The sequence below is a fragment of the Methylobacillus glycogenes JCM 2850 genome (assembly GCF_000617925.1).
GTDB classification, from domain to species: domain Bacteria; phylum Pseudomonadota; class Gammaproteobacteria; order Burkholderiales; family Methylophilaceae; genus Methylobacillus; species Methylobacillus glycogenes.
In genome coordinates this window covers 574,744-789,902 of sequence record NZ_BAMT01000001.1, presented here as the reverse complement: position 1 = coordinate 789,902, position 215,159 = coordinate 574,744, and the positions used below count along the sequence as shown (strand labels likewise).

The window sequence follows — 215,159 nt, the reverse complement described above, 5'->3', positions numbered from 1 at the left end:
CGGGGTGCTGCCGGGGTGCTGCCGGGGTGCTGCCGGGGTGCTTGGTGATGAGATTTCATCAGTTTTCGCGTACCACGCCTACTTTCGACCCGGCGCGCGCGCTCGTGACCCCGCCACGCCTGCGCAGTTAACACCCAATAAATTATGCAGCTGCATGACCCGGCGCAAGCCGCGGCATTACTGGGGGCTTCGTGGGGTATTGGTGCACGAAGACACTTGCATATTCATGCGCGTAACTTATGCGTTTCATCCATAAGGGGAAATTGAGGGGGTGGATATAGAAAATAAAAAGTGACCTCGGGAAAAGTGTAATTTATTAAAATTATGGGAAAAATTAAGAATAACCTACTGTTTTATAATGATTTATAGAATTACAAAATACTGTAATTTAGTGTAATTTAAACTGTAATTTATATATAAGTTATTGATTTATATAGATGCTTCTTTAATGAAAATTACACTCTATCTATGTAATTCAATTACGTATGAATTACATAAGAATTACATTCTTATCAAATGGTCAAATTACTAGTGCTGCAAGGGTTTCAAGGATTTTTGAAAGTCTGAATTACATAAATTACACTTTTCCCGAGGTCAACTTTTCTTGATTTTCTGTGAACGCCTTTTGAATTTCATTTGTGATGTGAATGCATTGGAGTCCTTTTTCTGATTGTTGAAATCCAATTTGATTAGGAGCCCTTACATCTTGGCCTTCAAACATATAAATGAAACCGATGCTGATGTCATTATTGGCTATATGTAATGAAACTTTTTTTGAAATTTTCATTGAAATTTTTTGCATATATATTTGCAGTAAAAACTAAGAATTTATAGTGATATTCATAAGATAAATATGAAAAATATTCGAAGTTTTTATTAGAGCCAGTGACAGCGATATCGCAAAGGTATGATAGAGAATTAAGTTCTTTGAGTGACATATCACAAAAACACCGAGCAATTCCATCTTTGGCAGATTTTCCGTTCAATGCTTTACCCATTATTTCTGGAATTCTATTTAATAATAATCGCTCTCTAACAAAAGAAAAATCTTCATAATCATAATTTTCTAATTTCTTATCTAAACTATCTAAGTTCACTAGGGGATTGAGTTTTCTAGTTTCAATTCTTGGTAATTGATTGCAAAAATCAACATATGAGTGGGTAATGTTTCGAAGTAATGAAAATTCTGAATCATTAGTTAGATCATTGGATTTAGGTTCAATAAAATAAAGTCGAGAAATGTTCAACAAATCACATATTGAGCCACCAAAGGAAGCCACCCAATGTAATAAAATTTCAGGAATACGAATATGAATATGGGAATTGTCGAGCATATCGACATGCACACCAGAAGGTGTTGATATTATAGAAAATATAACTAATTTTTTTAGTGTGATAAACGGTACAAAGCATTCTTCATGAAATCTGTTTTTACCTCTTAAAGCGTAGGTAGGTTTTCCTGATTTCCATAGCCTTAAATATCCATTTGCTTGTTTTAAATTGTGTAATGACTCTTTTTCTAAACCTACATTAGAAGATGTCATGTAAAAAAGAGATACGAAAGATCCATTAACCCAAATCAAATCCGCTGGTTCTCTATGTGCTGAGCCTTTTCGGTATTTAATTGGTTTAAACAATAGTTGCGCACCAAATGATTTCTGAAAAAACTCTTCCAATACAGATTCTTGTTGACTTTGCATAATTTGAACTAAGGATTATAAATTTTCATTTGGTCAAGGTAATCTGCCCAATGTTGCATCATTGCAGTTCTGGGAATTAGATATTGGGCATGATTGTATGAAGCTGATACTTCGTTTCGTTCTTGATGAGCTAACTGCAATTCAATATGTTTATGATCAAATCCTTGTTCATGAAGAACTGTAGAAGCTAGACCGCGGAATCCATGACCAGTCATTTGTTTTTTGTAGCCTATGACCTCGATAGCTTTCAATATAGTATTGTTGCTCATGGTAGTGTTTTTTCGGGTTTGGCCAGGGAATACATAGCCACTGTGGCCACTATAAAGCCTGATATGTTCCAGCACTCCCAGAGCCTGGCGGGAGAGCGGCACTATATGAGGATCCTTCATCTTCATTCGTTCAGCGGGTATTCGCCATTGGCCATTGGGGATGTCGAATTCTGACCATTCGGCCTCAATCAGCTCCTTGGTCCGGACAAAGGTCAATGCCAGGAGTTTGACTGCGAGCCTGGTCAATGGCGTGGATTTGCTGGCATCAAGCGCGCGTAGAAATTTAGGCAGCTCCTTAGCTTCAATCCTTGCGTAATTGGTTTTGGCGACTGATGGCAGTATGTCGCTAGGTTTGATATCAGCTACTGGGTTTCGCGTCGCCTTACTGTCTTTTGCATGGATGAGGGCATACCGGAAGATCTGCCCAAGGTTCTGCATTCCCCTTGATGCCGATTCGATCGCGCCGCGCTCACCGATGGCCTTGATGACATCGACAATGTCATATGTCGTGATCTCATGCATCGGTCTAGAACCAAGGGTTGGGTAGATATCCGCTTCTAGTCGGCGTTTTACCTGGTCGGCATGGCGCTTAGATTTACCAACTCTCCAGTGATCCCACCATTTGTTACCCCAAACCTCTAGCGTGCTGATCACGCGTTTGCTTGTCTCAGCACGACTTTGCTTACGGTCTTGGCTGGGATCTACGGGCGGATCCATGGAAAGTAGTTTTTTAGCTGCAGCGCGCTTCTCCCTGGCTTCAGCCAGAGAGATTTCAGGGTAGGTGCCTAGTGAAAGCAGTTTTTCTTTGCCAAGGTAGTAATATTTGAGGCGCCACCACTTTCCCCCATTAGGGGTAACTAGTAGAAATAAACCGGATGAATCAGTGAGCTTGTATGCCTTGGATTCAGGCTTGGCGGTGCGTATAGCGATATCTGAGAGTGCCATTGGGGGTAAGAGTGGAATTCACACTGAAAAGTTACCCCGAAAGTTACCCCTAGACTCTGCCGTATGTCAATGGATTGTATCGGACGTGGTTAGACACTAAATTAGTGTAACACTATGAAATATGGGGATTTTTTAGACTATATCGGACGTACTTGGATGATGCTGTGGCGGAGAGGGAGGGATTCGAACCCTCGACAGAGTTACCCCTGTGCCACCTTTCCAGGGTGGTGACTTAAACCACTCATCCACCTCTCCGCAAGCGAGGCCGGATTATAGCCCAAGTCTTTAGCCAAAACCAAGCCTTTTGAGCAAAAATGTTGTTGCGCTTGGGCTGGGTTGTGAATGCGCATTTGCTGTGACTTGCGCTGAGCGTTGTATACTGCCTTAAATACAAGTAGTTAATGGGAGATGTGATGAATCCGCTCAAGATTTTTGCCCTGATGCTCAATCCACGCGAGGGCTGGCGCAATTTGCAGGCCAATCCCCCCAGCATGCATAGATTGTATTTGCTGCATGTATTGCCCTTGGCCTTGATTCCCGCTGTCGTGCTGTATGCGGTGGCATTGCGACAGACTCCCGCCGCGATGGAGCATCATCAGATTCTGCTGATGGCGCTGGCGGTATTTTTGCTACAACTGGTGTTGATTCCCGCCATGGCTTCCATTATTCGCCAACTGGCCGAGGTGGCGGAGATTTTCCCCCGTTATCAACAAGCGTTTTTATTGACGGCCGTGGCCCCTACGCCTATATGGCTGGCAACGCTGATATACCTGCAGCCAGCCTTGAGTTTGAATGTGCTGATTACCATCATAGCCATTGGTGCTTCAGCGTTGCTGGTGTTTCATGGAATTCCTGTGGTGTTTGAAGTGCGTGACCAGAAGCATGCATTGCTGCTGTTTGGCGCCATCATGATGGCAGGCATCATTGCCTGGAGTTTTCTCATGGTCTGTACGCTGATAGGCTGGGGTGGTTTGCAAAGTATCAATGTCGCAGGATAGTGCCAGGCCAGAACGATTCTTTAGTGCTTATGTCCTACAGTCGTGAACCATGTAATGGAATGAGTCATGAAATACTGTTTGGGCTTGTTGGTCTCTCTTTTCTACGCTTCTCATGCCATGGCGGCGTGTGAAGGTATTTATCAGCATCAGGTGAACACTTTGCAAGGGCAGAAGCTTAATCTCTGCCAATATCAGAACGTTCCCATACTCGTGGTCAATACGGCTAGCAAATGTGGCTTTGCGCCGCAGTTTGAAAAGCTGGAGGCCCTGTCTGCCAAGTATCAGGGCAAATTGCTGGTGCTGGGTTTTCCTTCTAACGATTTCAAGCAAGAGTTCAAGAGTGACAAGCAGATCGGCGATTTCTGCAAGCTCACGTATGGGGTCAAATTTCCCATGGCGACCAAAAGCTCGGTCGTAGGCCCGCAGGCCAATGCGCTATATCAGGATTTGATTGCGTTGACACGCGAGCCACCTTTATGGAATTTCCATAAATATCTGATTTTGCCGCATGAGCAAGCCGTGTTTGCCTTCAGTAGCGATGTCAGCCCAGACTCAGCAAAAATCATGAATCTGCTTACACCATACTTGAAGTAAATTGTTGGTTTTTATTTTTATATTATTGATTTTTAAATATTAAAAATAATATGGTGCAAGCGGTGTACAATCCCGGCCATGAATTCACACAGCACGCCATTTGCCAATCTCACACCAGACCTGATTCTAGATGCCATTGGCAGCGTAGATTTGCTTGGCGATGGGCGCCTACTGGCCTTAAACAGCTATGAAAACCGGGTATATCAGGTAGGGATAGAAGAGCAGCAGCCTGTTATTGCCAAGTTTTATCGGCCAGGGCGCTGGTCAGAGGCGCAAATTCTTGAAGAGCATGCTTTTTCCTTAAGCCTTGCTGATGCTGAGATTCCTGTTGTTGCCCCTTTACTGATCAATCACAAGACCTTGCATGAGTTTCAAGGTTATCAATTTGCCGTGTTTCCGCGCCGTGGCGGGCGTATTCCTGAGCTTGATCAAGAAGGCCGTCTGGAATGGATAGGGCGCTTTCTTGGCCGTATACACGCCTTGGGCGCGCAACAGGCTTATCAGCACCGCCCCGCAATTGATATTGCCAGTTTTGGAGAGCAGCCTGTGCAATGGCTGCTTGAGCATGACTTTATTCCGCCAGACTTAATCCCGGCCTATAGCAGTGTGGCAGAGCAGGCTTTGCAAGGCGTGCGCCAATGTTATGAGCGCGCAGGCAGGTGGCACAATTGCGTTTGCATGGTGATTGCCATCTGAGCAACTTGCTATGGACTGACGATGGCCCGCATTTTGTCGATTTTGATGATAGCCGCACAGGCCCTGCGGTGCAGGATCTCTGGATGCTGCTTTCTGGCAGTCAGCAGGAGATGAACCTGCAATTGGCAGAGCTGCTGGAAGGCTATGAATGCTTTTATGATTTCAATCCCGCTGAGCTGCATTTGGTCGAGGCATTGCGCACCTTGCGCTTGCTGCATTATTCGGCCTGGCTGGCCAAGCGCTGGATGATCCGGCTTTTCCCAAGACTTTTACCTGGTTTAATACGCAGCAATACTGGCAGGACCGCATTCTTGAACTGCGCGAGCAGGTGGCATTGATGCAAGAGCCACCGCTGAAACTAATGGGTGGCAATTTTTAGGCATAGAGATATAGCCTATGCACATGGCTAAGCAAAAGTTTTAATTGAAGTTGGAATTGCAACTTAGTTTTACATTGCAACAATGTTGCAAGTTTGGGGTGAAGGCAGGATAATAGCGGCTTGTTATTCACGAGGTGTGTCATGAAAATCCTGTCTTCTCTCAAATCTGCCAAAGAGCGTCACCGCGATTGCAAAGTGGTGCGTCGTCATGGCAAGGTGTTTGTCATTTGCAAAACCAACCCACGTTTCAAGGCCAGGCAGCGTTAAGGTCTTGCCGTGCTAGAGCCTTGCGGTTATGACCAAAGCCCTATTGATCTCCAACTTTAGCGCTATTTTTTGCTGCTGAGATATTAATGTCGGTGATCGATAGGGTAGTTAATACCTCCCCATCTTCATTTCTCACTTCACACGCGTTCCCAAGTCAGCCCTGTCTGACGTTGCTTTCAGAAAGCGCCGATAGGCGTTAATTACGCATGCTTCTATGCTGGTGTTGAATTCAGATGTCATGAACCTCAACTTCAACCGCCAGCGGAGTATGCCATGCAAACACTCTCTAGAATTTTCATCCTCATCTGCTGGCCAGGCTTGCTGTTGACATTGCCCGCACACGCAGCCGAACTTGAGTTGGATAATCCGCTTAAATCTCCGGCTGAGCACAGGCCTGCCGTTAAGCCTGAAATCAAGCCACCGCCTACCAGCCCTAGCCCAAGCCGAGACAAGCTGCAAAAGCCGGCACAGCCAGACACCAAGCTGCCCCCGGATGGCAATAAATCGCATGAGCGCGATAAAGAACCGGGTATTGATCCCGATGCCGAGCAGGTGAATCGTGGTGCGCTAGATTAATCACATCACGCTAATAACAGCGGGCTAATTAAAACCGAATGCCTTAAATGCCAATGCTTATAGGTTCTGAATATAGGTATTGAGAACTGTAGGTTTCACATTGTTGAGTATGTAAGGAGTGCAGATGGAAAAGTATCTTGATAGTGTCACTGGTATCTATCCCAAGCTTGAGCATGCCCAAGCCGTGGCGCATACCCTGCTGGAAAAAGGCTTCCAGCGTGATCAATTGCAGATTATTGCGTCTGAATCTGCTGGCGTAGGCAAAGAGGTCAAGCAAGACCAGGATGACAAAGAGGTGTTGAAAAATGTGGTGGTGGATAGTGCCATAGGCACCACCATAGGGGCTGGGATTGGTGCATTGGGCCAGGTGGCCATTGTTGCTGCCAATGTCAGCCTCTTTGTTGCCAGCCCGCTACTGGCACCTTTGATGATGATAGGGTGGGGTGCGGCGATTGGTGGCTTTATAGGCGCCGCCAATGGCATTTCAGATCAGGATAAGCATTTCAAAGACCTGGTGAAAGATGCCGTGGAGCAGGGTAATGTGGTGTTGGTAGCCAATACAGTGACGGAGCAGGAAACCGAATTGGCCAGGCAGGTAGTGCGCCTATCGGTGGAACAGCATACAGTGTAACGAATGATAATGATTTGCAGCATGTGCCTGCGCGCATCTATAATGCGTACAGGCACGCTGAAGCTGAGATAAAACTCGCAATATGTCATTTAAAGCACAGCTGATATCAAGCAGCTAATCGCCTGCTTTTTTATTTGTGTTTTGGGGTGTCTCTTTTTCAATCTCAAGTGTCATTACTATTGAGATGGTCTTAATTTAATCCCTGGAAATGATGGCTTCACGCATGCAACAAGATTCAAACTCCCGTTACCGACGAATGGTGTTTTCCCGCGTTATGGCGGCTGTACTTGGGGGCTATGCCCTCAGCTCTGCTTTTATCATTCTGTTGGCCGAGCTTATCCCCGGCACCTTGGCTGATGCAGTATTGACGGCTACTTTATTCAGCTTTGCCATTTATACCGCGGCCATTATCTGGGTGTTTTCTGTACGCACTGCCACGCTGGCCTGGGGCGGCATGCTGTTTGTGACTGCGCTGTGCTATGGCGCAGCGCAATTGCTCAAGATGCTGGGAGGTGCAGCATGAAGGATAACTTCCGCCAAAGCATGGCCTGGCTGCATACCTGGAGCGGTTTATATCTGGGCTGGCTGCTGTTTGTCATTTTTCTCACCGGGACTATCTGCGTCTTTGATGACCCCATCACGCGCTGGATGCAGCCAGAGAAGCAGGAAGTTGAAGCTGAGCAAGATCAGATGCTGCCATTGGCGCAGCGCTTGCAAGCACTGCAGCACGGCCAGCAATTTCTGCAGCAAACAGCGCCTAATTCCCACTTCTGGTCGATCTCACTCCCTAGCCAGCAACGCCAGTATGTGCGCGTGGGCTGGCAGGATGAAGACAAGAAATTCCAGCGCGAAAAACTGGATTTCAACACTGGCGATAAGCTCAAGGATGAAACCGTACGGGATACCGAAGGTGGTCATCACTTTGTGCATATGCATTTTGAACTGCATGCGGGGGATACGGGTATCTGGATGGTGGGTGCTGCCACGATTGCCATGCTGGTTGCGCTGGTGAGCGGCATTGTGGTGCACAAAAAGATATTCAAGGACTTCTTCACCTTTAGACGCAACAAAGGCCAGCGCTCCTGGCTGGACGCACATAATGCCTTGGGTGTGTTGACCTTGCCTTTCCTCTTTATGATTGCCTATACCGGGCTGGTGATTTTCTATTCCTTCTACATGCCTGCAGGCGTATTGGCCAATTTTGATAACCGCCAAAGCTATTTTGCCGAAGTGTTCAAACGTCCACCGCATAGAGATGAGCAGCATGTCGCTGCGTCTGTATTGCCTTTGGGGCCCTTGCTGGAAAAAGCCGAGCAGCGCTTGGGCCGTGAGGTCAGCTTTATGTCGGTTGAGCACCCTGGGGACCTTAGTGCCACAGCGGCGGCCAGCGGCAAAATCAATGATGATTACAACAAAAACCGCTTGTTGTTCCTGGTGGGCGGCTCGGTGATGTTTGATGCCGTGACAGGTCAGGAGCTGGATACCCAGATGCCGGAAACCTGGCGCGGCAGTGAAGCCCTGAAAATCCAGCGCGTCATGAATAACCTGCATCGCTTGTTCTATGCCGATTATGCGCTGAAGTGGTTGTACTTCATTAGCGGCCTCGCGGGCGCCGCCATGATGGCCACCGGCTGATCTTGTTTACCGTCAAGCGCCGTAAACGCCAGGAAAACGAATTTGGCGCCATGACCACACAAGGCTATCTGCTGATAGAAAAGCTCAATGTTGCCATCGTGGCTGGCCTCATGATTGCCTGCATAGGCTATTTCTGGGCCAATCGCTTGATTCCGCTGGAAGTTGCCGAGCGTGCCGCCTGGGAGATTCGTGCCTTCTTCGGCATCTGGGTGGTGACTGCGTTTTATGCACTGTGGCGCAACCCGGCCAAGGCCTGGATTGAACAATTGCTGACCGCAGCCTTGATGTGCCTGACGCTGCCCATACTTAACTGGGCAACCACAGGACAGCATCTGGGAGTTTACCTTGCACAGCAGGACTGGGAGCGCGCGCTGGTTGAGATCACCGCCATAGGTTTGGGCGCATTGCTCGCCTACGCTGCTTACAAGCTGAAATATCGCAAGGCAGCGCCAGTCAAGAGCAATAGCAAGCGCGCCATGCTCGCAGAAACCGAGGTGGCGTAAATGGAAGGAACAGAAGTGGGATCTATGGTTATTAATGTACCGTTGGCGAGTCTGCTGGCGTTTGGACTGTGCTATGCCGGCATGGCGGCGCTGTCACTGGCCATGGAAAAGCATCATGTCCAGGTGTGGGCAGATAGCCACGGCCATTGCAGCAGAAGTCACTGCGTGCTGCGGGCTGGGCCTTGATCCTGCTGGCATTGGTGCCTAGCATCACAGGCTGGAACGCAACCGTAGGCGTTGTGGCATGGGCGGGCATGCTTTCGCTGGGGGCCATTGTGTTTGTGCTGTTGTTGTCGTACCAGCCACGCATTGCAGCCACTCTGGGCTTGATTGCAGGCATTTTGTCGGTGGCAGGGCTGGCGTTGCAACTACTGTAGAAACCAGCATTTCAGACTGACAAAGGTGCTGGCACCGATAATAAAAAAGCCGTTGCAGAAGCAACGGCTTTTTTTATGCGGCTAAGCTTGAAAGTAGTGGCTTAGTCGACCTTGGTTTGTACTTGACCATTGGCGTGTGCCGTCATCCACAGGTTACCGTCTTCAGGCTGCTTGAAATCAATAGACATCATCACGCTGAGGGCAGTGATGGTGACGATGGAAAACATAAACAGCTTTTTAGCCCAGGCCTGGTCGTTATCGGTCTTGTAACCCGCCAGCGCCATACCCAGCCAGTAAATGCCTATGGCACCTGCAACAACCAGATATTGCACGCCTGTATAGCCGCTCAAGGTGAGCATCAGCGTGGCAACCACAAAGGCCATAATCCACAGCACGATATGCTTCTTGGTTGCCAGTATGCCTTTTTTAACTGGCAAAACTGGAATAGAAGCCGCGGTGTAGTCCTTGAGGCGGAAGATGGCAATCGCGTAGGAGTGCGGCATTTGCCACAGGCTGAAAATCACCAGCAGAATCACAGCGCCCATATCAAAGCTATTGCTGACCGCACAGTAGCCTATGACCGGAGGTGCTGCACCTGACAGGCTGCCAATCAGTGTACCGTAGACGGAATTGCGCTTGAGGTAGAGGCTGTAGGCGCCTACATAAATCGCAAAGCCGAACAGCGACAGCCAGACGGTGAGCATATTGGTGGTGACGTAGAGCAGGGTAATGCCAGCCAAGCCCAGCACGCTGCCATAGATCAAGGCATGGGAAGCCGGGATCAGGCCACGTACCAGCACGCGGTTGCGGGTGCGCTCCATCTTGCTGTCTATGTCGCGGTCTATGTAGTTGTTGAACACACAGCCCGAGGCAATGACCAGCGAGATGCCTAGCGCAGTGGCTAGCAATAGGGCTAGATCAATTTCGCCGCGTGATGCCAGGAAAAAACCTCCGGCAACCGATACTAGGTTGCCGAAGATGATGCCTGGCTTGGTGATGAGTAAGTATTGCTTCATCAAACTGGCTTTTAATGCCTCATCATATTGTGGTTCAGGTGGAACATGATCCACAGCGAACCTATCACCACGATAGCGATGATCAACACGGTAAAGACAAAGGCCATGACATTCCAGCTTTGCTCAGAGGAGCTGTTCATGTGCAGGAAGTACACCAGGTGTACCAGAATCTGCACCACGGCCAGCACCAGAATAATGGTGAGCACGACGGAAGGTGTCAGGGTGTTGGGGAACATCAGCAAGCCAAACGGAATGACCGTGAGGATGACTGAAAGAATGAAACCGATCACATAGGATTTGACGGTTCCGTGGCTTGCGCCAGCAGTGTTAGCGTGCCCGTGAGCCATTTACAGCACCCCCATCAGATAAACAACAGTAAATACGCAGATCCAGACAATATCCAGGAAGTGCCAGAACAAGCTCAGGCACATCAAGCGGGTATTGTTGGTGGTGGTCAGACCCTTGCTGGAGATTTGTGCCATCAGCACCGCCATCCAGATCAGGCCGCAGGTTACGTGCAGACCATGGGTACCTACCAGCGCGAAGAACGCAGACAGGAAGCCGCTGCGGTCAGGGCCGTAACCTTCATGGATCAAGTGTTGGAATTCATTGATTTCCATGACGATAAAGCCAAGGCCGAACAGGAAGGTTACCGCCAGCCACTTCAGCACGGCAGACTTGTTGCCATTGTGTTGCGCAATCATGGCCATGCCGTAAGTGATACTACTGAACAGCAGCAGGAAGGTTTCACCCAGTACGTAATCCAGCTCGAAGATGTCCTTGCCAGTAGGGCCTCCAGCAAAGCTGGTGCCCAGCACTGCATAAGTCGCAAAGATGGTTGCGAACAAAATGCAGTCTGTCATCAGGTAAATCCAGAAGCCAAATATCTTGGTGCCTTCTGCGTCGTGGTGGTGCTCATGCTCCTCAGCATGAGCGTGCTGTGTTTTCAACGTTTGACTAGACATGATTACGCCTGACTCGCTTGTTTAACTTGAATGTGTTTGTTTTCAATCGCTGCTACTTCCTCTGCAGGAACGTAGTAGTCGATATCCTCGTTGTAGCTGCGCGCAATCACGGTCACCAGCATGGCAATCGTGCTGACGATGGCCAGCCACCAGATATGCCAGATCATGGCAAAGCCAAATACCAGACTGAATGCACTGATGATCAGCCTTCAGAAGCATTTTTTGGCATATGGATCTTTTCATACTTGGCTGGCACCTTGTTGGCGCTACCGTCCTGCTTCATATCCCAGAACGCATCCAGCTCCTTCACTACAGGTACGTGAGCGAAGTTGTAGAACGGTGGTGGGGAAGAAGTAGACCACTCCAGCGTACGGCCACCCCATGGGTCACCGGTCAGGTCCAGGTTGTCCTTGCGGTCACGGATACTGACGTAAATCTGTACCAGTTGTACCAGGATAGCGGCGCCCACGATGAATGCACCACCCAGGGCCACATACAGCAATGGCGTCCAGGCTGGGTTGTCGTAGTTGTTCAGGCGACGTGTCATGCCCATGAAGCCCAGCAGGTATAGCGGCACGAAGGCGACAAAGAAGCCAGTAATCCACAGATAAGCAGAGATACGACCCAGCTTTTCATTGAGCTTGAAGCCAAACGCCTTGGGGAACCAGTAGGCAAAGCCAGCCAGGTAACCGAAGACCACACCACCGATAATCACATTATGGAAGTGGGCAATCAGGAACAGGCTGTTATGCAGCACAAAGTCAGCACCAGGCACGGCCAGCAGCACACCTGTCATACCACCAATAGAGAAGGTGATCAGGAAGCCTATGGTCCAGATAATTGGCGTGGTGAACTCAATACGGCCACGGTACATGGTGAACAGCCAGTTAAAGATTTTCACCCCGGTCGGTATTGAGATAATCATCGTGGCAATACCGAAGAAGGCATTAACGTTGGCACCTGCACCCATGGTGAAGAAGTGGTGCAGCCAGACGACGAAGGACAGGATGGTAATCACGGCAGTCGCCCATACCAGAGAGGTATAACCGAACAGCTTTTTCTTGGTGAAGGTAGCTACCACTTCGGAGAAGATACCGAAAGCAGGCAGAATCAGGATGTAAACCTCAGGATGACCCCAAACCCAGATCAGGTTGACGTACATCATTTGGTTGCCACCAAGATCATTGGTGAAGAAGTGTGTGCCCAGGTAACGGTCAAAGGTCAGCAGTGCAATGGTCACAGTCAGCACAGGGAAGGCTGCCAGAATCAGGATGTTGGTACACAGGGCGGTCCAGGTAAACACAGGCATCTTCATCAGGGTCATGCCTGGGGCACGCATCTTCATGATGGTGACAAAGAAATTGACGCCCGTGAGCAAGGTGCCCAAGCCTGAAATCTGCAAGCTCCAGATCCAGTAATCCACACCAACACCAGGGCTGTATTCAATGCCCGAAAGTGGTGGGTAAGCTAGCCAGCCAGTTTGCGCGAACTCACCAACCCCAAGCGAGATGTTGATCAGCGCCACACCCACCACAAACAGCCAGAACGACAGCGAGTTGAGGAAGGGGAAGGCCACATCGCGTGCACCAATTTGCAATGGCACCACAATATTCATCAGACCCACCATGAAAGGCATGGCCATGAAGAAGATCATGATCACGCCATGGGCAGTAAAGATCTGATCGTAATGGTGAGGTGGCAGGAAGCCTTCGGAGCCAGCAGAGGCAACAGCCAGCTGACCACGCATCATGATGGCATCGGCAAAGCCGCGCAGCAGCATGACCAGGGCGACCAGAATGTACATGATGCCGATCTTCTTGTGATCGACCGATGTCAACCATTCAGTCCAGAGGTAATTCCATTTTTTGAAATAGGTCAGGCCGCCAGCAATCGCCAAGCCCATCAGGGCGACAGCTGTCAGCGTGATCATAATGATCGGTTCATGGTAGGGAACCGCGTCCAGGGTTAATTTGCCAAACATTTTTACTCCTTGCCCTCCGAATGTGAGTGCGCATGCGAACCTGAAGAATGGGTGTACTTCTCGACGATGCTGTCATAGAAATTCGGCGTCACTGCACCAAAGCGCTCAACCGGATTGTTCTGGGAGGCTTTTTCCAGAGCAGCATATTTTTCAGCATCGAGGCCAGCAGCGGATTGCTTAACCTGCTGTACCCATTCATTGAATTTTTCTTGTGAGGTAACACTGGCATTGAAACGCATGCCGGAGAAGCCATGGCCGCTGTAGTTAGCAGAGAGGCCACGGTAATTGCCTTCATGATCGGCAATCAGGTGCAATGTATTCTTCATGCCTGCCATGGCGTAGATTTGGCTGCCAAGCTGAGGAATAAAGAAGGAGTTCATCACTGAAGCGGAAGTCACCTCGAAACGCACTGGAACATTGGCAGGGAACGCGAGTTCATTGACAGTAGCAATGCCTTGTTCTGGATAGATAAACAACCATTTCCAGTCCAGAGAGACCACTTGTATGGTCATTTGAGGCTGGTCGGAAGTAATCGGTTGGCGCGGATCCAGGGAGTGCGTGGAAGTCCAGGTAATGTAGCCCAACACCAAAATAATCAGGATAGGCACGGTCCAGACGACAACTTCAATCTTGTTGGAGTGCGCCCAGTCTGGGGCGTAAGTGGCTTTGGTATTGGAAGCGCGATAGCGCCAGGCAAATACGATAGTCATGATGATGACAGGAACAACCACAATCAACATCAGCAGGATGGCAGTGATAATCAGGGATTTTTCTTCCACCCCGACCTGGCCTTTAGGGTCCAGTAACACAAAATCACAGCCACCAAGCAACAACGTGACACCTAGGAGGGACAACAGACTGAAAAGTCTTGGATATCGCTTTTTTATCATTTCAGCATCTCAACAATGAAAAAGGCCTCGTAGTTTTATTTCACTACACTGAGACTCGTAAAACGAAGTGCCACTTTCCCGGCTATGACGGGCGGGGTGTTGCCGCGAGGCGACACCATAGGCTTGTCATCAATTGCTAGCGTGAAATTCAAAGGGTGACCATGCAGGTAAAACTTCACCGCCTTTAATCTCATCATCATGCAAAGGAATGCGAAGGATGACGCGCTGACCTGCGTTGGCAATGGCTTGCTGTAAGGCAATCCAGATACCCCCTCCCATTAACCCTATATTTTATACGATTAAAGCTGCAAGGCCCACCCAATAAGGACTAATTTAGTCATGGATGACTGAAGTTTTTTTCATGTTGAAATAATTTGTTACAAGTTGTCGCCAAAAAGTAACGATTGATTAACAGGTGCTGAGCTGTCTTCAGTATTTATTTTGGAGTGGCGATTTTAAAGCCAGGTTCAGGCACCCAGATTCGGTGCCTGAGTTCAAAACCTTGTGGCAAATAGACGACAACAGGGAGCTTGCTGTTGTACTTGAGCATAAAGCCCTGACCATTAACGGCCACGAATTGAGGCGCGGTCAGAGTGTTGGGGCAGGCCATGCGGGTTGACAGCGGGCCTTGGATTTTGGGCATGCGGTAATAAGGATAACCTACACCAGGCAGGAAGTTTTCTACCATTTGTCCGCTGAAGCTATGACGATTGCAATCTACCTGTAAAGTTTTGCCTACCACCAGCTCCAGCTTGGCTTCACTTTCATTGGCGAGCGCAGGCAGCTGAATCATATAACGGTAAAAGCCAAAGTCAGCGGCAGGGAAGGGTGCGCCCGGGGCCGCCTGTACTTGCGGGACAAATACCAAGGCCACCCAGGCGATGGCGGCAAGGCGGCAGCACAGCGCTAAGTTATTCATGGAGCTATCTACCCGGATTTTCACTGAGTCACTAATTTACTGACCTGCAGGCTTGGACAATTCGATGATATCAACTACCCAGTAGCCGAGCACAAAGATGATGATGGCTGCGATCAGGATAATTAAGAGCTTTGAGATGGTCGCGTTGGCGTTGGCATCTGACATGATGGCACCCTATGAAAAGATGAAACCACAGTGTAATCCGCTGCTTACTGCTGGGTTGGCAGAATATGCTGAAAACACTGTAGGATAAAATTACTGCCACTGGTGGTGCTACATAGCTTAGACAACACTATAAATAGTAATGGCGCCTACGGCGCCATTACGTGGTACTAAATGAAGCGCTTAGACACGCTCTGGCTGGAAGGCTCAAGCACGCAGCGGATTTCCAGTACCTTGGATTCATTTTCTATGCCTTCTTCACGCACAAAGCTGACTTTGGTGTTGCGTGGAGCAGTGTAGACCACATTATTGGCCTTCTTGATCTGTTCTGCTGTGTTTTGCAGACGGGCGGAGCAGGACTCAATATCGTCATGTACTGAAGTCTTCAACAGGTAGTGATTGTGGTTGTGGTCGTAAATGGCGATCACAGTACTCCACTGGCCAGGCTTGGGGTCGAGTTTGATCAGCTCTTCAGCCGCTTGGGTTTGCAGAGTAAATGTGGCAGCCAGGATCATGGCCAGCAAGCTCGTGGTTTTCTTCATGTTGGCTTCCTCTTCTTCTAGAGTTGTTAATGTTGTGCGTCCAAATTGACCACATGGTTTTAAAAAAGTGCCTGAAACTGTTAAAGATCAGCATGAGGGAAATATGAAGAATTGATGAAGAATATGACTGGAAGCCAAGCTCAGGACCATAACGGCCTATATGCACATTATCTGTGGATAAAGGTGTGGGTGATGTCAGGATAGCGTGCCTAAGTGTTTGTCAGGATGGGGTAGAGTGCGGCTGATCATTAATTCAGCAACGCCCATGCCTGTGTAAAACCCTGGTATTTGTCAAGTTTTGCACAGGACATTCATGATGGTTTGATGACATAATATTGCATGGTTTTTGTTCCCGATCTGCTCTCACAGGCCAGCGCTGAAGGCGCCCTCAATATCGAATCCTGGCTGGATTCTCTCGCCCTGCAATTCAACCCAGAAGAAGTTGCCCTGATACGCAAGGCGGCGGATTTTGCTCAGCCTTATTACACAGGCAATTGCGAAATCACCGGCGCCCCGGTGTTGCATCATGTGCTGGGCGTTGCATCCATCCTAGTAGGCATGGGGCTAGATGCAGACACGGTTGCCGCAACTATTTTGCATGCCAGCCCTGAATATGTGCCTGAGTGGCAGATCAAGCTCAGGGAGCAATTCTCCAGCAATATTTGCAGCCTGGTCGAAGGCATCGCCCGCATGGAGCAGATACAGGGCTTTAGCCGCCCAGATGCAGTGTTGGGTAAAGACAGGAAAAAGGGTGAGCAAGTCCAGCAGGCGCAAGTAGAAAGCCTGCGCAAGATGCTATTGGCCATGGTGGAAGATATCCGCGTGGTATTGATCAAGCTGGCGGATCGTGTGGAAACCCTGCGCAGTCTGGCGGGAGCGAGTGAGCCCGAGCAGCAGCGCATTGCCTATGAGGCCAAGAGCATCTTTGCGCCGCTTGCCAACCGTTTGGGCATCTGGCATATCAAATGGGAGCTGGAAGACCTGTCGTTGCGTTTCCTGGAGCCTAAGCTCTATAAGGAAGTGGCCAAGTTGTTGGCTGAAAAACGGGTAGACCGTGAGCAATACATCAATGAGGTGCTCGCAACCCTGAAAACTCAGGTTGATGCCGCCAGCATCAAGGCCGAGATGAGTGGCCGACCCAAACATATCTACAGCATCATCAACAAGATGCGCCGCAAGCAACTGAGCTTTAATGAGCTTTATGATGTACGCGCGGTGCGGGTACTGGTAGATGACATCAAGGATTGCTATGCGGTATTAGGCTTGATACATAACCTCTGGCAGCCTATCCCCAAGGAGTTTGACGATTATATTGCTCGCCCTAAGAGCAATAACTATCGCTCTTTGCACACAGTGGTGATAGGTCCGCGCAACTTGCCGCTGGAAATCCAGATTCGCACGCATGAGATGCACCAGCATTCCGAACTGGGGGTAGCGGCGCACTGGCGTTATAAGGAGGGCCGCAAGGCTGACCAAAGCTTTGACGACAAGATTGTCTGGCTGCGGCAGATTCTTGAGTGGAAGCAGGATGTATCCGATGATGGTGGTGCCATAGGTCAGTTCAAGAATGAGCTGTTCCAGGACAAAGTCTATGTGCTCACCCCGCAGGGCAAGGTTGTTGGTCTGCCGCGCGGTGCAACCCCCGTGGATTTTGCCTATATCCTGCACACCGATCTGGGCCATAGAACCCGCGGTGCCAAGGTGGATGGCAGCATAGTGCCGCTCAACTACAAGCTACAAAACGGCCAGCGTGTTGAGATTATGGCAGCCAAGCAGGGCGCGCCTAGTCGTGATTGGCTTAACCCCAGTCTGGGTTATCTGCAAAGCTCGCGTGCCCGCGCCAAGGTCAGGCACTGGTTCCGTTATCAGAACTTCGAAGAAGATGTGGCCAATGGCCGCAGCAAGCTGGACAAAGAGTTACACAGGCTGGGCCTAGTAGATCTTAATCAGGACAAGCTCGCGCACAAGCTGCATTTCCCCAAGCTCGAAGAGTTGCTGGCCGCGATGGGGCGAGGCGAGATAGGCGAGCATCAGATTTCCCAAGCTTTGCAAGGCGAACTGCCCGCCAAGTCTGAGGAAGAAGTGCCTTTCCTGCTCAAGCCTGATAGTCAAGCCAGTGCATCCGGCGTTTTGGTTGAGGGCGTGGGCAATCTGATGACCACCATGGCCAAATGTTGCAAACCAGCACCCCCTGATGGCATTGTGGGTTATGTGACGCGTGGTCGTGGCGTCACCATACACAGGCAGGCCTGCGCCTTTATCAAGCGGTTGCCGCCGGAAAAGCATGACCGCCTGCTGGCAACCCAATGGGGTAATCGCCAGCAGATGCTGGCTGCGGTGGATATTGATATTGAGGCTTACGATAGGCAAGGCTTGTTGCGGGATATCAGTGATTTGTTTGCCCGCGAGCGCGTCAATGTCACTCAGGTTAAAACCCAGAGCCGTAATAACCAGGCGCGCATGCGTTTTTCAGTAGAGATTGCCGACCTGGAGCAATTGAGCCGCTTGCTGGCTTTGTTGCGCCAGGTGCCCAGCGTCAATCACGCGATTCGTCACCTGTAGCCTGACGCGGCACACGCCAGAGATACCAGGCTGCTGCTGATCTATGGGGGCTCCAGGCCAGCCCTAGCTGTTGCAGTTCGCGCGGGCTAGGCATTTGCGTCCAGCCCTTGAGCCTGCGATAACCATCCCGCACGCCAAAATCGGTCACAGGCAAGATATCTGGCCTACCCAGATTGTGCATCAACAGCATTTCTACTGACCATGGCCCTATGCCTGGCAAGCTGCTCAAGCTGGTAATCAACTGTTTGTCTTCCATCAGCAAGGCCTGCTCACGCGCAGGAATAATGCCATCCAACTGTGCTTGAGCTAGCCCTAGAATCGTCGCCGCCTTACGCCGGGAAAAACCACAACTACGCAACAACTCAGGGTCTATTGCCAGCAGGGCGGCAGCGCTGGGGAATTGTCCATCAAATTGCAACAGCAGACGTTGCAGAATGGCGGCAGCAGCCTTGCCATGCAATTGCTGATAGGCCACGGCGCGGATCAAGGCTTCAAAAGGATCATGGCTGGCTTGCGGCGTGGGTAGGTAAGGGCCTATGGCGCTGACTAGTTTTGCCCAGTCTTGATCTAGCGAGGCGAGAAATTCAGCGGCGTTGTGGCTCATGGTGTTAGGGCTTTGCTATAGGTTATGGCTTTGCTATAGGTTAGTGCTTTGCTATAGGCTTGAAGCGACAAGTAAATGTGATCATATAGAAGATGGAAGAAACAGGTCATTAGCAAAATTTCTATATAGAAACCGGGTGCCGCAAAAAGTTTGAAAGCAAGAAACGGCAAGTGTCACCTAGGCTGATTTGCTAAAGTACGCTGCATGAGGAGGCTGATAGACCATCATGAACAGCAGTGACATAGATGCACACGAAGAACGCTGGCAGGCAGTACTCGCGCGAGATGCCAGCCAGGATGGGGTATTTTTTTACGGGGTTGGCAGCACTGGCATCTATTGCCGCCCGTCTTGCCCCTCCAGACGGCCCAATCGTTTGCATGTGAGTTTCTACCTCACGCAGACGGAGGCAGAGCAAGCGGGTTTCAGAGCTTGCAAGCGTTGCCATCCAAATATGATCAGCCAGCAGAGCAGGCATCAGGCACTTGTTGCGCAATGCTGTCGCTTGCTGGCGGCTGAGGGGGAGCAGGGGCAATCTTTAAGCTTGCAAGCTCTGGCCAAAAAAGTTGGAGTCAGTAGCTTTCATCTACATCGCCTGTTCAAAACCCATACTGGCTGACGCCCAAAGCCTATGCCTCAGAACTGCGCTTGCTAACACTACGACAGCAGCTCAATCAGCAAAGCAGTGTCACGCAGGCAATCTATGCGGCAGGCTTTAACGATAGCAGCCGATTTTATGCCCAGGCCGAGCAGGCACTGGGTATGCGCCCCAGGGATTATCTACGCGGGGGCGCAGATATGCGTATTGCGCATGCTGTTGTGCCATCCCCTTTAGGCTTGGTGTTAGTCGCAGCCACTGAGAACGGCGTGTGTGCGGTGTTTGTGGGCGATGATGCTGCGCAATTGCAAGCTGATTTGCAGCAGGCGTTTCCACGTGCCAGCATGGTGGAAGGGAATAAGGAGTTTTCAAGTTGGCTGCAGTTGGTGGTGCAAGCCTTAAGCGGGGCTCAATCAGAGTCCGCGCAAGCATTCACCATGAACCTGCCTTTAGACCTGCGTGGCACTGCTTTCCAGTTGCGGGTGTGGAATATGCTAAAACAGATACCCCCAGGCAGCACCATGACCTATAGTGAGCTGGCTGCTAAATTGGGCCAGCCATCTGCCATCCGCGCAGTGGCTTCCGCGTGTGCGGCCAACAAACTCGCTGTACTGGTGCCTTGTCATAGAGTAGTGCGCGCAGATGGCAATCTGGCTGGCTATCGCTGGGGATTACATTTAAAGCGCATGTTATTAGACAGCGAGAAAATTAATGGCGATTAATTTTATTTAATAACATTAACTTAATTTTTATTGTTAAAGTTAAACCTAACCTAAAAATTAATATCTATTTGTCTCAGCACATCAACAATTTGCCCTCACCATGACTTTAGATTTATTCGCTCAGCCCGCCGGTAAGGAGATCATTGCGCCAGGCGCCTGCCTGTTGCGCGGTTTGGCCTTGGCCCGAGAATCGGCCATTTGGCAGGCGCTACAAAGTGTGATTGCCCAGGCTCCCTTGCGCCATATGCAAACGCCCGGTGGGCTGACCATGTCTGTCGCCATGAGCAATTGCGGCCCCCTGGGCTGGGTTTCCGATAGACAAGGGTATAGATACCAGGCGCTAGACCCTCTGAGCCAACAACCCTGGCCTGCCATGCCTGCTGAGTTCATGGCGCTGGCGCAGCAAGCGGCCATTTTGGCAGGCTTTGCAGACTTCACCCCAGACGCCTGCCTGATCAACCAATATGCCGTTGGTGCCAAACTTAGCCTGCACCAAGACAAGGATGAGCGTGATCAGAGTCACCCTATAGTGTCAGTGTCACTGGGCTTGCCCGCCACTTTTCAGTTTGGTGGTTTACAACGTAGCGATAAGTTGCTGCGGACCGAATTGCAACATGGCGATGTGGTGGTCTGGGGCGGGCCATCACGGTTGCGTTATCACGGAATTTTGCCCTTAAAATCTGGCACGTTCTCCTATATGGGTACTTATCGCTACAATTTGACTTTTAGGCGCGCAAGCTAGGTATTTTGGGCTTTCGGCACTGACTAAATTAAGGTTAAATAGTCACGCCCACGCCCATAAGGATGCCCAATGAAAACCGCTGTTGCCTTGCGCCATATTGCTTTTGAAGATCTGGATGGGATTGCTCCTGTGCTGCATGCAGCAGGGTACGAGATTCATTATGTCGATACTCCTACCGCTACAGGCACTGAATTCAAGCATGCGCGCGATGCCGATTTATTGATTGTGCTGGGTGGGCCTATAGGCGTGTATCAAACGCAAGAGTTTCCATTTTTGCAGCAAGTGATAGACCTGACTCAGGGCAGGCTGCAGCACCAGCAAGCTACCTTGGGCATTTGCCTGGGAGCACAAATCATGGCGCGGGCGCTGGGTGCCAAGGTGTATGCCGGGACGGCAGGCAAGGAAATAGGCTGGAGCAATCTTAAGCTGACGCGGGAAGGGCAGCATTCTGTGCTGGCTGCCATAGGGGAAAGTGATCCGGTATTGCATTGGCATGGCGATACATTTGATTTACCGCAAGGGGCCGTACTTCTGGCTTCTAGTGCCCAATACCAGCATCAGGCTTTTGCCTATGGGCAGCATGGCCTGGCCCTGCAATTTCATATTGAGGTAAGCGCAGCGGGGCTGGAGCGCTGGTATGTCGGGCATGTTGGAGAGTTGAATAATTTATCCATCCCAGAGTTGCGCAAACAAGGGCAAGCTAACTCTCAGCGCCTAAAGCCCCGCATGGAAGAAGTGATTAGCCAATGGCTTAACCAGTTGGCCTAGGCTTAGCACTTAAGCATAAACAGCAAGATGCCAAATGAATCATCATAAATCCCCACCTGATGGCTGGTCTTCAATGCAGATGAATGAAAATGTCTATGATCAACCCATAGGTGAACTCCTGCCGGGATGGACGCGTAGATCATTGCCACACCATGAAGCTCTGCTGGGTCGTTACTGTCGCCTGGAGCCTATCAGCTTTCGCCATGTCAACAGCCTGTTTTCTGCCTATCATCAGGTTGAAGATGACAGAGATTGGACCTATCTGCCTCTAGAGCGGCCGCAAAATCTCACGGATTTCCATCGTTATTTGGCGGCAATGCAGGCGGTCTCTGATCCACTACACTACGCCATCGTGGACTTGCAGACAGAAGATGCCCTAGGCACAGTAGCCTTGATGCGCATTAGTCCTGATGCTGGGTCGATAGAAGTGGGCTATGTGATTTACTCACCGAGTCTTAAACATACTGCCATGGCTACCGAAGCACAATTTTTGCTCATGCAATATGTGTTCGATACCCTGGGGTACAGGCGCTATGAATGGAAGTGCGATAGTCTGAACACACCCTCACGTGCGGCGGCACTGAGGCTGGGGTTCAGCTTTGAAGGCATATTCCGTCAGGCACTGGTTTACAAAGGCCGCAATCGGGATACGGCTTGGTTTTCCATTATCGATTCTGAATGGGCAACACTAAAACGGGGCTATCAAACTTGGCTGCAGCCAGATAATTTTGATGCTGAGGGGCGGCAACTCAAGCGCTTACAAGACTGTATCCAAGCTGTCAGCACATCAGCCTAGCTGCGCTAGCTTAATCAATTCAGCCTGCATGCGCTCATCTCCCTGACCATGCTGGATTTCATCTGGCTCAATTTCTGCAGCTCATCGCTGGTCAAACCTTTCTCGGGGTCACACCACACCAGTCGCTTGAACGCCTGCGGAAACACACCATCATCAAGCACCAGCCAGGGTACATCGGCACTGCAATGATTTAGCCAATCGAATATCTCGGTAAGCCGCCAATATTCATCGTGCGTTTCATCGGCAATCAGTGGCGTCATGCCAATCACTCGATGACGAATATCATCGGAAAAAATATGGCAAATATCTTCAAATGGCATTTTCTTGCGCCATTTACTGCTGATCACCAGTTGAATTTCATCGTGTGTACGCAACCAGTTTTCTAGTAGCGGCAATCTATCGAAATGCTGTTGGGTTTGACCTGCGGAATGCAGTACACCATCAAAACTGAGGAAGAGAATCATTGAAATACGCGTGATGCAAACTTAAGGACATGATATAGAGTAATGCAACAGTATTGCATGGATGTGACACGCCATCATGGACATGCACATATCTGCTGGGTTCAATGCATACTGAAAATAAATGTCAGCCTAATGTCAGGTGCGCTTAAGGTTGATGTATGGTGCTCTGCCTAGAATGCCTGCTCATGGTGCAAACTCCATCAATAGGCTTGTCATGCATGTCACGGCCACGCCTACGCCTAAACTTACTCAAGCAATCGCTAGGAGTTTTGGCGTTGCTGTTGAGCATGGCAATATGCAGTGCAACAGTCTTTGCCGCTGAGCTTGACCAGATTGAAACACCACGCTTACTCCCTACTACTGAAAGCATGACTCTGCCGCAATTGGCGCGGGAAATGCGCGCGCGTAACCCTCAGTTTCTGCGAGCCAGCCAAGAGAAGTTACAGATAGAAGCCAGGATTCCACAAGCGCTGGCTTGGGATCAGCCCATGATAGGTATGGAGCAAACGCCTGTGCCGCATAGCCCGGTGAATTTTGAGCGCTCGCAGGGCATGAGTTACCGCCTGACCCAGACCATGTCTTTTCCAGGCAAGAAGCAATTAGCCGCTGATATCTTGCAGGCACAGGCATATAGCGCCGAGGCACAGATAGACCAGCTCATGGTGCAGATGTTGGCAGAACTCAAGCGCCAGTTTTATATGACCTTGGCAATGCAGCAACAGGCTGAAGTTAACCGCAACACCGTAGAACGTCTTAATCAGGTCAAGCAAGTGGCCAAGGTACGTTACGCCAATAACGCCGCTGCCTTTGTTGATTATATGAATGCGCAAGTGGCGCAAAGTAGCGCTGAGAATGCCATGTTCCAGACCCAGCGTCAGATCGATGTCGCGCGGCAGAATATCAATAATCTGCTAGGCCGAGACCCTGACCGGGACTTGCAACTGCAGCTGGAAGCCGGAGGCGCTCAATCCTTGCCACCACTGGCAGAGCTGATGTTACAGGCACAGCAACAGCATCCAGAGCTACGCGATTACGCTTTTCGTATGGAAGCGGCCAAAAAAAATCTTGCGCTGGCGAAAAAAGCCTATTACCCCGATATGCAGCTCATCCTCACCAAGATCAGCAACAACCCACCCTTGGGGTTGGCAGGCAATAGCTATGGTGTGGAAGTGGATCTGGTGCTGCCGACCTGGTTTTTTGAAAGGGAAAAAGCCGGAGTTAATGAGGCCAATGCGGGTGTCATTTCTGCTCAGGCTTCCGCGGAAGTTGCCTGGCGCCAGGTGCAGTTACAGATTGCCAATGCTTACAGCCAATTACAGCAACTATTCAAAGAGCAGGAGCTACTGCAACAGCGCCGTTTGCCTGAGGCTCAGGCGGCTTATCGGCTGGCCTTAAATGGCTACGCTAATAACGCTGGCGATTTTAATGGCTTGCTGCTGGCCCAGCAAAACCTGCGTGATACCGAGCTTGCCGCTGCACTGATAGGCGGAAATTTACAACAGGCTTGGGCAGGGCTGGAAGCCGCCATAGGCAAGGGGTTGGAATGAGTAGCAATGCAATGAACACCAAGCGTAGTAAACCCTGGTTGGTGCTGTTGATAGGGCTGGTAGTAGGTGTGGCCGCTGGGGCAAGTGTTGTCATGTGGCAAAGCCAAACACCTGCAGTCGAAACTTCCAAGGCGAGCGTGCAGCCTGCCGAAAGCGCTATGCCGCAAGCAGACAAGCTGGACAAGACTTTTTTTGTTAGTAGCCTGGCTGAACCGCGTGATATTGATGAAGTGATTCCCTTAATGGGGCGCCTAGCCTTCAACGCCGAAAAAATCCATCTGGCTTCAGCGCGTATTGCGGGCAGGCTAGACCGAATACTGGTGTTTGAGGGCATGGCAGTGAAACAGGGACAGGCCCTGGCAGCACTCTACAGCCCGGAATATATCTCCGCACAAAACGAGCTACTGCTAGCGCGTAACACCTGGCGCACCTTGCAGGCTAGCGCAGCCACGCAGTCGCTGGCGGAAGATGCAGAAGGCACCTTGCAATCTGCCAGAGAGCGCATGCGTGTGATGGGGGCATCTGAAGCGGATATCCAGAGCCTGGAGCGTGATGGTCAGGTGCATGAGCATCTGCTGTTACGCGCACCCATCAGTGGCATCGTCACCGAGCGCAACCTGTCACCTGGGGCCTTTATCAATCTGGGCGATAGCCTGATGTCCATCGCCGATACCAGTAGCTTCTGGTTCTACGGCAATGTTTACGAGCAGGATTATCAGCGCATTCATACTGGGCAAACTCTAAGGCTGCAGTTGCAGGCCTTGCCAAACAAGCAATACAGCGCCAGGGTTGATTTGCTGGCACCGCAACTGGATACAGACACCAACACCTTGCGCGTTCGCTGCCTGGTGCATAACGATGGTAATTTGCGCGCCGACTTGTTTGGCACGGCCAGCCTCAAGGTGGGCAAGCGCCAGGCGCTATTACTGCCTGTAGATGCTGTGGTGCGCTCATTACAGGTGGATTATCTGATTGTCGAGACTGCCGATGGCAATTACCGCAAGCGTCAGGTTGAGGTGTTGCCTTATGACGAAGCGCGCGTGGCGGTGATCTCAGGTCTGCAAGCCCATGAAAAAGTGGTGATCAAAGGCGCCACGCTGCTTAATCAGAAATTGGCCGGGGCAGCCTGATGCAGGCGAGCGGGGCGTTTATTGCCGGGGTGTTGCGTCGGCGTTTGCTGATACTAGGCTTGTGCCTGGGCTTGTTGGTGCTGGGCTATATCAGCTTCACCAAACTGCCTATAGAGCCATACCCGAACATCTCGCCACTCAATGTACAGGTGATTACCCAATGGCCGGGGCGTGGCACTAATGAGGTAGAGCGTCAGATTACCGTTCCGGTGGAAACCGCACTTGCCAATCTGCCATCGCTCAAAACGTTTCGTTCGGTATCGTTGTTCGGTCTATCGGTGGTCACCTTGCAGTTTGAGGATGGCACCAATTCTTTTGTTGCCCGGCAAAACGTGCAGTTACAGCTGGATAGCGCCAACTTGCCCGAGGGCGTGCAAAGTGAACTCAGCCCGGATGCGGATGCGCTAGGCGAGGTGCTGCGCTACCGCGTCCATTCTGCCAGCGATGACGATGTCATGTTGCTAAAATCGCTGCAGGATTGGGATATCTACCGCCAGCTCAAAACCGTCCCCGGCATTGCCGATATCAATGGCTTTGGCGGGCCGACCAAGCAATATCAGGTGCTGCCAGATATACGCAAGCTGCAGTCATACAATATCTCGCTGACGCAGTTGGTGGATGCCTTGAGCAGCGCGAATGCCAATGCGGGCGGTGGCAATCTGCGCGCGGGCGAACAGCAATATGTGGTGCGCGGCATAGGCCTGATCAAGACCTTGCAGGATGTGCGCAACATTGTGATTACCGTGCGCAATGGCCTGCCTATACGCGTGGGCGATGTAGCCGAGGTGGCCTTTGGCCATGCGCCGCGCTTGGGCGTGGTGCAGTACAACCAAGACCCGGATGCGGTAGAAGGCATAGTGCTGATGCGCCGCGGCGGTAACGCTTCGGAAATGCTGGAACGTGTGCATAACAAGGTGGATGCCATCAACCGCGGCGGCATCTTGCCGCAAGGCATCACGCTGGAAGCCTTTTATGACCGTCAGGAGCTGCTGGATTTAACCATGGGCACGGTGCACCACACCTTGTTGTTTGGCATGGTGCTGGTGCTGGCAGTGTTGTTTGTGTTTCTCGGCAGCTTGCGCGCAGCGTTGGCGGTGGCGCTGGTGATACCTTTAGCACTGAGCGTGTCTTTTGCGGGTATGGTGCTGGCCATCCCGGCCAATCTTATTTCATTGGGGGCCATCGATTTTGGCCTGATCGTCGATGCTGCGGTTATCGTGATAGAAAACATCATGCGCCGTATGGAAAACGGCACAAGCAATCTACGCCAAACCATAGTCGCTGCTGCGGCTGAGGTACAACGCCCCATGATTTTCTCCACCATGATCATCATCATGCGTACGCGCCTTTATTCATCATGGGCGGGGTAGAGGGCAAGATATTTCACCCCATGGCCTACACCATGGGCCTGGCCTTGCTGGCCTCCATGGTATTAAGCCTGACCTTTATCCCTTCAGCGGCCTCACTGCTGTTCAAGGCCGAGGCAGTGCAACATCGGCCAGGCCTGATAGGTAAGCTGATCAAGGTCTATCGTCCAGTACTGGCGGCTTTGCTGCGCAGGCCTGCCTTGGTTGCGCTGGCGGCCTTGCTGGCGTTTGCACTGGCCTTGTTTGGCGCCAGTCGTTTGGGCACCAGTTTTTTGCCCACGCTGGAAGAAAACAATCTTTGGGTGCGTATCAGCCTGCCCAATACCGTGGATCTGCATTACTCGGCAGATTTTGCCAGCAGCGTACGCGCTTATTTGAACGCCCAGCCTGAGGTTAAAACCGTGGTGGCGCAGATAGGCCGTCCCGATGATGGCACGGATGCGACTGGGGTATTCAATGTCGAGTTTGGGATCTACCTGAAAAAACCCGAGCTGTGGCCTGCTGGAGTGACGCGGATGATTTGGTCAAGCGGGTAGAGGCCTATTTGGGCAATATTCCCGGTATTGAGTACAACTTTTCGCAATATATACAGGACAACGTGGCCGAGGCGCTCTCTGGAGTCAAGGGCGAAAACTCGGTAAAAATCTTTGGCGATGATCTTGAGGTGCTGCATGCCAAAGCGCTGGAAGTGCAATGCTTGCTGCGCAGCATCCCTGGCATGGCCGATGTCGGCATTTTCCGCGAGTTGGGGCAGCCGACATTGAATATCCGCGTAGATAGGGTGGCCAGTGCGCGCTTTGGCCTTAATGTTGCTGATGTGCAGAATTTGGTGGTGAATGCCATAGGCGGCAATCCCTTGAGCCAGGTGTTGGAAGGTGAGCGTGCTTTTGACCTGGCCTTGCGCTTTCCAGAGGGGCAGCGTAATCGTCTAGAGCTGATACAGCGCTTGTTGCTGGATACGCCTGATGGGCAGCGCATTCCATTGTCTATGGTGGCCCAGGTGGAGCTTAGCGATGGGCCGTTCTTTATCTATCGAGAGTCTGGCCGCCGCTATATCGCCGTGCGCTTTGGCGTGCGTGATCGTGACTTGGGCAGTGCTGCGGCAGAGGCCCAGGCTCTGGTCAATGAGCGCGTGGAATTGCCGCGTGGTTACCGTACGCAATGGGACGGTCAATTTAACCAAATGCAAGAAGCGCACAAAAAGCTTGCCATCATTGTGCCACTTACCCTGCTGGCAATTTTCATTATGCTGTACTCAGCCTTTGGTAGCGCCAAAGATGCCTCGCTGGTGTTGCTAAACGTGCCGTTTGCCACGATAGGCGGTATAGCCGCGCTGTATTTGGCAGGGGAAGAATTGTCTATTTCGGCAGGCATAGGCTTTCTCTCACTGTTTGGCATTGCCATACAGGATGGCGTGATCCTGATCTCCTATATCAAGACTTTGTATAATCAGGGCAGGCACGATGTCGAAGAAGCCATTCTTGAAGGGGCTGCGATGCGCCTGCGCCCAGTGTTGATGACTGCCATGCTGGCAGGGCTAGGGCTGTTGCCCGCAGCGTTGTCACATGCGATAGGTTCACAGGCGCAGCGCCCGCTGGCCTTGGTGATCGTCGGTGGCATGGTTACCACCACCTTGCTGACCCTATTGGTGTTGCCCGTGGTATTTGGCTGGATTTATCGCCATTACCCCAAGAGTGTTAGTTCACAAAGTGCTTATTGAGGGGAATATATGCGTATTTTGGTAGTGGAAGATGACGCGGTCTTAGCGGAAGGTACGTGCGAATCGCTGAGTAAAGCAGGGTATGCCGTAGATCTGGCGGAAACTGGCACGCAGGCTAACAGCCTGTTGGATGCGGGCAATTACGATATGGTGCTGCTGGATATAGGCCTGCCGGGCATGGATGGTTTTGAGGTGCTGCGCCGTCTGCGCAAACACAATACCAGCATTCCGGTGTTGATCATCTCCGCACGCGATGATGTGGATTTCCGTATCTACGGCCTGGACCTAGGCGCGGATGACTTTATGCTCAAACCCTTTGTGCTGGCTGAGTTGCATGCGCGCACCCGCGCCTTGCTGCGCCGCCATGTCCTGAGCGAGCGCAATGCGCTTTCCTGCGGAGCCTTGGTCGTGGATTTGGCCGCGCAGCGCGCCAGCGTCAATGGCGAACCCATAGAGTTATCAATACGGGAGTGGGATGTGCTGGTTTATCTATTGCGTAACCTGGGCAAGGTGGTGCGCAAGGAGGCTATCATTGAAACCTTATGCGACTGGAAAACCGATCTCAGCGTTAATGCCATAGAAGTTTATATTTCGCGCCTGCGCAGCAAGCTAGATAGCCACGGCATCAATATACGCACGGTACGAGGTTTTGGTTACCTGCTGGATGAGCCCAGCGCATGAAAGTAGTGAACAGCCTGCGGCAAAAACTACTGCGTTGGTTGCTTATGGCGCTAGTGCTGTTAGTGGCGGTGGGCATAGTCACCGATTATTTTATGGCGCTGGAGCCTGCGCGCGAAGTCTATGATCAGCACTTGCTGAAAATGGCTTACAACATAGAACGCAGCCTGCCTGCTGATAGCCAACAATGGCATGCGAGTTACCCGGCCATAGAACGTGCGCTGCTGAAAAGTGACTTGGATAGTTATGATGCTGCCCATGCGGCTATCTATGATCTGCAAGGGCGTTTTATTGCAGGCTCGCCGAGTATCCCAAGGCTGGGTAGTGCGGCTGACGATACCCCGCAATACTACGATGCCGAGCATCAGGGCGATCCGATACGGGTGCTGGTCATGAAAAGCCAGGTGCTGGGCGCTGTGATCTATTTGGCAGAAACGACTTATAAGCGTAATCGGCTGGTGCATAAAACCCTGCTGCATATGATAGTGCCGGAGCTGATCTTTGCTGTGTTCTCCATCGTGGTGCTGTGGGTGGGGGTAGGGCGGGGCTTGCAGCCATTGGCACAGATCAGCGCCCAGATTAACGCCAGATCAGAAACCGACCTTAGCCCTATGGACGAAGGTCAAGCCCCGGTTGAAGTGCGCGAGATCATTACCGCGCTTAATTCCCTGTTGAGCAGGCTGGAGCTATCGCTCAAGCTGCAAAATCACTTTCTAGCCAATGCTGCGCATCAACTGCGCACACCTTTGGCAGGCTTGCAGATGCAGCTTGAACTGGCTTCAGAACAGCCACCGGAGGAGAGGGCGCAATCACATGAACGCATGCTGCTGAGTACGCGGCGTATCGTGCGCCTTGCTAATCAGCTTTTGGCCCTGGCGCGTGCCGAAGGGGGTAGTGATGCCAATCAGGCCTCTAATATCAAGCTGAGTGAAATCATAGAAACCCTGGCCTCTGATTGGCTGCCGCGTGCCTATGCCAAATCCATAGATTTAGGCTTTGAATTGGCACCCGCCAGCATCACAGGCAGCAAATGGCAAATTCAGGAAATGCTTGCCAATCTTGTCGATAATGCGCTGCGCTACACACCAAACCAAGGCAAGATCACGGTGCGCTGTTGGACAGAGGATGGCTATGTGCGAATTGCGATTGAAGATAATGGCCCCGGCATTCCTGCAGATCAGCGCGAGCAAGTGTTCGAGCGCTTCTATAGACTCAATGAGGCCCCTGAAGGTTGTGGTCTTGGCTTGGCCATTGTGCAGGAAATCGTGCGGCATCATGGCGGGAGCATCACGATTCAAACCCCTCAGTCTCATGTGGGGACCTTGGTAATGGTGACATTGCCCGTCCTGTCGGTAGTAGTAATGATCGAGGGCTAGCTTGATGCTGATGTGGAAGTGGAAAACTCCCAAGCAATGTCCAAGCTAAAATCAGCCCGGTAGCGACTTCCTACAGGGAATACTCTTGCTGTCCTAATGCCTGCGGTAGAGACAAGGTTTAGGCTCAAATCTCAAGTACTCCTCATGAAAGGAAACGCTATGGATAGCACTTGGATACTCGTGGCTGATAGCAGTCGTGCCAGGATTTTTGAAGTGCAGGACAATGATGTTTTGGCTCAGATCACGCATTTGTCCCACGATGCTGCGCAACAACCTGGTCATACGTTAAAGACAGATGGTGAAGGCCAGTTTTTTGGAAGTGGTGCAAATGGGGGTACTGCAGAACCTGCTGTTAGCCCCAAGATGCATGAGGCCACCCTATTTGCAGAAGAGGTGAATCGATATTTGGCTCATGGGCGCAATCAACAGCGATTCTCAGAACTACATGTGATTGCCCAGCCTAGATTCCTTGGTTTATTGCGCAACAAGCTTGATGAGCAAATTAAGAGCTTGGTAGTAGAGGAAATCCCCAAGGATTTGACCAAAGCCAGTAGCGAAGAAATCCAAAGGCAGATTACCTTGCACTGATATCAAGGTGGTGAGGGACTCAATACATCATCGTTAAAAAGCCCATGTCATAAGTACATGGGCTTTTTTTCGGAGACTAAATCCCCACAAATGCATCAGTCAGCTTCAGCCTGTTCCCGCCGTTTCATCTATCCACTCTTTGGCAAACGCATAGCCTGCCTCAATCGCTGCTTCTGTAGACGCATAACTCGCTTGCTTATCGTTGGGAGTTCCGGCGGCATGACCATCGATTTCCACATGCCATTGATGCCCTAAACCCGAAAGACACTTTCCCAAGACCTTTACCTTATGATTTTTATAGGTATATAGCATGGCTTCTCCTGACCTCAAGTTGAACAACAAAAACGTGAAACCTGTGATTGATGAACTGGTTTTTCCTCGATTAAGACGTAAAGGAATTTCACCTTAAATTTCCATTTATATCAATGCTTAAGTTTGAGTTGATTTGAAAATGAAACTCGTTTGTGATGCAATGTCTTGTCATTAGCTTATCAATAGATTACCTCCTACTTTAGCCGCCCATTCTCGCCATGCTCAGGAATTGACAGTATTGACGCATTGCGAATATAGTCCTTGGGTGACAATTAATGTTAAGCAAAATTTATTTAATTGTAAAATAGGGAGTAGAAAAATATGATGTTCGAGGATCACCACCATAACCCAGCACTTCCCATCCTGCCTGTGATGTCTCGCAAGCGTTTTGCGGAATTGATAGGGGTAACGGAAGATACTGTTGGCGGGTGGATTAATCGCAGATATTTGCCGGTGATCAAGATAGGCAAATACAGCTTGGTCAATGTGGCATTGCTGTATCAACATGCACTTCAGCAAGATTATCCTGACTAATGCGAGCGAAATTATCAGTTGAACTAATCTAGTCACAAATTAAGCGAAATCAACATCCCAGCAATGAATCATAGTAGAGCCGCTACAAGCTTCCAGTTAATGTAGCTTATAGATTGGTACTTTCTGCATTTCAGCAAAGCTTATAGAATTTACGATTGCGTAAAGTCGGTTTTTCTCATGCATTTTGGCTACATATCCTTAGCTGCTGCAATCGCGGTATTACTTTCAAGCTGTGATTACAGGTCGCGCTACGAATCCTGCACATTCACTAGCCCTCCAGCTGAAGCGCAGCGAATTAAGACAGCAGATGCGGAATACTTGGTGTTTCCAGGTAACATTACTGGTGATTACACGGGCTGCCAAAAAGCTTGGTTAAGCAACGGGCATCTGCAAGCATCCTTGAAATACACCAATGGGCTAGTGACAACTGTTGAATTCATAGATGCCGATGCAACTCCTCAGGCTTGCTTGTTCCGATATGGTGAGTTACTTGAGGGCGATGAAGCTGTTTGCTTGCCTTATAAGCGATGGAAGTTCAGCAGCAAACAAGCCAGCTAAATGCTTACGACTACTCATCTTCCTAATTCTCAATAAAACCATTACAGCGGTATTGATAAAAAATAATTAAAATCAATAGTCTATGCAGGATAAGTATTGATTGAGTAATGTTGCGGGATAGATGTAATATTAGCCTCATTACTTCTTGGGGCATCCTTTTGGATCAATTTGAATATAAAGACCGTGCAGTGTCCGTCATATGCTCTGTCCATAACATCATAGGTTTTATCTGGATTTTGCTAATAGATGGCGCGTTTGTCGGCCCCGAAGATGATGAAAAGCCGGGATTTCCCACCCCTACAGAAGCCTGCGAGGATGGCGCAGCTTACGCCAGAGCGTATATCGATGAGTTGGCAAGCTGATAAGCTATGAATGGCCCTAGGTCTAATAGTGCTTATTGCCTCCCTTAAAACCTCATAAACCTTCCCACATGCAGATCATGTCTGCACCGTATCTTTGAGCTGGAGTTCAACCTTTTCAGCGCTTCAACTCAACGAGTGTGCTTGCATTGAGATTGACTTTGATATGTCCCTGCCTTGCACAAATGATTGCCCATCAGAATGATTTACGCGTTTGAATGGTGCCAATTGGTACAACTCTAGATATGCAACTGGCAACATAAATACTGTGCCGCAAGGAATAGGAGAGAGCTATTGCTGGGCTGAGGAAGCTATATCGTGGTGCCCGGGGCCGGAATCGAACCGGCACGCCCAAAGGGCGAGAGATTTTAAGTCTCTTGTGTCTACCAATTTCACCACCCGGGCTTAGGATGTGCTTCAGGAGCGCCTCGAACGAAGCGAGGGCGTATTCTAGCACTGTATTGGCAGGCTTGAGTAGGGCGTTTAAAGCAATTTACTAACGCTTTGCGCTATTCACATGTACGCCTTTAACCGACGCGTTGTTTACATTCGGCTAAGGTAAACGGGCAGATTGGATACTTACTTTGATTTCAGTGAAACTCAACTGCTATTAAGCAGTCTCTGGTTTATCAAGATTATTCAGGTGTTGCATCATGCGGACTGCCCTTATTTCAGCTTTGTTACTTAGTGCCTGTAGTGGTGTTGCTATTCAAGATTACGCCAGTAACAAAGTGCCGCAAGACAGGCAATATGCCTCTTATCAGAAGTTTTTTACTGGTGCTAATGTGACTGTGCGTCGAGATCCAGTCAAATCTGAAATTGGAATAGGGTGTGAGGTCGAGCTATATATAGACAATATCCGCTCATATACGATTTTGCCTGGTGAATATGCCACCTTCTTCCTCACCGACGGCAAGCACGTGCTTAAGGTTGATACAGGACGAGGTTCTTGTCAGGGGAGGCCAGGTTCGGAGGAGATCAATGTCTCGAACGGGGTTTCACAAGAATATAAGATTTTCAGCCCCCCAAGTGAGCCTTTACGATTGTTCCGCACAATGTAAGGGTGTCTATATTAAGGTATGACTTATTTCGTTTGTGCTGGCCGAGAGGCCATGCTGGCTTGGTAAAGTTTGTAGCCGTTACGCCCTGCGGCCTTAACTTCATATAAAGCGATATCTGCCTGTTTCATCAAGTTTTGTGAATTCAGATTATCTACCGGGTTACGGATTGCGATGCCCAAGCTCAGGGTGATCTGTAAAGATTGATCATGCAGGTGCACCAAGGTGTTAAAGCTTTGATGAATATTGCTGGCGATGCGCAATGCTGTGTCGGGGTGGTCAATTTCCCCAAGTATCAGTACAAACTCATCACCGCCTTGACGCCCTAGCGTATCGGTACGGCGTATAGATTTGTTCACGGTGTCGCCTACATATTGCAACAGCTCGTCGCCTATGTCGTGGCCGTATGTGTCATTGATCCATTTGAAGTGATCAATATCTATGAACATGAGTGCAATCGTCTGTTGGTAACGTTCCGCGCGCAGAACCGCCTGATCTAGTCTATCCATAATCAAGCGGCGATTGGGTAGGCTGGTCAATGGGTCGAAGAAGGCCATGCGCTCCATTTCTTCCTGATGCTGCTTACGGTCGGTGATGTCCTCTATTTGTGACACAAAGTGTACTGGCCTCTGCTGAGCGTCGCGCACAATAGACACGCTCAAGGTTACCCAAATGATGTGTCCATCGTGATGGAAGTAACGCTTATCCATGCGGTAGTGGTCGCGCTCACCATTGATTAAGCTAGTAAGCAATTCTAAATCCAGCTCTAGATCGTCCGGGTGGGTAATGTGCTGAAAAGTGCGACTGAGCAAGTATGCTTCGTTCATGCCTAGCATCTTACAGAGGGCTTCGTTCACCTTTAACCAGCTTCCATCTGGACCAACTAAAGCCATGCCAATGGCAGCAGTGGTAAAAGACTTTCTGAATTGCTCTTCACTCAGCATGAGGGCATCGTGGCTAGCCTGCAGCTCTTTGGTCATGACTTTGGCATTTACCAAGGCATGCTCAAGTTGTTCAGAGTTTTTGGTCAGCAATGAGTTGATGCTGCGATTGGCGCGCAAAGTTGCAGACATATACCAAAACACAAAGCCAAAGAGCAGAATATCGCTCACGGTCAACCCTATGAGCAGCATTTTGGCTTTGTGGATGTTCATACCGTCCAGGTTTCGCAGCTGCCTGAGGTTTTCCATTTCCAGCTCACGATAGTGGCGGGTTTCGGTGACCACGGACTGGATCAAGCGTTTGCTTTCATCTCCCTGCATCAGTAATGCGCTGGCATGCAGGCCTTGGTCTCTACGCCTGGCCATGGTTTCCTGGCTGATGATGGCTTGCCTATCCATGGTGTGCTCTAGTTTAGAGAGCAACATTAAACGCTGTTTGTCTGTTTTTTCAACGAGGTTTTGTAAGGAGGTGAAAGCCATGCGCTGGGTTAATACAGTATCTGCATAGCGCTGGCGATAGCTTTCATCTCCGGTGATGATATAGCCGCGTTTGTGATTTTCGAGTTCAACGGTATGAAGCAAGAGGATATCCAGCGCATCCAATGACTGAATCGCATGCTCTTGGGCATCTGAGTGGTAACTCAATGAGGTAAATGTCTGGTAGGGCAGCCAAGCATTGGCAAACAATGCGATCAAGGCAATGACCAGACTCACAATTATTTTGCCAGACATGTCGTTATTCTAGCACTGTTAACCCTGATGGTTGTTAGCTTGCGTGCACCCCCTCCAAGTGCATAGGGACAATTGAATGCCCGCATGTTTTAATCGCTTCTTACCTTTAAATGAAAAAAATGATAATCTGGTGTTGGCCGTCATGTTTTCTAAAATGTTTAACAAAACTAACCAGATAGGAGAATGGCATGCTCAGAAAGACATTATTGATAGGTTTAATGACCGCATCTTCCATGGTGTATGCAGCCACACCTTCTGATGATCTTATTCTTAAGTTCATGGAAGTATCCAATGTGAAGGGAACATTGGAAGGCATGCGCAATAACGCCGATACTGCATTGAAAGCCAATATGTTGCAGTCTCTGCAATATGCCACTCTTAATGACAAACAGAAGAAAATTGCTGAAGAAGCTGGTGAGAAAGCAGTCAAAGTGCAGCAAGAGTATTTATCTTACGATGCCATCACCAAGCTGATTTTGCCTCTATATCGCAAAACCTTTACTCAGGAAGAGCTGCAAGCAGCGATAAAATTTTATAGCTCTCCAGAAGGGCGCTCCATTAATCAGAAGATGCCTGGGCTTGCTGGAGACTCAATGCGATTGACCAGCGAGCTGAATCAGAAGGTAATTCCGCAATACCAAAAGATCGCTCAGGATGCAGCAGAGCGCATTAAACAAACTAAGTAGTTGGCAATGATAAGACAATAATCTTGGCAGGCTTAAGCCTGCTAAGGTGTCTTGGACTCTGGCCCTGGGTTTTTAGGCAAGGGTTTTGCAGCAGGCTTTGGAGCTTGTTCTGTTGGTTTGGTCGTAATTTCGGTGACATGTTCAACTGGGTGGTTAACTGCCCGGTTGAACAAGACGTTATCCAACGCCTCAGCAGAAGGCTGATTGCTTTCGTTGTTTGAGAATGAAAGCCAGGCGGGTAGGGCAGCATTGGTTTTGGAAAGCTTTTGTTCCTGATGCAAATCCAGCAATACTGGCAATCGGATAATTCCGCTCTGCGCCAGCGCAAACACAGCAATGGCTAGAGTCAGCAGCGCCATGATAAATTGCACCCGCGCACTATCCTTATGTTTGCGGTTTTCTTCCTGAAAATCGCTGAGGCTCTTCCAGGCTAGCCCAGCCACTTTGTACTTGCCTTGGGCCGTCATTTCCACATCTCGCGATTCCACAAGTGAAGCCAGTTGGTACTTCATTTTGTGCATGTACCAAAGATGATCCTCTTGTGTGAAACACAGATATCCATACATTTCCCCCATGAGCTCATGCAAACTGAAAGGGATATCCGAAATGGCTTTGTGTGCAACGATGTAGCGCAATAACTCATAACGCTCATTTGCCTCTGCCGGGCGACGATTGAAAATCAAGCTTGCCAGCAGATGTTTTAGATTGGCACTCCAACGAAATAAGGGCGTGATGAGTAATGGCAACGCGAGAATGAGCCTAAGCAGCGAATCATAGCGGCGAAAACGATTGCTGCCCGCGACTGAGTAACGATATTCCACCACCAAATTTTGATAGGGGAAGCGTTCCACCGGGCTGGCAATGACATTGCGAGACAACATGCCATCAGCACCCAACGACTGAGCGTAAACATTGCTGCTATCGGCAGTGAGGATTTTCTGTACCCCAAAATGAGATGCCGTCGCAACAATATTAAAGTTATGTCCTCTTTTGCCTAAAAAGGAGATCAACAATAGCCAGAGATGTAATTTCATGGTGCTGAAATTATAAACTTTTCGTGAAATCTGCGGGAATATTAGCCTGACTTGTTCGAATGAATAAGGACTAGTGAGTAATTAACCATAATTAAATTATGGTTTTAGCGAGATTTGATACCTCGTTGATTTCGCTGGAAAAGTAAATTATTTGAATTTACTATTGACATTGACTATTTATTATTTTTTAATTGCCTATTTTTATTATTAATAGTAAAGCAAGTTATGACTGATCAAAAACGTAAAATTAAAGAAGATTGGCATCGTGCTGACATTATTGCCGCAGTGCGGAAAACCAAGACCAATTTGCAGCAATTGTCACGCAGATTCGGGTTGGGCCGTACTACACTCAGCAATGCCCTTTACAGCCCATGTCCTAAATATGAACGCTTGATCGCTGAACAGATAGGCACCGTGCCACAAGTTATTTGGCCCAGTCGTTATAATGCTGACGGCACCCCCAAAAGCGGACGAGGGGAGCGGGGGCTGGAGTTTGATTATCCTCTTCCTGGGTCAGACCAGCCCAGCAAGCTCAAGCCTGATGTACTGCGACAGATTAAATATTCGTCCCAAGGCTCCAAAGAGCTTGTTTCCCTCACGTCGCGTGAAATCAATAAGCTGCAAAACGATAGTGAATTCAACCAGAATGAGTTAGCTTCATTCACTGATCATCCCCAATTCCCTGATCGCGCACAGTTTATTGAACACCTGAAGCGATTCATCTCTTATGCTCAGCGTCATGATTCACGCAAGATTGCTGTTGTAGTCGTGCGTCTCGATCAGCTGCGCCAAACCACCCTCATGATAGGCGAAGAAAGTACCCATAGCCTTTTAACCGAAATTGCATTGCGCCTTAACCAAAATATGCCGGTAGCTTATCTGGGCGGAGATGAGTTCGCAGTATTGCGTACTGGTAAGGTTGAAGATGATGTCCATATGCAAGACGCTGTTAATGAAGTCAAAGCGCAATTCGCATTGCCTTTCCAGATCCAAGGCGGCGAAATGCTCGTATCTGCCAACTTCGGTGTGGCTTTGTACCCAACGCATGGTCATGAGGCAGAGGAGTTACTTGGAAATGCCACCGCTTCATTCCCATTGTTCGGAAATACACGCAGCGAAAGTTATTTTTACTCCCCAGCATTGATCGCAAGCGCCAAGCAGCGCCTATTTCTGGAATCAGCGCTGCATTATGCCCAAGAGCGTAACGAGCTCAGTGTGCATTTTCAGCCTCAAATAGACGTGCTCAATAAACATATGGTAGGTCTGGAAGCTTTACTACGTTGGAATCATCCAGAATTTGGTTTGGTCAAACCAGATGAATTCCTGCCAATTGCTGAATCTACAGAGCTTATTCTACCCATGGGTCTTTGGGTGATACGTAAGGCATGTGAAGAATTCCAAGCTTTACGCAAACAGGGGCATAAACAGCTGAAGCGCATCACCGTTAATATTTCAGCCAGGCAGTTCCATGACAAGGATTTCTCAACAGCACTCTTGAGCATATTGCGCAATACTGGGGTGGAGCCTACCTGTCTTGAGCTTGAGCTTTCTGAAAGTATGTTAATGCAGCAGACAGAGCAAAGTCTCAAGCTGATGAAGGATTTACATGATAGAGGCGTACATATTTCCTTGGATGACTTTGGTACTGGGTATTCAAACTTGAGCTATATCAATCAGTTCCCGATAGACTCAATCAAGATAGACAAAAGCTTTGTCCACGGTCTGACTCATGATGTGGGCAGCCTGGCCATTGCTGAAGCCATTTTATCGATTGCCAGGAGATTGAGTTTGCGCGTTGTGGCTGAAGGTGTAGAAACCAAAGTGCAGATGGATATTTTACAAGACATGGGCTGTCTTCTGATGCAAGGTTTTTACTTCTATAAACCCATGCCTGCAACAGATATCAACAAACTGCCAAAATAACGCACTGACATTTTCCGCGTAACATTGGGAGTCTAAAAAAACAAAGCCTGCAATTGCAGGCTTTGTTTTTTACTTTATATCTTGAATCAGAACTTAAGCTAGTGCTTTTTCTATTCTATCAAGCGCATTGCGCAGGTTATCCATCGAGGTGGCGAATGAAATGCGGAAATAGCCTTCCGCACCAAATGCAGAACCTGGCACCACTGCTACGCCTTCTTGCTCAAGCAAATATTCAGACAACGCTAGATCATTGGCTTCTTTGATTTTGCCTGCAGCAAACAGATTGGCAATAGCAGTACGAGCATCAGGGAAGGCATAGAATGCGCCGCCTGCCTTGATACACTTCAAGCCTTTCATCTGGTTAAAGCGGTTGACTACATACTCATGACGTTCACGGAAAGCATCCAGCATAGGGGTGATGCATTCCTGCGGACCTTCCAGCGCGGCTTGGGCGGCAACCTGTGAGATTGAGGTTGGGTTGGAGGTGGATTGCGATTGCAGAATTTCCATGGCCTTGATGATCTTGGCAGGGCCTGCTGCATAACCAATACGCCAACCAGTCATGGAGTATGCCTTGGACACGCCATTAAGGACTATGCAACGCTCCTTTAATTCTGGCGTGGCGTTGAGAATGTTGTAGAACTTGTCACCGGTAAGGTTGACGTGTTCATACATATCATCAGTCGCTACCAATACATGAGGGTGCTTTTTCAGCACTTCACCCAAGGCTGCCAGTTCTTGCAATGTATATACCGCGCCAGTTGGGTTGGACGGGGAGTTGATCATAAATAGCTTGGTCTTGGGCGTAATCGCAGACTCAAGCTGCGCAGGTGTTAGCTTGAAACCTTGCTCAATACCACATTCAATAATGATAGGCTTGGCCCCTGCCACCAGGGCAATGTCGGCGTAGGAAACCCAGTAAGGGGCAGGGACGATGACTTCATCGCCCGGGTTGAGTACGGCCAAGGCCAAGTTAAAAATACACTGCTTGCCACCCACACCTACAATGACTTCCTTGTCGTTGTAGTCAAAGCCGTTTTCATTCTTGAACTTGGCGACAATGGCTTTTTTCAAGCCGGGAATGCCAGCCACTGGCGTGTATTTTGTGAAACCTTGGTCTATCGCTTTTTTGGCGGCGTCCTTGATATGTTGTGGGGTGTCGAAATCCGGTTCACCTGCACCAAGACCTATGATGTCACGACCTTCGGCCTTCAGTTTTGCCGCACGGGCAGTGACGGCAAGCGTGGGTGATTCTTTGATGGATTGAACGCGCTGCGAGAGTTCCAAGATCTAAAATCCTATAAAGTAGAGATAAAGACAACGACAAAACTCTAATTTTACTCACTTTATTCGCTTTGCGAAATATGCAATGGGACTGATTATCAAGCTACGAGTATCTAAATACGGGCTTTAGCCTCATTGCACTTGAATTAAGCGGGGTCTCGTATTGCTTGCAGATGAGAGCTATGGGGTATTAGTTTTGCTATTTTGCTGGTCATCCTGGCAAGCTTGATCGCAAGCCGATGCCTTGCGGAACTCCAGTGCCAGCTTCTCGCTCACTTTAGCCAGCGATACTTCCATGGCATGAGCCTCTTCCTGCTTACCTTGATGGGCAGCCATTACCCCCAGGCGGAACATGGCATCGGTATTGACGGGGTCTAGGCTAAGTGCACGTTTATAGCTGAGTTCAGCGGCATCAGCTTGTCGCAGGTGTTCCTGAGCCAAGCCCAGTTCATACCAGGCTTCCGCATTATCAGGCTCCGCCCCTGTCCATTGCCCTGCAATCCGTGCCAACGCGTTCCAATCGCCCTGTAGCTCAGGAATAGCGATCAGCAGGAAATATAAGCGGGACTCTTGAGTAGCCTCCCATAAGGCCTGGCCTACCAATGGAAATCGCGTTTCCGGCTGACGTTGCTCCAATTGCTTAATCCACTCCACTGGCAGCGCATAATAATAAGCTTGGCGCCCCAAGGTCTTGAAAGTGTTAATGCCGACTAATTCGCCATCTTCGTTATACAGCCCGCTGCCACTGGCGCCCAGGGCAAATTTTGCCGTGCTGCGGATGATATGGGCCTGGTCCAGTGCATATAAAGACTTAATACTACCGACTGAAATCATGGGGGAGGCAACACCATTGGAGTGACCGATGGCGATGACTTGCTCATCCTTCTTGAGCTTGCTGGTATCGCCCAGAATAACAGGCTTGAAAGGCAGGGGGTCAGTGTTGAGGATGCAGATGTCATGCCACATATCAGCCTGTACAGACAGCACCTGGTAGACATCTTCGCCGCGGGATACCCAGGGTTTGCCGGATTCGCGCAGCACATGACAATTGGTCAAGACTTTATTGCTGGCGATGACAACCCCTGAGCCGTAACCTAGGCCGCCATCAGCACGATAAGCACGCACCATCACGGTGGAGAAAAAAGGTTCGAGGATTTTTTGCCGATCCAGCGCATGCGCCTGATTTGCTGACAAGCTGCAGGCTAGGCCAGAAATTAGCACGATCAATAGATTACGCATTACACCTCCGAAATGGACTATGAGAGTGCTGCTCATGCGAATCACCATGCGATCAAGTGCACGTGGTTGGAGCAGGCCTGATAAAATCAAGTCTTCCCCTCACTGGTGAGTTGAAGTGATTGTCACTTTCCCAAATAGTAAATACAAGTTATTTCAACCTTTTCCTCCGGCAGGCGATCAACCCGCCGCAATTGAGCAGCTAACTGCCGGCATAGAGCAAGGCCTGAAGTTTCAAACCCTGCTTGGGGTAACTGGCTCCGGCAAAACCTACACCATGGCCAATGTCATTGCCAGAACTGGCAGGCCCGCCATCGTCATGGCGCCCAACAAGACCCTGGCCGCGCAGCTCTATTCGGAGTTCAAGGAATTCTTTCCGGAAAATGCGGTTGAGTATTTCGTTTCTTACTACGACTATTATCAGCCGGAAGCTTATGTACCTTCACGCGATTTATTTATCGAGAAGGATTCCAGTATCAATGATCACATTGAGCAGATGCGTCTCTCGGCGACCAAGTCGCTGCTGGAGCGCGAGGATAGTGTGATTGTAGCCACCGTCTCGGCGATTTACGGTATTGGCGATCCGGGTGAATACCATGGCATGGTGCTGCATATTCATGTTGGTATGAAAATCAGCCAGCGGGATATCGTCAATAAGTTGATTACCATGCAGTATGACCGCAATGATTTCGACTTTTCGCGCGGAGCATTCCGCGTGCGCGGCGATGTACTGGATGTCTTCCCCTCGGAAAACAGCGAGACCGCGGTACGTATCAGTCTGTTTGATGACGAGATAGAGAGCATTACCGTCTTTGATCCCTTGACCGGACAAATTTTCAACAAGATCCACAACTTCCGCATTTTCCCTTCCAGTCACTATGTGACCGCACGTGAGGCCACAGTGCGTGCGATGGAAACCATCAAGCAGGAATTGCGCGAGCGCGTGGATTTCTTTATCAAGAATCAAAAATTGGTCGAAGCCCAGCGTATTGAACAACGCACGCGCTTTGATCTGGAAATGCTCAACGAAATTGGCTTCTGCAAAGGCATTGAGAACTACAGCCGTCACCTCACCGGGCGCCAGGCTGGCGATGCGCCACCTACTTTGATTGATTATCTGCCAGCTAACGCGCTGATGATTATTGATGAAAGCCACGTCACAGTGCCGCAGGTGGGTGGTATGTATAAAGGCGATAGGGCGCGTAAGGAGAACCTGGTGGATTACGGTTTCCGCCTGCCATCCGCGCTGGACAATCGTCCGCTCAAGTTCGAGGAGTTTGAGCGCATCATGCGTCAGTGCATCTTTGTCAGCGCCACGCCGTCCGATTATGAGGCTACACACCAGCAAGCGGTGGCAGAGCAAGTGGTAAGACCGACTGGCTTGATAGACCCTGAAATTACCGTCAAGCCCGCCGACACTCAGGTGGATGATCTTTTATCAGAAATCAAACTGCGAGTGGCCGTGGGCGAACGTGTGCTTGCCACGACCTTGACCAAGCGTATGGCGGAAGACCTCACCGATTACTTGGCCGAGCATGGCGTCAAGGTACGCTATCTGCACTCCGATATTGATACTGTGGAGCGGGTAGAGATTATTCGTGACCTGCGCCTGGGAGAGTTTGATGTGCTGGTCGGCATCAACTTGTTGCGCGAAGGTCTGGATATTCCCGAGGTCTCTCTGGTAGCGGTACTGGATGCTGATAAAGAAGGCTTCCTGCGTTCCGAGCGCTCATTGATACAGACCGCAGGCCGTGCGGCGCGTAACCTGAATGGTACTGTGATTTTCTATGCCAATAAGATTACACGCTCCATGAAGCTGGCCATGGATGAAACCCAGCGCCGCCGAGCCAAGCAGATGGCATTCAATGCCGAGCATGGCATTACGCCCAAGGGCGTGGTCAAGCGCATCAAGGATATTATTGATGGCGTTTATGACAAAGACGAAGCCAAGCGCGAGCGTCAGGTTGCGCAAGAGCAAGCCAGCTATGAGGCCATGAGTGAAAAGGATGTGGTCAAGCAGATGAAGCGTCTGGAAAAAGCCATGCTGGAGAGCGCCAAAAACCTGGAGTTTGAAAAAGCCAGTGAGTATCGCGACCAGTTGAAGAAGCTCAAGACTTTGTTCTATGGTGCCACTATCCCGGATGAAACCGCGGAATAGCGTAAGACTTTAGGCATAGCAGCAGCTTTAACGCCGCTGCCTGGCAATAAAAAAGCCCTGACTTTGGTCAGGGCTTTTTGCATACTAAATAAGCTTACTTCTGCGTTTCAACCATCACCAGCGGTTCATCGCTGCTGGCTTTATCGTTCTTCTGCCATGCGGCTGGCTTGCGACCAGCACGCTTCACTGGTGCTTCTTCGACTACCACAGCCTTGACGGCTTCCGCCTTGGTTTCTACCAGTTGCAAACCAGAGTCGGCCAAGTCGGAAGGCTTTTCAGCTTCTGGCTTGCGGCGACGTGGGGCGCGAGGTTTCTTTTCTGGCTTAGGCTGCTCAGCTTCTGCTGTAGTCACTACGGTTTCAATCGTCTCGATTTTTTCCGCAGCCTTGGCAGGTTTGGCTTTAGGCTCAGCAGCAGCTTCGGTTACCGGAGCTTGCTCTATGGCAACCGCCTCAGTCTTGCTGGCTGGTAAGGAAGCTTCTACCGCAACTTCAGCAGCCTTCGTTGCTGGCTTTTCTGCGGGTGCTTTTTCCACTGCCTTCTCAGTCACGGTTTTTTCAACCACAGCCTTTTCAGCCACTACAGGAGCGACTGCTATTTCTGCAGGTGCAGCCTGCACTGGCGTGCTAACTTCAACCGCATTGAGTGGGCGCTCTTTATTTTCTTCGACTGCTGGGCGGTTTTCACGTGCGGCATTCTCAGGACGTGGCTGGCGCTCACGGCGACCATTGCGGCCACGACGGCTGCTGCGCTGTTCACCAGCAACCTCAGCATTGGCGTTTTCACCTTGTGCTGCTGTTACCGCAGGCTGTTGTGGTTTTTGCTGACGATCTGGACGTTCCGCGCGCTCCTGGCGTTCACCACGTTCTTGGCGTGGTTGCTGCTGGTTGCGTGGCTCACGCGGCTCGCGCTGTTCTTGCGGTTGACGGCGTTCATTGCCTGGACGTGCATCTCTGCGATTGTCCTGGCGTTGATCCTGACGCTGCTCATTGCCAGCTGGGCGCTCATTGCGTTCGTTACGTTCACCGCGGCGGTTATTGTTACGGCGCTGGTTACGGCCTGCATCCTTGCGCTGGGTTTCTTCTTCCGGCTTAGCTTCTGGCTTAGGGGCAGTGACATTAGCCAGCCAAGATTTGAACCTGCCCAGCAATGAGGTGCTGACTACTGGCTTTTCCTTGGCAATAGGCGCAGGGGAGGCGGGGGTAATACCCTTAACCGCTGCTTCTGGGCGCACAGGCTTAGGCTCATTCGCCACCACGGCTTCCAGAGTATCGGTAGGCAGTTCCACCATTTCATAGCTGGCGCGGCCAGATTCTTCCACATCATCATGGCGTATGCGCAGGATGTTGTAGTTAGGTGTTTCCATATGGATATTGGGGATCAACACCACTTCCACACCCATGCGTTGCTCAATCTTATAGATTTCGGAACGCTTTTCGTTGAGCAGGAAGGTAGCTGCTTCAACCGGGAGTTGAACCTGGATGACAGCGCTGTTTTCCTTCATGGCTTCTTCCTGCGTAATGCGCAGGATGTGCAATGCCGTGGATTCTATGCCGCGGATATGGCCGGTGCCATGGCAGCGTGGGCAGGGGATATGGTTAGATTCACCCAGGCTTGGACGCAGACGCTGACGCGAAAGCTCCAAAAGGCCAAAGCGGGAGATCTTGCCTGTTTGTACGCGGGCGCGATCGTGATGCAGGGCTTCGCGCAGGCGGTTTTCCACTTCACGTTGATTGCGCTGGCTTTCCATATCAATAAAGTCGATCACCACCAAACCGCCCAAATCGCGCAGGCGCAATTGGCGGGCTACTTCATCAGCAGCTTCAAGATTGGTATTGAACGCAGTTTGCTCGATATCGCTACCCTTGGTGGAGCGGCCAGAGTTGACGTCGACAGACACCAAAGCTTCGGTGTGGTCTATGACGATGGCACCGCCGGAAGGCAGGCGAACTTCACGCGCAAACGCGGACTCGATCTGATGCTCAATCTGGAAGCGTGAGAATAGTGGAATCTCATCGCGGTATAGCTTGACGCGGGAAACATTGCCCGGCATCACATGATTCATGAACTGTACGGCTTGTTCGTGGATATCAGGCGTATCAATCAGAATTTCACCGATATCAGGCTGGAAGTAGTCACGAATGGCACGAATTACTAGGCTGCCTTCCTGATAAATCAGGAACGGGCCGTTTTGAATGGTGGAGGCGCTTTCAACCGCAGTCCACAATTGCAGCAGGTAATTCAAATCCCATTGCAGTTCTTCCACACTACGGCCTATGCCAGCGGTACGGGCAATGATGCTCATGCCAGCTGGCACTTGCAACTGAGCCATAGTGTCACGCAACTCGTTGCGCTCTTCACCTTCGATACGGCGAGAAACACCGCCGCCTCTTGGGTTGTTAGGCATCAGCACTAGGTAACGGCCAGCCAGCGAAACAAAGGTGGTGAGGGCAGCGCCCTTGTTGCCACGCTCGTCTTTGTCCACCTGGACAATCAGCTCCTGGCCTTCTTTGAGTACATCTTGAATGCGTGGGGAGCGGCCAGATTCGCCATCACCGAGGAAGTAGCTGCGGCCAACTTCCTTGAAAGGCAGAAAACCGTGACGGTCTGTACCGTAATTGACGAATGCGGCTTCTAGGGAGGGTTCGATGCGGGTGATGACACCCTTGTAGATATTGCTCTTACGTTGTTCTTTACCAGCGGACTCGATATCGAGATCGATGAGCTTTTGTCCGTCGACAATCGCGACGCGTAATTCTTCCGACTGCGTCGCATTAAAAAGCATGCGTTTCATTAAGGGCTCCCGCGCTCTTGAGCGGGTGCAGGCCTATGCCAGGCAGGGCAGCAGCGGTACGACTGAAAGTATTAGATGAGCCTGAATGCAAGCATCAAAACATGGTACGAGCAGAGAATAGTCGGCAGGTGGTCACGCGTAGCAATAGTTTCTCAATTTTTCAGCTAGGCAGTTCTATGCCGTGAGGCTGCTTTTTCCTGATATTCCTCTGATTTTGAGAGGCTTTAGGCTGCGTCTTGTGCTGCCTGGAAAAAGATTTTCCAATCTCGCCATTAGGGCGGTATCGGCTTGAATTTGTTAACGAAAGCTCTTGTAAACTATTGGGTTCCAAACCCCGGCATTGCTAATTCTGTCTCGGATTAGCCGACGTTATCGGCTAATATGTTGTTTTTTTCAGTATGTCCTGGGCTGTTGCGCCACATGGGCCAATCGGGCCTGCAGCGGATAGAGCGCAATTTCAGTTACATAATCGCTACTTGTTTTTAATTGGCGAGCGAGATAACCAAGGTGTTTGAATCTGAGGTTGTCATGCCTGAAGAAGCGCTTAGCGCATTAACTTCAAGGTGTACGTAGTATAGGTGAGATGACTAATTTAAGCAAAACAAGTAAGCAATTTAATCCCGGCGCTGTCAATCTTTTGACGATTGATGAAGGTGGCGACGGACAAAGAGTAGACAATTACCTGGCAAAAATCCTGAAAGGGGTGCCAAAAAGTCATATTTACCGCATTTTGCGTAGCGGAGAAGTGCGCGTAAACAGTAAGCGTGTTGATGCCAGCAGCAAGCTGGCATTAGGCGATCAAATCCGTGTGCCGCCAGTGCGCATGATGCAAAGTAATACCGAGCCTAATTCTCATCTTCCCGTTGCCTCCAAGTTTGAAGATGCCGTGTTGTTTGAAGATGAAGCGCTGCTGGTGCTGAACAAGCCTGCGGGGTTTGCCGTTCACGGGGGTAGTGGCATCAGCCGGGGTGTAATTGAGCAATTGCGCTTAGAACGTCCACATGCCAAGTTCCTTGAGCTGGTGCATAGGCTGGATCGTGATACTTCCGGTGTGCTGTTGCTAGCAAAAAAGCGCGCAGCCCTAGTGGCTTTGCACGATGCCATTCGCAACAATCAGACCGATAAACGTTATCTGGTGATGGTGCATGGGCAGTGGAAAGACCAGAAGCGCAAGGTCAAATTGCCCTTGCATAAATATGTATTGCCTAGTGGTGAGCGCAGAGTGTCGGTGCAGGATGACGGTCAGGATTCTGAGACTAATTTCTTCCTGCGCAAGCCCATGGGCGAATTTACTCTGCTAGAAGCGCAATTGGTCACGGGACGTACCCACCAATTACGAGTGCAATTGGCGCACTTGGCTTTCCTATTCTCGGTGATGATAAGTATGGCGACTTTGAGCTCAACAAGGCGCTGCAGAAGCGCGGGTTGAAGCGTATGTTTCTACACTCTGCGGAAACGGCACTGCGCCATCCATTGAGTGGTGAAAAGCTGAAATTAATCGCCCCCTTACCAAAAGAACTTGAACGATTTATTGAAGTGCTGCAAAGCCAGAAAGCAAGTAAGGATGACAAAGCAGTTTGATTTGGTGGTGTTTGATTGGGATGGCACGCTCGCTAACTCAACGCAGATTATTGTAGACAGCATACGTGGCGCAGCACTGGAAACAGGCTTGCCAGACCCGGGACAGCAAGCTGCCAGCAGCATCATAGGTCTGGGGCTGCGCGAAGCCATAGAGCAATTGTTTGGGGTGATTAGCCAAGCGCAGATTGAGCAAATGGCAGCGGGCTATAACAAGTATTACAACGCCAAGCAGGATGATGTGTTGTTGTTTGATGGGGCTTATGACGCGGTAAAGCGCTTAAATCAGCAGGGCACCATGCTGGGGGTGGCCACAGGCAAAGGCAGACGTGGCCTTAACCATGCGTTGGAGCATAGCGGGCTAGGAGCTTTGATGCATGGCACGCGCTGCGTCGATGAGTGCCACTCCAAGCCGCATCCGCAAATGTTGCTGGAGCTGATGGATGAATTTGGCGTGGAACCCAGCCGCACCCTGATGGTCGGCGACACCAGCTTTGATCTGCAGATGGCAGAAAATGCTCAGGTAGCCAGTCTGGGAGTGACGTATGGCGCGCATCCGCTTGAGCGTCTGCTGCCACATTCACCTCTGGCACATTTCGAAGATTTTGCTACACTCGCCCAATGGCTGGAACACAACGTGTAATCTGCCTCAGCGCGGATTTGCTGGATGGCGGAAAAGGGCTGCGTTTTGCCTTGCCGGAATTAGGCGAGGGAGTAACAGGGTTTGCTGTGCGATTTCAGGGCAAGGTGTACGGCTATGTCAATCGCTGCGCGCATATCCCGATTGAGTTGGATTGGAACCACGGTGATTTTTTTGATGTCACTGGCCAATACCTCATTTGCGCTACACACGGGGCGCACTATCAGCCTGAAAGTGGATACTGTGTTTTCGGTCCATGCCGTGGCCAAGCGCTTGAGGCGCTGCCAATAGAAGAGCAAGCCCCGCAAGTATTGATCAACCTTGAAAGCTAATGCATGTCAGAACAACCTCAGAATAATCCCAATTGGGAGCGCGAAACTCTGCAACAACTGGCTCTGGCCACCGTCAAGGAAAAGCGCCGCTCACGCCAATGGGGCATCTTTTTTAAATCATTGGGCTTTGTTTATCTCTATCTGATTCTTTTCTACGCATTGGGCTGGAATGAAAGCTCCAGCACTACGGTAGAGCACACCGCCTTAATTGATATCAACGGCGTAATAGGTAGCGATGATGCGGTCAATGCCGACAGTGTCATCAGCAGCCTGCAAGCCGCTTATGACAGCAAGGGCACCAAGGGCATTATCCTGCGCATCAACAGCCCCGGCGGTAGCCCAGTGCAAGCAGGCATTATCAATGATGAAATCAAGCGTCAACGCAAGCTGCACCCCAATGTGCCTGTGTATGCCGTGGTGCAGGATATTTGCGCCTCTGGCGGTTATTACATCGCCGTGGCTGCAGACAAAATTTATGTAGATAAGGCCAGTATCATAGGTTCCATAGGGGTGCTGATGGACGGCTTTGGTTTTACAGGGGTAATGGAGAAGGTAGGTGTAGAGCGCCGCCTGATGACTGCGGGCAGCAATAAAGCCATGCTGGATCCTTTCTCACCAGTAAACCCCAAGCACAAGGAATTTGCCCAGCAGATGCTGGATCAAATCCATGCCCAGTTCATTACCGTGGTGCGTGATGGTCGTGGCAAGCGCCTTAAGGAAACGCCAGACACTTTCAGTGGCTTGTTCTGGAGTGGCGAGAGCAGCGTGGAGCAGGGCCTGGCTGATGGTTTGGGTAGCTCGGATTACGTTGCGCGCGAAGTGATCAAACAGAACAATATTGTAGATTTCACTGCCAAGGAAGGTCTGGCAGACCGCTTTGCCAAGCGTCTGGGTGCCAGCGTAAGTGCTAGTTTTCTGGGTAAGAAGCTGACTCTGGAATAGACGTTTGATTAGGCGGCTCGCCTAATCAACACAATAAAAAAGCCACGATTTATCGTGGCTTTTTTATTATTTTACAGCAGCTTATTTCCTGAACTTGAAGTAGTTAATCAAGCCATTGGTGGAGCTGTCATACTCGGTAGTAGCTTGGTTGTCATCCAGTTGAGGCAGGATCTTCTTGGCAATCTGCTTGCCGTACTCCACACCCCACTGATCGAAGGAATTGATATTCCAGATCACACCCTGCACAAAGATTTTGTGCTCGTAGATGGCGATTAGCTTGCCCAGGGTTTTGGGGGTGAGTTTGTCAAACAGTATGGTAGTGCTAGGGCGGTTACCTTCAAACACCTTGTGCGGCAGCAGGGTTTCCAGCTCATCTCCGCTCAGCCCTTGCTCAATCAGTTCGGCCTTGGCCTCATGCAGGGTTTTGCCTTGCATCAATGCGCTGGTTTGCGCAAAGCAGTTAGCGAGCAAGATGAGGTGATGCTGGTTGCCGTTTTCGCCCAGCGCATATTGGCTTTCCAGCGGCATCATGAAATCGCAAGGAATCATGCGATTACCCTGATGTATCAATTGGTAGAAAGCATGCTGGCCGTTGGTGCCAGCTTCACCCCAGATGATGGGGCCTGTGGTGCATTGAACCACGCGGCCATCCCGGGCAATGAATTTACCGTTGCTTTCCATATCGGCTTGTTGCAGATAGGCAGGGAAGCGCGCCAACCCTTGGTCGTAAGGCAGAATCGCTAGGCTATCCGCACCAAAGAAGTTGTTGTACCAAACGCCCAGCATGGCCATGACAACAGGTATGTTCTGCTCCAGCGGTGCGCTGCGGAAATGCTGATCTATCTCATGGCCGCCTTGCAGCAAGTCCTCGAAGTTATCCATGCCTATATAGATGGCAATCGACAGGCCAATGGCAGACCACAGTGAGTAACGGCCACCGACCCAGTCCCAAAACTCGAACATATTCGAGGCATCAATACCAAACTTCTTTACCTCGTCGGCATTGGTGGAAATAGCAACGAAGTGCTTGGCAACATGGGCCTCGTCTTTAGCTGCCTTGAGGAACCAGGTGCGCGCAGAGTGCGCATTGGTCATGGTTTCCTGCGTAGTGAAAGTCTTGGAGGCGACGATGAATAGTGTGGTTTCCGGGTCGCATTGCTCTAGGGTTTGCGCCAGGTGGGTGCCATCAATGTTGGAAACAAAGTGTGCATTCAAGCCAGCTTGCGCATAGGGCTTGAGTGCGCCACAGACCATGACAGGGCCAAGATCAGAACCGCCTATGCCTATGTTGACGATATCGGTAATATGTTTGCCGCTATAGCCCTTCCATTCGCCTGAGCGTATGCCATCACTGAATTTACGCATTTGCGCCAGGACGCGGTTGACCTCAGGCATGACATCCTTGCCGTCTACCAGTACTGGGGTGTTGCTGCGGTTGCGCAGGGCGGTGTGCAGTACCGCGCGATTTTCGGTGAAGTTAATCTTTTCACCCGAAAACATGCGCTCACGCCATTCGTCCACTTTGGAATCAGCCGCAAGCTTGAACAGTAGCTCCAGGGTTTCTTCGGCAATGCGATGCTTGGAGTAGTCCAGCAACAGTCCTTCAGCATTCAGGGAGAATTTCTCAAACCTATGGCCATCCTTGGTAAACATGTCCCGCATTTGTAGCGGGGAGACTTCATTGAAATGGGCGGCAAGGTCATGCCAGATCGGGCAATTGGTTGGATTAGTCATTGCGAGCTGTATTATTGATTGATAGGGGGATGTTGCTTGGCTAGGCCAGTTAATCGTAATGATTCTATTCAATTCTGCATAAATAAACAATTTAAGTATTGTTAAGTATTGCGATCAAGCAGGCTGACGTTAGACCATATTGCTGGCTAAGTTTATAGGTGTAGCGTCATAGTGATTGATTAATTAGTCAAATCTGGCTATAGTTGCATGTTTTCCACCTTGCCTTACCGCCATCGCATGCGGAAGGCTGTTAATCCACAAGGAGAGTCTATGCGACATTATGAAGTTGTATTCATCGTCCACCCGGACCAAAGCGAGCAAGTGCCCGCGATGATCGAACGTTACCGCACTCTGGTAACTTCCAATGGTGGTGCTATCCACCGCCTGGAAGACTGGGGTCGCCGTCAACTGGCTTACCCAATCCAGAAAATCCACAAGGCACATTACGTGCTGATGAATATCGAATGTAACCAGGCTGTGCTGGACGAGCTTGAGCATGCATTCAAGTTCAACGATGCTGTTCTGCGTCACCTGACACTGAGCACCAAAGATGCTGTGACAACTGCTTCCCCTATGATGAAGGAAGAGAAGTCCAAGTCTTTGTTGGCTAAGGAAGAAGGCGCAGCTGCAACCGAGCAAGCCTCTGCTTAAGTGAGTTTAAACCGGCTGGAGGTGAGTGGCGAAGTAACGCAAATGGCGGAGCTGCGCTACACCCCGGCAGGTATACCAGTGCTGAGTTTTAATCTGCTGCATAGCTCTGAGCAGATTGAGGCCAAAATGAAGCGCAGGGTTGAATGTAGTGTGCCTAGTGTGGCCATGGATCAACTGGCGTTTCAAGCGCAAAAACTGGAAGAGGGAAACCAGGTCAAATTAACCGGTTTTCTCGCCAGGCGTAGCTCAAAAGCACACAACTGGTATTGCATATCCAAACATTAGAGAAAATTATCTGAAAGGTTTTATCATGGCACGTGACATGTTCAAACGCCGCCGCTACTGCCGCTTCTCGGCAGAGGGCATCAAAGAAGTAGATTACAAAGATGCAGACCTGCTGAAGGACTTCATCAACGAAAATGGCAAAATCATCCCAGCTCGTATCACTGGCACCAAGGCCAGATACCAGCGTCAGCTGACTACTGCAGTGAAGCGCGCACGCTTCCTTGCACTTCTGCCATACACTGACAAGCACTAAGAGGTGAGACCATGCAAATTATTCTTTTAGAAAAAGTAGTAAACCTGGGCAACCTCGGTGACATCGTTAAGGTTAAAGATGGTTACGGCCGTAACTTCTTGATTCCTCAAGGTAAGGCAAAGCGCGCAACTGAAGCCAACAAGGCTGAGTTTGAAGTGCGCCGCGCAGAACTGGAAAAGCAAGAAGCTGCTCAATTGGCCAGCGCACAAGCGCGTGGCGAAAAGCTGGCTGGCTTCCTGCTGCAAGTGACTCAGAAGGCTGGTGTTGATGGCCGTTTGTTCGGCTCCGTTACCACTGGTGACATTGCTGAATCCTTGACTGCTCAAGGTTTTGCTACCAGCAAGGCTGAAGTGCGTCTGCCAGATGGTCCTTTGAAGACTATTGGTGATCACCAGATCAATATCGCGCTGCACCACGATGTGGTTGTTGAGATTACGGTTTCCGTACTCGGCGAATAAGCATCTAGTCCCGACCTAGTTCGGAGACAGTAAAAAGGCTGCCTAGGCAGCCTTTTTTATTGCCGCCAGCCCAGCCTTTGCGTCGAATCAATGGGGCTAAATTGCTATAATGCCGCATGGCTGACGATACCTTAGAAGCACTAAAACTCCCCCCACATTCCGTAGAAGCAGAGCAATCCGTACTGGGTGGCCTCTTGCTTGAAAACGAGGCCATGGATCGCATCGCCGACATCCTAGGCCCAGACGATTTTTATAGGCACGACCATAAGCTGATTTTTCAGCATATCAGCCGTTTATTTGAGCGCAGCAGGCCCGCAGATATCGTGACAGTGGCAGAGTCGCTGGAAAATGCGGCCGAGCTATCAGGAGTAGGGGGCTTGGCCTATTTGGCCGCGCTAGCACAGAACACCCCCACTGCCGCCAATATACGCCGCTATGCGGAAATCGTGCGTGAGCGCGCCGTCATGCGCAAGTTGGTAGAAGTTGGCTCCAGCATTGCCGAAAGTGCATACAATCCATTAGGTCGTGATGCCCAGCAACTGCTGGATGAGGCCGAAGCCAGAATTTTCCAGATTGCAGAAGGCGGCAAGCGCTCTACTCAAGGTTTTTTGGATATGAAAACCTTGCTTCCGCAAGTGGCAGACCGAATAGACACTTTGTATCAACGTGATAATCACAGTGATGTCACAGGTATTCCTACCGGGTTTTCTGACCTGGACTCCATGACCTCGGGCATGCAGCCAGGCGACTTGATTATTGTTGCTGGCCGTCCCTCCATGGGTAAAACGGCATTCTCCTTGAACATTGCCGAAAACGTAGCGCTAGATACCGGCAAGCCTGTTGCTGTGTTCTCCATGGAAATGGGCGCGACGCAGTTGGTGACCCGTATGATAGGTTCCATAGGCAAGCTGGATCAGCACCGCATGCGTAACGGTAACCTCGAGGACGAGGACTGGGTGCGCCTGACCACAGCACTGGGCAAGCTGAACGATGCGCCTGTATATATTGATGAAGGTGCGGGCTTAAGCTCGTTTGAAGTGCGTGCAAGATCTCGACGTCTACATCGCCAAGTGGGCGAGCTGGGCTTGATTGTCATCGATTACCTGCAGCTGATGACAGGTACATCAGCAGGCGGAAAAAGCGAAAACCGCGCTACGGAAATTTCCGAAATATCCCGATCACTCAAAGCCTTGGCGAAAGAACTTGATGTGCCCGTGATTGCTTTGTCGCAGTTGAACCGCAGTGTGGAACAACGACCGGACAAGCGTCCTGTAATGTCGGACTTGCGTGAATCTGGCGCGATTGAGCAGGATGCCGACTTGATTCTGTTCATTTACCGTGATCAGGTTTATAACCCGGATAGCCCGGACAAGGGCACGGCAGAAATCATCATCGCCAAGCAGCGAAACGGCCCGATTGGCCGGGTACGCCTGACCTTCCTTGGGGAAAATACACGCTTTGAGAACTTCGTCGGCCAATACGACGATAGCTACGGCGAATAGTCATGCGACCAACCAAGGCAGTCGTGAAGCTAAGTGCACTGCGGCATAACTTGGCGCGTGTGAGGCAATATGCCCCTCAGGCCAAAGTGCTGGCCATCGTCAAGGCTGATGCCTATGGCCATGGCCTGCTGCGTTTGCTGCCTGGGCTAACAGATGCAGATGGCTTGGGAGTGCTGCGCATTAACGAAGCACTTTTGTTGCGCGAGGCAGGCTATCGCCGCCCCATACTTTTGCTAGAAGGCGTGTTTTCCGCGGATGAGCTGCACACTGCCAGTGCGCATGACATCAGCATTGTAGTACACCATCAGCAACACATCGCCATGCTGCAAAGCTGCAATCTGGCTAAGCCGCTGTCAATATTTCTCAAAATGAACAGCGGCATGAACCGCCTGGGTTTTGTGCCAGGGGAATATGAACAAGCCTATTTACAGCTCAAGGCATGCCCTGCGGTAGCTGAGATCAACTTGATGACACACTTTGCCACCGCTGATGATGAGCGCGGCATAGTGCAGCAGTTGCAGGTTTTTGAGCGTGCCACTACCAATATTTCCGCCCCCATCAGCCTGGCTAATTCTGCCAGCATCATACGTTACCCAGAAGCGCATAGAGACTGGGTGCGCCCCGGCATTATGCTTTATGGTGCATCGCCAGTAGCAGGCACGGCAGCGAGCAGTTTTGGCCTGCAACCCGTGATGTGCTTTAGCAGTGAGGTAATTGCCATACAAACCCTGCAAGCAGGGCAGGGCTTGGGCTACGGTCAGCAGTATATTGCTGAGCGCGAGACAAGAATTGCTGTTGTGGCCTGTGGCTATGCCGATGGTTATCCTCGTATAGCTCCCAATGGCACACCTATCGGCATAAGTGGGCAGTTAAACCAAGTATTGGGCAGGGTTTCCATGGATATGATGTTTGCGGATATCAGCAATTTGCCCGAGGTGCAGGTAGGTAGCGAGGTAGAACTGTGGGGCGATTTAGTGAGCGTCGATGCAGTGGCTGAAGCTGCTGGGACTGTGGGCTATGAACTATTGTGTGCAGTAGCACCCCGCGTGAAATTTGAGGTAATTGAGTAATGGCCAAGAACAAGACCGTCTACAGCTGCACCGAATGTGGCGGACAAACGCCGAAGTGGCAGGGCCAGTGCCCAGCCTGTATGGCCTGGAACACCTTGGTCGAAACCGTTGCGGAGTCGGCAGTAAGCCAAAATCGCTATTCCGCATTGGCGCAATCCAGTGGTTTGCAAAAGCTTGCTGAGGTGGAAGCGAGCGAAGTACCAAGACGGCCCACAGGCATCACAGAATTTGACCGCGTATTAGGCGGGGGCTTGGTGCCAGGCGGGGTGGTGCTGATAGGAGGTGATCCAGGTATAGGCAAATCCACTCTATTGCTGCAAACCCTGTGCCATCTAGGCAAATACCACGCAGCGATTTACGTCTCCGGTGAAGAGTCCGCCCAGCAAATTGCCATGCGCGCGCGCAGGCTAGGTCTGGACGCTGGCCCAATAGAACTCCTTGCAGAAATCAGCCTGGAAAAAATCCTGGCAACTCTGCAACAGCACAAACCTGATATCGCTGTCATAGACTCCATACAAACCCTATATTCCGAGGCGCTGCAATCAGCGCCAGGCTCGGTGGCGCAAGTTCGAGAATGCTCAGCCAATTGACACGCCTGGGTAAACAACTAGGCATCACCATCATACTGGTGGGGCATGTCACAAAAGAAGGTTCATTGGCTGGCCCACGCGTCTTGGAGCATATCGTTGACACCGTGCTTTACTTCGAGGGCGATCAAAACTCCAGCTTCCGCCTGGTGCGCGCTTTCAAAAACCGTTTTGGCGCAGTCAACGAACTAGGCGTATTTGCCATGACGGAAAAAGGCCTGCGTGAGGTGAGTAACCCTTCTGCCTTATTTCTCTCGCATCATAGCGAACAGGTTTCCGGATCATGCATCACCGTAACGCAAGAGGGTACACGTCCCCTGTTGGTAGAAGTGCAGGCCTTGGTAGATGAAGCACATGCTCCCAATCCCAAAAGGCTATGTTTAGGCCTGGAACAAAACAGATTGGCCATGCTGCTTGCCGTCCTGCATAGGCACGGCGGCGTTGCCTGTTTTGATCAGGACGTCTTTATCAATGCTGTAGGCGGCGTACGGATATCTGAACCTGCGGTGGATTTGGCAGTCTTGCTGGCGATTGTTTCTTCATTAAAAAACAAACCACTAGATAACAAACTAATTGTTTTTGGTGAAGTTGGATTGGCAGGAGAGGTGCGTCCGGTACAACGAGGCCAAGACCGCTTGAAAGAGGCGGTTAAACTAGGGTTTACCCACGCTATCGTGCCAAAATCCAACCTTCCAAAAAACCCAATTTCAGGCCTTGAGATTCAAGGTGTAGAACGCCTTGAACAAGCCTTGCAATTATTACGAAACTCTTAATGGGTGATGTAAAGACATTAGTAAGGCATTGATTTACATCAAAATGTATGACTTACACGCTGCTAAAAAAACCCAGCACGAAGCTGGGATTAAAGAGGGTTTAATAACGAGTTTCATGCCTAACCCCATTGGAGAAAAGATTAGGCACAGGAATTTATACACCTGCAATCCCGACAAAACAAGGATTATTTCCCGAAAAATCCCGAATCTGACTCTAATTGTCTTAGTGCTGCCTTGAATGATTAGGCTGAAGCACGCCGTGCATACTAAGAGACTTCATAAAATACTACGGACAAGTTTAAAAGGGGTACTTAAGGGGTTGGTATCAGACAGCAAGAAAAAATTGCTCCTGGCAGGGTTTATTTACGCCTCTAGGTCGAACTGAAAAGCGTCGATCGCATTATCCCGCTGGATATTCTTAAATTCCCGCAAGACTACTTTGCGGCCGCATATCCGATCCTGGCCAGGTTTAGTCAGGAGCCGCAGCGCATTCATACCATTCAAAAGACTACCCGTTCCGGCCAAGGCAAAATGGATCTGCTGTCCCCAAGCATGTCAGCCAGTTGGAAGTGCATAGACATGATGGCCATGATCTATTTTTGATCACTCAGCACCCCATGCTGATAGATGGCAACCTTCGCCGCCTAGTTGGCCGCCATTACCATGTTGTGCGCTTCTATGGCTTCAACAAGTCTACTATTCATGAATTTACAAGCGTTCGTGAGCAGCTGAAAAGCCTAAAGGGTTCTATGGAAAAACATTTTCCATATCCTAAAGAGGTGTTCACCTGGTACAAGTCATCTGACATGCACACGATGAAAAGGCGCATACCAGCTAGACTTGTCCTGGTCGTGGTACTACCGCTGCTGCTGATTGCTGCACTATGGTGGGGCTATAGAACAATCGCTGGTCTTGGTGAAAATCACCAGGTAGAGGTGCAAAAAGAGCAGGGCGGTATGGTTGACGTTAAGCAGCCCCAGCAGCAGCACCCAGCGCCTCCCCAGGCTCAAAAGCTTGATTGGTATGCCCAGCAGGTTGAGAGAGTGCCAGGCTTGCCCCATACGCGCCCTGTCTATGATGAGATAACAAAGCCAGTCACTGCCCCTATTAATGCCGCCTGCGTCGATTTTCGGGGGCAGTGCAAGTGTTACACCCAGCAGGGTACGGAGTTGGCCACCGACCAGGCGCTATGTAAGCAAATCATCGCCAAAGGCTTCTTCATTGATTTTGACCCCGGCACCTCGGCCGCAGCGAGAGTACAGCAGACGGAACGCGCCAAGCTTATTGCAGACAGACAGCGCCAGGACGAGCTCACCCAGCGTCACTTAGAACGGGCTGCGTCCGAACGAAGTGAAGCCCGCCAGGGTGAGACGGTAGCACCCGCGTCGGTAGACGTTCAGCAGCCAGGGGCTGATGAAGTGCGTAGCCCGTCGAAGATAGCCCGTGAACGCACTGCCGCCTCACAGTGGGCCTTTGACCCTCATAGAGAGAATTAGGGCCGCTATGGCCACGCAAACCGCGCCCAGCCCCGTTTTAGAGGGGCTTTTTTATTGCCTGTCGCTGGCGAAGCGCAGTCGAGACGCCGGGCGACGCCGTAGGCGCGCCAGGGCGGCGCGTCAGCGCTGTCCGCTAGATTTATATTACGGACACATTGCAACCAAGCTCGGCGGTAGGGCTGGTACAATCGGCCCAGGACGGGTTAAAAATAATAAAAATGCTACGTGGATTTAATTCCCAGGGCGTTGATCAGCGTCCCGACTGGGTAAGTGGTGATTTGCATCTTTGGTACTGGATTCTTCGGTGTGAGCGGCCAAGGGCTGCTAAGCGTAGACAGTTGTACCGATTGATAGCAAAAGAAAAACTTCGGCTTGCTGAAATGAATATAGATCAGGAGTTGATTGATGCTACATGCCGATATTTAAGCTCATATAGTTCTGCAAGTGGCGCAAGAATGCTTGAGTTAATGAACTCGCCTTCAAAGCAATTGATTTTAGATTTTTCAAAAAAAACTATAAGGTAAAGTGGATCAATGGATAATAACCAAACTAATGATTTACCAACAAATTTGAAATTACTGCTTATTGATAGGTTTTCAAGCCCACTAATTTTTTCATTTGTTATATCTTGGGTTTTAATTAACTATAGATTTTTTATTATTATTTTTTACACTTCAAAAATTGAGTACAAAATGAAGCTACTCAATTGGTATTTCTTTAGTCCTGATTATTATTTTGTTCTTCCATGCATTGTTTACCCAGCTTTATCAGCAATAGCTTATGTTTTTTGTTACCCGTATGTGAACAGGTTGTCATGAGATTTGTTATTGAGCGCAAGATTCAAGAAATGAAGGATAAAAGTGACCTAGAGAAATCGGCTGTTTTCACTTATGAAGAAGTTAGGAAGCATATAGAAAGGCATGATAATGAGGTGTCTGAACTAAAAAACCAGCTGGCTGCTATTGAACGTTCAGAGGCTTACCATAAACAGCATGCCCAGTTACTGCTTGAACAGATTAACAGTAATGCTCTTGCACAGGGGGCGAACCCAAAAGTATTGTCTACGCCAAGTGATTACAACATTTCACCGGATGAGTATTTATTCATGACTGAGATCGTAGGTTTGGAAAACCAGGGAGAATCATCAGTTGATTGGGACTACTTGATGGGATTTAGTGTTGGTGCAAAAGTAAGCCAGCTTGATTTGAAATTGGCGATTGGGAATCTACAAGAAAAAGGATATTTGTCTATGACACATGATATCGGGGGAAAACCAATTTATTCATTGACTCATAAAGGCAGAGCCTTCTACAGGCAAATGAGGGATGGCATAACTACGCCACGAGCTGCTGATTAGCTGCTGGTTCATTCATTAGCCTTTGGGAAGGCCAATCTTCCAAATACTGGGTGACTCCATGAGAAGGAATAATAACAATAACGCTTCCATTATTTAACATAATATACATTATGCGACACAATGAAGAATGCCTCTCGCGGTTTCTCACCCAGTCGAAACTCATTTGCATAATCGGTTTCTTCATCAACTCCATCATGCGATGGTCTGTAAGGACGCTAATGCTGATTAAGTACCTGAACGCCACCTCTATCAACTCTTGATCAATGCTCGCTGTGCTGTGCTTTTTCCCCGCATTTATCAAAAGCCTTCCAACATGGGGGGATCCTTGCCTTATAATTCAAGTCATGATTCGTCGCGCCATTCTGATTCTGCTTATGCTCGTGCTGCCTATACAGGCCTCCTGGGCGGTTGCTGTTGGCTTTTGCCAGCATGAGCAAGGCGTTGCGGCAAGCCATTTTGGCCATCATGATCACCAGCATGATGATGCCAGCGGTGATGATGTTTCAGGCAAGTATTCATCCCAAGTAGATCGAGATTGTGGCTATCATCACCAGGCCTCGCCACATTGGCTGGCTGTGTTGCCTCAGTTGCCTCACGTCTACATCAGTGCACAAAATCTAAACCCTACTACCCAGCTTTATCTCTCAGAAGCAATCGCTGCTCGACCTGAACGGCCCAACTGGCATTTCGCTACTTAGCGGCGAGTGCATATGCCTGTCTTATCCTGATTAGAATCCCTGCGCTCGCCAATCCGTTTATCGATTGGAGAATTTGCAATGAGATTCATGATGCAACTGCTATGTCTGGCAGTCATGCTGTACCACTACTCTAGTTTTGCTCAAACGTTAGGCGTAAACCCCCTGCCCAGTTTTGCTGAGCGCCTGCAAGAGCCAGAGACCAACCTAAGCCTGGCGCAAGCCCTGCAACTTGCGGCCACTGCCAATCCAGATCTGGTGGTGGTTTTGCGTGAGGTTGAGGCTGCGGCGGCTAGCAGAATACAAGCAGGTTTGTTGCGCAACCCAGAGCTTTCCATGGAGATGGAAGATACCCGCAGCTCAAGGCGACAAACTACTTATTGGCTAGGCCAACCTTTAGAGTTGGGGGGTAAGCGCGGCGCCCGGGTAGAGGCGGCTGAACGCTCTAGAGAGGTGGCTGAAGCTGATTTTCAGGTTCAGCTTTCTGCGCTGCGCGGCGCTGTGGTGCAGCGTTTTTATGAGGTGTTGGCTGCGCAGGAGCGCTATCGCTTGGCGCAAAGCTCTATGGACTTAGCTCAACGAGGCTTGGATGTGGCCGGGCGCAGGGTAATTGCGGGCAAGGTTTCGCCTGTTGAAGAAACTCGCGCCAAGGTGGCGGCCTCCAGTGTCAGGATAGAGCTAACCCAGGCGAATGCTGATTTGCTCAATGCCAGAAGGCGCTTGAGTGCCTTATGGGGTAACCCTGCCCCGCACTTTGCTCAAGCAGAAGGGCAGCTGGAAATCTTGCCATTTCTTCCCGCCCTAAATGATCTCAATGCCTTGCTGGAGCAAGCCCCAGAAGTTGTTAGAGCACAAAAAGAGACCATTAGGCGCGATGCCATGCTCAAGTCTGAGGAAACAAAAAAATACCCTGACCTTATTTTACGTGGTGGCGTGCAACGAAATGAAGCGATCAACGACAACGTCAGCGTGGTGGGTCTGGCGATGGCCTTGCCAATTTTTGACCGTAATCAGGGCAATATCCAGGCAGCCAGAGTTCGAGTTGATCAAGCCAGGGATGAGCAGTTTGCGACAGATATCAGGTTAAGGCGCGATATTGCCCAGGCGCATGAGCGCCTTTCAGCCGCAATTTTGGAGGTTAACTACATGCGCGACGATATTCTGCCTGGCGCGCAAAGCGCGGTGGATGCCACGACAAAAGGTTTTGAACGCGGCAAGTTTGATTTTCTTGATGTACTTGATGCCCAGCGCACTTTGTTTGCTGCCAGAGGCCAATACATCAGGGCTTTAGGCGAGGTGCAAAGAGCGGTGGCCGAGGTTGAGTCCATTCTCGGGCCACAAGGCGGATCTTTGTTTAATGCTACACAGCCACAGAATTAAGGTTAGATCATGAAAAACAAGCAAATCATCGCCATTGTCGGCATTTTCCTCGTGGCTACAGTAGTGATTGCCCTTATTTTAGGCAGCGGTGCGCAAGCCCCCTCCTCCACTGATCAAGCCCACACTGCCGAGCAAAGTACGCAACAAAACGGTGTAAAAGGGGCAGCCTCAGAAAATCATCAAGGCCATCATGCGCCAGGCGCCATAGAGATGAGCCCGGAACAGGCAAGTACCGCGGGCATCACTATTGCCAGCGCTGAGCCTGCGGATATCAGTTCCAGCTTGACCCTGCCAGGAGAAATACGTTTTAACCAGGACAGAACTGCGCATATCGTGCCCAGAGTCGATGGCATTGTGGAAAATGTCACGGTGGACATAGGTCAGCAGGTAAAAAAAGACCAGCTGCTGGCCATTATTTCCAGCACCACCATTTCCGAATTGCGTAGCGATGCCATGGCGGCGCAAAAGCGTTTGGGGTTGGCCAGGACGATTTTTGAACGCGAAAAAGAGCTATGGCTAGAGAAAATATCCGCAGAGCAGGACTATCTGCAAGCGCAACAGGCCTTGCAGGAGGCTGAGATCAATGTGCAAAACACTAGCCAGAAGCTACAGGCATTGGGCACCTCTGCGTCTGCAAAAGGTGGGCTCAATCGCTACGAATTACGTGCCCCCTTCGGCGGTTTGATTGTCGAGCGCCACATCACTTTAGGTGAGTCTACCCAAGCCAATGTTAACGTCATGACATTGGCTGACCTGTCCTCGGTCTGGGCAGAAATAGTGGTGTCAGCCAGAGATTTAAATCATGTAAAGCTAGGCAGTCAGGTCACCGTAAAAGCTACTTCTCTGCAAGCTGAATCCCAAGGGGTAGTGTCATTTGTCGGTGCCTTGCTGGGTGAGCAAACCAGAACAGCTACCGCCAGAGTTACCTTGCCCAACCCAGATGCAAGTTGGCGGCCGGGCTTGTTTGTTGAAGTGGAAGTCACTGCAGCGGTAGTCAATGTTCCGGTGAGCGTGGCTGCTGAGGCTCTGCAAACCCTAGAAGGTCAGACGGTGGTTTTTGTGCCCAATACCCATGGCTACCAGGCGCTTGCGGTGCAAGCCGGGCGTAGTGATGGCAAAAAGGTGGAGATTATTTCCGGCTTGCAAGCTGGTGCTGCTTATGTGTCACACGGCAGCTTTGTATTGAAATCTGAGCTCGGCAAAGACTCCGCCGGGCATGAGCATTAAACCGGGGAGATCAATATGTTAGAGCGCATACTCCAGCTGGCGATAGCCCAGCGCTGGCTGGTTCTACTGCTTACCCTGGCCATGGCCGCTTTGGGTCTGTTCAGTTACCAAAAACTGGCTATTGATGCCGTGCCTGATATCACCAATGTTCAGGTGCAAATCAATACCAAAGCGCCTGGATACTCCCCACTTGAAACAGAGCAACGGGCAACTTTCGCCATAGAAACCGCCATGGCGGGCATGCCCAAGCTTAAGCAAGTACGTTCGCTTTCACGCTATGGCCTCTCACAGGTAACGGTGGTGTTTGAGGATGGGACCGATATCTACTTTGCCAGACAGATGGTGAATGAGCGCCTGCAAAGCGCAAAGGAAAGTCTCCCCCAAGGGGTGGTCCCGGAGATGGGCCCTATTTCTACAGGCTGGGAGAAATATTGCTCTGGACGGTGGAAGCCGAGCCAGGTGCACACAAGCCCGATGGCTCAGCTTATAGCTTGGCCGATTTACGCGAAATCCAGGACTGGATCATCCGTCCGCAATTACGCACGGTTCCTGGCGTGACTGAAATCAATGCTATCGGCGGTTACAGCAAGGAGTACCTGGTCTCCCCTATTCCCTCCCGACTTTCTTCTTATGGTCTGAGCTTGCAGGATGTCACCTCGGCACTGGCAAGAAATAACAAAAATGTCGGTGCGGGATATATAGAAAAAAATGGCGAGCAATATTTGGTGCGCGCCCCTGGCCAGCTCACCTCGATTGAAGATATCCAAGAGCTGGTTGTGGCCCATGCCAGCGGGTTGCCCATCAAGATCAAGGATATTGGCGAGGTCAGCATAGGCAAAGAGTTGCGTACCGGGGCTGCCACCGAAAACGGCCGTGAAGTAGTGCTGGGGACGGTGTTTATGCTGCTAGGAGAAAACAGCCGGGCTGTGGCAGCAGCGGCGGCAAGCCGACTCAAGGAAATTAATACAACCCTGCCCCAAGGCGTAGTGGCTATACCTGTGTACGACAGAACGGTGCTGGTAGACAAGGCCATCAATACCGTGAAAAACAATCTGCTTGAAGGCGCAGCATTGGTGATTGCCGTGTTATTCCTGTTTCTTGGCAATTTCAGGGCGGCCTTGATCACCGCCATGGTCATTCCACTGGCCATGCTGTTCACCTTCAGTGGCATGGTCAGCAACAAGGTCAGCGCCAATTTGATGAGTCTGGGCGCGCTGGATTTTGGCATTATCATTGATGGTGCGGTAGTGATTGTCGAAAACTGTATCCGCCGCCTGGCGCATGCCCAGCAACTACAGGGCCGCTTGCTGACGCGCGAAGAAAGGTTGGCTGAGGTGTTCAGCGCAGCCAAGGAGGTCAGACGCCCGCTGATCTTTGGTCAGCTCATCATCATGCTGGTCTATCTGCCGATCTTTGCGCTCACCGGAGTGGAAGGCAAAATGTTCCACCCCATGGCCTATACGGTGGTGATTGCCTTAATCGGCGCCATGATACTGACACTGACATTCATTCCGGCGGCCATCGCCATTTTTGTCAATGGGCCGCTAGCCGAGCAAGAAAGCACACTGGTCAGGCTAGCCAAACAGCGCTATGCAAGCATTTTGAACTGGGTCATGGCCAATCACATGGTGGTTGCTGTGTTCGTGGCGGCGATGTTGATTGTCACAGGCGTGATGGCCAGCAGAATGGGCAGCGAGTTTATCCCTAGCCTGAATGAGGGGGATTTTGCCATTCAGGCGCTACGCATACCCAGCACCAGCCTGACGCAATCTGTAGCCATGCAACAAGAAATTGAGCACAGCCTGATGGCCCAGTTCCCCGAGATAGAACGCGTATTTGCCAGAACTGGCACGGCCGAAATTGCTTCAGACCCCATGCCTCCCAACATCTCTGACGGTTACATCATGCTCAAACCCAGGGCGCAATGGCCAGACAGCAAGAAGTCCAGAGCTGTGTTGCTGGCCGAAATACAACAAGCCACCGCCAAGCTTGCAGGCAATAACTATGAGTTTTCCCAGCCTATCCAGCTAAGATTCAATGAGTTGCTTTCAGGCGTGCGTAGTGATGTCGCCGTTAAAGTATTTGGTGATGATATGGCCGTGCTTAACCACACTGGCAATAAGATTGCCGATGCCTTGCAATCCATACCCGGAGCTTCCGAGGTTAAGGTGGAACAAACCACAGGGCTGCCTATGCTCAATATTGAAATTGAGCGCGACAAGGCTGCGCGTTACGGGCTAAATATTGGAGATGTGCAGGATGCCATTGGTATCGCGATTGGCGGCCAGACTGCAGGCTTGCTATTTGAGGGGGATCGCCGCTTTGATATTGTTGTACGGCTGCCGGAAAAGCTGCGTGAAGATCTCTTCGCTCTGAAACAACTGCCTATTCCCTTGCCAGTTGCGAATGCCCCCGTCACTTATATCCCTCTTGGTGAGATTGCCAAGCTATCTATCATTGAAGGCCCCAACCAGATCAGTCGAGAAAACGGCAAGCGCCGAGTGGTGGTAAGTGCCAATGTGCGAGAAAGAGATCTGGGCAGTTTTGTTAGTGATGTGGAGCAGACTATCAAGCAGCAGGTGGCTATCCCTTCAGGATATTGGACACGATTAGGCGGTCAATTTGAAAATCTGCAATCCGCCAGCCAACGCTTGCAGTTAGTGGTGCCGCTGTCACTGATGCTGGTGTTTGTGCTGCTATTCATGATGTTTAACAACCTCAAGGATGGCTTGTTGGTATTCACGGGCATTCCATTTGCCCTCACTGGCGGGATTGTCGCCTTATGGCTGAGGGATATCCCGTTTTCCATTTCAGCGGGCATTGGTTTTATCGCGCTTTCGGGCGTGGCAGTGCTGAATGGCTTGGTCATGCTGAGCTTTATCCAGCAACTGCGCAGTCAAGGTAAACCGCTGAGCAATGCCGTGCATGAAGGCGCTTTGAGCAGGTTGAGGCCCGTGCTGATGACAGCGCTTGTTGCCTCACTTGGTTTTATCCCGATGGCGATTGCCACGGGTACAGGCGCCGAGGTGCAAAGGCCGCTGGCGACCGTGGTCATTGGTGGCATTTTGTCTTCAACCGCCCTAACTTTGCTGGTACTGCCTATGCTTTATCAGTTGGTTTACCGAGAGCGCTGAACATCGTCTGTCTGGGGTCAGAACCCACTGGCCCCAGAGATTGCGCGCAATGGTATTGCAAGCTGTGCAAATTTATTCGACAAGTCATCAAATTAAATATTTACTTTATTGATAATTCGTTAAAGAATGTAAGCTGTCTTACACGTCATTGTGCTGTTGATGCTATTTCGCCAGTTCCGTCAGCTTTCTTTGTTGATCACACTCATCGTTGCATGCCTGCAGGGCATAGTGCCGCTTTTGCATGCGCACGCGGCAGATCCTGCCAACATAAATGCCCAAACTGGCATCCATTTGCATGAAGTCAACGCACAATCCCTAGAAACTTATGCTGGTCACTCCCTGCTACCCGACAGTACGCATGCCATGGAAGTTGGCCTTGCGCGTCAATCCAGAGATGCCCTGCTGCTGATACCCATACTAGCTCTGTTTGTTCTGCTGGCGGTGAGCTATGGATTAACTCTCCATATTTCTCCCTGGCTGCAACGCCAGGTGCATTACATCCCCACTCCCCGTTATTTCAGCTCGCTGCTACGAGCTCCCCCGCAACACTGATGCGCTAGATAGCTCTTGCCGCCATGGTTGGCGGCTGTTGATCACCCGCCCCTCAGCTTGATACTGCTGGTTGGCGTATTCAAATCAGTGTTGTAAAAAATGAATATTCTCTATATCAAATATGCCCTGGGCCGAGTGCTGCATGACTTGGTGTTTTGCAGCCAGGCCGATAGCTGGATGGTGCGCCTGGCCTTGTTATTAATTACTGCATTGTTGGCAGGATGGATCATCCTCGGCATGCAAAGTGCAATCGCCTGGGTTTTTGCCAGCTTGGTATTAGCGGTTTTGCTCCTTCTGGCACAATCCAGCTTGCGGCAGATACGTAAGGACTTCGAAGAAGATATTGAACAGCAGGTGCTGGTGATAGGGGTTGGCGATACTAAAGGGCTAATCACGGCAGTGCCTGCCCACATACGCGGTCAGCGCGTTAGCTATGAATTACCTCATCCCACGCGATCCCTCAAACACTTGATGAGTGTTGAGCAAAAAATCAATGAAGCACTGCATTATCAGTCCTCCGCAGGCGTAAAAGTCATCTACGCTGGGCAGGCGCCCTTGCCTATCGCTTTCCTTATGGGTTTCTATTTAGGTAACACCCGCATAGATGCCATCATGGATAAGACAGCGAGTCATGGTTCATGGCAGTTACTGGATGCACTCGATGATGGTGCAAGATTTGAAACGCACGGATTGGAACAGTTAAAACCAGGCATGCGGGAAGTCACCATCATACTGCATTGTGATGGGGCTGGCAGTGGCACATCCATCAATGATGAACCTGCCTGGTCTTTATCCCAATACCCCAACGGCAACATCGTAGTGTCCATGATGCTGGCCGGATCAACACAGGCCAGCTTGTCGGCATCCAAGCAGATCTGTCTGGCTAATCAGTTTGCTGCTGTACTGCATGCATTGGCAGATCATGGGGTAGCCACCGTACATTTACACTATATGGCCCCATAGCCTGTTGTTTAATCTGGGGCGACAATATCGACGCCTGCAACAGCCTGCAATCATCGTTTACTCCCAAGGCAAGGGTTTATCCGAGCCTTGGGGTATACGCATACCTGCCAGCGCCCATGAGGCAGCCAAGATAATTGCAGCGGAGCATGTAGATCAACCCGCAAAGTATCTGGCTGGCTTGCCTGCAATAGGGGGCCAGTTCACGCCCAAGGCTTGCGGTCTGAGCTGTTGATGTCTTATGAGCAAGATGACTAAAGTGCTTAGCCAGCAGGCTTTTGATTTAAGACAGGCGGGGCTTTCTTGGATGGAAGTGGGCAGGCAAATGAATCTCAGCGCCTCATTTGTCAGGCATCTGGCGATTTATAACGAAAGCCTGCAGCAGCGGCCTGCGGTTTGGACAGATGGCCTTCAAGCTACCCACGGTGTTGCCTTGCGCAATGCGGGTTTTTCCAGCAAGAGTGAGGTGTTAGCGGCACTGCAGCAAGAGCCTGCGCTATTGTTGAATCATGTGGGCATAGATAAACGCGCGCTGGAGAAAATCATCGCCTGGGCGCAGTTACAAGCCTGAAACCAAAATATCAGGGTGGTATTTTCAGGCGGCCAAGCGTCAAAAGTTAACTGGATGCACTGGTTGGGCCAAATAACATCTGACAGCCGCTAGTTCATGAACCCAGCTCAACCTGGCCGTAACCGAGCAATGTCCCCGTCGTGTAGGCAATATCAATCAATGCGGCTTGGTAAGCCACCATGGCGCGTATTTCCTTGATTTGCGATTCCCCCAGGCGGCTGAGCATTTCCAACACCTCAGTCATATTGCGCAGCCCTTCATTGAACTGCTTAAGCTCACCGTCATAATTGACGCTGGCCAGCATCACCTGCTGACGGGCAGCGATAATGCGCTGCCAATGCTGCTCTGCCTGATCCACACCATCATGAATTTCGCGTTTGACCGTGAGCACCTGTAGTTCCTTGGTTGCCAGGCGTTGCATACGTTGCTGCACTGCCTGCTGCAATTGATTGAGTCTGGCCTCGTTAGTCATGGGCAGCTCGAAGCGCAAACCCACAGACCACTCACTGAAGCGGTTATCAAATGGGCTGTCATAGGCACGTGACAAACTAGTGGTGCCTGCCGATAGTGCCCCATAGCTGTAATCCAGAGTAAACAGCGGCAAGGTCTGGTTTTGCAGGTAATCAATCTTATTGATATCCGCAGCCAGCTTGAGTTCAAGCTCTAGCAGTTCCAGCCTGCCTTGTATGGCAGAGGCAATCAGCTTGTCAGTTTCAAACTCATAATGCACCAGGATAGGCTCAGACTGTGGCCGTATCATGGCCTGACCTTCCATCGTGTATTGCGGGTCATTGAGCAAAAACTGCAATTGGCGCTGACTCAGCTGCAAGCGGGTTTTGGCAACAATCAAGGCTTCTATGCGGTCGGAAACACCAATTTCGGCCCGGCTGGCTTCAATACTGGCAACCAAGCCCTCCTCCACCCTGCGGCGTACCATTTCCAGATTGCGAGCCGCCAGATCATATTGCTGACGCCTGACATCCAGCTCAGCCCAGGCGGCATATAAGTCCCAGTAAGCCTTGTCTATCAGGGACACGATACGGATGGATTGCAAGCGCGTCTTGGCATCCACAGCCTGCCTATCCAAGTCGGCAATGCGTATGCTGGCCTCATTCACCTTCACCCCGGCATTGCGCAGCAGCGGTTGGCTGATAGAAAAACGTGTGGCACGGCGATACTCATCCGTACCCAAACTGCCTTCCGTCAGCTTGCGCTCAAATGGCGTACTCACGCGCACTGTACCGCCAGTGCGCAAGGGAATGGCAATACCGGCCTCACCATCCAGATAATCAATTTGCTGTTCAGCCTTGTTAAGTTTGACCAGCTGCCCATCAAGGTCAGCATCTTCAGCTTTCAGCTGCACAATATCGCCGCTGGTCAACGGGCGGTTCTCGCGGCTGCGTTTCAGGCTGGCGTAGATGATGTTATCGAACTTGGCACGCTCTGCCCCTAAGGCACTTTGTGCAATTTGCGGGTCAAACTGCACCACCTTGAGTGAAAGGTTGTTTTGCAGCGCCCTGGCGCGCACATCAGCGAGGGTCAGCCCATGCTCAACGCCATTAAGCGCTAATTGCGGCACCTGCGCTTGCGGAGCGGCTTGTGCATTCAGTACATCATCCAGCTTGATATTGAGCTTTTGCGGCGCAGACAATTTGTACTGTTGTTGGGCATTGCGGGTACTTTGCTCCAAACTCTCTTTGCCCACGCTCATGGCATCAAGGTCTATGCGCTCAGGCAAGGCAATGAGCTGGTCCGTAGTCGCGCCAGTCGCGGTAATGTCTGCCGCCTGCAGCGGCCAGGCTGTGGTCAGGCTCAGGCCTGCAATCAGCATAGTGCAAGGGATCAAGCGTTTCATGTAGTGCCCGGCGTGGTCAGCTTAGGTACACGTGGCGGGAAGCCGTTCAAGATACGCCAGATTTCATAGCCTATGGAAACCTCTTCCAGCAGTATCCAGCCGCGCGAAGAACTGCCCTGGCGCAAGAAGCGCTCTGAAGGCCATTTCTGCACGCTTTCATCTGGCACTACCATGACACGGAAACGCCCGGTACCATCATCACTGTTATCGACAAAAGCCACTTTGCCAGCAAATGTACCAATGGCAACATTGGGCCAGCCAGAAACCTGCAACGCTGGCCAACCATCAAACTCCAGACGCACCCGGCTACCAGGCACAATCAAGGCGGCATCCAACCCACTAACGTTCAGTTCCACCGCCTGCTGTTCGGTATCTGGAATAATCACCAGCAGCGGCTGCCCCTGGCTGATAATTTGAGATTGCGAGTTGACTGGCACCCTGAACACCGTGCCCGCGCGCGGTGCCTTGAGCAATTGCGATTGTTGCCGGGAAAGGTTGATTTCCAGATTGCTCAGCTCATTTTGGCTATCGGCCACTTCCGAGCCTATCTTGCTGATCAAGGCACGGCTGGCATCAATGCTGGCATCGGTTTCAGCCTTGACCTGTACCAGGTTGGCATCTGCGCTTTTTTCTTCGGCACGGACTGAAGCCAGGCTGGCTTTGGCACTATTCAATGCTCTTAATGCCACAGCGGCATCTCGCGCAGCCAGCTCAACCTCGCGCCTGGAAACCAGGCCTTCCTCTACCAGGCGCTGCATACGTGATACCTGAAAATCAGCCGCATCGCTGGTCGCCTGGGCAGACTCCACATTTTCAGTAGCGGTCACCACTTTTTGCCTGGCCACAACCAGGTTGTAATCAGCCGCGGCCACCTTGGCCTGGCGTACGGTCAACAGGTTTTGCAACTGCACCTGATAGGCTTGTAGCTCATCCTGCTTGGCTTTGAGCTTGGCGGCACTGGTTTGCTGTTGCGCGATCAATCTATCTTTAAAGCTGGGATCCACATCGCGGATTTCCAGCAAGGGGTCACCCTCCTTGACGCGCGCACCCTCGCGCACAAACCATTGCTTGATCACGCCACCCACTGGCGCATCCACACTCTGACGTCGCTCTAGTGGCGCAAACGCAGTCACCGCCCCCATGGCTTGCACATTTTGTTGCCAGGGCAAAAACAGCATCAAAGTAGGCGCAATAAAGCATAACAATACAATCCAGAGCAGGATGCGCTTCACCACTCTCGGCGTTGCGGTGTAATGCAGGAACTGTTGATTATCAATGACCATGATCAAGCAACTCCAGCGTCAATATTTGTTGGCAGCGCTGAGCAATGGCAGCATGACGCGTCATGATAATCACGCTGCACTCGCTCAGGCCCAGCAGCAGGGGCAAGGCGCGGTTTAGGTCTGCCTCATCCAGATAATCCAGCAAGCCATCCACGATCAACAGCCCAGGCTGGCCTATGATGCCTCGAGCCAGCATCAAGAGATTGATTTGCGTGGTGGAAAGTGGAGAGCCATTAACTGCAAGTGAGGTATTGAGACCATCCTTAAACTGGTTGATGCTATTCATCAACCCAAGCTTGCTTAGCAGCTGCGTAACCTCAGACAAGGGCAGGTCCTCACGCCCTATCAGTACATTCTCGATAATGCTGCCATCTATGACTTCGAGCTTGCCTACGCAACCTATGTGTTGTCGCAACTGATTGAGGTTGAACTGCTCAAGCGTCATGTCATTGAATGCCACATGACCATGCTCGGGCTGGCGCAGCCCGGTGAGCAAGGCCGCCAATGAAGACTTGCCACTGCCTGCAACCCCCAGCACCGCCAGGCTTTGACCAGGCGGCAAGGTAAAGCTGATGCCAGATTGGGAGGCGGTATGGCGCAAGTAATCATAGCCAAGATTGACGGCGCTTAACTTGATGGGCCGCTCAATATTGATTTGTCGCAATGGGGCTTTTTCCTGAGGTAAATCCTGGATATAGCCTATCTTGTCCAGACTGGCGAGCAGGTCGTAATAATATTCAAGCTGGCCAATAAAGCGCAGGAAAGAAGCCAGCACAGCAAAAATTATCAGCTCTGCCGCGACAAACTGCCCAAGGTTGATCTGCCCCTTGATGACCAAGGTCCCCCCCAGCGCCAGCATGGCTGTGCCGCCCAAGGCATAGATGATGACCCCACCCAGATATTGCTTGATCAGCACCCGAAAATGCGCACTGCGTTTTTTCAGGTACTCCCCTGCCAGTTGATGGGTACGCTCCTGTGCCAGACTAACGCCTGAGGAAAATTTGAAAGTATTGAGATTACGCGCGATGGTTTCCAGCCAGGCGGCCAGCTCAAACTTGGCATGCGATTCGGCAATCGCCGTCAAAGGCGCTTTACGGCCTATGACATAGACAATCACCACAATGATCAGCATTACCAGTGCCACTACCACGGCAAAATACAGGCTATAGAAAATCAGAATCAGGCTGCCTACCAGCGCTTGCAATATGGTGGCCACGCCTATGGTCAACAAGGTGGCCACAGACTTCTGCACTGAGGTTACTTCAAAGAAGCGATTAACTAATTCCTGCAGATCATCCACATCAGCTGCATCATATTTCGCGCCCTGGGTCTTGTCCGCGGCGTCGGTGGCAATGCGGCAGAAAATGCGCCGCTGAATCAGCTCGACGATAAAAATCTCCAGCACGTAAAACAAGCCAGCAAACAGCAAAAACACAAACAACATAAAGGAAATGATGAGCAGTGGCTTCAGCAAGCTGCCCATAGTGACGGTATTGATCAACGCCTGTACCGAGATAGGGATAGCGAGGTTAATGAACCCCACTCCCCCCATCAGAATGATAATGAGCAGGATATCTTTGCGTTCCAGGCTCAGCAGATCAAACAGTCGCTGTCTTGGCTGCATCTTGTGGCTATGCGTCGTATGTAAAGTGTCGTTATTCATTGTATGGTTCACTCAAGCACAGCAAAACGACCCTGGCATTAAGGATTAAGTTCGCAAGCGCTCAAGGCCGCAGGGGAAAATATTTAAACTGATAACTGCAGATGTGCTCATCGTTGCTGCACTGGAGAAGGATAACCGTGTCGTGTGCTGATTTGATGATGATATTAACCCATGGCAAGCACTAGGCCTGGGATTTTACAGATACCCATGGAGTTTATGTGTGAAGTTTGGCTAGAAATGGGGAAAACTGCAGCACTTGCGAGCAGAGCTTTAGACGTGGGATAGCAAAAGCAGGCTTTTGATAGACAGACGTTGCAGCGCTAGCAGAAGATTCAGCAAACATATCTGTAGCACATCTATCTGGTAGTAAATCTATGCTGAAAACCAGCACAGCGAAAGTATGTCTATCCCGAGAAACATCACCTTCGCTGTTTATACCCACATTAAAAATGTATGGTGTGCAACCCGTCAGAATCCGTATTTCCAGCCAACTGTAATCAGGTAACTATAATTCTCAATGCCAGAAGCATTCTTAAATGTGGTCACCGTATTTTCCGCATGATCATAGACTTTGGTATCGCCTTTTTTGTCCAGCATCATGCTGGCTACGGCTTCAAAAAACAGTTGGGAATGTTCAGTTAGCTCATAGCCCAAGTTACCCGTCAGCGAGAAGTATTGCTGCCCTCTGGCATCATCCTTGAAAGTCAAATCTCTAAAATAATGGTGATCTATCGCTGAGGCATTGACCCAGCTACTGAATTTGAATGCCCCACCCGCCTCAAACTCTCCATAGCGATAATTCCCAGCTACGCCGATGTAAGGCACTGTGAAACGTTGCTGATAAGAGATAGCCTTGGCATCAATGAACTCGCCTCTATATGCCCCATTCCAGTAATTGAAAATACCGCCTTTAGCCACAAAGCTATAGTGCGTATCTTGATAGCCAGCCATCAGGCCAAAACGCCAAGTAGGGTGATTAAAAAGCCAGGCTTTGAGGTTGATATCAAACTCACGCGCGTGCTTAAGGTCGGTATCTGCGTGGTAACTATGATGCGTCCACTGTTGTTGGTCAGCATCCAGCCAATCGTAATCGTTCATCTTTCCCGCAGTCTTGGCGACTGTGGTCCATGCTGACAGCCCCAGGGATAATCTTTTTACAATATCCCACTCTAGATTCCCTTTGAGGTGGGCGCGCTGTCATATTGCCAATCCAACTGACTAATTTTACGGCCACCCTGACTATCCGCGTAAACACGCTCCTTGGCTTCGCCACTCAAGCTTCCCAAGTTGAGATTGCCAGTAATTTTTCCAGGTTTGGAATATGAGTCTTCACCATCTTCCAATCCAATCTCGCTACTCTCCAATACCGCTTCATTGTCTGCCGACACAATTTCGGTGGCAGCCAGTGCCGGAAAAGGCAGCAGCGCACACATGACATATCCCACCATATTTGTTTTTTTCATATCCCTATCCTTGTTCAAATTCAATTATTTGCCGTGAAGTTTCCTGTCATGCTTAAAACCGCAACAAGACAAATAACTTTACTTTAAATTTGAACTATTAAGCAAATATGCAATGAGAGTGCTCAAGAAAATATCCCTGTGAATAAATTAAATTGCATTAAATTCAATTGGATAATTAATTTACGGATTAAAGATATCAAATACCAGCCATGAATTATTTTGTCAATTAACGGGCGGAATATCTTAGATGCGAGTAGCTAAAGCGGTGTGTTGAGCAGTCAATGGCCAGCACCTGGAAGATGTGTGAAGCTAGGCTTGAACGCGGTGGGATAAACATCTCATGGTGAAATGTGCGGATGTTCTTAATGAGGGAGATTTGGAGAAGGATTGCCTGGCGCTGGAGAGCGCCAGGCATGACTACTTATTTCAAGCGCTTGGATTGCACTTCATCGATCAGGCGTGCTGCCCTTTCCTTGCCACCGAGGCCAAAGGCAATGGCCAGTGCCAGGAAGATGGCGCCAAACACAATCACAAATAAGGCAGTCAGCAACTGTGTGCCGATATCCAGTTGTTCCAACGCCACAAACAAGGCAAAAATCTGGATGCCGTATTCAGCGGTGGTACTGATACGCAGTGCACCTTCATACTTCATGCCATGCAACCAGGCAAACACCAGGCGGTTGATAAAGCGTGCCAGCAAAGTACCGAAGATCAGCACCAAGATGGCAACAATAATCTTGGGCAGGTAATTGGCAAGGTTGTGCAGCATCAAGCTACTTCAGTCAGACCAAGGATTTTGGCGCCGGTAATCACAAACAGCAGAATAACCAGCCAGTAGATCACTTGGCTGATGACACCACTGAGTGTCAGATCAAAATCGCCATGCTTGAGGAATGCCTCTAGGCCTGAGCGATCAGCAAAGGTATCGAACTGCGCTAGTTCCAGCGCGCGCTTCACACCTACGCGTGCCACCTTGCACATGCCCAGCCAAACAACAAAATCACAATGACAGCCAACATCTTGGGGAAGAAGGTAGCCACCTCACTCCAGAATTGGTTGAGTGAGGCTAGGAAAATATCGATCTGGTATTGCATATTGCACACTCCTTTATATTTATAGTGAGGCCCACATCACGGGGACACTCTCTGCCAATGCTGGATAGGCTTGGCACATCAGGGGTTAGGGAGCGGCCTATTTTCGCGTAATTGCCATTGCTGCGCAAACGAAAAAGCCTTTATTTGTAATAAAAAACATTAAATTAATTATTTAATCTATTGTATTTAAATTATTTACCCTCCTAAATTGTTGCGCTGCTTATTAAGATTTGGGATTAAGTTTGGGGTTTAGCCTGAGGTAAACACGGGCCAATAACAATATTGCTAGCACCAAGGCATATAAAGCGGGCTGGGTAATATCCTGCTTAACCAACCACCAGTAGTGCAGGATGACCAGAATGGCGATTGGATAAACCAACTGATGCAGCGTTTTCCAGCGGCGTTTGAGTTTGCGCATCATGAATTGGTTGGAGGTCAATGCCAGCGGCAGGCTCAGCATTAAAGCCGTGAAACCAACCAGCACATAGGGGTGCTTGCTGATATCTTCAATAATTTCCGCCCAGGCAAACCAGTGATCCAGCCAGAGATAACTGAGGAAATGCAGGCAGGCATAGAAAAACATGAATAGCCCTAACATGCGTCTATAAAGCAGCAACCAGGGCCAGCCAAAAATCAGCTTCAAGGGCGTAATGACCAGGCTGAGCAGCAGGCTGACTAAGGCCCAGGTGCCAGTTGAATGCTCAATAAACTCTACCGGATTAGCCCCGAGTTCATCGCTGAAGCCCAGCCATAGCAGGCGCAGCAAGGGCAATAAACCCAATACAAACAACAATAGTTTGTAGCAGCTAAGTGTGGTCTTGCTGGGCGGCATCAGAAATTCTTGGCGAGATCCATGCCAGCGTAGAGCTGCCCTACTTGCTCGGCATAACCATTAAACATTTGCGTGGGAATGCGGCGTGTGAACAAGCCACTGCCAATTCTGCGCTCACTGGCTTGCGACCATCTGGGATGTGCCACCTTGGGGTTCACATTGGCATAAAAGCCATATTCATTGGCGGCTGCCCGCATCCAGGTGGTTTGTGGCATTCGTTCACTGAAACGGATGCGCACTATGGATTTACCGCCTTTGAAACCATATTTCCAAGGCACCACTAGGCGCACAGGCGCGCCATTCTGCTTGGGTAAGTATTCGCCATACAAGCCCACAGCCAAAATCGTCAGTGGATGCATGGCCTCATCCAGCCGCAATGCCTCCAAATAAGGCCAATCCAGGATGGGCGCGCGTACGCCTATCATGCTGTCAGGCTCTGCTGCAGTGATGAACTCCACATATTTGGCATTGGAGGTGGGTTGTGCCAGCTTGATCAGGGCACTCAGCGGTATGCCCACCCAGGGAATCACCATGGACCACCCTTCCACGCAACGCATGCGGTAGATGCGTTCTTCCAGCGGGGCCAGCTTCAAGAGCTTGTCCATGTCCAAGGTCTGGGCTTTATGTACCTCGCCCTCTATGCTGATGCTCCAGGGCGTAGTGCGGAATTTCTTGGCATTGACGGCGGGTTGTTCCTTAGCCGTGCCAAACTCATAGAAATTGTTATAGGTGGTCACGTCCTGATAGGGCGTGAGTTTTTCTTCTTTGCCAAAGTCAGTCTTGTTGAACTGCTTGATAGGAGGCTGGTGAGGCGCATCCTCAGCCTGCGCCAGTGCTGGCCAAGCCGTACTTAATGGAGCAATCGCACTTAGTCCCAGGGCTTTGACAATCTCACGCCTGCGTCTAAACGTTTCCACAGGCGTAATTTCGGAGGGGGCGATATCGGCGGGCTTGCCTATCAGCATGATCTGGCCTTTCAGGTTAAGGAGGCCAGCCCGCGACCGGCCTTATTGCTGGGATAGGTTTTTTAACTGCAAGTTCACTTCCGCAGAGAGTTTTTCAGCGCCTATGGCGTCACTGATTTCCAGCGCCTGTTTGAAGCTGGCCAAGGCTTCATCCTTGCGCTGATTGGCCAACTGGCTTAAGGCGATGTAGTAGTAGCCCTTGGCGGCCCAATAACCATCACCTGCCTCGCGCGCCTGAGTAATCACCTTGTTGATATGACGCTCCGCATTGGTGTAATCCTTGGCATCAATATACAAATGCCCTAGCTCCAGCCCGGCATTGGCGTAATCATCAAACGTACCATCAGTGCGCTGCATAACCACGGCCTTGGTCTGATTGGCAATGGCATCGTCATACAAGCCCTGTTTGGCCTTGAGTTGGGCCAAATGCTCATGGGTATCGGCACGCTCGTTATTGTTGCCAGCCAGATTGAGCGCGGCATCATAGTGGCTTTGTGTGGTGGCGAAATCTCCCTGCTGCAATGCAGCTTCACCTGCCAGCAGTTGAATCATCACCTGGAGTTTCTGGCTTTTCTGTTCCACGGCCAGCTTGAGCGCAGCGTTATAACTTTCCTGCGCCTGTGCAAACTGGCTGGCCGCCTTGTAGGCATTGCCCTTGAGCATCAAGGTCACCGCGCGCTCCTGTGGGTTATTCGCCAGCGGTTCTGCCTTGGTAAAACTTTTCACAGCTGCATCGGGCTGACCCAGTGCCAGCTCTGCCCTACCCTGACACAACAACAACTCCCGCTGGAGCTTGCCAGGCTGCTGCGCCAACTTGAGGGCTTCTGCGGCGTTGCCATCACTGAGTTGTGTGAAGCATTGTTCGCTCAGTGTCGCAGCCTGAGCCTGGCTGGCTAACAGCAAGCTGACAAGGACGGGAGCAAGGCGCTTGGTAAGACCAAAGCAAGGATGTAGCTTGAAAAGTGTCATCATGATTCCAGGTATTGGTTCCAGTCGTGTGCGGTCAGTCCGCGGGCAAAAAATTCGGGATTAAGGATGGTGTCCTTGCTGTTATAGCGCAAACGTGTGCCATGTCGGTCTACCAGCAGCCCGCCAGCCTGTTCCAGCACGCATTGGGCAGCAGCGGTATCCCACTCCGAGGTCAGGCCCAGTCTGGGATAAAGGTCTGCCCTGCCTTCAGCCACCAGGCAAATCTTCAGGGAACTGCCCATGGCCAGCACCTCAGGCTCGCCATGACGTTGGGCAATGTTGTGCAGCAAAGCCTGGATTTTGCTGCCTGGGTGCGAGCGACTGCCAGCAATGGTGATGCGCTCAGGCTGCAGGCTGCGCGCCTGTATGCGTACAGGTTGGCTACTACCCTCTTGCTTGTAGGCACCCTTGCTATCGGCGTAGTAGCAAACATCCAGCGCAGGCGCGTAGACCACGCCCATGATGGGCAGGCCATGCTCTATCAAAGCGATATTGACGGTGAATTCATCATTGCGCTTGATGAATTCACGTGTGCCATCCAAAGGGTCTACCAGCCAATAGCGCGTCCAGCCCTGGCGCTCGGCAAAATCTGGCAGTTCTGATTCTTCAGAAATGATGGGCAGCGCGGGGTGCATGGCCTCCAGGCCTTGCATAATGATGTCATGCGCGGCCAGATCGGCTGCGGTGACTGGCGTTCTGTCCTGCTTTTGCTGCACGTCGAACTGGCCCTGGTAAACCTGCATGATGGCACTGCCTGCCTGGCGCGAAAGTGCTAGCAGTGTCTCTAGGGTGTTCATGCGTCCAGCAATTGCCGCAAGCCAGCTTCATCAAGAATACTCACCCCCAGCGCCTGCGCTTTTTCCAGCTTGCTACCAGCTTCGCTGCCTGCCACTACATGACTGGTTTTTTTGGAGACGCTGCCACTGACCTTGCCGCCTGCCTGCTCTATCAACTCTTTGGCATCTTCACGCGTCAGGTTGGGCAAAGTGCCTGTCAGCACAAAGCTCAAGCCTGTGAGCTTGCCCTGCTGGTTTTGCTTGCCAGTGCCCTCATCCCATTCTATGCCTGCGGCCTGCAAGGCCGTGATCACCTCACGGTTATGGGCCTCGGCGAAAAAGGCGACAATTGAATCAGCACAATGGGGCCAACATCAGGCACTTGCTGCAATTCTTCACCAGTGGCCGCCTGCAATGCCGCCAAGCCACCAAAATAGCGCGCCAGGTCCTTAGCAGTGGCTTCGCCCACATTACGAATACCCAGGGCGTAAATAAAGCGCGCCAGCGTGGTGTGCTTGCTGGCCTGCAAAGCCTGCAATAAGTTTTGTGCAGATTTCTCTGCCATGCGCTCCAGGCCGGATAATTGCTCCAAGGTCAGGCTGTAGAGTTCGGCCAGGGTCTTGACCAACTGGCTATCCACCAACTGCTCCACCAGTTTGTCACCCAGCCCTTCAACGTCCATGGCGCGGCGCGAGGCAAAATGCAAGATGGCCTCCTTACGTTGTGCCGAGCAGAACAGCCCGCCAGTACAACGCACAGCGGCCTCATCTTCCAGCCTGACGGCATGTGAGCCACACACCGGGCATGCATGCTTGATACTTTCCAGCAATTGGTAAGGCTGAGTCTCGGCAGGCCTGCGTTCCAGCAGCACCCCCACCACCTCGGGTATCACGTCACCTGCCCTGCGCACACTGACGGTATCGCCCACGCGCACATCTTTGCGGTCAATTTCATCTTGATTGTGCAACGTGGCATTGGTCACAGTCACACCGCCAACGAATACTGGTTTTAGGCGTGCCACTGGCGTGATTGCCCCGGTACGGCCGACTTGTACATCAATGGCCAACACTTCTGTCAGCGCTTCTTGTGCCGGGAATTTATGCGCAATGGCCCAGCGTGGCGCACGCGACACAAAGCCCAGCTCGCGCTGCTGATTCAGATTGTTGACTTTATAAACCACGCCATCGATATCAAATGGCAAGTCATTACGCTCATTACCTATGCGCACATAATAGTCACGCAATCCTTCCAGCCCCTGCACCACGGCACGTTGTCTGCTGACAGGGAGCTTGAGGCTATCGAGATAATCCATGGCGGCGCTATGGCTGGTAAATGCGGGCACGCCTTCGGTCACGCCCAGGCCATAGGCAAAAAAGGTCAAGGGGCGCGTGGCGGTGATATTGGGGTCAAGCTGACGCAAGCTGCCTGCCGCGGCATTGCGTGGATTGACAAAGCGCTTCTCGCCCTTGGCTTCCTGCTCTTGGTTGAGCTTGTCGAAATCGCGTTTCAGCATCAACACTTCACCGCGCACCTCAAGTAAGGCCGGAGGAGTTTGCAGCGGTAATTTTCTGCGTATGGATTTGATGGTGCACAAGTTGCTGGTGACATTCTCACCGCTATAGCCATCGCCACGCGTGGCACCTTGAGTCAGGATGCCATGCTCATAGGTCAGAGTAATGGCCAACCCGTCAAATTTTGGCTCTACGGCATACTCTATGCTGTCAACACCCAGGGTTTCACGCGCCCGTTTGTCGAACGCCAGCAACTCCTCGTCCTCAAAAGCATTGTTGAGCGAAAGCATGGCCTGTCTGTGGGTAACGCTATCAAAGGCCTTGAGTGCTGTGCCACCAACACGTTGTGTTGGTGAGTCTGGGGTAATCAGTTCGGGGTGATCAGATTCCAGCTGCTGTAATTGCCTGAACAGCCTGTCATATTCGCTGTCCGGCACGCTGGGGGCATCCAGCACGTAATATTCATAATCCAGTGTCAGTATTTGTTCACGCAAGGCTTGCAATTGCTGCGGGGCTTTTTCTGGCCCCGCTTGTGATTGCAGGTCTTGCGCAGACGATGTCGCGCCAGCCTCCTGCTCAAACAGGCCGGTTTGCTTGATTGTTGTCATCTCAGCCTTCAGGAAAACAGGCGCAAGGCGTAGGCCTCGCCTGGGGCTATGCCACGTGCCACCATCTTGTCGTGTATCAGCTTGATTTGCTGACGTATCTTGTCTATCTGCGCATCACCAAGCTCGCGTTGCTTTTCATCCACCAGATGCGCGCCCAGGCTATGTTCCATCTGCCGCGCCAGCAACACCATATGGTTATAGGCTTCGCCATAGCTGCGTACCCGTGGGATATCAAGCTGGAAGCTCAAACCACGAATCACCGAGCTACGCAGCATTTCTGGGGTAAATGGCTGAGGGTCATGGTTGACGACAGAGAACAGCACCTGCTTCTCACCATCCGCACCTTCGGCTAGGTAATGATAAGCACCGTCAGTGCCCAGGCTTAAGCCCCCCGCTTCTGCCAGGCCACGGAACTTGGTGCCGGTAAACGAACCACTGCCGCCCTGGGTAAGGTGGAAGGCCACCATCTGGTCAACTTCTATGCAGAACTGATCAAGCTGTGCCGCATGTTGCAAGGGATTTTCTGCATGTATCCATTCCAGATCCGCATTGAGGTTGTCGGCAAGTGCCTCTACTGCAAGATGGAAGCGCGACAGCGAGCCAGTGGAAACTGCACCTGAGCGATCCGCCAGTTGCAGTGTGCAAACAGCGGCGCTGAAACTAGTGGATTCTTGCTCACGGGTCAGCAAATGCCAGCGTTGATCCCCTGCTAGCCCATAGGCATACACAGGCTTGTCTATATCTGTGATAGAGAGCAGAAATTCGCGTAACTGCAAGCCGCTGGCAGGCTGCGCCAGTGTCAATACGGCACAGAAGTCGATATCGGTGTTGATTTCAGCAGGCAACTGCAGCTCAGGCTGAGGTGGGTTATTTGGCGTAGAAGCCATGGCAGGCTGCGGTGCTAGCTGGTTTTCTTCTTCCCAGGGCGGCAAGTCTTCTGCCTCTTGGGCTAGGGCTGACTCATGTAGGGCATTCTCGGGTTCGTACTCAGTTTCAAACTGAGCATGATATTCAGGCTCCAATTCGGCTTCAGGCTGATATTGGGTCTCGAAGTGGTGATTACTTGGGTTTTTATCAAGCTCAGGCGCAGCATATGGCTGTGATTCTATATGCTGCGGCTCGACATATTGTGACCCGGCAAAAGCTTGTTCGTCGGAGGAAATGTCGGTTTTGCTCAGCTTGACTGCAGACTCGGATAAGCGCACTTCGGCATGGCTGTCTTCATCCTCATCTTTCAGGATGGCATTGTGGTCAAACTGGAAATCATCGTCTCTATCCAGGCGCTCTCGGCTTGTGGATTCACGGCTGGCAACATCACTTTGTGGCGTGGCTTGTTCCATGAGGGCATCGTAGCGTGGCTCATCAAAACGGCTGCTGGTCTCGCGCTTGAATTTGCGCTCTTGCCACCAATTGAAGGCCATCACGCTGGCGATGAAGACTGCCCCCAGTGCCAGTAGCGCCCAATGTAGATCAGTCATTATGTTGTTGCTCCAAGTTTTTTGATCCTAAAGTGATCTTGGTTATAAGTTGATCTGAGTTTGAAACTGATCTTTTAAATTGATCTAGGTATTGCCTTTTAAACTAACCTTATTTTTAAACTAACTTTAAGCTTAGCTGGATACATCAGGCGGCCTCATGCATTTGCAGGGCCGCGGCCATATCCACTTCAACAATGCGCGAGACACCTGACTCCTGCATGGTCACGCCTATCAGTTGCTGGGCCATTTCCATGGTTATTTTATTATGGCTCACAAACAAAAACTGTGTGCGCTCTGACATTTTTTTCACTAATGCACAGAAACGCTCGGTATTGCTGTCATCCAGTGGCGCATCAACCTCATCCATGAGGCAGAAAGGTGCAGGGTTAAGGCGGAATAGCGCAAACACCAATGCCAGCGCTGTTAATGCCTTTTCGCCACCGGATAATAAATGGATGGTGCTGTTCTTTTTGCCGGGTGGCTGGGCAAATACCTGCATCCCAGTATCGAGAATTTCGTCACCCAGCATTTCCAGCCTGGCCTGGCCGCCACCAAATAGCTCGGTGAATAATTCACCAAAATTGCGATTGGCCTCATCAAAAGTAATTTGCAAGCGGCTACGGGTTTCGCGGTCTATGCGGCGTATCGCATCTTCCAGCGTCACTATCGCCTGCTCAAGGTCAGCAGCCTGACTATCCAGATAATGCTTGCGCTCGCGCTCGCTCTCCAACTCTTGCAGGGCAGCCAGGTTGACCGGGCCTAATGCCGCAATCTGGCTATCCAGCGTGCTGATCAGCCGCTCCAGCTCATTGCTGCGCGTATTGACCGTCAAGCCTTGCACCAGTTCAGACTCTTGCAGCCCACAGGCCTGTAATTGTTGCTCACATTGTTCAAAATGCAGGCGCGCCTGTTGTTCATTAAGGCGTGACTGCTCAAGCTTGTCGCGTAGTGGATGTAGTGCCTGCTCGTGTTGCAGGCGCAAGCGCTCTTGCTGCTGCAAGGCCTGGTCTGCACCAGCAATCAGGTCTCGTGCTGCAGCCAGTGCGGCCTCATGTTGCTGCTTGAGCGTCAATGCCTCGGCCAGTGCCAGTTGGTGAGGTTCCAGGTCTGAACCCAGCAATAAAGCCGTGTTTTCTTGCTGCCGCGTTGCTAGCGTTTGAAGCTCTTCCTTGAGCGCAGTCAGTCGGCTGCGGGCTTCGCTAATATTGCTTGCAAGTAATTTGTGATTGAAGGCTTTTTCTTGCGTTTCGCGCTCAGCCTTTTGCCAGGCAACCCGCACCAGGTTGAGCTCGGCCTCAGCACTATTGCGCCTGGCCTGGGTGCCTTGGCGATCTGACTGCAATTGCACCAGCCCACTGCGCAATTGCTGCAGCGTCTGTTGCTGTTGGTTTTGTGTCTGGGCTAGTTGCAAACCCGCTTGCTCCTGATTTTTCAGGTCCAGCTCCAAACTGGCGCGGCGTTGTTGGGTGTGCTGCAGCTCCTGGCGCAATTGCTGCAATTGCAGATGGCGCTGATGCTGCGCCTGGGTTGTGTTACGCAGTTGCTGCTGCAATTGTTGCTGTTGCTGGCGCACGCTTTGCAATGCTTGCTCGGCCTGGGTCACCGACTGTTTGCTGGCTTGCAGCGCCAGCCGCAACTGTGGGATATCCGCTTCCAGTTTTTCCAGCTCTCGCTGGCGCTCAAGCACGCCATGCAGCGGATTATTCTGCGCGTGCAGGCTGACGCCATGGCGGCTATGAATATCACCAGCAGGTGTCACTATGGTTTCACCTGCTGCCAGTGTGCTACGCATTGCTTGGGCTGCACTGTCGCTTTCTGCAATCAGTACCGTATCCAGCCAGTCGTTGATCCACCCTTGCAGCGCTGGCTCTTGTACCTGCACTTTGCTGCCCAAGCTATTCTGCCTACTTGCCTGGGTTAAGCCTGGGTAAACCAGACTCACGGCTGCCGGAGGTCTCGCATCGCCAGCTTGCAGCGGCTGATCCGTGATCAGGGCATTAAGTCTGGCCCCGAGTACGGATTCCACAGCGGTTTCCCAGCCTGCGGCAATGCGTATCCCTTGCCAAAGTCTGGTGCTGGCGCTCAGACCATGCTGTTGCAGCCATTGATCCAGCTGTTGCTCCCGGCCCATATTGTTTTGCAGCTTGCGCAAGGCATTGGCTTCAACTTCGGTCTGGTTAAGCTGACGCTCGGCCTGCAACATGGCGTCACGCAACTGATTGAGGTGCTGATTTTGCGACTGCTCAAGATCACGTTGCTGATTCAGCTGCTGCTCTTCTTGCTCCTGCTGGCGCGTAGCCGCCTGATGCTCACTTTCCAGCGCCAGAATTCTGGTCTCGTCAGGCAGCTTGAGTGTGGCAAGCGATTGCTGCAGGCGTTGCAAACGCTGCTGGTGATCCTGCTGGTTACGCTCGGCATGCTTGAGATTGGTTTCTTCCAGGCGTATGGATTGCTCAGCTTCGTGCAATACGCGCTGCGCCGCAGTATGGGTATGCAGTGCAGACTGGAAAGCCCGTTCCGCTTCAGGCAGTTTTAGCTTAAGCGCCTGTAAGTCTGTGCTGGCAGCTGACTCTTCCAGGCTGGCGGCTTGCTCCTGCTTCAGCAAGCTTTCCAGCTTGCTGTTAAATTCCTCGGATTGTTGCGTTAAGCGACTGGATTGATCGCTGAGCTGCTGTTGTTGCAATTGCAGGCGCGCACGGTTTTCTTGGTTATGGCGTAGTTGCTGCTCATGGCGCGCCACTTCGGCATTGGCTTCGTAGTAGGCAGCTTGTGCCAATTGCAATTGGCTGGCCGCAGCATGATGTTGTTCACGCAGGGTTTCCAGGCTGCTCTCGCTCTGGCGCAACGCCGCCATTTGCGCTTCCAGGTCTACGCCTAAACGCGTTACCGTCGCCTGAGTTTTTTCCCATTGGCTGGCGGCATCGCGTTTTTTTAATAGCCACAACTGGCCATGACTAAGTTTTAGCTTGTTTTGCAGGCCCTGATATTGCAGCGTCACCGCAGCCTGGGATTCCAGACGCGTAATCTGCTTATCCATCTCCTGGCGGATATCTTCAATGCGCGTCAGGTTCTCTTTGGTATCGCGCAATCTGGACTCAGTCTCGCGCCTGCGCTCTTTATATTTAGATATGCCTGCGGCTTCTTCCAGGAAAACCCGCATTTCTTCCGGCCTGGCTTCCACAATACGGGAAATGGTGTTCTGGCCGATGATGGCGTAGGCACGCCCGCCCAAGCCCGTACCGAGAAATAAATCGGCAACGTCACGACGGCGCACTACGGTGTTATTGATGAAGTAGGTAGAGCCTTTATCGCGTTCTATCACGCGCTTGACTGAGATTTCCGCATATTGCGACCACTCACCCGCTGCGCCGCCCAAGCTGTTGTCAAAAATCAGCTCCACGCTGGCACGTGAGGCCAGCTTGCGATTGCCCGAGCCATTGAAAATCACGTCGGACATGGATTCGCCGCGCATTTCCTTGGCGCTGGATTCACCCAATACCCAGCGTATGGACTCCATCACATTGGATTTGCCGCAGCCATTCGGGCCCACTACGCCTACGCGGTGGCCATGGATATGCAAGGTGGTGGGGTCTACGAAAGATTTGAAACCGGCGAGCTTTAGATGAGTCAGGCGCAATTGATGAAGGTCTTGGCTATAATGACACTTTTTTGATAACCAGAGTTATACGGTAGCCCTTATGTCTAGTCAACCCAGCAAAGTCTTGGAAACCTTCGACAACCCCAACCCAGGTCGTGATTTCCATATCCATATGGAAATCCCTGAGTTCACCTGCTTGTGCCCCAAGACCGGTCAGCCGGATTTTGCTGTGCTTTACCTTGATTACATCCCAGACCAGCGCTGTGTTGAACTGAAGAGCCTCAAGATGTATATCTGGTCTTTCCGCGACGAAGGTTGCTTCCATGAAGCTGTGACCAATCGCATTCTGGATGATTTGGTCGCCGCTACTGATCCCAAATTCATGCGCTTGACCGCCAAGTTCTATGTGCGTGGCGGCATCTTCACCAATGTCGTGGCAGAGCACCGTCAGGCAGGTTGGCAGCCTCAACCACGCGTTGAGTTGGCCCAGTTTGATACCAACTCCAATATCCGTGGCTGATCAGGCCTTAGCTGCCATTAGTCTTCGCTCCATTTAGAACACAGCCTGGAAAGGCATTTGCATGGTTAAATCCGCGATCAGTAGTTTCCGTGCCCGAGTCTGGCGCTGGGCCCAACCTTTTTGCCCTTATGCGCCGCTACTGGTCATGAGCTTGATCAGCCTGGTAGTTTTCACCATTTCCCGTGCCGGGCTTGTGCTGTGGAAAGCAGATCGCGTTTCTGCCGTGTCCAGCTGGCAGGAAGTCATGCTCAGTGGCCTGCGTGTGGACAGCATACAGATAGGCTTGTTATGGCTGCCTGCCCTGCTTGTGCTGCCTTTTCTTGCCAATGCCAAATTCTGGCGACAATGGCGCCGCTTTAGCTACTTTTGGGTGGTGCTAGCAACTAGCCTGGTGATTTTGCTGGAGCTTTCCACGCCTGGATTTATCGGTGAATACGACAGCAGGCCCAATCGCCTGTTTGTCGAATATCTGAAATATCCTCATGAAGTCTTGCCTATGCTGTGGGGTGGCTTCCGTATCCATGTCATCACAGGCGTGCTTGGCACCTTGCTTTCTACGCTGGCCGTGGCCTGGCTCATGCGGCCATGGCTTGAGCAGGAGCAACGCTGGTCTACCCGCGCTACCCTGCTGAGCTGGCCTATTATTTTCCTGCTAGTTGCTTTGGTCGTGCGTGGCACTATCAGTCACCGCCCAGCCAATCCTGCCATGTTTGCGCGCACCACGGATTCCATGGTCAATAGCCTGATCCTGGATTCTTCATGGTCCTTGATACATGCCGTATACAGCCTCAAGCATGAAAATCGCTCCAGTGAAATGTATGGCACCATGTCTGAAGCCGAGATTTACAAGCTGGTGAAAGAAACCCGCATACGCTTTGACGCAGGGTTTGATGCCGCTTCTAATAAAGAACTGTCTACCTTTGCCACACTGACTCCTAGCCGTCAGCGCGACAAACCTCTCAACCTAGTGATTATTCTCGAAGAAAGCCTGGGCGCCACTTTCGTTGAGTCTCTGGGCGGCACTCCGGTGACCCCTAATCTGGAAAAACTCAAGGAGCAAGGCTGGTGGTTTGAGCAGATGTACGCCACGGGCACACGCTCAGTGCGCGGTATTGAAGCGGTTGTGACAGGTTTCCAACCTACTCCTGCGCAGAGCGTGGTCAAGCTATCACTGTCGCAGCGTAACTTCTTTACCATTGCCTCTCTGCTGGAGCAGCAAGGCTATAGCACAGAGTTTATCTATGGTGGAGAGTCGCACTTCGACAATATGGTGGGCTTCTTCATGGGCAATGGCTTCCAGCGCGAGCAGGATCAGGAAAGCTACGTCAACCCGGTCTTTGTTGGTAGCTGGGGCGCTTCTGATGAAGATCTCTTCAACAAGGCACATGAAGAAATTTCCGCCAGCCATGCCAGCGGCAAGCCCTTCTTCACCCTGGTGTTCACCTCGTCCAATCATGCGCCGTTCGAGTTCCCCGATGGTCGTATCAGCCTTTATGATCCGGTCAAGGCTACCGACAATAATGCGGTCAAATATGCTGATTACGCATTAGGCCAGTTCTTTGCCAAGGCGCAGCAGAGTGACTACTGGAAAGACACCTTATTTGTTGTAGTGGCCGATCATGATATCCGAGTCCATGGGCATGATATGGTGCCCATACAGCACTTCCATATTCCTGCACTGATTCTGGGGGCAGATATTGAGCCACGCCGTATCAAGACCGTTGCCAGCCAGATTGACCTTCCCGTGACTGCACTGTCCCTGATGGGCATCAAGGCGCAACATCCCATGACGGGGCGTGACCTCAGTCGTGAAGGTGCCGATGCCAAAGGCCGTGCCATGATGCAGTTTGAAAACAACTTTGCCTGGATGGAGGGCAATCAAGTGGTCGTGCTGCGTGCAGGAAAACCACCTGCGCATGGCACCTGGGATTTGCCATCCAAGGATTTCACTGCCTCAGCACCTCCCGCAGATGCAATCAATCTGGAGCAACGCGCCCTGGCCAACTCCTTGCTGCCTGCCCTGCTTTACCGTGAACAACGCTACCACGTCGCCCCTGGAAACTAATAGATGGACACTGCACTGACTGAACCACCTTTGAAGCAACAGGCGCGCCGCCCACAGCCTTCTATGCTGACCTGGGAGGTGATTCGCAAAGGGCTGAGTTATATCCTCAAAGGTAAGATGGTGCTGGCAGATAGTCATTTGCCGCTGTTGGGGCATGACATCCCTGCTGATTTTGCTGGTGTGGGTGTTGCCACTTCCGGGGATGCCAAGGTCGATGATTATGTTCTGGCGCGCCTGCAGGAACTGGGCTTGCATCAGGTCAGGCTGGACTTCAGCTATGGTGATCTGGGACAAGATGCTGCGCGCTTTTTGGATAAATTATTGCAGCAAGGTTTTTCTGTATTGCTGCATATTGTCCAGCCTTTCGAGGCGGCCATGGAGATGGAGCAGGAATCGCAACAAGCCGCCTGGCAGGCATTTTTGCAGCAAGTGCTGGATACTTATGGCAGCGGCCTGAGCATGGTGGAAATAGGCTCCACCATCAACCGCAAGCGCTGGGCTGGCTACACCCCTGCTGGTTTTTTCAAGGCCTGGGCCATTGCTCATCACGAAGTAAGAAAACGCGGCATCAAGCTGGCTGGGCCCAATATCAGTGATTTCGAGCCGCTGTACAACATCGGCCTGCTGAATATTCTGCAAGAGCGCGGCCAGTTGCCTGATGTGCATACCAACAACCTGTTCTGCGAACGCTCGACTGAGCCTGAGCGTTATGATCATCGCATCCTCAAATACAGGCAGGCCACGGCACTCAAGTTCAACCTGGTCAAAAAGGCCAGACTGCTGCAAAAAATCACCCGCGACCATCAGGTCAAGGAAATGATTTCTCCTTCTGCTTTCTGGACTTTGCCGCGCATTCTGCGCCTGTTGCCAGATGGCGAGCAAAAGCAGGCAGACTATCTCTCGCGCTACATGATTCTATGCGCTGCTTCTGGCGCGTTGCGCCAGACCTTCTGGGGCCCGCTGATTTGCCATCGCGAAGGTTTGATTGATGACGGCAGTGAAAGCTACCCTGCCTTGGAGCGCATCACGCATTACGCCAGCGTTACTGGCCAAGTGGCGGATTTCCGCCCCAGGCCTAGCTTCTACGCCATGAAAACCTTTAACCACATGATCCCAAGCCGCCACTATGTCGGCCCGCTACGCAGCAGTCATGGCCTCGAAATCCACGCCTTCCGTGACGGCAATACACTGTTGCATGCGGTATGGACGACCAATGGCAAAGGCACGGTGATGGCCGATCACTACCGTATTGATGACCTGCAAGCCGCGGAGTACACCAGCCGTGATGGTGAAACACTGAGCGCCATGCCAGGCCTTGCTAGTGAATCTCCCATTTATTTGACCTGGCCGGTCACCAGAAACATTACCCTGAAGAAGGAAAAGACCTTGTTCGACAATCTCTCGATTCAACGTCATCTGGAAAACAAGCATCACCATGCTTACACCGATGAGAGCTGGAGTGGCATTTATGTTGCGGCCAGTCAGCACGAGGGTGACCTCTTGGTACAGGCCTTGCACCCAAGCAGGCTAAGCAAGCCAGCGAAAGACGCCATACTACGCAAGGCCCGTAACGCCATCTGGACCATTCCCGACCCACGCGACCCCAGCCGCAAGCTGGTAGTCAAGCAGCCCGTGAAAATGCACGTTCATAAAAAGCTGTTCGACCAATTCAAGTTATCCAAGGCCAAGCGCAGCTGGAATGGCAGCAATGAATTATTGCGCCGTGGCATAGAAGCGGCTACGCCGATTGCATATTTCGAGAAACGCAATGATCGCAGCCTGCTGGAAAATTATTACATTTGCGAATTTGTCCCTACCGACTTTTCCATCCGGGACATATTTGCTGCGTTTAACGACGGCGTTAGGGAATACCAAGGGGTCACCGCCGCTGAAATATACCCGCAACTCACGCGTTATCTGCTGAACATGCATGCGCGTGGTGTATTTTTCCGTGATCTCTCTGGTGGCAACATTTTGGTAACCAAGCGCGAAAATGGTGAGCTTGGATTTTCACTGATAGATACCAATCGAGCGCATTTCTTTAATCACGCTATTCCCTTATCCAAGCGACTGGCCGATTTGACCCGTGTATGCATCAAATTACCCTGGGAAAGCCGTCGGGAGCTGGTAGGCATGTATTTATCTGCCTTGAATCAGGAGTTTAGCTGGCGTCAACGTCTGCCCTTCCATCTTTACGATGTGAAAGTCGGGCTAAAGAAGCGCATGGGTCGCAAAGCTATCTCGCGTTTATTCAAGAAAAAATAAGAAATCCGCCTGGAAATCGTTGACAGGCTTGGTCAGGATCATTAATATAGCGGCTCTTTTTCGGGGGTATAGCTCAGCTGGGAGAGCGCTTGCATGGCATGCAAGAGGTCAGCGGTTCGATCCCGCTTATCTCCACCAAAAAGGTAACCCGGTGCCTACCGGGTTACCGACGATCAGTCCCCATCGTCTAGAGGCCTAGGACATCGCCCTTTCACGGCGGTAACCGGGGTTCGAATCCCCGTGGGGACGCCAAAACCACCCCGGCGCATGACTTAAGTATTAACAAGGAATGCGCCGGGAATCTTGGTTAAAATTCCCAGCCTGGCCTTTCTCGTTTTACCAATTCTCATTTGCTCGTCTGTCGTTCGCGCATCACTCACCCTTGCTGATATTTCTACCAGCCTGAGCAAGTGTTTCACGAAATGATTTATCCGCTTTAGCGCGTCACCGAAATACCCAAGCGCAACTGCGTATCCCGCTCACGGTTGTAGTCCAGCAAGGTTTCTCCGTAGCCGGAGAATAGCTGCAAGTGCACAAAAGTACCCATGCGCGATAACACGCGGTCACTCAAGGGATAGCTCAAATCAAGCTGCCCAGTGGCATAGCCGCCCGTACCTTGGCGATATAGCCCCATCAGCATCAGGCCATCATCTCGCCCATAGCGTAGCTGCCAATCGACATAGCCACGATAGCGCTGAATATCGCGGTTATCGTCCTTGTCCAGATACTGATAAATCTTGGGATAAAACGTCAGCCGACGGCCATTGGCGGTATCCCAATGCCAGCTAGGACGGATAAAGGCGATATTGAGTGAGCGCGACTCCACACCCCCTTGTCCATTGGACTCGTGCTCAAGGCCGCCACGCCATTCATCTGGCCACAAACCGCGCCCCTGGCCTACCCAGCGATAATACAAGCTGGGCTTGTAACTGGTATCGCGGAAGGGGCTGGATTCGCCGCCCAGGTCCCAGACCGTGTTTTGCGTGTAGGCAAAATACAGATTACTGAGGAATGGATAGGCCTTGCTCACCGAGCCTAGCGGCTCAAAAGGACGGTACTTGAAACTGATCTGAAAACGCGCATCGGCACCGCGCTCATGGCTGGAGCCAACCAAAAAATAAATAGGTTCATTGGCCGACAGCGCAGGCTCATCTTCAGGGGCGGCAATCAAGACCTGAGCGCCTGTTGCGCTGCTGCCTTCCGCGCTGGTTTTGACTTGCGCTGTCTTGGCTGCCTCTTCCGTGACAACAACAGGGCCATTCTCACCATCAGTGCTAGCCAGTAACAAAATACGATTAGAGGCCTGCCCCTGCAGCTCTGCCCTCACCACCCCCGCAAAGGCTTTGCTGGGTACCCCAGAGTAAGTTCTAGCCTGAGCATCATCGCCCTCCCCGCCTTTTAGGGACAGCACTACTTCTTCACTTTCCCCGCCAGCACTGAGCTTGATGTTCAAGGTATCAGGCCAGGCAAGATTGGCCTTGGGTTTGACCATTTCAAACTCCAGCGCCTGACCCACATTCACTACCTCTGTCTTAGGCGCGATCAGCCACTGACTCGCTGCCAGCACTGGCAAAGGCAGAATCAATACTGTCAGGCACACACTCCAAAACCGCATACGCTGCATGTGAACATCTCATGTAGTAATTAATACATGTCACTATAACTGCCCAGCGCATAAGTCACTAGCTATTCAAGCTCAGCACCATGGCTTCAGCCAAGTGAGTGATGTCGAGTTTGTTCAGCCACAAAACATTAGATTTTTGTGCCTGAAGCATGGCTTGATTCGGCCTTGGAATTGAACCGCTGACTATTTGCCTTGCTCAATTGCTAAGCCTTATTAAATCTAGATGAATTGGAAAGATTTAGTTGCTGAATTTGCGAAATGGTCAATTGATAGTCATTAAATGGTAGGCAACAGAATTGTTCAGTTGTATGATTACATGTCTTCATTAGAATCACCGATGGCAGAGTTGGTGTGAAGGCATGAGCTTTTTTCTTTTCAAGCGTTAAGATTGCATAAACTGCAGCTCACTGCTTTAATGGCAAATAGTAAACATTCAATTGTAAATAATATAGGTAATATACTTATCTTATGACCACCGAAGTCAACACCGATAACAGCGAAAATACGCTATACTTCTCTTGCAAGGAGCTAGCAGAAATGCGGCTACCGGGTAAGCCAGCAACCCGCCAAGGCTGGGATGTAATAGTGAATGCTGAAAAGTGGCCATACATAGAAGTCAATAGCCGTGGGCGCAAAGGTAAAACGCGCAAGTACCATCCACCACAAAGTCTGATGAATCTGATTAATCTGACTTACCCCAGTGACAAACTGGCACTGCAACTTGCCAGCAGCCGTAGTGGCAGACGCCAACTGCCGCAAGAAATCAGGCCATCTGGCCGCATTGAAAGACTGGGCGACAGCTCCAGTTCGGGTGGTGACGAGTACATGATTGAGAGCATAGACTTCAATCCTTACAGCAATCTTATCGACACGCCTTTACAGCATTTGAAGATATTCACCGTCAAGGGTACCAGCTTGCAGCCATCTATACACGATGGTGATGAAGTGTTGGTGGATGTGCGTTGCAACTCCTTTGATGACAACGCCATTTATGTGATTGGCCAGGGTGACATCATGCGCATCAAGCGCATTCAATTACGCCTGGACGGCACCGTAGTCGTACGCAACGATAACGATGGTGATTTGCCTCCAGAGGTTTACACCACCGAAGAAGCCAAGGCTTTCAATGTGATAGGCAAAGTCGTGCCTTTCAAGTTTGGACGCTTCAACCTCTAATCGGCATTTGTAGCCACTATACGCTGCAACATGGCGGGCTGGTCTTGAGTGCCCAGCTCGCCTTCCTCAAAGCTCACCACCTTGAAGTTTTCACCGTAGCAAGCCAGCAACTCCCCCGGCTCCAGCAGAAAATCCGCACTGCTTGGCCTGCCGTAGCGCTCCTGCCCGCGCATAAAGGTTTCATAGATCAGCACCCCACTTTGCGCCAAGCTTAGGCCCAGAGTGGAAAGTAAAGGCCTGTGTAAATAGCGGCATACCACTATGCCGTCAAATTTCTGCCCCGCATAAGGCCAAGCGCCTTGCTCCAAATCAGCCTGCAATAGCGTCACGCCTGGCAAGCCCTGCATAGAGGCCAAGGCCACCTCATCCCTATCCACGGCATCTACCTGAAACCCAGCCGCGCTGAGCCAGCGTGTGTTACGCCCACGTCCAGCAGCCAGGTCCAGCACACGACCACCAGGCTTAATCAAATGCGCATGGCGCTGCAGCCATGCAGATGGAGTATCCATGCTCATGCTTTTGCCTTAACTGACTCAGGCTTGGGGAGCTCGTGGGCAAACATATGCGCACGTGTCATATCAAAATCCAGCATTAGCGTTTGACCTATATGCATATGCTCCGCGTTGCGGTGGCGTAGGTGTACCAACTCTGTCATGCCTGGCAGGCTCACAGCCAACTGCCAGTCATCACCCAGCTTGCCAGACGTGCAATCTGCCCGTGCAGGACTTCAGACGATGCCTCGCTGGCAACCGTAACAGCGCTGGCAGGTATACACCAGGAAAACGTACCCCTCTGAGGCGTAGTCGCTAAACTCAGCACCTGATCACCCAGCTAATGCGAGCGCCTGTCGCTGAGACATCCAGTACCTGACTGTTGAAGATATTCTGCATGCCGACTATGGTCGCCACCTGACGCTGATTAGGCTGCTGCATCACGCTGGCAGGCGTGCCTACCTGCAAAATGCGGCCCTGATACATCACCGCCATTTTATCTGCGAGCAACCTGGCTTCTTCCAGGTTGTGCGTCACCAGGATGATGGGGATATTCAATTCTTGCTTCAGCTCAGCCAGCAGCATATAGAGATCAGCGCGCGTGAGATGATCCAGCGCTGAAAATGGCTCATCCAGCAACAGAATGCTAGGCTGGGCTGCTAACGCGCGCGCCAGGGCTACGCGCTGCTGCTGGCCACCGGAAAGCTCTGCTGGTTTGTGGTTGGCGTATTGTTGCAACTGCATGCGGGCCAGCCATTGTTTGGCCTCTAGCTGTCGCTCTGCCGCAGGAAGGCATGCAGAGCTGCGGCAATATTCATCTGCGCATTCATATGCGGGAACAGCCCATAATGCTGGGGCACGTAGCCTATGCGTCTTTGTTGCGGCTTGCTGCCGCGCCCGGCTTGAAACCAGATTTGTTCACCCAGACGTATTTCACCTTTGGCCGGATGCTGCAAGCCAGCCACCATGCGCAGCAAGGTAGATTTGCCGCAGCCCGAAGGCCCAAGCAAGACCATTAACTCTCCCGCAGCATACAAGTTGTACTTGAAGCGGGAAAGGCTGATTTTGCTGAATGTCCAGGGCAAGCTCAAAGCTCATGGTAGCCCCCCTTGCGCCCAAAGCGCCGCGAAAGGCTATTGGCAAGCGCCAGCACCACGATAGAGAGTATCAGCAAGATCAGTGACATATGACCTGCTGCGGCAAAATCAAGCGCCTGTACTTTGTCATAAATACTAATGGCTATGGTCTTGGTCTCGCCCGGCAGGCTGCCGCCCACCATCAACACCACGCCAAATTCGCCCAGGGTATGCGCAAAGGTCAGCACTATGGCGGTGACTATGCCTGGCCAGGCCAAGGGTAACTCTACGGTCAACAGCGTGCGCAACGGCGACATACCACAACAGGCAGCCGCATCTCTCACTTCTTGCGGGATAGCCTCAAAGCCGCGCTGTATGGGCTGTACTGCAAACGGAATATTGACGATGATGGAGGCGAGCAGCAGGCCGGAGAAATGAAATACCAGCAGATGCCCGGTTTGCTGCTGCAACCACTGCCCCAGCCAGGACTGGTTGCCCAGGCTAACCAACAGGTAATAGCCCACCACGGTGGGCGGTAGCACCAGAGGCACAGCAGCATGGCTTCAAGCAGCGATTTACCAGCAAAACGTCGTACAGCAAGCTGTCGCGCCGCCAGCAAGGCCAGGGGAATCAAAACTAATATCGTCATGCCCCCAAGCTTGAGCGACAGCCATAAGGCAGTCCAATCCATCAGGCTTTACTCGCTGGGCAATACAAAGCCGTAACGGCGGAAAATCTCACGTGCCGCAGGTTGTTGCAGATAATCATAAAATGCTTTGGCTCCCTCACTTGCATTCTTCAGCAACACCATGCGTTGACGCTGTGGGCTATGCCAGTTTTCCGGGATTTCAGCGTAATTGACGCTGTTAACTAGTTGCGGCGATTTCACCAGAGATAAGGCGACAATGCCGCCATCGGTAACCCCGGTCGTGGCAAACTGTGCCGCTTGCGATACATTTTCGCCCAGCACCAGTTTGGGCTGAATCTGCTCCCACAAGCCAGCGTGTTTCAACACTTCCACGGCACGGCGGCCATAAGGTGCATGTTCAGGGTTGGCAATCGCAAAGCGTTGAACCTTGCCAGCCTTGAGGGCTGCTGCCAGGCCCTTGAGTTCGCTATCAACAGGCAAAGCGGCATTCTTGGGCGTGACAATCACCAAGTGCCCGGTAGCGTACAATACGCCCTCGTCGCGCGTCAGCCCGGCAGTTTGCAGCTTGAGCACATAGTCTTCATCGGCTGAGAGGAATAGCTGGAAAGGTGCGCCATTGCTGATTTGTGTGGTGATGGCACCGGAAGAGCCATAAGTCACGGCGAGTTTTTCACCGCCTTGTTGCTCGAAGGCCTTGGATAGCTCTTCAAGCACAAATTTAAGATCAGCGGCAGCCGCCACATTGACAGGGGCGGCATGAGCCAGGCTGGAACTCAGGAGCAGCAGCGCAGGCAGCAGCAAGCGTTTGGCTAGGGTTTTCATCAGTATGCTTTCTAAGGATGGCAAATAACTAGGTGGTGAAGACTCATGATTGATCTGATCAGGGATATCTAGCCCTTGGGATTAACGCCAGACTATGCATAAGCGCTTATAACAAATGCGGCATTATCTTTTTAAGAATATAACGGATTATATCGCCAGCTTGGCGAAAAAAATACATGGCTAATCAATTAAACAGCGGCTCTGAGTCAATTGGCGGCCTGGCCTGGCAGGACGGACTCCCCTACTCCACAGAGTTCGGTGATGTCTATTTCTCGCGCGAGGATGGGCTGGCTGAAACTCAGCATGTATTTTTACAACACAATCAACTGACTGAACGCTGGCGCAACCTGAATCAAGAGCACTTCACCATTGCTGAGACTGCTTTGGCACCGGCTTAATTTTCTATGTGCCTGGCAGTTATGGCAGCAGCATGCGCCCAGCAATGCCAGGCTGCATTTTGTCAGTGTGGAGAAATATCCACTCTCGCATGCTGATCTCAGCCAGGCATTGGCGCTATGGCCGGAGTTGACGCAGCAAAGCCAGGCACTGCTGGCACACTACCAGCAGATTTGCCCAGGCTGGCATCGCCTGAGCTTTGATCAATGCCGCATTAATTTGACCTTGATCATAGGGGATGCCGTGGAAAGCCTGCAGCAATTGCGCGGCAAGGTTGATGCGTGGTTTCTCGATGGCTTTGCGCCCTCGCGTAATCCGGAAATGTGGCAACCCGCCTTGTTTGCGGCCATGGCACGCCTCTCACATCACAATAATCTGTATAACCACACCACCTTTGCAACGTTTACCAGCGCTGGAGTGGTCAAGCGAGGCCTGGCCGCAGCAGGCTTCAAGGTCAACAAAGTCGCCGGGCACGGCCGTAAGCGTGAAATGCTGTGTGGCTACTATGTGCCTGCGACTGTGCCGCAAACTTCACCTAACATCACCTTTACCGAAACTAAGACCAAGCCTGTCACAGACAAGCGCGCCATCGTCGTAGGCGGCGGCATTGCTGGAGCTGCCAGCAGCGCTGCGCTGGCACAACGTGGCTGGCAGGTGACACTGATAGAACAACAGCCCCAGCTCGCCACACAGGCTTCAGGCAATCCGCTAGGCGTGCTCTACCCAAAACTGGCGCGCCAGGATGTACCTCTGGGGCGGCTTTCCTTGCTGGCTTACCTGCATAGCCTCAGATTGCTGGCCAGTCTAGGGCTGAGCCCAGAACATCACGCGCGCTGCGGCATGTTGCAGCTGGCTTATGATGAACAAGAATGGCAACGCTGCCAGGCCATCTTGCAGCGAAATTTGCCTCATGAGCTGCTGCATTGGGTAGATCAACAACAATCCAGCGCCATTGCCGGGCTGCCCATGGATTTCCCTGCGCTATATTTTCCCGAAGCGGGCTGGGTCAGGCCGCAAGCCTATTGCCAGGCCCTGTGCGCAAGCGAGAACATCCAGCTCAAGCTAGATAGCAAGGTGATACGTCTACAGCGCGCCGCTGATTCCCCAACTGCAGTCTGGCAAGCCTGGGGCGAACAAGGACTGCTGGCGGAAGCGCCTGTGGTGATTCTTGCCAATGCCAATGACGCCATGCGATTAGCACCCAACGCGCAGCTACCGCTGGAGCCTGTGCGTGGGCAGATCACACGTTTGCAAGCGCCAGAATCGGCTGCAGCGCTGCGCACCCTACTCTGCACGGATGGCTATATCAGCCCGGCAATCTCTGGTGAATACTGCCTGGGCGCGACCTTTAGCCCAGAAGATAACAGCAGCGAGTACCGCCCACTGGACGATGCCAGCAACCTTGCCATGCTGGCACGCATGGCCCCGGCCTTGCATCAACAATTGCAGGATCAAGTGATTACTGGCCGGGCAGCGGTACGCTGCACCAGCCGGATTATCTGCCTCTGGTCGGTCAGTTGATTGATCACGCCCAGCTAGAGGCCAAGCCGCCGCGTTACAATGCAGATCCAGCCAGCAGCCTGCCTTGGCAGACAGGCTTGTATGTCAACACCGGGCATGGCTCCAAGGGCTTGACTACTGCGCCTTTGGCGGCAGAAATACTAGCTTCGGCCATCTGTGCGGAACCATCGCCAGTAGATGCCATTTTACTGGCAGCGCTGGACCCTAATCGTTTTGTATTACGCAAGCTGGGCCTGAAACGCATGGTGCAAGGCCTGGCCTGTCATGAATATGGTGATATGAATTTAGCTAATGGTGGCTTATGACTCCTGATCAATACTTTCAAGCAGCATTGACCCATCACCGCCAGGGTGCACTTAAAGAGGCGGAACGCTTTTACCGTCAGTTACTCGCCATCGCGCCACAACATGTGCATGGGCTGCACTATCTGGGCGTGCTCTGTCACCAGGCTGGCCGCCATGATGAAGCCATCAGCCTCATAGAGCAGGCCATACGCCTGCTGCCGCAGCAGCCAGATCAACATAACAATCTGGGGCTGGCGCTACGCGCTGCCGGGCAGTTACCAGCAGCAATACAGCAGTTTGAGCGCGCCCTGCAATTAAACCCGCAGGATGCTGATCTCTGGCTCAACATCGCATCTTCCTACCATGTCACTGCAGATCTGCAGGCTGCCGCACGCTGCTATCGCCAGGCACTGCAACTAGCCCCGCATGAAGCCGAAATACGCCAAGGCCTGCTACAGGTATTGCAAGCGCTGGGCAATCAGGCGCAGCGCGAAGGCCAAGCTGCGCTGGCGGCCGATTTTTGTCGTGAAGCTATCTCCCTGCAGCCGCATGATGCCGCGCTGCACTACAACCTGGGCAATGCCTTGCGTGAACTGGGCATGGCGGCAGAAGCAGCCGCCTGTTACCGCCAGTCGCTGGTGCTAGCCCCCAACGACGCCGACACCCACAACAATCTGGGCAATGTCTTGCGCGAGCTGCATTTTTTGCCTGAGGCCATCGCTTGCTATGAGCAAGCCCTCAAGCTCAACCCCAAGCTTTATCACGCCAGAGTGCACCTGGCGCACCAGCGCCAGCATATTTGTGACTGGCGTTTCCTGGATGATGACGTTAAGCAGATACGGCAATGGGTTGCCGAAATAGAGCATGCGCAGGTTTCGCCTTTTGCCTTTCTTGCAATGCCAGGCACCACCGCCGCCGAGCAATTGCGCTGCGCACAGCAATGGACGCGAAACCGTTACCAAACCTTGTTGCAACAGCCTCCACTCAATGCGCGCAACACGGCAAGGCCAAAAAAAGCCCAGCTGCATATAGGCTATCTGTCTGGGGATTTCCGCCTGCACCCTTTGGCCTCCTTGATCACCGAAATGCTGGAACTGCATGACAGGCAAGTTTTCCGCATCAGCGCCTATTCCTATGCACACGACGATGAAACCGTGGCAAGAAAGCGCCTGGAAGCCGCCGTTGATCAGTTTGTCGATATCCGCAGCCTGTCGCTAGCGCAGGCGGCCCAGCGCATACACGAGGATGGTGTGGATATTCTGCTAGACCTGACTGGCTACACCCAGGCCAGCCGCAGCGGCATACTCGCGCTGCGGCCAGCGCTATCCAAGCCTCATGGCTGGGCTTCCCCGGCAGCATGGGCGCCCCTTTTGTTGACTATCTGATTTCAGACGCGGTGATCACGCCTCTTGAGCAGCGCGCGCATTACAGCGAAACGCTGGCGCTGCTACCCCAGGCCTATCAGCCTAATAACAATGCCCGCACGCTGGCGGCCAGCACGGCCCGCAGCGCGCACGGACTGCCTGAACAAGGCTGGTGTTCTGCTGCTTTAACCAGAGCTTCAAGATCACCCCCGAGGTGTTTGCCTGCTGGATGCGCTTATTACTGGCTACACCAGATAGCGTGTTATGGCTGCTGGAATGCAATAGCCTGGCCACGGCCAATTTACGCCAGGCCGCGCAGGATCAGGGTGTGGATGCCGACAGATTGGTGTTTGCACCCAGGCTGCCGCTGGATCAGCATCTGGCGCGCCATGCCCATGCCGATCTGGTGCTGGATACCCGCCCCTACAATGCACACACCACCGCCAGCGATGCCTTATGGATGGGCGTGCCGCTGATTACCTGCGCGGGTGATACCTTTGCCAGCCGCGTCGCAGCTAGCCTGTTACAAGCCGCTGGCTTACCCGAGCTGGTGACAGATTCGCCACAAGCGTATGAAACCCTGGCGCTGGAATTAGCACAGGATCATGAACGCTTGCAGCAATATCGTGCGCGCCTGGCGCAACGCCAGGGGGCTCTGTTTGATACCCCGGCGTTCACGCGTGAGCTTGAAACACTTTATCTCAAGCTGTGGCAGGCGCAGGCACCGAACTAGACTCAGGGTTGGATTCAGCACTGTTGGATTCAGAACTGGCTTCGTTCGGCAGACTGCTGAGCATGGCCATGGCCGCGATATTGATATCCGCCACCAGCACACTTTCCAGGCTGCCATCTTCCGCCAGCACAGGCACTGAGACCGTCAGGCAAAAATCTTCTGAGGCAGTAGAGAGATAAATGCTGGAGATATAGGCATTGCGTGAGTCCCGTACGGCGGCGTAATAAGTCTGCAAACTTCTATCCACCCCTGCCCCGCCTGCCTTGATCTTGCCGTACATATTCGGGTTGATCCAGTTGGCATGGCGCTGGGTGCCATCAGCATTCAGTTCAAACACCACTTCAAAGAAGGGGTAATCAGCAAAGCAACCATCCATACAGTGCGCATCATGATGGCGCGGCAATTGCTGCAACACCTTAAGCGCATTGAGCGCGCGTGATTGCCAATCGCTGAATTCTGCACTGCGCGGTAACACCAGGCGTGGCGGATTGGACTCCACGACAATAATGCTGCCTATATTGGATTTGCCTATCTTCTTCAGTGAGGCTGCCCGCTCGGCCGCCGCCACACTATTGGAGTTGACCCCCTGACTGCCATTGACGATGGCAATCGAGACACTGGCTACCGGATGATCCTTGCCATCTTCGGTGGTAAAGAAGCCGCGCTCCAGATCGCTGCTGTCGTAAAGATGCACCGCCAGCGCTTGGAAGTGACTGATGACATTGAGCAATATATTGATTAGATGGCTGTCTTCATGATCAAGAATAAGCACAAAATCATCGCCGCCTATATGCCCAACCAAAGTGCCAGTACGGTTATGGAACTCCTGACGCACAATCTCGGACAGCAGCCGTATCATGGCATCGCCACGGATAAAGCCGTAGCGGTCGTTATAGGCCTTGAAGTGATCAAGATCGATATAGACCAATTGCGTGGTGGGATTATTGCGCAAGCTGATATCCAACGATTGCCGCAGCGTTGGCCCGGTGGTGAGGTGACTCAGGGGATGCAGATTGCCCGAGCTGGTCTTGCGATTGATGATCTGCGACATGATTTCCAGCGGATGAATGATGCCTACATACACCCCATCATCACTGACCATGATCCAAGGTTCTATCTCGCCACGCTCCAGGTACAGGCCGCGCGCCAGGGTGGCAGAAGGCATGCGTGAAGTAATCATGCGCGGTAGCGGATCGCAGTAATTGCCCAGCGCATCGTTTTTATGCGTAAACACCTTGCCGCGTTTCAACAAGCCTATAGGCCGCAGGTTATCCAGCACCACCGCACACGCCACATCGGGATTATCAATAAAGATTTTTCTCGCTACATCGATAGGCGTATTTACTTCTATGGTGATGCCACGGCTGACAAACTCGGTAATGCGGAACTCGTCCGGGATAGGCGATCTATGCGACTCATCCCGTACTGGCAATGCGGTCACCGAGGCCGTGGGGTTCAGCTCTGGCCGCGCGAAGTAATAGCCTTGCGCATAGACCAGGCCCAGATCCTGACAGTAAGTGATGTCTTCTACGCGCTCTAGACCCTCGGCGACGATAGTACAGCCCAGGCGCTGCGCCATGGAAATAATGGCTTCCAGCAGTACCGTACGCACGCGGCTACCTTGCGCCTCATGCACAATGGTGCGATCTATCTTGATAAAGTCGGCCTTGACCACAGCCAAAGTGCTGAGTCCATTGAAGCCCGAGCCCATGTCATCCAGCGCAATGCGCAGGCCTTGCATACGAATAGCATCACAATGCCTGGCCAATAGCTCGGGCGAAACATGCTCACTCTCAACAATTTCCACCACCACATCGCGGCGCTCTATGCCATGCCTATCCAGCGCCTCCAGCATGATTTCCAGCCAGTCGTTACGCATGATGGTCTGCGGCAGCACATTAATAAACAAAGGCGTGCCCTCAGCGATAGAGGCGGCCTTGCCTGCCAAGGCCAGATGTTGGCAGGCCATATCCAAATCGGTTTCACGCTTGACCTGCCTGGCCAGGCGGAATGCCTGCTCACCATTCAGCAGATTACCCTCGGGGTCACGTAGGCGGCATAAAGCCTCGTAGCCGAAAATCTTGCCATTCTGGGTGAAATCCACAATCGGCTGAAAATGCATCTGCACGTGCTGGCTCAGATCATCGAGCAACCAAGGATGCCGCGTGCGCGCATAAAAGGTGTTGAACGGCATAATGTCTGCCATCCAACTGACAATATCCTGGCAGTCCTCGGGGCCATACCAGACATAGGCTTCATCCAGCACAGTGGCTGGAATATCCGCGGAAATCCGGGCCAGGGTATGTAATAAATCTTCCTTGTCACGGCAGGCATAAGCCAGCACACTGGTTTGCGTTTCCTGGCCCCCATCTTCCCCTGCTGTGGATTGCAGAGCTTGGGTAAGGGTTTTGATATAGAGCTGCATGGCGTGAACTTTACGAAACAGTGCGGATTTGCACGGGAACTTATGCAATCCTTATGCCATGGTGATGTGTTATTGAGAATGTCTGTGCAGGCACTGGGTTTAAACCTGAATATCCGGCTGATGGCTATTGTTTACTGGCCCTGCACGCCGCTTTATAGCCAAGACAAGTCATGATGATTTCAGGCGCTGCATGATCTTGGTGCATGGCGCCGTATGTGTGCTCCAGCCTGCACCAGCATGAAGCCATGACCTTGTGTTAAAGTCGCTTAAAACAAGGCAAGTCATCAAGATAAATAAAAAACCAGGGAAGCCCATGGCAGCAATCGATATCACCCCTATCCTCAAGTTCATGGTGGAGAAAAACGGCTCCGATCTGTTTTTCAGCACTGGTGCCGCCATCCATATCGACATTGAAGGCAAGACCGTGCCCATCAACAACCAGCTTATGTCGCCTGGGATGGTCAAGGAAATTGCCTACGCCGTGATGTCAGAGGCGCAGCAACGTGAATTCGAGCAAACCCTGGAGATGAACTTTGCCCTCAGCCTGCATGGCGTGGGCCGCTTCCGCATCAACGTCTTCCGCCAGCGTGGTGAAGTTGCCATGGTGGTGCGCTACATCAAACACTTGATCCCCAGCCTGGAAACCCTGCGCCTGCCCCCGGTGCTCAACGAGCTGATAGGCCGTCAGCGCGGCCTGATATTGGTGGTGGGTGCTACCGGCTCTGGTAAATCCACTACGCTGGCTTCGATGATAGATCATCGCAATACCACGCGCGATGGCCATATCCTCACACTCGAAGACCCGATTGAATTTATTCACGATCACAAAAAATCCATCGTCGATCAGCGTGAAATCGGCATCGATACCCTGAGTTTTGAGAATGGCCTCAAACACGCCATGCGCCAGGCACCTGATGTGATTCTGATTGGCGAAATCCGCGATATGGAAACCATGAAACATGCGGTGGCCTATTCCGAAACTGGACATCTTTGCCTGGCCACTCTGCACGCCAACAATGCCAATCAGGCACTGGAGCGCATCCTGTCGTTCTTCCCGCCAGATGGCAAACAGTCAATACAGCTCAGCCTCTCCCTGAACCTTGCCGCCATAATTTCGCAACGCCTGATTCCTGGCATCAAGACTAAACGGGTGGTGGCTACGGAGATTTTGATCAATACGCCTTATATTTCCGAGCTAATCCTCAAATCCAAGCTAGAGGAAATCAAGGAAATCATGGCGAATAATCAGGATATCGGCATGCATACTTTTGATCAGTCGCTCTATGAGCTGTTTAGCCGTGGCGATATCAATGAGGACAATGCCCTGGCCAGCGCTGATTCACGCAATGACCTTTCGCTGAAAATCCGCTTTGCCAATGAAACCGCCAAAGGTGGTTTTGGCAATTAGCTGGGGTACTCAGATTTGGAGTACTCACATAGGCTGCTTGTTGAACATGATTGCGCGCTAACGCCTCAACCAAGGCCTGGACTTGGGTTTATAATGCCAGCCTATGAATCCAGACCTACAGCAGTTACAACCTTACCCATTCCAGCGCTTGCGCGAGCTCTTTGCTGACCTCAAGCCCAACCCGGAATATAGCGCCATTAATCTGTCCATAGGCGAGCCCAAGCACGCCACGCCAGCACTGATTGTCGATGCCCTGGCCAACAATCTGGACGGTCTGGCGAGCTACCCGACCACGCTGGGCAGTGCCAAGCTGCGCGAAACCATCTCCGCCTGGATCAGTCGCCGCTATCAATTGCCGCCGCTCAATGCGGAAACTGAAATCGTGCCAGTTAACGGCAGCCGCGAGGCCTTGTTTGCCTTTGCCCAGACGATCATAGATCGCAGCCGACAACAGCCTGTGGTCATCAGCCCCAACCCCTTCTACCAGATTTACGAAGCGCGGCTTTCCTTGCAGGTGCCCAGCCCTATTTCCTCAATACCGTGCCTGGCAATGATTTCACCATGGCCTTCTCTGAAGTGCCTGAAAATGTGCTGCAACGCACCCAGCTGGTGTATGTCTGCTCGCCGGGCAATCCTTCCGGCAAGGTGATGGAGATTGAAGCCTGGCGTGAACTGTTCGCGCTGTCTGATCGCTATGGTTTTGTGATTGCCGCGGATGAATGCTATTCGGAAATCTACTTTGATGAAGCCAGCCCACCTTTAGGTGCTTTGCAGGCTGCGCATCAACTTGGGCGTGATTATCGCAATTTGGTGGTGTTCAGCTCGCTGTCCAAGCGCTCCAATGTGCCCGGCATGCGCTCGGGCTTTGTTGCAGGCGATGCCAAGCTACTGGAGAAATTCCTGCTCTACCGCACCTACCATGGCTGCGCCATGAGCCCGGTGGTGCAGTCTGCCAGCATCGCCGCCTGGCAGGATGAACTGCATGTGATTGAAAACCGCCGTCTGTATGCAGAAAAATTCTCGAGTGTTACCCCAGTGCTGCAACAAGGCTTGGATGTGGAATTGCCAGATGCGGCTTTCTACCTGTGGGCGCACACCGGACAATCCGATACCGAGTTTGCGCGTCAGCTTTACCGCGATTACAACGTCACAGTATTACCAGGCAGCTATCTGGCACGCGATGCGCACGGCATCAACCCTGGCCAGGGTTTCATCCGCATCGCCCTGGTGGCTGGGCTGGCTGAATGCCAGGAAGCCGCCGAGCGTATCAGCCAATTGGCCGCCTCGCGCTAAGCGGCTAGAAACGTTCTCACTTGCTCACCCGCCCTGGCGTGCAAATCCGGCGCCAGGCAATCCAGCACCAGGGTATCTTCCATGCCACGTAACCAGGTCAATTGGCGCTTGGCCAATTGCCGGGTAGCAGCAATCCCCTGCTCGCCCCATTCTTCCGCATTAATCTTACCCGCCATATAGTCCAGGGTTTGCCTATAGCCCACACAGCGCATAGCCGTTGTCTCTGCATGCAACTGCGGATATTTTTCTACCAGCGCTTGCACTTCGGCCAGCAAGCCCTGCTGTTGCATCAAGACAAAACGTTCGGCAATGCGCGCATGCAACACCGCTCTGTCTGAAGGCTGCAAAGCCAGCTTCAACAGCCTATAGGGCAATTGCTGCTCAGACTGACGTGCAAACAAGGCCGTCATGGTTTCCCCCGTCAAGGCATGCACTTCCAAGGCGCGTTGTATGCGCTGCGCATCAGTGGGCTGCAGCCTGGCCGCCGTGTCCGGGTCTATGCCTGCCAACCTGGCATGCATGGCGGGCCAGCCTATCGCTGCCGCTTCAGCATCCAAGGCAGCGCGCACTTCAGCATCTGCCTGGGGCAAATCCCCCAGGCCTTGCTGCAAGGCCTTGAAATACAACATGGTGCCGCCAACCAGCAAGGGGATTTTGCCGCGTGCAGTAATCTCCGCCATCAGGCGCAAGGCATCTTGACGAAACTGGGCCGCAGAATAAACCTCAGTGGGTGGAATAAGATTAATCAGGTGATGCGGCGCCAGCGCCAAAACATCAGCCTCTGGTTTGGCCGTGCCTATATCCATGTCCTGATAAACCAGCGCTGAATCCACACTGATGATTTCCAGTGGCAAGCTTTGAACCAACTCAACCGCAAGGCCAGTCTTGCCACTGGCGGTGGGGCCCATGAGAAAAATAGCGGGAGGTAGTAAAGACATAAACCTGGAGGCAAAAGCGGACAGCAAAGAAGGCGCCAGTGTATTACAGGGCTGCCATGCTGCCTACCAAAAAACAAACGGCCAAGCATGGCCTGGCCGTGTTTAAGCAGATACTAAGCTTAATTCTTGCTAAAGGCTTAGCCCAGCTTGCGCTGGCGGCGTGTCATCAAACCCATCACGCCCAGACCCAGCGCCAACATGCCGTAGGTGCTTGGCTCTGGTACAGCAGCGGTGACAGTCACGCCATCCAGGTAAGATCCGTAGCTAGGGGCTGCAGTGGGGCCCAGAGATACAAACTTAAGCTGAGTGTTGCTGCCAGTCGCTACCAGGTCTTCAAAGGTATATTCAACCCAATCACTCTTGGCCTTGGCAGAGGAATTGATCAGCTTGACGTCACCCCAATACACTTCAAATGTGCTCTTGAGGCCATTAGGGGTATCAGGACGACCGGAGAAGGCAAAGCTCAAAGTGTAGCTGGCACCATTTACAGTGCTGAGGTTTTGCCAAACAGAAGTCAGCTTGGTGGAATTGAGTTCCAGGTATTGAATGCCATCATAGGCTTCGGCATTGAAACCTGCCTGACCACCTTGAGTAGCGCCTTTTTGAATTTCGAATACGCCGTTGGACTGCCAGCCAGTAACGCTGTTGAGGTAAGTCCAGGCGGCATTGCCAATGTTGTCAGCTTCAAAGCTACCGTTTTGTACGATGTTGGCAGCTTGTACCCCTGCGCTGGCGAAAGCGAGTGCGGAGATAATTGCAATCTTGAGTGTTGTTTTCATATGAGCCCCGAATAAGTTGTATGTAATGAAAGTACGCGTTTGTTAGAACCCAAGCGCAAAAAGACTTCAAGTTCAGCCAAACTTAACTTCAGTAAAATCTGGTGTAACGCATACTTATAGGCAACTACTATTCCAGGGCCAGCTCAGCAATATCAAGCAAATAAAATCAACAACTTAAATAAAATCACTTCAGTAAACACTAGCCAAGCTGATGAAAGTTCGGCATAACAAATTAAGTACTTGTCATTATTTCAACGGCTGAGCTTACTTACCGCGCATAAACATCTTGTCCAGTTCCGCCATGCTGACCTGGAACCAGGTGGGTCGGCCATGATTGCATTGGCCTGAGCGCTCTGTCGCCTCCATATCTCTTAACAAGGCATTCATCTCAGGCAAAGTCAGGCTGCGGTTGGCGCGCACAGCGGCATGGCAGGCCATGGTGCCCAGCAGCTCATTGCGCCGCTCGGTGAAAGCCCGGCTGGCGCCATATTGGCGCAGGTCAGCCAGCACGGCGCGCGCGAGGGCCACGGCATCAGCATCTTGCAGCATCACGGGTATGGCACGCACGGCCAGCGTGGTGGGTGATAGCACGGCAATATCAAACCCCAATTGCTGCAAACCACTATCACTCATCGCCTGTTGCTCTTGTACTGTTGCCACTTCCAGGCGGTCGGCATGGAAGCTGACAGGGATTAGCAAGGGCTGGGTAGGCACACGGCTCGCATCCAGTGCGTTTTTCAATTGCTCATACATGATGCGCTCATGGGCGGCATGCATATCCACCACCACCAAGCCATGTACATTTTGTGCCAGGATATAAACCCCATGAATTTGCGCCACCGCAAAACCTAAAGGATAAGCTTGTGCGCCCTCGCCTTCTTGCAGTGCTGTCCTGCTTTCACCAGGTAATCTGCTTCCCTCAGGTGCTCCGCTTTCGCCAAATGACCTGATTTCCCCAGTCTGGGTATCTATATGCTCCAAGCCTGTAGAAGGCGTAAAAGATGTGTTGGCGCGGTTTTCCTGCTGCGGGGCAATACCAGAGTACAAAGTCCGGTAGAAGCCAGGCGCTGATTCGGCGGCTTTGAGGTCAATATTGCTCTGAAAGCGCGGATAGCTGGGTGTGAAGCCGCTAGACGCTTGGCCGCTGCCAGCACTTGGCACTGCCAACTCCTGCGCCAGTGAGCCTGTAATACCTACCGGGGCCGCCAGGGATTTATTCAATGCATGGAAAATATATCGGTGTACCGACTGACCATCGCGGAAGCGCACTTCGGTTTTGCTAGGGTGAACATTGACGTCCACCAGAGCAGGGTCAAGCTCCAAAAACAAGACAAAAGCCGGGTGCCTGTCATGATGCAACACATCTTGATATGCCTGACGTATGGCGTGACTCAGCAGCTTGTCACGGACAAAACGGCCATTGACATAGGTATATTGCGTATCGCGCGCATGGCGAGAAAATGTGGGCTTGGCGGCCATGCCCCATAGCCTCAGGCCAGCAGCGGCCTCATCCAGATAGAAAGACTCATTGGCAAAATCCTTGCCCAATACTTCCTGAAAACGCTGTTGAGCCGAGCTGATGCCCAGGCGTATATTGGCACGGCCATTATGTTGCAGCAGAAAACTGACATCGGGGCGGGACAAGGCCACGCGTCTAAACGCTTCTTCACAGTGTCCAAACTCGGTGTTTTCCGTCTTGAGGAATTTACGCCGTGCGGGCGTATTGAAATACAGATCCTGGATATCAACGATGGTGCCTTTATCCAGCGCCGCAGGTTCAATATCCGTGAGGTATGCGCCTTCGGAGGCGATGCGCCAAGCATGTTTTTCCCCAGCGTGCGCGCTGGTGATTTGCGTGCGCGAAATGGCGGCAATACTGGCCAGCGCCTCACCACGAAAGCCCAGACTGGCGACGTTTTCCAGATCTTCAAGACTGGCGATTTTGCTGGTGGCGTGACGCGTCAGCGCCAGCGACAACTCATCGCGCGGTATACCAGTACCATTGTCGGCCACGCGCATCTGCTTGATGCCACCGCCTAGCAGCGTAACGGCAATATCGGTACTGCCGGCATCGAGACTATTTTCTAGTATTTCTTTGAGCGCAGACGCAGGACGCTCGACCACCTCACCAGCGGCAATCTGACTGATGAGTTGATCGGGTAAAAGCTTGATGGCAGGCATGCTGGTGTCACTAACAGACGATTGGGCGAGGCCACATTCTACCTGCTAGTCAGGATGCCAGAAACCTGCCTGGGTATTGCTGGAGCTAACTCAGCACATTTAATTGGCTTATAAGCCGTCAATAAAGCGCAGGTCGTACTTCTTGACGTTGCTATCAGCAACGACTTCGCTTTCCAGGCCAACTTTCTGCGCCAGCAGATCGACAGGCACAAATTCAGGATCACGCACCAACAAATCATCAGCCACCTGCAACAAGGCTGCCACGGCTTTGCCTTGCAAGTGCGCGTCACGCCCGGATTCGCTACCAAAGGTATCGAAAATCACATAGGCATTTTCTGCTTGCTTGAAGGCATACCAGGTCTTGGTTTCATCTTCATCCTTGACCGTAGGCAGTGTCTGCTTGAGAAACTTTTCCAGCTCATGACTTTTGTCTGGACGGGCTTGCAGCTTGATATACAGCGCGTATTTACTCATTGTTCAATTCCTTAAACATCACATTCACGTACTTTTGGTACGCACCAGATTTGCTGGAGTGGATCACCAGCAGTACCGCCCTGCTCCATGGTGGATAGATGGGGGACGGCCTATGAAAGCCTGAACGCTTTCATTTTTGTATTCGATCAATACCCTTGTCAGAGTGCCAAGAGGCGCAACAGGTTCACATCAATTGATGGCGGCCAGCGCTAACCTTTTCAAGTGTCAGATTATCTTTCAACCACTCGGGTTTTAGCTAGCGGTGGATTGGCAGCAAAGTATTTCTTGATACCGGATAGTATGGCGCTCACCAGCTTATCCTGATGCGCATTGTCGTTCAGTTTTCGCTCTTCATCGGGGTTGGTGATGAAAGCCGTTTCTACCAGAATGGAAGGGATATCGGGAGATTTCAGCACCGCAAACCCAGCTTGCTCCACCTGACGTTTATGCAGGGTATTCATGGTGCCCACGTGATCCAGCACCGATTTACCCAACTTCAGACTATCGTTGATGGTGGCAGTCTGCGACAAATCCAGCAGTGTGCGCGCCAGATAAGGGTCTTTGACGTCAAAGCTGACGCCCCCTATCAAGTCAGACTGGTTTTCTTTTTGCGCCAGCAGGCGCGCCATGGCACTGGTAGCCCCGGTTTCAGACAGCGCAAACACAGATGAGCCTTTGGCCTGCGCACTCAGTGCTGCATCTGCGTGTATAGAAACAAACAAGTCAGCCTGCATCTTGCGTGCCTTGACCACGCGCCCATGCAGCGGAATAAAGTAATCGCCATCGCGGGTCAGTACACCACGCATATTGGGCTCTGCATCCACAGCCACCTTGAGCTTTTTGGCAATCGCCAGGGTCACATTCTTTTCATACGAACCTTTGGCACCCTTGGCACCCGGATCTTCACCACCATGCCCAGCATCAATGGCAATGGTGATCATGCGTGGGTCGGCTTTTTTGTTGATGGAAGGCGCAATCACTGCCGATGGCGCCGTTGGCACAGTAGCGGGTGCGCCCGGCGTTGCAGGCTTGGGCGCAGGCACAGCATCAGTGCTGACATCCGGGTTAACGCTGGAAATCACGGGCGACTCAGGCGCCACTTGCAGCTCAGGCAGTGGCGTTTCCGCAGTCTCGGGCTTGCCGCGTTGCTCCAGCATGGCCATCAGTGGGTCTTGCGCAGGATAAATATCCAGCACCAATCTGTCCTTGTAATCACCCGCAGGCGGCAGGCTGAATACCTGCGGCTTGATCTCGGCCTTGAGGTCCACCACGATACGCACCACACCGGGCTTGAAGTTGCCTACGCGCACCTGACGTATATAAGGATCATTGGCGTTGATTTTTTCGCTCAGCGATTTCAGCGTAGGCCCAAGTTCAACTTCATCAAGATCCAGCACCAGACGCTCTGGGTCCTTCAGCATCACCAAATGATGCGTGACAGGTTTGCTGGTTTCCAAGGTAATACGGGTGTAGTCGGCAGCAGGCCAGACTCGCGCCGCAGAGATCTGGATATTGTCAGCAGCATTGCTGGGCAGCATCAGGCTGAAACAGCCCAGCGTGAGCAATAACAGCATGCATAGATGATTTAGAGTTTTGCGAGACATTGCTTTCCAGACGCTGTATTGGCGGAAATACTGACTTGCCTGCCTGCAGTTTGCGGGCTCGGGCTTAAACCAATATGAATATCGAGATCAGCAGCAGGGAGTAAGCCATGGGCTTTCTCCGGCCACTCCACCAGGCAGATGGATTGAGGATTGAAATAATCCCTGAAGCCTGCGGCCTCCCACTCTTCCGGGTCAATGAATCTATACAGGTCAAAGTGGTATAAGTTCAATGCCGCATTGTCATCAGACGCCACAACATAAGGCTCAACCAGGGTATAAGTCGGGCTTTTGACCTTGCCTTGGTGCCCTAAAGCGTGCAGCAGCCCACGCACCAGCGTGGTCTTGCCAGCCCCTAGGTTGCCATGCAGATAGATATTGATGCCAGGCACCAAGACTTGCGCCAGATGTGCGCCTAAAGCAAGGGTAGCTGCTTCATCAGCCAGTGCCAGTGTAAAATCGTCACTCATATGTCTCAAACTTTAAACAACCTGGAAGCGCTGGCTGCCGATATCAAGCGCTGGGGTGTGGAATTAGGCTTTGGCCAAATCGGTATTACCGACACCGATTTATCTGCGGCCGAACCGCGCCACCGGCAATGGATAGAGAACGGCTTCCACGGTGCCATGGATTATATGGCAAAACACGGCGACAAGCGCACCCGTCCTGCCGAATTGGTGCCAGGAACAGTGCGTATTATTTCCGCACGCATGGACTATCTGCCACCAGACAGCCGGGCCAGCGATGAAGTCATGCACGAAGGCAGCCTGGCGTTTATTTCACGTTATGCCCTGGGGCGTGATTATCACAAGGTCTTGCGTAACCGTTTGCAAAAGCTCAGCGAGAAAATTGCCAGCCAGATAGGCGAATTTGGCTACCGCGTCTTTACCGATAGCGCCCCCGTGCTGGAGGTGGAGCTGGCAGAAAAAGCCGGGCTGGGCTGGCGTGGCAAGCATACGCTGTTGCTATCGCGCACGGCTGGCTCGTGGTTTTTCCTCGGCGAAATTTATACCGACCTGCCCTTGCCTGTGGATGCGCCACTCAGCAACCATTGTGGCAAGTGCAACGCCTGTATTGACGCCTGCCCAACAGGTGCCATCGTTGCGCCCTATCAAGTAGATGCCAGACGCTGCATTTCTTATCTCACCATAGAACTCAAGGACAGCATTCCCGAGCCGCTACGGCCCATGATAGGTAACCGGGTCTATGGCTGTGACGACTGCCAGCTCACCTGCCCCTGGAACCGCTTTGCACAAATGACTCAGCAGCCAGATTTTCAGGTCAGACATGGACTGGATCAAGCCAGCCTGGTGAGTTTGTTTGCCTGGGACGAGGTAACCTTCAAGGACAAGATGGCAGGCAGTGCCATTTACCGCATAGGTCATGAGCAATGGTTAAGAAATATCGCGGTGGGCCTGGGCAATGCGCCCTACTCTCCCGAGGTCTATGCCGCACTATTGCAACGGAAAAACGACCCTTCAGCCCTGGTGCGTGAACACGTATCCTGGGCTTTGCAGCAACATGCAGCAAGTCACCAATAGCGCTGGCTTTACGCTGCGTACAAATCCGGCAAAATCCCCGCCAGAATCACTGAAAAAACCCAAGCAAAATTATTCGGCCTGATTGTATAATCGCCGCTCCATTTTCAGACAAAATGAGCGGCAATTGCTAACCACTGTCGTGTACCGTCGTATGAGCTAGCGCTGTTTGCAGCCCTGGGCCTTTTTATTGCCTTTACCTTCTACCAGTACGGCATCAGCAACGACGAGGAAGTGCAGCATGTCTATGGTCGATTGCTGCTGGATTTCTACAGTTCGGGCTTTGCTGACAAGTCCGCATTTGAATATCGCAACCTGTTTCTTTACGGTGGTTTTTTTGATCTGATTGCCGCGCTGCTGGAGCGCATATTACCCATCTGGGTGTGGGATATGCGCCATCTGCTTTCCGGTCTGTTTGGCCTGGCTGGCATTGTGGCCGCCTACAAAATCGCCCGTCTGCTGGGCGGAGAGCGCGCTGGTTTCTTTACCGTGTTGCTGCTCAGCATCACTGGCGCCTGGACTGGCGCCATGTTCACCCACACCAAAGATGTGCCCTTTGCCACCTGCATGACCTGGGCGCTTTATTACACCATGCTGATTGCAGAACGCCTGCCGCGCCCGCCGCTCAAGCTGGCCGTCAAATTAGGCATTGCCGTAGGTTGCGCACTGGGCTTGCGCATAGGGGGTGTGTTCGCCGTGATGTATCTTTTGCTGGTGCTAGGCCTGGCCGGGCTATTGAATGTACAAGGCATACTGCCGCGCCTGCGTTTCTGGCTGCAAAGTAGTATTGCCCTCATTCCTGCGGGCGTTGTGGCCTTTATCCTCATGGCCATCTTCTGGCCCTGGGGCGTCATGTCACCCGATCATCCGCTGGAAGCCGCCAAGTCCTTCTCGCACTTTGCCTTCAACATGCTCACCATCATGGATGGCCATGTTATGAATATAGGTGAAGTGCCACGCTACTACCTACCCGCCTATTTGCTGGTGCGCCTGCCAGAAGTGTTTCTGCTGGGCTTGATTGGCCTGGTACTGGCCGCGGCAGTGCACTGGCGCAGTTGGATAAGTCGTCATGACAAAACCCTGGCCTGGGCAACCTTATTGCTTGCCGCCCTGTTCCCTATTCTGTTCAATGTTATCGACAAGCCTGCGCTCTATAACGCATCCGCCACTTCACCTTTGTGGTGCCACCTATCGCCGTGCTGGCAGGCTTGGGGCTCACCCTGGCCTGGGATACCCTAGGCGGGCTACCCAAGCTGCGCTACGGCCTGTCTTTGCTTTGCGTACTGCTGGGGGTGTGGACAGTAGTTACCCTGGCGCGCCTGCACCCTTATGAATACATTTATTACAACCAGCTGGCTGGTGATATGGCAGAGGCTGAGTCTGAGTGGGAAGGTGATTACTGGTCTAGCAGCCTGCGTGAAGCCTCAGATATGCTGGAAGAAGAAATTACCAGCAAACCCAGGCACGATGCCCAAGGCAAGATCGTGCCTTATCTGGTGGCGGTATGCGCTGAGAATATCCAAGGCACGGCCTATCTCGATAGACGCTTCAGTGTCACCAAAAACTGGGAAGCTGCCGATTTCTATCTTTCGACCACCAATATGGGTTGCGACAATGTATTGAACGGAAAAATCATTGGTGAGGTCGAACGCATGGGTGTGAAACTGGCCATTATCAAAGATAGACGCGATCTATTGGCGCACCAGCGCAAGCCGCGTATCGCAACCAAGCCTCACTGAGTCATCTTCCCCGAGAAAATAAGAGCGCCACATGACGACAGACCTCAGGACGACAGATCACAGCATTCAGGGCCAAGGTTTTCAAGACCGAACCCTGGCCAACCCGCACATCACGGTCATTGTGCCTGCCTATAACGAAGCTGCGGCCATTACCGCCACCGTAGAAAATATCGCCAATCAACTGGCAACGCTGAGCCCGCATTGGGATGTAGTGGTGATAGATGACGGCAGCCGTGACCAGACCTCTAACATTGTGCGCGACCTGCCCGCTTATCTGCGTACCACCCTGGTGCGCTTCTCACGTAATTTCGGCAAGGAGTACGCCATTACCGCCGGGCTGGAGCATGCCAGCGGCGATATCGTCATCTGCATGGATGCCGATGGCCAGCACTCCTCAGAGCTGATCAACGACATGCTGGAAAAATGGCGTGAAGGTTATGACATGGTGTATGCCGTGCGCCAGGACAGGCATGTAGAACCAGGCTTCAAGCGCTGGGGCTCACGCGTGTTTTATGAAATCATGACCCTGGGTGAGCGCATCACCATTCCGCGTGATGCAGGCGATTTCCGCCTGATGAATCGGAATGTGGTAGATGCCTTGCGCGCCCTGCCCGAGCGCAACCGTTTTATGAAGGGTATGTATGCCTGGGTAGGCTACCGCTCCATAGGCATCCCCTACACCCCCTTGCCGCGCAGCCACGGCGTCAGCACCTTCTCGCGCATCAAGCTCATGCAACTGGCCTGGACTGGCATTACCAGCTTCTCGGTTATTCCTTTGCGTCTGGCTAGCGCCGTTGGCGCGTTGCTGGCGCTGATTTCCTTTGTCTATGGCTTCTGGGTCATCCTGGAAAAATGGATATTTGATGAATCGATTCCAGGCTGGCCTACCGTGGTCGCAAGCCTGATGTTCTTCTCCGGCATCCAGTTGCTGTTTATCGGCATTCTGGGCGAATACATCGCGCGTATCTACGACGAAGTCAAAGGCAGGCCGCCTTACATCGTGGCCGAAGTATCCGCCGCCTATCAATCCCACCAAGCTGCTGAATGAAGTTAGGCTCAGCTACATGGTTTACTCTGGTTGGGGCTGCCGCTTCAGCAGTGCATTACCTGTCCGCAGTCTTTATGGAAGGCGTGCTAGACCTTAACCCCGGCAGCGCTAACCTGCTGGCTTTCTTGCTGGCGTTCCCCGTCAGTTATATTGGTCACCAGACCTTTTCCTTTGCTGGCAACGGCAGCCAACACAAACAAGCGCTGCCGCGCTACTTGTTGCTTGCCTGCAGCGGCTTTGCCGCCAATCAAATCATGGTGCTGAGCCTGCTGAACTACACCATACTGCCCTTCTGGCTGGCCCTGGGCCTGGTGATGGGCATAGTCGCGGTAAGCACCTATCTTTTGAGTCGCCACTGGGCATTCAAGCATAAAAACTGAGCACCTTGATTGCCTGACTCAAGCGGTTTGCAGTGGGTCTGGCACAAGGTAATGAGGTCATACTATGGTTGCACTGATAATAAGCGCGGATGATTACGGACAAAGTGCCGCGATTGACCAGGCCATTGTGGCGCTGATACGCCAAGGCAGACTAACAGCGACCTCTTGCATGAGCTTGAGCCCACGCTGGCCCAGCGCCGCCAAGTTGCTCACTGCCGAGGTCAGGCGTATGGCAGACATAGGCCTGCATCTGGATTTCACGCAATACAGCCAGACCCTGCGTCATCAGCACCCGCAGCTAGTCATGCGCAGCCTGCTGCGCAGCCTGGACAAACAACAGATACGCGCCAATATTGCCCAGCAACTAGATAGCTTTGAAGCCGCCTTAGACGCCCCCCCTGATTATGTCGATGGTCATCAGCACGTGCATCAATTGCCGCAAATCCGCGATTTGCTGCTGCAAGAGCTGCAGGCACGCTATGAAGGCCAGCTACCCTGGATACGCATTTCCCGGCCGCAAGGCGATGGCCTCAAGGGCAACATCATCGCTGCACTCGGCGCAAATCGTCTGCAACAACACGCCAGAGCGCGCGGCTTCCGCACTAGCGACTTATTGCTGGGAGTTTATGGCTTTGACCAAGGCCTGCCCGATTACGGCATGAAATTGCAACGCTGGCTTAACATCGCCAAGAGTGAAGCAGAGCAAGGCCGCCAGGCAGCGCTGATGTGCCACCCCGGCATGAGCTTAGAGAGCGATAACATAAACGGCGATAGCAATAATGCTCAAAATAAGACCGATGCGGTAATCGACCCTATCGCCCAGGCCAGACCTATGGAGTACCAGGCTTTATCCAGCCTGGCATTTGGGGAAATGCTGCAAAACCTGGCTATCCAGCCTGAACGCGGCAGCCGCATGCTTAAAGTCATTCAGGAGCGCCACTGAAGATGGTGACTGGTCATTGTTACGCTTTACAGGGGCTGAAACCCTAGCCGCACTGCAACAATAAAAAAGGCCCATTCGGGCCTTTTTTCTTATGTGCGTGGTTTATTGCGGTTTGCTGCGTGGAGCCACGGCAGCAGGCTTGGGAACAGCTTTTTCCTGGGTCTTATGTTCCATGGCCTTTTTCTCTTCGGCTGTCAGCACCTTCATCACGCAATCTTCAGTACCGTAGCTGCCGCCGCTATCATCAGGCTCGAAGTACTCCTTGCGGAAGCTCCATCTGTCCTTGCCTATCTTCTTGATAGTGGCAATGCCAGTGCTGTGATCGACATTGTTTTTCTTGTCGCGGATATTGAAACTGATGGCGAGACGGTTGCCATCGGCCACAGCCTGGCCATGGTAAACCGTGGAATTGACAGTCTCGGTCTCATAATAATATGCACCGAACTTGCCATGGCTGCTGACACGATTGAGGCGCAAGGCCACCACAACGTCATAAGCACCGATAGAAGAATTTTCACCTTTGCACTCATAGAGGCCGGTGTAGTTATTGCCAGTAAAAGTAGGCTTAGCAAAAGCCACGCTGGAAAACGCCAGCATGGCTGAAACGATGACGATTTTTTTCATCAGGGGGGCTCTGGATAACATTAGCGGGCTATTGTAACGCGTATAAGCGTAATCTCTGCAAGCCCGGCCTTAATATTTCTTAACACGCCAGCTCAGCCTTAAGCGGCACTGGCGGCCATTTATAACACGGCTAGTTTTTTGTTTTTGCCTGCAAGGTGCATTAATATAGCCAACTTACTGAACCTCGGCATCATGATCGTGGTCAGCAATACGATGCAAAAAATAATCAATCAAGCATCGTAAATAAAAAAATAGCCCTCTTTCTTGGGGCATTCCTCAACAATATCGCTCATAGACTCATCACCATTATGCTCAAACCTGCTGCCTTGTGGCGTTACAGTATCTTCAATATGGTGTTAATCGTCCTGCTCGCAGGCTGGTTCTGGCAACAGAATCAACCCGTCAGCATTCCCGAGGCGCCCCTGCCTGCCAATGGCAAACTCAACTGTGTTTCTTACGCTCCTTATTATGGCAAGGGTGAAACCCCCTTCATCGCCACCACAGTGGCCAGCAAAGCCAGAATAGATAGAGATCTGCAACTGCTGTCACAGCGCTTTGACTGTGTACGCACCTATTCGGTCAGCCAGGGTCTGGATTATGTGCCAGAAGCCGCTTCCAAGCTGGGCCTGAAAGTATTGCTGGGTGCCTGGATAGGTTACGTCAAGCAAGAGAACGATACCGAATTCAACCGCGCCATAGACCTGGCCAACCAGTACCCTGATACCGTCAAGGGCCTGATCATTGGCAATGAAGTACTGCTACGCAAAGAGCAGACCGAAGAAGTGATGCTGGCCTATCTGCAAGAGGCACAAAAGCGCACCGAAGTGCCTGTGACCTATGCCGATGTCTGGGAATTCTGGCTCAAGCACCCGCGCATGGAGCAAGGCGTGGATTACATCACCGTGCATGTGCTGCCGTATTGGGAAGATGACCCGCAAGATATAGACAACGCCCTGCACCATGCCGAAGAAGTCATGGGCACCATGGCCAAGACCTTCACAAAACCATTATTCATCGGCGAAACCGGCTGGCCCTCGGTTGGCAAGCACCGCAATGCCTCCGTGCCCAGCCTGGTTAACCAGGCCAGCTATCTGCGCCAGTTTTTGGTGTTGGCAGATCAAAAAGGCTGGCATTACAACCTGATTGAGGCCGTAGACCAACCCTGGAAGCGTGACCTTGAAGGCACGGTTGGCGGCTTCTGGGGGCTGTACGATACCGATCTGCAACCCAAGTTTGAGTTCAAAGGCCCAGTAGCTGAGCGCAATGATGGCTGGATGCCACTATGCTGGGGCTTTGCCGGGCTGGTGCTGTTCCTCGCCATCACAGTTGGTACGCGTGAGCGCAGCCTGCCTGCCCTGATCGGCATGGGCAGCCTGGGCTTGCTCACTGGTGCCACGGCCTATGTGCAATGGGGCTACCTGCAAGCCGCCTGCCGCGATCTGACCGAATGGAGCGTGCTGATAGGCATTACCCTGGTCGGCATAGTTGCCCTGCTCAACCTCCCCAGTATTTTGGCGCGTGGGCAAAACAAGCTGGGCCACACCCTGCTGTTTGTGCTGGTCATGGCGGGGCTTATCACCAGCTTCTTGCTGATTACCAAAATGAGCTTTATCCCGCGTGATTTCCAGCTTAACCCGGCGGTAGGTCATGTGCTGTACCTGCTGGATGGTCGTTACCGTGATTTCCCGCTGGCGCTTTATGCATTGCCAGTGCTGCAATACTCCATAGGCCTGGCCTTGCTTGGCAGCCTGCAGCGCACCAGCTTTGGCCGCTATCGCAAGCTCAATGTCTTTGCCGTGATTCTGGCGCTGATTAGCCTGATCATTGAACCGTTGAATACCCACGCACTCTTATGGCTAGGCCTGGTGCTATTGCTGGCATTTGCCAGCTGGCCGCGCAAGGGAGCACGCAACTAATGGCGGCTCAATCTCACACCAAGTGGCAACCCCTCAAAAAGACCATATAAGCCTATGAAATTCATTAATAAATACAGCAAAGCGTTGCTGATTGCCTTGGCGGTCACCCTCTTGCATTTCGGCATCTGGGAAATCATCAACCGCGCCCTGCCGCTGATGGATGCCCCCCGCATCGTCAATGGTTTTGCCTACAGTGGTTATCAAATCGGCCAAAGCCCGCAAGAGCGCAAATACCCGAGCACCAACGAGATTCTCAAGGATCTGGAACTGCTCAAGCCCTATACCAACCGCATCCGTATCTATGGCGCGCTGGAAAACCCGGAAACCACGGCCCTGGCCGCGCAACTGGGGTTGAAAGTCACTGCGGGTGCCTGGCTGGGCCCAGATAAAGAAGACAACAAGCGCGAGCTGGATGCGCTGTTGGCCCGTACCGCGCTCTACCCCAATATAGAACGCATTATTGTCGGCAACGAAGCCATGCTGCGTGCCGACCTCAATGTCGATGAAATGATAGGTTATCTGGAAGAAGCCAAACGCGTTTCACGCGTGCCAGTTTCTACAGCCGAGCCTTGGCACGTCTGGCTCCGCTATCCGCAACTGGTCAAGCACGTAGACTTTATCACCGTGCACCTGCTGCCCTACCATGAAGGTCTGCCCGCAGAAAAAGCCGTGGATTACGCCTTTGAGCGCTACCGCGAGCTGATGGACAAATACCCACGCAAGAAAATCGTCATTGGCGAAATTGGCTGGCCGAGCAAAGGCCCCACCATTGATGCCTCTGTGGCCTCCAACGTTAACCAGGCCCTGTTTGTGCGTGAGTTCCTCGCCAAAGTGGCCAACGAAAACTATGACTACTACCTGATGGAAGCCATAGACCAGCCGTGGAAAGTCAAAATTGAAGGCTGGGCGGGGGCGTACTGGGGCATGTTTGATGCCGAGCGCCACGAGAAATACTCCCTGCATGGCGCGGTGCCCAAGGATTTACGCTGGGTATCCAAGGCACTCTGGGGCTCCCTGCTGGCCTTTATCCCCATCTTCTTTGTAGCCGTGCGCTTCCGCCAATGGGGCACAGGCGCGCAGATCTCGCTGGCCGTATTGCTGCAAGCGTGTATCACCGTGCTGGTGGTCACCTGGAACCTGCCTGGCGATTACTACTACTCCCTGCGTGACATGATCATCCTGGTGGGCCTAATCATGGCCTTGCTGATGACCTCCGCCGTGCTGATGATCTACGCGGTGGAATTCAGTGAAGTCATGTTCAAGGGCTACTGGATACGCGCCTACACCCCGGCTGAGCCAGTGCCTGCCGAGAAACAGGCTTTTGTCTCCATACACCTGGCCTGCTACAACGAGCCGCCCGATATGGTGATTACCACCATCAAAAGCCTGGTGAACCTGGATTACCAGAACTTTGAAGTGCTGGTGATAGACAACAACACCAAGGACGAAAGCAAGTGGAAGCCAGTAGAAGCCTACATGGCCACCCTGCCGGACAACTTCAAGTTCTACCACCTGCACAATGGCCAGGCTTTAAGGCGGGTGCGCTTAACTTTGCGCTGCAAGAAACCGACCCGCGCGCAGAAGTCATAGGCGTGGTGGATGCCGATTACGAAGTTACCCCAGACTGGCTTGCCGTGCTGATACCGCACTTCGGCGATCAAGGCGTAGCTGTGGTGCAAGCACCGCAGGCACACCGCGATTTTGAAAACAACTTCTTCCGCCGCATGAGCAACTGGGAGTTTGAAGGCTTCTTCCGCATAGGCATGCACCACAGGCACGAGCGTAACGCGCTAATTCAGCACGGCACCATGACCCTGGTGCGCCGCAATGCCCTGGTTGATCTGGGTGGCTGGTCTGAGTGGTGCATCTGCGAAGATACCGAGCTGGGCCTACGCCTGCTGGAAGGTGGCTATGAGCTACGCTATATAGACCGCACCTTTGGCCGTGGCCTCACCCCTGCCAACTTCGAGGCACTGAAGTCGCAACGCTTCCGCTGGGCTTTTGGTGCCATGCAGATTCTCAAGCACCACATGCCCAAGTTGCTGGGTAAATCCACCCTCACCTTCGGCCAGCGCTACCACTTCCTCACAGGCTGGTTCGGTTGGCTGGGTGATGGCCTGCAACTCATCTTCACCATGAGCTCCATAGGCTGGACCCTGGCCATGCTGGCCTTCCCCAAGTCCTTCAGCTTGCCAGTCACCATCATGTTGACCCCGGTGCTGTGCTTCCTGGTGGTCAAGGGTGCGTTGGGGCCTATCCTCTACCGCAAAACCATGGACTGCAAATGGTCTGACATCCTCGGTGCCTCGCTGGCTGGCCTGGGCCTGTCCCACACCATTGCACGCGGCATCATGATGGGCTTGATTCAAAAGCGTGGCGTGTTCAAAACCACCAACAAGGGCAAGGCAGTCAAAGGCAGCATCTTCAGCCTGCTGACCCCTATTCGGGAAGAAGTGCTGCTGTTACTGGCGCTGATAGTCTCGGCCTGCGCCATGATGTATGCCCGTGGTGTGAGCAACCTGGATGCCCAGCTTTGGGTCACCATGCTGACCTTGCAGTCCCTGCCTTACCTCAGCACCCTGGCCTGCCAGATCATCGCGCAGATGCCAGATAAGCCGACTAAAAGCTAAGCAGTAAATCTTGGCGCAATAAAAAAACGGGAACCCTGGTTCCCGTTTTTTTTCTGCAACCCGCTTAGCCAAAAGCTGCAATCACCGTTTCTATCGCCAGAAACAATGTCCGGCTATCTTCCGGATATTCAACAAACTCAGCACAACGCATATAAAACGCTTTCGCAGCATCACTCTTGGCATGCACCAACACCGCACTAATGCCTATAGTCTGCGCGGCAATGGCAATGCGGCGCAGTGCATCTGCCAGCATATCTGCACCCAGCCCACTGCCTGCATATTCCCGACTTACTGCCAACCTGCCTATCACCGACACAGGAATACTATCCGGCGCATTACGGCGCACCTTGCCCGGAGCGGACATGCGTGTCACAGCCCCAGCAGAAATGCAGTAATAAGCCACAACGCGCAGCCCATCACACACCACGTAAGTACGAGAGAAACGGCTTTCGTTCTTGAGTGCTTTATGCAGCAGCCATTGATTCAAAGCAGGCTCAGCGCAATCAAACCCGGCAAGCTCATGCTCAGCAGTCAGGGGTGTAGGTGGTGTAAGGCTGGAGCTTGAATGTTGCAAGATGGCTTCTTACTTTTGCCAGGCTGGTGCTTTGCGTAGCAATGCCTGCAATTTAGGGCCAGGTGCAGGCGGGTTATCCAGCGCATGCATAAAGGCATCAAAACGCTGGATGTCCAGCATAAACAAGCGCTGATCTAGCAATACATCAACAGCCTGCTGTCTGGCGCTGTCTATCATGAACTCGGTACGGGTTTTGCCCAGCACCGCTGCGGCATCATCGATTAATTTGCGGGTGTTGGCTTCAATGCGCAGGCTGATGCTGCCTTTGGTGTCTAGTGTACTTGGGATTCGGCGACCTTTAGGCTATTGGTCGCCAGGTTTTCCGTTGGTAATGGGTAATTTTTAGACATAGGGGGAATATGATATTTTGTATGTACGATGTCAATACAAAAATTGCTTAAGTGCAGGAGATGGTCTTGGCAGGATTTGTTAACTTGTCCCCTGCTGCGGGTAGCGAGAGGTTTTGTTTCGCCTTGTCGGGCGAGTGCCTTTCTTTTGCTTCGCCAAAAGAAAGATCACCAAAGAAAAGGCGACCCGGATATCCCCGCCCCGGCTTACAGCCGGGTAACCTGCGTTGCTCGGATTTATCGGGGTCACGCTCAAACTCGCTGCGCTCAGACAGTCGCGCGCCCTGATCCGATAAACCCTGCGCTACTCGGCGGGTCTAAACGGGAGGGAAAGTCAAAGGCTCCGGATCAAGTGGCGATAATGATTAATAAGTGAATGTGGCTTGGTCTACAACATGTGCAATGTGGCCGAGATATTCGTGGTTTCAATTTCCATTCCTGCTACTTAACCCCAGGCTTTTGAAGTTGTTCCCGTTGAGTGCGCCGAGTAGCGCAGCAGTTTCTGGATTAAGGGCTTGCGACTGTCTGAGCGTAGCGAGTTTGAGCAAGACCCCAGAAACTGTGAGCAACGCAGGTTGCCCGGCGTAGCCGGGACGCAGGAATCGGGTCGCCTTTTCTTTGCTTACATTTCTTTTCGGCGAAGCAAAAGAAAGGCACTCGCCCGACAAGGCGAAACAAAATCTCTCGCCAACCCCAGCATGTGTCAAGACCACCCACCTCACCTCCATAGCAAAAAAAACGGGAACCCATAGGCCCCCGTTCTCTCCACCCTCAACTCAAGCTCAAACCATCAAAAATCCACAGTCGCCGACATCAGCAACATCCTAGGCGTGCCTATACTCAACCCCATAGAACCTGACGCCGCAGCGGTAGAAGACCAATACTGCCGATCAAACAAATTCTCCACACTGGCCCGCAAGGTCAGCGGCTGACCATGCGCGGTAGTAGCATAGCGCGCGCCTATGTCAAAGCGCGTCCACGCAGGTATCTTGCGCGTATTGGCGGCATCGTAATACTGCGAGCTGCTGTAGATGCTGCGTGCGGTCAGCGTTAGGCCTTCCATGGGCGTATCCCACTCCCAGTTAAGGTTGAAGTTGGCACGTGAGGTGCCAAAGATGCGGTTGCCATCGTTAATGCCGCCTGCACTTTTCACCATTTCGGTATCCAGCAACATCAAGCCACCCAGCACGCGGTGATGCGTCCATGGCTCGCCAAACACATTCAGCTCAAGGCCACGGTTACGTTGCTTGCCGTTGATGCCAAACACCTGGCCTACGGCATAGGCCGTGGGTTGCTCAAGCTGGAACAGGCTGATGCTGGTGGCAAAGCTGCCAAAATCCAGCTTGGTGCCAATTTCCAGCTGTTTGGACTTCACCGGGGCCAGCAGGCCGCCTGCATTGGCGCATTCCAGGCCATTGCAGCCTGTGCCTGTGGGGATAACATCGCCCTGGCGCAGGCTTTCGATATAGCTACCAAAGACGGAAACCTGACGGTTGGGGCGAATCAGAAAAGCCGCCAGCGGCGTTAGCGTCTTTTCGTTATAGCGGGTGACATCTTCAAAGTTATGCGAGTTAACGTGTTGCGAGCGTGCGCCCAGCACCAGTTGCAGCTTGCCATCGAGCATGGTGAGGTTATCCACCAGGGCAATGCTGCCTAAATCGCTGGTATTGGTTTTGCTGATGTCATCGGCCAGGCCATTGAGGTTGGGGCTGAGCACCTGCGCGGGCGCGTAGATATTGGAATTAACCAGGCCCAGGCGGTGATCAAGGTTGCCATATTCCATGCGGTAACGATTGCCGGTCAGGGTGAGCGCATGTTTCACCGGGCCAGTTTCAAGGTTGGCACGCACGCCCACCTCTAACGAGCGCACGCGCTCATAGCGGCTGAACAAACGGCCGCGCACATTGCTGAAATTGCCGTTGCTGAGCACCACAGGGTTAACGCGTAAAAACTCATATTCGCCCTGGCGTGCGCCTGCGGCGGCAAACACTGTCCACTGGCTGTTGAGGTCATATTCACCGCGCGCGGCGCTGTAGTTATCTTGCGTGTTGGTGTAAGTCCAGGATGGCTCGTAGTTGTTATCTATGCGCTTGGCATCGGGCACTTGCGCCAGCACCCCGGCGGTGTTGGCCAGGGTGACGCGCTCTGGCGGTGCATTGATATTGCGCTTTTGGTGGCCTACATCCAGCGAGAGGCGCAGCGCTTCACCACGGAAATCCAGCGCCAGCGCACCCAGCGCGCTTTCACGCGATTGATGATCAAAGGCCAGCTCGCCTGGGTCTTGGTAAACGCCGTTAAAGCGTATGCCAAAGGCGTTATCGGGGCCAAAGCGGCGGCCTGCATCCATATGGCCACCAAATTGCGATTCACTGGCATGGCTGACGGTAAACTGGGTGATATCTTTATCACCCGCGCGCTTGGGCACAATATTAATCATGCCCCCTGCCCCACCGCCGCTGGGCACCATGCCATTCAACATGCCACTGGCACCCTTAAGCACCTCCACCCGCTCAGCAGATTCCGCCGCCACGGCATAGGTAGGCAAAATACCAAACAAGCCGTTGAACGCCACATCGCTATTCATAAACGTCACACCACGGATGGAAAACTGATCAAAGCGTCCGCCACGTGGGTTGCCGTTACGTACCGAAGGGTCGTTATCAATCACATCGGCAATGGTGGCCGCCTGGCGGTTTTGAATCATGCTGCTGGTATAAGCGCTGATGTTGAATGGCGTATCCATAAAATCACGGTTACCCAGCAGGCCCACGCGCCCGCCTGTGGCTACCTGACCGCCGCTATAGCTGGGCATCAGCGTATCAATCGAGGCGGTCTGGCGCTGCGCTGCCACCATGACCTCAGGCAGGCTGCCGCCATGCAGCGCTGATTCGGGCAGCTTTTTCAGGCCAAAATTGCCATTGCTGTTGACCACCACATCCAGCCCGCTGCCCTTGAGCAGCTTTTCAAAGCCCTGGTTTACGCTATGGCTGCCGCTCAGCCCGGCGCTGCGCTTGCCTGCCACCAGTTCTGGCTCAAAAGAAAGCAGAATGCCCGCCTGCTTGGCAAACTCAGTGAGCGCGGCCTCTAATGGCCCGGCACTTACCTGATAATGATGTTGGCTCAGGCTGGCATCTGCCAGCGTCTCAGCCGCCCACACGGGCTGCAACAGCGGCACACTGATGGCAGCAGCTAGCGATGCCTGCTGCAAGGCGTGCTTTAGCCTGCTGGCGGAAAATGGGGATGAGGTTGTAAATGATGAAAATGCGGATGCAGAAAGCTTCTGCGGCTGGTGAGACATGGTGCTTCCTTAACAATTAGCGGGTTTGCACCTGATATACCGAAGCAGAAAACAAAAACTGCAGAAAAATTTGAGACATATTTTAAAAAACACCTAAGCGCGCAAAAAATAACTAGCTAATGCCAGCTAGCTAAAGCCTGATTCTCAGCCAACTCAAGCCTGCGCCGCTGGCGGCAACACCCGCACCCAGTAATGCCAATATTGCACCACGCGCACAGGCAAAGTCTCTTGCACCGCTTGCAGCACCCGCTCTGGCTGCTGCAAGGGGAAAACGCCAGAAATAGTCAGCTGGGCCAGCGCCGGGTCACAGCTGATATGGCCACGACGATAACGGTTTAACTCCTGCAAAAACTGCCCCAGTGGCATGGCCCTGGCAATCAGCAGGCCATCTACCCAGGCGCTGGCATCTGGGTTTAGGCTTTGCACTGCGCCTATGCTGGCGCGGCTGAATTCTAACTGCTGCCCTGCCTGCACAATCTGCCGCTGCGCACCGTTATTCACCTCCACCGCCCCCTCAAACACCGCCAGCCCTATGCCCTGCTCACGCTGACGCACCAAAAAGCGCGTGCCCAGCGCCCGCAGGCTGCCCTGCGCGGTTTCTACAATAAATGGTCTGTGGGCGGTATTGGCCTGTTGTGCAGGTGATTCATGCCCGGTAGTCAGCAAAACCTCACCATGATAAAAACGCAGGCGGCGGGTGCTGGCATCAAAATCACTATCCAGCGCGGTGGCGGTGTTAAGCAGCAGCTCAGTGCCATCGGCCAGCATCACCCGCTTGTTTTGCCCCACCCGTGTGGTGTACTGGGCCAGCATGGGCTGCCAGGGTAATTGCTTATAACCCAGGCCCAGCAGCCCTGCACTGCCACTCACCAGCAACAACAGCTTGAGCGCCTGACGGCGCTGCATCAAAGCCTGCACCTTTTGCTCGGTGCGGGCGTTATCTGCCAGCGTTTGCATGGCCAGGTGTTTAATGGCGGGCGCAGGTGCCACCTGCTGCATGGGCTGCGATAAATCACGCAAGCGCTCCCAGGCCAGCTTATGTTGTGGGTGCTGCGCCTGCCAGCGCAGGCAGGCGGCGTGGTCTTCAGTGCTGGCATGGCCAGACTGCAAGGTCACCATCCAGGCAATGGCTTCTTCAACAACGCGTTGATCAGGGTGCATACGGCGAGGCAAAGCTAAAGAGGTTCAGCCGGGTAAGCCGCGGCATAACAGGCAGCATAAGCACGGGTCATATACTGCTGCACAGAGCTGAGGGAGACGCCCAACTGCTGGGCAATTTGCTGATAACTCAAGCCCTGCAACTGCGAGAGCAAAAACGTCTGCCGCACTGCATCTGGCAGGCTGGCCAACATATTATCCACCGCCAGCAGCGCCTCCAGCGCCAGTGCCTGCGCCTCAAGTGAGGGGATTTCTGCAGGCGGCAGGCTGGCCAGCGCCTGCATAAACTGCTGCTGCAGCACCGCACGGCGGTAATGATCTATGAGCAAACCTTTGGCTATCAGCGTGAGTAAAGCCTTGGCTTCAGTGAGGTAAAGCCGCTCACGTGCGCTGAGCACCCGGGTAAAGGTATCTTGCGCCAAATCTGCCGCATCATGCGGGCAGCCCAGGCGCTGATAAAGCCACTTCACCAGCCAGCGATGATGCTCTTGATAAAGTTGACCAATCAGAGAAAGGCTGAGGGCTGGCTGGGGTTTCATGAAAACGCAGGCTTAAACAGGCATTAAACGAGAATAGTTATTATTTTAATGCAGATTGCGTGCGCTTGCCAGCGCCCGGCACGGCGCTTGTTTAAGGGCTGGTACAACCTTGCAGTTTCTCCAGCCCTGCCCTTAAGGCTAATTTGAAGATTGCTTAATCAATCAAAGTCTTCATGGCCCTGCTCCGGCGCGTCTGGGCTTTCAGCACCCTCATGTTGACTTGCTGCACGTGGCTTAAATGCATCCGTAGAGGGGTAAGCATTTTCATAAGCCAGCTTGTGCAGCAGCGCCAGATTCACCAGCCGATATTTACCTATTCTTATCACAGGCAAATAACCCCGGTTAATCCATCCGGTAACGGTGTTAATAGACACCCCAACCAGATCAGCAAATTTGCTACGAGACATCACAGGCACAGCAGGTAATTGACTAGTTTTGATTGGGGTGTCCATAATCGCGCTAGGCTCCTTTGCATATCATTATAAATATATGTGATTTCACATACACCTCAAAACACACTGCAAGGACATTCACGCACACATGTCAAGCACTGCTGGAAGAAAAATAAGAACAATACGAGAAAGCCTGGACATGGGCAGGCAAGAATTCGCCGACATCACAGGCATCGCTAAAGGCACTTTGATTGGCATAGAACAAGGTAGGCATGAGCCAAAGGCAGGAATACTTGAAATTGTGGCAAAACACTGGCCAGAATTTGCGGCTTATTTACTTACAGACAACACAAGTGTGAAGCAGCGAAATCCAGAAAGTGATTCATTGGTCGATTAGTCGGTTAATCAGAAACAACTAATATCAATAAAAAAAAGAAGTTGAAATAAAATATTTGAAAAATAATCAACATCACTAAATTTTTATGGGGAGGCTTTAGTGATTAATCCAACAGATATTATTTTCGGTGTATTAAAGCAACTAATACCTATACTATTGATTATAGCGGCCATCAAGGTTGCAATACTCTTCCTCCGCGAATGGAATAAACCCAAACGATTCCGCTCAACTGGATTTAATGCTGATTTTCAACTTAATCCAGCCGATGTGGTAATTGACATACCTCCTAAGGCCAAGCCTCCATCGCTTGCAGCACCCTCAACCCCTGCTGAAAAACTACCTTACGAACAGCGCAAACCACTAACAGCAACTGAAGCAGTTTTCTACTATCGCTTAGTTAAAGCGCTGCCAGAGTGCATTATTCTTCCCCAAGTCCAGATCAGCCGATTTATCAGAATCAAAAATGCATCCTGGTTTAAAAGAGCCGGACAATCCTATGCACTACAAAATCGAATTGCTCAACAAAGTGTTGATTATCTTGTATGTCTCAGGGACTTCACAATCGTTGCCGCAATAGAATTGGACGATAGATCGCACAACAATGAAAAAATTAAACAACTGGATAAGAAAAAAGAAGAAAGTCTTAAAGCTGCTGGAGTTAATTTAATTAGATGGCATGCAGAATCAATGCCACTTTCGGAAGAAATAGCAAAAGCAATTAAACTAACTGCTTAGGGGGTAATCAGATGAGCAAAAAAATTGACATTGATCTTGCTGTGGGGAATGTTGGCCCGCATCAGAATTTCAAACAATCTGTAAAGACCAGCTCCTTAAAATTAGGCATATATGCGCCGAATGGCACGGGCAAGTCATTTCTAAGTAAATGCTTTCGATTAATCCGAAGTCAAGATGCAGTTAAAGCAAATAAATTGCTATCTTTCGGAAAGGATAGTGGTTCATTAGAGTTGAGCATTAATGATGGGTCAACAAGTAAAAAACTTGACATATATATTAAAAAAGGTGCCGCCCCTACTGTTTCAAATAAAACCGACTACATATTCCACGTTTTTAATAATGATTATACTAAAGATAATTTAGAGACATACAATTACAAGCCAAATGGAGAAATCGAAGGATATATTTTAGGAAAAATCCAAATTGACTTAACTAATGAAAAAATAAATTTAAATAACATCGAAAATAAAATTCAAAATAATCATAAAAATATTAGCGATAAATTTGCAAATGCCTTGCTTGATTTAGAAGGTCTAGGGATAAGAAAATCTATTACTGAATACAAAAATTTCTCATTAGAAAACTTGATGCAGAACAAATTAGATTATGATGAAAAAATATCTTTCAAAGAACTTTTAAAAGTAAATACGAAACTTAACACCATGCCGGATGACATACCGGATATTTTGGCATTCAACACAAATTTATCCCTAGATTTTTTAGACAATGCATTCAAAGTATTATCTTTGAGCCATGAAGTTAGTAGGATAGATGAGGCCTTTAAGGGTAAGGTCGTATCAAAACAATCTTTTATACAAGAAGGCTTAAAGCATCTGCAAGATGACTGCCCATTCTGCGAACAATCCTTATCCCAAGAAAGCAATAAACTAATTCAAGAATATAAAAATTATTTCAAAGGAAATGAAGCTAGTGTAATTGACAATTGCTCTATACTTATTCGGAACTTTGATAATTTAACTACCAAAATAAAATCAGCCAGCAGCACTGATGCCGTTTCAAAAAATAATTTCAACAAAGTAAAAGAATTCATTCCTTCATTTTCAGAAACCACGCTTGAAGATTTTGTTGGAACGGATTATGTAATTGAAATTATCAATAAATTTATTTCAATGTTGAAATCTAAAATTGAAAATATAGAAATTTATTTTCCTGAAAAAGATTTACTTCAAGGATTCTCATCAATAAAAGAATTCTCTGCGCAATTGGAAAAATACGAAAACACCAGAAATAAATTAATTCAAAAGATTAATTCTGTAAAAAATGATTCCGCTAATGAAAAATTAATTGTTAAAAAACGGTTATGCACTTCAAAATATTTGGAAGTGAAAAAATCTATTACTGATTTATTAATTGAAACAAATATTTTACTTGAAGAGAAAACAAAATTAAACACTGAAATATTGCTTAAAGAAAATTCCAATAAATCCAGCAAGAAAGATCTAGTAGCGAAAACATTTGAAACTTTACTTAGTCAAGTTTTCGAGAAGAAATACTCTTTAGATCATGAAAAATTTTGTTTGAAATTTGAAAAAAATACACTTCTTGATAATGCTAGTGATGTACTAAGTGACGGTGAGAAAAGCATAGTTTCGTTTTGCTTCTTTCTAGCTGAAACACATACTTTAATTGGCTCAGAAGAAGATTATGATAAATTATTTTTCATCATTGACGATCCAATTTCAAGCATGGATTTTCATTATGTATATTCAATTTCTCAGCTTTTAAGGCGGCTGGAACTTCTTTTCAACTTCGGAAGGTCAAGATTTTTACTTTTAACTCACAATATTGAATTTATGAGTTTGTTAATTCGGAATAATATTATAAGTGATAGTTTTTGCCTTTCAAATAATGAACTTAAATCGATTGGAAAGGAGCTTTTGATGCCTTATGAACAACATCTTAAAGATGTTTATGATACAAGTATCGGCAATAAAAAACCTTCTCACACAACGCCGAATTCCATTAGGCATATTCTTGAAACGGTAAACAGATTCGAGAATCCCTATTTATCATTAAGAGAATATTTAGACCAACACTTTTCTGCCAATGTTTACATTTACTCTATGATCAACGACTCTTCACATGGGGTTATTAGAAACGAAAAGGCTTATCTAGAGATCAATGTAATTAACAGTTGTAAGGATGTAATTGACTTCATTAATACAAAATTCTCTGGTCAAATCAAACTTATTTCTTCGCATTAATAATTGGAAAAATGCCCCCCAAGTTTTAGTTTCTTGAAAACTATTCTTCTACATTTTAGATTGGAGAGGTAGTCTTATTTAAGCCGTCAAATAAGCCGCCCCAATAATCCCCGCCTGATCGCCACTCCCAGAAACCACAATCTGGGTTTTATCTCTCAACACTGGAATCAAATCCTGATGCAGCTGATCCTTAAGCGCCTTCTGCATCAGCGGCCAGGCCTGGCTCATGCCGCCGCCTATCAGCACCAGGGCTGGGTCTAGGGTTTTAGCCAGGTGGGCAATGGCTATGCCCAGCGTGCTGCCAGCCAGGTCATAAGCCGCTTGGGCGTGGCTATCCCCTGCTTTGGCTCTGGCGGCAATCTCATGCGCCAATAACTGCTCACCTGTGGCCTCGGCATAGCTGGCAATTACGCCAGTGGCAGCGGCGTATTGCTCCAGACAGCCCAGGTTGCCACAGCCGCACTTTCTGCCGTGGGGGGTAACAATGATGTGCCCTACTTCCATGGCCATGCCGTGATCACCTGGGTAAGGCTGGCCGCCGTGTATCAGGCCGCCGCCCACGCCTGTGCCCAGGCCCAGGTAAACCATGCTGCGGGGTTTTTCTGCCAGCAGCATGTATTCACCAAAGGCGGCCACCAGCGCGTCATTTTCAACCTTTACTGGCAGGCCTAATAAATCAGATAGCTCGCCTGCCAGGTCTACATCGCGCAGGCCAGGCAGGTTGGGTGATTGCACTACCCGCCCACTCTCAGCTGATAAACCCAGGGAAGCCTATGCCCACGCCAGCCACGCGCGGGTATTCAGCCACTACTTGTTGTAGGGCGCTTAGGGTGATGCGCAATATTTCTTGCCAGGCGGTGGCCGGGGCGTGTTGTTTGCATATGCTAGAAAAATCCGCCGGAAAGCGCAGCTCATGCACTACTTCCAGCCCACGCACCACGCCAACTCGCAGGTTGGTGCCACCGATATCCACTCCCAGACGTTCTATTATTGTGCTCATCCCTATCACCTTTTATTATTAATTCATTGCTTTAAATTAATTATTTAACAAGCTGATTTTCTTAATATACTCAACTGAATTTTAATGTCACCACCACCTCCTGACTCAAGGCAGAAACTGGCCATTGCAGGGTTAAGGTCACGGCCTGCATGATTTTCTCAAACCCGGCTTCAGATTGAGAAACGGATAAATGCGGCGCGCTGCTGAACTGGCAAGGGATGCTGGTTTTAAGCTCTACCGCGCCCCCTAGTACTTCGTCTTCCAGAATGATTTTATCCAGGTTGTCCTGATTCAAAGGCTGGCCAAAGCCACCGGGTATGTGATCTCCCTGGCGGAAGCGCCCGGCCGGGCCATCGCAGCTGGGCATGGCCAGGTTGATTTCCACGCGCAGGTAACCATCGCTCACTTGTTCGTTGGCCAGGCTGTAGCTCACGCTCAGGCGCTGCTTATCCAGGCTGTAGCGCTTGCGCAGCAAGGCAGAGCTTTGGCTGGGCAAGATGGTGGCAAATTCGCAATCTGGCCCACCGTGATCGTCACGGCCATAGTGCAGTGGGTGATGGTTGCCACCGCCATCTACCCAGCTGTCATTGAATAGCGCGCGGCGGCGGCTATCGGTGGCCAGGTCTTCGGGTGATATTTCGTGCTTGGAGGTCATGTGGTCGTGCGGGTTGCCTATGCCCTCGCCGCTGTGCGCAGGGGCTTGCGCAGCATGCACTTTACGGTGGTAATGCTCGGCCTGCCGCGTCAGGCTATCGGCAAAGTTATGCTTGTGCTGGTAGCTATCCAGCTCGGCAATGGCGGCAGAGCCATCCAGCAATATGATGGCTTGCAGGCTGCCATTGTGCAGGAATAACTCATCATGGCCGTCCAGGTCTATATCCAGTATTTGCTGCTGCGGCCTGGCTTCAACTTCATCCAGCAGGGCCTCCAGGCGAATAATGGCCTGGTAAATAGCGCGGCGCAGGTGCGGCAGGTATAGCCCGCCAAACAGGCCGTGCCAGTAGGCATCGTTGGCCTGGGCTTCATACAGGGCGTGCAGCATGGCGGCGGTTTGCTTGGCCTTGGGCAAAGCGTGGTAGCGCTTGGAGAGTTCCAGCATGCGTTTGTGCATCCAGTTTGACTCTGGGTAGCGCATGAAGAAGTTACGCCAGATGCCGCCGCGCACATAGGGCTTGGTTTGTTCATAGCGATGACCATCGCGCTCACGGCTCACCAAATCGGCATATTCATGCGCCGCTGCGGCTGGCAGGGTCCACTCGTTCATTTCAATATATGAGGTGGTGGGCAGGTATACCACGCCCTTGGTGCGTGACTGCTGATGATAATCGGCATAGCGCATGGGTTTGATTATGTCGGAGTTGAGCACGCCTTCTATGAATTGGCGCAGCCAGCCGCGCTCATACACCCATTGGTAGGTTTCTGGCCAAATACCAAATTTTTCAATGTCATCAAAATATACAGCCGCCGCCTGGCCATCTTCTTGCGCCAGACTTTCCAGATAGCCCACAACTTCATGCGCGGGTGAAAACGGCAGGCGGTAACGCAAGGCCTCGGAGATGGGGAAGAGGTCTACCTTGCGGCCATCTTCTTCCGTGGTGTAAAAGCCATTGAGTACGCTGCTTTCTTTGCCGCTGCACATGAAGTGGTAGTCATCTACCGTGACGTAGCGTATGCCTGCATCTGCCAGCGCTGGCACTACGGATGATTCCCACACGCGCTCGGTGAGCCAGGCACCCACGGGCTGTTGCCCCAGCTCTTGCTTGAGGTATTTGGAGAGGGTGTTGATCTGCCCTACTCTATCGACCGAGGGTATGGAGGCCAGCACCGGCTCGGTAAAGCCTGCGCCAAATAATTCGGCCTGGCCGCGCTCTACCATCTCGCGCAGCAGGGCCATATCTTCAGCAAAGTGCTTGAGCATGTATTCCAGCAGCCAGCCACTGAGGTGTATGGCAAAGTGAAAATCCGGGTATTCATGCAACACGCGGATAAAAGGCCCGTAGCAGCGTTGATGTGCGTCGTCCAGCACGCTCTCGAAGTTGCCTACGGTTGGTGGGCGTGTACGCCCAGTAGTAACGCAACGGTTTTAGCCAAGTCTTGCTCCTATCTCAGGGGGGTTAGGGAGTTTCTTGCCCTCTACGCATGGTGCCTGCATTGGCTGCCGATGATGTGCTGGCACCACTGCTGATGGATTGCTGCAGGTTGGCAGGCGGTTCCAGGTTGAGTAAATGGTAGAGATTGCTCAGGTTGCGTCTATAAAGCTGGTCAAAGCTGCTCACGCTGATGGCGGAGTTGTAATCACCAAACCACCAGAACCAGTCTGAGCCTTCACATATGGCCAGTTGGCGCGCCACTGCCGCTTGCTCGTCATCATTGAGCAGGCCTTCACGCAATACTTCGTCATAGGCTTGCTTGGCCTCGCACAGCAAATCCCAGCCCAGGTTTTTATCTGGGCTGCCTATCCAGGTGCTAAAGCTGCCATACACCCAGCTACCCGCCGCTATGGTTGGCAAATGCCCCAGCGGCAGGTTAGAGCTGGGCTTGCGGCATTGGCTGGCAATTTCGCTGGGGGTGGCCAAAACAATATGCTCATGCTCGCTCAAGGCGGCATACAGCTGGCTCAGGAAGTAATAGCCGTTGTAGGGGTAGTATTCCCAGGCGTTTTCACCATCGAGTATCACGCTGACTACTCTGGATTTTTCACTGCTATTGCCCGCATGGATTTGCTCCAGGCTGGCAATAAAGTCGGCTACGGCTTGGTCTGCATGTTGGGTGGAGTATTCAAACCCGATTTTGTCGGAGAGGTGATCATCGCGGAAGAAGCAGATGATGTCTTGCAAGCCACTGCTGACGCGGTAGGGTTTGTAGAGGTATTCCTGCCGCGGTGGTAGCTCGCTGGTATCAAAGGATTTATACAGGCTGTTGGCCAGCACGCCCTCCCCGGTGGCGGCCCATTGCACGCCGTGTTCTGCCAGCAATGTAAGCGCCTCATACGATACCGCACCTTCGGCGGGCCACATGCCTTTGGGCAGTTTACCAAAGCGTTGTTTGTGCGAGGCTTGCGCTTCTTCTATATGCGCGCGGGCACGTTGGCGGCCATCGGGATATTGCAGGGTATGCGGCAAGGGGGCATAAGGCATGGCGTCGCGCGTGGAGCGAAAATCCAGTAGCAGCGGCAATATGGGGTGGTAATGTGGGGTGCTGGAAATTTCAATCTGGCCGCTGGTTTCCAGGGCGCGGTAGCGCGGGATTAAGCCACTGATTAACTCGGCAATCACCCGCAGCAGTGTCTGCCTGTCTTCCAGCGTAAACTGGCTGCCCTTTTCCATCAGGGCTTGTATCTCGCTGCTGTTGCGCCTGACGCTCTCCCCGGTCCAGGCCAGGTGATACCAGACAATAAGATCGGCCATGTATTGGCCGGAAAGGTAGTTGAACATGCTCTGGCCCAGCGGCTCAAGCTTGGTGTACATATTGTGCAGGCACTGGTAGTAGGCAAATGGTGCCAGCATTTTTTCGTGATGGCCCTTGAAGCAGCTATCGAGGATGAGGTAGCGCTCTTCCTCGTTTAGGGCGTTCATGTCCTCCTTGGCTAGCAGCGCCAGCAAGGGGTCGCGCAGGTGGCCCTGTGCAAACTGCTGGCTGTAATCTTCCAGCTGATCCAGCAATACGGGTACAAAGTTGAAGCTGGCGCGGGCCTTGGGGTTGCTTTCAAGGTGATACGCCATATCGGTGTAGTCCTTGATGGCGTGCAGATAGGTCCAGGGCAGCACGTATTCACCGCTTAAGGTATCGCGGTAATCGGGCTGATGCATGTGCCAGTACAGGTTGAGGTAAAGCTTTGGAGCAGTCATATCCACCTTTACGTTTAGTGCTTAAACAGTCTTGCTTAAACAATGGCTTGGCTGGATTATTTAATTTAACACTTTAAACAAAATACTCTCAGCCAAGCTTTTCAATCAACGTGCGGTACCGCCTGTGTTACTCGCTTGTTCAGCGTATATGGTGCAGGTTTTGCCCCAGCATATCGGGTGTTACCAGCACCACGCCTGACTCTGTGACATGGAAGCGTTTTTTATCCTGCTCCAGATTTACGCCTATTTCCATACCATCCGGGATACGCGCGCCGTTATCCACCACCACCCGCTTTAATATCACGTGGCGGCCTACATCTACCTTGGGTAATAGCACCGAGTGCTCAATGCTGCTATAGCTATTAACCCTGACATCGGAAAACAGCACAGAGTTTCGTATATTGGCGCCGCTGATGATGCATCCACCAGAAATCAGTGAGTCTGTGGCATGTCCGCGCCGCTCTTCGTTATCAAACACAAACTTGGCTGGCGGCAATTGCTCCTGATAAGTCCAGATGGGCCATTGCCTGTCATAGAGGTTAAGCTCGGGCACCACTTTGGTTAGCTCCATATTGGCTTCCCAATAGGCATCCACGGTCCCAACATCGCGCCAGTAGTAGTTGCCATCGGCTGCACCCACGCAACTATCAGTAAAGCGATGCGCAAACACGCGGTATTTTTTGATGAGATAAGGGATGATGTCATGACCAAAATCATGGCTGGAGTGCGGGTCATCGGCATCGCGTATCAGTTGTTCATACAAAAACGCGGCGTTGAAGACATAAATGCCCATGCTGGCCAACACATGGTCAGGGTCGCCGGGCAGGCCTTCTGGGTCTTTGGGTTTTTCCTTGAAGTCTCTGATGCGGTCTTGCTCATCCACGCTGACTACGCCAAAAGCGCTGGCTTCCCTCACGGGCACATGCACGCAAGCCACGGTCATGTCGGCCTTGTTGCGCACATGGGCTGCCAGCATCTGGCCGTAATCCATTTTGTAAATATGATCGCCCGCCAAAATCAGCACAAACTCAGCGCTGGTCTGGCGCAGGATATCTAGGTTTTGAAACACGGCATCGGCCGTGCCTTTGTACCATTCTTCCTGCACGCGTTGCTGCGCGGGCAGCAGCTCAACAAATTCGTTGAACTCACCACGCAAGAAACCCCAGCCGCGCTGGATATGCTGAATCAGGGTGTGCGCCTTGTATTGCGTCACCACGCCTATGCGACGTACGCCAGAGTTGATGCAATTGGACAGCGGAAAATCAATGATGCGGAATTTGCCACCAAACGGCACGGCCGGCTTGGCCGTCCAGTTGGTGAGGTCCTTGAGGCGGCTACCCTTGCCGCCAGCGAGTATCAGGGCCACAGTATTCTTGGTTAAGGTACTTACGAAACGAGAAGAACTTAGTTCTGGCTGCTGCATTTTGGCTCCTCCTGATTTATAGTTGGTGCTTCGCTTTTTGTATGCCCTGACGGGCGAGGCGGAACAGACGTATCCCCTTTATACTGCTTGCTCTGAACCATTATAGGCACGAAGGTTCCTACTCGCTATTACCAGCATGGAAAAATCCTTGTTACCCGGCATGACCCCTATAACTGCGTGCTCTCACAAGACTGGATATTCAGATTGGCGAAAACAAGATTAGACCCTCAGTTCTCCCACATTCTCAACGCACGCCACCATGATCCATTTTCTTATTTAGGCTTGCATCAAAGTGGGCAGCAATATGTGCTGCGCGTGTTTCAGCCGCATGTGGCCAATGTTTGGGTGCATGACGGCCAGGCCTGGCAGCCGTTGCAGCGTGTGCATGAAAGCGGTTTGTTTGAGTGGATGGGCAGTGTTGCGCCCCCTGTGCCTTGCAGGCTGAAGCTTGAATCCAACGGCCATAGCTGGGAAACCCATGACGCTTATTCTTTCTGGACTGCGCTTTCCAGCGATGAGCTTTATCTGTTTGCCGAAGGCAGGCTGAAGCAGGCTTACCAAACCTTTGGTGCCCATGCTGGCGAGCAACAGGGTGTGGCAGGCGTGCGCTTTGTGGTGTGGGCGCCCAATGCCGAGCGTGTGAGCGTGGTGGGCAATTTCAATCACTGGGATGGCCGCGTACATGCGATGCGCGCGCATGGCGGCAGCGGCGTTTGGGAGATTTTCATCCCTGGGCTGGATGCTGGCAGCCTGTATAAATTCGAGATTCGCAATCGCCATAGCGGCCAGGTGTTTACCAAGACCGACCCTTATGGCTTCAGCTTTGAGCACCTGCCCGGCACCGCCGCCAAGGTAACCCCGGCCAGCCATTACGCCTGGCAAGATAGTGCCTGGCTGCAAAAGCGTGGTCAGGCAGAATGGCTGCATGCGCCCTTCAACTGCTATGAAATTCATTTAGGCTCATGGCGGCGCAACGCCAATGGCGGCTTTCTCAGTTACCGCGAATTAGCCGAACAGTTGCTGCCTTATGTGCTGGAAATGGGCTATACCCATATTGAATTGCTGCCCGTCTCTGAGCACCCGCTTAATGAGTCCTGGGGTTATCAGACCACAGGTTATTTTGGCATTACCAACCGCTTTGGCAGCCCGGATGACTTCCGCTACTTTGTAGACCAATTCCACCAGGCTGGCATAGGTGTGTTGCTGGATTGGGTGCCAGGGCACTTCCCCAAGGATGATTGGGCGTTGGCACGTTTTGATGGCTCGGCCTTGTTTGAGCATGAAGACCCACGCCTGGGCGAGCATCAGGATTGGGGTACATATATCTTCAATTACGGCCGCAATGAAGTAAGAAACTTTTTGCTGGCCAGCGCGCATTACTGGCTGGCGGAGTTCCATATCGACGGCTTGCGTGTCGATGCCGTGGCCTCGATGATTTATCTGGATTACTCGCGCAAGGCAGGTGAATGGCTGCCCAACCGCCATGGCGGCCGGGAAAATCTGGAGGCGATTGATTTTCTCAAGCAGCTCAACATCATGGTGCATGAGGATTTCCCCGGTGCGCTCACCATAGCCGAGGAATCCACCGCCTGGCCCATGGTCTCGCGGCCTGTCTATTTAGGTGGCCTGGGCTTTTCCATGAAGTGGAATATGGGCTGGATGAATGACACGCTGGCTTATATGGCGCATGACGCAATACATAGGCGCTTTCATCACGACAAGCTGACTTTTGGCCAGGTGTATGCCTACAGCGAGAACTTTGTGCTGCCCTTCTCCCATGACGAGGTAGTACACGGCAAGCACTCTTTGCTGGATAAAATGCCTGGCGATGCCTGGCAGAAGTTTGCCAATGTGCGCCTGCTGCACACTTACCAGATGACCATGTCTGGCAAAAAGCTCAACTTTATGGGCAATGAAATTGCCCAGGGCCGCGAGTGGAACGTTAACAGCAGCCTGGATTGGCCCTTGCTGGAGCGTGAGTGCCACAAGGGTGTACAGCGCCTGACCCAGGATTTATCCCGCCTGTACAAAGAATTGCCTGCTTTGCATGACCTGGATTTTGACCCGCATGGCTTTGAATGGGTAGATTGCAGCGATAGTGATCAGTCCATCATCAATTATTTGCGCCGTGCGCGCGATGGCAGCTTTGTGCTGGTAATGCTCAACTTTACCCCGGTGCTGCGCACTGGCTACCGCGTGGGTGTGCCTGAGGCCGGGCAGTATCGCGAGCTATTTAATAGCGATGCTGAATATTACGGCGGCAGCAATCAGGGTAATGGCCAAGGCATGCAGAGCGAAGCCTTGCCATGGATGGGGCAAGCGCAATCATTGCTGGTGACCCTACCCCCCTTGGGCGGCGTTATTTTGCAACATCAGCCAGGCTGAGCAATCATTGGGGGCGCTAGGCTGGCTTTGAGGTTCAGATTTGAGGTTTAGATTTAAAGGCCAGATTTAAAGTTCTGGTTTAAGGGCCTGATTGAGCAGGAATAGCAGCGGGGAAACAATAAAAATGATATATTCGCACCTTATTTTTATCCCCCCATCCCCCCCGATGAGTAAATCCAATGAGTGAATATAGTGCCGTAGCCAGGCGTTATGTCTATTCCAGCTTTTATCTGTTGCTGACAGGCTATCTTTTCCCAATCCTTGCCCTGACCCTCACCGATGTGATGGATAACCCGGAGCTGTTCTTTAGCAGCCTGGGGCTGACCATCGTCTGCACGGCATGCTCCATGGGTCTGAATTTTGTTATCGACCGCCACATTCTTGATGTAAAAACCTTGAAAAAGCAAAACAGCAGCAAGTTCCGCCAGCGTTTTCTTGACCGCAACAAGTCATTGTTCCGTATTTACCAGTTGACCGACCTGCTGTGTATTTCCAATCTGCTGCTTTGCCCGGTGGCTTTTTATTACATTGCGTATTTCCATGGTTTTTAACTGCCCCTCTCTGCTGCGGAGTTTTGCCCGAGAGGCTTAACTCCTGCCCAGAAAACCTAGGCTGAGGCATGGCCAGTTACCTGCCGAATTAAGAGATCAGGTGTTCCAGCTCGCTTGCCCAGACAGTTGATCCGCAATGGATCGATTCTCCTGCCTGTGCCATGCCTGTATGTTGAAATCAGTGGCGTTGCCATACACCACAAACAACCGCTAGCGATGTTCATTGCTATTTGATGCTTTCTCCCGGATTATATTTTTGTGACAAGTTACTAATAATTGACACGAAATAGTGGCAGACTTTTTGCTCCTGACTTCTTCCTAACAAAGACTGATAAGGAGTAAAAGTTTTGAACTTGCCCAATATGGCCTTACCCGCATTGTCTGTGGTGGTGCCTGTCCGCAATGAGCAGGACAACATAGCGCCACTGGTGCAAGAGATTGTGGGAGCGCTCTCTGGCATGGAATACGAGATTATCTATGTGGACGATGGCAGCACCGATGCCACGCTGGATAGCTTGAAATCCATGCAAGCTTTGCATGGTGTGCGCATTATTCGTCATGCAAAAAGTTGCGGGCAAAGTACCGCCGTGCGTAGCGGTGTATTGGCAGCAAGTTATGATTGGATTGCCACGCTGGATGGCGATGGGCAGAACAATCCCTATGATATCCCCAAGCTATTGGCAGCTCTGGAGCCTGGCGTGGAGCTGGTAGGTGGCAACCGCCGCCAGAGCCGTCAGGATGGACCAGTCAAGCGCTTGTCATCGGTGATAGCCAATGGCGTGCGCTCGCGCCTGCTGCGTGACGATACGCCAGATACAGGCTGTGGGCTTAAGCTGTTTCAACGTGCGGCCTTCCTCGACCTGCCCTATTTCGACCATATGCACCGTTTTTTACCCGCCCTGATCAAGCGCCGTGGCGGGCGTGTGGTTTCGGTGCACGTCAGCCATCGCAAGCGCGAACATGGTGCATCCAACTATGGCACGCTGGATAGATTGTTGGTGGGTATTGTTGACCTGGCAGGTGTGGCCTGGCTGCAAAGACGGGCCAAGCTGCCTCAGCGTACGGAGATCTAGACTATGCTGGGTAATCTCTTTTCACAGCTGGGCGATAGCCTCTACCAGCATTTCAACGGTATGGCGGGCTATGACTTGCTGTGGCTGGCAATAGGCCTGGCAGGCCAGACCATGTTTATGATGCGTTTTATCGTGCAATGGATTTATAGCGAGCGCCACGGGCAAAGCCTGATCCCTGTTAGCTTTTGGTACCTGAGCCTGGGCGGTGGCCTGATAGTGCTGGCTTATGGTGTACATAGGCTAGACCCAGTCATTATTCTGGGGCAGTTACCGGGCACGCTGGTTTATAGCCGCAACCTGATGCTGATACACCGCCAGCGCAAGGCTGGCTTGCAAACGGAGCTGGCATCATGAGCCGCATTCTACTGACGGGTGCGGCTGGTTTTATCGGCCACCATGTAACGGCTGCCCTGCTGGCCCGTGGCGAGCAGGTGTTGGGCGTAGACAATCTCAATGATTATTACGATGTCAGCCTGAAGCAGGCCCGCATGGCTCGATTGCAAACGCTACCCGGGTATCAGGGATTCAACTTTGCCCAGCTGGACTTACGTGACGCAGAAAAGACAGCGGCCATGTTTGCGCAATATCAACCAGAATTGGTCATTCATCTGGCGGCGCAGGCCGGGGTCAGGCACTCATTGCAGGCCCCGCTTAGCTATGTAGACAATAACCTGCTGGCTTTTACCAATATCCTCGAAGGCTGTAGGCATGGCAGTATCAAGCATCTGGTTTACGCCAGTTCTTCCAGCGTTTATGGCGGCAATACCAAGCTGCCGTTTTCTGAGCAGAATGTGGTTGACCACCCGGTCAGCCTTTATGCCGCCACCAAGAAAGCCAATGAATTGATGGCGCATACCTATAGCCATTTATATCAATTCCCCACCACGGGCTTACGCTTTTTCACTGTTTATGGCCCTTGGGGCCGCCCGGACATGTCGCCATTTTTGTTTGCCGATGCCATCCTCAACGGTCGGGCGATCAAGGTGTTTAATCACGGAAAAATGTTGCGTGATTTCACTTATATAGATGACATTGTTCAAGGGGTACTTAAGGTGCTGGACAAGCCAGCGACCCCGCTCACCAGCACCGCGCCTTATCGCATTTTTAATATAGGCAATAGCCAGCCTGCCCCTTTGCTGGACTTTATTGCCCTGCTGGAGCAGCACCTGGGGAAAACTGCGCCCAAGGAGTTTTTGCCCATGCAAGCCGGGGATGTGCCCGCCACCTATGCCGACACCGCCGCGCTGGAAGCATGGGTAGGGTTTCGTCCGCAAACGCCACTGGCCAGCGGGCTGCAACGCTTTTGTGACTGGTATCAGGATTACTACGCTACCACGCAGCCTCAACTAGCCCATGCCTAATACTCTCAAGCTAGCACCACATTACTGGGCCTGGCTGTTGCTCAGCCTGTTACTGGGCACCAGCCTGCTCTCAGGCTTGCAGGCGCGGCCTTTATATAAGGTGCAGGAGGTACGCGTGGCAGAAACCGCGCGCGAAATGCTGCTGAGCGGGGATTACGCCATCCCCAGGCTCAATGGCGAGTTGCGGCTGCAAAAGCCACCGCTGCCCTATTGGCTGAGCGCCGCCAGTTATCAGTTGTTTGGCGTCTCCGCCTGGGCTGCGCGCTTACCCTCGGTGCTGGCTAGCCTGCTCACGGCTTTGCTGCTGTTTGAATGGCTGCGGCGCAATGCTGCGCTGCCGTCAGGCACGGTCAACGATGCCAAGACACAAGCACGCTCGCACTATGCTGCCGCCATCAATAGCGCTTTGGTGCTGGCCACCAGCTTTCTTGCCCTACGCTATGGCCGCAGTGCGGAAGCAGATGCCGGGCTGATGTTGTGGATTAGTGCCGCCTGTTTATGCGGTTATCAGGTGGTAACGCAGAATCAGGTAAAACCTTGGCCTGCCCTGGGCCTGGCCTTGTTCAGCGGGCTGGCTTTTCTCAGCAAAGGCCCGGCTGGCCTGGCTATCCCGCTGCTGGTGACCGCTGGGTTTGCTGTGCTTGAGCATAAGCCAGGCGCTTAGCCGCTTTGCTCAACTGGCGTTGTCTGCTGCTGTTGTTATTGGTCGCCGGGGCCTGGTATGGCTGGCTTTGGTTGACCATGCCTGATCTGTTGCAAAGCTATGTTGGCAAACAGGTAGACGAGACCTTTATCAGCGGCAATCACGCTCAGCCTGCCTGGTGGTATCTGGCGCATATCTGGGAGTTTTTCATGCCCTGGATATTGCTGCTGCCCGCGGCTTTGTACAGCTTGTATCAGGATTACTTTGCCCAGCGTAAAGCCTCAATACCGCTGCCGCTGAAATTTGCCACGCTCTGGTTATTGGTCGTACTGGTGTTGCTGAGCCTCACCGTCAACAAGCAAACGCAATATGCCTTGCTGTTGGCACCGCCACTGGCCATTGTGCTGGGGTATTTTGTTGCAACCCTGAATAAAAGGCGCTGGCTGCGCTGGAGCTTGTATTTGGCGGTACTGGGCTTAGGCATTGCGCTGATTGTTGCCCTGGGTAAAACCCTGGGCTGGAGTTTTAACTCAGCGCACGCTCAATCCATATTCTCGAACAATCTTTGGCTGGTGCTTATGCCGGGCATCATGGTGCTGCTGGCGGTGCTTAACTGGCGCGTAGTCATACACCCATTGGCCACGCCAGTGTTGCTGATCAGCATGCTCACCTGTCTACTCTACAACGTCAGTGAACTACAGCGCAGCCAGCAAACCGACAAGTGGGATGCCCGCAATATGATGCTGTCCATCATGCAGGGGCATGATTTACAAACCCAAAATTTACAAACCCAGAATTCACAAACCCAGCATTTGCAATCTCAAGCCTTGCTGCAGCTAGCGCCCGGGGATGGGGCTTTATCTTTCTATAGCCCAGGCATAGTGGCAGTGATAAAACCTGAAGCTATTGCGCCAAAACTGGCACATGATGGGCATTTGTTGATAATAGGCACGCAACAGCCTACCCTGCCTGGAATCACCGCATTGCCGCTGCGGCAGGTGGGTGAGTTCACGCTATGGCAACTCAGCCTGGCGCATGCCCCCTCTAGTTCAAGCAAGTAAGTTCAAGTGAATAAGCCGCAATAAGCTGCCTTGTTCTGCACTTTAGCCCTGCATTCTCAATGCTAGGCTAAAAAGCCACGGCATTAGTCCGTGAAAAGGACTAACAAGGGAGCGCAAAAATGCAGATCAACACGCAATTCAATGCGGGCTATTTAAACGCCATTGCCGCACAAAACCGTCCCCTGCCGCAGGCTACAGGCAGCACAGGGGCAACGGGAGCTGCGGCTGGCGCATCCAGTGTGGTGAATATTTCCAGTGCCGCCAGTGAGCTGGAGGCGTTTATGAAAATGTCTGAAGCCGAACGCATGCAATGGATTTGGCTGCACAGCCATGGCGTGACGCCAGAGGAGTTTGCGGCGATGAGTGATGACGAAAAGCAGCAACTGCTGGACCAGATGAAAGAGGAACTCAAAATCACCATGCAGGCACAGCCTCGGCAAGCGCAGCAATCCCAAGATGCAACGCGCGCTCAGAATGAGTTGCTATAACGCATTAGCGGGTGGCAGAGTTTCTATAACGCATTAGCGTGTGGCTGACTTGCTTTAGCTCATAGCTGCTGCATGAGTTAGTCGCATAACAGCCCACGACGGCTCCAGAGTACTTTCCCACTTTCCGCGCATGACAGTGGATTCAAGTTTGTTGTAAAATGCGCCCTCCTTTTGGGGAGTAGCCTGCTTCCAAGTGAAGCGCCCGTATCAACATTCTCGGCTTAGGTCGTGGTACGGGCAGCCTGTCTGGTTGGCGAGACCAAAGTGGTGATCAGCAGTGCGGTTGGGCGGCCTGATCTCCATTTTGCGTATGCCCAACCCTAGTCTGAAGTTTATCCATGAGTTTTTTATCTATATTGTTTCTTGCATTGGCCATGTCGGCTGATGCCTTTGCTGCTGCCATAGGCAAAGGCGCCATGTTGCACAGGCCACGCCTGCTGGAGGCGCTGCGTACTGGTTTGATTTTTGGGGTGATAGAGGCAATTACGCCACTGGTGGGCTGGAGCGCCGGGCGCTTTGCTGCCAATTACGTCACCGCCTGGGATCACTGGATTGCCTTTGCCATACTCTCCGCACTGGGCCTGCGCATGATCTGGTCTGGCATCAGGCCCAGCCACGAGGAGCAGGAAAAGCCGCGCAGCCATTCCTTTGTGCTGCTGGCGATGACCGCTTTTGGCACCAGCATAGACGCCATGAGTGTGGGCGTCAGTCTGGCCTTCCTCGACGTAGACATTCTGCCTGTTGCCATTGCCATAGGCTTGGTGACCTTTGTCATGGTCACCATAGGGGTGATGCTGGGCCGTATCCTGGGCGGTGCCTCGCGCCGCACCGTGGAAGTCATAGGCGGTTTGATTTTGATCACCATAGGCGCGCTGATACTGCACAAGCATCTGATGGGCGCGGGTTAAGCTAGTAGCAAGCCTTATATCTCTTTAAGTTTATACTCAACTTAAGATGCGCGTTTGATCTCGCTGTCAGGCGTAGCCGCTGTTGCAGGCACTTGCTTGTAGGTCATGGTGCTAATGTGCGCCAGTTAGCCACTTTATCCCAGGTGTGGATATGAATATCCAGACTGCGGAAAAACTGCAAAGACTCCTGTGGCAAGGCCGGGCCTATCAGCAAGGGCACGCGGATATGGGAAAAGCCAATCACATTGCGTAAACGCCGCTTCACCAGCCAATAACCCAGAAAGCGTTGTAACACCGTACCATCTGGCCGCAGTGCATAAGTCACCAGCCTGCCAGCCAGGCTATCCGGCAGGGGCAATTGTGCCTGATCAGCCTTCCAGACGCTCATAGGTATCGCGCGTGCCTGCCACCAGGGTAGGCTTGAGTTCACGCCTGTCATCATCACGTGTGTCTATGCTTTGCGGGAAATTCAGGGTAAAACCTGCGGTGAGCCAAGGTGCCAGCACATAGCGCAAATAGCCACTGGTGGCGAAAACTCTGGCGGCCAGGGCTTGTTCATGCCGCCCCAGGCGCTCGGTAAACACCAGCTGCCTGCCCTCTTTCACCAATTCCTCATGTCTGAAATGTTCCACTTGCACCTGCCGCAAGCCATTGAGCCTATACAGCGCAAACGCGGAATGCTCGGCCTCTGCCAGCGGTGCCCGGCTCGCAGGCCGGGCTTGATCCAGCAGGCGCTGATAATGCTGCACGCGAGCGCTGGCATGGCCTGGCAATGGCTCGGCATGAATAATCTGCGCATCGGCACGGCTATTGGCCTGCGCCTGTGCAACCTGCTGCTGCGCTTCAGCAAAGACAAACCCAGGCTTCAAATGATCCAGCAGCAAGCTGAGTGTCTCACTCTCCAGCGAGGGGTCTATGGGGGCGGCCACGCCACCCAGCCATTGGGCAGCGAGCGAGAGCAGCAAGGCCTCGCGCCTGGGGTGGGTCAATAAAACCAGAGTATCGCCCACACCAAAACCCAAGCCTGCCAGGGCATCAACCAGTTTGACGATTTCGGTCTGCAAGGCTTTCCAAGACTGCTCATGCCAGACACTTTGCTGCTTATGCCGCAGGGCAATACGCCGAGCTTGGGTTTCGGCATGGTGTATCAACCAGTGCGGTAAGGTATTGCTTGCCATCGCCCTTCCTTTCTTATGAGTTGCCGTGCTTTTGCACGGCTATATGAGATGGCCGCTTGGCCACTTCATTTTGTGATCATGCTGCCTCAAGGCGTTTGCTGCTGTTGTTTGGGCGGCACAATATCATTGGCCACCATCTCACCTATAGGGCCATCCAGATGCTTGTCGGCTTGTGAACCATAGCCTGGCAACAACGGGAACAATAGCTCTGCAACACGGTAAGACTCTTCCAGATGAGGGTAGCCGGAGAAGATGAAATACTCTATGCCCAAGGCCGCATACTCTTGTATGCGCTGCGCCACTTCCTCGGGGTTACCCACCAGGGCAGTGCCAGCACCGCCGCGCACCAGCCCTACCCCGGCCCAAAGGTTGGGCGCTACCAACAAGCGGTCGCGCCGCCCGCCATGCAAGGCCGACATGCGGCGTTGCCCTTCTGAATCAAAACGTGCAAACGCCTGCTGCGCCTTGCTGATGGTGTCATCGCTGAGATGCGAGATCAGGCTATCGGCCGCTTGCCAGGCTTGCTCGCTGGTTTCACGCACGATCACATGCAGGCGTATGCCAAATTTAAGCTGGCGACCAACAGCCGCCGCTCGTGCGCGCACTGTGGCGATTTTCTCTGCCACTGCGGCCAGAGGCTCGCCCCAGGTCAGGTAAACATCAATCTGCTGCGCTGCCAGCTCCACCGCCTCGGGCGAGGAGCCACCAAAAAACAGGGGTGGGTAAGGTTTTTGCACCGGGGGGTACATGGTCTTGGCATTGCTGACCTTTATGTACTCTCCAGCAAAATCCACCGTCTCGCCTGCGGCAACCCCGCGCCAGACCTTGAGAAATTCATCCGCCTCGGCATAGCGCTCAGCATGGTCAAGGAAATTGCCATCGCCATGCTGCTCATCAGGGTCGCCTCCGCTGACCACATTGATCAGCAAACGCCCATTGGAAATTCTATCCAGTGTAGCCGCCATGCGAGCCGACACCGTGGGTGAAATTACGCCAGGCCGTATTGCCACCAGAAATTTAAGCCGCTGGGTAAAGTTGACCAGCGAGGAAGCAATCACCCAGGCATCTTCGCAAGAGCGCCTGTCGGGATTAGTACCCCCTTGAAACCCAGCTCATCGGCAGCCTGGGCCACTTGTCGCAAATAGTGGTGGCTGACGGCGCGGCCACCATGGCTGGTTCCCAGATAGCGGCTATCACCGTGCGTGGGAATAAACCAGAAAATCTCCATCCTGCAATCCCTGAATCTTGTATCGTTTAATCCAGAAGTTCTGCAAGCTCCATGCCACAGCACAAGTCCTTGTTTTACATGAGGCTGTATTCATTCCAAGCAAACCTCTGTTGCATTGGCAGCATGTAAGCTAGGCTTTGTTTCCCAATCAACAGCTGAAAATGGCTATATTGGCCGAATTTGCTGCCACAGCAGCAGTTGATGCTGGCGATGACGACTTAGAATGACCGTCGCATTGCTTGCCGAGAGCCTTGCCTGGCGATGGCACAATTGCTGCTAAAGAACATTTCCCAAAACTGCGCGCCAAAACACGGCAAGCGAAGTTGATCTTGAATTTATCTAGAGCTGATCAAGACATGAAATAGGTAGCATCCCTGGCAGTTTTAATTTAATCTGCCCCCTTGCGCGGAACAAGCGCGGCTTCAGCATAAAGCATCACCGATATGAGCACGATCCGAAAAATATCTTCCTCTGCCCTACCCACCAAGTACGGCCAATTCATTATCCATGTATACCAAGACGAAAAAACCGGGCAGGAGCACGTAGCCCTGGTGGCCGGGCATGTGCTCAGCAATGAAAATGTGCTGGTGCGTGTGCATTCTGAATGCCTGACTGGCGACATTTTTTCATCCAACCGCTGCGACTGCGGTGAACAGCTGGTACTGGCACAAAGCCTGATTGCCGAGGCTGGCCGGGGCGTGTTGCTCTATCTCAAGGGCCATGAAGGCCGTGGCATAGGCCTGGCTAACAAGATACACGCTTATGCGCTGCAAGATCAGGGGCTGGATACCGTTGATGCCAATCTGCACCTGGGCTTGCCTATAGATCAGCGTAGCTATGAGGCTGCCGCCGATATCCTGCGTGACCTCGGCGTGCAGTCACTACAGTTAATGACCAATAACCCAGACAAGGTCAGCAGCCTGCAAGAGGCTGGCCTGGTCGTTACGCAGCGTATTCCGCTGCTGATACAACCCAATCAGGATAACGTGCAATATCTACTGACCAAGCGCGATAAGCTGGGGCATTTTATTGCTGAGGAAACTGGGCCAGATTTTGGTGAGCTTTAATTGGCTTAGTTGCAGTTAGCCTGGATTGGCACTGCGGCTGATCAGTGGCAAAACTGGAGAAAACAAAGGGGGCTATGCCCCCTTTTTCACACTTGCAGCCTTGATTGCTGATGAACAAACGCTAGCTGAAAGCGCGTTTTACATGATGCAAGTGATAACCGTGCTGCTGAATATCCTTGAGAATCAGCCCAGAATCATAGCCCGGCTGGTGCACATCGCCTTCAACATCGATGGCAGATGCCTGGTGAATCAACTTGGCATAATCCGGATCTGGGATATCGACCTTGCTGATATCGCTGCCTGCTAGAACCGAAAGATACTTATTGCTGCTGGTGGCGCTCTTGTAGATATCGATCTTCATGATGACTTCCATCCTCACTTCAGGTTAAGTGACCCGGGGTTAAATGTCATGTCTTCCCCGGGCAAGATTAAGGTACTCGCCCTGGTACGACCGCAACAGTGATGAGAAGTGCCGAAAATATTGTAACTAGTGTTTAGCTACGCCCAACTCCAACGGCATGGAGACTTCTGTACCAGAGGCAGAGACTTGCTTGGGCTCCAACAGCTTGAGCCTTTCGGCAGGCAAGCCTTGCTCAACTTGCAGATACTGCTGCACGGCTTGCGCCCTGGCCTGGGAGAGCGTGGGTAGCCAGGCAGCCTCTACCTTGGTATTGCTGACCAGGGCTTCAAGCATTTGAGCGTATTCATATTGTTGCGCCTCTTGCTCGTCTTTATCCTTGGCATAGTCTTTGGCCTGTTTACGTAAAGCCGCCACTTTTTCATGGCTGAGCTGCTCACGCACCAACTTGCTCAAAGCCAGGCGTATACGGCTATTACCCAGATCAACAGGCCCAGCCTGCTCGCCGGGGGCTAATTTGACCCCGGTCTTGGCGATCACCTGATTGCGCACAGATTGCTCTTGCAAGGCGCGGGCATCACGCTTTTCATCAATCACAGGGGCAATCGACAGCAGCAGATTGGGGCGTTTGGCCAAGGCGGTGCTCAGTGCCTTGAGCTTTTCCTGCTCTGGCGGTGCCAGCTTGGCGCTACCCGTATCAAACACCAGCGCTTCCAGCTTGTCTGAACCCAGGCCCAGCAGATTGCCCAAGGCACGGAAAGGCGAGGTCACAATTTTGCCCAAGACATTCACCAAGGCTTTCCATACCACCTTGCCATAACTGAACTCAGGGTCATCCAGGCTGCCTGAGACTGGCCAGATCAAGATCGATAATGCCATTGCTGTCTTCCAGCAAGGCTATCGCCAGATCCAGCGGCAGATTCACCGCATCTTCGCTCTCAACCTTCTCACCCAGCTTGAGTTTGTTGATGACAAATTTGTTTTCTCCGGCCAGCTTGCGCTGCTTGATCTTGTATTCCAGATCGACAGATAGCTTGCCCGCATCTATGCGCCTACCCGCAAATTTGCCCGAGTAAGGCGTGAGGCGGTTCATTTCCAGATTGCGGAACACCAGCTTAAGGTCAGTAAATTCAGTTGCCTGGAACGGCTGTACAGCGCCACGTATACGCGCAGAACCAAATTCATCTACCTTGCCATCCAGCTCTACCTGCGCGGTAGCGCGTGGCTCACTGGATAAGCCGTTGATGACACCAGAGAGGCTGTTGATATAAGTACCAAACTGCGGCCGTAGTGAGAGATCGGCAAACTCCAGCTGCGCCTGATCTATGCGTATGCGCTCTATGGCGATGGCAAAGTCAGGCTTGGCAGCCGCTGGTTCTACAGGCGCAACAGGCTTGCTCTCAGCCTGGGCAGGCTTACTTTTGGCTGTCTTGCCAGTGCGAGACAGCGCTTTTTTAGCCTGGGGTTTTTCTGTTTGAGACTGTGCCGTTGATGGCGCTGCTGCCTGGGCTAGTGGAGCTTGCCCGGCAGATTGCCCCTGATCACGCATGATGCGCTTGATGTTGAGGCTTCTATCCTCATAGATGATGAATTTGCCCTTGGGCTGATGTATTTGTAGCTCCGCCATGTGCAAGCTGTGATTGCTCAGGGTCAGGCTGTTGCTGAGCAGGCTGTGCCAGCCCAGGAAAGGTTGGCCGCCCTCTTCCTCAGTGATATCCAGCTTGTCTACACTAAAGCCGCCCTTGTACTCCATATCCTTAGCCTGCTTGAGGCTGAGCTGACCAGCGCTATTGAATTGTCCGGCATTGAGCTTTAGCAGCGCCGCCTGATTAACATAGGGCGCAAACGGCAGCAGGGAAAGCTCACTCAGTTTTAGCTTGAAATCGGCATTGAGCGTGGCTGGTGTCAACTTGCCATCCAGATTGAAGCTACCGCCCTGCTTCACCTTAAAGCCCAGCTTCACTGGCAAGGCGCGCTTGGTATCCAGGCTAAGCTTGCTTAGCTCCAGGCCCAGATTATCCAGGTCTAACTTCACCGCTTGCTGCGGGGTTTGATCTTCGATATGCAGCGCGGCATTTTGCAGGGCCAGGCGTGCCAGTTCTACATTCCAGGCAGGTGCTGCTGGGTCTGCCGTATTGCTAGATTTAGGCTCGGCAGATTGTGATGTTGCATTCGCTGTCTGCAGCAGATTTTGCCAGTTGATGCCATTGGCGCTTTTGATGATATCGGACTGCAAGCCTTGCAAGGTGATGGCGGCTATATCCAGCTTGCGCTGCGACAAATCCAGCTTGCCGCCACTCAGGTCTATCTTGCTCAATGTGGCAACAGGCTTTTTCTCCTGGCCGGAACGCACTTGCAGCGGGCCTAGCGTGCTATTGAGTTCGCTGACTTCTACATTGCCGTTTTGCGCAGCCAGCTGCAGATTAAGCTGGAAATCCTGCGCTGCTAGTTTTAAAGGTTGCTTGAAGCTTTTATCTTCAAAATCCAGCGCAAATTCTTGCAGCGCCAACTCATGCAGCACAACATTAAAGCCAGCTTGATCAGCCTCCGCGGCTTGATTTTGCTCTGGCTGGGTATCAGACTTTGCAGCTTGCACTTCTTCAGGCTGTTGCACTGCCTGCTGTAGCCACTGCCAATTGATTTCACCATTGGCATCCCGCACTGCATGCAGATTGCCACTGGCAAGCTTGACGCTGGCAATATCTAGCTGCCGCGCTTGCAAATCAAAACCCAGGCCATCCAGTTGCACTCTGGGCAGCTCAAGCAGCGCCACCCCGGATTGGCTCAAGCCTAGCTCGTGCAACTCAAGTGTCAGGTCTTGCAAATGCAGTTGCGGCTGTGGCGTGCCCAGGTATTCCAGGCTGGGCAAATTCAATTGCGCCTGCTGCAAGCGCAATGCCCCTGCCTGATCACGCGATTGCAGCAGCGTTGCCGTCAAGCCTTCCAGCAGCATGGACAGCTTGCTGACCTTGACATGCGGCTGGTCATCCTTGAGCACAAACTCATAATCCAGGCTGGTTTTCAGGCTACCCTCATTCAACCTGATGGGCAGGGTTCCAGGTGGCAATACTTTCAGCAGCTTGGCCAGGCGCAAGCCTTCCAGCTCTACCTTGCCATTGGAGAATAAAGGATTCAGACCAAGCTCACCCTTCCACTTCAGCGTGCCACCTTGTTCCGGCAACTTGGCCAGGATAGCGTAATCACCTAAATCTTCAGGCAAGGTGGAGAAGCCATCCAGCTCCAGATCAAGGGGTTCAAGTACCGCGCGGAAGGTCTCGGCGCGGTTATTGTCTATATATTCAATATCGCCCTGCGCAATCAAGAGGTGGTCTATCAGTAGTCGCGCCATGCCTTTTTTGGGCTCGTCGTCCGGCGTTTCATTGAGCTTGGCAATCAGGGCTGACCAGTTGCTGCCTCCGCCCTTGCGGCTTTCAAACGTGAGGTGGGGTTTGCTTAACTGCACGTCCTTGAGGCGCCAGGACCAGCGCATGATGCCTGAGACTTCCAGATCGGCATGCAAGCGCTCCAAGCCTGCCAGCGAGCTTCCCTCAGACGTGGATAGATTCAATTGCTCCACCGTCAATGCCAAACGCAGCGGGTCAAAGCTGACACGGCCTGCGCTCAGCTTGCTGGCCAGCTTGTTTTCACCCACCCAGGGCAGCACACGCTGCGCTATCGGGTTAACGGCAAAATAGCCCAGCAACAAATATGAGACGATAAAACCTGCCGTCATCATGACAGGCAGGCTTAGCAATAGGGTTTTGGCTCGGCTTGGTATCTGCTTGAGTATTTTGTTCATACAGTCACGCTAATCACTCAGGTTTTTAGACTCGCTCCACAGGGCGCGCGAGGTAAAACCATTCACTGCCCGGCTCTGCGCCTGGATTGGGGAAAACGATATAGGCCAGTTCTTCCGTGCGTAGCTCGCTGCCATCGGCGCGCGTGCCAATCAGTGTGCCTGGCGCTAGCTGCTGGAAACTTTGCCATTCCTGCGCTAGTTGATCCCCGGCACTGAGCCTATCGACCACCGAGAACAAACGCAGGGTTTGACGCTCGCTAACCGCTGCTGGCGCATAGTCATCAATCAAGCCCAGCCAGGCTAAGGTATTGAGTATGGCGCGATACGCCACCTCAGGCGCAGCCGCATCATCATGCTGGCCGCACTCCAGCGTCAGGCCATAACCACCCTGGCTACGCATGTATTCGGTTGTGCCTACGCCAAAGGCAACATCATGCTGCGCTGTTGTGCCTATTGCTGACTGTCTGCGCCTGACGCCAGCGGCATAGGTATCCAGCCAGCCATCAACAAACAGTGAAACGCCTAGATGCCGCGCTAGAGATTCTTCCTCGGCATCATGGGTAAAAGGTTCTAGCTGGCCTTGGTTGTTCTTGGGGCCCAGCATGGCAAAAGGTGCACCTGCGGTATGGAATGAATGCAGATCCAGCAGGACTTCATGCTGGGCCAGCAAGGGGCATAGCCAGTTGGCCACATGATCCTCAAACTCGACAGGTGTGGCCGTGGGGAACAGTTTGCGGTTAAGGTTGCGATCACCACAACGTTGCTGCAACTGCCGCGCCTTGGGGTTGCAAACCGGGACAAAGGTTACGCTACCCTGGCGGATGGTCAGTTGACCTTGTTGCAATTCGGCGATGACTCGCTGAATCGCCTCGGTACCACAAGCCTCGTTGCCATGAACACCGCCGAGCACGATCAGGCGTTTGCCTGGTGCAGCCCCTGTGAAATTGATTGATTGAAACTGATAGCCCATGCTGGATTATTACCGCTTAGCCCTGCTTTATGCAAACCAGAGTTGCCCTGACAGGCGCTTGGCGCTTGCTTGCTGACGGCTCAGATAAGCTGGTATGGCAAATTGGATTAATGAGTTGCAGCGCTGCTATATCAGGAGCCACCACAATGTTTCAGGCAAATAAAAAGCCGGGAATCCCGGCTTTGATTCAATACTGAATAATGACTTAACGATTATTGAAGAATGCAATATTGACGCACTTATCATTCACAAAAGTCAGTTCTATGGTTTTGTAGGTACGCTTGGGATCGTATTTCACCAAGTCCTTGTAGTACCACATTTCCACTTCGTCAGGCTTACCCTGTTTTTCAGTCGGACGGCCAATGACATTGGATGCATTGCTGGGCTTGACGGACTGCTCTTTCTTCAAGGGTTGACCAAGCTGCTTGGCCACTGCCTCACGGGTTTTATTGCCAAAGGTTCGCAAGAACTCATCTTCGGTATAAGTGGTTTTCTTGGACTCGGCTGCCACTGGGGCAGTAAACGCAACACAGGCCAACAAGGCGCCGATAACCAGCCAGAATTTCTTGTGCAACACCATTACTGCTACTCCTTCTTCCTCAAGGTTTACCAAGCCTGTGACAGGCTCTTGTCATTAAGATTCAGCTATATCTAGCTGAAGGCCATCATACCCTACATGCACATTAGGTGGCAGCATTTTGCTCACGGCTTGATACTCCATCTCGTGCGTCATATGAATAAGATAGGTCTGCTTGGCACCGATTTTTTCGGCATGTTCCAGGCTTTGTTCCAGGCTGAAATGGGTGTAGTGCGGGGTGTAGCGCAGGCAGTCCAGCAGCAAGACATCCAGGTCTTCAAGCAAAGGCAAGGAGCTATCAGGAATAGCCGAAGCGTCGGTCAGGTAAGCCAGCTTGCCCAGACGGTAGCCATACATCTCCAAACGGCCGTGCAGAATGGGGATAGGCGTGATCGTTGCGCCAAACAGTTCAAATGGCTGCTGTACCGGGTTGACGCTCAGTATAGGTAAATCCCAGTAATCGCTAGGTTCACGGATGGCATAGCCAAATTTGGCAACTATATGCTCCATGGCATCAGGCCTGCCGTAGAGGGGAATCTGGGTACGCTGGCGTTGGCAGAAAGCGCGCAGATCATCAATGCCGTGCAGGTGGTCAGCGTGGGTATGGGTGTAAAGCACGGCATCCACTTGATTTATCTTTTCCCGCAAGGCTTGTTGTCTGAGATCAGGCCCGGTATCAATGAGGATATTGCGGCCATTATCCAGCGTCAGTATTGAGGAACACCGGGTGCGATGGTTGCGGGGATCTGGGGAGTTACAAGTGCTACACTGGCAGCCTATCACTGGCGTGCCAGCGCTGGAGCCCACCCCCAGCATGGTCAGGCGCATGGGCGCGCATCCTTGAACAGACGGAAGAAATTGGCGGTGGTGGCCTGCTCAACTTCCTGATAGCTGATACCACGCAAATTAGCGAGCTCTTCCGCCACATAGCGCACATAGGCGGGCTGATTGGTTTTGCCACGGTAAGGCACAGGGGCCAGGTAAGGGGAATCGGTTTCCACCAGGATACGATCCAAGGGTATTGCCTTGGCCACTTCTTTGATGGACAGCGCGTTCTTGAAGGTGAGAATGCCCGAGAACGAGATATAGAAGCCAAGCTCTATGGCCGCTTGTGCCACTTGCAGGCTTTCAGTGAAGCAGTGCATGACGCCGCCCACTTCATCAGCATGCTCTTCACGCATGATGCGCAGCGTATCTTCGGCGGCGTTGCGGGTATGGATCACCAAGGGTTTGTTGGCCTGCCTGGCAACACGGATATGTCTACGGAAGCGTTCACGCTGCCATTCAAGATCACCCTGCAAGCGGAAATAATCCAGACCAGTCTCGCCTATGGCGACGACCTTGGGATGCGCGGCCAGAGCCAACAAATGTTCATCGCTATACTCAGGCTCATCTTCGTAATCCGGGTGTACGCCGACCGAGGCAAAGAAATTGTCATGGGCTTCTGCCACCGCCAATACTTCAGGAAAATCTGGCAAGGTTACCGAAATACACAAGGCGTGGCCCACGCCCTCGCTCTGCATGGCAGCACGTAGCGCGGGCATATTGTTGCGAAATTCAGGAAAGTTGAGATGACAATGGGAATCGACCAGCATAAAACTTCAATTCTGTTCTGGAGTTAGAGAAAGTGAGACTGCAGTCTCACATGGTATGCGTTGGACGTTGCGATTTGAGGGCATTGCCCAGCAAGGCTTCAATCTTGTTCTTGGCTTCTACCCCGCCGTCCTTGTCGCTGAGCTGCACCCCTACTCCCTGTGGGCGATTGCCATGTGCTACCGGGGTGATCCAGACCACGCGCCCAGCGACCTTGAGTTTAGTGGGGTCATCAAGCAGGCTGATCAGCATAAACACTTCATCGCCCACATTGAATGGCTTATTAGTCGGGACAAACAGGCCTCCGCCTTTGATAAAAGGCATATAGGCCGCATACAAAGCCGCTTTTTCCTTGATGGCAAGTGACATGACACTAGGTTTCGGGCCTTGGGGGAGATCAGTAGTATCCTGCATGGTGCGGTTTTCCTGCTCGCTGGCGTCAGATTATCCGGGAAATAGCTTGCTGTATTGCAGCATCAGCGTTTCAAGTTGCAGCTCATGATTGAGGGGATGGGTGGCAGAACGCCGTGCATCATCCACCTGGCGCTGGAACGTCAACAACGCGCTCAAGTCTACGCTCTTGCCCAGGGCTTGCAAAGCCACTTGCTGCCGTAAGTGGTAGCGTGGCTGCACCTCTAGCCTGACTGCCAGCAGGTCGTAAATCCATTTTTGCAGCGCTGTCATCACTTCTTCCATACCTAAAGCCGCAAACTCACTGGCGGCCTGGAAAGGATCCAGCTTCTGCCCTTGTGCCAAACGCGTTGGCAATGCCTGCATACCGCCTGCACTGGCCGCCTCTCTTGCTTGCAAGGGCGAGCCACCCGTATAGGCCAGCCATTGCTCAGCGTCTGCAAGTTGCTGCTGCGCTAGCCATGAGAGTGCCTGCTCGGTGCTGGGCGCAGGCATTTCCACCTGTTGGCAGCGGCTGATGATGGTGGCTAGCAAGCGTTGCGGATGACTGGTCACCAGAATAAACATGACGCCAGGTGGCGGCTCTTCCAGCATTTTAAGCAAGGCATTGGCCGAGGTTTGATTGAGTGCATCCGCAGGGTGAATCACCACCACGCGCAAGCCTTCATTCTGATGGCTGGAAAGCTCAAGAAAGCCGCCAAGCTCGCGCACCTGCGCCACGGATATCTGTGTGCTCTTGCGTGCTGGTTTTTTGCTGCTGGTATTTTCGTCCGGCGTTTCTTGCTCAGGGGTCAGCAGGCGGAAATCTGGGTGGCTATTTTGCTCAAACCAGCCACAACTGGCACATTGGCCACAGGCATAGCCATCCGCTACAGGCTCATGGCAGAGCAGTGACTGGGCCAGGGTGACGGCAAAATCCAACTTGCCTGTGCCCGCCTTGCCTTTCAGCAGCAATGCGTGATGTCGGCGCTGCCGTGTCTGCTGCAGACGCTGCCAGCTAGGGGCATGCCAGGGATAGCGCTCGCTCATGCAAGTGCCTGCAATAGGGCAATCACTTCCGCCCTCACCGTTTCCAGTGGGCGATTGCCATCAATAATGCGGAAGCGTGTTGGATGAGCCTTGGCGCGAGACAAATAACCCTCGCGTATTTTGTGGAAGAACTCTGCACTTTCACGCTCGAATTTGTCTGGGGTACGCGCGGCGGCCAATCTGGCTACGCTGACTTCTACTGGCACATCAAACAGCAAGGTTAAATCAGGCTGTAAGCCCTGCTGCACCCAGTGCTCAAGCTGCTCCATTTTGGTCTGATCTACACCACGGCCACCGCACTGATAGGCAAAGGAAGCATCAGTGAAGCGATCTGAAACCACCCAGGCACCACGCGCTAATGCCGGGGCAATGACCTGGGCAATATGCTCACGCCTGGCTGCAAACATTAACAAGGTTTCGGTTTCAGCATGCATGGCTTCATGCAAAAGCAATTCACGTAGCCGCTCACCCAGGCTGGTGCCGCCAGGCTCACGCGTGCTACAACTTCTACGCCTTTGTCCTGCAAGGTTTCCAGGATGGCGGCGATATGCGAACTCTTGCCCGCACCATCCATACCTTCCAGCGTTATAAACTTACCGCGCATTACCGCCCCTTAACTGATAACGCACCACAGCACGGTTATGCTCGGTCAGGGTGCGGGAAAAATGATGGCTGCCATCACCCTTGCCAACAAAATAAACGGCATCGGTCTGCATGGGATGCAGGGCCGCATTAATCGCTGCCATGCCTGCCATCGCGATTGGCGTTGGTGGCAGGCCTGAGCGTGTATAGGTATTGAATGGCGTATCTTTGATCAGGTCACGCTTACGCAGATTGCCATCAAAGCTTTCGCCCATGCCATAAATCACGGTGGGGTCTGTCTGCAGGCGCATACCCATACGCATGCGGTTGAGGAATACGCCAGCGATCAGAGGCCGTTCGCTGGCCTTGCCCGTTTCTTTTTCCACAATGGAGGCCATGATCAAGGCTTCGTAGGATGAAGTATAGGGCACGGCAGGATTGCGCTGCTGCCATGCGGCTTCCATACGGTTCTGTAATGCAGTGTAGGCGCGCTTCAAGATATCTTGATCACTCATGCCGCGACTGAAGTAATAGGTATCCGGGAAAAACATGCCTTCAGGCAAGGTGCCAGCAGCGCCTATATTGCGCATGATTTCTTCATCGGTATAGGCCATGGTCAGGTGGCGTACCGATTCGTGGTTATTAAGCGCCTGACGCATCTGCGCGAAGGTCCAGCCTTCAATGAAGGTAATGCTGTCCTGGCTGACATTGCCATTGCTGAGGTTGATAAACAGCTGATAAGGCGTCTGGCCGGATTCAAGCAGGTAATTCCCGGCTTTGATGCCGCCAGCCATACGCATGGCGCGCACCAGCACAATAAAGCTCCATGGCTCTTGCAACATGCCTTGATCCACCAGTTGCTGGGAAATACTTCTCAGGCTGCTACCGGCTCGCAGCTCAAACGCAACTGTCTCGCTGGGAAACTGCAGCGGTGTGGTGACAAAGTACGCCATCCAAGCCGCAAAGGAGATCACCAATAATGTCAGCAATAAAAACAGATACTTCAGAAAACGCATGCTAGCCTTGCAAAAGTTGCCTTAATTTCGCCGCCAGGTCTTGGCTGACCCAACGACGCCCATTGAAGTTTACTACCTGCCACACACCATAGAGGCTGTTGCACATCAATACCTCATCTGCCTGCATCAACTCATCCAGTGCAATATCCGCTACCCGAGTCTGTAAACCTAGACGTGGTGCCAGTGACAATATCTGTTGGCGGGTAACGCCAGCAACACCACACTGCTGTAAATCTGGCGTGCTGAGGATTTTACCGGATCGCAGCAGGATATTGCTCATTACGCCCTCGATTACCAAACCTTGCTGATCTAGCATCACGCCTTCACTGATATCCGCGTCTTGCCACTCCATACGTGCCAGCACATTTTCCAGACGGTTGAGATGTTTGATACCCGCCAGCAATGGTTGATGTGCCAGGCGTGTCTGGCATAGATGCACTTGTATGCCCTGCTCTGCGTGACCTGCTGGGTAAATGGGCAAATTGCTGCGCAGGCTGACCCGCGTCACTGGCGATAGACCAACAGCATAACCACGCTCAGCAATACCGCGTGTGAGCATCAATTTGGCAACACCGTCGCCTGCATCAGCAAACAATTGGGCAATATCTTGTTGCCACACATTGGCATCAGGGCAATCCAGCTTTAGTCTGCCGCAGTCATCAAGCAGTTTTGCAAAATGCCTATCCCAATTCAGCGGCACGCCATTCAATACCTTGATGGTGCGAAAAACACCGTCTCCATAAGCAAAACCTCTGTCCATGACAGATATTGCATTACTTGGCTGGCCGTTGATCAAGGTAAGAGGTGATGAGCTCATGGGGCTGGGGTAAATGAAGAATGCCTGCCATCCTAAAGCATAGTGGGAGGCTTATAAAGCTGTAGGACTTGTCTTACCCACAGAAGCTGTGGATAGTTTTGTGGATTGACGCAGGAAAGATGGCGTAAACCACCGTAAACACTGGAATAAGCTGGAATCGCCTTGTTTTTGAGCAATATAAAAATTAATTAATTTTCAATCACTTATAAAACACGTTTTAAATCAAGGGCTGAAAGTGACTTAAAAATGTCACAGTCACCAAATCTGTGCATAAAAGGCGTGTGCACTTAGTTTTAGTGCACACGCCTTCAGGATTTCACCTAGCTAGGGCTAGATTAAATTTTGCGGAAGACCAGGCTACCGTTGGTGCCGCCGAAACCAAAGTTGTTTTTGACAGCAACATCAATTTTCATATCACGTGCTTCGTTAGCACAGAAATCCAGATCACACTCTGGATCTTGATTGAAGATATTGATGGTTGGTGGCGAAACCTGATGATGGATGGAGAGCACTGTAAACAATGACTCCAGACCGCCTGCACCACCAAGCAAGTGCCCAGTCATGGACTTGGTGGAATTCACCACCAGGTTCTTGGCATGATCACCAAACGCAGCCTTGATGGCATTGGTTTCATTGGCATCACCCAGAGGTGTTGAAGTGCCATGAGCATTGACGAACTGCACTTGATCCACGTTAACACCCGCATTATTGAGGGCGTTACGCATGGAACGACGCGGACCATCCATATTAGGGGCGGTCATATGGTAAGCATCGGCACTCATGCCATAACCAACCAGCTCGGCATAAATCTTGGCACCGCGCTTTTTGGCTGACTCATACTCTTCCAGCACCAGAACACCAGCACCTTCACCAATCACAAAGCCATCGCGGTCTTTATCCCAAGGACGGCTTGCGGTAGCAGGATCATCATTGCGTGTAGACAATGCCCGGGCAGCAGCAAAGCCCCCTACCCCCAACTTGGTGATGGGAGCCTCAGCACCGCCTGCCACCATCACGTCTGCATCGCCATATTCGATCATGCGTGCAGCATCACCGATGGAATGCGTACCTGTGGTACAAGCAGTCACTATCGCCACATTCGGTCCCTTGAAGCCATACAGGATGGACAAGTTACCCGAGATCATGTTGATGATGGTGCCTGGGATGAAGAATGGATTGATCTTGCGTGGACCGTACTCGTGATAAACCGTGTCTGTATCCTCGATCAGTTGCAGACCACCAATACCAGAACCAATGGAAACGCCAATACGCTCGGCGTTTTCTTCAGTGACCACAATGCCGGAATCCTTCACCGCCTCAATAGCAGCTGCCATGCCGTACTGGATAAAGGTATCCATACGACGGGCATCCTTGGCGGGAAGAAACTGCGACACGTCAAACTCTTTAACCTCACCAGCGATTTGCGAAGCAAATGGCGAGGCATCGAACTTGGTGATATTGGTGATACCGGACTTGCCGGCAACAAGGTTGGCCCAGCTGTTTCAACACCGATACCTACGGGTGAAACCACGCCTAGACCAGTTACAACTACCCTACGCTTGGACAAGGCAACTCCAAGAAAAATAAGAAATCAATATTGAGGAAAAGCTTACTTCAGGTTGGCGTTGACGTAGTCAATCGCTTGCTGAACTGTAGTGATTTTTTCGGCTTCTTCGTCAGGAATTTCACAGTCAAATTCTTCTTCCAGCGCCATGACCAATTCTACGGTGTCGAGAGAATCAGCACCCAGATCGTCAACAAAAGAGGACTCGTGCTTAACGTCAGCTTCATTGGCACCCAGTTGTTCGGAAACGATCTTTTTAACGCGTTGTTCGATGTCAGACATCTAAAATATTCCTTTTAAAGTTTAAGTCGCTTAAAAAAGCTGGGGCTATTCTATCAAAAGTCGCTAGGAATTCAAAAACTGAATGCTAACGGCCAGAACAGCCTTGCTGCGGCCATTAGGCCATATACATGCCACCATTCACATGCAGGGTTTCGCCTGTGATATAAGCTGCTGAGGGTGAAGCGAAAAATGTTACGGCAGCCGCGATATCTTCCACATCACCAAAGCGAGCCAGTGGCACGCGCTTGATCAGTTCTTCCTTCACGTTTTCCGGCAATTCACGTGTCATGTCGGTATCGATAAAGCCTGGGGCGATACAGTTGACGGTAATGCCACGGCTGCCAACCTCAGCTGCCAGTGAGCGCGTAAAGCCTGCCATGCCCGCCTTGGCAGCGGCATAGTTAGCCTGGCCTGGGTTACCCATGTGACCCACTACCGATGAAATATTGATGATGCGACCAAAGCGCGCTTTCATCATGGGGCGCAGCACGGCTTGTGACATGCGGAAAACTGAAGTCAGATTGGTAGCAATCACTGCATCCCAATCGGCATCCTTCATGCGCATGAGCAAGGTATCGCGCGTAATCCCGGCATTGTTGACCAGAATGCTAACATCGCCGAATTTTTCGGCAATCTGCTTGAGCACGGACTCAACCTGTGCCGCATCATTGACATCCAAAGCCAGACCCAGACCACCATGTGCCTCAAGGGCGGTGGTAATCTGCGCTGCGCCAGATTCTGTAGTGGCAGTGCCTACCACTTTGGCACCTTGCTTGGCCAAAGCCAGGGCAATGGCGGCACCTATGCCACGACTTGCGCCAGTGACCAGGGCTACTTGTCCTTCATACATAAGCGTCTCCTCTTTTACTGATTGAACTGCGCTTGAGCTTCTGCGAGCGCTTCTTGATTGATCAGTGCGATACATGGCAATTCGGCCACTGTGCGCTTGACCAGACCAGCCAATACCTTGCCCGGACCACATTCCGCACTGGCGCTAATGCCAGCCGCATGCACAGCCTGCACGGTCTCAACCCAGCGCACCGGGCTATAAAGCTGACGCACCAGCGCATCCTTGACTTGTTCGGCATTGCTATAAGCCGCGACATCAGCGTTGTGCAGCACGGGCACATTGCCCTCTGCCAGGCTGACATCCTTGAGATAATCTTGTAATTCATTGGCGGCTGGCTTCATCAGTGCGCAATGCGATGGCACGCTGACAGGCAGCAACAAGGCGCGCTTGGCACCCTTGGCTTTAGCCACTTCTATGCCGCGCTCAACCGCAGCCTTGTTACCAGCGATCACCACCTGACCAGGGGAATTCAGGTTAACGGCTTCAAGCACTTCACCCTGGGCAGCCTCTACACAGGCAGCGCGTACGGCATCGTCATCCAGACCCAACACTGCCGCCATGGCACCAACGCCCTCACCCACTGCGCGCTGCATGACTTCGGCACGGAAGCGCACCAGAGGTAATGCTGCCTCATAACTAATCACACCTGCAGCCACCAGGGCTGTGTATTCACCCAAGCTATGCCCTGCCAGCAAGCTGGGCACAGCGCCGCCCTGGGCTTGCCACGCACGCCAAGTTGCCACGCCAGCAGCCAGCATCAGCGGCTGGGTATTGGTAGTGAGGTTCAGCACTTCATTGGCTTCGGTCGCCATGCGCCAGAAATCCACGCCCAGGGCGTCGGACGCCTCAACAAACGTGTCTTTGATGACAGCAAGATCACCAAAACCTTGCATCATGCCTACAGACTGAGAGCCTTGACCGGGGAAGAAAAAAGCAAATTTCATCATGTCTTCTTTATAAGAAAGCAAATTAATCTTGATCGGGTATGCAACACTTAGTATTTAACCAGCACAGAACCCCAGGTGAAACCACCACCAAAGGCTTCCATCAGCACGGTTTCACCGCGCTTGATGCGGCCATCACGCACCGCAACGTCCAGCGCCAGCGGTACTGATGCCGCTGAGGTATTGCCGTGCTTGTCTACGGTCACCACCACCCTGTCCATATCCATCCCCAGCTTGCGGGCTGTGGATTGCAGAATGCGAATATTGGCCTGATGCGGCACCAGCCAATCGATGTCGGATTTTTGCAGGCCATTGGCCTCCAAGGTTTCATCAACAATCGCATCCAGGGTGTTGACCGCGATCTTGAACACCGCATTACCTTCCATATGGATGGTTTTATCGCCTGCACGCTCGGATACACCCGTTGGCACATTCAGCAAGCGCGCATAGCTGCCATCGGCATGTAAATGTGTGGAAATAATGCCTGGCTCATCGCTGGCTTCCAGCACTACTGCGCCAGCGCCGTCACCCCAGAGTATGCAGTTGCTACGGTCTGTCCAGTCTGTAATGCGCGACATGGTTTCAGCACCAACGACCAGCACTTTGCGGGCAGCACCACTGCGGATGAACTGATCAGCAGTCGCCATGGCATAGATAAAGCCACTGCATACCGCCTGAATATCAAACGCTGGCGCGCCTGCATTGCCCAGCTTGTGCTGCAGCAAACAGGCAGTACTGGGGAATACGCGATCGGGCGTGGTTGTCGCCACCAGAATCAGGTCTAACTCCTGAGCCGTGATCCCTGCGGCTTCCAACGCATTTTTAGCCGCGTGTAAAGCCAGATCACTGGTGAATTCATTATCGGCAGCGATGTGGCGCTCGCGGATGCCGGTACGGCTGAAAATCCATTCATCCGTAGTTTCGACCATGCGTTCAAGATCAGCATTGGTCAGAATTTTTTCTGGCAGATAGCTGCCAGTACCCGCGATGCGCGAATAGCTCATAAGCCTTCTTTCTCACTTTCAGCTTGCACTGCCACTGGGTCTGCCTGTGGCTTAAGGTGTTCTATTTCCAGTTGCTTGGTAATGCGGCTCAGCACGCCATTCCGCGACTCTTCGCAAGCGGCCTTGATGGCATACTGGAACGACAGGCTATCCGCCCCGCCATGACTCTTTACCACAATGCCACGAAGCCCCAGGAAGGTAGCCCCATTGTAGCGCCTTGGGTCCAGCCTGCGTTTAAAGGCCTTGAGTACTGGCATGGAAATGATGGCCATCAGCTTGGTCAACCAGCTGCGCTTGAACTCCTGCGTCAGGAAGCGGTTCACCATCTGCGCCAGACCTTCTGAGGTCTTCAAAGCCACATTGCCGACAAAGCCATCACAGACCACGACATCTGTCGTGCCCTTATAAATGTCATTACCTTCAATATTGCCGTAGAAATTCAGATGGCTGGCTCTGAGCAGCTCGCCTGCCTGCTTGACTACCTCGTTACCCTTGATGTCCTCTGAGCCGATATTGAGCAAGCCCACTGAAGGCCGCTCTTTATGCTCAACACAGGAGACCAACATGGCACCCATAATGGCAAATTGCAGCAGGTGCTCAGGCGTGCAATCCGCATTGGCACCCAAGTCCAACATATAGATGGCACCCTTTTGCGTAGGCAACACCCCGGCAATCGCAGGGCGGTCAATGCCAGGCAAGGTTTTGAGGACGAAACGTGCAGTTGCCATCAGCGCCCCGGTATTACCGGCACTGACGCAGGCATTGGCCTCGCCACTCTTGACCAGGTTGATGGCAACCCGCATGGAAGAATCTTTTTTGTTCTTGAGCGCACTTTGCGGAGACTCATCCATGGCCACGACTTCACTGGCGTGATGAATTCTCAGGCGCGGGCCGGTAGTGGCGTGATGGGAGGCAAGCTCCGCCTCAATCACATCCTTGAGACCAACCAGAACAATATTTAATTGGCTATCTTGTTTGATAGCACTTAGGGCGGCGGGAACGGTGACATGAGGGCCATGGTCACCTCCCATCGCATCAATAGCAATAGTTATATCCATGCTCAAAATCAGACGTTAGATACAAAAGCGCCAGCCATAAAGGCTGGCGCATGTTCCTGCGATACAGGAAGAATTACTCACCCTTGGCAGGCAAGACCTTGCGACCACGGTAGTAGCCGTTAGGGCTAACGTGATGACGCAGATGGGTTTCGCCAGTGGTTGGCTCAACTGCCAACGGTGGGTTGCTCAAGAAGTCGTGGGAGCGGTGCATACCACGCTTGGATGGTGACTTTTTGTTCTGTTGAACGGCCATAATTTACTCCTAATTAACTAATCGTTTTGGCTTTTGCCAGTTTTAAGACCCTTTAATACAGCAAAAGGACTTGGTTTTTCCAACTCCACCCTGCTCACATCAGCACAAGCCCCATCCGGGTGCTTAGGTGCCAGCGGCAAGGCAAGCAATATCTCATCTTCAACCAGGTCTATCACTGGCATCTGCGTTTCCGCCACCAGATAATCCACCTCATCGTCATATTCATCTGAATCTGGCGATGGAATCGCGGCTTCACTGGGGACTATGATGAAACTAGAAGTCAAATCCAGCGGATATTCAAATGAATCCAGGCAGCGCTGACAAGTCAGCTTCAGCGTAGTCTGCACCTTGAGATGCAGCGTGGGCATAGAAGACTTGTTAACACTACCGATTAGGTCAATATTCACCGAACCATCAGTATCGGCAAGAAGCTCAACCAGGCGAGAAAATCGCAAGAGCGGGAGTATATCATGAAACTCCAGCGCTTTTCGCGCAAAGTCTTGGCTATTGATGACAGGTACGTTGATTGCTTGTGCAGTCATAAGCCGCGCATGATATAATTTGTCGGTTTCCGTGTCAAAAATCACCGCTATTTTTCAGGTTTAGGTTTACTCCGTGATCAAAAAAATTCTAATTGCCAACCGTGGCGAAATCGCCGTGCGCATCGTACGCGCCTGCTCAGAGATGGGCATCAAGTCTGTGGCGATCTATGCGGATGCTGACCGACATGCCCTGCATGTCAAAAAGGCTGACGAAGCATATAACATTGGCTCTGACCCTGTTTTGGGTTACCTGAACGCGCACAATATCGTTAATCTTGCTGTGGCATCTGGCTGTGATGCCCTGCATCCTGGCTATGGTTTCTTGTCTGAGAATCCTGAGCTGGCAGAAATCTGTGCGCGTCGCGGCATCAAGTTCATAGGCCCAGATGCCAAGGTGATACGCCAGATGGGTGACAAGATTCAGGCCCGTACCGCCATGATCAAGGCTGGCATACCCTGCGTTCCAGGTAGCGAGGGCAATCTTGCAAGTTTGGAAGACGCCCGCAAACTGGCAGGCAAGATAGGCTACCCCGTCATGCTCAAGGCCACCAATGGTGGCGGTGGCCGTGGCATACGCCGCTGCAATGACGAGAAAGAATTGCTCAGCAATTATGACCGTGTGATTTCCGAAGCCAGCAAGGCCTTTGGCAAGCCCGAAGTCTTTCTGGAAAAATGCGTAGTCAACCCACGCCATATAGAAGTACAAGTACTGGCGGATGGCCATGGCAACGTGATTCACTTGTTTGAGCGCGACTGCTCCATACAACGTCGTAACCAGAAGCTGATTGAGATTGCCCCCTCGCCTCAACTGAGTAAAGCGCAGCGTGAATATATAGGTAACCTGGCGGTCAAGGCAGCCAAGGCTGTGGGTTACAAGAATGCGGGCACGGTCGAGTTTTTGCTGGATTCGGACAACAATTTCTACTTTATGGAAATGAATACCCGTTTGCAGGTAGAACATACCGTCACCGAATCCATCACCGGTATTGATATCGTGCAAGAGCAGATACGTGTGGCCGATGGTCAGCGCCTGCAGTACAAACAGGCTGAGGTGCAGTATCGTGGCTTTGCCATGGAGTTCCGTATCAATGCGGAAGACCCCAAGAACGATTTCCTGCCCAGCTTCGGCAAGATCACGCGTTACTACTCACCGGGCGGCCCCGGCGTACGTATGGATGCGGCTATGTATAGCGGTTATGTCATTCCGCCTTATTATGACTCCATGTGCGCCAAGCTCACGGTTTGGGCCTTGAATTGGGAAAGTGTGGTTGAACGTGGCCGTCGCGCCCTCAACGACACTGTGGTTTATGGCGTAAAGACCACAATTCCTTATTATCAGGAAATCCTGAAGCACCCGGATTTCCGTAACGCCAAATTCGACACCAGTTTTGTCGAAACGCATCCCGAGCTTGCCAATTACGCGACAGAGTTCCCACGGGAACTGATCGCTGCGGCGATTTCTGCCGCCATAGCTGCCCACGAGGGTATCTGAGGCTCACATTAACACCTTGAAGTGGTAGATAAAGATTATGGCAAAAGTACATGTAACCGATGTAGTTCTACGTGATGGTCACCAGTCGCTGATCGCGACCCGCATGCGCACTGAAGACATGCTGCCCATCTGTTCCAAACTTGATGCTGTGGGCTACTGGTCGCTGGAAGCCTGGGGCGGCGCGACTTTCGACGCCTGCGTACGCTATCTGCGTGAAGACCCCTGGGAGCGTCTGAAGAAGCTGCGTCAGGCCCTGCCTAACTCGCGCATTCAGATGCTGCTACGTGGTCAGAACCTGCTGGGCTATCGTCACTACTCCGATGATGTCGTGCGTGCCTTTGTGCAAAAATCCGCCGACAACGGTGTTGATGTGTTCCGCATCTTTGATGCCATGAACGATCTGCGCAACCTCAAGGTATCGATTGAGGCAGTAAAGGCCGTGGGCAAGCATGCCGAAGGCACCATCAGCTACACAACTAGCCCAGTGCATGACATTCCTTACTTTGTCAGCATGGCCAAGGAACTGGAAAGCTATGGCTGCGACACCATCGCCATCAAGGATATGGCCAGCCTGCTGACCCCTGAAGTGACAGGCGAACTGGTCAAGGCCCTGCGCTCTGCCGTCAGCCTGCCTATCCATCTGCACGCACACGCGACCTCTGGCCTGGCCAGCATGTCCATACAGCGCGCGGTAGACAATGGTGTTTCCATTGTCGATGGTTGCATCTCCTCCTTCGCTGAAGGCGCCAGCCTGCCGACCACAGAAAGTATAGTCGCCGCACTCAAGGGCACTGAATACGATACCGGCCTAGACATTGGCCTGTTGCAGGAAATTTCTGCCTACTTCCGTGAAGTGCGGAAAAAGTACTGGCAGTTCGAGAGCGAATTCACAGGCGTGGATACTCGCGTACTGGTGAACCAAGTGCCAGGCGGCATGATCTCCAACCTTTCCAACCAGCTCAAGGAGCAAGGTGCGCTCAACCGCATGGATGAAGTGCTGGATGAAATTCCACGTGTGCGTGAAGATCTGGGCTACCCTCCGCTGGTGACCCCAACATCGCAGATTGTTGGCACCCAGGCTGTGCTCAACGTCATGACAGGCGCACGATATAAGTCCGTCACCAATGAGGTGAAGAACTATCTGCTGGGCCACTATGGCAAGGCACCATCTACTGTCAATGCTGATGTACGCAATCTGGCAGTAGGCAATGCTCAAGTCATCGAGTGCCGCCCTGCTGACCTGCTCAGTGCGGAAATGGAAAAGCTGCGCAATGAAGTTGAAGGCCTGGCCAAGAGCGAGGAAGATGTGCTGACCTACGCCATGTTCCCAGACCTGGCCAAGACCTTCCTGCAAGAGCGCAATGCTGGCACCCTCAAGCCTGAGCCTTTGCTGAGCAAGGATGCGGTAACCTCCAGCGAATCACGCTCGCGCTATGCGCCTAGCGAATTCAACGTCACCCTGCACGGTGAAACCTTCCATATCAAGCTGACTGGTAGCGGTCACCATGGTGAAGAGCAGCGTCCATTCTACGTTTCCGTAGATGGCGTGGCGGAAGAAGTTGTGGTCGAGACTTTGAACGAAATCGAAGTCTCCGGTGGCTCCAGCGGCAATGGCGAAGCCAAGAAAAAGGCCAGCAGCAACACTGGCAGTGGCCGTCCACGCCCCAGCCACCCTGGCTGCGTGACCACCGCCATGCCTGGCACCATTGTTGATGTTAAGGTCAACATTGGTGACAAGGTCAGCGCTGGTGATGCCGTACTGGTCATTGAAGCCATGAAGATGGAAAACGAAATCCAGGCCTCCAAGGCTGGCGTGGTAGTCGCTGTGCATATCAAAAAGGGTGACACTGTTACCCCTGATGAAACCTTGCTGGAAATTCAGCCAGACTAAAGCACGCTACACCAGTGCCTTTGTAAAAAGCCGGCGCCTGCCGGCTTTTTACTTAGGGCGCTTCCATGCCACAATCCCATACCAATAAAGTCCAATCTCAACAAACCCATGTCATCCCCCAGTCCATCCCCCACCCTGATTCTGGCTTCATCTTCCCCCTATCGGCGCGAGCTTCTTGAGCGATGCAATTGCCGTTTAGCGTCATCAGCCCAGATATAGATGAAACTCCATTGTCCGCAGAAGCACCAGAACAGACCGCATTGCGCCTGGCCCAGGCCAAGGCACGCAAAGTGGCTGAGCAACACCCACAGGCCTTGATTATAGGTTGCGACCAGGTCGCCACCCTGGATGGCTTGCAATTGGGCAAACCCATTACCCATGAAAATGCTGTCAAGCAACTCAAGCTGATGCGCGGGCGCAGCGTGGTTTTCCATAGCGCACTTTGCCTGTATAACGCGGAGTTGGATCAGATGCAGGCCGAGGTTGTGCCTTATGAGGTAAGCTTTCGCCAGCTGAGCGATAGCCAGATTGAGAACTATCTACGCAAAGAACAGCCTTATCAGTGCGCTGGCAGCGCCAAATCTGAAGGCTTAGGGATAGCCGTCATTGCATCCATGCATGGTAGCGACCCCAATGCCCTGATAGGCCTGCCCTTGATCCGGTTGATAGATATGTTGGAACAACAAGGCGTCAGCGTTATTTAGGCCAGATCGGCATTTTAGCCAGAACATCGAGGAGCATAGCAATGAGCAAAGCACTGATCACTCTTATCAAACCCAGGCCACTGGTAATAGGCTTGATGCTGGCGCTTAGCAGCAGGCTTACGCCCAAGCAGACGAGATACGCAGCACGCTGGCCGACCAGCAAAGTGTTGCCGTAACCATTTACAACGGTGACCTGGCCTTGGTCAAAGATCAGCGCAAGGTCACGCTCAAATCTGGCCTCAACGCGCTGGCGCTACGCGATGTCAGCGCACAGATACGTGCAGAAACCGCCTTGCTGCGTAGCCTCAATGGCAGCCTGCAAACCCTGGAACAAAATTTTGATTTCGATTTATTAAGCCCGGACAAGCTGCTGGAGAAATATATAGGCCAGCAGGTGCAGGTCATACGCACCAATCCCGCCACAGGCGCTGAAACTACAGAGCAAGCCACGGTGCTGGCCGCCAACAATGGCACGGTACTCAAGATAGGCAATCGCATAGAAACGGGTGTTCCCGGCCGTATTGTCTACCCCGATGTGCCTGACAATCTGCGTGACCGCCCTACCCTGGTCACCCAGATCAACAGCAAGCAATCTGGTAGTCAGAATATAGAATTGAGCTACCTCACTGGCGGGCTGGGCTGGAAAGCGGATTATGTCGCCGAGTTGAATGCCGCCGAAGACAAGCTGGACCTATCCGGCTGGGTCACCTTGTCTAATACCAGCGGCACCAGCTATCGCAACGCCAAGTTGCAACTGGTGGCAGGCGATGTTAATCGTGTACTGCCACCACACCCTGCCCCTGTAGCCATGATGCGCAAGAATGAAATGATGATGGCGGATGCCGCCCCCATGGCCGAGGAATCCTTGCTGGAATATCACCTTTATAGCCTGGAAAGACCGACGACCATCGCCGAGAACCAGACCAAGCAAGTGGCGCTCTTGAATGCGCAGGCCGTACCTGTACGCAAGGAACTGGTCTTGCGCGGCGATAGTTACTATTACCAGGCCAGCCAGGGCGAGCTTGGGCAAAAGCTTAAGGTGGGCGTGTTTGTCGAATTTGATAACAAAGAAGCCAGCCGCTTAGGCATGCCATTGCCCAAGGGCATCATGCGCGTCTACAAAAAAGACAGCCAGGGTAATGCGCAGTTTGTTGGTGAAGACAAGATAGACCATACCGCCAAGAATGAAAGCGTACGCCTCAAGCTGGGTGAAGCTTTTGATGTCACCGCAGACAAAAAGCAGACTGATTTCAAGAAATTACCCAATCCGGCCAAAGGCAATAGCCAGTTCGAGAGTGCCTATGAAATTGTGCTGAAAAATGCCAAGCCACAGGCGGTGACAGTTAATGTGCTGGAGCCTATCCCTGGCGACTGGAAGCTATTGTCGCAAAGCCATCCCAGCAAAAAGGCCAGCAGCAACACGGCCAGCTGGAGCATCACCATACCCGCTGAAAGCAGCGTCACCCTCAATTATCGCGCGCAGGTAAAGTACTAGTGAGCCAAGCAGAAACTCAAACCTCAGAAAACAAAAAGCCAGGCAGCAGCAAAAAGGGCACGCTGTATATGCTGCCAGTCACCCTGGGCAGTGATAGCCTGGAGCAGGTTCTGCCTGCCGAGGTCATCGCCCAGGCGCGCAAGCTTTCTACCTTTATTGTAGAAAACGAAAAAACCGCAAGGCGTTTTCTCAGCCTGTTCAAAACCGACAAACCAGTGCGCGAGCTGACTTTGCATCTGCTGAATGAGCACACCAGTGATGCCGAACTACCTGCCTGCTCCAGCCCTTGCTGGCTGGTGAAGATGTAGGCCTGATGTCTGAGGCAGGCTGCCCCGGTATTGCCGACCCTGGCGCAAGGTTGGCCGCGCTGGCGCACAAGCGCGATATCCGCGTGGCGCCTCTAGTGGGGCCTTCATCCATACTGCTGGCCTTGATGGCCTCAGGCATGAATGGTCAGCGTTTCAGTTTTCTGGGCTATATCCCCAGCGATAAACAGGCGCGTATCAATCGACTGCGTGAAATCGAGCGCCAGTCTCTGCAGCATGGTGAAACTCAGATTTTTATTGAGACGCCTTACCGTAATCAGCATTTGTTGGAAGATATGCTGGCGCACTGCAAACCTGAAACCACGCTATGCGTTGCGCGTAATATCAGCCTGCCTACCGAGTTGATTATCAGCAAGCGCATTGCCGACTGGGCCAAGCTAAAAGAATTGCCAGAGTTGCATAAGCAGCCCACGGTGTTTCTCTTGCAAGCCTAGACCCCTGCTTCAGCAATCACTGAACAATTGAATTTTTAAAAGATGAGATTTAAGGAGTGTGCTGCAAGCAGCAGCTCAAGCCAGGCCTAGTGCCCGTCTCACGGGCGCATAGCTGCGGCGGTGTATCTCGCAAACGCCATGCTCGCCTAGCAATTGCAGATGTTGCGCGGTGGGGTAGCCTTTGTGGCGGGCGAAATCGTATTGCGGGTATAGCACATGCATCTGCTGCATTTCCAGGTCACGCGCGGTCTTGGCGAGTATGGAGGCCGCGGCGATTTCCTGCACTTTGCTGTCACCCTTGATGATGCCTTGCGCCGGGATATTGATACGCGGGCAATGCAGACCATCGACCTGCACTTCGGTAGGCACTATGGATAACTGCTCAATCGCGCGTTTCATTGCCAGTAGGCTGGCTTGCAGAATATTGATTTCGTCAATCTCGGCGGCGCTGCATGAGGCAATAGCCCAGGCCTGCGCATGCTGCTTGATCTCCAGCGCCAGCCTATCGCGCTTTTTTTCACTAAGGGTTTTGGAATCGGCCAGGCCAGGAATAGGTCTGGCGGGGTTGAGTATCACGGCAGCCGCAAACACCGCGCCTGCTAATGGTCCGCGCCCTGCCTCATCCACGCCACAAAGAATGACCGCGCTCACTTGATTGCACTCATTTGATAAAGGACAGCACCGCCTGCGCGGCTTTTTCCCCGGTGTTTTGACGCAGGGTTTCGTGCATGCGCCTGAACTCAGCTTCAATGTCTGCAAGCTGGCTCTTGTCATTGATCATCTGCAAGGTAGTCGCCGCCAGCTTTTCTGGATTGGCATCGTCCTGCAGCAACTCAGGCACGATAAAGCGCCCGGCCAGCACATTGGGCAAGCCTACATAAGGCAGGTAATTCATACGCTTTAATATCTGCCAGCTAATGGCAGGCATGCGATAAGTAATCACCATGGGTCGCTTCAGCAAGGCGGCCTCTAGTGTTGCCGTGCCTGAAGCGACAATCACCGCATCAGCGGCTTCCATGGCCAGATGCGCATGGCCAAACAAGATCTTCAGTTGCAGTTCATGGGCTTGATTGGCATAAAGCACACGCTCAAAAATTTCGCGGGTCTCACGGGTAATCAGGGGCACCAGGAAGTGGGTATCTGGACGCTCAGCCGCAATCAACAAGGCAGCTTTCACATAAAGATCAGCCAGTTGCTGCACTTCACTCTGGCGGCTGCCAGGCAACATAGCAATCACCAGGCTGGCAAATGACAGTTTTAGATGTTCGCGCGCAGCTTGTCGGTCAGGCACCATGGGCAGCATATCCGCGAGCGGATGACCTACGTAGGAAACTGATACGCCAGCGTTCTTGTAAAGCTCAGGCTCAAACGGGAACAAGGCGAGGATATGTGATACCGCCTGTTGTATCTTTTTGATCCTGCCCTTGCGCCAGGCCCAAATTGAAGGGCTGACGTAATGAATGGTGGGAATACCATGCTGCTTGAGCTTGCGCTCCAGAGCAAAATTGAAGTCTGGCGCGTCTATGCCTATGAAGACATCCGGGCGCTGCTCCAGCATATGCTCAGCCACTTGCTTGCGTATGCGTAACAAGCCGGGCAGATGGCGCAACACCTCGACATAACCGCGCACGGAGAGACGTTCCATAGGGAACAGTGACACCGCCCCTTCTGAAATCATCTTGGGGCCGGCAATACCGACAAACTTGAGATCTGGCCTTTGCTGCTTGAGCGCCTTGATCAGGTGACTACCCAATAGATCGCCGGAGGCCTCCCCAGCCACGATACCTATAGTTGGCATGGTGCAACAAACGCCTAGCGCACGATACCGCGCGTGGACTGCTGCAAGAAATCAACCAGCAGTGTCAGCTCAGGATGGCTCTGCTGCTGCTCACCCAGCTGCTGCTTGGCTTGCTCCAGCGTCAGGCCGTTACGATATAGCGTCTTGTAGGCACGCTTGATCTGCAGAATATTATCCGCAGTAAAGCCTCTACGCTTGAGGCCTTCCGAGTTGATGCCATGAGGCTTGGCATCATAGCCAGCCGCTGTGACATAGGGCGGGATATCCTTGAACACCACCGAGCCCACGGCTGTGATCACATGCGAGCCTATCTTGCAGAACTGATGAATCAGGGTAAAACCACCGAGTATGGCATGATCATGTACATCGACGTGACCAGCCAGCGAGGAGTTGTTGGCAAAGATGGTGTGATTGCCTACCTGGCAATCATGGGCAATATGCACATACGCCATGATCCAGTTGTGATTGCCTATCTTGGTCGTGCCCTTGTCCTGCACCGTACCGCGATTGAAAGTACAGAACTCGCGTATGGTATTACCGTCGCCTATCTCCAGCAGCGTAGGCTCATCCTTGTACTTCTTGTCCTGTGGCACTTCGCCCAGCGAGGAGTACTGGAAAATCTGGTTATCCTTGCCTATGGTGGTAGGGCCTTTGATCACCACATGGCTGGCCACACGGGTACCTGCGTCAATGCGCACGCCCGGGCCTATGATGCTGAACGGACCAACTTCTACACTGGAATCCAGCTCGGCCTTGGCATCCACCAGGGCGGTAGGATGAATCTTGGGTTCTGTCATGCTTAATCTATTGCCTTCAGGATACACATCATATCGGCCTCAGCCACCACTACGTCATCCACCAGGGCCTGGCCCTTGTATTTCCAGATGCCGCGCAGGATACGGTCTATGCTGACCTTGAGTATCAATTGATCGCCGGGGGAAACCGGCTTTTTGAAGCGTACGTTATCCATACCGGCAAAGTAGTAAACCGATTTGTCGTTAGGCTTGGTATCCATGGTCTTAAAAGACAGAATGGCGGCGGCCTGCGCCATGGCTTCCACGATCAGCACCCCGGGCATGACGATGATAGGGAAAGTGACCTGGGAAGAAAGGTTCGTTAATCGTGACGTTTTTGACGGCGACGATTTCCTTGTTCAATTCCATTGAAAGCACACGATCTACCAATACAAATGGATAGCGGTGTGGCAGGTATTCCAATATTTCATGAATATCCATGCTCGTAGTGGCTTGTTCAGTCATGGCTTTTCTCGTCTCTCAACCTCAATTTATTGTTTATCTCCCTGGGAGGTCGATACCTGCAAGCGATCAAGCTGTTTTTCCAGCTGCTTGACGCGGTCTGCAAGCTCCCCCAGTCGCCGGATGCTGGCGGCGGTCCTGAGCCATTCATCATGGCTTTGGAACGGCATCAAGGCGGTGTAGGTGTCCGCCTTGTTCAGCGAACGTGTAATCATACTCCCTGGCGACACGGTCACGCCATCAGCGATTTCCAGGTGTCCCAGTATCATGGCGCTCCGCCAATGCGGCAATGCTGCCCTAGCACTGCACTGCCAGCGATGCCCACACAGCCAGCGATCACGCTGTGCGCACCAATACGGCAGTTGTGACCAATTTGCACCAGGTTATCAATCTTGCAGCCCTGGCCGATGATGGTGTCATCCAGCGCACCACGATCTATCGTAGTGTTGGCGCCGATATCGACATCATCTTCAATGACCACGCGGCCCACTTGCGGAATCTTGACCCAACGTCCATTGTCGGGTGCGTAGCCGAATCCATCTCCACCAATCACGCTGCCAGAGAATATCGTGCAACGCGCGCCTATCTGACAATGGTGGTAAATCGTGACATTGGCCTGCAATACCACGTCATCACCCAGCTCAGTGCCCTCGCCTACCACGCTACCAGCGTGAATCACGACACGCTCGCCCAGCACTACATGCTCGGCAATGACGACGTTATCCATGATGGTACAACTGGCAGGTACGCGCGCACTGGCGGCAATCACTGCACTCGCTGCAACTCCAGGGGTATAGCTAGCTACCGGATTCAGCAGCTCTGAAAGTCTTGCGAAATACGCATAGGGATTGTCAGTCAGTATCCGTGGCAATGTCGTCTCAGCTTGATGCTCGGGCTTGAGGATGACTGCGCTGGCCTGGGTAGTTGCCAATACGGATCGGTACTTGGTATCGGTAAGGAAGCTGATCTGACCGGAGCGGGCATTAGCCAGGGAGGCAACACGGCTGATTTGCAGCGTGCCGTCTCCCTGAATTTCACCGCCCAGCCTGGATACGATTTCCTGCAGGGTGTAACTGGTGCTCATGCAAAAACTGAATTACTTCTTGCCCAGAGACTTCAGAACCTTGTCGGTAATGTCGATCTTCTTGTTGGCATAGGCAACACCGCCGTATACCACCAGATCATAACCTTCAGCTTCAGAAACTGAAGTCACAGCTTTGTTGATACGGTCTTGCAACACGCCCAGTTCTTCGTTCTTGCGCAGGTTCACATCTTCACGCAGTTCACGTTGCTTGCGCTGGAACTCGATCTTGAGGTTAGAAGCATCACGCTCTTTGTTGCGACGGTCAGCTTCAGACATGGTGAGGCTGTCCTTGTCCAACGCGGTTTCCAGATCCTTGATCTGCTTTTGCAGCCTATCCAGCTCGGAAGTACGCGGGCCAAATTCCTTTTCCAGCTTCTTGCCGCTTTCGGCAGTTTGAGGCGCTTCCTGCAGGATCTTGTCGACCTGCACATAACCAATCTTCAGCTCTGCGGCCTGTGTATTGGCTGCAAAAGTAAACAGACTGGCAACCAACAGACTTTTCAACAACTTATTCAATTGACTTTCTCCTGAAATTCACGCTTTTACTACAATATTTAAGCTTTAATATTTGCCATCATGGATTTGCTGGCTAGGCAACAAATCCTATACTTCTAAACCTAAACCCCTTAGAACTGATTACCCATCTGGAATTGCAGCATCTGGTTCTATCGCCGTCTTGTTTGTTAAGCGGCTTGGCCAGCACCAATTTGATCGGGCCAAATGGTGACAGCCAGCTTACACCGATACCAGTGGAATAACGAATATCGCCAAGGCTGGTAGAGTAACTACGGCCTGACTCATCAATACCGTCACCCGCAATCGAGCCTGCATCAACGAAGGCGCTCAAGCGCAAGGCGTTGTTATCCTTCATGCCCGGAATAGGGAAATACAACTCAGCGTTGCCAAGCAGACGTTTGGTACCACCCGCAGCAAAGTCACGGTAATTACCATTCACGTCATAAATACGCGGGCCTATGGAGCTTTGTTCGTAACCACGTACCGAGTTCACACCACCGGCATAGAAGTTCTTGAAGAACGGGAAGTCCTTGTCGCCATAGGTGTTGCCGTAGCCAATTTCACCATTCAGCATAAAGGTCACGTTCTTGCTGACATCTTTGTACCAGGAGTGCTTGTACTCAACTTTGTAGTATTGCAGATCCAGTCCAGGCAAACCAATTTCCGAACTGATACGTTGCAGCACGCCCTTGTTCGGGAACATGATGTTGTCGCGCGTATCGTGCGCCCAGGACAAGCTGGTGAACCATGAAGTGTTGCTGCAACCAGTACTGGTGGTGTCATTGCCGCAATAGCGACGGAATTGCGGTGGGCTGTTGCTGGTCAGTTCAACATCGGTGTAGTCGAAGGTCAGGCCCGCATTGACGGAGTCACGCTCATTGAGCGGCATGCCGAAGTTCACACCTGCACCGAAGGATGAAGTCTTGTAGTCACCAGTACGCAGATAAGTGGTATCCACATCACGTCTGTAGACGTTGAAGCCACGGCTGACGCCATCTGGTGTGAAGTATGGGTCGGTATATGTCAGCGAGTACACGGTATTGATACGACCAGTATTCACCTGTGCCGCGACACGATTACCCGTGCCCAGGAAGTTATTCTGGTTAACGGTAACGCCCAGCACCACACCTTCATAGCTGGACAAACCAGCACCAAACATCACGCTACCAGTAGAGCGCTCGGTCACGTTGATATTGAGGTCCACCTGATCAGTCGTACCAGGAACCGCAGGTGTCTCGACGTTAACATCTGAGAAGAACTGCAGACGCTCCAGGCGTTGCTTGGAACGCTCAATCTTATCGGCACCATACCAAGCAGATTCCAGCTGGCGCATTTCACGACGCAGCACTTCATCACGCGTACGGGTGTTACCCGTCAGGTTGATACGGCGCACATAGACGCGGCGACCTGGGTCTATAAAGAAGGTAAACGCAACCGTATGCTTGTCCTTGTCTACATCCGGAATGGCATTGACGTTGGAGAAGGCATAGCCATCATTACCCAAACGGTCATTGATCGCCTTGCTGGACTCGGTGACACGCTGGCGATTGAATATTTCGCCAGGAGCAACAGAAATGAGCTTGCGTGCCTCTGATTCCGGGATCAGCATCTCACCCGCCATTTTGACATCGGTGACGGTGTACTTCTCACCTTCGGTGACATTGACGGTGATGTAGATGTCTCGCTTGTCAGGCGTAATCGACACCTGTGTGGAGTCGATATTGAATTCGAGATAACCCTGGTTCATATAGAAAGAACGCAGCGCTTCCAGATCTGCTGTGAGCTTTTGCTTGGAGTACTGGTCGTTCTTGTTCCACCAGGTCAGCCAGTTAGGCGTGGTCAGCGTGAGTTTTTCCAGCAATTGTTCCTGGGTAAACTCTTTGTTGCCGACGATATTGATGTTGCGAATCTTGGAGACTGCGCCTTCCTCAATATCAAAGCGCACCGCAACGCGGTTACGCTCCAGTGGGCTAACAGAGGTTTTCACCGAGGCACCGTATTTACCTTGGGATAAATACTGGCGCTTGATTTCCTGCTCTGCCCTGTCGAGCATGGACTGATCGAAGATCAAGCCTTCGGCTAGGCCGATCTGCTTGAGGCCATCTTTCATCTTGTCGCTGGGGAAAGACTTATTGCCGTTGAAGGTAATCTGGGCAATGGCTGAACGCTCTTGCACCATGACCACCAGGACGCCATTTTCTGACTCTATGCGGACGTCCTTGAAGAACCCTGTGCCATATAAAGACTTAATGGCCTGCGTGGCTTTTTCGTCCGTCATGGTGTCACCCACGCGTACGGGCAGGTAATTGAATACGGTGCCAGCTTCGGTACGTTGCAAACCTTCGACGCGAATATCCTTGACGACGAATGGGTCTTGAGCCAGTGCTGAAGTAGAGTAAAGTCCGAGGATCAATAAGGGGATATATTTAAGCTTCATGCCACACTTCATTAAATCAACCTGTTATAAACCTGGTAATGTCATTGTAAAAAGCGACCGCCATCAGCAATGCCAGAATGGCCAAACCGATGCGCTGCCCTACTTCCATGGTGGCTTCGGAGACCGGACTACCCTTGAAAATCTCCACCGTATAATACAGCAAATGCCCCCCATCCAACACTGGCACAGGCAAGAGATTTAGCACGCCCAGGCTGATGCTGATCAAGGCCAGGAAGCCGATGAATGACTTCCAGCCGATATGGGCACTTTGCCCGGCGTAGCTGGCGATGGTCACAGGGCCACTCACACCCTTCCAGGAAGCCTCTCCCGTCACCATACGCCCCAGCATTTTCAGGCTGAATATCGAGGTTTCCCAGGTCTTGTCCATGGCGCGGGTAAAAGATTGCAAAGGCCCGTAATTGACGGTCACAGAGAGCTTTTCCATCAGCGCAGCATCAGGCTGAAAGGCGGCACCTATGCGCCTATGGTCTTGCCATCTTCGGTTTCCGCATCCGGTGTCACCATGGCATCCAGCTCTTCGCTGCCACGTTGCAGGCGCAATGCGAGTGGCTTGCCTGGCTGCTCACGGATAAGCGTGACAAACTGCTCCCACTCGGTGATGGCTTATCATTCACAGCCAGCACTACATCGCCACTACGCAAGCCTGCCCTATCTGCAACGCTACCAGGCAAGATATCTCCCAGGCGCGCCAGCATGGCTGGGCGGTATGGTGTCAACCCCAGCTTGCCAAGAAAATCGTCTTCAAAATCATCTTTGCCCAGGCTGTCTAGGCGCAGATTCAATAAGCGAGTCTGACGGGCCTGATCCTCAACTTTGACGGTGACTTCAGGGGTTTTGATAGTTTGCTGCAGCAATATCCAACGCACATCAGTCCAGCTGGACACGCCCTCGCCCGCCACTTCGGTGATCAAATCCTGCGTTTTAAAGCCTGCCTGGGCTGCGGGAGTGGCGGCCTCAATCTCGCCTAGCAATGGCTTCATACCAGCCACGCCCTGCATAAACAGTACCCAGTACAGCAACACGGCCAGTATCAAGTTGGCCGCAGGGCCAGCTGAGACAATGGCAATGCGCTTCCAGACCGACTGACGATTGAAGGCACGCTGCAACTCAGCCTCGCTCAAGGCATGGGGATTGGGCAACTCACACTCATCCAGCATTTTGACGTAGCCGCCAAACGGCAATATAGACACAACAAACTCTGTGCGATCCGCGCCAAAACGGCGCGAGAAGATAGGCTTGCCAAACCCCAGGGAGAATCGCAGCACTTTCACGCCGCACCAGCGGGCCACCTGAAAATGCCCGTACTCATGAACGGCAATCAATATACCGAGAGTGACGACAAAAGCGACGAGTGTCAGCATGTTTCCAATTGTCTCCATTCCTGCGCCTGCAACCTGGCTTGCTGGTCAACCTCGACCAACTGGGCAATGGAAGTAACAGGAGTAATCGTTGATGCTTCCAGCACCCCCTCTATCAAACGAGGAATATCCTGGAAGCCTATTGCGCCCTTGAGGAAGGCATCAACCGCCACCTCGTTAGCCGCATTGAGAATTGCTGGTGCAGTTCCACCTTGCTTCAAGACATCAAATGCCAGACGCAAACAAGGGAAACGTACACTATCAGGCGCTTCGAAATCGAGACGCGCAATTTTGAATAGATCAAGCGAACCCACACCAGCATCAATGCGCTGTGGGTAAGCCAGACCATAGGCAATAGGCGTGCGCATATCAGGGTTACCCAACTGCGCCAGCACTGAGCCATCGACATATTCCACCATGGAATGGATCACGCTTTGCGGATGCACTACCACTTCTATCTTGTCCGCTGGCGCGTTAAACAGCCAGTGGGCTTCTATTACTTCCAGCCCCTTGTTCATCAAGGTAGCGGAATCTATGGTGATTTTGGGGCCCATCACCCAATTCGGGTGATTCAGTGCCTGTGCTGGGGTGACCGCCTTGAGTTCTTCGGCACTGGCCTTGCGGAACGGCCCGCCGGATGCCGTTAATAAAATACGCCGCACACCGCCATCTTGCAGATGCGCGAGACGCCCAGGGGGCATTACTTGAAAAATGGCATTGTGCTCACTGTCTATAGGCAACAAGGTTGCCCCGCCCGCTTGTACGGCTTGCATAAACAAGCTGCCCGCCATCACCAGGGTTTCCTTGTTGGCCAGCAGAATACGCTTGCCAGCCTGCGCGGCTGCCATGCAGGCTTAAGCCCAGCCGCACCAACAATCGCCGCCATCACTACATCCACCTCTGGATGTGCTGCCACTTGCTCCAGCCCAGCCAGGCCTGAGAGCACCACGGTATCGCTACCAGCCAGCAAGGTCTGCAAGTTCTCTGCTGCATCCGCATCCAGCATCACGGCAAAGCGCGGCTGATACTGCTGGCATAACGCTGCCAGCTCAGCAACTCGTGAATTGGCGGTGAGCGCAAAAACGCGGTATTGCCCGGGATGACGTGCAATCACGTCCAGCGTGTTAAGGCCTATGGTGCCGGTGGCGCCCAGGATGGTGACATTTTGTGGACGACTTGCTGCATTGCTTGGCATGGGGGAGCTCACGCGGATTGCATCCACGCTTGATAATAGAGAGGAAGGTAAATCATGAAGGTGGCAATCGGCAGGCTGGAGGTGAGGCCGTCAACGCGATCCAGAATACCGCCATGACCTGGCAGCAAAGCGCCACTGTCTTTAAGTCCGCCTTGACGCTTGATCAAGGATTCGAATAAATCCCCCATGATGCTGAGCACAGTCAACAACCACAAGGCAGGGATTAGCCAAAGAGGGATATCGAGGAAATAGCATAGCGCTAGGCCATAAAGGCTAACCACCACCAAGGCACCCAGCACGCCCTCCCAGGTTTTGCCTGGGCTGATGTTGACCGCCAGCTTGCGCTTGCCGAAACGCTTACCGCTGAAATAAGCTGCACTATCAGCGATCCAGATCAGCAGCATCAGGCCCAGCAACAGCCAGGGGCTGCGTTCACGCAGGCTAACCAAAGATTGCCAGAGCGGCAGAACCAGCAGCCAACCCGTGAGCATCATCAAGTAGACATTGCGCAACTGAAAACGCGTTGCGAGCCAGGGTGGAATAATCACAAACCAGAACACCACTGCCGCAATCAGGCTCCAGTACAGCGCGTATTCCTGCATATAAGCATACTCAGGGCCGCGCCAGAAGGTGAAGAACACTCCAGCGACGCCTGCAGCTGCCACATAAAGATAACGCACCGCTGGCTTAAAGCTGGCCATCTTGGACCATTCCCACAGGCCGATCAGGCTACCTGCCAACATCAGCAGTGACCAGAAAGGCTCAGGCAAAAGGAATAGCGCTGCCAAAAAGAGTGGAATCAGGACAGCTGCCGTCAGCAGGCGGGTTTTCAGCATATTTAGTTACTTGCCAATTGTTCGCTGGTGCGGCCGAAGCGACGCTCGCGTTGCTGGTATGAAGCAATGGCGCGCTTGAATTCGGCCTCGTCAAAATCTGGCCATAAGGTTTCTGTGAAATACAATTCACTATAGGCCAGTTGCCAGAGCAGGAAGTTGCTGATGCGTTGCTCCCCACCCGTGCGGATAAAGAGATCAGGTTCAGGCGCGTAGTGCATGCTGAGGTAAGCAGCCAGCTCTTCTTCGCTGAACCCTTGCACAGCCTCGGGCTTATCCTGAATCAGACGCTGCAATGCCTGCATCACATCCCAACGGCCACCGTAGTTAGCGGCAATGGTTAGAGTCAGGCCATCGTTATTGGCGGTTGCGGCTTCGGCTTCGGCAATCTTGGCGGTCAGTGCGGGTTCAAAGCGTGACTTATCCCCTATCATCACCAGGCGAATATTATTCTCGGCCAGCTTGCCGACTTCCTGCTGCAGGGCTTCCATGAACAGGCTCATGAGGAAAGTCACCTCATCAGCAGGACGCCGCCAGTTTTCACTACTAAAGGCAAATAGCGTCAAGAACTTGACGCCATTATTGGCGCACAGACGCACCATCTCGCGCACAACTTCTACGCCGCGCTTATGTCCTGCCACGCGCGGCAGAAAGCGCTTTTTTGCCCAGCGGCCATTGCCGTCCATGATGACGGCAATGTGCTGAGGAATTTCTCCCGTGACCGGGATAGTCTGTGTGGAGCTGGAAAAAAGTGCCACTCAATGCTCCGTGAGTATAAAACGTTTGAAACCAGGGGTCATAATTAGACCGCCATCAACTCCGCTTCCTTGGTCTGCAGCAGCTTTTCTATCTCTGCCACATACTTGTCGGTGAGCTTTTGTACATCATCTTGTGCGCGACGCTCATCATCCTCGCTGGCCTCTTTGTCCTTGACCAGCTTTTTCAGGGCATCGTTGGCATCCCGGCGCACATTGCGCACAGATACCTTGGCATTTTCTGCTTCGCCACGCACCACCTTGATCAGATCGCGCCTGCGCTCTTCGGTCAGCATAGGCATGGGCACACGAATCATATCGCCATTGGTGGCGGGGTTCAGACCGAGGTCAGAATCACGGATGGCTTTTTCCACCTTGGCAATCATGGGCTTTTCATAAGCTTGAACGTTCAGCGTGCGGGCATCACCCAGGCTGACGTTGGCCACCTGATTGATCGCCACCATGGAACCGTAATACTCAACCATCACATGATCGAGCAAGCCAGTATGTGCGCGACCAGTGCGCACTTTGCTCAAATCGGTCTTGAGCGCTTCAATAGACTTCTGCATTTTCTGATCTGCAGTGCTTTTTACGTCTTGTATCATATTTTCTCCTGCTACCTGTAGCTGGTTAAGGAAGCACGCGTGTGCCTTCATCCTCACCCATCACGACTCGCTTCAACGCTCCTTGACGGAAGATGCTGAAAACGGAAATTGGAAGTTTTTGGTCACGGCACAGCGTCAGCGCTGTGGCATCCATGACCTTGAGATTCTTGACGATGGCCTCGTCGAAAGTAACGGTCTTGTAGCGCATGGCATCTGGGTTGCGCTTGGGATCATCCGTGTAAACGCCATCAACCTTGGTGGCCTTGAGCACGATCTCGGCATTGATTTCCATGCCACGCAGCGCAGCGGCGGTATCGGTGGTAAAGAAGGGATTGCCAGTGCCAGCACCAAAGATGACGACACGACCTTCTTCCAGATAACGGATAGCCTTGCCACGGATATAAGGCTCAGCCACTTGCTCAATATTGAGCGCAGACTGCACGCGACTGACCAGCCCGACGTGACGCATGGCATCTTGCAGCGCCAGCGCATTCATCACTGTGGCCAGCATGCCCATATAGTCTGCCGTAGCCCTATCCATGCCTTCAGCAGCCGGAGCTACACCACGGAAGATATTGCCACCACCGATCACCACACCGACTTCCACACCAAGATCAACCACTTCCTTGATCTCTTCGACAATTCTGGTAATGGTTGCGCGGTTGATACCGTAACTATCATCGCCCATCAGGGCTTCACCAGAGAGTTTCAATAATATGCGTTTATAGGCGGGAGTGCTCATGTGGCTCCTTATTCTTATGCAAATTGTTGTTATGCAAATTGTGCAAAACGTGAATTGCCCCTACCCAGGACGATTCACGTTCCGTTTACTGCGGTCTATGTTGCAGCATAGACCGTGAGTTTACACCTTTGCTGCAGCAGCAACTTCAGCCGCAAAATCGGTCACTACCTTTTCAATGCCTTCGCCCACGACATACATGGTGAAAGCAGCGATGCTGGCATTGTTAGCCTTGAGCAGTTGCTCAATGGTTTGCTTGTCATCCTTAACAAAAGGCTGGCTCAGCAGCGTGACTTCTTTCAGGTACTTTTGCACAGTGCCTTCAGCAATCTTTTCCAGCATGGCTTCTGGCTTGCCAGCTTCCTTAGCCTTCTCGATCGCTACACGACGCTCAGCATCCAGCAGCTCTGGTGCAATACCGCTGGCATCCAGAGACTTAGGCTTGGCAGCCGCGATATGCATGGCGATATCCTTAGCCAGGGTGTCATCACCACCAACCACATCAACCAGCACGCCAATCTTGGCACCGTGGATATAGCTTACCAGCTTGCCTTGAGCTTCGGCAGCCACAAAACGGCGCACAGTGATGTTTTCACCAATCTTACCTACCAACTGGGTACGCACTTCTTCAACGCTACCGCCCTCAATCTTGAGGTTAGCCAGCGCAGCCACATCAGCAGGCTTCTCGTTGCCAATAACTTGTGCAACTTGACCAGTGAAAGTGATGAAATCAGCGTTCTTGGCGCAGAAGTCAGTTTCGGAGTTTACTTCAACGATAGCACCGGACTTGCCGTCAGCACTGATGCTAACTGCAACCACGCCTTCAGCAGCCACACGGCCAGCAGCCTTGCTGGCACGGTTACCAAAACGCACACGCAGGATTTCTTCCGCACGCGCCATATCGCCTTCAGCTTCGGTCAATGCCTTCTTACAGTCCATCATTGGCGCATCGGTACGCTCACGCAATTCTTTCACCATGCTTGCGGTAATTTCAGCCATCTTTTACTCCTTGAACATTATGTGTGGCACGCGGCATTTTGCCGCCACCAGGATTCATTTAACCAAATTCAGGTACAAAAAAAAGGGGGCCATAGCCCCCTTGCAACAGGGTCTTACTCTGCCGCGGTCTCTTCAACCTCGACAAACTCTTCTTCAGACGCTGCCTTTACAATTTCATTGATGCTGTGGCTACGACCTTCCAGAACCGCATCAGCAATACCACGCGCATACAGGCGGATTGCACGGCTGGAGTCATCGTTACCAGGGATAACGTAAGCTACGCCATCTGGGGAGTTGTTAGTATCAACAACACCGATCACAGGGATACCAAGCTTAGCAGCTTCAGTCACCGCGCCACTTTCGTGACCTACGTCGATGATGAAGATAGCATCAGGCAAGCCACCCATTTCCTTGATACCACCGATGGAGCGCTCGAGCTTTTCAACTTCGCGCTTGTAACCCAGGGCTTCCTTCTTGCCAAAACGCTCGATGCCGCCATCTTGCAGCATAGCTTCGTAGTCGTTCAGACGCTTGATGGATTGCTTAACTGTCTTGAAGTTAGTCAGCATGCCACCCAACCAGCGGTGGTTAACATAGGCGCAGTTAGCGCGCTGAGCTTCTTCTTTAACGATATCGCGTGCTTGACGCTTGGTACCGACAAACAGAACACGGCCCTTGTTTGCAGCCAGTTGACGCACGTATTTAACGGCATCTTCAAACAGCGGCAGGGTCTTTTCCAGATTGACGATATGAATCTTGTTGCGGTCACCGAAGATGTACTCAGCCATCTTGGGGTTCCAGTAACGGGTCTGGTGGCCGAAGTGCACACCAGCTTCTAGCATTTGACGCATAGTAACGGACATTTGATAAGTCTCCAGTAAGGGTTATGCTTCCATACGCCCAACAACATCCGCTTGCGCGGACACCTGTACGGGGCGGTATGTGCAGATTTGCGGCCTAAAGCGTTAACTTCAAACCACGGATTCCGCATGGCAGGCACAATGCCTGTCAAACGGGTGCAGTATGCTAACATAAGCACTTGTACGAACTCAAGGAAAACGTGGGCCACAGCCCGACCTCTTCATGGCAATCAATATCAAGACCGAAAAAGACATCGAACAAATGCGCGTTGCCTGCAAGCTCGCCGCAGAAGTACTGGATTTTATCACGCCCCACGTGAAGCCGGGCGTAACCACAGGCAAGCTGGATGAGCTGTGCCACGATTATATGGTGAATGTACAGAAGACCATTCCCGCCCCGTTGAACTATGCGCCTCACGGCCATACCCCCTACCCTAAATCCATCTGCACCTCGGTAAATCACCAGATATGCCATGGCATTCCGGGTGAAAAAATTCTCAAGAATGGCGATGTGCTTAATATAGATGTCACCGTCATCAAGGATGGCTATTACGGCGATACCAGCCGCATGTTCCATGTGGGCGATATCTCCATTCAGGCCAAGCGCCTGTCTGAGATCACCTACGATTGCATGTGGCTAGGCATAGACCAGGTAAAACCTGGCGCCACGCTGGGTGATATTGGTCACGCCATTCAGACCTACGCCGAAAAACACGGTTTTAGCGTGGTGCGCGAGTTTTGTGGCCATGGCATAGGTAAAAACTTCCATGAAGACCCGCAAGTGCTGCATTACGGCCAGCCAGGCCGCGGTGCTGTGCTTAAGCCAGGTATGATCTTTACCATTGAACCTATGATCAATGCCGGCAAACGCGATATCAAGCAATTGGGCGACGGCTGGACCATAGTCACCAAGGATCACAGCCTGTCTGCGCAATGGGAACACACCGTACTGGTCACGGAAAGTGGTTACGAGGTGCTGACAGTTTCTGCGGACACCCCTGCTGCGCCTAGTTTTATCAAGCAACCTTGAACCAACCCACTGAATCAACGCAATAATGACTCAAGCTGGCCTGCGAGCACATGATTCCCTGGCGCGAAAATGGCGCCAGGAATTACAAAATGAACAAGAAGCCTTGCACCAGGCTTTTCAGCACAAGCCCAATATCCAGCGCCTGCTCAAGGCGCAGGCCGATTTGGCCGACCGCATCTTGCGCGCACTTTGGCAAGAGTTTGCGCTGGATGATGTCGCCAGCTTGATTGCAGTAGGTGGCTATGGCCGCGGTGAGTTATTCCCCTATTCAGACATAGACATCCTCATTCTGCTACAGGATGACGCAGATACAGCCGCCAATCAGCGCGTAGAAGAACTGGTGGGTGTGCTCTGGGACACAGGCTTGGCAATAGGCCATAGCGTACGCACCCTGCCTGAATGCCTGGACGAGGCCAAACGTGACGTCACGGTACAAACCAATTTGCTGGAAGCCAGGCATTTAAGCGGCTTACCTGCGCTTTATACCCAGTTTCAACAGCAGATCAGCGACAGCATGGAGGTCAAGGCCTTTTTGGCAGCCAAGCTGGAAGAGCAGCACAAGCGTCACGCGCGCTTTAACGACACCGCCTACAACCTTGAACCTAACATCAAGGAAAGCCCAGGCGGCCTGCGTGACCTACAAAACATCATCTGGATTGCGCGCGCCTGCAATCTTGGCAGCACCTGGAGCGAGCTGGTTAAAAGTCGGGTGATTTCCAAACAAGCCGCCCAACAAACCCGCCGTCACGAGCGCAATTTGCAAATGCTGCGGGCGCGACTGCATTATCTTTCCAAGCGACGTGAAGACCGATTGCTGTTTGACTTTCAGAATGAACTGGCCAAACAGCTGGGCTTGGTCACCACCAAGCGCAAGCGTGCCAGCGAACAGCTCATGCACAGCTTTTACCAGAGCGCCAAATTCGTCAGCCTGATCAATGAAATCATGCTGCAAGTGCTACGCGAGCGCATCTACCTGAGCAGCACAGTGTACAAAGCATCAATAGCCGCTTTGAGGCGGTGAATGGCTTGCTAGAAACCAAAAGCCCTACCCTGCTTTATGATGACCCCAATGCCATCCTTGAATGTTTTCTGGTGCTACAGCAGCACCCTGAAGTGAAAGGCATGGGCGCGGAACTGCTGCGTGCCCTGCACCGCACCAAAAGCCTGATCACGCCGCAATTCCGCCATGCCGCGCAAAACAAACGCGTGTTTATGCAGATATTGCAGCAACCACAAGGCATCACCCACACCCTGAAACGCATGAACCGCTACGGCATCCTGGCGCGCTACATCCCAGCTTTTGGCCGCGTCTCGGGGCAAATGCAGCATGATCTGTTTCACGTCTACACCGTAGACGAGCATATTCTCAATGTATTGGCCAACCTCAGGCGTTTTGCCTTGCCGCAGTTTTCGCACGAGTTTCCGCTGTGCAGCCGTATTTTTCTGGAGTTTCCCAAGCCACACCTGCTCTACCTGGGCGCCTTGTTCCACGATATTGCCAAGGGTCGTGGCGGTGATCACTCCACACTGGGCGCGGTAGACGCCCTACGCTTCTGCAAGCAGCATGATTTGCCGCTGGAAGATAGCAAACTGGTCGCCTGGCTGGTAGAAGCACACCTGGTGATGTCGAGCACCGCGCAGAAATCCGACCTCTCAGACCCTGCCGTGGTAGAGAAATTTGCCCAATTTGTCGGCAATGAATATCGCCTGACGGCCTTGTATTTACTGACTGTAGCCGATATCCGCGGCACCAGCCCCAAAGTCTGGAATGCCTGGAAAGCCGCACTGCTGGAAAACCTATACCGCTCCACACAGCGCATATTGCGTGGCAGCAACCCTCTTGCCGAGCTGAAAATCCGGCAAGAACAAGCCAAGGAAGTGCTCAGCCATTACGGGGTGGTAGAACAAAGCTATCTACCATTCTGGCAACAATTGGGGCCTGCCTACTTTCTGCGCCACGATGCCCAACAGATTGCCTGGAACACCCGCTTGCTGCTGACACATCTGAACACCCGCAGCCCCATCGTTCGTGCCAGACTCAGTCCGGCTGGCGACGGTATACAAACCATGATCTATATGCCAGACCACGCAGATATTTTTGCGCGCATCTGCAGCGGTTTTGAACGCATGGGCTACAACATTGTTGAAGCCAAGGTCTACACCACCCAGCACGGCTACGCGCTTGATAATTTTTTAGTTCTTGATCAATCAGATAAACACGTTAGTTACCGTGATTTATTAAATTACATAGAGTTTGAACTGGCACAAAAACTGACCAGTTCGCAGCCCCCAGATGCCCCGCTGCAAGGCAGACTGAGCCGTCAGGTCAAGCACATGCCCATCAAGCCAGAAATCACACTCAAGGCCGAACCCGATAGCCATTACACCATGCTGGATATCGCCACCAATGACAGGCCGGGCTTGCTATCCCTGATCGCCCATATCCTACTCAAACTCAACATCAGCCTGCACAACGCCAAGATCAATACCCTGGGCAACCGTGCAGAAGATACTTTCCTCATCTCAGGCCAATCTGGCGAGCGCTTAGACACAAGCACCCTACATGCGCTGGATAATTTATTGCGAGAACAACTCTAGTCCACGTCAGTTCCAAAACGCAGCCCCAAAATCCAGCACTGATACAAAGCGCAAAAACAGCGTCAAGCATCAGCCAAGGCATGTGCGAATCATAAAAAAAGCCACACCTGCATAGGTGTGGCTTTTTCAATCAAGCGCCGAAAATTTCGGCTAGGCGTTGATTAACCGTGCTTGTAGTGCTTGCGCAGTGGCTTAACCACTTCCCAGTTGGTATCCAGACCAGCAGGGAACACAACCAGATCACCTGGAACGATGCGTACTGGCTCGCCACCCTTAGGGGTAACAATGATTTCGCCTTCCAGAACGTAGGCAGTTTCTTTGATACCGAAATCCAGTGGGAACTTGGAAACTTCCTTTTCCCAGATAGACCAGCTAGCAACACCCAGTTGCTTCAGTTTTTCTTCGCTAGGGTTGTGTTCAACAGTAATTTGGCTCATGTAACATCCTTGATAATCAAAAAATTCGGGGTATTTACAGCAGCCGGGAACCCGGCATGCGGCAGATTCTAGCACGCTACCCCGCTGCGGCATACCCAGGCTGCGAAACTGCGCCTGTAGCCACACTCCCCATCTCAAGTGCTGCATATGCAACACCATGGTGTGAAATTCAACAGCACTGCCTCGCCATATCAAGCACTTAGCGCTGGCATATTTTCTGCGTTTGCCTTGTAGATTTAACGCTCAGATAAGGATATTGCATGACCACGCTTTATGTTTCACCTGGTGCTTGTTCGCTGGGGGCTATTGTCGCGCTCAAGGCTTTGGATATTCCACACGAGTTGGTGCGTGTGGCATTGCGTCAGCCTGGCTCCCCTATTTATGACATCAACCCTCTTGGCCGCGTCCCTACGCTGCAACTGGATGGCGGCGAGATCATCACTGAAAACGCGGCGATTCTGCCTTTTCTGGGTGATTTAAAACCTGAAGCCCAGCTGTTTGCCCCGGCTGGCAGCGTACTGCGCGCGCGCATTCAGGAATGGATAGCTTTGCCAATTCAGACCTGCACCCTGCTTTCCGCCCCGTTACCCGGCCTGAATTATTTACCGATCAGCCAGAAGCGCAGCAACAAGTGCGCAAGAAAGGCCTGGAGCGGTTGCACCTGTTGCTGGGCCATGTCGAGCGTCGTCTGGGAACCCTGGAAGCTGGCCACTGGTTGGTAAGCGAGCATTTCACGATTGCCGATGCGTATGTAGGGGTGTTTCTCAGCTGGTTGCCACGTGCCGATATCAGCGCAGAGGAGAAGTACCCTGCCATTCACAGCTATCTCAAGCGCTGGCTGGCTCACCCTGCGGTTCAGGCTGCGCTCGCTGCGGAAAGCCAGTTGCGTAGCCAGGATGCGGCCAAATTGAGCGCCTGATGCTCATGATACTTATGCTGACACCACTTAAAAAATACTTATCTTGGAGCCTTGCTGTTCTGGCTGGGCTAGGCACTTCCCCTGCCCTATCTGCGGAAACCACGTTCACGCTAGCTACCCCCAGAGGGGCTACGATAGAAGTCATTAGTGACAAGCCTAAGGGGGCGGGCCAGTTTCCAGTGGTAATTCTGGCTTCGGGCACCAGTTATGATGCGCGCCAGCCATTGCAGCTTGAGCTAGCCAAACAATTGCAGCAGCAGGGCTTTGCCGTGTTGCGCTTCAACTGGGCCTATCAGGTGGCAGCTAAAGGCGGCCAGCCTTCGGCAGACCGACAAGCTGAAATCGAAGATATGCAAACCGTGCTGCATTATGCAAGGCAACAGTCTTGCTGATCAGCGCCATATCATCGCCGCAGGCAAATCGCTGGGCTCTATCATAGCCTGGCGGGTGTTTGCTGCTGACCCGGCGCTGGAATCTGCCATTCTGTTGACGCCAGCCTGCCGCAACCCTCCGGGGCTGGAGGTGCAATACCCCAAGCTCAGCAATGAAACCAGGCCCAGTTTATGGCTACTGGGGGATAAAGACCCGGTGTGTGCCACTCATGAGCTTTATAGCTATCTGGGACAACAAGCTAGCCCCGCGCGTATCAGCGTGGTGGATGGCAACCATATTCTGGCCACTGAGGATAAACAGCCTGCCGCCGCAGAAACGCTAGCGCTGGCAGCGCGCATTGCCACGCGCTTTGCTGCCAGTGTTACCGGGCATTGATTTCAACACTGCATTGCACTTCATAATAATGGCTTAACCCGAAAAAACCGGGTTAAGCCATTGCCCTGCATCATCACCGAAAAACACCTTAAAGCTGCAATCGCCGCTATGATAGCGGCACAGCATCAAGGCTTGCAGACTGGGCTAATCGCCTCTCCAGCCAGTGCCTTGCGCACAAATGGCAGTGAATGCTGCAGCGATTGGTTAACGGCGCCGCTATGGTCTTTTTCTTCATAGACGTGAAGTTCCACAGTGCTTCCGGCTGCGCAGGCATCTTGTGCCAACAGCTTGCCCGGTTCCAGCAGCGCATCTTTCTCGCCCACGCCTATAAACAATGGCGCCGCTAATTTCACAGTTGGAAAGCTGCGCTGCACATCATCGCCATAGCGCTGCGTAGCCTGTTGCAGTATGGTTTCATGGCCAGGTTTGTACGTATTGGCGCGGGTCAGGCCCACACCCGCCACATCCGCAGATAACTCCGCCAGGCAACTGGTGCGCGCCTGCTCCAGCAAAGGCAAAGCAAGCTCACTATAGATTTGGGCCGGGTTTAGGCTGGGGTCTAATGCCTGCGCTGCCAGTACATGGTAGAAGTTATAGGCAATCGTCGGGTCAACCACATTGTCACGCTCAGGGTTGGGGCTACGCGGGGCTTGATTGGCTGAGGTATAGACAATACCAGTGCCTACAATGGCCTTGATGGCCAATTCAGGCGCATATTGCGGCGCATAGCCACCCGCTGCTACCACAGCAGAGCCACCCTGGGATTGTCCCACCAACACCACCTGATTGCTCAGCAGCGCGGATTTATTCTGACCCTTGAAATGTGTCAGCGCCGCACGTGTGATATCCAGCATGGTGTAGGCATTGGAGCGATTATTAAACTGCGGGTTGAAACCAGGCACGCCTATCCCCTGATAATCCGAAGCCACCACGGCAAAGCCTTGCTCCAGCCAGGTGTTGAGGTAGCGTACATCGCGGTAGGAGCGCGCATGCCAGGAGTGGGCGCAGATATCGGCCCCACCAAAGGTGCCATGGCCCCATGAACCACAGGCCAGCCGCTTTTAGGCGCTTGCCCTTTGGGGATAAATACAGCGCCAGACACCACGATGGGCGCTTTGCCTTCCACGCCATCCGTCGATGAAAACAGCACGCGATATTGCTGCTGCGCATTGCTCAGCCCCAATGTTGCTTCCAGCGGCTCACTACGCAGCCATTTGCCTGGCTGGCTGGGAATCTCCTGTTTCCAGTGATAGAAGTCTGATATCCGCCCATCGCCTTGCAATGGATCGGGCGCTGGCACGCGTGCCGCCTGTAAATCAGTGCTAGCCCAAAACGCCAGTAATGCAGCGAGGCTGCTCAAGGTTTTGGTTTTGTAAATATGCATCTTGCTTCTCCTGTTAGATGACGGTTAACGACCCTAGGCCGTCCCGGCAGGCTAATCAGCAAAAGCTGTTCCACCCCGCGTGATCATCAAGGCGATTTTCATGCAGCCCCTGTGCTGCATGCGCTGACTGCCCTTTAAATTGATGTTGAGCCTAAGACAGGGAGCCTCAACAGCCGCCAGCATTGTGGCTGTGGCAACAATCGCAAAATATTTCTGCTGCATATGCAGCAAATCTTGCGCATCAAATCCCAGGCAAGCATTTGTGTAAAAAGTATTTTTACATTAGCTAACAATCACTTAATGCTAATTTCCTCATGTCATGTTTTCCCGGCAAACCATGGCATGGTATTTGCCATTTTCCATGCGGCATTCATGCCAGCTCATCCATCAGCATGGGAATTACACAATGCAATTAAACTTAAAAAGATTAACCCTACAAACCAGCGTGGCACTCGCTCTCAGCGGCTGCCTAACCTCGCAATGGCTGCTGAGGAGACAGCCACTGCCGACAGCGCAGAACGTGAAGGCAAGGCAGAACGCAATAGCCCAGCCGAGCGTGATAGCAAAGCATCGCCGCTGTTGCAGTCCGTGGTGGTCACCGCGCAGAAGCGCGAAGAATCCATTCAGGAAGTCCCGATCACCGTCAATGCGATTGACGGCCAAACATTGCTTGATGCCAATGCTGGGCTGACAGCAGGTGAGATTACCCGTTTTATCCCGAATGCCTCGGCCGCCACACTGGACAATCACGGCTTTCCGCGCTGGTTCCTGCGCGGCATAGGCACAGGCCAGCCCAGCCTAGATAACGTCAGCCCCATTGGCTACTACGTTGATGAAGTCTATCTCGGCCCTATACTCATGAGTGGAGGCCCGCTGTTTGATATTGCCCGTGTGGAAGTGCTGCCTGGCCCACAAGGTACCCTCTGGGGCAAGAACAGTCCAGGTGGCGCTATCAGCGTAGTGAGCCGCAAGCCTGAGTTCGACAATAATGGCTGGGTTAAAGCCACCGTGGGCAGCTTTAACCAGAAACTGGTGCAGGGTGCCATCAATGCCCAATTGATAGAGGACAAGCTCGCTACCCGCATCTCCTTTAGTTCCGAGAATCGTGACCAATGGTCCAAGAACATTACCAAAGGCAAGCGCGGCGAACTGGAAGACCAGGCAATTCGCTGGCAATTGCTGGGGCAACTGAGCGAAAACCTGGATGCCCTGCTGAATGTGCATTACCGTAAATACACGCAGGACGAGCAGACCTCCTACACCTTCTACGCCCCCAAGGGCACAGGTGGCATCCAGTTCCCATCCCGCGTCTACAACTTCAATGGCCCTTCCGAGACTACTCATGAGCAAAGTGGCGCCGTGCTGACCCTGAACTGGGACTTGAAAGGCTACACCCTGACGTCGATCACAGGTTTTGAACAGGTCAAATCCTTCTCCCAGTCTGATGCCGACAATGGCCCAACCACGGACAATCGCAGCGTCAGCTCGCAGGAGGCACGACAGTTCTCGCAGGAAATCCGCTTCGCCTCACCGCGTGAAGATCGCTTCAACTGGATCACTGGCCTGCATTATTACAAGTCACAACTGGACGGCTCCTCCATCACTAACAGCCGCACGGCTGCTGGCAGCAACCCGCCCGGTTACTACAATGGCACATGGTCGAGCGAGACCGATAGTCTGGGTATTTTCGGTAGCGCTACCTACAACTTCACCGACAAGTTCGCCCTGACAGGAGGCGTACGCTGGAACAAGGAAAGCAAGGACATCGACCAGTATCGCTATCGTGGTGCCTTGCGCGCCTATACCACCAGTCACTGGTGGAACCCTGCCAATGGCGGCGGCGCTCTTGCAGAGCTTGTCAATTACGACAATGACCGCACATGGCGTGAAGTCACCTGGGATGTCACCCCCGAATACAAGTTCAACGACAATATCCGTGGTTACTTGCGGATCGCCAAGGGTTTCAGGGGCGGTGGCTACATCACTTCCGCTTCGCAAAAGGAGGACGCAGGTACATTTGATCCCGAATTCATTATCTCTTATGAAGCTGGCCTGAAGTCTGAGTGGCTGGGAGGTCGTCTGCTGGCCAATGGTGCAGTCTTCTACTACGACTATGACGATATCCAGATCAACGTTTATCGTTGGGATGTACAGCAAGCAGCCGCCGTCTCGCGCATGCAGAATGCAGGTAGCGCGGCCGTCAAGGGTGCAGAATTCAGCCTGCAGGCTGTGCCAGTCGATAACCTCAAGCTGCACTTCTCGTTGGGCTTGCTGAACACGGAATACAAGGAATACCTTGATGGCCGTGGCGGCGACTTCTCTGGTAACAGCTTTGCCCGTGCACCAAGCATCAGCGCAGTGCTGGGCGGCAGCTACAAGTTTAATCTGCCAAAGGGCTCACTGGTGCTGGGTGGTGACGTCAACACCCGCAGCAACTTTCACTTCAGCTCGATTGATCCACACAACCCCGTGCAGCAGCACGCTGGCTACACTCTGGTCAACCTGCGTGCCAGCTATATCTTCCCGGATGAGCGCATCAAGCTGACTGCCTATGTCGATAATGCCACCGACAAGGACTACTGGCAGGCAACGCAAAACACCGCCAATTCAAACCTGGTGGGTCGTGCCATGGCGGCGCCCCGTACCGTGGGCGCTTCATTGCAGTTTGACTGGTAGGGAAAACAGGGCTTAATAGCAGAAAAAAGGGGGCGCAAGTCCCCTTTCGTTTTGGCTAATAGCCGCATACCCACAGCACAGCACAGCACAGCACAAGCCCATGCCAGTCACACTCAGGTCTGGCTTGCTCCCGCAGGTAGCAAGCGGGCATATACACCACTTTCAATCGCTGAGATGATTCTGCACGCTGCCTGCCCTGAATACCCAGACTCACAAATACCTCAGCCAGATGGTAATCGGCAATCGCGCTCATGGCATTGTCATATGCCGATTGAATCACTTTGTAAGAATAGGCCTCTGCCGCCAATTGAATGGACTCATCAGGGATTGCACCCCAGGCCATCTGCATGGTTAGGAGATCCAAGATATCCTTTTTTTGTGAATCTGCGGCATTGCCTCTATCCGCGTTTGCCAGCAGTTTTTCCGCAAACAATGACACTCGGCTCAGGCTAGGCACCGTAAAATCGGCTATAGCGCCAGTCAACGCTATACGGCTTTCCCGCACTACTTCAAACTTGATATTAAGGCCGTCAATCACAAAAGCGGTGCGTACCCCATCGCTGTCCGCCCGGAGTTCACGTGCCTGATCCGGCACCAATCCATCGACAAAAAACTCCTTCAAGCCATGGTCAAACACTGATTCACGCAGCGCTTTATAGCCCGCTTTACTCGCCACCATAAAATCAATATCGACCGAAATACGATATTCATCCAGTAGCAAGGCAATCGCAGTTCCACCGCCAAAAAATGCTTCATTCCGCAAGAGAAACTCAGTTCATGCTTGCTAAAACGCGGGCAATTCTTTGGTGGTGCTCTCGTTGATATTCACGCAGCAAGATAAACCCCGTTTCCTAGCGTATTTTTTAGCTGGGTGAAAAAACGCTGCTCTTTTGCTGTCATTTGGCTTACTTGAACGAAGCGCGCATGTTTTTCATATAAGCCATAGGCTTCCTCAAGCGTGATCATGAGCGGCTGAGTGGCGTTGATATCGAAGTCATGCTGCCTATCCCATAACAACTGCAGCAACTGAGGATATTGTCTGGCGTTGATTTTGCGAGGGCGTTTGTCTTTTTCGGGTAGCGTTTTTCTCAACTCAGCCAACTTATCGACGCTTAGTATCTGAATGTCGAGGAAGTCTGCAATTCGCGCAATATTATGCAAGGTAGCATTCTTGCCGTTTTCAACATCCACTACAGTTGCACGCCGCATGCCTAGCTCTTTGGCTAATTGCTCCTGCGTCATGCCCGTCTTCAATCTTCTCGCCTTGAGCAAGGTGGTTAACTGCGAGATGAAATCCAGTTTATTCATGTTTGCCCCCAAGCACATTGCCAGATCAATCACTAGCAGATTAGACAGAGCAATGGCTGGAGTCAATCACATTTTCAAATAAAAACTAAAAATATGTACGATTTTCCGTACATTTAATTTGGTTTTTGTCAGACCGTATTCAATCGCTTAAGGAGAAAAACTGATGTCAACCCACTGAATAAACATATACGAATCCAAACACGCATGGCTCAGAAGTGTTGCTTAAACCTAGGCTGCTATGCACATAACAGCTTTCATCCACATTAAGCAATTCAATCCTCTCTGAGCCAGCTAATTAAAGCTCCCCAGTCTGCAAGCGCCACAATTCAGCATAAGGCCCACCTGCCGCCAGCAGCTCCTCATGCGTGCCCGATTGCACAATACGGCCTTGATCCAGCACATGGATGGTATGCGCATGCCGCACCGTAGAGAGCCTGTGCGCAATAATGATGCTGGTGCGACCTACCACCAGTTTGTTCAAGGAGCGTTGAATTGCCGCTTCGGTCTCGTTATCTACCGCAGAAGTGGCTTCATCCAGAATCAGCACAGGCGGGTTTTTCAAAATGGCACGGGCCAGGGCCAGGCGCTGGCGCTGACCGCCGGAAAGCTTCATGCCGCGCTCACCGACCTGGGTGGCATAGCCATCCTGCAAGCGTTCTATAAACTCATGCGCCTCGGCAGCACGTGCGGCTGCGATTATCGCCTCTTGGCTGGCATTGGGCTGGCCGTAGGCAATATTCTCGGCAATGCTGGCATCAGCCAGGAAAGTATCTTGCGCCACATAGCCTATGGCACGGCGTAAATCCTGCAGATTCAGGCTGGCAATATTGTCACCGTCCAGCAGTATGTGGCCTTGTTGCTGCTCATAAAAGCGCAGCAGCAGTTTGGTGATGGTGCTCTTGCCGCCGCCTGTGGCCCCCACCAGGGCGATGGTTTGCCCGGCGGGGATATGCAGATCAAACCCTGATAATGCTGGCCTGCCGCCCTGCCCTTCATAGGCAAAGCCTACCTGTTCAAAACGGATATCGCCCTGCACATTGCTCAAGGGCAAACTCTTGCCTGCGTAGTTAATCGCCACCGGAGAATCCAGCAGATTCATGACACGATTGATTGAGGCCATGGAGCGCTGGTAAAGATCGGTCAACTCGGCCAACCCGGTGAGTGGCCACAGCAGGCGCTGGGTCAGGTAAACCAAGGCAGAATAGCTACCCACGCCTAGGTCACCATTAAGGGTCATGAAGCACCATAGAGCAAGGTGACGGTAAACCCCGCCAGAATTGCCATGCGGATTACTGGCGTAATGGCGGCAGATAATCGTATGGCTTCTGCATTCTTGCCACGGTAATCATCCGAGGCTTCAGCAATATGCCGCGCTTCTATCTCCTCGGCGGCATAGGCCTTCACCGTGGCAATGCCTTGCAGATTATTGTTGAGCCGGGTGGCCAAAGCCCCTGCGGTCTCACGCACCGAGGTATAGCGCGTTGCCAGCCTAGACTGAAACCAGAATGCGCCATAAAGAATGAAGGGCACCGGAATCAAGGCCAGAAAAGCCAACTCCTTGGTGAGAAAGAAGAACACCGCGCCTACCATCAAGGTGCCAGAGAATACCTGGATGACGCTGTTGAAGCCGCCATTGAAAAAGCGCTCCATCTGGTTGATATCTTCATTGAGTATGGCTAGCAGATTACCGCTACGGTTGCGCTCAAAATAGGCCAGCTCCAGTTGCTGCACATGCTGATAGGCCTCCATGCGCAAATCATGCTGCAGGTTTTGCGCCAGGTTGCGCCAGCGCACATCGTAGAGATACTGAAACAGCGATTCGCCTACCCAGATGATCACCGTTAGCAGTGCCAGCAACACCAGCTGGTCACGCGGCTCGGCTATGCCCAGGCCAGCAAGGAATGAGGCTTTTTGATTCACCACCACATCGACAGCAACGCCGATGAGGATTTCGGGCAGCACATCAAAGATTTTATTGAGTAAGGAATATAGCGAAGCTATCCAGGCGTCGCGTCTATATTGGCGCGCATGGTTGAACAGGCGTATCAAGGGATGCATAAGGGAAACTCACGTTAAACGCTGGCGCTTTTGAGTGTGAAGTGAGGTGCACACTCGGGCGCAGCAGCAAACTTGTTATTGTAGTAAAGCATTTTAAATAGTTACGGCCAGAATTTCAGCCATGACGTGATTGCGGTTTCAACATGCAAAAACCCCATGCAGCTCGCGCCACACGGGGTTATCAGCGTCAGTATTAAAACTGTTTAACCGACAGCACGCAGTGCTGGTGCAGCATCATGCCCGCGCACCAGCGGCAACACTTCCTCGCCCACGCGATATGCTTCTTCCAGATGCGGGGTGCTGGCGAGAATAAAAGCATCTGCGCCCAGCTTCACCAAATCATCCAGACGCTCGGCCACTTGCTCGTAACTGCCGACTATGCCTGGGTCTGACCACCACGCAGCAGGCTTAAGCCCGACCAGACATTGGGATGAATAATGAAATCGCGGTAATCGCTCAGCTCCTTGGGCGCATTGCTGCGCTGGCGGCTGGCACCAACTGAATCCCCAGTCTGCTGGGCAAAGCGCTTGTAGCGCTCGCGCTCGGCATCCGTGAGGTTTTCAAAGCCACGGCGCACCTCACGCCAGGCTTCTTCCTCGGTGGCACGCGCAATAATGTCTACACGTACCGCGCATTTAATCTTGCGGCCCAGCTTGTCTGTACGCTCTTTAACGCGGTCAAACTTCTCGCGCAGCTGGTCAAAAGGCTCCAGCCAGGAAAGATAGTATTCCGCATGCTTGGAGGCCGAGGCCAGGGCGGCGTCTGAGGAGCCGGAGAAATAAATCTCGGGGAATTCCTGGCCCAGCAACTGCGCTGGCAAGGCGGCATCTTCCACCTGATAGAACTTACCCTGGTAAGAGAAGCGCTCGCCGCTCCACACCCCACGCAACACATCCAGAAACTCAGTGGTACGTGCATAGCGGTCATCATGACCCGCTACATCACCCCACCAAAGCTGAGCCGGGCCACCGCCACCAGTGATGACGTTATACAGCGCACGGCCACCTGTGGCGCGTTGCAGGCTGGCGGTCATGCGAGCAGCGACTACCGGGTTAAGGAAGCCGGGCTGGAAGGCAATCATAAAGCGGAAGGTGCTGGTTTCACGCGCCAGGAAGGATGAAATCGCCCAAGGCTCGTCCGTCATGGGGAAGGAAGGGATCAAACCACCCTGAAAACCGGAAATTTCGGCTGCACGTGCCACCTCGGCAATATAGTCCAGATTGGTGAAACCATCGCCATGGCCACCGCTCAGGCCTTTGTGTACTACATGATCGCCCTGCTGCTGCGACCAGTCGCCTCTATGATGCAGCTTGTTACGCAGCGAGCTGGGCTCGCCATGGGTAGGAATTCTCCAGAACACATCTATCGTCATACTTCTACTCCTTTAATTCGTGCAGCTTCAATCAGGCGGCTAATCTGGTGGACAAACCCAGCTGCGCACGCAAGGCAGGCAAGACATTCTCGCCAACTCGGTAAGCCTCTTCCAGGCTGGGCACAGCGCCCAGAATGAATTGCGACACCCCGGCAGCAGCATAATCTGCCAACTGCTGCTGCACTTGGGCAAAGCTACCAACCAACACCCCAGCGGCACCTGTGCTGGAGGTTGTGAGGCCGCGCCACAAGCCAGCCTGACTCAGGCTAGGCTGATGCTGGGTTTGCTCAGCATGGCGACGTGCATCAAAAATGGCTTCTTCTTCGGTTTCACGCGCCAGCACATCTATGCGCAAGCCTATTTGCAGCGGACGCCCAGCCTGCTCAGCCAGGGTTTTCAGCTGCGCTACTGCCTGCTGCACATCGCTCACAGGCTGCGCTTCCAGCACATGCACATCAGCCAGGCGTGCCGAGATGCCATAGGTTCATCAGTGTTGCCAGTGAGGTAAACCGGCGGTACTTTCTGGCCAGACAATGGCCCCTGGAAACCACCTTGCAGCACCTGGAAGAATCGGCCTTCAAAGTCATAGCCAGTGCTGGTAATCACGTTGCGCGCCACAGTAACAAACTCTTCAACTCTGGCATCCAAATCTTGCTGCGCCACAAAATCACCCTGCTGCTTACGGCGCTGCTCATTACGCTCTACGCCTATCTGCCAGGCAAAACGCCCGCCAGTGAAACGCTGGTAACTGACCGCGTTTTTGGCGGCATAGACGGCAGAACCACGCGAGGCATCAAACTCAGCCAGCACGGTGATATCGCGGGTGGCACGGCTTAAATAGCCTGCCACTATCCAGGATTCATCGCCCTCAGGGTCGTTGCGTACCTGCAAACCATCAAACTTGGCCAGCTCAACCGCCTTGGCAATCTGGTGCAGATGATCGAAATAGTTGAAACGCCTGCCGCGCGGGTCGGTAACGCCAGGCTGGAAATACGGTTTGTGGTCGCTACGCTCACCGCGTATGCGCTGCTTGGCATCGGCATAGCGGCCATCGCCCGCTGTAGGCACCTGCCAGAAAAACTGAATTGTCATGCTGCTGCTCTCCACATGCTGGGAATAAATGCTGGAAATAATTCCTGATCTAGCGCACTTGCACCCCATGCAAGGATTACTCGCCAAGGGTTTAAATGAAAACCAAGGGTTTAAATGTAGACCAAGGGTTTAAATGTAGACCAAGGGTTTAAATGTAGATTAGTCCCTTGCTTATCGCAGAAAGCATGCCAGCCAGACAAAATACCCCTAAATTTTTTAGGTGATTTTTCAAGCTACTGTAATGTATGGATTTATTACAGTTTTAAAAGGCTAGGCATTTTCATCACCAGTAAAACAGCGCTGGCCTTAAACCTATAAATGTTTCTCCAACAACAGCAAGCCCATTCAAACTGTTGCAAAAACAGCATGTGCGTGAAAATCAACAACGCAAAAAAAATACGGGCATGGAGTTATCCATGCCCGTACGCTGAGAAATGAGTGCGCTATTGTTTAACTGCCAGCCATATCGGCACGGCACGTAGTTTCGAGGATGAAACTGCAATCGCACATCACGGCATTAAATTGCCTAAACAATATCCTCAAGATAGCGGCCAGTATAAGCCTTGGCTTTGTCCAGCAGGCCAGTACGCTTCCACTGCACTTCCAGAGCACCTGGGGTGTAATGCTGCGCACCGCCGATTTGCTCGGCAATGGCCTGGTAACGCGCGGCTTCTTCTACAAACAGAATCAGCTCAGAGGTACGGATAATGCCTTTGCCCCAGAAATTGACGCCGCCATTGGATTCCAGCAAGGCTGGTGGTGGTGCCAGCTCTGGGTATTTGTCCAGACGCTCTTTAATCACATCCAATACGCTACGAGTGCGATCCAGATGGTTAGGGATTTCACGTGCCAACAGGTGACGCGCAGCCGCTACGTAAAGGATAGGGAATGGCTTGTGTGCCAGTGACCAGGCCGAGAGATAGTTGGTGTGGATATGAATGGCGGTATCTGCATCCAGTCGTGCCTCATTCAATATATGGCCAGGCTCATCAGAAAAATTCTTGATGGCAATGCTGGGGGTATGGTCACGCGCCAGACCGCCAGGGAAGCGAATCAGCAGCAGCTTGTCGTGGCCGGGAATCTTGTGGGAGATATGGAAAGTCAGGCTGGCAGACAGGGTGCCATTTTCGCGCAACACATTAAATGCATGGATAGCATCGGCCTTGGCTTCATCCACATAAGACACCAAATCGACTTCTGCGAGATTTTCACTCATAACATATTCTCCACTAATAGATTAAATATACCTTGCAACACCATGATTGGATGTGGGTATTTCTGGATATTGATTAAACGATATCAATTCAGGCCACGCCATCCAGTTCAGGATGCTGATAAGTTTGCAAACACCATGCCAAGTGGGATTCAAGGTGGACAAATCACTGAGCCAAATACTCAAAGCGCTTGAATGAAGCCCATTAACAACATGATTAAATTGAAATAATAATCAGTCTCAAACTTCCCTTTCCAATGACGCAAGCTAGATCCCGCGCCAGATTTCACTGCTGTATTGGCAACACTTGTTGCTTTCCACCCAGTGCTGTTGTTCTGCATTCAACAGCTGTTGATTTGGAAACAGTTCACCCAGCTTAAAAACCAACACCTGGTTCTCACCCTTTGCGCACTCGAAAATTTATCCCTTTATTTTCATTAACTTAAAAAATTACCTGCTGATTTAAACCGCTTGGCATGAATCATGCCGATAGCTCTGCCATGTCGCTGCGTTTTCGCAAGGCAATCATTCATTCTAAGCAGGAAGATTTATGTCCAGACACAAACACCAAGCCGCGCTATTCATCAGAAGCCCACTGGCTAGCGCTGTAGCCGCCGCCTTTGTTGGCAGCCTCTTGATCCATCCCGCATTTGCTGCTGAAGAAGCAACAGCCGCTGATGCCGCTACCAGCAACAAGGAAGAAGCGCAAAAGCAGGAAAACAACGCAGCTGTGACTGCCGCAGCCCCCAAGGATGTTGAATCCTCACTCGGTAGCGTAGTCGTGACTGCCCAGCGCCGTGAAGAAACCGCGCAGGAAGTTTCCACCGCCATCTCGGTATTGAGTGGCAAAGAACTGCAAGACCGTGGCGTAGGCCGCTCTGCTGGTGAAGTACTCAACAGCGTGCCCAACTCCTCCGCTGGCACGATTCAGAATGGTCGTCCACGTTGGTGGATTCGTGGTGTGGGTGCAGGTCAGCAGCAGCTGGACTTCCCTAACCCGATTGGTTTCTATCTTGATGATGTATTCATCAGCAACGCCACTGCGACTGGTATCCCCATCTTTGATATCGAGCGCGTAGAAGTGCTGCGCGGCCCGCAAGGCACGCTGTGGGGCAAGAACACCACAGGTGGCGCGGTGAATATCGTTTCCAAGAAGCCTACCTTCTCTGACAAGCCTGAAGGTTATGCCAAGGTCGATTACGGTAGCTTTGGTGACAAGGTGATTCAGGGAGCGGTAGGCGGCACTATTGTCGATGAACGTGTCGCTGGCCGCATCTCCTTCTACAACCAGGATCTTGATGGCCGTTTCAAGAACCAGTTCAACGGCAAGACTGCAGGCGCGGTTGAAGATTCCGTGATTCGTGGTCAATTGCTGTTTGCGCTGACCCCAGACCTGGATGCCTTGTTGAATGTCTATCATCGCAAATACAAGACTCAGGGTAACGTTGGTACCGTCAAGAGCAACAGCCCAACCGGACAGTTCCGTAACGGTTATGTGCCCAGCACTGATATCAACCATGTCAGCAGCAATGCTGAAGACAGCAGCGATATCACACAAAATGGTGTCTCGCTCAACGTCAACTGGCAGGTAGGCAAGCTCACCCTGACCTCGATCACTGCCTTTGCCGATTTCAAGCAGGAAACCCTGCAAGACTCAGACAACACGCCTCTAGAAATTGGCCGTAGCTACACCGATGCCAAGAGCCGTCAATGGAGCCAGGAATTCCGCTTGGCGTCACCACGTGAAGACCGCTGGAACTGGTTAACTGGTTTCTTCTACTTCAAGGAAGATATCAACTCCTTCAGCGCAGCAGCTCGTCTGCCCAATGGCGCTGTGCCGCAATTCACACCTTTGAGTGGCACCCAGCAGGCACGTAGCTTTAACGCCAGTGATTTGTCGCATGAAACCGAAAGCTATGCCATCTTCGGTAGCACCACCTATAACTTCACCGAGAAGTTTGACACCACACTGGGTGCACGCTGGACCACGGAAGAGAAGGAATACGATCTTAATCGTCGCAGCAATGCCCTGGGTCAAACTGGCGCCGATACCAGCTGGTCAGATTACGGTCAGTGGTGGAGCAGCTACAACGGTGGCATTGGTGGTACAGGTACATTTGCCGACAGCCGTAGCAAGCGCTGGAATGCGTTTACCTACGACATTACGCCTTCGTACAAGATTACTGATCACCAACGTGTTTACTTCAAGTTCTCACGCGGCATCAAGTCTGGTGGCTACAACACAGCAGCCGCCAACCCATTGGCACTGAATACCCTCAAGCCAGAGGAACTCAATGCCTTCGAACTGGGTTACAAGTCCGAGTGGCTCAATGGTCGCGTAAACTTCAACGCCAACGCCTTCTACTATGACTACAGCAATGTACAGGTCAACGTGGTAGGTACCAATCTCAACGTGCCTATCTCCTACCTGCAAAATGTGGAGAAGGCCAGCGTCAAGGGTGCGGAATTTGAAATTGAAGCCCTGGCTACCAACAATCTGCGCCTGAACGCCAATATCGGCTTGCTGGATACCGAGTTCGAGAAGTTTGATGTACAGAATGGCGGCGGCAACTATGACGGCAACCAGTTTGTGCGTGCGCCTCACGTCAATGCGCTGGTAGGTGCCAATTACCGCATCCCCCTGGCTAATGGCAGCAAGGTGATTCTCGCTACCGATGCACGTTACGTTGGCAAGCAGTTCTTCTTTGTTGTGCCTCAGGATAATCCGCTGCTGAATCAAGACCCTTACACCGTTGTGAACGCACGTGCGACCTATAGCACAGCTAACGACAAGATTGAGGTGACTGGTTACGTCAACAACCTGTTTGACAAGGAATACCGATACCACGCGCTGCCAGCCAGCGCAGCAACTGGTAACACAGTGTATTGGGGCAACCCACGCACGATTGGTGCTTCCCTCACCTTCAGGTTCTAAATCTGGCTTAAAGCCAACGTGCTCAAGCAGTTAACAGCATGGTAGTACCCGGCAGGACAGTCTGGATTTCCAGGCTGTCCTGCCTTATTTACTGCAACAGATTTTTGTAAGGCGGGGCAATCACATGCCTGCACCAGGCCACACGGCCAGTTAACGTCTATAAATACAACAGCCATAAATACATAGACTTGCGGAACTCTCACATGAACAACCGTTTTCCCTTATTGCGCTGCCTGGCGCTCTATCGCTTTATGCCCTGGAAATTTGCCCTGACCGCCCTGCTGTTCACGCTGGTCAATATCGGCATGGCCTGGCAACTGTGGATAGTCGGCCAGGCGGTACAAGATGTACAAAGCGGCCATGCCGTGACCCGGCTGGCCGATGGCAGCCTGGCACTGGATCAGTTGCTGCCCTGGATTATTCTGCTGGTATCAGTGGCCCTGGGCCGTGGCGTGCTGCAATACTTTGGCGGCCTGATGTCGCTGATCATAGGCCAGGATTTGCTCACCATTCTGCGTGACCGCATTTTGCGCCAGGTACAGCGCCTTGACCTCGCCTATCACTGGCGTCATGGCATGGGTGAAATTGTCACCCGCACCACGCGCGATGCCGACAAGGTGCGCGATGCGCTGATCAACTTCTGGCGGCAGGTGTTTGAAGCCAGCCTCTGGGTCATCGTCTCTGTGGCCTTGCTTTCCTGGTATCACCCGGCTTTGGGCCTGGGCACGCTGGCTTTTACGCTGGCGGGTATGTGGATTTTTGTCAGCCAGACCGAGCGTCTGGTGACTTTGGATAGAGCCGTTGGCAATGCCTATGACTTTGTGAATCAGGAGTTGAGCGAAGGCGTGAATGGCGTGCGCGTGATCAAGTCTTTTGGCTTGGAACAGCAGCGCATCGAGATTTTTACGCGTCTGGTGCAGGTATTCATAGGCCACGCGCGCACGGCGCTGGCTTACGCGGCCTCACGCATCCCTGTGCCACAAACCGTGGTGGCCTTGACCCATGTCTGGATTCTGGCGCTGGGTGCCTGGCTGGTGCAGCAGGGCCAGCTCAACATCGGCCAACTGGTGGCTTCGGTCTTGGTGGCCAACACCTTGGTGTTCCGCATTGAAGGCATAGGCCGCGTGATGCAGATTTTTGCCGATGCCCGCGCTTCTGCTGCCCGTATCTGGGAGCTGCTCGATGAAGAGCCGGAAATCCTGCCCGGCACGCAAGAGATTCCAGCAGGCGCATTGGGCTTGCGCCTCAATAACGTCAGCGTGCATTCCCCAGGCGGTGGCTCGGCCATTCTGGATCATTGCAGTTTGGAAGTAGCGCCCGGTGAAGTGATTGCCATTGTCGGTGCCACAGGCTCGGGCAAGAGCACCTTGGCAGGCTTGTTGCCGCGCCTGCTGGAGGCCGACCATGGCGAGGTGCAGATAGGCTCGGCCTGGGCGGGCTGGCTGAATGTAGATAATTTGCAACTGGATGCGCTGCGCACCCGCGTCAATGTGGTGCCGCAAGAAAGCTTTTTGTTCTCAGACACCCTGGCCGCCAATCTCAGGCTGGCCAAGCCCGATGCCACAGAGCAGGAATTGCTGCAGGCGCTGGAGCTGGCCTCAGCCACCGAAGTGCTGGAGAAGTTAGAGAATGGCCTGCAAACCCGCATTGGCGACCGTGGCATTACGCTCTCTGGCGGCCAGCGCCAGCGTATCAGCCTGGCGCGTGCCTTCTTGGCCCAGCCTGACATTCTGATTCTGGATGATGGCACCAGTGCGCTGGACGCCATGACCGAGCGCCGCGTGCTGGACAGCATACGCAAGCTGCGCACGCATTCCGGCCACCCCATGACCGTGGTGATGATAGCAAGCAAGCTTTCCACCATTCTGCTGGCCGACCGCGTAGCCATGCTCGATCAGGGCCGCATCAGCGCCGCAGGCACTCACGAACATTTAGTTTTGACCAGCGCGGCTTACCGCGACCTGGTAGGAGTCCAACATGGCCAATGATATTCGCGGCGACAAGCCGCTTAATGATATAGAACTCGAACAATCTCTCGCCAAGCAAAGCCTGGACCGCAATATGTTCTGGCGCTTGCTGCCCTTGCTGCGTCAGGTACGCGGCAAAATTGCCACGGTCATCGTGCTGGAAATGCTGCTGGTAGGCGTGATTTTCATACGCCCGTGGTTTTTGCGTGAAGTCATAGACAATGGCTTTATCCAGACCGCACAAGGCGTGATACTCAACACGCCGCTAGTGGCATGGATGGCCATTGCCACCGCCGCCAGCTGGGCTGTGCGCTTTGGTGTGGCCGGGGCTTCGCAATATCTGGCGGGCACCGCCGCTATCACCATACTCAACAATCTGCGCATACAAGTGTTTACCCATGTGCAGGCGCTTTCTATCCGCTATTTCGATCAAACCAAGGCTGGCCGCATTATCTCGCGTGCCGACCGTGATATCGATATGCTGGAGCCACTGCTGATTCAAGGGCCGCCAGAACTGTTCTCTGCAGTGCTGCGCCTAATGGTGGCTTCATTGGCCTTGTGGTGGATATCGCCCAAGCTATTTCTGGCGCTGGCCAGCATAGTGCCAATTTTGATTTTGGGCACCTGGCTGTTCAAGCGCATCTCCGAGAAAATCTGGGGCCGGGTGGCAGAAGCCAGAGCGCGCTTTACCGCGCACCTGGTAGAAACCGTTTCCGGCGTGCGCATTATCAAGCAAACCGTCAACGAGGCCCCTAACGAGCGCCGCTACCGCGCCCTGCTCGATGATTTCAACAATATATTGATACGCGGCAGCATGCGTTCTAGCTGGTTCCTGCCACTGACTCAGGTGTTGAGCACCGTGGGCATGGCTTTCCTGCTGGCGGCAGGCGGCATAGGCATTGCCGATCACGAGATGACCGTGGGCCAACTGGCGCAAAGTTTGTTCTATGTGCAATTGTTCCTGGGGCCACTGCAGGAGCTGAACGATTTGTTTGAGCGTTACACCTCGGGGGCTTCTTCGGCCCAACGTATCTTTTTGATGCTGGATACCCAGCCAGAAATCAACGACCCCGCACAGCCACGCAGCCCGGCTGTGACCAAGGGTGAGGTGGAATTCCGTGATGTGTCTTTTGCCTATAACCCCAAGGCCACACAACCCGTGCTCAAAAATCTCAGCCTGCATATCCCTGCGGGTGAGGTGCTGGCGATTGTAGGGCCTACAGGGCATGGCAAAAGCACGCTGGTGCAATTGCTGACGCGCTTTTATGAAGTGCAGCAAGGCCAGGTGCTGATTGACGGCCAGGACGTGCGTGACTATGCGCAGCAGGATTTGCGCCGCAAAGTGGGCGTGGTGCTGCAAGACAACGTACTATTCTCTGGCACCGTGCTGCATAACCTGCGCCTGGCCTCCCCTGCTGCTAGTGACGATGCCTTGATTGCCGCTGCACGTGAACTGGGCGCGGATGAAGTGCTGGAACGTTTGCCTGCGGGTTACCACACTGAAGTTGGCCCTATGGGTGCCTTCCTCAGCCATGGTCAGCGCCAGTTGGTGTGCCTGGTGCGCGCCTATCTGGCCAACCCGGCCGTGCTGGTGCTGGACGAAGCCACCTCTGCGGTGGATATCCACACCGAGCGCCGCATACAAACTGCCTTCCGCCGCCTGTGCGAAGGCCGCACCGCCATCATCATTGCCCACCGTCTGGCCACCATACGCGATGCCGACCGTATTGCCGTGATCTGGAATGGTGAAGTGGCAGAACTGGGCAACCATCAGCAATTGATCGCTCAGGGTGGCGCTTACGCCAGGCTGTATCAGGCTTATGAACAAGCCTCTACCTCCACCGCTGCGGTTTAAGCAATCTTCTGTTTATTTGGCAACAGTGCCTGCCTGCACTGTTGCCATAAAAGCAGATAGCCGCCTGGTGTGGCTGTAGCAACAGTAGCAACTTTCCTATTTTCCATATCAAAATCAATCACTTATACAAACAGCAGCAGAAATGCCAGCCTGGCATAAATCCTGCAAAAGATATGGCTCCAGACTCGCCCGCCCCGGCAGGCACTGATGGTTTAAGGATACAAGCACCATGGCTTGGCTCCGTACTTTGGATTTATGCCTCACCCCTTTAGGAGAACTTCATGTCACAAGATTCAAGCATAGACAGCATTTGGTACACACGTTGCCCCGTTCCTACTCCGCTGGGCCTGGCTGCGCGTCAGGACTGGTTCAAGCAGGAATTCGCCAACGATGGCATCACCATCAACACCCTGCAAGAAACCCAGGACGCAGCATTGCGTGAATCCCACTACGATCACAAACTGCCACACTCCTTCCGCCAGGGCGGCAATGTGCCCGCCATCTGGCGCGTGCCAATGGTACAGATACCAAAGTAATTGGCCTCAACTGGGTGGACGAAGCCCAGCTGATACTGGCGCTGCCAGAATCCGGCATCAAGGAACCCAAGGACCTCAAAGGCAAGCGCATTGCGCTGCCATTAAACCGCATCAGCATTGATCACCAACGTGCCAGCGCCCTGCGCGGCATTATCGTCACCCTGGAAACCGCAGGCCTGACCCACAAAGACGTTGAG

At 52.3% G+C, this 215,159-nt stretch carries 186 protein-coding genes, 4 tRNA genes and 22 pseudogenes (1 of these 212 running past the window's edge); 102 read left to right on the top strand and 110 right to left on the bottom strand.

Annotated features, from left to right (window positions below; translation table 11 throughout):
- Window positions 1-746 precede the first annotated feature (746 nt).
- The 3 genes from JCM2850_RS21375 to JCM2850_RS03810 all read right to left on the bottom strand — a co-directional run bounded on the left by JCM2850_RS21375 (window position 747) and on the right by JCM2850_RS03810 (window position 3,169).
- Complete coding sequence (locus JCM2850_RS21375; RefSeq protein ID WP_148301187.1) at window positions 747-1,700, bottom strand: hypothetical protein; 954 nt, start codon at window positions 1,698-1,700, stop codon at window positions 747-749.
- Between the two features lie 8 nt (window positions 1,701-1,708).
- Window positions 1,709-2,914 (bottom strand): tyrosine-type recombinase/integrase, encoded by a 1,206-nt coding sequence (locus JCM2850_RS03815; RefSeq protein WP_025869860.1) that lies wholly within the window; start codon window positions 2,912-2,914, stop codon window positions 1,709-1,711.
- Window positions 2,915-3,079: 165 nt separating this feature from the next.
- Window positions 3,080-3,169 (bottom strand) — tRNA-Ser (locus JCM2850_RS03810).
- Window positions 3,170-3,327: 158 nt separating this feature from the next.
- Between JCM2850_RS03810 and JCM2850_RS03805 the strand changes: the two genes are divergently transcribed.
- The 10 genes and pseudogenes from JCM2850_RS03805 (at window position 3,328) to JCM2850_RS23785 (ending at window position 9,570) form a co-directional block, all read left to right on the top strand.
- Window positions 3,328-3,912, top strand: a complete 585-nt coding sequence (locus JCM2850_RS03805) for a Yip1 family protein (RefSeq protein WP_025869859.1) — start codon at window positions 3,328-3,330, stop codon at window positions 3,910-3,912.
- A 66-nt stretch (window positions 3,913-3,978) separates the two neighbouring features.
- Window positions 3,979-4,506 carry a glutathione peroxidase gene (locus JCM2850_RS03800; RefSeq protein WP_025869857.1) on the top strand — a complete coding sequence of 176 codons (528 nt, stop codon included), beginning with the start codon at window positions 3,979-3,981 and terminating at the stop codon, window positions 4,504-4,506.
- Window positions 4,507-4,584: 78 nt separating this feature from the next.
- Window positions 4,585-5,581 (top strand): annotated as a pseudogene (locus JCM2850_RS16885) (serine/threonine protein kinase).
- Between the two features lie 141 nt (window positions 5,582-5,722).
- Entirely contained in the window at window positions 5,723-5,848 is a 126-nt protein-coding gene (gene ykgO / locus JCM2850_RS03790) for a type B 50S ribosomal protein L36 (protein WP_025869856.1), read from the top strand.
- Between the two features lie 273 nt (window positions 5,849-6,121).
- Window positions 6,122-6,424, top strand: a complete 303-nt coding sequence (locus tag JCM2850_RS03785) for a hypothetical protein (protein ID WP_025869854.1) — start codon at window positions 6,122-6,124, stop codon at window positions 6,422-6,424.
- Between the two features lie 124 nt (window positions 6,425-6,548).
- Window positions 6,549-7,055, top strand: a complete 507-nt coding sequence (locus tag JCM2850_RS03780; protein WP_025869852.1) for a hypothetical protein — start codon at window positions 6,549-6,551, stop codon at window positions 7,053-7,055.
- A 223-nt stretch (window positions 7,056-7,278) separates the two neighbouring features.
- Window positions 7,279-7,578, top strand: a complete 300-nt coding sequence (locus JCM2850_RS03775; protein WP_025869850.1) for a DUF3649 domain-containing protein — start codon at window positions 7,279-7,281, stop codon at window positions 7,576-7,578.
- Window positions 7,575-8,690, top strand: a complete 1,116-nt coding sequence (locus tag JCM2850_RS16880; protein ID WP_199898238.1) for a PepSY-associated TM helix domain-containing protein — start codon at window positions 7,575-7,577, stop codon at window positions 8,688-8,690. The genes JCM2850_RS03775 and JCM2850_RS16880 overlap by 4 nt, the downstream gene beginning before the upstream one ends.
- A 2-nt stretch (window positions 8,691-8,692) precedes the next feature.
- Window positions 8,693-9,193, top strand: coding sequence for a hypothetical protein (locus tag JCM2850_RS21755; protein ID WP_199898237.1), 501 nt, complete (start codon window positions 8,693-8,695; stop codon window positions 9,191-9,193).
- Window positions 9,194-9,570 (top strand): annotated as a pseudogene (locus tag JCM2850_RS23785) (DUF3325 domain-containing protein).
- A 101-nt stretch (window positions 9,571-9,671) separates the two neighbouring features.
- Here the strand turns inward: JCM2850_RS23785 and cyoE are convergent.
- From cyoE to JCM2850_RS03720, 9 genes are all read right to left on the bottom strand, one after another.
- Complete coding sequence (gene cyoE / locus JCM2850_RS03760) at window positions 9,672-10,586, bottom strand: heme o synthase (RefSeq protein ID WP_088177728.1); 915 nt, start codon at window positions 10,584-10,586, stop codon at window positions 9,672-9,674.
- An 11-nt stretch (window positions 10,587-10,597) separates the two neighbouring features.
- Entirely contained in the window at window positions 10,598-10,933 is a 336-nt protein-coding gene (locus JCM2850_RS03755; RefSeq protein ID WP_025869847.1) for a cytochrome o ubiquinol oxidase subunit IV, read from the bottom strand.
- Entirely contained in the window at window positions 10,934-11,551 is a 618-nt protein-coding gene (locus tag JCM2850_RS03750) for a cytochrome o ubiquinol oxidase subunit III (protein WP_025869845.1), read from the bottom strand.
- 2 nt (window positions 11,552-11,553) lie between these two features.
- A complete protein-coding gene (locus tag JCM2850_RS23780; RefSeq protein WP_369384815.1) occupies window positions 11,554-11,718 on the bottom strand; it encodes a hypothetical protein in 165 nt (54 codons plus the stop codon).
- A 35-nt stretch (window positions 11,719-11,753) separates the two neighbouring features.
- The gene (cyoB, locus tag JCM2850_RS16870; protein WP_369384814.1) at window positions 11,754-13,532 is read right to left on the bottom strand and encodes a cytochrome o ubiquinol oxidase subunit I; all 1,779 of its coding nucleotides are present in this window, start codon (window positions 13,530-13,532) and stop codon (window positions 11,754-11,756) included.
- 2 nt (window positions 13,533-13,534) lie between these two features.
- Window positions 13,535-14,386 carry a ubiquinol oxidase subunit II gene (gene cyoA, locus JCM2850_RS03740; protein WP_234406065.1) on the bottom strand — a complete coding sequence of 284 codons (852 nt, stop codon included), beginning with the start codon at window positions 14,384-14,386 and terminating at the stop codon, window positions 13,535-13,537.
- A gap of 472 nt (window positions 14,387-14,858) precedes the next feature.
- Window positions 14,859-15,341 carry a serine protease inhibitor ecotin gene (gene eco / locus JCM2850_RS03730; RefSeq protein ID WP_025869841.1) on the bottom strand — a complete coding sequence of 161 codons (483 nt, stop codon included), beginning with the start codon at window positions 15,339-15,341 and terminating at the stop codon, window positions 14,859-14,861.
- A 36-nt stretch (window positions 15,342-15,377) separates the two neighbouring features.
- Complete coding sequence (locus JCM2850_RS23310) at window positions 15,378-15,506, bottom strand: hypothetical protein (protein WP_267879235.1); 129 nt, start codon at window positions 15,504-15,506, stop codon at window positions 15,378-15,380.
- Window positions 15,507-15,673: 167 nt separating this feature from the next.
- Window positions 15,674-16,045 carry a hypothetical protein gene (locus tag JCM2850_RS03720; protein ID WP_025869839.1) on the bottom strand — a complete coding sequence of 124 codons (372 nt, stop codon included), beginning with the start codon at window positions 16,043-16,045 and terminating at the stop codon, window positions 15,674-15,676.
- A gap of 339 nt (window positions 16,046-16,384) precedes the next feature.
- On the opposite strand from JCM2850_RS03720, the gene JCM2850_RS03715 reads away from it, so the two are divergent.
- Window positions 16,385-18,607: a RelA/SpoT family protein gene (locus JCM2850_RS03715; RefSeq protein ID WP_025869836.1), complete on the top strand. Its 2,223-nt coding sequence runs from the start codon at window positions 16,385-16,387 to the stop codon at window positions 18,605-18,607.
- On the opposite strand, the gene JCM2850_RS03710 is transcribed toward JCM2850_RS03715, so the two are convergent.
- On the bottom strand, window positions 18,582-19,211 hold the full coding sequence (locus JCM2850_RS03710) for a DNA-3-methyladenine glycosylase family protein (protein WP_025869835.1): 630 nt from the start codon (window positions 19,209-19,211) through the stop codon (window positions 18,582-18,584). The two genes, JCM2850_RS03715 and JCM2850_RS03710, sit on opposite strands and share 26 nt — an antisense overlap.
- A 226-nt stretch (window positions 19,212-19,437) precedes the next feature.
- On the opposite strand from JCM2850_RS03710, the gene JCM2850_RS22350 reads away from it, so the two are divergent.
- The 5 genes from JCM2850_RS22350 to JCM2850_RS03690 all read left to right on the top strand — a co-directional run bounded on the left by JCM2850_RS22350 (window position 19,438) and on the right by JCM2850_RS03690 (window position 22,834).
- Window positions 19,438-19,827, top strand: coding sequence for a bifunctional transcriptional activator/DNA repair enzyme AdaA (locus tag JCM2850_RS22350; protein WP_234406064.1), 390 nt, complete (start codon window positions 19,438-19,440; stop codon window positions 19,825-19,827).
- A 29-nt stretch (window positions 19,828-19,856) separates the two neighbouring features.
- Window positions 19,857-20,528: a methylated-DNA--[protein]-cysteine S-methyltransferase gene (locus JCM2850_RS22345; RefSeq protein WP_234406063.1), complete on the top strand. Its 672-nt coding sequence runs from the start codon at window positions 19,857-19,859 to the stop codon at window positions 20,526-20,528.
- Window positions 20,529-20,628: 100 nt separating this feature from the next.
- Complete coding sequence (alkB, locus tag JCM2850_RS03700) at window positions 20,629-21,270, top strand: DNA oxidative demethylase AlkB (RefSeq protein WP_025869833.1); 642 nt, start codon at window positions 20,629-20,631, stop codon at window positions 21,268-21,270.
- A gap of 69 nt (window positions 21,271-21,339) precedes the next feature.
- Window positions 21,340-22,038 (top strand): glutamine amidotransferase, encoded by a 699-nt coding sequence (locus JCM2850_RS03695; RefSeq protein WP_025869832.1) that lies wholly within the window; start codon window positions 21,340-21,342, stop codon window positions 22,036-22,038.
- A gap of 34 nt (window positions 22,039-22,072) precedes the next feature.
- The gene (locus JCM2850_RS03690) at window positions 22,073-22,834 is read left to right on the top strand and encodes a GNAT family N-acetyltransferase (protein WP_234406062.1); all 762 of its coding nucleotides are present in this window, start codon (window positions 22,073-22,075) and stop codon (window positions 22,832-22,834) included.
- 14 nt (window positions 22,835-22,848) lie between these two features.
- Here JCM2850_RS03690 and JCM2850_RS03685 read toward each other — a convergent pair whose 3' ends face one another.
- Window positions 22,849-23,298 (bottom strand): HAD domain-containing protein, encoded by a 450-nt coding sequence (locus JCM2850_RS03685; RefSeq protein WP_025869830.1) that lies wholly within the window; start codon window positions 23,296-23,298, stop codon window positions 22,849-22,851.
- A 275-nt stretch (window positions 23,299-23,573) separates the two neighbouring features.
- On the opposite strand from JCM2850_RS03685, the gene JCM2850_RS03680 reads away from it, so the two are divergent.
- From JCM2850_RS03680 to JCM2850_RS03655, 8 genes are all read left to right on the top strand, one after another.
- A complete protein-coding gene (locus JCM2850_RS03680; protein ID WP_234406061.1) occupies window positions 23,574-24,845 on the top strand; it encodes a TolC family protein in 1,272 nt (423 codons plus the stop codon).
- A complete protein-coding gene (locus tag JCM2850_RS03675; protein ID WP_025869827.1) occupies window positions 24,842-25,975 on the top strand; it encodes an efflux RND transporter periplasmic adaptor subunit in 1,134 nt (377 codons plus the stop codon). Before JCM2850_RS03680 ends, JCM2850_RS03675 begins: the two co-directional genes overlap by 4 nt.
- The gene (locus JCM2850_RS23305) at window positions 25,975-27,345 is read left to right on the top strand and encodes an efflux RND transporter permease subunit (protein ID WP_199898236.1); all 1,371 of its coding nucleotides are present in this window, start codon (window positions 25,975-25,977) and stop codon (window positions 27,343-27,345) included. Before JCM2850_RS03675 ends, JCM2850_RS23305 begins: the two co-directional genes overlap by 1 nt.
- Window positions 27,333-27,878, top strand: a complete 546-nt coding sequence (locus JCM2850_RS23300; protein WP_199898235.1) for an efflux RND transporter permease subunit — start codon at window positions 27,333-27,335, stop codon at window positions 27,876-27,878. Before JCM2850_RS23305 ends, JCM2850_RS23300 begins: the two co-directional genes overlap by 13 nt.
- A complete protein-coding gene (locus JCM2850_RS23295) occupies window positions 27,863-29,062 on the top strand; it encodes an efflux RND transporter permease subunit (protein ID WP_199898234.1) in 1,200 nt (399 codons plus the stop codon). The genes JCM2850_RS23300 and JCM2850_RS23295 overlap by 16 nt, the downstream gene beginning before the upstream one ends.
- A gap of 9 nt (window positions 29,063-29,071) precedes the next feature.
- A complete protein-coding gene (locus JCM2850_RS03665) occupies window positions 29,072-29,743 on the top strand; it encodes a response regulator (protein ID WP_025869825.1) in 672 nt (223 codons plus the stop codon).
- Window positions 29,740-31,116: a sensor histidine kinase gene (locus JCM2850_RS03660; protein WP_025869824.1), complete on the top strand. Its 1,377-nt coding sequence runs from the start codon at window positions 29,740-29,742 to the stop codon at window positions 31,114-31,116. Before JCM2850_RS03665 ends, JCM2850_RS03660 begins: the two co-directional genes overlap by 4 nt.
- 159 nt (window positions 31,117-31,275) lie before the next feature.
- The gene (locus JCM2850_RS03655) at window positions 31,276-31,704 is read left to right on the top strand and encodes a host attachment protein (protein WP_025869822.1); all 429 of its coding nucleotides are present in this window, start codon (window positions 31,276-31,278) and stop codon (window positions 31,702-31,704) included.
- 105 nt (window positions 31,705-31,809) lie between these two features.
- Here the strand turns inward: JCM2850_RS03655 and JCM2850_RS03650 are convergent, their stop codons facing one another.
- On the bottom strand, window positions 31,810-32,016 hold the full coding sequence (locus JCM2850_RS03650; RefSeq protein ID WP_025869820.1) for a hypothetical protein: 207 nt from the start codon (window positions 32,014-32,016) through the stop codon (window positions 31,810-31,812).
- A gap of 321 nt (window positions 32,017-32,337) precedes the next feature.
- Between JCM2850_RS03650 and JCM2850_RS21370 the strand changes: the two genes are divergently transcribed.
- The 3 genes from JCM2850_RS21370 to JCM2850_RS03640 all read left to right on the top strand — a co-directional run bounded on the left by JCM2850_RS21370 (window position 32,338) and on the right by JCM2850_RS03640 (window position 33,470).
- Window positions 32,338-32,550 carry a hypothetical protein gene (locus JCM2850_RS21370; RefSeq protein ID WP_148301186.1) on the top strand — a complete coding sequence of 71 codons (213 nt, stop codon included), beginning with the start codon at window positions 32,338-32,340 and terminating at the stop codon, window positions 32,548-32,550.
- A gap of 177 nt (window positions 32,551-32,727) precedes the next feature.
- Window positions 32,728-33,108 (top strand): hypothetical protein, encoded by a 381-nt coding sequence (locus tag JCM2850_RS21365; RefSeq protein WP_148301185.1) that lies wholly within the window; start codon window positions 32,728-32,730, stop codon window positions 33,106-33,108.
- 107 nt (window positions 33,109-33,215) lie between these two features.
- Window positions 33,216-33,470: a hypothetical protein gene (locus tag JCM2850_RS03640; protein WP_025869819.1), complete on the top strand. Its 255-nt coding sequence runs from the start codon at window positions 33,216-33,218 to the stop codon at window positions 33,468-33,470.
- A 316-nt stretch (window positions 33,471-33,786) separates the two neighbouring features.
- Here JCM2850_RS03640 and JCM2850_RS03635 read toward each other — a convergent pair.
- Window positions 33,787-33,872 (bottom strand) — tRNA-Leu (locus JCM2850_RS03635).
- A 248-nt stretch (window positions 33,873-34,120) separates the two neighbouring features.
- On the opposite strand from JCM2850_RS03635, the gene JCM2850_RS03630 reads away from it, so the two are divergent.
- Window positions 34,121-34,528: a hypothetical protein gene (locus JCM2850_RS03630; RefSeq protein ID WP_025869818.1), complete on the top strand. Its 408-nt coding sequence runs from the start codon at window positions 34,121-34,123 to the stop codon at window positions 34,526-34,528.
- Window positions 34,529-34,551: 23 nt separating this feature from the next.
- Here the strand turns inward: JCM2850_RS03630 and JCM2850_RS20240 are convergent, their stop codons facing one another.
- On the bottom strand, window positions 34,552-36,198 hold the full coding sequence (locus JCM2850_RS20240; protein WP_025869817.1) for a diguanylate cyclase domain-containing protein: 1,647 nt from the start codon (window positions 36,196-36,198) through the stop codon (window positions 34,552-34,554).
- Between the two features lie 188 nt (window positions 36,199-36,386).
- Here JCM2850_RS20240 and JCM2850_RS03615 point away from each other — a divergent pair, with 188 nt between their 5' ends.
- On the top strand, window positions 36,387-36,884 hold the full coding sequence (locus JCM2850_RS03615; protein ID WP_081774929.1) for a DUF2059 domain-containing protein: 498 nt from the start codon (window positions 36,387-36,389) through the stop codon (window positions 36,882-36,884).
- A 41-nt stretch (window positions 36,885-36,925) separates the two neighbouring features.
- On the opposite strand, the gene JCM2850_RS03610 is transcribed toward JCM2850_RS03615, so the two are convergent.
- Window positions 36,926-37,918 carry a hypothetical protein gene (locus JCM2850_RS03610; protein WP_148301183.1) on the bottom strand — a complete coding sequence of 331 codons (993 nt, stop codon included), beginning with the start codon at window positions 37,916-37,918 and terminating at the stop codon, window positions 36,926-36,928.
- A 225-nt stretch (window positions 37,919-38,143) separates the two neighbouring features.
- Between JCM2850_RS03610 and JCM2850_RS16845 the strand changes: the two genes are divergently transcribed.
- The gene (locus tag JCM2850_RS16845) at window positions 38,144-39,841 is read left to right on the top strand and encodes an EAL domain-containing protein (protein ID WP_025869814.1); all 1,698 of its coding nucleotides are present in this window, start codon (window positions 38,144-38,146) and stop codon (window positions 39,839-39,841) included.
- Between the two features lie 93 nt (window positions 39,842-39,934).
- On the opposite strand, the gene JCM2850_RS03600 is transcribed toward JCM2850_RS16845, so the two are convergent.
- Window positions 39,935-41,128 carry a pyridoxal phosphate-dependent aminotransferase gene (locus JCM2850_RS03600; protein ID WP_025869813.1) on the bottom strand — a complete coding sequence of 398 codons (1,194 nt, stop codon included), beginning with the start codon at window positions 41,126-41,128 and terminating at the stop codon, window positions 39,935-39,937.
- Window positions 41,129-41,305: 177 nt separating this feature from the next.
- Window positions 41,306-42,364, bottom strand: coding sequence for a S1 family peptidase (locus tag JCM2850_RS03595; RefSeq protein WP_025869811.1), 1,059 nt, complete (start codon window positions 42,362-42,364; stop codon window positions 41,306-41,308).
- Between the two features lie 115 nt (window positions 42,365-42,479).
- Here JCM2850_RS03595 and uvrB point away from each other — a divergent pair, with 115 nt between their 5' ends.
- Window positions 42,480-44,519, top strand: coding sequence for an excinuclease ABC subunit UvrB (uvrB, locus tag JCM2850_RS03590; RefSeq protein ID WP_025869810.1), 2,040 nt, complete (start codon window positions 42,480-42,482; stop codon window positions 44,517-44,519).
- Between the two features lie 94 nt (window positions 44,520-44,613).
- Here uvrB and JCM2850_RS03585 read toward each other — a convergent pair whose 3' ends face one another.
- On the bottom strand, window positions 44,614-47,313 hold the full coding sequence (locus tag JCM2850_RS03585) for an Rne/Rng family ribonuclease (RefSeq protein WP_025869809.1): 2,700 nt from the start codon (window positions 47,311-47,313) through the stop codon (window positions 44,614-44,616).
- Between the two features lie 583 nt (window positions 47,314-47,896).
- Between JCM2850_RS03585 and JCM2850_RS16840 the strand changes: the two are divergent.
- The 4 genes and pseudogenes from JCM2850_RS16840 (at window position 47,897) to JCM2850_RS03565 (ending at window position 50,805) form a co-directional block, all read left to right on the top strand.
- Window positions 47,897-48,894: pseudogene (locus JCM2850_RS16840) on the top strand (RluA family pseudouridine synthase).
- Window positions 48,878-49,534 carry an HAD-IA family hydrolase gene (locus tag JCM2850_RS03575; protein WP_025869808.1) on the top strand — a complete coding sequence of 219 codons (657 nt, stop codon included), beginning with the start codon at window positions 48,878-48,880 and terminating at the stop codon, window positions 49,532-49,534. The pseudogene JCM2850_RS16840 and the gene JCM2850_RS03575 overlap by 17 nt, the downstream one beginning before the upstream one ends.
- On the top strand, window positions 49,513-49,863 hold the full coding sequence (locus JCM2850_RS03570; protein ID WP_025869807.1) for a Rieske (2Fe-2S) protein: 351 nt from the start codon (window positions 49,513-49,515) through the stop codon (window positions 49,861-49,863). The genes JCM2850_RS03575 and JCM2850_RS03570 overlap by 22 nt, the downstream gene beginning before the upstream one ends.
- Before the next feature lie 3 nt (window positions 49,864-49,866).
- Complete coding sequence (locus JCM2850_RS03565) at window positions 49,867-50,805, top strand: S49 family peptidase (RefSeq protein ID WP_025869806.1); 939 nt, start codon at window positions 49,867-49,869, stop codon at window positions 50,803-50,805.
- Between the two features lie 81 nt (window positions 50,806-50,886).
- On the opposite strand, the gene pgi is transcribed toward JCM2850_RS03565, so the two are convergent.
- A complete protein-coding gene (pgi, locus tag JCM2850_RS03560) occupies window positions 50,887-52,539 on the bottom strand; it encodes a glucose-6-phosphate isomerase (protein ID WP_025869805.1) in 1,653 nt (550 codons plus the stop codon).
- A gap of 270 nt (window positions 52,540-52,809) precedes the next feature.
- On the opposite strand from pgi, the gene rpsF reads away from it, so the two are divergent.
- The 9 genes and pseudogenes from rpsF to JCM2850_RS03505 all read left to right on the top strand — a co-directional run bounded on the left by rpsF (window position 52,810) and on the right by JCM2850_RS03505 (window position 60,971).
- The gene (gene rpsF / locus JCM2850_RS03555) at window positions 52,810-53,190 is read left to right on the top strand and encodes a 30S ribosomal protein S6 (protein ID WP_025869804.1); all 381 of its coding nucleotides are present in this window, start codon (window positions 52,810-52,812) and stop codon (window positions 53,188-53,190) included.
- Complete coding sequence (priB, locus tag JCM2850_RS16835) at window positions 53,191-53,475, top strand: primosomal replication protein N (RefSeq protein WP_369384813.1); 285 nt, start codon at window positions 53,191-53,193, stop codon at window positions 53,473-53,475.
- A 25-nt stretch (window positions 53,476-53,500) separates the two neighbouring features.
- The gene (gene rpsR / locus JCM2850_RS03545; RefSeq protein WP_025869803.1) at window positions 53,501-53,728 is read left to right on the top strand and encodes a 30S ribosomal protein S18; all 228 of its coding nucleotides are present in this window, start codon (window positions 53,501-53,503) and stop codon (window positions 53,726-53,728) included.
- A gap of 11 nt (window positions 53,729-53,739) precedes the next feature.
- Window positions 53,740-54,186 carry a 50S ribosomal protein L9 gene (rplI, locus tag JCM2850_RS03540; RefSeq protein ID WP_025869802.1) on the top strand — a complete coding sequence of 149 codons (447 nt, stop codon included), beginning with the start codon at window positions 53,740-53,742 and terminating at the stop codon, window positions 54,184-54,186.
- Window positions 54,187-54,302: 116 nt separating this feature from the next.
- The gene (gene dnaB, locus JCM2850_RS03535; protein WP_025869801.1) at window positions 54,303-55,688 is read left to right on the top strand and encodes a replicative DNA helicase; all 1,386 of its coding nucleotides are present in this window, start codon (window positions 54,303-54,305) and stop codon (window positions 55,686-55,688) included.
- A gap of 2 nt (window positions 55,689-55,690) precedes the next feature.
- A complete protein-coding gene (gene alr / locus JCM2850_RS03530) occupies window positions 55,691-56,758 on the top strand; it encodes an alanine racemase (RefSeq protein WP_025869800.1) in 1,068 nt (355 codons plus the stop codon).
- Window positions 56,758-58,118: pseudogene (gene radA, locus JCM2850_RS16830) on the top strand (DNA repair protein RadA). The gene alr and the pseudogene radA overlap by 1 nt, the downstream one beginning before the upstream one ends.
- 569 nt (window positions 58,119-58,687) lie before the next feature.
- A complete protein-coding gene (locus JCM2850_RS16825) occupies window positions 58,688-59,614 on the top strand; it encodes a zonular occludens toxin domain-containing protein (RefSeq protein WP_234406076.1) in 927 nt (308 codons plus the stop codon).
- 814 nt (window positions 59,615-60,428) lie between these two features.
- Window positions 60,429-60,971, top strand: a complete 543-nt coding sequence (locus JCM2850_RS03505) for a hypothetical protein (protein WP_148301182.1) — start codon at window positions 60,429-60,431, stop codon at window positions 60,969-60,971.
- A gap of 260 nt (window positions 60,972-61,231) precedes the next feature.
- Here the strand turns inward: JCM2850_RS03505 and JCM2850_RS21360 are convergent, their stop codons facing one another.
- Window positions 61,232-61,450, bottom strand: a complete 219-nt coding sequence (locus JCM2850_RS21360; RefSeq protein WP_148301181.1) for a hypothetical protein — start codon at window positions 61,448-61,450, stop codon at window positions 61,232-61,234.
- 306 nt (window positions 61,451-61,756) lie between these two features.
- On the opposite strand from JCM2850_RS21360, the gene JCM2850_RS03490 reads away from it, so the two are divergent.
- From JCM2850_RS03490 to JCM2850_RS03460, 6 genes and pseudogenes are all read left to right on the top strand, one after another.
- Window positions 61,757-63,046, top strand: coding sequence for a TolC family protein (locus JCM2850_RS03490; protein WP_234406060.1), 1,290 nt, complete (start codon window positions 61,757-61,759; stop codon window positions 63,044-63,046).
- A gap of 9 nt (window positions 63,047-63,055) precedes the next feature.
- A complete protein-coding gene (locus tag JCM2850_RS03485) occupies window positions 63,056-64,273 on the top strand; it encodes an efflux RND transporter periplasmic adaptor subunit (RefSeq protein WP_025869793.1) in 1,218 nt (405 codons plus the stop codon).
- 15 nt (window positions 64,274-64,288) lie between these two features.
- Window positions 64,289-67,407: pseudogene (locus JCM2850_RS16820) on the top strand (efflux RND transporter permease subunit).
- Window positions 67,408-67,566: 159 nt separating this feature from the next.
- Complete coding sequence (locus JCM2850_RS03475; RefSeq protein WP_159105117.1) at window positions 67,567-67,959, top strand: hypothetical protein; 393 nt, start codon at window positions 67,567-67,569, stop codon at window positions 67,957-67,959.
- A 99-nt stretch (window positions 67,960-68,058) separates the two neighbouring features.
- Window positions 68,059-68,922, top strand: a complete 864-nt coding sequence (locus JCM2850_RS03470) for an SAVED domain-containing protein (RefSeq protein ID WP_025869789.1) — start codon at window positions 68,059-68,061, stop codon at window positions 68,920-68,922.
- 247 nt (window positions 68,923-69,169) lie between these two features.
- Window positions 69,170-69,490, top strand: a complete 321-nt coding sequence (locus tag JCM2850_RS03460) for a hypothetical protein (RefSeq protein WP_148301180.1) — start codon at window positions 69,170-69,172, stop codon at window positions 69,488-69,490.
- Between the two features lie 94 nt (window positions 69,491-69,584).
- On the opposite strand, the gene JCM2850_RS03455 is transcribed toward JCM2850_RS03460, so the two are convergent.
- From JCM2850_RS03455 to smc, 12 genes and pseudogenes are all read right to left on the bottom strand, one after another.
- Complete coding sequence (locus JCM2850_RS03455) at window positions 69,585-71,345, bottom strand: TolC family protein (protein WP_036265391.1); 1,761 nt, start codon at window positions 71,343-71,345, stop codon at window positions 69,585-69,587.
- On the bottom strand, window positions 71,342-72,628 hold the full coding sequence (locus JCM2850_RS03450) for an HlyD family secretion protein (protein ID WP_025869784.1): 1,287 nt from the start codon (window positions 72,626-72,628) through the stop codon (window positions 71,342-71,344). The genes JCM2850_RS03455 and JCM2850_RS03450 overlap by 4 nt, the downstream gene beginning before the upstream one ends.
- Complete coding sequence (locus JCM2850_RS03445) at window positions 72,618-74,291, bottom strand: ATP-binding cassette domain-containing protein (RefSeq protein ID WP_025869783.1); 1,674 nt, start codon at window positions 74,289-74,291, stop codon at window positions 72,618-72,620. The genes JCM2850_RS03450 and JCM2850_RS03445 overlap by 11 nt, the downstream gene beginning before the upstream one ends.
- Window positions 74,292-74,759: 468 nt before the next feature.
- Window positions 74,760-75,724: pseudogene (locus JCM2850_RS16815) on the bottom strand (omptin family outer membrane protease).
- A gap of 451 nt (window positions 75,725-76,175) precedes the next feature.
- Window positions 76,176-76,848, bottom strand: a pseudogene (locus JCM2850_RS16810) (mechanosensitive ion channel family protein).
- A 223-nt stretch (window positions 76,849-77,071) separates the two neighbouring features.
- Window positions 77,072-77,680, bottom strand: a complete 609-nt coding sequence (gene msrQ, locus JCM2850_RS03430; protein ID WP_036265388.1) for a protein-methionine-sulfoxide reductase heme-binding subunit MsrQ — start codon at window positions 77,678-77,680, stop codon at window positions 77,072-77,074.
- On the bottom strand, window positions 77,680-78,645 hold the full coding sequence (gene msrP, locus JCM2850_RS03425; RefSeq protein WP_025869781.1) for a protein-methionine-sulfoxide reductase catalytic subunit MsrP: 966 nt from the start codon (window positions 78,643-78,645) through the stop codon (window positions 77,680-77,682). The genes msrQ and msrP overlap by 1 nt, the downstream gene beginning before the upstream one ends.
- 42 nt (window positions 78,646-78,687) lie before the next feature.
- Window positions 78,688-79,617 carry a tetratricopeptide repeat protein gene (locus JCM2850_RS03420; RefSeq protein ID WP_081774927.1) on the bottom strand — a complete coding sequence of 310 codons (930 nt, stop codon included), beginning with the start codon at window positions 79,615-79,617 and terminating at the stop codon, window positions 78,688-78,690.
- Complete coding sequence (cysQ, locus tag JCM2850_RS03415) at window positions 79,614-80,411, bottom strand: 3'(2'),5'-bisphosphate nucleotidase CysQ (protein ID WP_025869779.1); 798 nt, start codon at window positions 80,409-80,411, stop codon at window positions 79,614-79,616. The genes JCM2850_RS03420 and cysQ overlap by 4 nt, the downstream gene beginning before the upstream one ends.
- A pseudogene (gene ligA / locus JCM2850_RS16805) lies at window positions 80,408-82,509 on the bottom strand (NAD-dependent DNA ligase LigA). The gene cysQ and the pseudogene ligA overlap by 4 nt, the downstream one beginning before the upstream one ends.
- A gap of 8 nt (window positions 82,510-82,517) precedes the next feature.
- Entirely contained in the window at window positions 82,518-83,987 is a 1,470-nt protein-coding gene (locus JCM2850_RS03405) for a cell division protein ZipA C-terminal FtsZ-binding domain-containing protein (protein ID WP_025869778.1), read from the bottom strand.
- A 145-nt stretch (window positions 83,988-84,132) separates the two neighbouring features.
- Complete coding sequence (smc, locus tag JCM2850_RS03400; protein WP_025869777.1) at window positions 84,133-87,624, bottom strand: chromosome segregation protein SMC; 3,492 nt, start codon at window positions 87,622-87,624, stop codon at window positions 84,133-84,135.
- Between the two features lie 61 nt (window positions 87,625-87,685).
- On the opposite strand from smc, the gene queF reads away from it, so the two are divergent.
- From queF to JCM2850_RS03375, 5 genes are all read left to right on the top strand, one after another.
- Window positions 87,686-88,105, top strand: coding sequence for a preQ(1) synthase (gene queF / locus JCM2850_RS03395; RefSeq protein ID WP_025869776.1), 420 nt, complete (start codon window positions 87,686-87,688; stop codon window positions 88,103-88,105).
- Window positions 88,106-88,166: 61 nt separating this feature from the next.
- Window positions 88,167-90,170, top strand: coding sequence for an LTA synthase family protein (locus tag JCM2850_RS03390; RefSeq protein WP_025869775.1), 2,004 nt, complete (start codon window positions 88,167-88,169; stop codon window positions 90,168-90,170).
- A 3-nt stretch (window positions 90,171-90,173) separates the two neighbouring features.
- The gene (locus JCM2850_RS03385) at window positions 90,174-92,435 is read left to right on the top strand and encodes a lipopolysaccharide kinase InaA family protein (protein WP_051525239.1); all 2,262 of its coding nucleotides are present in this window, start codon (window positions 90,174-90,176) and stop codon (window positions 92,433-92,435) included.
- Between the two features lie 62 nt (window positions 92,436-92,497).
- Window positions 92,498-92,573: transfer RNA gene (locus tag JCM2850_RS03380), tRNA-Ala, on the top strand.
- Between the two features lie 38 nt (window positions 92,574-92,611).
- Window positions 92,612-92,687, top strand: a tRNA-Glu gene (locus JCM2850_RS03375).
- A gap of 184 nt (window positions 92,688-92,871) precedes the next feature.
- Here the strand turns inward: JCM2850_RS03375 and JCM2850_RS03370 are convergent.
- Window positions 92,872-94,059, bottom strand: a complete 1,188-nt coding sequence (locus tag JCM2850_RS03370; RefSeq protein WP_025869773.1) for a phospholipase A — start codon at window positions 94,057-94,059, stop codon at window positions 92,872-92,874.
- Window positions 94,060-94,527: 468 nt separating this feature from the next.
- On the opposite strand from JCM2850_RS03370, the gene JCM2850_RS20230 reads away from it, so the two are divergent.
- Entirely contained in the window at window positions 94,528-95,235 is a 708-nt protein-coding gene (locus JCM2850_RS20230) for a S24 family peptidase (protein ID WP_025869772.1), read from the top strand.
- On the opposite strand, the gene JCM2850_RS03360 is transcribed toward JCM2850_RS20230, so the two are convergent.
- From JCM2850_RS03360 to modA, 4 genes and pseudogenes are all read right to left on the bottom strand, one after another.
- Complete coding sequence (locus JCM2850_RS03360) at window positions 95,232-95,750, bottom strand: class I SAM-dependent methyltransferase (protein WP_025869771.1); 519 nt, start codon at window positions 95,748-95,750, stop codon at window positions 95,232-95,234. The genes JCM2850_RS20230 and JCM2850_RS03360 overlap by 4 nt on opposite strands.
- A gap of 297 nt (window positions 95,751-96,047) precedes the next feature.
- Window positions 96,048-96,694, bottom strand: a pseudogene (locus JCM2850_RS20225) (ABC transporter ATP-binding protein).
- A 119-nt stretch (window positions 96,695-96,813) separates the two neighbouring features.
- Window positions 96,814-97,353: a molybdate ABC transporter permease subunit gene (modB, locus tag JCM2850_RS16790; protein WP_234406059.1), complete on the bottom strand. Its 540-nt coding sequence runs from the start codon at window positions 97,351-97,353 to the stop codon at window positions 96,814-96,816.
- Window positions 97,354-97,499: 146 nt separating this feature from the next.
- On the bottom strand, window positions 97,500-98,273 hold the full coding sequence (gene modA, locus JCM2850_RS03340) for a molybdate ABC transporter substrate-binding protein (RefSeq protein WP_025869770.1): 774 nt from the start codon (window positions 98,271-98,273) through the stop codon (window positions 97,500-97,502).
- 176 nt (window positions 98,274-98,449) lie between these two features.
- Between modA and JCM2850_RS22335 the strand changes: the two genes are divergently transcribed.
- The 4 genes and pseudogenes from JCM2850_RS22335 (at window position 98,450) to JCM2850_RS22320 (ending at window position 102,571) form a co-directional block, all read left to right on the top strand.
- The gene (locus JCM2850_RS22335) at window positions 98,450-98,671 is read left to right on the top strand and encodes a hypothetical protein (RefSeq protein ID WP_234406058.1); all 222 of its coding nucleotides are present in this window, start codon (window positions 98,450-98,452) and stop codon (window positions 98,669-98,671) included.
- Window positions 98,643-100,495, top strand: a pseudogene (gene mnmC / locus JCM2850_RS16785) (bifunctional tRNA (5-methylaminomethyl-2-thiouridine)(34)-methyltransferase MnmC2/FAD-dependent 5-carboxymethylaminomethyl-2-thiouridine(34) oxidoreductase MnmC1). Before JCM2850_RS22335 ends, mnmC begins: the two are co-directional and overlap by 29 nt.
- Window positions 100,492-101,879, top strand: a pseudogene (locus JCM2850_RS16780) (O-linked N-acetylglucosamine transferase, SPINDLY family protein); the annotation flags it as partial. The pseudogenes mnmC and JCM2850_RS16780, both read left to right, overlap by 4 nt.
- Before the next feature lie 131 nt (window positions 101,880-102,010).
- Complete coding sequence (locus JCM2850_RS22320) at window positions 102,011-102,571, top strand: O-linked N-acetylglucosamine transferase family protein (RefSeq protein WP_234406054.1); 561 nt, start codon at window positions 102,011-102,013, stop codon at window positions 102,569-102,571.
- On the opposite strand, the gene JCM2850_RS03325 is transcribed toward JCM2850_RS22320, so the two are convergent.
- Window positions 102,540-104,996, bottom strand: coding sequence for an EAL domain-containing protein (locus JCM2850_RS03325; RefSeq protein ID WP_025869769.1), 2,457 nt, complete (start codon window positions 104,994-104,996; stop codon window positions 102,540-102,542). The genes JCM2850_RS22320 and JCM2850_RS03325 overlap by 32 nt on opposite strands.
- A 313-nt stretch (window positions 104,997-105,309) precedes the next feature.
- Between JCM2850_RS03325 and JCM2850_RS03315 the strand changes: the two genes are divergently transcribed.
- Complete coding sequence (locus JCM2850_RS03315) at window positions 105,310-106,404, top strand: PilT/PilU family type 4a pilus ATPase (RefSeq protein ID WP_025869768.1); 1,095 nt, start codon at window positions 105,310-105,312, stop codon at window positions 106,402-106,404.
- 103 nt (window positions 106,405-106,507) lie between these two features.
- Window positions 106,508-107,697 (top strand): annotated as a pseudogene (dapC, locus tag JCM2850_RS16775) (succinyldiaminopimelate transaminase).
- On the opposite strand, the gene miaA reads toward dapC, so the two are convergent.
- The 6 genes from miaA to tsaE all read right to left on the bottom strand — a co-directional run bounded on the left by miaA (window position 107,694) and on the right by tsaE (window position 114,140).
- A complete protein-coding gene (miaA, locus tag JCM2850_RS03305) occupies window positions 107,694-108,635 on the bottom strand; it encodes a tRNA (adenosine(37)-N6)-dimethylallyltransferase MiaA (protein ID WP_025869767.1) in 942 nt (313 codons plus the stop codon). The pseudogene dapC and the gene miaA overlap by 4 nt on opposite strands.
- A 137-nt stretch (window positions 108,636-108,772) precedes the next feature.
- Window positions 108,773-109,414 carry a DUF642 domain-containing protein gene (locus JCM2850_RS03300; protein WP_025869766.1) on the bottom strand — a complete coding sequence of 214 codons (642 nt, stop codon included), beginning with the start codon at window positions 109,412-109,414 and terminating at the stop codon, window positions 108,773-108,775.
- Between the two features lie 264 nt (window positions 109,415-109,678).
- Window positions 109,679-111,595 carry a DNA mismatch repair endonuclease MutL gene (gene mutL, locus JCM2850_RS03295; protein WP_025869765.1) on the bottom strand — a complete coding sequence of 639 codons (1,917 nt, stop codon included), beginning with the start codon at window positions 111,593-111,595 and terminating at the stop codon, window positions 109,679-109,681.
- A 108-nt stretch (window positions 111,596-111,703) separates the two neighbouring features.
- Entirely contained in the window at window positions 111,704-112,069 is a 366-nt protein-coding gene (locus JCM2850_RS03290; RefSeq protein WP_025869764.1) for an antibiotic biosynthesis monooxygenase, read from the bottom strand.
- 230 nt (window positions 112,070-112,299) lie between these two features.
- Window positions 112,300-113,643 carry an N-acetylmuramoyl-L-alanine amidase gene (locus tag JCM2850_RS03285; protein ID WP_025869763.1) on the bottom strand — a complete coding sequence of 448 codons (1,344 nt, stop codon included), beginning with the start codon at window positions 113,641-113,643 and terminating at the stop codon, window positions 112,300-112,302.
- 11 nt (window positions 113,644-113,654) lie between these two features.
- On the bottom strand, window positions 113,655-114,140 hold the full coding sequence (gene tsaE / locus JCM2850_RS16770; protein WP_036265387.1) for a tRNA (adenosine(37)-N6)-threonylcarbamoyltransferase complex ATPase subunit type 1 TsaE: 486 nt from the start codon (window positions 114,138-114,140) through the stop codon (window positions 113,655-113,657).
- Between tsaE and queG the strand changes: the two genes are divergently transcribed.
- The 6 genes from queG to JCM2850_RS03250 all read left to right on the top strand — a co-directional run bounded on the left by queG (window position 114,141) and on the right by JCM2850_RS03250 (window position 119,318).
- The gene (gene queG, locus JCM2850_RS03275; protein WP_025869762.1) at window positions 114,141-115,211 is read left to right on the top strand and encodes a tRNA epoxyqueuosine(34) reductase QueG; all 1,071 of its coding nucleotides are present in this window, start codon (window positions 114,141-114,143) and stop codon (window positions 115,209-115,211) included.
- Between the two features lie 231 nt (window positions 115,212-115,442).
- A complete protein-coding gene (locus JCM2850_RS23775) occupies window positions 115,443-116,447 on the top strand; it encodes a glycosyltransferase family 39 protein (RefSeq protein WP_369384812.1) in 1,005 nt (334 codons plus the stop codon).
- Window positions 116,387-116,947 carry a hypothetical protein gene (locus tag JCM2850_RS23770; protein ID WP_369384811.1) on the top strand — a complete coding sequence of 187 codons (561 nt, stop codon included), beginning with the start codon at window positions 116,387-116,389 and terminating at the stop codon, window positions 116,945-116,947. The genes JCM2850_RS23775 and JCM2850_RS23770 overlap by 61 nt, the downstream gene beginning before the upstream one ends.
- Before the next feature lie 31 nt (window positions 116,948-116,978).
- Complete coding sequence (locus JCM2850_RS03260; RefSeq protein WP_025869761.1) at window positions 116,979-117,995, top strand: glycosyltransferase family 2 protein; 1,017 nt, start codon at window positions 116,979-116,981, stop codon at window positions 117,993-117,995.
- Window positions 117,996-118,045: 50 nt separating this feature from the next.
- Window positions 118,046-118,375, top strand: a complete 330-nt coding sequence (locus tag JCM2850_RS03255; protein WP_439645843.1) for a GtrA family protein — start codon at window positions 118,046-118,048, stop codon at window positions 118,373-118,375.
- 64 nt (window positions 118,376-118,439) lie between these two features.
- Window positions 118,440-119,318, top strand: coding sequence for a ChbG/HpnK family deacetylase (locus JCM2850_RS03250; RefSeq protein ID WP_025869759.1), 879 nt, complete (start codon window positions 118,440-118,442; stop codon window positions 119,316-119,318).
- Window positions 119,319-119,420: 102 nt separating this feature from the next.
- Here JCM2850_RS03250 and JCM2850_RS03245 read toward each other — a convergent pair whose 3' ends face one another.
- Window positions 119,421-119,942, bottom strand: coding sequence for a hypothetical protein (locus JCM2850_RS03245; protein ID WP_025869758.1), 522 nt, complete (start codon window positions 119,940-119,942; stop codon window positions 119,421-119,423).
- Window positions 119,943-120,250: 308 nt separating this feature from the next.
- On the opposite strand from JCM2850_RS03245, the gene JCM2850_RS03240 reads away from it, so the two are divergent.
- Together JCM2850_RS03240 and JCM2850_RS16760 are read left to right on the top strand one after the other, a co-directional pair.
- Window positions 120,251-121,858: a glycoside hydrolase family 17 protein gene (locus JCM2850_RS03240; protein ID WP_025869757.1), complete on the top strand. Its 1,608-nt coding sequence runs from the start codon at window positions 120,251-120,253 to the stop codon at window positions 121,856-121,858.
- Window positions 121,859-121,912: 54 nt separating this feature from the next.
- Window positions 121,913-124,488: pseudogene (locus tag JCM2850_RS16760) on the top strand (glycosyltransferase).
- Window positions 124,489-124,552: 64 nt separating this feature from the next.
- On the opposite strand, the gene JCM2850_RS03230 reads toward JCM2850_RS16760, so the two are convergent.
- The 6 genes from JCM2850_RS03230 to JCM2850_RS03200 all read right to left on the bottom strand — a co-directional run bounded on the left by JCM2850_RS03230 (window position 124,553) and on the right by JCM2850_RS03200 (window position 130,811).
- Window positions 124,553-125,062 (bottom strand): GNAT family N-acetyltransferase, encoded by a 510-nt coding sequence (locus tag JCM2850_RS03230; RefSeq protein WP_199898233.1) that lies wholly within the window; start codon window positions 125,060-125,062, stop codon window positions 124,553-124,555.
- A 9-nt stretch (window positions 125,063-125,071) separates the two neighbouring features.
- Window positions 125,072-125,308, bottom strand: a complete 237-nt coding sequence (locus tag JCM2850_RS16755) for a type II toxin-antitoxin system TacA family antitoxin (RefSeq protein WP_267879238.1) — start codon at window positions 125,306-125,308, stop codon at window positions 125,072-125,074.
- 891 nt (window positions 125,309-126,199) lie between these two features.
- On the bottom strand, window positions 126,200-128,617 hold the full coding sequence (locus JCM2850_RS03220) for a TonB-dependent receptor (protein ID WP_036265380.1): 2,418 nt from the start codon (window positions 128,615-128,617) through the stop codon (window positions 126,200-126,202).
- A 243-nt stretch (window positions 128,618-128,860) separates the two neighbouring features.
- On the bottom strand, window positions 128,861-129,868 hold the full coding sequence (locus tag JCM2850_RS03210; protein ID WP_025869753.1) for a FecR domain-containing protein: 1,008 nt from the start codon (window positions 129,866-129,868) through the stop codon (window positions 128,861-128,863).
- 14 nt (window positions 129,869-129,882) lie between these two features.
- Window positions 129,883-130,404, bottom strand: coding sequence for a sigma-70 family RNA polymerase sigma factor (locus tag JCM2850_RS03205; RefSeq protein WP_025869752.1), 522 nt, complete (start codon window positions 130,402-130,404; stop codon window positions 129,883-129,885).
- A 158-nt stretch (window positions 130,405-130,562) separates the two neighbouring features.
- Window positions 130,563-130,811 carry a MerR family transcriptional regulator gene (locus JCM2850_RS03200; protein WP_234406053.1) on the bottom strand — a complete coding sequence of 83 codons (249 nt, stop codon included), beginning with the start codon at window positions 130,809-130,811 and terminating at the stop codon, window positions 130,563-130,565.
- Between the two features lie 133 nt (window positions 130,812-130,944).
- Between JCM2850_RS03200 and JCM2850_RS03195 the strand changes: the two genes are divergently transcribed.
- The 3 genes from JCM2850_RS03195 to JCM2850_RS03185 all read left to right on the top strand — a co-directional run bounded on the left by JCM2850_RS03195 (window position 130,945) and on the right by JCM2850_RS03185 (window position 134,153).
- Window positions 130,945-131,193, top strand: coding sequence for a helix-turn-helix transcriptional regulator (locus tag JCM2850_RS03195; RefSeq protein WP_081774924.1), 249 nt, complete (start codon window positions 130,945-130,947; stop codon window positions 131,191-131,193).
- 99 nt (window positions 131,194-131,292) lie between these two features.
- A complete protein-coding gene (locus JCM2850_RS20215; RefSeq protein ID WP_025869749.1) occupies window positions 131,293-131,928 on the top strand; it encodes a DUF2726 domain-containing protein in 636 nt (211 codons plus the stop codon).
- An 11-nt stretch (window positions 131,929-131,939) separates the two neighbouring features.
- Window positions 131,940-134,153 carry an AAA family ATPase gene (locus JCM2850_RS03185; RefSeq protein WP_025869748.1) on the top strand — a complete coding sequence of 738 codons (2,214 nt, stop codon included), beginning with the start codon at window positions 131,940-131,942 and terminating at the stop codon, window positions 134,151-134,153.
- A 78-nt stretch (window positions 134,154-134,231) separates the two neighbouring features.
- Here the strand turns inward: JCM2850_RS03185 and JCM2850_RS16740 are convergent.
- The 4 genes and pseudogenes from JCM2850_RS16740 to glgC all read right to left on the bottom strand — a co-directional run bounded on the left by JCM2850_RS16740 (window position 134,232) and on the right by glgC (window position 140,424).
- Window positions 134,232-135,153 (bottom strand): annotated as a pseudogene (locus JCM2850_RS16740) (ROK family protein).
- Window positions 135,154-135,223: 70 nt separating this feature from the next.
- Complete coding sequence (locus JCM2850_RS16735) at window positions 135,224-137,179, bottom strand: alpha-amylase/4-alpha-glucanotransferase domain-containing protein (RefSeq protein WP_369384810.1); 1,956 nt, start codon at window positions 137,177-137,179, stop codon at window positions 135,224-135,226.
- An 88-nt stretch (window positions 137,180-137,267) separates the two neighbouring features.
- Entirely contained in the window at window positions 137,268-139,001 is a 1,734-nt protein-coding gene (locus JCM2850_RS03170; RefSeq protein WP_025869747.1) for a glycoside hydrolase family 57 protein, read from the bottom strand.
- Window positions 139,002-139,140: 139 nt separating this feature from the next.
- Entirely contained in the window at window positions 139,141-140,424 is a 1,284-nt protein-coding gene (gene glgC, locus JCM2850_RS03165; RefSeq protein WP_025869746.1) for a glucose-1-phosphate adenylyltransferase, read from the bottom strand.
- 204 nt (window positions 140,425-140,628) lie between these two features.
- Here glgC and glgB point away from each other — a divergent pair, with 204 nt between their 5' ends.
- The 9 genes from glgB (at window position 140,629) to JCM2850_RS03115 (ending at window position 148,894) form a co-directional block, all read left to right on the top strand.
- Window positions 140,629-142,809: a 1,4-alpha-glucan branching protein GlgB gene (glgB, locus tag JCM2850_RS03160; protein WP_025869745.1), complete on the top strand. Its 2,181-nt coding sequence runs from the start codon at window positions 140,629-140,631 to the stop codon at window positions 142,807-142,809.
- 179 nt (window positions 142,810-142,988) lie between these two features.
- The gene (locus JCM2850_RS03155) at window positions 142,989-143,360 is read left to right on the top strand and encodes a hypothetical protein (RefSeq protein ID WP_025869744.1); all 372 of its coding nucleotides are present in this window, start codon (window positions 142,989-142,991) and stop codon (window positions 143,358-143,360) included.
- 347 nt (window positions 143,361-143,707) lie between these two features.
- The gene (locus JCM2850_RS03150) at window positions 143,708-144,433 is read left to right on the top strand and encodes a glycosyltransferase family 2 protein (protein WP_234406052.1); all 726 of its coding nucleotides are present in this window, start codon (window positions 143,708-143,710) and stop codon (window positions 144,431-144,433) included.
- A 3-nt stretch (window positions 144,434-144,436) separates the two neighbouring features.
- The gene (locus JCM2850_RS03145) at window positions 144,437-144,787 is read left to right on the top strand and encodes a lipid-A-disaccharide synthase N-terminal domain-containing protein (protein ID WP_025869742.1); all 351 of its coding nucleotides are present in this window, start codon (window positions 144,437-144,439) and stop codon (window positions 144,785-144,787) included.
- Window positions 144,784-145,794, top strand: coding sequence for an NAD-dependent epimerase (locus tag JCM2850_RS03140; protein WP_025869741.1), 1,011 nt, complete (start codon window positions 144,784-144,786; stop codon window positions 145,792-145,794). Before JCM2850_RS03145 ends, JCM2850_RS03140 begins: the two co-directional genes overlap by 4 nt.
- Window positions 145,787-146,458 carry an ArnT family glycosyltransferase gene (locus tag JCM2850_RS03135; RefSeq protein ID WP_025869740.1) on the top strand — a complete coding sequence of 224 codons (672 nt, stop codon included), beginning with the start codon at window positions 145,787-145,789 and terminating at the stop codon, window positions 146,456-146,458. The genes JCM2850_RS03140 and JCM2850_RS03135 overlap by 8 nt, the downstream gene beginning before the upstream one ends.
- Window positions 146,459-146,463: 5 nt before the next feature.
- The gene (locus JCM2850_RS03130; RefSeq protein ID WP_025869739.1) at window positions 146,464-147,498 is read left to right on the top strand and encodes a hypothetical protein; all 1,035 of its coding nucleotides are present in this window, start codon (window positions 146,464-146,466) and stop codon (window positions 147,496-147,498) included.
- Window positions 147,499-147,617: 119 nt separating this feature from the next.
- Window positions 147,618-147,986, top strand: coding sequence for a hypothetical protein (locus JCM2850_RS03125; protein ID WP_025869738.1), 369 nt, complete (start codon window positions 147,618-147,620; stop codon window positions 147,984-147,986).
- Window positions 147,987-148,324: 338 nt separating this feature from the next.
- Window positions 148,325-148,894, top strand: coding sequence for a manganese efflux pump MntP (locus JCM2850_RS03115; protein ID WP_081774923.1), 570 nt, complete (start codon window positions 148,325-148,327; stop codon window positions 148,892-148,894).
- Window positions 148,895-148,997: 103 nt separating this feature from the next.
- Here the strand turns inward: JCM2850_RS03115 and JCM2850_RS20210 are convergent, their stop codons facing one another.
- The 4 genes from JCM2850_RS20210 to JCM2850_RS24230 form a co-directional block, all read right to left on the bottom strand.
- Window positions 148,998-149,282 (bottom strand): hypothetical protein, encoded by a 285-nt coding sequence (locus JCM2850_RS20210; RefSeq protein WP_051525235.1) that lies wholly within the window; start codon window positions 149,280-149,282, stop codon window positions 148,998-149,000.
- Complete coding sequence (locus JCM2850_RS16730) at window positions 149,263-150,072, bottom strand: AMP-binding protein (protein ID WP_051525234.1); 810 nt, start codon at window positions 150,070-150,072, stop codon at window positions 149,263-149,265. The genes JCM2850_RS20210 and JCM2850_RS16730 overlap by 20 nt, the downstream gene beginning before the upstream one ends.
- Before the next feature lie 86 nt (window positions 150,073-150,158).
- On the bottom strand, window positions 150,159-151,130 hold the full coding sequence (ssuD, locus tag JCM2850_RS16725; RefSeq protein ID WP_439645842.1) for an alkanesulfonate monooxygenase: 972 nt from the start codon (window positions 151,128-151,130) through the stop codon (window positions 150,159-150,161).
- On the bottom strand, window positions 151,127-151,300 hold the full coding sequence (locus JCM2850_RS24230) for a hypothetical protein (protein ID WP_439645841.1): 174 nt from the start codon (window positions 151,298-151,300) through the stop codon (window positions 151,127-151,129). Before JCM2850_RS24230 ends, ssuD begins: the two co-directional genes overlap by 4 nt.
- Window positions 151,301-151,743: 443 nt before the next feature.
- Between JCM2850_RS24230 and ribA the strand changes: the two genes are divergently transcribed.
- Window positions 151,744-152,367: a GTP cyclohydrolase II gene (gene ribA, locus JCM2850_RS03095; protein ID WP_025869736.1), complete on the top strand. Its 624-nt coding sequence runs from the start codon at window positions 151,744-151,746 to the stop codon at window positions 152,365-152,367.
- 121 nt (window positions 152,368-152,488) lie between these two features.
- Here the strand turns inward: ribA and JCM2850_RS03090 are convergent, their stop codons facing one another.
- The 20 genes and pseudogenes from JCM2850_RS03090 to JCM2850_RS03000 all read right to left on the bottom strand — a co-directional run bounded on the left by JCM2850_RS03090 (window position 152,489) and on the right by JCM2850_RS03000 (window position 170,016).
- Window positions 152,489-152,728 carry a hypothetical protein gene (locus tag JCM2850_RS03090; RefSeq protein ID WP_025869735.1) on the bottom strand — a complete coding sequence of 80 codons (240 nt, stop codon included), beginning with the start codon at window positions 152,726-152,728 and terminating at the stop codon, window positions 152,489-152,491.
- Between the two features lie 126 nt (window positions 152,729-152,854).
- Complete coding sequence (locus tag JCM2850_RS22315; protein WP_234406051.1) at window positions 152,855-153,604, bottom strand: DUF748 domain-containing protein; 750 nt, start codon at window positions 153,602-153,604, stop codon at window positions 152,855-152,857.
- Entirely contained in the window at window positions 153,558-156,524 is a 2,967-nt protein-coding gene (locus tag JCM2850_RS22310; RefSeq protein WP_088177727.1) for a DUF748 domain-containing protein, read from the bottom strand. The genes JCM2850_RS22315 and JCM2850_RS22310 overlap by 47 nt, the downstream gene beginning before the upstream one ends.
- Window positions 156,525-156,549: 25 nt before the next feature.
- Window positions 156,550-157,494: a M14 family metallopeptidase gene (locus tag JCM2850_RS03080; protein ID WP_025869734.1), complete on the bottom strand. Its 945-nt coding sequence runs from the start codon at window positions 157,492-157,494 to the stop codon at window positions 156,550-156,552.
- A 205-nt stretch (window positions 157,495-157,699) separates the two neighbouring features.
- Complete coding sequence (locus JCM2850_RS03075; protein ID WP_025869733.1) at window positions 157,700-158,074, bottom strand: hypothetical protein; 375 nt, start codon at window positions 158,072-158,074, stop codon at window positions 157,700-157,702.
- A 54-nt stretch (window positions 158,075-158,128) separates the two neighbouring features.
- Window positions 158,129-158,899 (bottom strand): MBL fold metallo-hydrolase, encoded by a 771-nt coding sequence (locus tag JCM2850_RS03070; RefSeq protein ID WP_025869732.1) that lies wholly within the window; start codon window positions 158,897-158,899, stop codon window positions 158,129-158,131.
- Entirely contained in the window at window positions 158,890-159,666 is a 777-nt protein-coding gene (locus tag JCM2850_RS03065; RefSeq protein WP_025869731.1) for a TatD family hydrolase, read from the bottom strand. Before JCM2850_RS03065 ends, JCM2850_RS03070 begins: the two co-directional genes overlap by 10 nt.
- Window positions 159,667-159,712: 46 nt before the next feature.
- On the bottom strand, window positions 159,713-160,078 hold the full coding sequence (locus tag JCM2850_RS03060) for a PilZ domain-containing protein (RefSeq protein WP_025869730.1): 366 nt from the start codon (window positions 160,076-160,078) through the stop codon (window positions 159,713-159,715).
- Window positions 160,079-160,108: 30 nt separating this feature from the next.
- Window positions 160,109-161,104: a DNA polymerase III subunit delta' gene (gene holB / locus JCM2850_RS03055; RefSeq protein WP_025869729.1), complete on the bottom strand. Its 996-nt coding sequence runs from the start codon at window positions 161,102-161,104 to the stop codon at window positions 160,109-160,111.
- Window positions 161,101-161,708, bottom strand: a pseudogene (tmk, locus tag JCM2850_RS16715) (dTMP kinase). The gene holB and the pseudogene tmk overlap by 4 nt, the downstream one beginning before the upstream one ends.
- Window positions 161,698-162,702, bottom strand: a complete 1,005-nt coding sequence (gene mltG / locus JCM2850_RS03045; RefSeq protein ID WP_025869728.1) for an endolytic transglycosylase MltG — start codon at window positions 162,700-162,702, stop codon at window positions 161,698-161,700. Before mltG ends, tmk begins: the two are co-directional and overlap by 11 nt.
- 1 nt (window position 162,703) lies before the next feature.
- Window positions 162,704-163,519 carry an aminodeoxychorismate lyase gene (gene pabC / locus JCM2850_RS03040; protein WP_025869727.1) on the bottom strand — a complete coding sequence of 272 codons (816 nt, stop codon included), beginning with the start codon at window positions 163,517-163,519 and terminating at the stop codon, window positions 162,704-162,706.
- Window positions 163,520-163,854: 335 nt separating this feature from the next.
- Window positions 163,855-165,086: pseudogene (fabF, locus tag JCM2850_RS16710) on the bottom strand (beta-ketoacyl-ACP synthase II).
- Window positions 165,087-165,128: 42 nt separating this feature from the next.
- Window positions 165,129-165,365 carry an acyl carrier protein gene (gene acpP, locus JCM2850_RS03030; RefSeq protein ID WP_025869726.1) on the bottom strand — a complete coding sequence of 79 codons (237 nt, stop codon included), beginning with the start codon at window positions 165,363-165,365 and terminating at the stop codon, window positions 165,129-165,131.
- A gap of 115 nt (window positions 165,366-165,480) precedes the next feature.
- Complete coding sequence (gene fabG / locus JCM2850_RS03025; RefSeq protein ID WP_025869725.1) at window positions 165,481-166,215, bottom strand: 3-oxoacyl-ACP reductase FabG; 735 nt, start codon at window positions 166,213-166,215, stop codon at window positions 165,481-165,483.
- Between the two features lie 14 nt (window positions 166,216-166,229).
- Window positions 166,230-167,162, bottom strand: a complete 933-nt coding sequence (gene fabD / locus JCM2850_RS03020; protein WP_025869724.1) for an ACP S-malonyltransferase — start codon at window positions 167,160-167,162, stop codon at window positions 166,230-166,232.
- Window positions 167,163-167,209: 47 nt separating this feature from the next.
- Window positions 167,210-168,163: a beta-ketoacyl-ACP synthase III gene (locus JCM2850_RS03015; RefSeq protein ID WP_025869723.1), complete on the bottom strand. Its 954-nt coding sequence runs from the start codon at window positions 168,161-168,163 to the stop codon at window positions 167,210-167,212.
- Complete coding sequence (gene plsX, locus JCM2850_RS03010; protein ID WP_025869722.1) at window positions 168,160-169,221, bottom strand: phosphate acyltransferase PlsX; 1,062 nt, start codon at window positions 169,219-169,221, stop codon at window positions 168,160-168,162. Before plsX ends, JCM2850_RS03015 begins: the two co-directional genes overlap by 4 nt.
- A 73-nt stretch (window positions 169,222-169,294) precedes the next feature.
- On the bottom strand, window positions 169,295-169,474 hold the full coding sequence (gene rpmF, locus JCM2850_RS03005) for a 50S ribosomal protein L32 (protein ID WP_025869721.1): 180 nt from the start codon (window positions 169,472-169,474) through the stop codon (window positions 169,295-169,297).
- A 17-nt stretch (window positions 169,475-169,491) separates the two neighbouring features.
- Entirely contained in the window at window positions 169,492-170,016 is a 525-nt protein-coding gene (locus tag JCM2850_RS03000) for a YceD family protein (RefSeq protein WP_025869720.1), read from the bottom strand.
- 73 nt (window positions 170,017-170,089) lie between these two features.
- On the opposite strand from JCM2850_RS03000, the gene JCM2850_RS02995 reads away from it, so the two are divergent.
- The 6 genes and pseudogenes from JCM2850_RS02995 to JCM2850_RS16695 all read left to right on the top strand — a co-directional run bounded on the left by JCM2850_RS02995 (window position 170,090) and on the right by JCM2850_RS16695 (window position 176,358).
- The gene (locus tag JCM2850_RS02995; RefSeq protein WP_025869719.1) at window positions 170,090-171,508 is read left to right on the top strand and encodes an acetyl-CoA carboxylase biotin carboxylase subunit; all 1,419 of its coding nucleotides are present in this window, start codon (window positions 170,090-170,092) and stop codon (window positions 171,506-171,508) included.
- Window positions 171,509-171,545: 37 nt separating this feature from the next.
- Complete coding sequence (gene oadA / locus JCM2850_RS02990) at window positions 171,546-173,399, top strand: sodium-extruding oxaloacetate decarboxylase subunit alpha (protein ID WP_025869718.1); 1,854 nt, start codon at window positions 171,546-171,548, stop codon at window positions 173,397-173,399.
- 108 nt (window positions 173,400-173,507) lie between these two features.
- Window positions 173,508-174,103, top strand: a pseudogene (locus tag JCM2850_RS16705) (Maf family nucleotide pyrophosphatase).
- 41 nt (window positions 174,104-174,144) lie between these two features.
- Window positions 174,145-174,279 carry a hypothetical protein gene (locus JCM2850_RS23285; protein ID WP_267879234.1) on the top strand — a complete coding sequence of 45 codons (135 nt, stop codon included), beginning with the start codon at window positions 174,145-174,147 and terminating at the stop codon, window positions 174,277-174,279.
- Window positions 174,240-175,598 carry a DUF4139 domain-containing protein gene (locus tag JCM2850_RS16700; protein WP_036265376.1) on the top strand — a complete coding sequence of 453 codons (1,359 nt, stop codon included), beginning with the start codon at window positions 174,240-174,242 and terminating at the stop codon, window positions 175,596-175,598. The genes JCM2850_RS23285 and JCM2850_RS16700 overlap by 40 nt, the downstream gene beginning before the upstream one ends.
- 68 nt (window positions 175,599-175,666) lie before the next feature.
- Window positions 175,667-176,358: pseudogene (locus JCM2850_RS16695) on the top strand (SAM-dependent methyltransferase).
- 75 nt (window positions 176,359-176,433) lie between these two features.
- On the opposite strand, the gene rnhB reads toward JCM2850_RS16695, so the two are convergent.
- From rnhB to rpsB, 16 genes and pseudogenes are all read right to left on the bottom strand, one after another.
- Entirely contained in the window at window positions 176,434-177,009 is a 576-nt protein-coding gene (rnhB, locus tag JCM2850_RS02970) for a ribonuclease HII (protein WP_025869717.1), read from the bottom strand.
- A 10-nt stretch (window positions 177,010-177,019) separates the two neighbouring features.
- Window positions 177,020-178,156, bottom strand: coding sequence for a lipid-A-disaccharide synthase (lpxB, locus tag JCM2850_RS02965; RefSeq protein WP_025869716.1), 1,137 nt, complete (start codon window positions 178,154-178,156; stop codon window positions 177,020-177,022).
- Between the two features lie 14 nt (window positions 178,157-178,170).
- A complete protein-coding gene (lpxA, locus tag JCM2850_RS02960) occupies window positions 178,171-178,953 on the bottom strand; it encodes an acyl-ACP--UDP-N-acetylglucosamine O-acyltransferase (RefSeq protein ID WP_025869715.1) in 783 nt (260 codons plus the stop codon).
- 2 nt (window positions 178,954-178,955) lie between these two features.
- Window positions 178,956-179,415, bottom strand: a pseudogene (fabZ, locus tag JCM2850_RS16690) (3-hydroxyacyl-ACP dehydratase FabZ).
- A gap of 26 nt (window positions 179,416-179,441) precedes the next feature.
- Window positions 179,442-180,496, bottom strand: a pseudogene (gene lpxD / locus JCM2850_RS16685) (UDP-3-O-(3-hydroxymyristoyl)glucosamine N-acyltransferase).
- Between the two features lie 12 nt (window positions 180,497-180,508).
- Window positions 180,509-181,012 (bottom strand): OmpH/Skp family outer membrane protein, encoded by a 504-nt coding sequence (locus JCM2850_RS02945; protein WP_025869714.1) that lies wholly within the window; start codon window positions 181,010-181,012, stop codon window positions 180,509-180,511.
- A 110-nt stretch (window positions 181,013-181,122) separates the two neighbouring features.
- Window positions 181,123-183,449: pseudogene (bamA, locus tag JCM2850_RS16680) on the bottom strand (outer membrane protein assembly factor BamA).
- 16 nt (window positions 183,450-183,465) lie between these two features.
- The gene (locus tag JCM2850_RS23765) at window positions 183,466-183,894 is read right to left on the bottom strand and encodes a site-2 protease family protein (RefSeq protein ID WP_369384808.1); all 429 of its coding nucleotides are present in this window, start codon (window positions 183,892-183,894) and stop codon (window positions 183,466-183,468) included.
- Window positions 183,895-183,967: 73 nt separating this feature from the next.
- Window positions 183,968-184,831: an RIP metalloprotease RseP gene (gene rseP / locus JCM2850_RS23760; RefSeq protein WP_369384807.1), complete on the bottom strand. Its 864-nt coding sequence runs from the start codon at window positions 184,829-184,831 to the stop codon at window positions 183,968-183,970.
- Window positions 184,825-186,023, bottom strand: a pseudogene (gene ispC / locus JCM2850_RS16670) (1-deoxy-D-xylulose-5-phosphate reductoisomerase). The gene rseP and the pseudogene ispC overlap by 7 nt, the downstream one beginning before the upstream one ends.
- An 8-nt stretch (window positions 186,024-186,031) precedes the next feature.
- Window positions 186,032-186,859, bottom strand: coding sequence for a phosphatidate cytidylyltransferase (locus JCM2850_RS02925; RefSeq protein WP_025869713.1), 828 nt, complete (start codon window positions 186,857-186,859; stop codon window positions 186,032-186,034).
- Between the two features lie 2 nt (window positions 186,860-186,861).
- Window positions 186,862-187,614: an undecaprenyl pyrophosphate synthase gene (uppS, locus tag JCM2850_RS02920; RefSeq protein ID WP_025869712.1), complete on the bottom strand. Its 753-nt coding sequence runs from the start codon at window positions 187,612-187,614 to the stop codon at window positions 186,862-186,864.
- A 44-nt stretch (window positions 187,615-187,658) separates the two neighbouring features.
- Window positions 187,659-188,216: a ribosome recycling factor gene (frr, locus tag JCM2850_RS02915; protein WP_025869711.1), complete on the bottom strand. Its 558-nt coding sequence runs from the start codon at window positions 188,214-188,216 to the stop codon at window positions 187,659-187,661.
- Between the two features lie 25 nt (window positions 188,217-188,241).
- Complete coding sequence (gene pyrH / locus JCM2850_RS02910) at window positions 188,242-188,958, bottom strand: UMP kinase (RefSeq protein ID WP_025869710.1); 717 nt, start codon at window positions 188,956-188,958, stop codon at window positions 188,242-188,244.
- Between the two features lie 120 nt (window positions 188,959-189,078).
- Window positions 189,079-189,954 (bottom strand): translation elongation factor Ts, encoded by an 876-nt coding sequence (gene tsf / locus JCM2850_RS02905; protein ID WP_025869709.1) that lies wholly within the window; start codon window positions 189,952-189,954, stop codon window positions 189,079-189,081.
- Between the two features lie 113 nt (window positions 189,955-190,067).
- Window positions 190,068-190,817 carry a 30S ribosomal protein S2 gene (gene rpsB / locus JCM2850_RS02900; protein WP_025869708.1) on the bottom strand — a complete coding sequence of 250 codons (750 nt, stop codon included), beginning with the start codon at window positions 190,815-190,817 and terminating at the stop codon, window positions 190,068-190,070.
- Window positions 190,818-191,037: 220 nt separating this feature from the next.
- Between rpsB and map the strand changes: the two genes are divergently transcribed.
- The 3 genes from map to JCM2850_RS22300 are packed head-to-tail and all read left to right on the top strand — an operon-like array spanning window position 191,038 to window position 194,442.
- A complete protein-coding gene (gene map, locus JCM2850_RS02895) occupies window positions 191,038-191,844 on the top strand; it encodes a type I methionyl aminopeptidase (RefSeq protein WP_025869707.1) in 807 nt (268 codons plus the stop codon).
- Between the two features lie 25 nt (window positions 191,845-191,869).
- The gene (locus JCM2850_RS22305) at window positions 191,870-192,865 is read left to right on the top strand and encodes a [protein-PII] uridylyltransferase family protein (protein WP_234406049.1); all 996 of its coding nucleotides are present in this window, start codon (window positions 191,870-191,872) and stop codon (window positions 192,863-192,865) included.
- Between the two features lie 5 nt (window positions 192,866-192,870).
- Entirely contained in the window at window positions 192,871-194,442 is a 1,572-nt protein-coding gene (locus JCM2850_RS22300; RefSeq protein ID WP_234406048.1) for an HD domain-containing protein, read from the top strand.
- Window positions 194,443-194,603: 161 nt separating this feature from the next.
- On the opposite strand, the gene JCM2850_RS02885 is transcribed toward JCM2850_RS22300, so the two are convergent.
- On the bottom strand, window positions 194,604-194,879 hold the full coding sequence (locus tag JCM2850_RS02885; protein ID WP_025869706.1) for a cupin domain-containing protein: 276 nt from the start codon (window positions 194,877-194,879) through the stop codon (window positions 194,604-194,606).
- Between the two features lie 260 nt (window positions 194,880-195,139).
- Here JCM2850_RS02885 and JCM2850_RS16660 point away from each other — a divergent pair, with 260 nt between their 5' ends.
- The 4 genes from JCM2850_RS16660 to JCM2850_RS02870 are packed head-to-tail and all read left to right on the top strand — an operon-like array spanning window position 195,140 to window position 196,566.
- A complete protein-coding gene (locus tag JCM2850_RS16660) occupies window positions 195,140-195,601 on the top strand; it encodes a glutathione S-transferase N-terminal domain-containing protein (protein WP_051525231.1) in 462 nt (153 codons plus the stop codon).
- Complete coding sequence (locus tag JCM2850_RS21735; protein WP_199898231.1) at window positions 195,511-195,798, top strand: glutathione binding-like protein; 288 nt, start codon at window positions 195,511-195,513, stop codon at window positions 195,796-195,798. Before JCM2850_RS16660 ends, JCM2850_RS21735 begins: the two co-directional genes overlap by 91 nt.
- Window positions 195,798-196,190 carry an alpha/beta hydrolase gene (locus tag JCM2850_RS02875; RefSeq protein ID WP_025869705.1) on the top strand — a complete coding sequence of 131 codons (393 nt, stop codon included), beginning with the start codon at window positions 195,798-195,800 and terminating at the stop codon, window positions 196,188-196,190. The genes JCM2850_RS21735 and JCM2850_RS02875 overlap by 1 nt, the downstream gene beginning before the upstream one ends.
- Window positions 196,168-196,566, top strand: coding sequence for an alpha/beta hydrolase (locus JCM2850_RS02870; protein WP_025869704.1), 399 nt, complete (start codon window positions 196,168-196,170; stop codon window positions 196,564-196,566). Before JCM2850_RS02875 ends, JCM2850_RS02870 begins: the two co-directional genes overlap by 23 nt.
- 125 nt (window positions 196,567-196,691) lie before the next feature.
- On the opposite strand, the gene JCM2850_RS16655 is transcribed toward JCM2850_RS02870, so the two are convergent.
- Both JCM2850_RS16655 and JCM2850_RS22295 read right to left on the bottom strand, forming a co-directional pair.
- Window positions 196,692-197,576 (bottom strand): alpha/beta hydrolase, encoded by an 885-nt coding sequence (locus JCM2850_RS16655; RefSeq protein ID WP_234406075.1) that lies wholly within the window; start codon window positions 197,574-197,576, stop codon window positions 196,692-196,694.
- Window positions 197,471-197,950 carry a hypothetical protein gene (locus JCM2850_RS22295; protein ID WP_234406047.1) on the bottom strand — a complete coding sequence of 160 codons (480 nt, stop codon included), beginning with the start codon at window positions 197,948-197,950 and terminating at the stop codon, window positions 197,471-197,473. Before JCM2850_RS22295 ends, JCM2850_RS16655 begins: the two co-directional genes overlap by 106 nt.
- A gap of 480 nt (window positions 197,951-198,430) precedes the next feature.
- Between JCM2850_RS22295 and JCM2850_RS02855 the strand changes: the two genes are divergently transcribed.
- Window positions 198,431-200,626: a TonB-dependent receptor gene (locus tag JCM2850_RS02855; RefSeq protein ID WP_025869703.1), complete on the top strand. Its 2,196-nt coding sequence runs from the start codon at window positions 198,431-198,433 to the stop codon at window positions 200,624-200,626.
- Window positions 200,627-200,681: 55 nt separating this feature from the next.
- On the opposite strand, the gene JCM2850_RS16650 is transcribed toward JCM2850_RS02855, so the two are convergent.
- From JCM2850_RS16650 to JCM2850_RS02825, 9 genes are all read right to left on the bottom strand, one after another.
- Window positions 200,682-201,389, bottom strand: a complete 708-nt coding sequence (locus JCM2850_RS16650) for a nucleotidyl transferase AbiEii/AbiGii toxin family protein (protein ID WP_051525229.1) — start codon at window positions 201,387-201,389, stop codon at window positions 200,682-200,684.
- Between the two features lie 62 nt (window positions 201,390-201,451).
- Window positions 201,452-201,934 carry a helix-turn-helix transcriptional regulator gene (locus JCM2850_RS02845; RefSeq protein ID WP_159105116.1) on the bottom strand — a complete coding sequence of 161 codons (483 nt, stop codon included), beginning with the start codon at window positions 201,932-201,934 and terminating at the stop codon, window positions 201,452-201,454.
- Window positions 201,935-202,229: 295 nt separating this feature from the next.
- Window positions 202,230-203,171 (bottom strand): ABC transporter ATP-binding protein, encoded by a 942-nt coding sequence (locus tag JCM2850_RS23755; RefSeq protein ID WP_369384806.1) that lies wholly within the window; start codon window positions 203,169-203,171, stop codon window positions 202,230-202,232.
- Entirely contained in the window at window positions 203,168-203,992 is an 825-nt protein-coding gene (locus JCM2850_RS23750) for an ABC transporter ATP-binding protein (protein ID WP_369384805.1), read from the bottom strand. The genes JCM2850_RS23755 and JCM2850_RS23750 overlap by 4 nt, the downstream gene beginning before the upstream one ends.
- A gap of 203 nt (window positions 203,993-204,195) precedes the next feature.
- Complete coding sequence (locus tag JCM2850_RS22290; RefSeq protein ID WP_234406046.1) at window positions 204,196-204,351, bottom strand: hypothetical protein; 156 nt, start codon at window positions 204,349-204,351, stop codon at window positions 204,196-204,198.
- A gap of 17 nt (window positions 204,352-204,368) precedes the next feature.
- Window positions 204,369-205,364, bottom strand: a complete 996-nt coding sequence (locus JCM2850_RS16640) for an LLM class flavin-dependent oxidoreductase (protein WP_234406045.1) — start codon at window positions 205,362-205,364, stop codon at window positions 204,369-204,371.
- A 31-nt stretch (window positions 205,365-205,395) separates the two neighbouring features.
- Complete coding sequence (locus JCM2850_RS23280) at window positions 205,396-205,794, bottom strand: LLM class oxidoreductase (RefSeq protein WP_267879233.1); 399 nt, start codon at window positions 205,792-205,794, stop codon at window positions 205,396-205,398.
- Window positions 205,791-206,456: an LLM class flavin-dependent oxidoreductase gene (locus JCM2850_RS23275; RefSeq protein ID WP_267879232.1), complete on the bottom strand. Its 666-nt coding sequence runs from the start codon at window positions 206,454-206,456 to the stop codon at window positions 205,791-205,793. The genes JCM2850_RS23280 and JCM2850_RS23275 overlap by 4 nt, the downstream gene beginning before the upstream one ends.
- Window positions 206,457-206,982: 526 nt before the next feature.
- A complete protein-coding gene (locus JCM2850_RS02825) occupies window positions 206,983-207,672 on the bottom strand; it encodes a class II aldolase/adducin family protein (protein WP_025869701.1) in 690 nt (229 codons plus the stop codon).
- Between the two features lie 547 nt (window positions 207,673-208,219).
- On the opposite strand from JCM2850_RS02825, the gene JCM2850_RS02815 reads away from it, so the two are divergent.
- The 5 genes from JCM2850_RS02815 to JCM2850_RS16630 all read left to right on the top strand — a co-directional run.
- On the top strand, window positions 208,220-210,604 hold the full coding sequence (locus JCM2850_RS02815) for a TonB-dependent receptor (RefSeq protein WP_025869700.1): 2,385 nt from the start codon (window positions 208,220-208,222) through the stop codon (window positions 210,602-210,604).
- A gap of 203 nt (window positions 210,605-210,807) precedes the next feature.
- Window positions 210,808-212,592 carry an ABC transporter ATP-binding protein gene (locus JCM2850_RS02810; protein WP_025869699.1) on the top strand — a complete coding sequence of 595 codons (1,785 nt, stop codon included), beginning with the start codon at window positions 210,808-210,810 and terminating at the stop codon, window positions 212,590-212,592.
- Window positions 212,582-214,426, top strand: coding sequence for an ABC transporter ATP-binding protein (locus JCM2850_RS02805; RefSeq protein ID WP_025869698.1), 1,845 nt, complete (start codon window positions 212,582-212,584; stop codon window positions 214,424-214,426). Before JCM2850_RS02810 ends, JCM2850_RS02805 begins: the two co-directional genes overlap by 11 nt.
- A gap of 281 nt (window positions 214,427-214,707) precedes the next feature.
- Window positions 214,708-214,962, top strand: coding sequence for a hypothetical protein (locus JCM2850_RS22285; RefSeq protein ID WP_234406044.1), 255 nt, complete (start codon window positions 214,708-214,710; stop codon window positions 214,960-214,962).
- A 14-nt stretch (window positions 214,963-214,976) separates the two neighbouring features.
- Window positions 214,977-215,159: the start of an ABC transporter substrate-binding protein gene (locus tag JCM2850_RS16630; protein ID WP_234406043.1), read on the top strand. The gene runs 579 nt beyond the window's last position; the window shows 183 of its 762 coding nt (coding positions 1-183); its start codon is at window positions 214,977-214,979; its stop codon lies off the right edge, out of view.

Coding starts and splice junctions, on each gene's coding strand:
- JCM2850_RS21375 (WP_148301187.1), bottom strand. CDS start 1,700: ATGCAAAGTCAACAAGAATCTGTATTGGAAGAGTTTTTTCAGAAATCA.
- JCM2850_RS03815 (WP_025869860.1), bottom strand. CDS start 2,914: ATGGCACTCTCAGATATCGCTATACGCACCGCCAAGCCTGAATCCAAG.
- JCM2850_RS03805 (WP_025869859.1), top strand. CDS start 3,328: ATGAATCCGCTCAAGATTTTTGCCCTGATGCTCAATCCACGCGAGGGC.
- JCM2850_RS03800 (WP_025869857.1), top strand. CDS start 3,979: ATGAAATACTGTTTGGGCTTGTTGGTCTCTCTTTTCTACGCTTCTCAT.
- ykgO (WP_025869856.1), top strand. CDS start 5,723: ATGAAAATCCTGTCTTCTCTCAAATCTGCCAAAGAGCGTCACCGCGAT.
- JCM2850_RS03785 (WP_025869854.1), top strand. CDS start 6,122: ATGCAAACACTCTCTAGAATTTTCATCCTCATCTGCTGGCCAGGCTTG.
- JCM2850_RS03780 (WP_025869852.1), top strand. CDS start 6,549: ATGGAAAAGTATCTTGATAGTGTCACTGGTATCTATCCCAAGCTTGAG.
- JCM2850_RS03775 (WP_025869850.1), top strand. CDS start 7,279: ATGCAACAAGATTCAAACTCCCGTTACCGACGAATGGTGTTTTCCCGC.
- JCM2850_RS16880 (WP_199898238.1), top strand. CDS start 7,575: ATGAAGGATAACTTCCGCCAAAGCATGGCCTGGCTGCATACCTGGAGC.
- cyoE (WP_088177728.1), bottom strand. CDS start 10,586: ATGAAGCAATACTTACTCATCACCAAGCCAGGCATCATCTTCGGCAAC.
- JCM2850_RS03755 (WP_025869847.1), bottom strand. CDS start 10,933: ATGGCTCACGGGCACGCTAACACTGCTGGCGCAAGCCACGGAACCGTC.
- JCM2850_RS03750 (WP_025869845.1), bottom strand. CDS start 11,551: ATGTCTAGTCAAACGTTGAAAACACAGCACGCTCATGCTGAGGAGCAT.
- JCM2850_RS23780 (WP_369384815.1), bottom strand. CDS start 11,718: ATGATCTGGCATATCTGGTGGCTGGCCATCGTCAGCACGATTGCCATG.
- cyoB (WP_369384814.1), bottom strand. CDS start 13,532: ATGTTTGGCAAATTAACCCTGGACGCGGTTCCCTACCATGAACCGATC.
- eco (WP_025869841.1), bottom strand. CDS start 15,341: ATGAATAACTTAGCGCTGTGCTGCCGCCTTGCCGCCATCGCCTGGGTG.
- JCM2850_RS23310 (WP_267879235.1), bottom strand. CDS start 15,506: ATGTCAGATGCCAACGCCAACGCGACCATCTCAAAGCTCTTAATTATC.
- JCM2850_RS03720 (WP_025869839.1), bottom strand. CDS start 16,045: ATGAAGAAAACCACGAGCTTGCTGGCCATGATCCTGGCTGCCACATTT.
- JCM2850_RS03715 (WP_025869836.1), top strand. CDS start 16,385: ATGGTTTTTGTTCCCGATCTGCTCTCACAGGCCAGCGCTGAAGGCGCC.
- JCM2850_RS03710 (WP_025869835.1), bottom strand. CDS start 19,211: ATGAGCCACAACGCCGCTGAATTTCTCGCCTCGCTAGATCAAGACTGG.
- JCM2850_RS22350 (WP_234406064.1), top strand. CDS start 19,438: ATGAACAGCAGTGACATAGATGCACACGAAGAACGCTGGCAGGCAGTA.
- alkB (WP_025869833.1), top strand. CDS start 20,629: ATGACTTTAGATTTATTCGCTCAGCCCGCCGGTAAGGAGATCATTGCG.
- JCM2850_RS03695 (WP_025869832.1), top strand. CDS start 21,340: ATGAAAACCGCTGTTGCCTTGCGCCATATTGCTTTTGAAGATCTGGAT.
- JCM2850_RS03690 (WP_234406062.1), top strand. CDS start 22,073: ATGAATCATCATAAATCCCCACCTGATGGCTGGTCTTCAATGCAGATG.
- JCM2850_RS03685 (WP_025869830.1), bottom strand. CDS start 23,298: ATGATTCTCTTCCTCAGTTTTGATGGTGTACTGCATTCCGCAGGTCAA.
- JCM2850_RS03675 (WP_025869827.1), top strand. CDS start 24,842: ATGAGTAGCAATGCAATGAACACCAAGCGTAGTAAACCCTGGTTGGTG.
- JCM2850_RS23305 (WP_199898236.1), top strand. CDS start 25,975: ATGCAGGCGAGCGGGGCGTTTATTGCCGGGGTGTTGCGTCGGCGTTTG.
- JCM2850_RS23300 (WP_199898235.1), top strand. CDS start 27,333: ATGGGCGGGGTAGAGGGCAAGATATTTCACCCCATGGCCTACACCATG.
- JCM2850_RS03665 (WP_025869825.1), top strand. CDS start 29,072: ATGCGTATTTTGGTAGTGGAAGATGACGCGGTCTTAGCGGAAGGTACG.
- JCM2850_RS03660 (WP_025869824.1), top strand. CDS start 29,740: ATGAAAGTAGTGAACAGCCTGCGGCAAAAACTACTGCGTTGGTTGCTT.
- JCM2850_RS03655 (WP_025869822.1), top strand. CDS start 31,276: ATGGATAGCACTTGGATACTCGTGGCTGATAGCAGTCGTGCCAGGATT.
- JCM2850_RS03650 (WP_025869820.1), bottom strand. CDS start 32,016: ATGCTATATACCTATAAAAATCATAAGGTAAAGGTCTTGGGAAAGTGT.
- JCM2850_RS21370 (WP_148301186.1), top strand. CDS start 32,338: ATGATGTTCGAGGATCACCACCATAACCCAGCACTTCCCATCCTGCCT.
- JCM2850_RS21365 (WP_148301185.1), top strand. CDS start 32,728: ATGCATTTTGGCTACATATCCTTAGCTGCTGCAATCGCGGTATTACTT.
- JCM2850_RS03640 (WP_025869819.1), top strand. CDS start 33,216: ATGTTGCGGGATAGATGTAATATTAGCCTCATTACTTCTTGGGGCATC.
- JCM2850_RS03630 (WP_025869818.1), top strand. CDS start 34,121: ATGCGGACTGCCCTTATTTCAGCTTTGTTACTTAGTGCCTGTAGTGGT.
- JCM2850_RS20240 (WP_025869817.1), bottom strand. CDS start 36,198: ATGTCTGGCAAAATAATTGTGAGTCTGGTCATTGCCTTGATCGCATTG.
- JCM2850_RS03615 (WP_081774929.1), top strand. CDS start 36,387: ATGCTCAGAAAGACATTATTGATAGGTTTAATGACCGCATCTTCCATG.
- JCM2850_RS03610 (WP_148301183.1), bottom strand. CDS start 37,918: ATGAAATTACATCTCTGGCTATTGTTGATCTCCTTTTTAGGCAAAAGA.
- JCM2850_RS16845 (WP_025869814.1), top strand. CDS start 38,144: ATGACTGATCAAAAACGTAAAATTAAAGAAGATTGGCATCGTGCTGAC.
- JCM2850_RS03595 (WP_025869811.1), bottom strand. CDS start 42,364: ATGCGTAATCTATTGATCGTGCTAATTTCTGGCCTAGCCTGCAGCTTG.
- JCM2850_RS03585 (WP_025869809.1), bottom strand. CDS start 47,313: ATGAAACGCATGCTTTTTAATGCGACGCAGTCGGAAGAATTACGCGTC.
- JCM2850_RS03575 (WP_025869808.1), top strand. CDS start 48,878: ATGACAAAGCAGTTTGATTTGGTGGTGTTTGATTGGGATGGCACGCTC.
- JCM2850_RS03570 (WP_025869807.1), top strand. CDS start 49,513: ATGGCTGGAACACAACGTGTAATCTGCCTCAGCGCGGATTTGCTGGAT.
- JCM2850_RS03565 (WP_025869806.1), top strand. CDS start 49,867: ATGTCAGAACAACCTCAGAATAATCCCAATTGGGAGCGCGAAACTCTG.
- pgi (WP_025869805.1), bottom strand. CDS start 52,539: ATGACTAATCCAACCAATTGCCCGATCTGGCATGACCTTGCCGCCCAT.
- rpsF (WP_025869804.1), top strand. CDS start 52,810: ATGCGACATTATGAAGTTGTATTCATCGTCCACCCGGACCAAAGCGAG.
- rpsR (WP_025869803.1), top strand. CDS start 53,501: ATGGCACGTGACATGTTCAAACGCCGCCGCTACTGCCGCTTCTCGGCA.
- rplI (WP_025869802.1), top strand. CDS start 53,740: ATGCAAATTATTCTTTTAGAAAAAGTAGTAAACCTGGGCAACCTCGGT.
- dnaB (WP_025869801.1), top strand. CDS start 54,303: ATGGCTGACGATACCTTAGAAGCACTAAAACTCCCCCCACATTCCGTA.
- alr (WP_025869800.1), top strand. CDS start 55,691: ATGCGACCAACCAAGGCAGTCGTGAAGCTAAGTGCACTGCGGCATAAC.
- JCM2850_RS03505 (WP_148301182.1), top strand. CDS start 60,429: ATGAGATTTGTTATTGAGCGCAAGATTCAAGAAATGAAGGATAAAAGT.
- JCM2850_RS21360 (WP_148301181.1), bottom strand. CDS start 61,450: ATGCTGGTGATCATGATGGCCAAAATGGCTTGCCGCAACGCCTTGCTC.
- JCM2850_RS03490 (WP_234406060.1), top strand. CDS start 61,757: ATGATGCAACTGCTATGTCTGGCAGTCATGCTGTACCACTACTCTAGT.
- JCM2850_RS03485 (WP_025869793.1), top strand. CDS start 63,056: ATGAAAAACAAGCAAATCATCGCCATTGTCGGCATTTTCCTCGTGGCT.
- JCM2850_RS03475 (WP_159105117.1), top strand. CDS start 67,567: ATGCTATTTCGCCAGTTCCGTCAGCTTTCTTTGTTGATCACACTCATC.
- JCM2850_RS03470 (WP_025869789.1), top strand. CDS start 68,059: ATGAATATTCTCTATATCAAATATGCCCTGGGCCGAGTGCTGCATGAC.
- JCM2850_RS03460 (WP_148301180.1), top strand. CDS start 69,170: ATGACTAAAGTGCTTAGCCAGCAGGCTTTTGATTTAAGACAGGCGGGG.
- JCM2850_RS03455 (WP_036265391.1), bottom strand. CDS start 71,345: ATGAAACGCTTGATCCCTTGCACTATGCTGATTGCAGGCCTGAGCCTG.
- JCM2850_RS03450 (WP_025869784.1), bottom strand. CDS start 72,628: ATGGTCATTGATAATCAACAGTTCCTGCATTACACCGCAACGCCGAGA.
- JCM2850_RS03445 (WP_025869783.1), bottom strand. CDS start 74,291: ATGAATAACGACACTTTACATACGACGCATAGCCACAAGATGCAGCCA.
- msrQ (WP_036265388.1), bottom strand. CDS start 77,680: ATGCCGCCCAGCAAGACCACACTTAGCTGCTACAAACTATTGTTGTTT.
- msrP (WP_025869781.1), bottom strand. CDS start 78,645: ATGCTGATAGGCAAGCCCGCCGATATCGCCCCCTCCGAAATTACGCCT.
- JCM2850_RS03420 (WP_081774927.1), bottom strand. CDS start 79,617: ATGATGACACTTTTCAAGCTACATCCTTGCTTTGGTCTTACCAAGCGC.
- cysQ (WP_025869779.1), bottom strand. CDS start 80,411: ATGAACACCCTAGAGACACTGCTAGCACTTTCGCGCCAGGCAGGCAGT.
- JCM2850_RS03405 (WP_025869778.1), bottom strand. CDS start 83,987: ATGACTGATCTACATTGGGCGCTACTGGCACTGGGGGCAGTCTTCATC.
- queF (WP_025869776.1), top strand. CDS start 87,686: ATGTCTAGTCAACCCAGCAAAGTCTTGGAAACCTTCGACAACCCCAAC.
- JCM2850_RS03390 (WP_025869775.1), top strand. CDS start 88,167: ATGGTTAAATCCGCGATCAGTAGTTTCCGTGCCCGAGTCTGGCGCTGG.
- JCM2850_RS03385 (WP_051525239.1), top strand. CDS start 90,174: ATGGACACTGCACTGACTGAACCACCTTTGAAGCAACAGGCGCGCCGC.
- JCM2850_RS03370 (WP_025869773.1), bottom strand. CDS start 94,059: ATGCAGCGTATGCGGTTTTGGAGTGTGTGCCTGACAGTATTGATTCTG.
- JCM2850_RS20230 (WP_025869772.1), top strand. CDS start 94,528: ATGACCACCGAAGTCAACACCGATAACAGCGAAAATACGCTATACTTC.
- JCM2850_RS03360 (WP_025869771.1), bottom strand. CDS start 95,750: ATGAGCATGGATACTCCATCTGCATGGCTGCAGCGCCATGCGCATTTG.
- modA (WP_025869770.1), bottom strand. CDS start 98,273: ATGAAAACCCTAGCCAAACGCTTGCTGCTGCCTGCGCTGCTGCTCCTG.
- JCM2850_RS22335 (WP_234406058.1), top strand. CDS start 98,450: ATGGCTAATCAATTAAACAGCGGCTCTGAGTCAATTGGCGGCCTGGCC.
- JCM2850_RS03325 (WP_025869769.1), bottom strand. CDS start 104,996: ATGCAGCTCTATATCAAAACCCTTACCCAAGCTCTGCAATCCACAGCA.
- JCM2850_RS03315 (WP_025869768.1), top strand. CDS start 105,310: ATGGCAGCAATCGATATCACCCCTATCCTCAAGTTCATGGTGGAGAAA.
- miaA (WP_025869767.1), bottom strand. CDS start 108,635: ATGTCTTTACTACCTCCCGCTATTTTTCTCATGGGCCCCACCGCCAGT.
- JCM2850_RS03300 (WP_025869766.1), bottom strand. CDS start 109,414: ATGAAAACAACACTCAAGATTGCAATTATCTCCGCACTCGCTTTCGCC.
- mutL (WP_025869765.1), bottom strand. CDS start 111,595: ATGCCTGCCATCAAGCTTTTACCCGATCAACTCATCAGTCAGATTGCC.
- JCM2850_RS03290 (WP_025869764.1), bottom strand. CDS start 112,069: ATGAGTAAATACGCGCTGTATATCAAGCTGCAAGCCCGTCCAGACAAA.
- JCM2850_RS03285 (WP_025869763.1), bottom strand. CDS start 113,643: ATGCTGTTATTGCTCACGCTGGGCTGTTTCAGCCTGATGCTGCCCAGC.
- tsaE (WP_036265387.1), bottom strand. CDS start 114,140: ATGAGTGACGATTTTACACTGGCACTGGCTGATGAAGCAGCTACCCTT.
- queG (WP_025869762.1), top strand. CDS start 114,141: ATGTCTCAAACTTTAAACAACCTGGAAGCGCTGGCTGCCGATATCAAG.
- JCM2850_RS03260 (WP_025869761.1), top strand. CDS start 116,979: ATGACGACAGACCTCAGGACGACAGATCACAGCATTCAGGGCCAAGGT.
- JCM2850_RS03250 (WP_025869759.1), top strand. CDS start 118,440: ATGGTTGCACTGATAATAAGCGCGGATGATTACGGACAAAGTGCCGCG.
- JCM2850_RS03245 (WP_025869758.1), bottom strand. CDS start 119,942: ATGAAAAAAATCGTCATCGTTTCAGCCATGCTGGCGTTTTCCAGCGTG.
- JCM2850_RS03240 (WP_025869757.1), top strand. CDS start 120,251: ATGCTCAAACCTGCTGCCTTGTGGCGTTACAGTATCTTCAATATGGTG.
- JCM2850_RS03210 (WP_025869753.1), bottom strand. CDS start 129,868: ATGCACCCTGATCAACGCGTTGTTGAAGAAGCCATTGCCTGGATGGTG.
- JCM2850_RS03205 (WP_025869752.1), bottom strand. CDS start 130,404: ATGAAACCCCAGCCAGCCCTCAGCCTTTCTCTGATTGGTCAACTTTAT.
- JCM2850_RS03200 (WP_234406053.1), bottom strand. CDS start 130,811: ATGTCTCGTAGCAAATTTGCTGATCTGGTTGGGGTGTCTATTAACACC.
- JCM2850_RS03195 (WP_081774924.1), top strand. CDS start 130,945: ATGTCAAGCACTGCTGGAAGAAAAATAAGAACAATACGAGAAAGCCTG.
- JCM2850_RS03185 (WP_025869748.1), top strand. CDS start 131,940: ATGAGCAAAAAAATTGACATTGATCTTGCTGTGGGGAATGTTGGCCCG.
- JCM2850_RS03170 (WP_025869747.1), bottom strand. CDS start 139,001: ATGACTGCTCCAAAGCTTTACCTCAACCTGTACTGGCACATGCATCAG.
- glgC (WP_025869746.1), bottom strand. CDS start 140,424: ATGCAGCAGCCAGAACTAAGTTCTTCTCGTTTCGTAAGTACCTTAACC.
- JCM2850_RS03155 (WP_025869744.1), top strand. CDS start 142,989: ATGAGTGAATATAGTGCCGTAGCCAGGCGTTATGTCTATTCCAGCTTT.
- JCM2850_RS03145 (WP_025869742.1), top strand. CDS start 144,437: ATGCTGGGTAATCTCTTTTCACAGCTGGGCGATAGCCTCTACCAGCAT.
- JCM2850_RS03140 (WP_025869741.1), top strand. CDS start 144,784: ATGAGCCGCATTCTACTGACGGGTGCGGCTGGTTTTATCGGCCACCAT.
- JCM2850_RS03135 (WP_025869740.1), top strand. CDS start 145,787: ATGCCTAATACTCTCAAGCTAGCACCACATTACTGGGCCTGGCTGTTG.
- JCM2850_RS03125 (WP_025869738.1), top strand. CDS start 147,618: ATGCAGATCAACACGCAATTCAATGCGGGCTATTTAAACGCCATTGCC.
- JCM2850_RS03115 (WP_081774923.1), top strand. CDS start 148,325: ATGAGTTTTTTATCTATATTGTTTCTTGCATTGGCCATGTCGGCTGAT.
- JCM2850_RS20210 (WP_051525235.1), bottom strand. CDS start 149,282: ATGAGCGTCTGGAAGGCTGATCAGGCACAATTGCCCCTGCCGGATAGC.
- JCM2850_RS16730 (WP_051525234.1), bottom strand. CDS start 150,072: ATGGCAAGCAATACCTTACCGCACTGGTTGATACACCATGCCGAAACC.
- JCM2850_RS24230 (WP_439645841.1), bottom strand. CDS start 151,300: ATGGAGATTTTCTGGTTTATTCCCACGCACGGTGATAGCCGCTATCTG.
- ribA (WP_025869736.1), top strand. CDS start 151,744: ATGAGCACGATCCGAAAAATATCTTCCTCTGCCCTACCCACCAAGTAC.
- JCM2850_RS03090 (WP_025869735.1), bottom strand. CDS start 152,728: ATGAAGATCGATATCTACAAGAGCGCCACCAGCAGCAATAAGTATCTT.
- JCM2850_RS22315 (WP_234406051.1), bottom strand. CDS start 153,604: ATGGCATTATCGATCTTGATCTGGCCAGTCTCAGGCAGCCTGGATGAC.
- JCM2850_RS22310 (WP_088177727.1), bottom strand. CDS start 156,524: ATGAACAAAATACTCAAGCAGATACCAAGCCGAGCCAAAACCCTATTG.
- JCM2850_RS03080 (WP_025869734.1), bottom strand. CDS start 157,494: ATGGGCTATCAGTTTCAATCAATCAATTTCACAGGGGCTGCACCAGGC.
- JCM2850_RS03075 (WP_025869733.1), bottom strand. CDS start 158,074: ATGGTGTTGCACAAGAAATTCTGGCTGGTTATCGGCGCCTTGTTGGCC.
- JCM2850_RS03070 (WP_025869732.1), bottom strand. CDS start 158,899: ATGCGCCTGACCATGCTGGGGGTGGGCTCCAGCGCTGGCACGCCAGTG.
- JCM2850_RS03065 (WP_025869731.1), bottom strand. CDS start 159,666: ATGCTGGTCGATTCCCATTGTCATCTCAACTTTCCTGAATTTCGCAAC.
- JCM2850_RS03060 (WP_025869730.1), bottom strand. CDS start 160,078: ATGCAGGATACTACTGATCTCCCCCAAGGCCCGAAACCTAGTGTCATG.
- holB (WP_025869729.1), bottom strand. CDS start 161,104: ATGAGCGAGCGCTATCCCTGGCATGCCCCTAGCTGGCAGCGTCTGCAG.
- mltG (WP_025869728.1), bottom strand. CDS start 162,702: ATGCGTTTTCTGAAGTATCTGTTTTTATTGCTGACATTATTGGTGATC.
- pabC (WP_025869727.1), bottom strand. CDS start 163,519: ATGAGCTCATCACCTCTTACCTTGATCAACGGCCAGCCAAGTAATGCA.
- acpP (WP_025869726.1), bottom strand. CDS start 165,365: ATGTCTGACATCGAACAACGCGTTAAAAAGATCGTTTCCGAACAACTG.
- fabG (WP_025869725.1), bottom strand. CDS start 166,215: ATGTATGAAGGACAAGTAGCCCTGGTCACTGGCGCAAGTCGTGGCATA.
- fabD (WP_025869724.1), bottom strand. CDS start 167,162: ATGATGAAATTTGCTTTTTTCTTCCCCGGTCAAGGCTCTCAGTCTGTA.
- JCM2850_RS03015 (WP_025869723.1), bottom strand. CDS start 168,163: ATGAGCTATTCGCGCATCGCGGGTACTGGCAGCTATCTGCCAGAAAAA.
- plsX (WP_025869722.1), bottom strand. CDS start 169,221: ATGGATATAACTATTGCTATTGATGCGATGGGAGGTGACCATGGCCCT.
- rpmF (WP_025869721.1), bottom strand. CDS start 169,474: ATGGCCGTTCAACAGAACAAAAAGTCACCATCCAAGCGTGGTATGCAC.
- JCM2850_RS03000 (WP_025869720.1), bottom strand. CDS start 170,016: ATGACTGCACAAGCAATCAACGTACCTGTCATCAATAGCCAAGACTTT.
- oadA (WP_025869718.1), top strand. CDS start 171,546: ATGGCAAAAGTACATGTAACCGATGTAGTTCTACGTGATGGTCACCAG.
- JCM2850_RS23285 (WP_267879234.1), top strand. CDS start 174,145: ATGAGCAAAGCACTGATCACTCTTATCAAACCCAGGCCACTGGTAATA.
- lpxB (WP_025869716.1), bottom strand. CDS start 178,156: ATGCCAACTATAGGTATCGTGGCTGGGGAGGCCTCCGGCGATCTATTG.
- lpxA (WP_025869715.1), bottom strand. CDS start 178,953: ATGACAGAACCCAAGATTCATCCTACCGCCCTGGTGGATGCCAAGGCC.
- JCM2850_RS23765 (WP_369384808.1), bottom strand. CDS start 183,894: ATGGAAAAGCTCTCTGTGACCGTCAATTACGGGCCTTTGCAATCTTTT.
- rseP (WP_369384807.1), bottom strand. CDS start 184,831: ATGCTGACACTCGTCGCTTTTGTCGTCACTCTCGGTATATTGATTGCC.
- JCM2850_RS02925 (WP_025869713.1), bottom strand. CDS start 186,859: ATGCTGAAAACCCGCCTGCTGACGGCAGCTGTCCTGATTCCACTCTTT.
- frr (WP_025869711.1), bottom strand. CDS start 188,216: ATGATACAAGACGTAAAAAGCACTGCAGATCAGAAAATGCAGAAGTCT.
- pyrH (WP_025869710.1), bottom strand. CDS start 188,958: ATGAGCACTCCCGCCTATAAACGCATATTATTGAAACTCTCTGGTGAA.
- tsf (WP_025869709.1), bottom strand. CDS start 189,954: ATGGCTGAAATTACCGCAAGCATGGTGAAAGAATTGCGTGAGCGTACC.
- rpsB (WP_025869708.1), bottom strand. CDS start 190,817: ATGTCCGTTACTATGCGTCAAATGCTAGAAGCTGGTGTGCACTTCGGC.
- map (WP_025869707.1), top strand. CDS start 191,038: ATGGCAATCAATATCAAGACCGAAAAAGACATCGAACAAATGCGCGTT.
- JCM2850_RS22305 (WP_234406049.1), top strand. CDS start 191,870: ATGACTCAAGCTGGCCTGCGAGCACATGATTCCCTGGCGCGAAAATGG.
- JCM2850_RS02885 (WP_025869706.1), bottom strand. CDS start 194,879: ATGAGCCAAATTACTGTTGAACACAACCCTAGCGAAGAAAAACTGAAG.
- JCM2850_RS16660 (WP_051525231.1), top strand. CDS start 195,140: ATGACCACGCTTTATGTTTCACCTGGTGCTTGTTCGCTGGGGGCTATT.
- JCM2850_RS02875 (WP_025869705.1), top strand. CDS start 195,798: ATGCTCATGATACTTATGCTGACACCACTTAAAAAATACTTATCTTGG.
- JCM2850_RS02870 (WP_025869704.1), top strand. CDS start 196,168: ATGCAAGGCAACAGTCTTGCTGATCAGCGCCATATCATCGCCGCAGGC.
- JCM2850_RS22295 (WP_234406047.1), bottom strand. CDS start 197,950: ATGCATATTTACAAAACCAAAACCTTGAGCAGCCTCGCTGCATTACTG.
- JCM2850_RS02855 (WP_025869703.1), top strand. CDS start 198,431: ATGGCTGCTGAGGAGACAGCCACTGCCGACAGCGCAGAACGTGAAGGC.
- JCM2850_RS02845 (WP_159105116.1), bottom strand. CDS start 201,934: ATGAATAAACTGGATTTCATCTCGCAGTTAACCACCTTGCTCAAGGCG.
- JCM2850_RS23755 (WP_369384806.1), bottom strand. CDS start 203,171: ATGACCCTTAATGGTGACCTAGGCGTGGGTAGCTATTCTGCCTTGGTT.
- JCM2850_RS23750 (WP_369384805.1), bottom strand. CDS start 203,992: ATGCATCCCTTGATACGCCTGTTCAACCATGCGCGCCAATATAGACGC.
- JCM2850_RS16640 (WP_234406045.1), bottom strand. CDS start 205,364: ATGACGATAGATGTGTTCTGGAGAATTCCTACCCATGGCGAGCCCAGC.
- JCM2850_RS23275 (WP_267879232.1), bottom strand. CDS start 206,456: ATGACAATTCAGTTTTTCTGGCAGGTGCCTACAGCGGGCGATGGCCGC.
- JCM2850_RS02825 (WP_025869701.1), bottom strand. CDS start 207,672: ATGAGTGAAAATCTCGCAGAAGTCGATTTGGTGTCTTATGTGGATGAA.
- JCM2850_RS02815 (WP_025869700.1), top strand. CDS start 208,220: ATGTCCAGACACAAACACCAAGCCGCGCTATTCATCAGAAGCCCACTG.
- JCM2850_RS02810 (WP_025869699.1), top strand. CDS start 210,808: ATGAACAACCGTTTTCCCTTATTGCGCTGCCTGGCGCTCTATCGCTTT.
- JCM2850_RS02805 (WP_025869698.1), top strand. CDS start 212,582: ATGGCCAATGATATTCGCGGCGACAAGCCGCTTAATGATATAGAACTC.
- JCM2850_RS22285 (WP_234406044.1), top strand. CDS start 214,708: ATGTCACAAGATTCAAGCATAGACAGCATTTGGTACACACGTTGCCCC.